The sequence below is a fragment of the Pseudomonas sp. FP603 genome (assembly GCF_030687415.1).
Lineage (GTDB): Bacteria > Pseudomonadota > Gammaproteobacteria > Pseudomonadales > Pseudomonadaceae > Aquipseudomonas > Aquipseudomonas wuhanensis.
In genome coordinates, this window is the sequence record NZ_CP117431.1 from 1141377 (window position 1) to 1372062 (window position 230686).

At 59.0% G+C, this 230686-nt stretch carries 191 protein-coding genes, 1 other RNA gene and 4 pseudogenes (2 of these 196 only partly in view); 120 read left to right on the forward strand and 76 right to left on the reverse strand.

Going from position 1 to position 230686, the window contains the following annotated elements:
• From PSH65_RS05380 to PSH65_RS05390, 3 genes are all read left to right on the forward strand, one after another.
• Positions 1 to 194: the final stretch of a DUF1302 domain-containing protein gene (locus PSH65_RS05380; RefSeq protein WP_305425237.1), read on the forward strand. 1693 nt of this gene lie to the left of the window's left edge; 194 of the gene's 1887 nt are visible here — the last part of the coding sequence; the start codon falls outside the window, past its left edge; its stop codon occupies positions 192 to 194.
• Positions 195 to 222: 28 nt separating this feature from the next.
• Positions 223 to 1587, forward strand: a complete 1365-nt coding sequence (locus PSH65_RS05385; protein ID WP_305425238.1) for a DUF1329 domain-containing protein — start codon at positions 223 to 225, stop codon at positions 1585 to 1587.
• 263 nt (positions 1588 to 1850) lie between these two features.
• On the forward strand, positions 1851 to 4589 hold the full coding sequence (locus PSH65_RS05390; protein WP_305425239.1) for a LuxR C-terminal-related transcriptional regulator: 2739 nt from the start codon (positions 1851 to 1853) through the stop codon (positions 4587 to 4589).
• Positions 4590 to 4662: 73 nt separating this feature from the next.
• Here PSH65_RS05390 and PSH65_RS05395 read toward each other — a convergent pair whose 3' ends face one another.
• Genes PSH65_RS05395 through PSH65_RS05405 form a run of 3 tightly spaced genes read right to left on the reverse strand, consistent with a single transcriptional unit; the run spans position 4663 to position 13640 of the window.
• The gene (locus PSH65_RS05395; protein WP_305425240.1) at positions 4663 to 10290 is read right to left on the reverse strand and encodes a calcium-binding protein; all 5628 of its coding nucleotides are present in this window, start codon (positions 10288 to 10290) and stop codon (positions 4663 to 4665) included.
• Positions 10291 to 10308: 18 nt separating this feature from the next.
• Complete coding sequence (locus tag PSH65_RS05400; protein WP_305425241.1) at positions 10309 to 10503, reverse strand: hypothetical protein; 195 nt, start codon at positions 10501 to 10503, stop codon at positions 10309 to 10311.
• Complete coding sequence (locus PSH65_RS05405) at positions 10500 to 13640, reverse strand: M10 family metallopeptidase C-terminal domain-containing protein (protein WP_305425242.1); 3141 nt, start codon at positions 13638 to 13640, stop codon at positions 10500 to 10502. Before PSH65_RS05405 ends, PSH65_RS05400 begins: the two co-directional genes overlap by 4 nt.
• A 214-nt stretch (positions 13641 to 13854) precedes the next feature.
• Between PSH65_RS05405 and PSH65_RS05410 the strand changes: the two genes are divergently transcribed.
• Together PSH65_RS05410 and PSH65_RS05415 are read left to right on the forward strand one after the other, a co-directional pair.
• On the forward strand, positions 13855 to 14499 hold the full coding sequence (locus PSH65_RS05410) for an MBL fold metallo-hydrolase (RefSeq protein WP_305425243.1): 645 nt from the start codon (positions 13855 to 13857) through the stop codon (positions 14497 to 14499).
• Positions 14500 to 14615: 116 nt separating this feature from the next.
• Positions 14616 to 15338: an OmpA family protein gene (locus PSH65_RS05415; RefSeq protein ID WP_305425244.1), complete on the forward strand. Its 723-nt coding sequence runs from the start codon at positions 14616 to 14618 to the stop codon at positions 15336 to 15338.
• A 273-nt stretch (positions 15339 to 15611) separates the two neighbouring features.
• On the opposite strand, the gene PSH65_RS05420 is transcribed toward PSH65_RS05415, so the two are convergent.
• Positions 15612 to 16046: a YhcB family protein gene (locus PSH65_RS05420; RefSeq protein ID WP_305425246.1), complete on the reverse strand. Its 435-nt coding sequence runs from the start codon at positions 16044 to 16046 to the stop codon at positions 15612 to 15614.
• A 144-nt stretch (positions 16047 to 16190) separates the two neighbouring features.
• Here PSH65_RS05420 and PSH65_RS05425 point away from each other — a divergent pair, with 144 nt between their 5' ends.
• From PSH65_RS05425 to zapE, 3 genes are all read left to right on the forward strand, one after another.
• A complete protein-coding gene (locus PSH65_RS05425; RefSeq protein ID WP_305425247.1) occupies positions 16191 to 16820 on the forward strand; it encodes an alpha/beta hydrolase in 630 nt (209 codons plus the stop codon).
• Between the two features lie 24 nt (positions 16821 to 16844).
• Positions 16845 to 18200, forward strand: a complete 1356-nt coding sequence (locus PSH65_RS05430; protein WP_305425248.1) for a tryptophan--tRNA ligase — start codon at positions 16845 to 16847, stop codon at positions 18198 to 18200.
• A 90-nt stretch (positions 18201 to 18290) separates the two neighbouring features.
• Positions 18291 to 19385: a cell division protein ZapE gene (zapE, locus tag PSH65_RS05435; RefSeq protein WP_305425249.1), complete on the forward strand. Its 1095-nt coding sequence runs from the start codon at positions 18291 to 18293 to the stop codon at positions 19383 to 19385.
• A gap of 190 nt (positions 19386 to 19575) precedes the next feature.
• On the opposite strand, the gene gmtX is transcribed toward zapE, so the two are convergent.
• From gmtX to PSH65_RS05455, 4 genes are read right to left on the reverse strand one after another with little or no spacing between them, the layout of a single operon-like run.
• A complete protein-coding gene (gene gmtX / locus PSH65_RS05440; protein ID WP_305425250.1) occupies positions 19576 to 20238 on the reverse strand; it encodes a gamma-mobile-trio protein GmtX in 663 nt (220 codons plus the stop codon).
• The gene (locus PSH65_RS05445; protein WP_305425251.1) at positions 20235 to 22835 is read right to left on the reverse strand and encodes a VPA1269 family protein; all 2601 of its coding nucleotides are present in this window, start codon (positions 22833 to 22835) and stop codon (positions 20235 to 20237) included. Before PSH65_RS05445 ends, gmtX begins: the two co-directional genes overlap by 4 nt.
• Positions 22836 to 22843: 8 nt before the next feature.
• Positions 22844 to 24241, reverse strand: a complete 1398-nt coding sequence (gene gmtY, locus PSH65_RS05450; protein WP_305425252.1) for a gamma-mobile-trio recombinase GmtY — start codon at positions 24239 to 24241, stop codon at positions 22844 to 22846.
• A 30-nt stretch (positions 24242 to 24271) separates the two neighbouring features.
• Positions 24272 to 24469: a hypothetical protein gene (locus PSH65_RS05455; protein ID WP_305425253.1), complete on the reverse strand. Its 198-nt coding sequence runs from the start codon at positions 24467 to 24469 to the stop codon at positions 24272 to 24274.
• 1281 nt (positions 24470 to 25750) lie between these two features.
• Between PSH65_RS05455 and PSH65_RS05460 the strand changes: the two genes are divergently transcribed.
• The 5 genes and pseudogenes from PSH65_RS05460 (at position 25751) to PSH65_RS05480 (ending at position 30005) form a co-directional block, all read left to right on the forward strand.
• Positions 25751 to 26278 (forward strand): hypothetical protein, encoded by a 528-nt coding sequence (locus PSH65_RS05460; protein WP_305425254.1) that lies wholly within the window; start codon positions 25751 to 25753, stop codon positions 26276 to 26278.
• A gap of 101 nt (positions 26279 to 26379) precedes the next feature.
• Positions 26380 to 27069, forward strand: coding sequence for a hypothetical protein (locus PSH65_RS05465; protein WP_305425255.1), 690 nt, complete (start codon positions 26380 to 26382; stop codon positions 27067 to 27069).
• A 1259-nt stretch (positions 27070 to 28328) separates the two neighbouring features.
• Positions 28329 to 28571: a hypothetical protein gene (locus tag PSH65_RS05470; protein ID WP_305425256.1), complete on the forward strand. Its 243-nt coding sequence runs from the start codon at positions 28329 to 28331 to the stop codon at positions 28569 to 28571.
• A gap of 131 nt (positions 28572 to 28702) precedes the next feature.
• Positions 28703 to 28948: pseudogene (locus PSH65_RS05475) on the forward strand (Tn3 family transposase); the annotation flags it as partial.
• A gap of 100 nt (positions 28949 to 29048) precedes the next feature.
• Positions 29049 to 30005: an HNH endonuclease signature motif containing protein gene (locus PSH65_RS05480; protein WP_305425257.1), complete on the forward strand. Its 957-nt coding sequence runs from the start codon at positions 29049 to 29051 to the stop codon at positions 30003 to 30005.
• Between the two features lie 113 nt (positions 30006 to 30118).
• Here the strand turns inward: PSH65_RS05480 and PSH65_RS05485 are convergent, their stop codons facing one another.
• The 6 genes from PSH65_RS05485 to PSH65_RS05510 form a co-directional block, all read right to left on the reverse strand.
• Positions 30119 to 30583: a hypothetical protein gene (locus PSH65_RS05485; protein WP_305425258.1), complete on the reverse strand. Its 465-nt coding sequence runs from the start codon at positions 30581 to 30583 to the stop codon at positions 30119 to 30121.
• Between the two features lie 536 nt (positions 30584 to 31119).
• Positions 31120 to 32115, reverse strand: coding sequence for an asparaginase (locus PSH65_RS05490; protein ID WP_305425259.1), 996 nt, complete (start codon positions 32113 to 32115; stop codon positions 31120 to 31122).
• Between the two features lie 79 nt (positions 32116 to 32194).
• Positions 32195 to 33403 carry a hypothetical protein gene (locus PSH65_RS05495; RefSeq protein WP_305425260.1) on the reverse strand — a complete coding sequence of 403 codons (1209 nt, stop codon included), beginning with the start codon at positions 33401 to 33403 and terminating at the stop codon, positions 32195 to 32197.
• Between the two features lie 16 nt (positions 33404 to 33419).
• The gene (locus PSH65_RS05500) at positions 33420 to 34307 is read right to left on the reverse strand and encodes a nitrilase family protein (protein WP_305425261.1); all 888 of its coding nucleotides are present in this window, start codon (positions 34305 to 34307) and stop codon (positions 33420 to 33422) included.
• A 200-nt stretch (positions 34308 to 34507) separates the two neighbouring features.
• The gene (locus PSH65_RS05505; RefSeq protein ID WP_305426945.1) at positions 34508 to 36454 is read right to left on the reverse strand and encodes an FAD-dependent oxidoreductase; all 1947 of its coding nucleotides are present in this window, start codon (positions 36452 to 36454) and stop codon (positions 34508 to 34510) included.
• Between the two features lie 266 nt (positions 36455 to 36720).
• Positions 36721 to 37617: a GlxA family transcriptional regulator gene (locus PSH65_RS05510; protein ID WP_173667540.1), complete on the reverse strand. Its 897-nt coding sequence runs from the start codon at positions 37615 to 37617 to the stop codon at positions 36721 to 36723.
• Positions 37618 to 37861: 244 nt separating this feature from the next.
• Here PSH65_RS05510 and PSH65_RS05515 point away from each other — a divergent pair, with 244 nt between their 5' ends.
• Positions 37862 to 38998 (forward strand): acyl-CoA dehydrogenase family protein, encoded by a 1137-nt coding sequence (locus tag PSH65_RS05515; protein ID WP_305425262.1) that lies wholly within the window; start codon positions 37862 to 37864, stop codon positions 38996 to 38998.
• A gap of 103 nt (positions 38999 to 39101) precedes the next feature.
• Here PSH65_RS05515 and PSH65_RS05520 read toward each other — a convergent pair whose 3' ends face one another.
• On the reverse strand, positions 39102 to 40142 hold the full coding sequence (locus PSH65_RS05520) for an NADP(H)-dependent aldo-keto reductase (protein ID WP_305425263.1): 1041 nt from the start codon (positions 40140 to 40142) through the stop codon (positions 39102 to 39104).
• Positions 40143 to 40387: 245 nt separating this feature from the next.
• Between PSH65_RS05520 and rplM the strand changes: the two genes are divergently transcribed.
• From rplM to PSH65_RS05555, 7 genes and pseudogenes are all read left to right on the forward strand, one after another.
• On the forward strand, positions 40388 to 40816 hold the full coding sequence (rplM, locus tag PSH65_RS05525; protein ID WP_007905295.1) for a 50S ribosomal protein L13: 429 nt from the start codon (positions 40388 to 40390) through the stop codon (positions 40814 to 40816).
• 14 nt (positions 40817 to 40830) lie between these two features.
• A complete protein-coding gene (gene rpsI / locus PSH65_RS05530; RefSeq protein WP_002555064.1) occupies positions 40831 to 41223 on the forward strand; it encodes a 30S ribosomal protein S9 in 393 nt (130 codons plus the stop codon).
• Between the two features lie 267 nt (positions 41224 to 41490).
• On the forward strand, positions 41491 to 42084 hold the full coding sequence (gene petA / locus PSH65_RS05535) for a ubiquinol-cytochrome c reductase iron-sulfur subunit (protein WP_038981621.1): 594 nt from the start codon (positions 41491 to 41493) through the stop codon (positions 42082 to 42084).
• Positions 42084 to 43295: a cytochrome bc complex cytochrome b subunit gene (locus tag PSH65_RS05540; protein WP_305425264.1), complete on the forward strand. Its 1212-nt coding sequence runs from the start codon at positions 42084 to 42086 to the stop codon at positions 43293 to 43295. Before petA ends, PSH65_RS05540 begins: the two co-directional genes overlap by 1 nt.
• A 36-nt stretch (positions 43296 to 43331) precedes the next feature.
• Positions 43332 to 44078 carry a cytochrome c1 gene (locus PSH65_RS05545; protein ID WP_305425266.1) on the forward strand — a complete coding sequence of 249 codons (747 nt, stop codon included), beginning with the start codon at positions 43332 to 43334 and terminating at the stop codon, positions 44076 to 44078.
• A 150-nt stretch (positions 44079 to 44228) separates the two neighbouring features.
• Positions 44229 to 44847 (forward strand): annotated as a pseudogene (locus PSH65_RS05550) (glutathione S-transferase N-terminal domain-containing protein).
• A 16-nt stretch (positions 44848 to 44863) separates the two neighbouring features.
• Positions 44864 to 45277 carry a ClpXP protease specificity-enhancing factor gene (locus PSH65_RS05555; RefSeq protein WP_123358158.1) on the forward strand — a complete coding sequence of 138 codons (414 nt, stop codon included), beginning with the start codon at positions 44864 to 44866 and terminating at the stop codon, positions 45275 to 45277.
• Positions 45278 to 45379: 102 nt separating this feature from the next.
• Here the strand turns inward: PSH65_RS05555 and PSH65_RS05560 are convergent, their stop codons facing one another.
• The 4 genes from PSH65_RS05560 to PSH65_RS05575 all read right to left on the reverse strand — a co-directional run bounded on the left by PSH65_RS05560 (position 45380) and on the right by PSH65_RS05575 (position 48826).
• Complete coding sequence (locus PSH65_RS05560) at positions 45380 to 45958, reverse strand: BON domain-containing protein (RefSeq protein WP_019582358.1); 579 nt, start codon at positions 45956 to 45958, stop codon at positions 45380 to 45382.
• The gene (locus tag PSH65_RS05565) at positions 45955 to 46548 is read right to left on the reverse strand and encodes a phosphoheptose isomerase (RefSeq protein WP_007904374.1); all 594 of its coding nucleotides are present in this window, start codon (positions 46546 to 46548) and stop codon (positions 45955 to 45957) included. Before PSH65_RS05565 ends, PSH65_RS05560 begins: the two co-directional genes overlap by 4 nt.
• Positions 46549 to 46652: 104 nt before the next feature.
• Positions 46653 to 47015, reverse strand: a complete 363-nt coding sequence (locus PSH65_RS05570) for a YraN family protein (protein ID WP_305425267.1) — start codon at positions 47013 to 47015, stop codon at positions 46653 to 46655.
• Positions 47015 to 48826 carry a penicillin-binding protein activator gene (locus tag PSH65_RS05575; RefSeq protein WP_305425268.1) on the reverse strand — a complete coding sequence of 604 codons (1812 nt, stop codon included), beginning with the start codon at positions 48824 to 48826 and terminating at the stop codon, positions 47015 to 47017. The genes PSH65_RS05570 and PSH65_RS05575 overlap by 1 nt, the downstream gene beginning before the upstream one ends.
• A gap of 177 nt (positions 48827 to 49003) precedes the next feature.
• Between PSH65_RS05575 and rsmI the strand changes: the two genes are divergently transcribed.
• The 18 genes from rsmI (at position 49004) to lpxC (ending at position 68509) form a co-directional block, all read left to right on the forward strand.
• The gene (gene rsmI, locus PSH65_RS05580) at positions 49004 to 49909 is read left to right on the forward strand and encodes a 16S rRNA (cytidine(1402)-2'-O)-methyltransferase (RefSeq protein ID WP_162130595.1); all 906 of its coding nucleotides are present in this window, start codon (positions 49004 to 49006) and stop codon (positions 49907 to 49909) included.
• A 73-nt stretch (positions 49910 to 49982) separates the two neighbouring features.
• Positions 49983 to 50336: RNase P RNA component class A (gene rnpB / locus PSH65_RS05585), an RNA gene on the forward strand.
• 353 nt (positions 50337 to 50689) lie between these two features.
• Positions 50690 to 51145: a division/cell wall cluster transcriptional repressor MraZ gene (gene mraZ, locus PSH65_RS05590; protein ID WP_003205355.1), complete on the forward strand. Its 456-nt coding sequence runs from the start codon at positions 50690 to 50692 to the stop codon at positions 51143 to 51145.
• Entirely contained in the window at positions 51142 to 52089 is a 948-nt protein-coding gene (rsmH, locus tag PSH65_RS05595; protein ID WP_370694677.1) for a 16S rRNA (cytosine(1402)-N(4))-methyltransferase RsmH, read from the forward strand. Before mraZ ends, rsmH begins: the two co-directional genes overlap by 4 nt.
• Positions 52086 to 52379 carry a cell division protein FtsL gene (ftsL, locus tag PSH65_RS05600; RefSeq protein WP_038981628.1) on the forward strand — a complete coding sequence of 98 codons (294 nt, stop codon included), beginning with the start codon at positions 52086 to 52088 and terminating at the stop codon, positions 52377 to 52379. The genes rsmH and ftsL overlap by 4 nt, the downstream gene beginning before the upstream one ends.
• Positions 52379 to 54118, forward strand: a complete 1740-nt coding sequence (locus PSH65_RS05605) for a penicillin-binding protein 2 (protein WP_177319036.1) — start codon at positions 52379 to 52381, stop codon at positions 54116 to 54118. Before ftsL ends, PSH65_RS05605 begins: the two co-directional genes overlap by 1 nt.
• Positions 54118 to 55581 (forward strand): UDP-N-acetylmuramoyl-L-alanyl-D-glutamate--2,6-diaminopimelate ligase, encoded by a 1464-nt coding sequence (locus PSH65_RS05610; protein ID WP_305425270.1) that lies wholly within the window; start codon positions 54118 to 54120, stop codon positions 55579 to 55581. Before PSH65_RS05605 ends, PSH65_RS05610 begins: the two co-directional genes overlap by 1 nt.
• A complete protein-coding gene (gene murF / locus PSH65_RS05615) occupies positions 55574 to 56941 on the forward strand; it encodes a UDP-N-acetylmuramoyl-tripeptide--D-alanyl-D-alanine ligase (protein WP_305425271.1) in 1368 nt (455 codons plus the stop codon). Before PSH65_RS05610 ends, murF begins: the two co-directional genes overlap by 8 nt.
• Positions 56941 to 58023 (forward strand): phospho-N-acetylmuramoyl-pentapeptide-transferase, encoded by a 1083-nt coding sequence (gene mraY, locus PSH65_RS05620; protein ID WP_007904350.1) that lies wholly within the window; start codon positions 56941 to 56943, stop codon positions 58021 to 58023. The genes murF and mraY overlap by 1 nt, the downstream gene beginning before the upstream one ends.
• Before the next feature lie 5 nt (positions 58024 to 58028).
• Positions 58029 to 59375 (forward strand): UDP-N-acetylmuramoyl-L-alanine--D-glutamate ligase, encoded by a 1347-nt coding sequence (gene murD, locus PSH65_RS05625; protein ID WP_305425272.1) that lies wholly within the window; start codon positions 58029 to 58031, stop codon positions 59373 to 59375.
• Complete coding sequence (gene ftsW / locus PSH65_RS05630) at positions 59372 to 60589, forward strand: putative lipid II flippase FtsW (protein WP_305425273.1); 1218 nt, start codon at positions 59372 to 59374, stop codon at positions 60587 to 60589. Before murD ends, ftsW begins: the two co-directional genes overlap by 4 nt.
• Positions 60579 to 61649 (forward strand): undecaprenyldiphospho-muramoylpentapeptide beta-N-acetylglucosaminyltransferase, encoded by a 1071-nt coding sequence (gene murG, locus PSH65_RS05635; RefSeq protein WP_305425274.1) that lies wholly within the window; start codon positions 60579 to 60581, stop codon positions 61647 to 61649. Before ftsW ends, murG begins: the two co-directional genes overlap by 11 nt.
• Positions 61642 to 63102: a UDP-N-acetylmuramate--L-alanine ligase gene (gene murC / locus PSH65_RS05640; protein WP_008005018.1), complete on the forward strand. Its 1461-nt coding sequence runs from the start codon at positions 61642 to 61644 to the stop codon at positions 63100 to 63102. Before murG ends, murC begins: the two co-directional genes overlap by 8 nt.
• Positions 63099 to 64079 carry a D-alanine--D-alanine ligase gene (locus PSH65_RS05645; RefSeq protein WP_305425275.1) on the forward strand — a complete coding sequence of 327 codons (981 nt, stop codon included), beginning with the start codon at positions 63099 to 63101 and terminating at the stop codon, positions 64077 to 64079. The genes murC and PSH65_RS05645 overlap by 4 nt, the downstream gene beginning before the upstream one ends.
• A gap of 4 nt (positions 64080 to 64083) precedes the next feature.
• A complete protein-coding gene (locus PSH65_RS05650; RefSeq protein WP_305425276.1) occupies positions 64084 to 64950 on the forward strand; it encodes a cell division protein FtsQ/DivIB in 867 nt (288 codons plus the stop codon).
• 14 nt (positions 64951 to 64964) lie between these two features.
• Entirely contained in the window at positions 64965 to 66224 is a 1260-nt protein-coding gene (gene ftsA / locus PSH65_RS05655) for a cell division protein FtsA (RefSeq protein ID WP_105347872.1), read from the forward strand.
• Positions 66225 to 66291: 67 nt separating this feature from the next.
• Entirely contained in the window at positions 66292 to 67485 is a 1194-nt protein-coding gene (gene ftsZ, locus PSH65_RS05660) for a cell division protein FtsZ (protein ID WP_007904318.1), read from the forward strand.
• 112 nt (positions 67486 to 67597) lie between these two features.
• A complete protein-coding gene (lpxC, locus tag PSH65_RS05665; RefSeq protein ID WP_007939852.1) occupies positions 67598 to 68509 on the forward strand; it encodes a UDP-3-O-acyl-N-acetylglucosamine deacetylase in 912 nt (303 codons plus the stop codon).
• A gap of 207 nt (positions 68510 to 68716) precedes the next feature.
• On the opposite strand, the gene PSH65_RS05670 is transcribed toward lpxC, so the two are convergent.
• The 4 genes and pseudogenes from PSH65_RS05670 to PSH65_RS05685 form a co-directional block, all read right to left on the reverse strand.
• Positions 68717 to 70210, reverse strand: coding sequence for a sensor domain-containing diguanylate cyclase (locus tag PSH65_RS05670; RefSeq protein ID WP_305425277.1), 1494 nt, complete (start codon positions 70208 to 70210; stop codon positions 68717 to 68719).
• Between the two features lie 198 nt (positions 70211 to 70408).
• A pseudogene (locus PSH65_RS05675) lies at positions 70409 to 70530 on the reverse strand (DNA-binding response regulator); the annotation flags it as partial.
• Between the two features lie 9 nt (positions 70531 to 70539).
• Positions 70540 to 73632, reverse strand: a complete 3093-nt coding sequence (locus tag PSH65_RS05680; protein WP_305425278.1) for a multidrug efflux RND transporter permease subunit — start codon at positions 73630 to 73632, stop codon at positions 70540 to 70542.
• Positions 73629 to 74789, reverse strand: coding sequence for an efflux RND transporter periplasmic adaptor subunit (locus PSH65_RS05685; protein WP_305425280.1), 1161 nt, complete (start codon positions 74787 to 74789; stop codon positions 73629 to 73631). The genes PSH65_RS05680 and PSH65_RS05685 overlap by 4 nt, the downstream gene beginning before the upstream one ends.
• A gap of 486 nt (positions 74790 to 75275) precedes the next feature.
• Here PSH65_RS05685 and PSH65_RS05690 point away from each other — a divergent pair, with 486 nt between their 5' ends.
• The gene (locus PSH65_RS05690; protein ID WP_007905458.1) at positions 75276 to 75533 is read left to right on the forward strand and encodes a hypothetical protein; all 258 of its coding nucleotides are present in this window, start codon (positions 75276 to 75278) and stop codon (positions 75531 to 75533) included.
• Between the two features lie 159 nt (positions 75534 to 75692).
• Here PSH65_RS05690 and PSH65_RS05695 read toward each other — a convergent pair whose 3' ends face one another.
• The 5 genes from PSH65_RS05695 to norR form a co-directional block, all read right to left on the reverse strand.
• Positions 75693 to 76439 carry a YkgJ family cysteine cluster protein gene (locus tag PSH65_RS05695; protein WP_305425281.1) on the reverse strand — a complete coding sequence of 249 codons (747 nt, stop codon included), beginning with the start codon at positions 76437 to 76439 and terminating at the stop codon, positions 75693 to 75695.
• Between the two features lie 83 nt (positions 76440 to 76522).
• Positions 76523 to 76849 carry a hypothetical protein gene (locus tag PSH65_RS05700; RefSeq protein ID WP_305425283.1) on the reverse strand — a complete coding sequence of 109 codons (327 nt, stop codon included), beginning with the start codon at positions 76847 to 76849 and terminating at the stop codon, positions 76523 to 76525.
• 84 nt (positions 76850 to 76933) lie between these two features.
• A complete protein-coding gene (locus PSH65_RS05705) occupies positions 76934 to 77392 on the reverse strand; it encodes a GNAT family N-acetyltransferase (RefSeq protein ID WP_305425284.1) in 459 nt (152 codons plus the stop codon).
• A gap of 27 nt (positions 77393 to 77419) precedes the next feature.
• Positions 77420 to 78322, reverse strand: a complete 903-nt coding sequence (locus tag PSH65_RS05710) for a chemotaxis protein CheV (protein WP_007905472.1) — start codon at positions 78320 to 78322, stop codon at positions 77420 to 77422.
• A gap of 141 nt (positions 78323 to 78463) precedes the next feature.
• Positions 78464 to 80017 carry a nitric oxide reductase transcriptional regulator NorR gene (gene norR / locus PSH65_RS05715; protein ID WP_305425285.1) on the reverse strand — a complete coding sequence of 518 codons (1554 nt, stop codon included), beginning with the start codon at positions 80015 to 80017 and terminating at the stop codon, positions 78464 to 78466.
• Between the two features lie 148 nt (positions 80018 to 80165).
• Between norR and hmpA the strand changes: the two genes are divergently transcribed.
• Positions 80166 to 81347, forward strand: coding sequence for an NO-inducible flavohemoprotein (gene hmpA / locus PSH65_RS05720; protein ID WP_305425286.1), 1182 nt, complete (start codon positions 80166 to 80168; stop codon positions 81345 to 81347).
• A 233-nt stretch (positions 81348 to 81580) separates the two neighbouring features.
• Positions 81581 to 82357 (forward strand): ABC transporter substrate-binding protein, encoded by a 777-nt coding sequence (locus PSH65_RS05725; protein WP_305425287.1) that lies wholly within the window; start codon positions 81581 to 81583, stop codon positions 82355 to 82357.
• A gap of 221 nt (positions 82358 to 82578) precedes the next feature.
• Here PSH65_RS05725 and PSH65_RS05730 read toward each other — a convergent pair whose 3' ends face one another.
• The 5 genes from PSH65_RS05730 to PSH65_RS05750 all read right to left on the reverse strand — a co-directional run bounded on the left by PSH65_RS05730 (position 82579) and on the right by PSH65_RS05750 (position 87910).
• Positions 82579 to 83220 (reverse strand): transcriptional regulator, encoded by a 642-nt coding sequence (locus PSH65_RS05730; RefSeq protein ID WP_305425288.1) that lies wholly within the window; start codon positions 83218 to 83220, stop codon positions 82579 to 82581.
• A 100-nt stretch (positions 83221 to 83320) separates the two neighbouring features.
• The gene (locus tag PSH65_RS05735) at positions 83321 to 84448 is read right to left on the reverse strand and encodes an FAD-binding oxidoreductase (RefSeq protein ID WP_305425289.1); all 1128 of its coding nucleotides are present in this window, start codon (positions 84446 to 84448) and stop codon (positions 83321 to 83323) included.
• Between the two features lie 145 nt (positions 84449 to 84593).
• Positions 84594 to 85541, reverse strand: coding sequence for an ornithine cyclodeaminase family protein (locus PSH65_RS05740; protein ID WP_305425290.1), 948 nt, complete (start codon positions 85539 to 85541; stop codon positions 84594 to 84596).
• Between the two features lie 139 nt (positions 85542 to 85680).
• On the reverse strand, positions 85681 to 87168 hold the full coding sequence (rhlB, locus tag PSH65_RS05745) for an ATP-dependent RNA helicase RhlB (RefSeq protein ID WP_305425291.1): 1488 nt from the start codon (positions 87166 to 87168) through the stop codon (positions 85681 to 85683).
• An 85-nt stretch (positions 87169 to 87253) separates the two neighbouring features.
• Positions 87254 to 87910 carry an alpha/beta hydrolase gene (locus PSH65_RS05750; protein ID WP_305425292.1) on the reverse strand — a complete coding sequence of 219 codons (657 nt, stop codon included), beginning with the start codon at positions 87908 to 87910 and terminating at the stop codon, positions 87254 to 87256.
• A gap of 468 nt (positions 87911 to 88378) precedes the next feature.
• Here PSH65_RS05750 and PSH65_RS05755 point away from each other — a divergent pair, with 468 nt between their 5' ends.
• The 4 genes from PSH65_RS05755 to PSH65_RS05770 all read left to right on the forward strand — a co-directional run bounded on the left by PSH65_RS05755 (position 88379) and on the right by PSH65_RS05770 (position 92540).
• Positions 88379 to 89410, forward strand: coding sequence for an amino acid ABC transporter substrate-binding protein (locus PSH65_RS05755; protein WP_305425293.1), 1032 nt, complete (start codon positions 88379 to 88381; stop codon positions 89408 to 89410).
• Between the two features lie 65 nt (positions 89411 to 89475).
• Positions 89476 to 90657, forward strand: coding sequence for an amino acid ABC transporter permease (locus PSH65_RS05760; protein ID WP_305425294.1), 1182 nt, complete (start codon positions 89476 to 89478; stop codon positions 90655 to 90657).
• 10 nt (positions 90658 to 90667) lie between these two features.
• Positions 90668 to 91765 carry an amino acid ABC transporter permease gene (locus tag PSH65_RS05765; RefSeq protein ID WP_305425295.1) on the forward strand — a complete coding sequence of 366 codons (1098 nt, stop codon included), beginning with the start codon at positions 90668 to 90670 and terminating at the stop codon, positions 91763 to 91765.
• 10 nt (positions 91766 to 91775) lie between these two features.
• Positions 91776 to 92540 carry an amino acid ABC transporter ATP-binding protein gene (locus PSH65_RS05770; protein WP_007905492.1) on the forward strand — a complete coding sequence of 255 codons (765 nt, stop codon included), beginning with the start codon at positions 91776 to 91778 and terminating at the stop codon, positions 92538 to 92540.
• Positions 92541 to 92659: 119 nt separating this feature from the next.
• Here the strand turns inward: PSH65_RS05770 and PSH65_RS05775 are convergent, their stop codons facing one another.
• Positions 92660 to 94285, reverse strand: a complete 1626-nt coding sequence (locus tag PSH65_RS05775; protein ID WP_305425297.1) for a S8 family serine peptidase — start codon at positions 94283 to 94285, stop codon at positions 92660 to 92662.
• 290 nt (positions 94286 to 94575) lie between these two features.
• On the opposite strand from PSH65_RS05775, the gene PSH65_RS05780 reads away from it, so the two are divergent.
• The 6 genes from PSH65_RS05780 to yidD all read left to right on the forward strand — a co-directional run bounded on the left by PSH65_RS05780 (position 94576) and on the right by yidD (position 98033).
• Complete coding sequence (locus tag PSH65_RS05780; RefSeq protein WP_305425299.1) at positions 94576 to 95235, forward strand: FadR/GntR family transcriptional regulator; 660 nt, start codon at positions 94576 to 94578, stop codon at positions 95233 to 95235.
• Positions 95225 to 96541: a CynX/NimT family MFS transporter gene (locus PSH65_RS05785; protein WP_305425300.1), complete on the forward strand. Its 1317-nt coding sequence runs from the start codon at positions 95225 to 95227 to the stop codon at positions 96539 to 96541. Before PSH65_RS05780 ends, PSH65_RS05785 begins: the two co-directional genes overlap by 11 nt.
• 100 nt (positions 96542 to 96641) lie before the next feature.
• The gene (locus PSH65_RS05790) at positions 96642 to 97112 is read left to right on the forward strand and encodes a nuclear transport factor 2 family protein (RefSeq protein ID WP_305425301.1); all 471 of its coding nucleotides are present in this window, start codon (positions 96642 to 96644) and stop codon (positions 97110 to 97112) included.
• 39 nt (positions 97113 to 97151) lie between these two features.
• Entirely contained in the window at positions 97152 to 97466 is a 315-nt protein-coding gene (locus PSH65_RS05795) for a GIY-YIG nuclease family protein (protein WP_305425303.1), read from the forward strand.
• Between the two features lie 121 nt (positions 97467 to 97587).
• Positions 97588 to 97830: a DUF4177 domain-containing protein gene (locus PSH65_RS05800; RefSeq protein WP_305425304.1), complete on the forward strand. Its 243-nt coding sequence runs from the start codon at positions 97588 to 97590 to the stop codon at positions 97828 to 97830.
• Positions 97827 to 98033 (forward strand): membrane protein insertion efficiency factor YidD, encoded by a 207-nt coding sequence (gene yidD, locus PSH65_RS05805; protein ID WP_305425305.1) that lies wholly within the window; start codon positions 97827 to 97829, stop codon positions 98031 to 98033. The genes PSH65_RS05800 and yidD overlap by 4 nt, the downstream gene beginning before the upstream one ends.
• A gap of 289 nt (positions 98034 to 98322) precedes the next feature.
• Here yidD and PSH65_RS05810 read toward each other — a convergent pair whose 3' ends face one another.
• Both PSH65_RS05810 and PSH65_RS05815 read right to left on the reverse strand, forming a co-directional pair.
• The gene (locus tag PSH65_RS05810) at positions 98323 to 98502 is read right to left on the reverse strand and encodes a hypothetical protein (protein WP_305425306.1); all 180 of its coding nucleotides are present in this window, start codon (positions 98500 to 98502) and stop codon (positions 98323 to 98325) included.
• 16 nt (positions 98503 to 98518) lie between these two features.
• Entirely contained in the window at positions 98519 to 98860 is a 342-nt protein-coding gene (locus PSH65_RS05815; protein WP_305425307.1) for a hypothetical protein, read from the reverse strand.
• A 289-nt stretch (positions 98861 to 99149) separates the two neighbouring features.
• Here PSH65_RS05815 and PSH65_RS05820 point away from each other — a divergent pair, with 289 nt between their 5' ends.
• Positions 99150 to 100085, forward strand: a complete 936-nt coding sequence (locus PSH65_RS05820; RefSeq protein WP_305425308.1) for a glutathione S-transferase family protein — start codon at positions 99150 to 99152, stop codon at positions 100083 to 100085.
• A 162-nt stretch (positions 100086 to 100247) separates the two neighbouring features.
• Here PSH65_RS05820 and PSH65_RS05825 read toward each other — a convergent pair whose 3' ends face one another.
• Together PSH65_RS05825 and yejK are read right to left on the reverse strand one after the other, a co-directional pair.
• Positions 100248 to 100598 (reverse strand): glutaredoxin family protein, encoded by a 351-nt coding sequence (locus tag PSH65_RS05825; protein WP_305425310.1) that lies wholly within the window; start codon positions 100596 to 100598, stop codon positions 100248 to 100250.
• The gene (yejK, locus tag PSH65_RS05830; RefSeq protein ID WP_038981666.1) at positions 100598 to 101602 is read right to left on the reverse strand and encodes a nucleoid-associated protein YejK; all 1005 of its coding nucleotides are present in this window, start codon (positions 101600 to 101602) and stop codon (positions 100598 to 100600) included. Before yejK ends, PSH65_RS05825 begins: the two co-directional genes overlap by 1 nt.
• 397 nt (positions 101603 to 101999) lie before the next feature.
• Here yejK and PSH65_RS05835 point away from each other — a divergent pair, with 397 nt between their 5' ends.
• Positions 102000 to 102281, forward strand: coding sequence for an HU family DNA-binding protein (locus tag PSH65_RS05835; RefSeq protein ID WP_007905514.1), 282 nt, complete (start codon positions 102000 to 102002; stop codon positions 102279 to 102281).
• 144 nt (positions 102282 to 102425) lie between these two features.
• On the opposite strand, the gene rlmF is transcribed toward PSH65_RS05835, so the two are convergent.
• The 5 genes from rlmF to PSH65_RS05860 all read right to left on the reverse strand — a co-directional run bounded on the left by rlmF (position 102426) and on the right by PSH65_RS05860 (position 109157).
• On the reverse strand, positions 102426 to 103448 hold the full coding sequence (gene rlmF, locus PSH65_RS05840) for a 23S rRNA (adenine(1618)-N(6))-methyltransferase RlmF (RefSeq protein WP_064676012.1): 1023 nt from the start codon (positions 103446 to 103448) through the stop codon (positions 102426 to 102428).
• A 264-nt stretch (positions 103449 to 103712) separates the two neighbouring features.
• Positions 103713 to 106559 carry a valine--tRNA ligase gene (locus PSH65_RS05845; protein ID WP_305425311.1) on the reverse strand — a complete coding sequence of 949 codons (2847 nt, stop codon included), beginning with the start codon at positions 106557 to 106559 and terminating at the stop codon, positions 103713 to 103715.
• Between the two features lie 214 nt (positions 106560 to 106773).
• Entirely contained in the window at positions 106774 to 107169 is a 396-nt protein-coding gene (locus tag PSH65_RS05850) for a DNA polymerase III subunit chi (protein ID WP_305425312.1), read from the reverse strand.
• Positions 107170 to 107177: 8 nt separating this feature from the next.
• Positions 107178 to 107606 carry a DNA polymerase III subunit chi gene (locus PSH65_RS05855; RefSeq protein ID WP_008072051.1) on the reverse strand — a complete coding sequence of 143 codons (429 nt, stop codon included), beginning with the start codon at positions 107604 to 107606 and terminating at the stop codon, positions 107178 to 107180.
• Positions 107607 to 107666: 60 nt separating this feature from the next.
• Entirely contained in the window at positions 107667 to 109157 is a 1491-nt protein-coding gene (locus tag PSH65_RS05860) for a leucyl aminopeptidase (RefSeq protein WP_305425313.1), read from the reverse strand.
• Positions 109158 to 109453: 296 nt separating this feature from the next.
• Here PSH65_RS05860 and lptF point away from each other — a divergent pair, with 296 nt between their 5' ends.
• The 8 genes from lptF (at position 109454) to pdxJ (ending at position 117932) form a co-directional block, all read left to right on the forward strand.
• Positions 109454 to 110572: an LPS export ABC transporter permease LptF gene (gene lptF, locus PSH65_RS05865; protein WP_305425314.1), complete on the forward strand. Its 1119-nt coding sequence runs from the start codon at positions 109454 to 109456 to the stop codon at positions 110570 to 110572.
• On the forward strand, positions 110565 to 111626 hold the full coding sequence (gene lptG / locus PSH65_RS05870; RefSeq protein WP_038981672.1) for an LPS export ABC transporter permease LptG: 1062 nt from the start codon (positions 110565 to 110567) through the stop codon (positions 111624 to 111626). The genes lptF and lptG overlap by 8 nt, the downstream gene beginning before the upstream one ends.
• Before the next feature lie 171 nt (positions 111627 to 111797).
• Positions 111798 to 113597 carry a translation elongation factor 4 gene (gene lepA / locus PSH65_RS05875; protein ID WP_030129799.1) on the forward strand — a complete coding sequence of 600 codons (1800 nt, stop codon included), beginning with the start codon at positions 111798 to 111800 and terminating at the stop codon, positions 113595 to 113597.
• 5 nt (positions 113598 to 113602) lie between these two features.
• Positions 113603 to 114457 (forward strand): signal peptidase I, encoded by an 855-nt coding sequence (lepB, locus tag PSH65_RS05880; RefSeq protein ID WP_305425316.1) that lies wholly within the window; start codon positions 113603 to 113605, stop codon positions 114455 to 114457.
• A gap of 184 nt (positions 114458 to 114641) precedes the next feature.
• Complete coding sequence (gene rnc / locus PSH65_RS05885) at positions 114642 to 115331, forward strand: ribonuclease III (RefSeq protein ID WP_007905528.1); 690 nt, start codon at positions 114642 to 114644, stop codon at positions 115329 to 115331.
• Positions 115324 to 116226 carry a GTPase Era gene (era, locus tag PSH65_RS05890; protein WP_305425318.1) on the forward strand — a complete coding sequence of 301 codons (903 nt, stop codon included), beginning with the start codon at positions 115324 to 115326 and terminating at the stop codon, positions 116224 to 116226. Before rnc ends, era begins: the two co-directional genes overlap by 8 nt.
• Before the next feature lie 172 nt (positions 116227 to 116398).
• Positions 116399 to 117088 carry a DNA repair protein RecO gene (gene recO / locus PSH65_RS05895; protein WP_305425319.1) on the forward strand — a complete coding sequence of 230 codons (690 nt, stop codon included), beginning with the start codon at positions 116399 to 116401 and terminating at the stop codon, positions 117086 to 117088.
• A gap of 97 nt (positions 117089 to 117185) precedes the next feature.
• Entirely contained in the window at positions 117186 to 117932 is a 747-nt protein-coding gene (pdxJ, locus tag PSH65_RS05900; RefSeq protein ID WP_008004962.1) for a pyridoxine 5'-phosphate synthase, read from the forward strand.
• A 128-nt stretch (positions 117933 to 118060) separates the two neighbouring features.
• Here pdxJ and mltF read toward each other — a convergent pair whose 3' ends face one another.
• Entirely contained in the window at positions 118061 to 119521 is a 1461-nt protein-coding gene (gene mltF, locus PSH65_RS05905; RefSeq protein ID WP_305425320.1) for a membrane-bound lytic murein transglycosylase MltF, read from the reverse strand.
• Between the two features lie 274 nt (positions 119522 to 119795).
• Here mltF and purL point away from each other — a divergent pair, with 274 nt between their 5' ends.
• The 3 genes from purL to PSH65_RS05920 all read left to right on the forward strand — a co-directional run bounded on the left by purL (position 119796) and on the right by PSH65_RS05920 (position 125264).
• Positions 119796 to 123692 carry a phosphoribosylformylglycinamidine synthase gene (gene purL, locus PSH65_RS05910; RefSeq protein WP_305425321.1) on the forward strand — a complete coding sequence of 1299 codons (3897 nt, stop codon included), beginning with the start codon at positions 119796 to 119798 and terminating at the stop codon, positions 123690 to 123692.
• Between the two features lie 19 nt (positions 123693 to 123711).
• Positions 123712 to 124023, forward strand: coding sequence for a YqfO family protein (locus PSH65_RS05915; RefSeq protein ID WP_305425322.1), 312 nt, complete (start codon positions 123712 to 123714; stop codon positions 124021 to 124023).
• Positions 124024 to 124862: 839 nt separating this feature from the next.
• On the forward strand, positions 124863 to 125264 hold the full coding sequence (locus PSH65_RS05920) for a DUF6124 family protein (protein ID WP_305425323.1): 402 nt from the start codon (positions 124863 to 124865) through the stop codon (positions 125262 to 125264).
• A 188-nt stretch (positions 125265 to 125452) separates the two neighbouring features.
• Here PSH65_RS05920 and nagE read toward each other — a convergent pair whose 3' ends face one another.
• The 7 genes from nagE to PSH65_RS05955 all read right to left on the reverse strand — a co-directional run bounded on the left by nagE (position 125453) and on the right by PSH65_RS05955 (position 134219).
• Positions 125453 to 127168, reverse strand: coding sequence for an N-acetylglucosamine-specific PTS transporter subunit IIBC (gene nagE / locus PSH65_RS05925; RefSeq protein ID WP_305425324.1), 1716 nt, complete (start codon positions 127166 to 127168; stop codon positions 125453 to 125455).
• A gap of 32 nt (positions 127169 to 127200) precedes the next feature.
• The gene (gene ptsP / locus PSH65_RS05930; RefSeq protein WP_305425325.1) at positions 127201 to 129717 is read right to left on the reverse strand and encodes a phosphoenolpyruvate--protein phosphotransferase; all 2517 of its coding nucleotides are present in this window, start codon (positions 129715 to 129717) and stop codon (positions 127201 to 127203) included.
• 65 nt (positions 129718 to 129782) lie between these two features.
• Positions 129783 to 130805, reverse strand: coding sequence for an SIS domain-containing protein (locus PSH65_RS05935; RefSeq protein ID WP_305425327.1), 1023 nt, complete (start codon positions 130803 to 130805; stop codon positions 129783 to 129785).
• Positions 130786 to 131892, reverse strand: coding sequence for an N-acetylglucosamine-6-phosphate deacetylase (gene nagA / locus PSH65_RS05940; RefSeq protein WP_305425329.1), 1107 nt, complete (start codon positions 131890 to 131892; stop codon positions 130786 to 130788). The genes PSH65_RS05935 and nagA overlap by 20 nt, the downstream gene beginning before the upstream one ends.
• Before the next feature lie 53 nt (positions 131893 to 131945).
• Positions 131946 to 132677, reverse strand: a complete 732-nt coding sequence (locus PSH65_RS05945) for a GntR family transcriptional regulator (RefSeq protein ID WP_305425330.1) — start codon at positions 132675 to 132677, stop codon at positions 131946 to 131948.
• Between the two features lie 420 nt (positions 132678 to 133097).
• Positions 133098 to 133601 carry a murein L,D-transpeptidase family protein gene (locus tag PSH65_RS05950; RefSeq protein ID WP_305425331.1) on the reverse strand — a complete coding sequence of 168 codons (504 nt, stop codon included), beginning with the start codon at positions 133599 to 133601 and terminating at the stop codon, positions 133098 to 133100.
• A 66-nt stretch (positions 133602 to 133667) separates the two neighbouring features.
• Positions 133668 to 134219 (reverse strand): NUDIX hydrolase, encoded by a 552-nt coding sequence (locus PSH65_RS05955; RefSeq protein ID WP_038981700.1) that lies wholly within the window; start codon positions 134217 to 134219, stop codon positions 133668 to 133670.
• Between the two features lie 146 nt (positions 134220 to 134365).
• On the opposite strand from PSH65_RS05955, the gene PSH65_RS05960 reads away from it, so the two are divergent.
• From PSH65_RS05960 to purT, 5 genes are all read left to right on the forward strand, one after another.
• Entirely contained in the window at positions 134366 to 134965 is a 600-nt protein-coding gene (locus tag PSH65_RS05960; protein ID WP_305425332.1) for a CoA pyrophosphatase, read from the forward strand.
• Between the two features lie 68 nt (positions 134966 to 135033).
• Entirely contained in the window at positions 135034 to 135558 is a 525-nt protein-coding gene (locus PSH65_RS05965) for a gamma carbonic anhydrase family protein (protein WP_003221962.1), read from the forward strand.
• On the forward strand, positions 135555 to 135770 hold the full coding sequence (locus PSH65_RS05970) for a DUF1289 domain-containing protein (protein ID WP_008014745.1): 216 nt from the start codon (positions 135555 to 135557) through the stop codon (positions 135768 to 135770). The genes PSH65_RS05965 and PSH65_RS05970 overlap by 4 nt, the downstream gene beginning before the upstream one ends.
• A 212-nt stretch (positions 135771 to 135982) precedes the next feature.
• The gene (locus PSH65_RS05975) at positions 135983 to 136450 is read left to right on the forward strand and encodes a VUT family protein (RefSeq protein WP_305425333.1); all 468 of its coding nucleotides are present in this window, start codon (positions 135983 to 135985) and stop codon (positions 136448 to 136450) included.
• 99 nt (positions 136451 to 136549) lie between these two features.
• Positions 136550 to 137731, forward strand: a complete 1182-nt coding sequence (gene purT, locus PSH65_RS05980; protein ID WP_305425334.1) for a formate-dependent phosphoribosylglycinamide formyltransferase — start codon at positions 136550 to 136552, stop codon at positions 137729 to 137731.
• Positions 137732 to 137857: 126 nt separating this feature from the next.
• Here the strand turns inward: purT and PSH65_RS05985 are convergent, their stop codons facing one another.
• The 3 genes from PSH65_RS05985 to PSH65_RS05995 form a co-directional block, all read right to left on the reverse strand.
• Positions 137858 to 139174 carry an MFS transporter gene (locus tag PSH65_RS05985; protein WP_305425335.1) on the reverse strand — a complete coding sequence of 439 codons (1317 nt, stop codon included), beginning with the start codon at positions 139172 to 139174 and terminating at the stop codon, positions 137858 to 137860.
• A gap of 410 nt (positions 139175 to 139584) precedes the next feature.
• Entirely contained in the window at positions 139585 to 140826 is a 1242-nt protein-coding gene (locus PSH65_RS05990; RefSeq protein ID WP_305425336.1) for an HlyC/CorC family transporter, read from the reverse strand.
• A 12-nt stretch (positions 140827 to 140838) separates the two neighbouring features.
• Positions 140839 to 141651 carry an inner membrane protein YpjD gene (locus tag PSH65_RS05995; RefSeq protein WP_030129838.1) on the reverse strand — a complete coding sequence of 271 codons (813 nt, stop codon included), beginning with the start codon at positions 141649 to 141651 and terminating at the stop codon, positions 140839 to 140841.
• A 210-nt stretch (positions 141652 to 141861) separates the two neighbouring features.
• Between PSH65_RS05995 and ffh the strand changes: the two genes are divergently transcribed.
• The 5 genes from ffh (at position 141862) to rplS (ending at position 145432) form a co-directional block, all read left to right on the forward strand.
• On the forward strand, positions 141862 to 143238 hold the full coding sequence (ffh, locus tag PSH65_RS06000) for a signal recognition particle protein (protein ID WP_123494408.1): 1377 nt from the start codon (positions 141862 to 141864) through the stop codon (positions 143236 to 143238).
• Between the two features lie 249 nt (positions 143239 to 143487).
• Positions 143488 to 143739 carry a 30S ribosomal protein S16 gene (rpsP, locus tag PSH65_RS06005; RefSeq protein WP_003198088.1) on the forward strand — a complete coding sequence of 84 codons (252 nt, stop codon included), beginning with the start codon at positions 143488 to 143490 and terminating at the stop codon, positions 143737 to 143739.
• Positions 143740 to 143744: 5 nt separating this feature from the next.
• Entirely contained in the window at positions 143745 to 144281 is a 537-nt protein-coding gene (gene rimM / locus PSH65_RS06010) for a ribosome maturation factor RimM (RefSeq protein WP_046053340.1), read from the forward strand.
• Entirely contained in the window at positions 144263 to 145036 is a 774-nt protein-coding gene (trmD, locus tag PSH65_RS06015) for a tRNA (guanosine(37)-N1)-methyltransferase TrmD (RefSeq protein WP_173860472.1), read from the forward strand. Before rimM ends, trmD begins: the two co-directional genes overlap by 19 nt.
• A 45-nt stretch (positions 145037 to 145081) precedes the next feature.
• A complete protein-coding gene (rplS, locus tag PSH65_RS06020; RefSeq protein WP_003175895.1) occupies positions 145082 to 145432 on the forward strand; it encodes a 50S ribosomal protein L19 in 351 nt (116 codons plus the stop codon).
• A gap of 277 nt (positions 145433 to 145709) precedes the next feature.
• On the opposite strand, the gene suhB is transcribed toward rplS, so the two are convergent.
• Positions 145710 to 146528 carry an inositol-phosphate phosphatase gene (gene suhB / locus PSH65_RS06025; RefSeq protein WP_008070994.1) on the reverse strand — a complete coding sequence of 273 codons (819 nt, stop codon included), beginning with the start codon at positions 146526 to 146528 and terminating at the stop codon, positions 145710 to 145712.
• A gap of 144 nt (positions 146529 to 146672) precedes the next feature.
• Here suhB and trmJ point away from each other — a divergent pair, with 144 nt between their 5' ends.
• The 21 genes from trmJ (at position 146673) to PSH65_RS06130 (ending at position 165565) form a co-directional block, all read left to right on the forward strand.
• Positions 146673 to 147443 carry a tRNA (cytosine(32)/uridine(32)-2'-O)-methyltransferase TrmJ gene (gene trmJ / locus PSH65_RS06030; protein WP_305425339.1) on the forward strand — a complete coding sequence of 257 codons (771 nt, stop codon included), beginning with the start codon at positions 146673 to 146675 and terminating at the stop codon, positions 147441 to 147443.
• Positions 147444 to 147445: 2 nt separating this feature from the next.
• Complete coding sequence (gene cysE, locus PSH65_RS06035) at positions 147446 to 148222, forward strand: serine O-acetyltransferase (protein WP_305426948.1); 777 nt, start codon at positions 147446 to 147448, stop codon at positions 148220 to 148222.
• Between the two features lie 238 nt (positions 148223 to 148460).
• Entirely contained in the window at positions 148461 to 148952 is a 492-nt protein-coding gene (iscR, locus tag PSH65_RS06040; protein ID WP_007903581.1) for a Fe-S cluster assembly transcriptional regulator IscR, read from the forward strand.
• A gap of 50 nt (positions 148953 to 149002) precedes the next feature.
• On the forward strand, positions 149003 to 150217 hold the full coding sequence (locus tag PSH65_RS06045) for an IscS subfamily cysteine desulfurase (protein ID WP_305425340.1): 1215 nt from the start codon (positions 149003 to 149005) through the stop codon (positions 150215 to 150217).
• 85 nt (positions 150218 to 150302) lie between these two features.
• Positions 150303 to 150689 (forward strand): Fe-S cluster assembly scaffold IscU, encoded by a 387-nt coding sequence (gene iscU / locus PSH65_RS06050; protein ID WP_003443374.1) that lies wholly within the window; start codon positions 150303 to 150305, stop codon positions 150687 to 150689.
• A gap of 34 nt (positions 150690 to 150723) precedes the next feature.
• Positions 150724 to 151047 (forward strand): iron-sulfur cluster assembly protein IscA, encoded by a 324-nt coding sequence (gene iscA, locus PSH65_RS06055; RefSeq protein WP_007903589.1) that lies wholly within the window; start codon positions 150724 to 150726, stop codon positions 151045 to 151047.
• Between the two features lie 8 nt (positions 151048 to 151055).
• Positions 151056 to 151577, forward strand: coding sequence for a co-chaperone HscB (gene hscB, locus PSH65_RS06060; RefSeq protein ID WP_008070981.1), 522 nt, complete (start codon positions 151056 to 151058; stop codon positions 151575 to 151577).
• Positions 151578 to 151628: 51 nt separating this feature from the next.
• The gene (gene hscA, locus PSH65_RS06065; protein ID WP_305425341.1) at positions 151629 to 153491 is read left to right on the forward strand and encodes a Fe-S protein assembly chaperone HscA; all 1863 of its coding nucleotides are present in this window, start codon (positions 151629 to 151631) and stop codon (positions 153489 to 153491) included.
• A 3-nt stretch (positions 153492 to 153494) separates the two neighbouring features.
• Complete coding sequence (fdx, locus tag PSH65_RS06070) at positions 153495 to 153836, forward strand: ISC system 2Fe-2S type ferredoxin (protein WP_018927066.1); 342 nt, start codon at positions 153495 to 153497, stop codon at positions 153834 to 153836.
• Positions 153837 to 153850: 14 nt separating this feature from the next.
• The gene (gene iscX, locus PSH65_RS06075; RefSeq protein ID WP_305425342.1) at positions 153851 to 154051 is read left to right on the forward strand and encodes a Fe-S cluster assembly protein IscX; all 201 of its coding nucleotides are present in this window, start codon (positions 153851 to 153853) and stop codon (positions 154049 to 154051) included.
• A gap of 92 nt (positions 154052 to 154143) precedes the next feature.
• Entirely contained in the window at positions 154144 to 154569 is a 426-nt protein-coding gene (gene ndk / locus PSH65_RS06080) for a nucleoside-diphosphate kinase (RefSeq protein WP_305425344.1), read from the forward strand.
• Between the two features lie 28 nt (positions 154570 to 154597).
• On the forward strand, positions 154598 to 155746 hold the full coding sequence (gene rlmN / locus PSH65_RS06085) for a 23S rRNA (adenine(2503)-C(2))-methyltransferase RlmN (protein WP_007903600.1): 1149 nt from the start codon (positions 154598 to 154600) through the stop codon (positions 155744 to 155746).
• 12 nt (positions 155747 to 155758) lie between these two features.
• On the forward strand, positions 155759 to 156517 hold the full coding sequence (gene pilW, locus PSH65_RS06090; protein WP_007903601.1) for a type IV pilus biogenesis/stability protein PilW: 759 nt from the start codon (positions 155759 to 155761) through the stop codon (positions 156515 to 156517).
• Positions 156517 to 157542: a RodZ family helix-turn-helix domain-containing protein gene (locus tag PSH65_RS06095; RefSeq protein WP_305425345.1), complete on the forward strand. Its 1026-nt coding sequence runs from the start codon at positions 156517 to 156519 to the stop codon at positions 157540 to 157542. The genes pilW and PSH65_RS06095 overlap by 1 nt, the downstream gene beginning before the upstream one ends.
• A gap of 3 nt (positions 157543 to 157545) precedes the next feature.
• Positions 157546 to 158655, forward strand: a complete 1110-nt coding sequence (gene ispG, locus PSH65_RS06100) for a flavodoxin-dependent (E)-4-hydroxy-3-methylbut-2-enyl-diphosphate synthase (RefSeq protein WP_008070966.1) — start codon at positions 157546 to 157548, stop codon at positions 158653 to 158655.
• Between the two features lie 37 nt (positions 158656 to 158692).
• Entirely contained in the window at positions 158693 to 159982 is a 1290-nt protein-coding gene (gene hisS / locus PSH65_RS06105) for a histidine--tRNA ligase (protein WP_305425347.1), read from the forward strand.
• A gap of 40 nt (positions 159983 to 160022) precedes the next feature.
• Positions 160023 to 160664 carry a tetratricopeptide repeat protein gene (locus tag PSH65_RS06110; protein WP_305425348.1) on the forward strand — a complete coding sequence of 214 codons (642 nt, stop codon included), beginning with the start codon at positions 160023 to 160025 and terminating at the stop codon, positions 160662 to 160664.
• A complete protein-coding gene (gene bamB, locus PSH65_RS06115) occupies positions 160657 to 161808 on the forward strand; it encodes an outer membrane protein assembly factor BamB (RefSeq protein ID WP_305425349.1) in 1152 nt (383 codons plus the stop codon). The genes PSH65_RS06110 and bamB overlap by 8 nt, the downstream gene beginning before the upstream one ends.
• A 135-nt stretch (positions 161809 to 161943) precedes the next feature.
• Entirely contained in the window at positions 161944 to 163413 is a 1470-nt protein-coding gene (der, locus tag PSH65_RS06120; RefSeq protein ID WP_305425350.1) for a ribosome biogenesis GTPase Der, read from the forward strand.
• Between the two features lie 224 nt (positions 163414 to 163637).
• Positions 163638 to 164786: a pyridoxal phosphate-dependent aminotransferase gene (locus tag PSH65_RS06125; RefSeq protein ID WP_305425351.1), complete on the forward strand. Its 1149-nt coding sequence runs from the start codon at positions 163638 to 163640 to the stop codon at positions 164784 to 164786.
• Entirely contained in the window at positions 164774 to 165565 is a 792-nt protein-coding gene (locus tag PSH65_RS06130; RefSeq protein ID WP_305425352.1) for an amidohydrolase, read from the forward strand. Before PSH65_RS06125 ends, PSH65_RS06130 begins: the two co-directional genes overlap by 13 nt.
• Positions 165566 to 165768: 203 nt before the next feature.
• On the opposite strand, the gene leuA is transcribed toward PSH65_RS06130, so the two are convergent.
• The 4 genes from leuA to PSH65_RS06150 all read right to left on the reverse strand — a co-directional run bounded on the left by leuA (position 165769) and on the right by PSH65_RS06150 (position 171113).
• Positions 165769 to 167448, reverse strand: coding sequence for a 2-isopropylmalate synthase (gene leuA / locus PSH65_RS06135; RefSeq protein WP_305425354.1), 1680 nt, complete (start codon positions 167446 to 167448; stop codon positions 165769 to 165771).
• 497 nt (positions 167449 to 167945) lie between these two features.
• Positions 167946 to 168767, reverse strand: a complete 822-nt coding sequence (locus tag PSH65_RS06140; protein ID WP_305425355.1) for a peptidoglycan DD-metalloendopeptidase family protein — start codon at positions 168765 to 168767, stop codon at positions 167946 to 167948.
• Between the two features lie 3 nt (positions 168768 to 168770).
• On the reverse strand, positions 168771 to 170150 hold the full coding sequence (xseA, locus tag PSH65_RS06145) for an exodeoxyribonuclease VII large subunit (protein WP_305425356.1): 1380 nt from the start codon (positions 170148 to 170150) through the stop codon (positions 168771 to 168773).
• A gap of 66 nt (positions 170151 to 170216) precedes the next feature.
• The gene (locus tag PSH65_RS06150) at positions 170217 to 171113 is read right to left on the reverse strand and encodes a LysR family transcriptional regulator (RefSeq protein ID WP_305425358.1); all 897 of its coding nucleotides are present in this window, start codon (positions 171111 to 171113) and stop codon (positions 170217 to 170219) included.
• A gap of 98 nt (positions 171114 to 171211) precedes the next feature.
• Between PSH65_RS06150 and PSH65_RS06155 the strand changes: the two genes are divergently transcribed.
• From PSH65_RS06155 to guaA, 4 genes are all read left to right on the forward strand, one after another.
• On the forward strand, positions 171212 to 171979 hold the full coding sequence (locus PSH65_RS06155; RefSeq protein ID WP_305425360.1) for a sulfite exporter TauE/SafE family protein: 768 nt from the start codon (positions 171212 to 171214) through the stop codon (positions 171977 to 171979).
• 183 nt (positions 171980 to 172162) lie between these two features.
• Positions 172163 to 172711, forward strand: coding sequence for a sugar ABC transporter ATPase (locus tag PSH65_RS06160; RefSeq protein ID WP_305425361.1), 549 nt, complete (start codon positions 172163 to 172165; stop codon positions 172709 to 172711).
• Between the two features lie 212 nt (positions 172712 to 172923).
• Complete coding sequence (gene guaB, locus PSH65_RS06165) at positions 172924 to 174393, forward strand: IMP dehydrogenase (RefSeq protein WP_123358100.1); 1470 nt, start codon at positions 172924 to 172926, stop codon at positions 174391 to 174393.
• Between the two features lie 93 nt (positions 174394 to 174486).
• On the forward strand, positions 174487 to 176064 hold the full coding sequence (guaA, locus tag PSH65_RS06170; RefSeq protein ID WP_007903619.1) for a glutamine-hydrolyzing GMP synthase: 1578 nt from the start codon (positions 174487 to 174489) through the stop codon (positions 176062 to 176064).
• A 119-nt stretch (positions 176065 to 176183) separates the two neighbouring features.
• On the opposite strand, the gene PSH65_RS06175 is transcribed toward guaA, so the two are convergent.
• Both PSH65_RS06175 and treR read right to left on the reverse strand, forming a co-directional pair.
• A complete protein-coding gene (locus PSH65_RS06175) occupies positions 176184 to 180902 on the reverse strand; it encodes a membrane-targeted effector domain-containing toxin (RefSeq protein WP_305425362.1) in 4719 nt (1572 codons plus the stop codon).
• A 99-nt stretch (positions 180903 to 181001) separates the two neighbouring features.
• Complete coding sequence (gene treR / locus PSH65_RS06180; RefSeq protein ID WP_305425363.1) at positions 181002 to 181706, reverse strand: trehalose operon repressor; 705 nt, start codon at positions 181704 to 181706, stop codon at positions 181002 to 181004.
• A 236-nt stretch (positions 181707 to 181942) separates the two neighbouring features.
• On the opposite strand from treR, the gene treP reads away from it, so the two are divergent.
• The 5 genes from treP to PSH65_RS06205 all read left to right on the forward strand — a co-directional run bounded on the left by treP (position 181943) and on the right by PSH65_RS06205 (position 189359).
• Positions 181943 to 183385: a PTS system trehalose-specific EIIBC component gene (treP, locus tag PSH65_RS06185; RefSeq protein ID WP_305425364.1), complete on the forward strand. Its 1443-nt coding sequence runs from the start codon at positions 181943 to 181945 to the stop codon at positions 183383 to 183385.
• A 115-nt stretch (positions 183386 to 183500) separates the two neighbouring features.
• Positions 183501 to 185150, forward strand: a complete 1650-nt coding sequence (treC, locus tag PSH65_RS06190; protein WP_305425365.1) for an alpha,alpha-phosphotrehalase — start codon at positions 183501 to 183503, stop codon at positions 185148 to 185150.
• Between the two features lie 95 nt (positions 185151 to 185245).
• Complete coding sequence (locus PSH65_RS06195) at positions 185246 to 186469, forward strand: carbohydrate porin (protein WP_305425366.1); 1224 nt, start codon at positions 185246 to 185248, stop codon at positions 186467 to 186469.
• Between the two features lie 62 nt (positions 186470 to 186531).
• On the forward strand, positions 186532 to 189066 hold the full coding sequence (ptsP, locus tag PSH65_RS06200; RefSeq protein WP_305425367.1) for a phosphoenolpyruvate--protein phosphotransferase: 2535 nt from the start codon (positions 186532 to 186534) through the stop codon (positions 189064 to 189066).
• 2 nt (positions 189067 to 189068) lie between these two features.
• Positions 189069 to 189359, forward strand: a complete 291-nt coding sequence (locus PSH65_RS06205; protein ID WP_305425368.1) for a PTS transporter subunit EIIB — start codon at positions 189069 to 189071, stop codon at positions 189357 to 189359.
• Positions 189360 to 189556: 197 nt separating this feature from the next.
• Here PSH65_RS06205 and PSH65_RS06210 read toward each other — a convergent pair whose 3' ends face one another.
• The gene (locus PSH65_RS06210; RefSeq protein WP_305425369.1) at positions 189557 to 189880 is read right to left on the reverse strand and encodes a hypothetical protein; all 324 of its coding nucleotides are present in this window, start codon (positions 189878 to 189880) and stop codon (positions 189557 to 189559) included.
• Positions 189881 to 190063: 183 nt separating this feature from the next.
• A pseudogene (locus PSH65_RS06215) lies at positions 190064 to 191322 on the reverse strand (IS256 family transposase).
• Positions 191323 to 192102: 780 nt separating this feature from the next.
• On the opposite strand from PSH65_RS06215, the gene PSH65_RS06220 reads away from it, so the two are divergent.
• Both PSH65_RS06220 and tadA read left to right on the forward strand, forming a co-directional pair.
• Positions 192103 to 193479, forward strand: coding sequence for a multicopper oxidase family protein (locus PSH65_RS06220; RefSeq protein ID WP_305425370.1), 1377 nt, complete (start codon positions 192103 to 192105; stop codon positions 193477 to 193479).
• A complete protein-coding gene (gene tadA / locus PSH65_RS06225) occupies positions 193479 to 193976 on the forward strand; it encodes a tRNA adenosine(34) deaminase TadA (RefSeq protein WP_305425371.1) in 498 nt (165 codons plus the stop codon). Before PSH65_RS06220 ends, tadA begins: the two co-directional genes overlap by 1 nt.
• 129 nt (positions 193977 to 194105) lie before the next feature.
• Here the strand turns inward: tadA and cmoB are convergent, their stop codons facing one another.
• The 5 genes from cmoB to lon form a co-directional block, all read right to left on the reverse strand.
• Complete coding sequence (gene cmoB, locus PSH65_RS06230; protein WP_123500586.1) at positions 194106 to 195062, reverse strand: tRNA 5-methoxyuridine(34)/uridine 5-oxyacetic acid(34) synthase CmoB; 957 nt, start codon at positions 195060 to 195062, stop codon at positions 194106 to 194108.
• Entirely contained in the window at positions 195059 to 195838 is a 780-nt protein-coding gene (gene cmoA / locus PSH65_RS06235; protein ID WP_305425373.1) for a carboxy-S-adenosyl-L-methionine synthase CmoA, read from the reverse strand. Before cmoA ends, cmoB begins: the two co-directional genes overlap by 4 nt.
• A gap of 216 nt (positions 195839 to 196054) precedes the next feature.
• Positions 196055 to 196690, reverse strand: coding sequence for a lysoplasmalogenase (locus tag PSH65_RS06240; protein ID WP_305425374.1), 636 nt, complete (start codon positions 196688 to 196690; stop codon positions 196055 to 196057).
• Between the two features lie 2 nt (positions 196691 to 196692).
• The gene (locus PSH65_RS06245; RefSeq protein ID WP_305425375.1) at positions 196693 to 197085 is read right to left on the reverse strand and encodes a protease inhibitor I42 family protein; all 393 of its coding nucleotides are present in this window, start codon (positions 197083 to 197085) and stop codon (positions 196693 to 196695) included.
• A gap of 329 nt (positions 197086 to 197414) precedes the next feature.
• On the reverse strand, positions 197415 to 199832 hold the full coding sequence (lon, locus tag PSH65_RS06250) for an endopeptidase La (protein WP_305425376.1): 2418 nt from the start codon (positions 199830 to 199832) through the stop codon (positions 197415 to 197417).
• Between the two features lie 352 nt (positions 199833 to 200184).
• Here lon and PSH65_RS06255 point away from each other — a divergent pair, with 352 nt between their 5' ends.
• Complete coding sequence (locus tag PSH65_RS06255; protein WP_305425377.1) at positions 200185 to 200382, forward strand: hypothetical protein; 198 nt, start codon at positions 200185 to 200187, stop codon at positions 200380 to 200382.
• Between the two features lie 217 nt (positions 200383 to 200599).
• Here PSH65_RS06255 and PSH65_RS06260 read toward each other — a convergent pair whose 3' ends face one another.
• On the reverse strand, positions 200600 to 200977 hold the full coding sequence (locus tag PSH65_RS06260; protein WP_305425379.1) for a DUF6124 family protein: 378 nt from the start codon (positions 200975 to 200977) through the stop codon (positions 200600 to 200602).
• 432 nt (positions 200978 to 201409) lie between these two features.
• Here PSH65_RS06260 and PSH65_RS06265 point away from each other — a divergent pair, with 432 nt between their 5' ends.
• On the forward strand, positions 201410 to 202513 hold the full coding sequence (locus PSH65_RS06265; protein ID WP_305425381.1) for an IS110 family transposase: 1104 nt from the start codon (positions 201410 to 201412) through the stop codon (positions 202511 to 202513).
• A gap of 427 nt (positions 202514 to 202940) precedes the next feature.
• Here the strand turns inward: PSH65_RS06265 and PSH65_RS06270 are convergent, their stop codons facing one another.
• Both PSH65_RS06270 and PSH65_RS06275 read right to left on the reverse strand, forming a co-directional pair.
• Positions 202941 to 205349, reverse strand: coding sequence for a glucose/quinate/shikimate family membrane-bound PQQ-dependent dehydrogenase (locus PSH65_RS06270; protein ID WP_305425382.1), 2409 nt, complete (start codon positions 205347 to 205349; stop codon positions 202941 to 202943).
• 152 nt (positions 205350 to 205501) lie between these two features.
• Positions 205502 to 206884 carry a carbohydrate porin gene (locus PSH65_RS06275; RefSeq protein WP_305425384.1) on the reverse strand — a complete coding sequence of 461 codons (1383 nt, stop codon included), beginning with the start codon at positions 206882 to 206884 and terminating at the stop codon, positions 205502 to 205504.
• Positions 206885 to 207146: 262 nt separating this feature from the next.
• On the opposite strand from PSH65_RS06275, the gene PSH65_RS06280 reads away from it, so the two are divergent.
• Together PSH65_RS06280 and PSH65_RS06285 are read left to right on the forward strand one after the other, a co-directional pair.
• Positions 207147 to 207377, forward strand: a complete 231-nt coding sequence (locus tag PSH65_RS06280) for a VF530 family DNA-binding protein (protein ID WP_007941719.1) — start codon at positions 207147 to 207149, stop codon at positions 207375 to 207377.
• Between the two features lie 2 nt (positions 207378 to 207379).
• Positions 207380 to 208036 carry a Pr6Pr family membrane protein gene (locus PSH65_RS06285; RefSeq protein WP_305425385.1) on the forward strand — a complete coding sequence of 219 codons (657 nt, stop codon included), beginning with the start codon at positions 207380 to 207382 and terminating at the stop codon, positions 208034 to 208036.
• A 188-nt stretch (positions 208037 to 208224) separates the two neighbouring features.
• Here the strand turns inward: PSH65_RS06285 and PSH65_RS06290 are convergent, their stop codons facing one another.
• Positions 208225 to 209016 carry a siderophore-interacting protein gene (locus PSH65_RS06290; RefSeq protein ID WP_305425386.1) on the reverse strand — a complete coding sequence of 264 codons (792 nt, stop codon included), beginning with the start codon at positions 209014 to 209016 and terminating at the stop codon, positions 208225 to 208227.
• Positions 209013 to 209594 carry a PadR family transcriptional regulator gene (locus PSH65_RS06295; RefSeq protein ID WP_305425387.1) on the reverse strand — a complete coding sequence of 194 codons (582 nt, stop codon included), beginning with the start codon at positions 209592 to 209594 and terminating at the stop codon, positions 209013 to 209015. The genes PSH65_RS06290 and PSH65_RS06295 overlap by 4 nt, the downstream gene beginning before the upstream one ends.
• A gap of 479 nt (positions 209595 to 210073) precedes the next feature.
• Between PSH65_RS06295 and PSH65_RS06300 the strand changes: the two genes are divergently transcribed.
• The 5 genes from PSH65_RS06300 (at position 210074) to PSH65_RS06320 (ending at position 215829) form a co-directional block, all read left to right on the forward strand.
• The gene (locus tag PSH65_RS06300; RefSeq protein WP_305425388.1) at positions 210074 to 210565 is read left to right on the forward strand and encodes a CS1 type fimbrial major subunit; all 492 of its coding nucleotides are present in this window, start codon (positions 210074 to 210076) and stop codon (positions 210563 to 210565) included.
• 109 nt (positions 210566 to 210674) lie between these two features.
• Complete coding sequence (locus PSH65_RS06305; protein WP_305425389.1) at positions 210675 to 213197, forward strand: CS1-pili formation C-terminal domain-containing protein; 2523 nt, start codon at positions 210675 to 210677, stop codon at positions 213195 to 213197.
• 5 nt (positions 213198 to 213202) lie between these two features.
• Positions 213203 to 214468 carry a hypothetical protein gene (locus PSH65_RS06310; protein WP_305425390.1) on the forward strand — a complete coding sequence of 422 codons (1266 nt, stop codon included), beginning with the start codon at positions 213203 to 213205 and terminating at the stop codon, positions 214466 to 214468.
• Positions 214469 to 214527: 59 nt separating this feature from the next.
• Positions 214528 to 215271 (forward strand): molecular chaperone, encoded by a 744-nt coding sequence (locus PSH65_RS06315; protein WP_305425392.1) that lies wholly within the window; start codon positions 214528 to 214530, stop codon positions 215269 to 215271.
• A 63-nt stretch (positions 215272 to 215334) separates the two neighbouring features.
• Positions 215335 to 215829: a CS1 type fimbrial major subunit gene (locus PSH65_RS06320; protein WP_305425393.1), complete on the forward strand. Its 495-nt coding sequence runs from the start codon at positions 215335 to 215337 to the stop codon at positions 215827 to 215829.
• 82 nt (positions 215830 to 215911) lie between these two features.
• Here PSH65_RS06320 and PSH65_RS06325 read toward each other — a convergent pair whose 3' ends face one another.
• On the reverse strand, positions 215912 to 220567 hold the full coding sequence (locus PSH65_RS06325; protein ID WP_305425394.1) for a dermonecrotic toxin domain-containing protein: 4656 nt from the start codon (positions 220565 to 220567) through the stop codon (positions 215912 to 215914).
• Positions 220568 to 220743: 176 nt separating this feature from the next.
• Positions 220744 to 223857, reverse strand: coding sequence for a transglycosylase domain-containing protein (locus PSH65_RS06330; protein WP_305425395.1), 3114 nt, complete (start codon positions 223855 to 223857; stop codon positions 220744 to 220746).
• A gap of 546 nt (positions 223858 to 224403) precedes the next feature.
• On the opposite strand from PSH65_RS06330, the gene PSH65_RS06335 reads away from it, so the two are divergent.
• Positions 224404 to 225825 carry an amino acid permease gene (locus PSH65_RS06335; protein ID WP_305425396.1) on the forward strand — a complete coding sequence of 474 codons (1422 nt, stop codon included), beginning with the start codon at positions 224404 to 224406 and terminating at the stop codon, positions 225823 to 225825.
• Positions 225826 to 226090: 265 nt separating this feature from the next.
• On the opposite strand, the gene PSH65_RS06340 is transcribed toward PSH65_RS06335, so the two are convergent.
• The gene (locus PSH65_RS06340) at positions 226091 to 227215 is read right to left on the reverse strand and encodes an OpgC family protein (RefSeq protein ID WP_305425398.1); all 1125 of its coding nucleotides are present in this window, start codon (positions 227213 to 227215) and stop codon (positions 226091 to 226093) included.
• 221 nt (positions 227216 to 227436) lie between these two features.
• Here PSH65_RS06340 and PSH65_RS06345 point away from each other — a divergent pair, with 221 nt between their 5' ends.
• The 3 genes in view from PSH65_RS06345 to PSH65_RS06355 are tightly spaced (at most 19 nt apart) and all read left to right on the forward strand, a layout consistent with a single transcriptional unit that may run on beyond the window.
• Positions 227437 to 228378 (forward strand): glycosyltransferase family 2 protein, encoded by a 942-nt coding sequence (locus PSH65_RS06345; RefSeq protein WP_305425400.1) that lies wholly within the window; start codon positions 227437 to 227439, stop codon positions 228376 to 228378.
• 1 nt (position 228379) lies between these two features.
• Positions 228380 to 229888: a glucosyltransferase domain-containing protein gene (locus PSH65_RS06350; RefSeq protein ID WP_305425401.1), complete on the forward strand. Its 1509-nt coding sequence runs from the start codon at positions 228380 to 228382 to the stop codon at positions 229886 to 229888.
• Between the two features lie 19 nt (positions 229889 to 229907).
• Positions 229908 to 230686: the 5' portion of a glycosyltransferase family 39 protein gene (locus tag PSH65_RS06355; RefSeq protein WP_305425402.1), read on the forward strand. The gene runs 814 nt beyond the window's last position; the window shows 779 of its 1593 coding nt (coding positions 1-779); the start codon lies at positions 229908 to 229910; the stop codon falls past the right edge of the window.

Below are 230686 nucleotides of genomic sequence, written 5' to 3' on the forward strand. Positions count from 1 at the left end.
ACGACGTGAGCGGTTACTCGCCTGGCCCTGGCGGTAACTTCGAGGAAGGTCGTAAAGCGGTGAGCCTGGGTGTCGATGCCGAATACCAGAACACCTATACCGCGAGCCTGGCGTACACCAACTTCTTCGACGGCAAGTACACCACCGTGGATGATCGCGACTTCGTTGCGCTCAGCTTCGGCGTGAACTTCTAAGCACTGTATTTTCAGGACGAACACATTTATGAAAATAACAAAGAGTCTGTTCCACGTTGGCGTTCTGGGGCTGTCGCTGCTGGCAACCGGTGTCATGGCGGCGGTCCCTGCGGCCGAAGCGGACAAGCTGGGCAAGAGCCTGACCCCGATGGGCGCCGAGATGGCGGGCAACGCCGATGGTTCGATCCCGGCCTGGAAACCCATGCCGAAAAACGCCGGTAGTGTGGACAGCAAGGGTTTTCTGTCTGATCCGTTCTCGAGTGAAAAACCGCAATTCACCATCACCGCGCAGAACGTCGACCAGTACAAGGACAAGCTCGCGCCGGGCCAGTACGCAATGTTCAAGCGCTACCCGGAAACCTTCAAGATGCCGGTCTACCCGTCCCATCGCGGTGCCACCGTGCCGGATGAGGTGTTTGCCTCGATCAAGAAGAACGCCACCAACACTAACCTGGTGTCCGGCGGCAACGGTCTGGAAAACTTCGAAACCGCGATCCCGTTCCCGATTCCGAAAAGCGGCGTTGAAGTCATCTGGAACCATATCACCCGTTATCGCGGCGGCAGTGTGACCCGTCTGATAACCCAGGCCACGCCGCAGCCGAACGGCTCGTTCAGCCTGGTGTACTTCGAGGACCAGTTCGTGTTCCGCGACAAGATGAAGGATTACGACCCGAAAAATCCGGGCAACATCCTGTTCTACTTCAAGCAGAAAGTGACCGCGCCGGCACGTCTGGCCGGTGGTGTGCTGCTGGTGCACGAAACCCTCGACCAGGTAAAAGAGCCGCGTTCGGCGTGGGTCTACAACGCCGGGCAGCGCCGTGTGCGTCGTGCGCCGCAAGTGTCCTATGACGGGCCGGGTACCGCGGCCGATGGCCTGCGTACCTCCGACAACCTGGACATGTACAACGGTGCGCCGGATCGTTATGACTGGAAGCTCGAAGGCAAAAAAGAGATGTACATCGCCTCCGACAGCTACAAGCTCGATTCGCCACAACTGAAGTACGCAGACATCATCAAGGCCGGCCACATCAACCAGGACCTGGCTCGCTATGAACTGCGTCGGGTCTGGCATGTGGTTGCGACCCTGAAGGAAGGTCAGCGTCACATCTACGCCAAACGTGACTTCTACATCGACGAAGACACCTGGCAGGCGGCGGTGGTCGACCACTACGACGGTCGCGGGCAACTGTGGCGCGTCGCCGAGGCTCACTCCCAGAACTACTACGACAAGCAAGTGCCGTGGTACACCCTCGAAACCTTGTACGACCTGCAATCGGGCCGCTACCTGGCCCTGGGCATGAAGAACGAAGAGAAGTCGGCATATAACTTCGGCTTCACTGCCACCACCGCAGACTTCACGCCGGCAGCTTTGCGTCAGGAAGGCGTTCGCTAATACGTTGTAAACCGAGGCCGCATCCTCGAAAAACGCCCCGACCGGTTCGGGGCGTTTTTTTTTGGAAGTTCATAAATATCGTTGTAGCAGCCTCGCAGGCTCGACAGCTGCTACGAGGCCGGTGTGGCTATCCGGTTTACCGACACTTTTGTTCGTAGTCTTTTTGTAGCCATTTGTAGCAATAACCTTCAATAGCTCTTCGTTTACCGCTAGGCTGCGGACATCTGTAACGCCGCCATCAGCCTTTCAAACAAGAGCCGGCCATGACTGATCTGTCCCCACTTCCGGGCCCTGCAAGCGTTGCCGTCGTCACATTGGACGGGCGCTTTTTCCGGCCTCCGCTGCCCGACGGCCATGTGCTGCGGCCGCGTTTGTGCGAGCGCCTGAGCGCCGGCCTCGGTGGCAGGCTGTTGCTGGTCAGTGCGCCGGCGGGGTTCGGCAAGAGTTCATTGGCGGTGGAGTTTTGCCAGGGGTTGCCGGATCACTGGCAAAGCCTGTGGCTGGGGTTAAGTCCTCGGGACAGTGATCCTGGTCGTTTTCTTGAGCGATTGCTCGAAGGTCTTCAGGAGTATTTTCCGCAACTGGGCAGCCAGGCGCTGGGGTTGCTGAAAATGCGCCAGCGTCATCAGCCGTTCGCCTTCGAAGAATGGCTGGACGGTTTGCTCGATGAGCTGGCTGTGCACCTTTCACCCAGCACACCGCTGCTGCTGGTGCTCGATGACTATCATCTGGCCCAGGGCCCGGTGCTTGATCGTTGCCTGCAATTTTTTCTCAATCATCTACCCGATGGTCTGCTGGTCATGGTCACCAGTCGGCAACGTCCCGACTGGCATCTGGCACGCCTGCGACTGTCGCGGCAACTGCTCGAGTTGCATGAGCAGGATCTTCGACTGACCCACGATGAAGCCCTGACCCTGCTTGATCGGCACAGCATTTCATTGCGTGGCGAGGCGCTGGAGAGTTTGATCCAGCGCAGCGAAGGCTGGGTGGCCGGGCTGCGTTTCTGGCTGCTGGCGGCCTCCGAGGCGGGCAGCGAGGGCGCATTACCCCAATCGCTGTACGGTGGGGAAGGGCTGATTCGCGATTACCTGCTCGAGGAAGTCATCGATAGCCTGCCCGCCGAAGTGCAGTCATTCCTGTACGACACCGCACCTCAAGAGCGCTTTTGCAGCGAGCTGTGCGACGCCGTGCGCGAAGCCCATGACAGCGCCGAGATCCTGCGTTTCCTGCTGGCGCATCAGGTGTTTCTGGTGCCGCTGGATGAACATGGTCACTGGTATCGCTATCACCACCTGTTTTCCGACTTGCTGCGCAGCCGGCCCACCGCCCAGGCGATGGTGCCGACGGCCAGCCTGCATCTGCGTGCCTGCCGCTGGTTCAATGCCCAAGGGTTACTCGATGAAGCGGTAGAGCAGGCGTTGCGTGCCGGGCATCTGGACGTTGCAGCAAATTTGGTACAAAACCTCTCTGAAGAACAGCTGCTGGCCGAGCAGAACGTCGGCATGCTGTTGCGCTGGAAAATGGACTTGCCCGACAGCCTGCTGATCAGCACACCACGGCTGATCGTGCTCTACAGCTGGGCGTTGGGGCTGGCCTGCCAACTGGACGCCGCCGAGGAACTGGCCAGCCATTTGAGCCGCTTCCTGCCGGCCCCTTCGGCCACTGCGCAAAAATCCATGCTGGCGCAATGGCTGGCCTTGAGCGGCATCATTGCCCGGGGGCGAGGCAACCGCGAGCTGACGTTGCTCTATTGCACCGAAGCGCTGGAGAGCCTGCCGGCCAAACGCTATGGGCAGCGCCTGATGTGCCTCTCGACATTGTCCAACCTGGCCATTGCCGACAGCGACCTCTGGCGGGCACGGGGGCTGAACCGTGAATCCCTTGAGCTGGCGCAACGGGTCGGCAATCCGCTGTTCGAGGCGCTGGCCCATTACGACCGCGCTCGTGTGCTGCAAGCGCGCGGGGAGATTCTTCGCTCACTGGATGAAGTCCGCCAAGGGCTGCAACGCCTGCAAGGCTTATCCCCGCAACGGCTGTATGCGGTGCGCGCGCGCCTGACCTTATACGAGGGTTTTTTGCTGGCGCTGCGCTTGCAACCCCAGGCCGCGCGAGCACGTTTGCTCGCGGGCCTGGGCGAAGCGCGGGCCTGTCGCGACATCAGCGTGCTGATCGGCCACTGCGTGATTGCCCGTCTGGAGGGCAGCAGCGGCGAATTCGCCAAAGCCTTCGCCGAACTCGCCGAGGCCGAGCGCCTGATGCACATTTGGGACGTCCCGCCGATTTACTACCTGGCGATGATCACCCTGGTCAAATGTGAACTCTGGCTGGCCCAGGGCCGCACCGACCTCGCCGAAGCCTGGCTCGCTCGATTGGGCCAGACCTACAACGGCGAGCACCCGGCGGCCCCCCCGGAGTTCCATCCGCAACTGCCACTGCACATTGAACTGCAACAGGCGGTGCTGGACGTGATGAAAGGCCAGCCCATGCTCGCCGAAGGGCGCTTGAACGCATTGCATGAACACGGTCAGCACAGCGGCCGGCAGATGCTCAGCGTGATGGCGCTGAGTCAGAAAATCATGCTGTTGCTGGCGGGCGGGCGCGAACCCGAGGCCCGCAAGGCGCTGGCCCGGGCTTTGGAAGCGGCCGCCGGGGGTGTCCTGCAACCGTTTGACCCATTGTTGGCCGAACACCCGGACTGGCTGCGCGGGCAACTTCAACTCTGTGCGCCGACGGCCGTTTCGCAGAGTCTCTCGGAAAAACTTCCGGCCATGACCTCCCGGCCGATGGTGGAGTCATCGCCTGCTGCCGAACAACTCAGTACGCGTGAACTGGCCGTTCTGCGACTGATCGCCCAAGGGTGTTCGAACCAGGAAATCAGTGATCAGTTGTTTATTTCGCTGCACACGGTGAAAACCCATGCCAGTCATATCAACAGTAAGCTGGGGGTTGAACGGCGCACGCAGGCAGTGGCTCGGGCGAAGGAGTTGGGGGTGTTGTCTTAGCTGAGGGACAACTGCATCTCTTAAAGCAAAACGCCTCGAACAAGTCGAGGCGTTTTTCATTGTATTGCCGTTGTCACGCCACCAGATCGTTGGCACTAAAGGTGTCCACGCCTACCAGCTGGATTTCGAAGTCTGCACCCAGCGTGCCGTTGACGTTGCCGTACAGCACATGATCTTCGAAGCGCAGTTGTCCTGCTCCTGTGAATGCATTCGAGTCAATGAAAGTGAAGGCGTTGAACGCGGTGGTGAGGATATTGGCATCGAGTTTCGACAGGTCGATCTTGTCGCCCTGCAGGCTGCTGAAGTCGGTGATGACGTCACTGTCTGCCCTTTTGCCCAGCTCGCTTAGCAAATTGAAAACAAACCGGTCGGCACCAGAGCCGCCCGTGAGGGTGTCTACGCCCAGACCTCCCACCAGTAGGTCATTGCCCGCACCACCGTCGAGCAGGTCGTTGCCCGCTCCGCCATTGAGCAGGTTATTGCCGCTATTGCCGGTCAGCACGTTATTCAGGGTGTTGCCGACACCGTTGAGGTTATTGCTGCCGGTGAGGGTGAGGTTTTCCAGGTTGGTACCCAGGGTCCAGCTCACCGAGGAGCGCACGGTGTCGATTTCGCTCGCCAGGGTGCTGCTCTCGGTGACCACGTCCTTGAGGTTGTCGACGATGTAGGTGTCATTGCCGCTGCCGCCGCTCATCAAGTCGGTGCCGGTTCCGCCATCCAGAACGTTGTTGCCTGAGTTGCCGATCAGACGGTTGCCCAAGGCGTTGCCGGTAGCATCGAGGTGGTCAGTGTCGGTGAGGGTCAGGTTCTCGAGGTTGCTGCCCAGGGTGTAGCTGATCGACGACAGCACCGTGTCGATCTCGGCCAGCGAGGTGCCGCGTTCGATCACCGTGTCGCCGAGGTTGTCGACGAGGTAGGTGTCGTTGCCGGCACCGCCGTCCAGAGTGTCGGCCCCGGCCTTGCCGTCGAGGATGTTGGCAGCGGCGTTGCCGGTGAGGCTGTTGTCGAGCTCATTACCCGTGAGGTTCAACGCGGCGGCGCCGAGCAGCACGCTGTCTTCGACGTTGGCCGACAGGGTGTAGCTCACCATTGTACGGATCAGGTCGCGGCCTTCGTCCGCCAACTCGATGACATTAGTGGCGTTATCAGTAATGACATAGGTGTCATCACCACTGCCGCCGCTGAGGATGTCAGCGCCCACGCCGCCATCCAGCCAGTCGTTGCCGCCCCCGCCTTGCAGGGTGTTGACGGAGGCGTTGCCGAGCAGGGTGTTGTTCAGGTCGTTGCCGATCACGGTGAAGCCACCGAGGCCGGTGAGGGTGACGTTTTCGACGTTTTGCAGGCTGGTTTGGCTGAGGTCGACGGTGCTGGTGGTCGAGGTCGAGGCGTAGCTGATGTTCAGCAGGTCGCGGCCCTGGTCGGCCGTTTCCTGCAACAGTGCCAGTTCGCCGAATTGGTCGAGGACGTAGGTGTCGTCGCCGGCGCCGCCGCTCAGTGTGTCCAGCCCCGCACCACCGTTGAGCACATTGTTACCGCCGTTGCCGGTCAGCATGTTGTCCAGAGCGTTTCCGACACCGTTGAGGTTATTGATCCCGGTAAGTATGAGGTTTTCCAGGTTGGCACTCAGGGTCCAGTTGACCGAGGAGCGCACGGTGTCGATTTCACTCGCCAAGGTGTTGGTCTCGGTAATCAGGTCCTTCAGGTTGTCGACGATATAGGTGTCGTTGCCGGAGCCGCCGATCATCAGGTCTGCGCCGAGGCCGCCGTCCAGGGTGTCTGCGCCGGCCTTGCCGTCGAGAATGTTGGCCGCGGCGTTGCCGGTGAGGCTGTTGTCGAGCTCATTACCCGTGAGGCTCAACGCGGCGACGCCGAGCAGCACGCCGTCTTCGACGTTGGCCGAGAGGGTGTAGCTCACCGCCGTCCTGATCAGGTCACGACCTTCGTCAGTGTTTTCAAAAACCTTGTCGACGGCATTGTCGATGACATAGGTGTCGTCACCACTGCCGCCGCTGAGGATGTCAGCGCCCAAGCCGCCATCCAGCCAGTCGTTGCCGGCCCCGCCTTGCAGGGTGTTGACGGAGGCGTTGCCGAGCAAGGTGTTGTTCAGGTCGTTGCCGATCACGGTGAAGGCACCGAGGCCGGTGAGGGTGACGTTTTCGACGTTTTGCAGGCTGGTTTGGCTGAGGTCGACGGTGCTGGTGGTCGAGGTCGAGGCGTAGCTGATGTTCAGCAGGTCGCGGCCCTGATCGGCCGTTTCCTGCAGCAGCGCCAGTTCGCCGAATTGGTCGAGGACGTAGGTGTCGTCGCCGGTGCCGCCGCTCAGTGTGTCCAGCCCCGTGCCACCGTTGAGCACGTTGTTGCCGCTGTTGCCAATGATTGCGTTGTTCAGGGTGTTGCCGATACCGGTGAGGTTGTCGCTGCCCGTGAGAGTGAGGTTTTCCAGGTTGGCACCCAGGGTCCAGCTCACCGAGGAACGCACGGTGTCGATTTCGCTCGCCAGGATGTTGGTCTCGGTGACCGCGTCCTTGAGGTTGTCGACGATGTAGGTGTCATTGCCGCTGCCACCGATCATCACGTCGGCGCCGAGGCTGCCGTCCAATGTGTTATTGCCGTTGTTACCCACGAGGCGGTTGCTCAGGGCATTGCCGGTACCGTCCAGATTGTCGCTGCCGGTGAGGGTCAGGTTCTCGAGGTTGCTGCCCAGGGTGTAGCTGATCGACGACAGCACCGTGTCGATCTCGGCCAGCGAGGTGCCGCGTTCGATCACTGTGTCGCCGAGGTTGTCGACGAGGTAGGTGTCGTTACCCGCACCGCCGTCCAGGGTGTCGGCGCCAGCCTTGCCATCGAGAATGTTGGCCGCGGCGTTGCCGGTGAGGCTGTTGTCGAGCTCATTACCCGTGAGGCTCAACGCGGCGACGCCGAGCAGCACGCCGTCTTCGACGTTGGCCGAGAGGGTGTAGCTCACCGCCGTCCTGATCAGGTCACGACCTTCGTCAGTGTTTTCAAAAACCTTGTCGACGGCATTGTCGATGACATAGGTGTCGTCACCACTGCCGCCGCTGAGGATGTCAGCGCCCAAGCCGCCATCCAGCCAGTCGTTGCCGGCCCCGCCTTGCAGGGTGTTGACGGAGGCGTTGCCGAGCAAGGTGTTGTTCAGGTCGTTGCCGATCACGGTGAAGGCACCGAGGCCGGTGAGGGTGACGTTTTCGACGTTTTGCAGGCTGGTTTGGCTGAGGTCGACGGTGCTGGTGGTCGAGGTCGAGGCGTAGCTGATGTTCAGCAGGTCGCGGCCCTGATCGGCCGTTTCCTGCAGCAGCGCCAGTTCGCCGAATTGGTCGAGGACGTAGGTGTCGTCGCCGGTGCCGCCGCTCAGTGTGTCCAGCCCCGTGCCACCGTTGAGCACGTTGTTGCCGCTGTTGCCAATGATTGCGTTGTTCAGGGTGTTGCCGATACCGGTGAGGTTGTCGCTGCCCGTGAGAGTGAGGTTTTCCAGGTTGGCACCCAGGGTCCAGCTCACCGAGGAACGCACGGTGTCGATTTCGCTCGCCAGGATGCTGGTCTCGGTGACCGCGTCCTTGAGGTTGTCGACGATGTAGGTGTCATTGCCGCTGCCGCCGATCATCACGTCGGCGCCGAGGCTGCCGTCCAATGTGTTATTGCCGTTGTTACCCACGAGGCGGTTGCTCAGGGCATTGCCGGTACCGTCCAGATTGTCGCTGCCGGTGAGGGTCAGGTTCTCGAGGTTGCTGCCCAGGGTGTAGCTGATCGACGACAGCACCGTGTCGATCTCCGCCAGCGAGGTGCCGCGTTCGATCACTGTGTCGCCGAGGTTGTCGACGAGGTAGGTGTCGTTACCCGCACCGCCGTCCAGGGTGTCGGCGCCAGCCTTGCCATCGAGAATGTTGGCGGCGGCGTTGCCGGTGAGGCTGTTGTCGAGCTCATTACCCGTGAGGTTCAACGCGGCGACGCCGAGCAGCACGCCGTCTTCGACGTTGGCCGACAGGGTGTAGCTCACCGCCGTCCTGATCAGGTCACGACCTTCGTCGGCCAGTTCAAGGACTTTGTCGACGGCATTGTCGATGACGTAGGTGTCATCGCCGCTGCCGCCGCTGAGGATGTCGGCGCCCACGCCGCCATCCAGCCAGTCGTTGCCGGCCCCGCCTTGCAGGGTGTTGACGGAGGCGTTGCCGAGCAAGGTGTTGTTCAGGTCGTTGCCGATCACGGTGAAGGCACCGAGGCCGGTGAGGGTGACGTTTTCGACGTTTTGCAGGCTGGTTTGGCTGAGGTCGACGGTGCTGGTGGTCAACGTCGAGGCGTAGCTGATGTTCAGCAGGTCGCGGCCCTGATCGGCCGTTTCCTGCAGCAGCGCCAGTTCGCCGAATTGGTCGAGGACGTAGGTGTCGTCGCCGGCGCCGCCGCTCAGTGTGTCCAGCCCCGTGCCACCGTTGAGCACGTTGTTGCCGCTGTTGCCAATGATTGCGTTGTTCAGGGTGTTGCCGATACCGGTGAGGTTGTCGCTGCCCGTGAGAGTGAGGTTTTCCAGGTTGGCACCCAGGGTCCAGTTCACCGAGGAACGCACGGTGTCGATTTCGCTCGCCAGGATGCTGGTCTCGGTGACCGCGTCCTTGAGGTTGTCGACGATGTAGGTGTCATTGCCGGAGCCGCCAATCATCACATCGGCGCCGAGGCTGCCGTCCAATGTGTTATTGCCGTTGTTACCCACGAGGCGGTTGCTCAGGGCATTGCCGGTACCGTCCAGATTGTCGCTGCCGGTGAGGGTCAGGTTCTCGAGGTTGCTGCCCAGGGTGTAGCTGATCGACGACAGCACCGTGTCGATCTCCGCCAGCGAGGTGCCGCGTTCGATCACTGTGTCGCCGAGGTTGTCGACGAGGTAGGTGTCGTTACCCGCACCGCCGTCCAGGGTGTCGGCGCCAGCCTTGCCATCGAGAATGTTGGCGGCGGCGTTGCCGGTGAGGCTGTTGTCGAGCTCATTACCCGTGAGGTTCAACGCGGCGACGCCGAGCAGCACGCCGTCTTCGACGTTGGCCGAGAGGGTGTAGCTCACCGCCGTCCTGATCAGGTCACGACCTTCGTCGGCCAGTTCAAGGACTTTGTCGGCGGCATTGTCGATGACGTAGGTGTCATCGCCGCTGCCGCCGCTGAGGATGTCGGCGCCCACGCCGCCATCCAGCCAGTCGTTGCCGGCCCCGCCTTGCAGGGTGTTGACGGAGGCGTTGCCGAGCAAGGTGTTGTTCAGGTCGTTGCCGATCACGGTGAAGGCACCGAGGCCGGTGAGGGTGACGTTTTCGACGTTTTGCAGGCTGGTTTGGCTGAGGTCGACGGTGCTGGTGGTCAACGTCGAGGCGTAGCTGATGTTCAGCAGGTCGCGGCCCTGATCGGCCGTTTCCTGCAGCAGCGCCAGTTCGCCGAATTGGTCGAGGACGTAGGTGTCGTCGCCGGCGCCGCCGCTCAGTGTGTCCAGCCCCGTGCCACCGTTGAGCACGTTGTTGCCGCTGTTGCCAATGATTGCGTTGTTCAGGGTGTTGCCGATACCGGTGAGGTTGTCGCTGCCCGTGAGAGTGAGGTTTTCCAGGTTGGCACCCAGGGTCCAGCACCGAGGAACGCACGGTGTCGATTTCGCTCGCCAGGATGCTGGTCTCGGTGACCGCGTCCTTGAGGTTGTCGACGATGTAGGTGTCATTGCCGGAGCCGCCAATCATCACATCGGCGCCGAGGGCCGTCCAATGTTATTGCCGTTGTTACCCACGAGGCGGTTGCTCAGGGCATGCATGCCGGTACCGTCCAGATTGTCGCTGCCGGTGAGGGTCAGGTTCTCGAGGTTGCTGCCCAGGGTGTAGCTGATCGACGACAGCACCGTGTCGATCTCCGCCAGCGAGGTGCCGCGTTCGATCACTGTGTCGCCGAGGTTGTCGACGAGGTAGGTGTCGTTACCCGCACCGCCGTCCGGGTGTCGGCGCCAGCCTTGCCATCGAGAATGTTGGCGGCGGCGTTGCCGGTGAGGCTGTTGTCGAGCTCATTACCCGTGAGGTTCAACGCGGCGACGCCGAGCAGCACGCCGTCTTCGACGTTGGCCGAGAGGGTGTAGCTCACCGCCGTCCTGATCAGGTCACGACCTTCGTCGGCCAGTTCAAGGACTTTGTCGGCGGCATTGTCGATGACGTAGGTGTCATCGCCGCTGCCGCCGCTGAGGATGTCGGCGCCCACGCCGCCATCCAGCCAGTCGTTGCCGACCCCGCCTTGCAGGGTGTTGACGGAGGCGTTGCCGAGCAAGGTGTTGTTCAGGTCGTTGCCGATCACGGTGAAGGCACCGAGGCCGGTGAGGGTGACGTTTTCGACGTTTTGCAGGCTGGTTTGGCTGAGGTCGACGGTGCTGGTGGTCGAGGTCGAGGCGTAGCTGATGTTCAGCAGGTCGCGGCCCTGATCGGCCGTTTCCTGCAGCAGCGCCAGTTCGCCGAATTGGTCGAGGACGTAGGTGTCGTCGCCGGCTCCGCCGCTCAGCGTGTCCAGGCCCGCCGCGCCGTTGAGGGTGTTGTTGCCGCTGTTGCCGGTCAGAACGTTACGCAGGGTGTTGCCGACGCCGTTGAGGTTATCGCTGCCCGTGAGAGTGAGGTTTTCCAGGTTGGCACCCAGGGTCCAGCTCACCGAGGAGCGCACGGTGTCGATATCCCACAGCCAGAAGCCGGTCTCAATGACCACGTCCTTGAGGTTGTCGACGATGTAGGTGTCGCTGCCGCTGTCGTCGATCATGACGTCGACGCCAAGGCCGCCGTCCAGGGTGTTGTCGCCGCGGTTACCGACAAGACGGTTATTCAGGGCATTACCGGTAGCATTCAGGTCGTCGAAGTCGATAAGGGTCAGGTTCTCGAGGTTGCTGCCCAGGGTGTAGCTGATCGACGATGCGACCGTGTCGATTTCGCTCAGCGAGGTGCCGCGTTCGATCACCGTGTCGCCGAGGTTGTCAACGTAGTAGGTATCGTTACCCGCACCGCCGTCCAGGGTGTCGGCCCCGCCCCGGCCGTCGAGGATGTTGGCGGCGGTGTTGCCGGTCAGGCTGTTGTCGAGTTCGTTGCCTGTGAGGCTCAGCGCTGCAGAACCGAGCAGCACGCCATCCTCGACATTGTCTTCCAAATAATAGCTAACCGCCGTCAGGATCAGGTCGTGGCCTTCGTCAGCCAGTTCGGTGACTTGTACACCATTATTGTAGATGACATAAATGTCGTCGCCGCTGCCGCCACTGAGCTTGTCAGCCCCGGCCCAGCCATCCAGCCAGTCGTTGCCGGCCCCGCCCAGCAGGGTATTGTCGTAGCTGTTGCCGGTCAGGATGTTGTCCAGATCGTTGCCGATCACGGTGAAGTTGCCGAGGCCGGTGACGGTGACATTTTCGACGTTTTGCAGGTTGCTTTGAGTGAGATCGACGGTGCTGGCGGCCAGGGTCGAGGTGTAGTTGATGTACAGCAGGTCGCTACCTTGATCAACGTCATCCTGCAGCAACGCCAGTTCGCCGGCCTGGTCGAGGACGTAGATGTCGTCGCCGGCGCCGCCGCTCAGCGTGTCCAGGCCCGCTGCGCCGTTGAGCACGTTGTTGCCGGCGTTGCCGAGCAGGGTGTTGTTCAGGGTGTTGCCGACACCGGTGAGGTTGTCGCTACCAGTGAGGGTGAGGTTTTCCAGGTTGGCACCCAGGGTCCAGCTCACCGAGGAACGCACGGTGTCGATTTCAGATATCAGGGTGCTGGTTTCGGTGACTACGTCCTTGAGGTTGTCGACGATGTAGGTGTCGTTACCGGAGCCGCCAATCATCACGTCGGCGCCGAGGCTGCCGTCCAATGTGTTATTGCCGTTGTTACCCACGAGGCGGTTGCTCAGGGCATTGCCGGTACCGTCCAGATTATCGCCGCCGCTGAGGATCAGGTACTCCAGATTGCTACTGCTGCCCAGGGCGTAGCTGATGGACGACATGACCGTGTCGATTTCGCTCAGCGAGGTGCTGGTTTCCACCACTACGTCATCAACGTTATCCACAACATAAACGTCGTTGCCTGCACCGCCAATCATGATGTCTTGGCCTGCACCGCCATCGAGAACGTTATTCAGTGCATTGCCGATCAGCTCATCGTCAAAGGCCGAACCGGTAGCATTTTCGATTTTGGCGCCAAAGGCGATCGCCAGCCCGTCATTGATCAGTTCCAGGTTCGCAATGTCGACGAATGCCTTGCCGATATTGCTGAATTCGCCCTCATTGAGGTTCAGTCTGACGGCCGCCAGCTGGTTGCTGGCATCGATCGTATCGTTGCCGCCGGCATCCCAGATAGTTTCGAACACTGATTGGTCCGGTGCCCAGCGATAGACGTTGTTGCCGGTTTGCCAAAGCATGTTGGCGCCGTAAAGCTTCTGGATAGCGAGAATATCCAGCAGCATCGGTGTCGTCGGCTGATAGGAATACGCATTGTTGTAGCTCATGAGCGTGTAATGCGTATCGTCGAGCAGGGGCGAGATCAGCGTGCTGTTGGATTGGCTCGACTCGAATGGATGCTTGAGACCCAGGGCATGACCTATTTCATGCACGAACGTCATGAAGTCGTAGGTGCCTTTGACGGGGGCGGAGTTGTTCGTGTCCGGGCTGATCCAGACATCCCCGCCCGACGGTGTCCGGTCGGGGAGGTAGGCCCAGGCAGCGGCATCGTCGTCCATGCCCCAATAGCCGCCGAATCGCAAGTCGCCCACGGTGTTGAGGTTGTCACTGACCAGAGTGAACTTGACATTAGCCACCGCGCTCCAGGCGCCAAGCGCAGCGGTTACGGCGTTTTGTTGGGCCGATGTCAGGGAGAAACTGTTCAGGAATTCATTTTCAATGCTGTACTTGGTAGCGAAGTACGATTGGGGGTTGAGGAAACTATAGGTCAGCCGTGTCGCGAAGATGTCTGCGCCAAAGTCCGGGCTCAGCCAGGAAGTGCCGTAGATCAGGCTGTCGACTTGTTGGTTACCGGTCAGAACAGATGGCTTTGTTAAAACGTAACCAAGAGGAGACGACATTTTAAAGATCCTGAGAGGGCTGCGACCGTCCTGTATTGGCCGCTACAAGAAAGCGATTTTGCACCAGAGTCAGCGTCAATTGATATCACGTGGCCACTATTTTTTTATTGATGACGTCAAAAAACTGGCTGGTAAATCTGTGTCGGCATGCGCAAGTGAGTCTTGAGGAATGCGCGCTGGTATCCTGTTCGAAATTGACTAATCAGGACCTCCCATGAACGTTCCGACCCCAGCGCTCATCCGCGAAACCTTTCCCGTCGGGCCGTTGCAGTGCAACTGCACAATCATCGGCGACCCGATCACCAAAAAAGCCATCGTCGTCGACCCGGGCGGCAATCACGAACTTATCCTCGCGCGACTCGACGCCTTGGGCCTGAAGGTGGTCAGCATCATTCACACCCACGCGCACCTCGATCACTTCCTGGCTTCCGGGCAGCTCAAGGAGAAAACCGGCGCGACGCTGCACCTGCATAAAGAAGATCAATTCCTCTGGGACAACCTGGAAATGCAGTGCCAGATGTTCGGTGTGCCTTACACCCCCGTGCCATCGCCAGATCGCTGGTTGGCCGACGATGAAGAGCTGGCTTGCGGGTGTGGTGTGGCGTTGCACACGCCGGGTCATACACCAGGTTCCATGAGCTTCTGGTTTTCAGAGGCTAAGCTGCTGATAGCCGGTGATACGCTGTTCAGGCGCGGGGTAGGGCGCACGGATTTATGGGGAGGCGATCAGGCGACTCTCGTGCGTTCGATCAAGCAACGGTTGTATACCCTCGATGAAGAGGCGACGGTGGTGACCGGTCATGGTCCAGACACCTGTCTGGGCGATGAAATGCGCGGTAACCCCTTTGTACGAGCCTGAAGATGCAGTTGTGAAAGGCACGACGGAATTTTTGGCGTTGGCCATGATCCAACGCCCGCAAAGGTTCATTGCTTAAGTCCGCTGCACCACAGAATGCAAAAAAGTAGGAGCTCTCCATGTTCACCTCGCGTCGTTTGATTATTGTCGCTACTGCTGTGGCTTTGTTGTCCGGTTGCGCATCGCAGAACCCTTATGACAACCAGGGTCAGGCTGATGGCGGCTCCACGGGCATGAGCAAAACCGCCAAATACGGTGGCCTCGGCGCCTTGGCCGGTGCGCTGGCCGGTGCAGCCATCGGTCACGATAACCGTGGCAAGGGCGCGCTGATTGGCGCCGCCGTGGTGGGGGCTTCCGCCGCCGGTTACGGTTACTACGCCGACCAGCAGGAGAAAAAGTTGCGGGCCAGCATGGCCAACACTGGGGTTGAAGTGCAGCGCCAAGGCGATCAGATCAAGCTGATCATGCCGGGCAACATCACGTTTGCCACCGATTCGGCGAACATCGCGTCGAGCTTCTACCAGCCGCTGAACAACCTGGCGGGCTCGCTCAAGGAGTTCAACCAGAACCAGATCGAGATCGTCGGCTACACCGACAGCACCGGCAGTCGTCAGCACAACATGGACCTGTCCCAGCGTCGTGCGCAGAGCGTAGCGACTTACCTGACCTCTCAGGGTGTCAGCGGCGCCAACCTGTCGGCACGTGGTGCTGGGCCGGATAACCCGATTGCAAGCAATGGTGATGTGAATGGCCGGGCTCAGAACCGTCGCGTCGAGGTCAACCTGAAGCCGATTCCGGGTCAGGAATATCAGCAGCAGGGTCAACCAGTTCAGCAGTACTAAAACCCGTCTGACTGAACCCCAGGCGTTAAAGGCCCGCCCGATCCTCAACAGGTCGGGCGGGTTTTTTGTGTCGTCTGCTCAGGCCTCTTCGCGAGCAAGCCCGCTCCCACAGGATTTGTGTTTGACCACTATTTTGTGATCGACGAAGAACACTGTGGGAGCGGGCTTGCTCGCGAAGAGGCCCTGACAGGCACCAGAGATATCGATCAGAAACAAAAAAAGCCCTCGGACGATCACTCATCCGAGGGCTTTTTCATGTCGCGCGAAACCTGATTACTTCTTCAGGCCGTAATGCTCATCGAGCATGCCCGGCGCGTTCGGGGCTTTGGGGGCGTAGTCGCGAGGCGGTTCCTGATCGCGCGGTGGCGTCAGGCGTTCCCGTGGAGCCTGCGCCGCGTCGGCGTGCAGGGCAGCCAGCAAGCGTTGGCGAGTCTGCTCGTCCAGGGCCAGGCGGTTGGCGCCCTCGGCGAGATGATCCTGCACTTCCTGATAGCTCTGAGTCAGCTTCTTGACCAGGGTTGCAGTGCTGTTGAAGTGGGTGACCACTTCGTTCTGATACTTGTCAAAACGTTCCTGAATGTCATCCAGCTGACGTTGCGTGCGGTTAGGCGCGGCATTCGGCACCAGGCGAGCGATCAGGAATCCAATGGCGACACCCACAACCAGGGCAAGAGTCGGCAACAACCAAACTAAGAGCGAGTGTTCCACGAGTCCTTCCTCTATAAACGGCTTTGCTTTACGTTAACGGCTCGAACCTGCGCTGTATACCGCGATTCACTCGCAATAGATTGGCACAGACAATTGGCTAGACGAGTCGACCCGATTCGAGGTCACGGAGTTCCTTCCTTGCTTATGCGCGAAACCCCTGTAGTAATTGATGGCCCGGTCGGCCAGCTAGAAGCCCTTTACCTGAATAATGACCAGCCCCGTGGCCTGGCGCTGATTTGCCACCCAAACCCGGTGCAGGGCGGCACCATGCTCAATAAAGTCGTCTCGACCTTGCAGCGCACCGCGCGCGACGCCGGTTTGATTACTTTGCGTTTCAACTACCGTGGCGTCGGCACCAGTGACGGCACGCACGACATGGGCACTGGCGAAGTCGACGATGCCCAGGCGGCAGCCGAGTGGCTGCGGGGCAAACATCCTGAAATACCTTTGACCCTGTTCGGTTTCTCCTTCGGCGGTTTTGTTGCAGCAAGTCTCGGCGGTCGCCTGGAAGCCAAGGGCGAGCAGCTCAAGCATTTGTTCATGGTCGCGCCCGCCGTCATGCGTTTGGGCGACCAGGATCAACTGCCGCAACAAGGCACATTGACCCTGATCCAGCCGGAAACCGACGAAGTGATCGATCCGCAACTGGTTTACGATTGGTCCGACACACTCGATCGCCCCCATGAGCTGCTGAAAGTGGCAGAATGCGGACACTTTTTTCATGGCAAGCTGACCGATCTCAAGGATCTGATCCTGCCGCGTCTTTCGAATTGATTGCAGTCTGACAAGCGATTACCCATGACGACTCGTACCCGTATCCTCACCGGCATCACCACTACTGGCACGCCGCACCTGGGCAACTACGCCGGCGCCATTCGCCCGGCGATCCTGGCCAGCCGTGACAGCAATGCCGATTCGTTCTACTTCCTGGCCGACTACCACGCCCTGATCAAATGCGATGACCCGCTGCGCATCCAGCGCTCGCGTCTGGAAATCGCCGCGACCTGGCTGGCTGGTGGCCTGGACGTGGACCGCGTGACTTTCTATCGCCAGTCCGACATCCCGGAAATCCCTGAACTGACCTGGCTGCTGACCTGCGTGGCCGCCAAGGGCCTGCTCAACCGCGCCCATGCCTACAAGGCCTCGGTGGACAAGAACGTCGAGACCGGTGAAGACCCGGACGCCGGCATCACCATGGGCTTGTACAGCTACCCGGTGCTGATGGCTGCGGACATTCTGATGTTCAACGCCCACAAAGTGCCGGTCGGTCGTGACCAGATCCAGCACGTGGAAATGGCCCGGGACATCGGCCAGCGCTTCAACCACTTGTTCGGCCAGGGCAAAGAGTTCTTCACCATGCCTGAAGCGTTGATCGAGGAAAGCGTCGCCACCTTGCCAGGGCTCGACGGTCGCAAGATGTCGAAGAGCTACGACAACACCATTCCGTTGTTCAGCAGCGCCAAAGAGATGAAGGACGCGATTTCGCGGATCGTTACTGACTCCCGTGCCCCGGGCGAAGCCAAAGATCCGGACAATTCGCACCTGTTCACCCTGTTCCAGGCCTTCGCTACGCCGGCACAATCCGACGAATTCCGCAGCGAATTGCTCCAGGGCCTGGGTTGGGGCGAGGCGAAGAATCGTCTGTTCCAACTGCTCGACAGCGAATTGGGCGAGTCCCGCGAGCGTTATCACCAGCTGATCGAACGCCCGGCGGATCTGGAAGACATGCTGCAGATCGGTGCCAAAAAGGCCCGCTCGGTTGCGACGCCGTTCCTCCACGAACTGCGTGAAGCGGTTGGCCTGCGTTCTTTCGTCGCCCAGACCCAAGTCGCAGCGACCACCAAGAAGAAAGCCGCGAAAACCGCGCGCTTCGTCAGCTTCCGCGAAGACGACGGCAGTTTCCGCTTCCGTCTGCTGGCGGCCGATGGCGAGCAACTGTTGTTGTCGCGCAACTTCGCCGACGGTAAAACCGCAGGGCAAGTGACGAAGCAACTGCAATCTGGTCAGCCATTGGACGTACGCAGTGAAGACCTGAGCTTCAGCGTCTGGCTGGAAGGCGAGTGCATTGCCGACAGTCCGGCCTTCGCTGACAGCGCTGCTCGCGATGCTGCCATCGGTGCTTTGCGCATTGCCCTGACACCGGTTCAGGAATAATCAACGGCTCGGTCCGACCAAGGGCCGATTGCCATTCCCACGGGCCGTCGCTACAGTGACGGCCCGTTTTTGTTGCCTTGCTAACGAATTATGACGCCCCTAGAACGATATCAAGCTGATCTGAAACGCCCGGAATTCTTCCACGATGCTGCCCAGGAAACGGCGGTGCGTCATTTGCAGCGCCTGTACGACGATCTGGTCGCGGCCTCGCAGAACAAACCGAGCCTGCTCGGCAAACTGTTTGGCAAGAAAGACCAGGTGCCGGTCAAGGGCCTGTACTTCTGGGGCGGCGTGGGTCGCGGCAAGACTTATCTGGTCGACACCTTCTTCGAAGCGCTGCCGTTCAAGGAAAAGACTCGCACTCACTTCCACCGCTTCATGAAGCGCGTGCATGAAGAGATGAAGACCCTGGGTGGCGAGAAAAACCCGCTGACCACCATCGCCAAGCGCTTCTCCGATGAGTCGCGAGTAATTTGTTTCGATGAGTTTTTCGTCTCCGACATCACCGACGCGATGATCCTTGGCACGTTGATGGAAGAGTTGTTCAAGAACGGCGTGACCCTGGTCGCGACGTCGAACATCGTGCCGGATGGCCTGTACAAGGACGGTCTGCAGCGTGCGCGTTTCCTGCCGGCCATTGCGCTGATCAAGCAGAACACCGAGATCGTCAACGTCGATAGCGGCGTCGATTACCGTTTGCGTCACCTCGAGCAAGCGGAGCTGTTCCACTTTCCGCTGGATGACGCTGCCCAGGAAAGCCTGCGCAAGAGCTTCCGGGCCTTGACGCCAGAATGCACGGCAGCCATCGAGAACGACGTACTGGTGATCGAGAACCGTGAAATCCGTGCCGTGCGCACTTGCGATGACGTGGCCTGGTTCGACTTCCGCGAACTCTGCGACGGCCCGCGCAGCCAGAATGATTACATCGAACTGGGCAAGATTTTCCACGCCGTGTTGCTCAGCGATGTCGAGCAGATGAGCGTCACCACCGACGACATCGCCCGACGCTTTATCAACATGGTCGATGAGTTTTACGACCGCAACGTGAAGCTGATCATTTCTGCCGAAGTCGAGCTTAAAGACCTCTATACCGGTGGTCGCCTGAACTTCGAGTTCCAGCGCACGCTTAGCCGTTTGCTGGAGATGCAATCCCACGAGTTCCTGTCCCGGGCGCATAAGCCATAAGCGTCTCAAAACAGTAGAATGGTTCGGAAACTAAAAAGGCCTGCAATGCCACTTATACCCTAAACATACATATCTCTTGTTTAGAGTAGGGAGAAGTGGCCAACAGACCTTAGTAACCGGGGCTTCAGTCCGCCAAAGCATTACGATGTATGAATACATCGTAATGCATCGAAACATGAATCCGTCGACTTCAGACACCAAGAACTTTTCGGATTGCTCGGGCAAAACCCACCTCGAACATTGTTCGGCCGCGCTCATTGACGATTTCCCCGTGACTACCCTCTTGAAAACCTCGCTCCTCAAGGTAGTTAGGTGATACCGCCTTTTCTAAGGCTTCGCGCTCCGTCGGAGTCAGTTGAGCCGATGGGGCGAGTACAGCCAGTGGGTGTTCGCCAGGCGCCGCCACGATAGTTGCGCCCAGCGGGCGCCGGTCCACTGTTACCTGCGTGCTGGACTTCAAGACGTTGAGTTGCGCCTTGAGCTTATCCCGCTCAGAGATGATGGCCTGCATGATGGAGCGGATGGCTGGTTCTTCGATACGCATCAGGTACTCATGGCTCGCTAGCAACTTTTGCGGCTTGGGCATGGGAGGCCCAGCGTATGCAGCCCATGCTTCAATGAGCGCCTTGTAATCTGCCGATTGCGCGTTGTAGAGCGCGCGGCCCTTCAAGATGCCCTCGGCTTCGGCCAAACGACCGATGACCGGCAATGAGAAGTCGCGGGAGCCAACTTCATGCTGCTTGCGACAAAGCTCGTGCATTTTCGCCAAGTTAGACCGCCGGTTTGAGCGCCCGCCTTTGGCGAGCAGAGACTCAAGGACTGCGTCTGGGTGGATGTCCATCTTTCGATTCATGCGTCATTTACCATGAGGATATCGTGCTCAGCAGGGAACGCCTGGCCCCTATTTTTTGTGGGCAACAGCATGGCAAGATCCATGTCGAATTGCTGGCTGAGGCTCTCGCCTGCATCTATCAATCGAATTACTTCCCGCTGACCAAGAACGGGGTTCGCTGGATTCATCTGCTGCCCAAGGCGGAGCAGGAAGGCGTTGCCGGCAATTAGTTGCTCCTGTTCGTTCAACAGCATGAACATGGGCGGTAGGTCTTGTCGGTAGAGAACTGAATCCAGCAACTGGCTACGGCGAAACACTGCCTTGCCGGATTCAAGGTCGGGGTAGAGTGCGATGTTTTCACAGACGCCAGCGAGCTGGAGCAATTCCGACTCAGTCTCCTGAAAGGCAATGTGCAAGTCCCCAATTCCACCAGCGGCCACCAATTGGTTGCCGTGACCCTGCGGGGCTTCAAGCGCCATCTTGCAGCGTTCAATAAGACGCCAGCAGGCTACAAGATCCTCTGCTAGGTCACTAAAACGCTTCATTGTGCTCTCCCAGACACGCTCTGCTTGCCGGTGGGCACCCATATACGCAAACGGCTGACCAGCGTCTTCCGCTTCAGCTTTCTGCTTCTTCAAGCCTTGGAGTTCATTCTCACGAGTGAGGCAAAGGTTGCGCGCCTCATCAAAGTGATAAGCGAGTGTATTGAAGTGGGCAACAAGCGCTGGCATGTAATGCGGTTCGGTCACAAACCAGCGACAGCGCACACAGTTACGGCTGCCACCCGGAACGGGCCCGTGCTTCGGATTTGAAGCTGAGCCGAAATTAGGGCCACCGTTGTAGCAACCGCCAACTACGCCGTTATCCTCGATTTCGCTGGTGTTGCCACCAGCCAGGCACAGGCCGTGATGCATCGGCATCCAGCCCACTAAATTGCGCGCAGCTGGATGCTGCGGGATGGCGGCAGCGAGACTAGGAACATTGTTGCAGATGGCCTTTTGAAGGAGTTCGTCGTACTCGGTGTCGAGCAAGAAGTTCTGGATACTCGCCTCTTTATTCGCATTCAGCCGCTCTGCCGCATCGAGCAGCATGTCGTGGATGCGGGTTGCGCCTGGCTTTGTGTAATACAAAGTCATTATCAGGCGGCTGTGGCCGACGAGCTTTTGCAGTACCGCGAACGGAACCTGACCTTCGAGTGCCAGCGCGGTGATGAGAGAGACGCGGAGGCTGTGTAATGGAAAGAGGGTTGTCAATCCGTTGTTCTGTTCTTCCTGCGGTGGTAGGAATCGAATCGGCGTACCGTTGCTATGGGTTTCTTCCCGGTCGGCAAGCCGCTGTTCGAGTGCTTCGAGTAGGCGGAACCAGGCTGGGGACAACGTAGTTTCCTTTAACGGAAGTTGACGCTCGTAAATACCAGACTCAGGCAGACGAAAGAGAAAGCAGGAGTCGGGGTAGGCCGCCAGTTGCACACGGCTCTTCGCACTGATGTGGCGGCCGTCTAACTCCGTCCATGCCGTGCGTCGAGGGATGGGGTTGTAATGCTCCTGCCAGTTGCGCAGCTTTTCCAGCCAGTAGAAGACGTCCTGATGCTCTAGCCCGCCGAAGAACCATGGCAACACGTAACCCTTCTCCGGGCCGGACTTGGCGATGTCGGCGGTCTTATTGGTATTGATGTAGAGCATGGCCGAGACCGCTTCGCCATCGGCCAAAGGTTGACTGCGGCGGAATACGCCCTGTTGCAGTGGCCGGCGTTCGTTGCCCTGCGCAAGCCGGCTATGATTTAACGTCCAGTTTCCTGCCGCGTAGCGCCAGGTGTCTGCTTCGCCCGAGTCGAGCATCCGGACTTGAAATGTGCGCAACGGCACGATGAGCTTCGCGATCAATGCCACCCAGCGGACTGGGCTCCACATTTCTAGACGAGTGCCGTTCTTCATCGGGATCTCGCGCCACACGCAGTCCGGATCGTTCCGGTCAATCTGCTCTTCGGTCACCTCAAACCAGTCGGGACCAGAACGCACGCGTTGACCAGTTTCAACACCGAGTGCACTTTGCGCCCAATGCCAGTCACGGAAATGCGGTCCTGCGGCGAGCATCTGCCGCAGTTCGTCGATGTAGCCATAGGGCAGAGGCGAATGAACGCTCTCATCCCGCCTCATCCGCACCTCGGAGTCAGAAAGACGTGGCACCGGGTTGTGAAAAGCAGGAGACACAACTGGTTCGCCATAGTCGTTGGCTTCGCTGAGTTCATGCAGTAGCACAAAGTGCAGGAAGGCGTGGATGACATTATTGTACTGGATGCCTTCTTCTGAATTCGGACAGGCCGTACGGTAGAAATCGGGCAGGAGGGTGGTGCGCGCTAGGAGCACCGCGGGATCAAGCGGCAGCCTCTGCTGGACAAGGTAGCGCTCAAAGAAGGACACAAAGGCTCTCAGCCTTTTGGCGATGCCAGTTGTTTCACCTTCTAACCACAGCACCGCCAAGTCACGCCAGGTGGCGAGTTGAGGGTAATCCCGCCCGACCCAGCTGAGGGTTATATCCGTATTACGCTTAACCCCTTTTACCTTGGAGGTCGGTTGGGCGGATGCTCCCTGATCTGTCACATTTTCGTTCTCATCCATGAAGGTTCTCAGTTGTTCAGTTCGATATCAGCCAGCAATAGGTCGGACTTGGAGAGTGGCCCGGGATACTTGTCCCGCAATCGCTGCGCGGCCGACTCTAGTGCCGCGAAGGCTTCGCGGGTGTTCGCCCGCGTATACACTTCCTGGCTTTCCAGCGAGGCATGATGCATGAAGCGGCGGATGAGCGCCTTGTCGACGTCGGCGTTGCGCAGGCGGCGACCGTAAGCATGACGGTGGCCGTGTGGTGTCGTGCCCAGAGCCTTGCTAACTGTGAGTCCAATGCGCTTGCAGGCGGCGGCATGAGCCTTATTGTATTGAGCCAGCGTGTACATGGCTCCAACAGGCTCTCGGTTCAGGTTGACAAAGGCAAATGGGTGGTCGCGCTCAATACATGCGATCTGTTCGAGGTAGCGTTGCCAAAGCTGCTGGAACCATTCCCCATACTCGGGCAGGAACCAGTACGCCTGTTTGTAATAAGGCCCATCGTGCGTACCACCCTTCCAGCCGGCGTGGCGGCGATCAAGCACGTCAGTGCGTGGCACGAGACCATACTGATGGGCAAGGTATTCTGCTCGTGTACCTTTACGCGGTTTTCCTCTTTCATCGCGCCATTCAGCAGGCCCAGCCCCATAACTCGGGTGGTGAACTAGAACGTTAGCCTGGTCAGGGTTCGAGGGGGTCGGGAAAACGTCCTGAATGTAGAGGTGAAATGGCTCAGATTCCCGAAAGCCTGCGCCGTGTAGCAGCAATGTAATCAGCATGCCGCGATAATCGCGGCGCCCGCCTGCGTTAAAACCGTTTAACAGTAGTTCCTCGAAGCACTCTTCAGGGAAAGCCGGCGGCTCGCCCTTTTCCACATTGGGCAAGCGTCGACTACGCATCCGATGTCCGGTCTCGGGGGGCGCATTCTGCGCCCAGGTATGACCAAGGAATGCCTTGTTACGCCGGTATTGGTAGGCAGCCGCATCGATCTGACGGTCAAAGGCGCCGCCCTCATAGCGGGGATTCACCTTTGTGGCTTCAGGGAGCATGTTGCCCAGCCAATCGAAGAAGTCGGTGAGGTGGGTGATGATTTGCGCGACATCTTTCGGCGATCGTGGAGCCCAACACAATCCGCTACTGTCAAGACCCGTGCTGCGGTCAAATGTCCCTGTGTATAGGCGTTGAGCGAAGTTCTGGAACAGTTGATAGGTGTCGCGCTCCGCTGTATTAACTTGCAGATATTCGAGGAACATCCGCAATGAGCGAGTTACCTTGATCATCCACATGAGGCTGCGGTCGTGGCTGCGATGGAGAAAGTAATCAAGCAACGGTTCGAGCACGCCAGCAGGCGTCATTAACGCTGGAAGCTCCGTATAAACGCCAGTCGCGTCGGTGTAAACACGAGCCTTGACTGTCACAAACACTAGGCCTTCCCTATCTACGCGATGTGCAGGTCAAATCGCCCATTCGTGACCTTCTTCAACAACCTGATGCGTCTCGCTGACCACGATGAGCGCCTTACCCCTATGCACCAAGCAGAAACTAGATACGAGGTCAGCGTCGACACCTGCTGCGGACGTTGTGTCGCCAAGCGTGCCAATCCAGACATAACGGTGGGTTTCGAGGCACGCCAGGTAGTAGCTGGTAGGCATTGCGTTGCTCCAATCGATGACGTTGCGAGGCGCCAAGCTGGCTAACGTTACAAGACGCACGAAGGCGAAGCAATGAAGTGAAACGTCGAGAGCTCTCTCGCCGACACAGCTCAGGAAGATGAAGGGAGTAGTGGAAGGCAATCAGGTATTGAGCCAAATGATGGTGATGAGAGTAGCCGGGCTCGCATTAGCTGTGCGTAATTGCATCGCACATGACCACCAGGTTGCATTTCCACTGACCAGGAATTTGCATTGGTGCTGACCATTGTTTGCATCCGGCTGACCAATGCACGCAAAAGAGACGACAGGAAGAGAACGGCGGCCAATAAAGCTGCTGGCATGCTGGCATGCTGGCTGCGTTGTTTGATTTGCCGCCTATACTGATCTACCCGCGTGGCTTGTCATTCGTGTCGTTTTTCTCTTCAAATAGCGTCGCGTTCGCCGTGGCCACCCTTAGGAAAACAAGGGCTTACAGGGTGTCAAGGAACTCTATACGACATTATTGTCGCGTTTAAATGCGACAGTAATGTCGCCTAATAGTAGTTGGGCGTCACAAGGAAGTACTCATGGACATCGCACCACTTCTTGAGCGCCTGCGGATGGTGTCGAATGACCATCTACGCGCTAGCCTTCTCACACAGAATCTGAGCATTGATAACGCAAAGTTCCAAACAGCGTTCCAATGCGTAGCTGCAAGTCATGATCTGAGCAACCCAGATATTGATTTCCGAGGGCCTCCGGATATTCCTGCCCAAGTGATTCGAGGTGGTCGCCTCAGAGCATCGGCAGTCTTTATGGTCTTTTCTACCCTCTGTTACATGAGGAACGAGCATCTTGAACGGGGCTTGGACGATGTTCCAGAAAGCTCCCCACTTCGGGCGTTCCGAGATATCTATCGCGCCGGTAGCATTAAACGTGGCGAGGATACCTTGGTCCAACACGTCCGCAACTCGCTTACCCATGGCTCATTTCAATTAGGGAAATCCCCAGTGATAACTTTTATCGACAGGGAGTGGCAAGAAACGCTGGCCCTTGATCAAATCTTGGAGCTCTGCGAACACGTCCACCGCCTATACCATGAGGCATTCTCGGGCGGTGTTCCACGACCATCCCATTGGTCCAGGTACGGGCAGGAGAAGTCGTGAAGGTGACGCCCAACAAGGCGCTTAAATCGCTCACTTCGTTCGCTGGGACGGGCTAAAGCCCGCCCCCTTAGCTTAATCGTTAGGTGGTCGCAGTTCACCGCTGCTTAATCCGCATCCTCACAACGGAAAAATCGCAATGGCTTTGGCTTCCGTAGCACCTTACGCTTTCAGTCCAAACGAATTATGGACCCTTGGAATTGCTGCCTATGCAGCCGTGGTTTCTACTTTCGTTCTAGGATGGGACGCATACAAGTGGCTAGCTTCTGGAGCAAAGATCGATTTATCCGCATCAACTGGGATGAAGGTCTTGGGTGGTCCAATTCAAGATCCGAAAACATACATATCCATAACAGCATGGAATGTCGGTGACCAACCCACCACCATCACAAACTTGGGAGGTATGTACTTTGATTCGTGGTGGCGCGCATACGTCACCCGACGGAAACCCTCCGAGGCTTTCATCATCACTGAACCATCGCAAGCCCAACGCATTCCATATCGTTTTGAAATCGGAGATCAATGGGTCGGCTTAGTTGATCAGGCTGATGACATCGTGCAGAAGGCAAAGAATGGGTATTTGTTTCTCATCCTCTACACGGCCAGAGGTGGGCGTGGTCATAGAATTCGCGTGAAAATTCGAGAGAAGGAGTCCGCTGAACCATGATATTTGTCGGTTGGCTGGGGGCATGCCTTATCCCGGCATGACCTTATTTATACGTCGGACAAAGTAAGCTTTCTATGAAACCGACCTCAGGAAGAAGATGTATGGATCCGACCGAACAGCATGTTAATGAATACCTAAGGGCGATCGGCTATACCAGCGTCGTGTTTGAGCCTGACGGAAATAATCCACCCGACTTTAGCGTGAACGGGGTGATTGGTGTTGAAGTGCGTCGCCTCAATCAAGAAAACAACTTCGGAAATGCCCCCCCAGAGGGGTTAGAGGACAAGGAATACTCGCTATATGACGGAATGCTGAATCTCGCTGGCAGCTTTGGCCCTCCGACAAACGGAAAGAGCTGGTTCCTGAGATATATGTTCTCTCGTCCAATTGGGCGATGGAAGCAGTTGCAGCCGAAAGTCAAAGATGCGTTGGATAATTTTCTGCTAGCACCGACCAATGAAAGGACTATGCTTCTCAGTTTGCCTAATTTTAGAGTTTACATCTCCCCAGCGAGTGCGGTCGGCAACTCTAAACTCGTTGTTGGTGGGTACGTCGACCTTCAAGCGGGAGGTTTCGTTATTTCGGAGATGGAACGTAACATCCGAAAATTCATCATCGAGAAATCCTGCAAGGTCGATCCTGTGCGCCATACACATAATGAATGGTGGTTGGTTCTAGTCAATCATATCGCTCATGCAGTCGATAGCTCTGAGCAGTCTGCTATCAGGGAGTTGCTGAGAATTGAGAAACTTAAGGCCGAGTATTTTTGGGACCGAATTTTTCGTCATTGACAATGTCGACTTCAATCAATGGTTTGAGCTCTAGCGGACATCTGAAGAAGCCCAACCTCTACGAAGTCGCAGGTCTGGAAACCATTCGACCTTAGCGCAGGACTCGCTTTACCCCAAGAATGGGATATGCCATTGGCTAACTCCTAACTTCACGCGCTACCGACGGCCGTCGTATGGAAGGTAGTGTCAGGGCGCACTTTGCGAACTCCTCTACCCGTTTTGCCAAATGGTAGAGAAGCTGAACAATACCGAGCTTGCGCTGCTGCGCTTCAAAGAGTCTTGCTAGCTCTCTTCCAGTTGATTATCTGAGTATGTGCCCGCTGACTCGAGCCTGCGAAGCTCGGCAGCACTAACGTTCACTGTAATGAAACTTCGGTAAACCGCTGGCTCTCCCGCCAGTGCTACGACTGTGTGCCCCTCATCAAGCTGGCTTGATGCAATGTGAACCTGATAGTTGCGCAGCAGCTTGACGACGTGAAGAGATGGATCTCTACTCGTTTTGAATGACAACTGTTGGCCAAGCAACTTAGTGACATCTTCAACTCGGCAAAGCTCGGTTAGTGATGCGCGAAAGTAAGCCCCTCTGACTTGGTCTGGGCGGAACGAAGTTGGGGAATCGTCGATTAGCTCAATCTGGCTCGCCATGTGTATCGCCGACTCGATGCAATGCTTTACCGAGTGAAATTGTCGAGGCCAACCCTTTGGTTTGGGTGGCAGCACGAAACCATGCGACACATCGACAAACCGATTTGCCTCAAAATTCGGAACCTTCGTCTTATGCGCCATGAGCGTCCTTACATTAAGCAAACGACAAAAGTGGCGTAAGGCTTTTCGCCATTTGTATCTGATCATGCCCCATGCTCACCCGCAACTCTATGGTTTGGGTGTCGAATCGGAAATACGAAAGAGGGGCTGCGAGAAGAGCGACATGATTTGCACGCACGTTACTGCTCGCTGCGAAGCATCTCCATGGTTCGCTTTTGGCCGAACTGGACCGTGCATGCCGGTATCTCACGACGTCTGCTTACAAGGCATAAGAGGTCACTCCCAGCCGAGCACTCAAGGCACAGTCAGTATTGGGGAGCCTACAGAATTCGGAAATAATCGTACGCTAAGGTTTCAGACTCTAGCGGCGGGCCAGATCCAGAGTTCACCCACCTCCATCCGCCTGGCTCCCGAAGGCCCACGGGCTGTGGCCTATACTGAATCGGTCAATGTGTTCGCAACCAACGTGTAGTACTGAAAGGAATCCCCACGACATGGCCGATATCGAGAACCCCTCCGAACAGCTAGAAGCGCGTTTTACCGAGTTGAAAGCGCAGTATCAGCGGTTGCAGGACGATTACGACGATGAAGTTCTTTTGTGCACGGGTCTGCTACGCGCCCTGGCCAATGCAGACTATGGCTTTTGTGAGACGCTGGTGAAGCACGCCGACTGCTCGGCTGAGCGCAAGGCCGACGCACTTCAATACATCGCCGATGCGCGTGCTGGGTATGATTGAGCGGACTAGCGGTTATGCCGAGATAAAGGAAATTTAGGACATTGGCGCTGTATGTAATTGTTTTAGAGTCGTTTTCTTCGTGTCATCCGCTACGATCCTCACGTGTGTGCCACAGGCGCAGCAGGTAGATATTTGAGCAGCAGCGCTACCGGGCCAGCGGCCTCAACCTGGTAACAGCTGCTATCGTACTGTGGGGCACGGTCTACCTGGAACGGGCCACCCAGGGGCTGGCTGACACCGGAAAGCCGGTGAATACCGACCTGTATCAGTACCTGTCGCCGCTGGGCTGGGAGCACATCAATCTGACTGGCGATTACGTCTGGCGGCAGAGTCGCCGGCTGGAAGACGGGAAATACCGACCACTGCGAAAGCTATAAGTAATAACTACGCTAAAAACAGCTAGTTACGAACCAAATGAGTGAATTTTTCCTTTATCTCGGCATGGCTTCGTCATAGATCAACAGCAGGGGTGTCAAAATGTCGAAAGGAGATCGCCTTTTCCGAGGGCCGGAAAGTCACGCGGCGGAAAAGTTATCCAGAGATGCACTCGCACCATTCCTGAACGATCGAGGCTACGTTGTCATTGACGACGAGCGAAAACGAACGGGCGTGGCCATTCAGCAGTTCATCAGTCTCCGCACTCCCGATGGCCAGGTACTGAGCATGCGCGTCCGACTGTGCTGGCGGCGCGATGGACGAAATCCCAACGAGAAGAAATACGCAGCGGCTCAGTTGGCGGCGCATCTGCGGAAAGGTGGATGGGATGCGACGCTGGAGCACATCACAACGAGAGATACGAAGCGCGGGCTCACTCACAATTTGCTCGTGCAGCGTGACGAAGGCGCCATTATCTTTGCCGCGCTCATTCCTATCGAAAGCCTCCATGCCATCTGGAGCCGCCAGCGCGAAGTCAGCGATGACCTGCAACGCCGTGAGTTGAAGGGACGAGCCAAGAAGAATCATGCTCAGAACGGCACCAGCCCGACTCTGTGGTTACAGGATGACCGGACACCTGACGGACACGAGGTGGCCGACGCACTGTGGCAGTGGCCGGGTGTGATCGATTTAGCCAAGCTCACTCCCCATGTAGTGGTCGACGATACCTACGACGACTGCCCGGCGCCGTACTATTCGTCTTTGGGTCGAGATGAAGGCGAGCGCGTGCCCGTGCTTCGCTCGGAGGTTCGTCGCGATCCGCATGTACGTCGAGCTGTACTCGAAAGGGCTGGGTTTGCGTGCGAGCGTGAGGATTGTGGCAAGCGCCGGGAATTCCCTGGCTTCCTGGATGTTCATCACATCTTAGGGGCCGAGAAATCAGACCGTGTATACAACTGCGTGGCCCTGTGCCCGTGCTGTCACCGCGAAGCGCACTATGCGCCAGATGCGGATGAACTCAACAAGCAGCTACTTACATATGCCAAGAGGTTCGGCTGAACCACTTTGCAGTGGGAGGCCCCTATCGTGCTCGGCGATTACGTCTCGTGGCAGGGCCGCTGCGTAATTGCACAGACTTGACCACCCATTTCCGCCTCTTTCAGGTGAGCCACCTAGAGGGGCCAGTGTGTTCGTAGCCTGGCTAGCTCTCGCTCTAATGCACACAACTCTTTGTTGAACACGGCCAATTCCTCAAGGCTGTATTCAATGCATTGCTGCGCACCGGAGGGAAGTCCAATGACATTGACGATCTTGTGACGGTGCGCCTCGACGCCCCATCGACCGTGGGCCATCTGATTGCGCCGCACCCGAGCGGCATGCATATGCTCAATCCATCGTTCATAGGCCGCACGGCGTTTGGAGCCGGCGGGTAACCTCTCTGCAACTTGGGTCGAAAGCGTTTCGAGCTTCGTATGGATGTTCTGCCCTTCGATCGATTTCGATAAAGTTTCCAACTTTGTGCCGTTGTCCAACCACGCCAAGCAGAGCCCTAAATTCACATCGATGTATGAGAACGCGAAGAGCATCTGTCCGAGTAACAATGCAGCCTCAGCTTGCATCGCCTCTTGACGTGCCATCAGTTGTCCAGCTGTTTCGATCGGGTCAGGCGTTGAATTAGGTTCCAAGGCTTTCTCGCATTCGTAGTCTGGGTGATGCAGAGTTCAGCACATTATTCCGTAGGTCTGCTCCTGGCCGTTCTCTGCCGGTCGTCACTACCACATGCTGGTCAAGTCGAATGCAAACGGTTGGTCAGCGCGAATGCAATTGACTGGTCAACGGCAATGCAAATGGGTGGTCAAGTCCGTGCAATTATGCAGCCGCTGCCTGAAAAACCTTAGCGTACGATTTTTTCCGAATTCTGTAGGCTCCCCTATTGATTCGTACATACGGATAACTGCGCCGGAACCTGCAGACTTTGCTGTGGAGCACAACGTGACCATGCATAGGACTAAATCTCGCCTACATACCATGCCGAATCATGGTATAGCTTTCACATTTGCGGATAAAAAAATACCCCTCAAAGAGGGGTACTGATGCAGTAACTGCCTGAAAAAGCCCTAACTATGTATTCCCCGGTGGGGGGAATAAGCAATGCAGGCCTTTTTTGTGTACGTCAATTTTGAAATCGAATGTCCTCTTTGAGGTAGCGCGCCAGCTCAGCTTGTCGCTGGCAGCCCATGAGCAGCCAAAGCAGAATCCTGGCTTTGCGCGGGCAGAGAAAGCCAGCCATCGATGCACCTTTACGGATCAGATCCATTTCGCTACCCATAAAACCGTATGAAGATTGTGCGGTGGAGCCAGAACCGGTCCGGGTCGCGATGATGACGGGGATTCTTTCTGCGATTTTTTCCACGATGTCAGCCCAACTCTTTGAGAGGTGTCCTGCGCCGAAAGCGGAGATCACCAGCCCGTCGTAGCCCAGCTCAAGGATGTTTTCCAATAACAGGGTGTCAGCAGAAAGCGTCGCTTGCAGCAGAGCAATTTTCTGAGTGGTTTTTTTTGGCAAGGGTAAGACCCTCCGTTGGGCCGGTTGGCGTAGATAACGGACGGTTTCTTCTACCAGCATGCCTGCCGGACCAAAGATGGGAGAGGAAAACGCCTGCAGCGCCAAAGAATCGGTTTTGCGGACGACGCTCGCTTGGTGAATTTGTCCGTTCATGACCACTTGGACGCCTCGCCGACGGCTGTTTTCAGCCAATGCGACTCGGCAAGCATCCAACAGATTCGCCGGGCCCTCGGCTCCCGTCTGGGCAGCCGAACGCATGGCACCAGTCAGCACCAGCGGTTCGTCGTGGTCCCACAAGTGGTCGAAAAATGTTGCTGTTTCTTCAAGGGTGTCAGTTCCCTGAGTGATGACAACACCCACTGCGCCTTGCTTGATTTGGAAATTTGCCCAGGAAAGGACGCTCAGCAAGAATTCGAAATCCAGTGAAGCACTTGGCAGCAGCCCGAGAGTCTCAACGGTGACCCGTGCCAATGTCATTATTTGCGGTGCGGAGGTCAGCAGGGTTTCGCCGCTGATGGTCGGGAAAACACCTTCTTCGGCGTTCCTGGCTTGCATGCTCACTGTACCGCCGAGCGCCGCGATGGCCAGTTTGGGCTGGTCCATGTGATACCTCACTTGCTTGTGATGAGAAGTCGGCTGTATCCGGAGCTGAGTCCGTGATACAGCCCGATGGCGGCATTTGTCAGTCGGCTATCAGCAGTCCGATAAACGGAATGATGAGCAGAGTACTGATGGCCATAGACAGGACATTACCGATGAAGGGATGCATGTCGGCCGGCAACCGCTTGGCGATTGCGCACGCCAGTGGTGGCGCAATCAGTGCCCCCAGCAATGCGCTTGAGGCGATGACCTGCCAACTGCCGCCGTACGTCAGAACGGCTGCCGGCACGACTGACACCAGCGGAACGTAAGTGGGATACCAGCCGCGCAACATCCATTGCCGACGCCAGATCACCACCCCTAACGCCGAGGTCAACGCCTGCGCGGCGATCAGTTGTGGCAGCAAGCCCGTGCCGTACACCGGGCTCGTCGGGTTCAAGGTGTAAGCCAGCAAGGCCCCCACGATCAAGCCGAGGCTGGCCCATTCATTGCCAAAGAATGGCGCTTCCGAAAAGTCCGCCAAAATCCGGCGCAGACTCCAGAAGACGCCGTAGTCAGGTGTCTTGGTGATGGCGGATGCGGACGGCGACTCCGATGGCTTCTCGGGTGAGTCGGACTTCACCAGGCTCGGCAGGTAACGGCAGAGCAGAAACGCGCCGACGCTGGCGATTGCCATACCCGAGACATTGCCAATTACGGCTGGCAAGCCCATTGGATTGCAGACGTAGTTGACGATCAGCAAACACATTGGGGTGACTAACACGGCGCCCATGATTGCGCCATTGATCGTGACCTTCCAGCCGCCGCCAAACATCAGCACCATCGCCGCCGGCAACGAAACGAAGGCTGCAAACGTGGGTTGCCAACTCGTGGCCGTGACCGTCCATCCCCACAGCAAATTACTCAGCAACAATCCAAGCAACGAGCTGGTGATGAGCCATAGCCATAATCCGCTGCCATAGCAAATGGTAAAGCCTTGCCAGGTTTTCCCCGTTCGATTCGCCCAGTAGGCCAGATAGGCTCCAGCCAGAAGCCCGACCGAAGCGAACTCGTGTTTGTAAAACGCAACCTCGCTGATGTCCCCCAGCACCCAGCGCAACCAGGCACTTGGCTCCGGGAGGCTCGATACCATGTGACTGTAGTCTGGCCAATGGGCTGACCAGGATGAGCGGTAGGTGAATGAAAGCCAGATGATCAGCAATGCCGTGCCGAGCATCAGCCAGATAACCGCAATATCCAACGGTGACCTGGCAGCAAGCCGGTTTGCTGATTTTTCGTTTGTGGTATCCATCAGTCATGCCCCCTGATCAGCGCGGCAGACTAGGATGCTGGGTATAACCGAGCATTTGATCGTAGAGATCGGCTCGACGATCGCGATGCAAATCGTTCAGGTTGTTCCAGATGGGCGCGCTGCGCGAGCTGGTGAGGTCGACATCGGCAAACAGGATTTCCTGCTTGTCTGCTGAAGCCACTGCGCCAATCGGCCAGCCATTGGTGCCCGCGATCAACGAGCAGCCCAGATAGCGTGCACCTCGCTCTTCACCAATCCGACTCGCCGCAGCAATAAACACGTTGTTAACGTGAGCTGCCGTCATCGTCAGGTACGAAGCCATGCACTTGCCGGCGTCATCGAACAGAGGTGGCGGGGTCCAGACCCAGTTGTTCAGGCTGCAAATGATGTCCGCGCCTTGTTGACTCAGGATGCGCGGTACTTCTGGAAACCAGATATCCCAGCAGATCAACAAGCCTATACGGCCTATCGGGGTGTCGAAAACCGGGAAGCCCAGATCGCCCGGCGTGAACCATAATTTCTCCAGATTCCATAAATGAGCTTTTCGATACTTGCCGATAAAACCGTCAGGCCCGACCAGAACGCCAGTGTTGAACAGGCGCATGCCGTCGCGTTCTGTCAAACCAGCGACCAGATAGACCTGGTGCTGGTGGGCGAAGTCCATCCAGCTTTGCACGCTCGACCCGCCGGGAACCGACTCCGAATGCTCGAACGCATCCTGCCGATTACTGAAGAAATAACCTGTACTTGAAAGCTCGGGCAGAACGATGAGATTCGCTCCGCCGTTCACCGCCTCCAGGGCGAGTTCCAGGCTGCGACGCAGATTGTTTTCACGATTCTCCATGCCGACTTGTGGATCGAATTGCACGACTGCTACACGAACAGGGCTTGTTGGCTCGTTCATTCCCGAAAACCTCTTTTTATTGTTATTCACGCGGTTAAATTGCGTGTTCATAAGAGGTGAAACAGGGGCAGGAGGTAAGTCAGCCACTTCCGTTTAGGTTGTAGTCCATATCCCAAGATGAATGGGCGAGGCGCTTGGTGGGCGGGGACGCAGGTAGAGCCAGTGCATGTCGCACATGGCTCTTGGGCAGGGGATGGTGATCAAGTTCCGACTTTATAGTGCGGATAGTCGCTCATGGAAAAACCGCCATTGAAGGCCGCAGCGGTTTTGTTGCAAATATGAATGACCGCATCGACGGCGCCCCGAAAGCAAGGCTCCGTCCAGCCGGCGTCGACCGAAAACGACTCGCCGGAAAAATACAGACCTGAAACATGCGCGAAGTCCCGGTTGTACTTCATCAGGCCGACGGCATCGTAGTAGGTGCCAGGCCGGTATAACTTTGCACAACCCAGCGCATTTTTATCGGTTATCCAGCGTTGGACCACGGCTTGATCAAGGCTGATATAGGGAGAAATCTTCTCCTGAATATTGGTGGAGTTCATAAGGATCCGGTCCAGCTCTTTAGCGCATTTGCGTACCAGTTCCTTGTCGGTGAATGAGGCGAGTTTGGTGGCGTCATCCTCCCATGTGTAACTTAAAAGGATGCAGTCATAGCTGTAGTTGTCGTTGTAGCGGTAGGTGTAGACGTCGTGGATAAAACTGTCAGTGACGATGGCTTGCGGGATTTTGCTGTTTTTCGAAAGGAAGGATTTTTTTAACGGTGCGAAGACCTTGCAACTGGTTTCCCAGTGCGCCGTTTTATAGGCATTGATTGTCTCGAAAGGCAGCATCTGCGGTGTGAAGTTTTCCAGCTTGATGCGAGTTTCAATCAGCCAGGAGGGCAGGGTCATGATGACCGAGTCGAAGTCATCGAAGTGCTCCTGGGTTTGCTCGGGATGGCTGTGTTTCCAGTTGAAATAGACGCGTGTTTTCTGGTTGGTCAGTTTTTTAAGTTTTGTAACGGATGAGTCCGTGAGCAAACCGTTGTTTCTTTCCCGGCAGTGTTCGTAGAAGGACTTTCCGGTCTCGTCGGTTTTCATGAACAGCAGGCATTCGTCCAATGCTGCAAGACCGATGTAGCGGGGCTTGTCGAAACTCAGCCCCATCGAGTCAAAAACGGCTTCGCTTTGCAGGTAGGGTGAATCTAGCGGATCGCCCAATGAGTCCACCCGACCTTGGATCAGTTGCAGCTGGCTGCTGAACCCAAAAATGGCCGTGCGCAGCGGGTAGAGAGAGCACACATCGTAAAAGGCTCCCCAGCTACCGTCGCCGATGCCAATGGCATAGAAGATCGCGGACTCTTCTGCGGACATTCCCATTCCGCCAAAGTCCCCTGGCGAGCGTTCATCCCAGGCTTGCACGGCGGGCATGCTGACCAGGTCGCGAAACGAAATACTCTCGTATTTTTCGACGATGGCGGCCCACATGACTTCCCATTCCGGACTGGCATAAACCTCTGCGACGTGCAGGGTCATACGATCGGCAAAGGCTTTCCACTTGGCATAAACCTTTTGCAGTTCCTCGCCCGGAGGGGGGGTCTGGCCGTCGTCATTTTTCCAGATGAGCATCTGCGGAGTCGGTGCGCCGCCCATGCTGCCTTCTCGCAGATAGATGCCTGTCGAGGTGACCCATTGGCTTCCGGGATTGGCAAAATCTGAAAACGCCAAATCAAACGCCTTGGCGTAGTAGGCCATCAGCGACCGGCCCTCTGTCGGAGGCTCGTCCGTCCGGTTGAAGAAGGGCATGCGCATGGCTCCCATTTCAAACGGTGTATGGCTCATCGGCGAATGCGGGCTTCCAGGAATGGTCAAGTGCCTGCCGCCAATACGTCTGGATTGTTCTATGAGGGTGATATGGGTGAACCCGCAACGATAAAGTTCTCTGGCGGCAGTCAGTCCGGTGACACCGGCGCCAATAATGCAGATTTTATGTTGCGGGTCAGTTGCCTTGGCGATGCCGTTTTCCTGTTCAGCCAGTGCCCGATAATCGAAGCACAAGTCTGGTGGATTTGGAAAGCGAGCCGCCCATTTGCTTTTAGCCGAGCGCTTGGTTCGAGCAGCTTCCCTGGCTACGAATGACGGGTAGTTGTAGCTTGATCCGATCGTCACTGTTGATCTTCCCTGATGTTGTTTTTCAGGGAACGATGTTGAAGCTTTTAAGGGGCGGAGTATGTGAGCAGAATCGAGTGCTCCGGCGCTCTGTATTCCGCTTTTTGCGTAGGAAAAATGCATTGCGAAAAACCTGCGCGCGCAAAACTTAGTGTGGGGGCGGGCTTGCTCGCGAAAGCGGTGTGTCAGTCGTCATCAAGTTTGAATGTCAGACCGCTTTCGCGAGCAAGCCCGCTCCCACAGTTGATTTGTGTTGTTCTCCAGAGCTACGCCGCCTGCTGGAACTGCTGCCGATACTGGTTCGGCGACAACTCCGTGTGCTGGCGGAACAGCCGGGCGAAGAAGCTTGCATCGTCGTAACCAACTTCATAGCTGATGGTCTTTATGCTCTTGCGGCTGCCGGACAACAAGCCCTTGGCCGTCTCGATGCGCAGTCGCTGCAGGTAATGCAGCGGTTTGTCGCCGGTGGCGGTCTGGAAGCGGCGCATGAAGTTGCGGATGCTCATGCCGTGTTCGCGGGCCACGTCTTCGAAGCGGAACTTATCGGCGAAGTGTTCTTCGAGCCAATGCTGGATCTGCAGGATGATCACGTCCTGGTGCAATTTCTGCCCGCCGAAACCGATCCGCCCCGGCGCATAGCTGCGCTGCACTTCGTAAAGAATGTCGCGGGCCACGGCCTGGGCCACGTTGGCGCCGCAAAAGCGCTCGATCAGGTAGATGTAGAGATCGCAGGCCGAGGTAGTGCCGCCGGCGCAATACAGGTTGTCGGCGTCGGTCAGGTGTTTATCCTGATTGAGCTGAACCTGCGGGAAGCGCTCGGCAAACGCATTGAAGAAACGCCAGTAGGTCGTCGCTTCCTTGCCATCGAGCAACCCGGCCTCGGCCAGCCAGAACACGCCGGTGGCCTCGCCACACAACACGGCACCGCGTGCATGCTGCTGACGCAGCCACGGCAGGACCTGTGGATAACGTTTGCAGAGGGTATCGAAATCGTCCCAGAAGGCGGGAAGGATGATGACGTCGGCATTTTCCAGGCCGCCGTCCACCGGCATGATTACGTCGCTGAAGCTGTTCACCGGTTTGCCGTCGGGGCTGACCAGCCGGGTTTCAAACGCCGGTGTCAGGCCGTGGCCCAGTTGTTTGCCATAGCGCAGGCTGGCCAGATGGAAGAAATCCTTGGCTTGCATGAGGGTGGAAGCGAAAACCCGGTCGATAGCCAGGATGCTGACGCGCCGCAAGGGCGTGGAGACTTTGTTAGACATAATTCAACTTTATTCTTATAGGGGAAAGTGGTCACCAGACGGCTGGATCGTCTTATTTTTTGTCGGATGTGTCCAGTGTCCTGTATCGGAAGCGAGGCTTAGTCTCTAAAGGTCAATTCCGCCTAACAATAACGACAGGTGCCGCATGATCCCCAGAACCTTGTTCAGCTCCGAGCACGAACTTTTTCGCGACAGCGTGCGAACGTTCCTCGAAAAAGAGGCCGTGCCGTTCCATGGGCAATGGGAAAAACAAGGCTATATCGACCGTGAACTCTGGAACAAGGCGGGGGAGGCGGGGATGCTCTGTTCGCATCTACCGGAAGAATACGGCGGGCTGGGGGCAGACTTTCTCTACAGTGCGGTGGTGATCGAGGAGGTCGGCCGTCTGGGGCTGACTGGCATCGGCTTTTCTCTTCATTCGGACATTGTTGCGCCTTACATCCTGCATTACGGCAGTGAAGCGCTGAAACACAAATACCTGCCCAAATTGGTGTCTGGCGAGATGGTCACCGCGATTGCCATGACCGAGCCGGGTGCCGGTTCCGACCTGCAAGGGGTGAAAACCACCGCGGTGCTGGAGGGTGACGAATACGTGATCAACGGTTCGAAGACCTTCATCACCAATGGCTTCCTGGCGGACCTGGTGATCGTTGTGGCCAAGACCGATCCGAAGGCGGGGGCGAAGGGCACCAGTCTGTTTCTGGTAGAAGCCAATACGCCGGGCTTCGCCAAGGGCAAGCGTCTGGAAAAAGTCGGCATGAAAGCTCAGGACACCTCGGAGCTGTTCTTCCAGGACGTTCGGGTGCCCAAGGAAAACCTGCTGGGTCAGGCCGGGATGGGCTTCGCTTACCTGATGCAGGAATTGCCGCAGGAGCGTCTGACGGTGGCGGTGGGCGGCTTGGCGTCAGCCGAAGCGGCGTTGCAATGGACGCTGGATTACACCCGTGAGCGCAAGGCGTTCGGCAAGGCCATCGCCGACTTCCAGAACACCCGCTTCAAACTCGCTGAAATGGCGACCGAAATCCAGATCGGCCGGGTTTTCGTCGATCGCTGCCTCGAACTGCACCTGCAAGGCAAGCTCGACGTGCCGACAGCGGCCATGGCCAAGTACTGGGGCACCGACCTGCAATGCAAGGTGCTCGACGAGTGCGTGCAGTTGCATGGCGGTTACGGTTTCATGTGGGAATACCCGATCGCCCGGGCGTGGGCGGATGCGCGGGTGCAGCGGATTTATGCCGGGACCAATGAAATCATGAAGGAGATTATTGCTCGGTCGCTGTAATTTGCAGTGACTGGGCGGACGCCTTCGCGGGCAAGCCACGCTCCCACAGGTTTGTGATTTCCTGTGGGAGCGTGGCTTGCCCGCGATTGGGCCTATGGATCAATCAAGGAGCAGGATTCGGCTGATCCTGGTGAATCGCCTCGATCCCCGCCAACACTTCGTCGGAAAGTTTCAGCTCGAAGCTGGCAATGTTGCTGTCCAGTTGCTCAAGCGTGGTGGCGCCAATGATGTTGCTGGTGACGAACGGTTGCTGTGTGACGAAGGCCAGTGCCATCTGCGCCGGGTCCAGACCGTGTTCACGAGCCAGTGCCACATAACGGCTGCACGCCGCTTCCGATTGCGGATTGAAATAGCGGCTGAAGCGGCTGTAGAGACTCAGGCGACCTTTGGGCGGACGCGCGCCACCTTCGTATTTGCCCGACAGGAAGCCGAACGCCAGTGGTGAATAAGCGAGCAGACCGCACTGTTCACGGATGGCGATTTCCGCCAGGCCGACTTCGAAGCTGCGATTGAGCAGGTTGTAGGGGTTCTGGATCGACACCGCACGCGGCCAGCCACGGGCTTCGGCGAGGGCGAGGAAACGCATGGTGCCCCACGGGGTTTCATTGGACAGGCCGATGTGGCGGATCTTGCCGGCCTTGACCTGTTCGTCCAGTGCTTCGAGGGTGTCTTCCAGCGGCGTGAGGTTGACTTCGCTCGTGTGCTTGTAGCCCAGTTGCCCGAAGAAATTGGTGCTGCGTTCCGGCCAGTGCAACTGATAGAGATCGATGTAGTCGGTCTGCAAGCGCTTGAGGCTTGCATCCACGGCCTGGACGATGTGTTCGCGGTTGTGTTTGAGGTTTTTGTCGCGGATATAGTCGATGGTGTTGCCGGGGCCGGCGATCTTGCTCGCCAGGATCCAGTCGTGGCGATCGCCGCGACTTTTGAAATAGTTACCGATGTAGCGCTCGGTGGTGGCGTAGGTTTCGGCCTTGGGCGGCACCGGGTACATCTCGGCGGTGTCGATGAAATTGATCCCGGCGCTCTTGGCCCGTTCGATCTGGGCGAAGGCTTCAGCCTCGCTGTTTTGCTCGCCCCAGGTCATGGTGCCGAGGCAGATTGCACTCACGTTCAGATCGGTACGGCCTAGCTGGCGATAGTCCATCGGGTGCTCCTTGGGCAAAACAATCATAAAAGCAGGTTGAATTATTTTTCGCAATCTGCATAATTGCGCACCTCTTTCTGCAGTGGAAGTGATGCGCCGCCGCCGAAGAATCTTGCCGTTGAACGGACGCGCCGACCCGAGCCCCCGAAAGCGTCTGTATCCGGCTGCCTTTGACTTGTCAAAGTACGCACTATTCAGTAAGATCCGCCGTCTAATTTACAGGGCGGCCCCTGAGGCTATAAAGAATGAAAACTTTTACTGCTAAACCGGAAACAGTACAGCGCGACTGGTTTGTCGTCGACGCTGCAGGTCAGACCCTGGGTCGTCTGGCCACCGAAATCGCGAGCCGTCTGCGTGGCAAGCATAAAGCTGAGTACACTCCTCACGTTGACACCGGCGATTACATCGTCGTTATCAATGCCGAGCAGATTCGTGTAACCGGTGCTAAAACCACCGACAAAATCTACTACTCCCACTCCGGTTTCCCGGGCGGCATCAAGTCGATCAACTTCGAAAAGCTGATCGCTAAAGCCCCTGAGCGCGTGATCGAGACCGCGGTCAAAGGCATGCTGCCTAAGAACCCGCTGGGTCGCGACATGTATCGTAAGCTGAAAGTCTATGCGGGCGCTGTACACCCTCATACTGCTCAGCAGCCCCAAGAACTGAAGTTTTAACGGAATAGTTCATTATGTCGGCGACTCAAAATTACGGCACTGGCCGTCGCAAGACCGCAACCGCACGCGTTTTCCTGCGTCCGGGTACTGGTAACATCTCCATCAACAACCGTTCGCTGGATAATTTCTTCGGCCGCGAAACTGCCCGCATGGTAGTTCGTCAGCCGCTGGAATTGACTGAGACTGTCGAGAAGTTCGACATCTACGTCACCGTGATCGGCGGTGGTGTAAGTGGTCAAGCTGGCGCAATCCGCCACGGTATCACTCGCGCACTGATGCAGTACGACGAAACCCTGCGTGGCGCTCTGCGCAAAGCTGGCTTCGTTACTCGCGATGCTCGTGAAGTTGAACGTAAGAAAGTTGGTCTGCGTAAAGCGCGTAAGCGTCCGCAGTACTCGAAGCGTTAATTCGCTTTCGCGTTCAAAAAGAACGCCCAGTTTCCTCGCGAAGCTGGGCGTTTTTTTATGGGTGCGATTTATCAATGAATTGTGCTGTGACAACTTGCCACATCCGCAGAGGCCCTATACTGCAAGGCTTGGCAGTGGAGCCCTTCGGTAATTACCTTGTCAGAATTGGGGCTTTTCATTACCATTCGGCAAAATTTTTATAAGTTCAGATTTTTACTTAGTAGACGCCTGATTTAACAGGCCACAAAGCTGATGGGAGAGGACTGAATGAGCAATGACGGCGTGAATGCAGGCCGGCGTCGCTTCTTGGTAGCAGCCACATCCGTGGTGGGTGCTGCAGGAGCGGTGGGGGCTGCGGTCCCGTTCGTGGGGTCATGGTTTCCCAGTGCCAAGGCGAAAGCTGCAGGTGCACCGGTGAAAGTGAATGTCAGCAAAATCGAGCCAGGTCAGCAAATGATTGCTGAGTGGCGCGGCCAGCCGGTGTTCATTGTCCGCCGTACGGAGGAAATCCTGGGGAATCTGAAAAAGATCGAGGGCCAGCTGTCTGACCCGACCTCCAAGAACTCGACGCAACCGACCTATGTCGACCCGGAGACGCGTTCGATCAAGCCAGAAGTTCTGTTGCTGATCGGTATCTGCACACACCTGGGTTGCTCACCAACTTTCCGTCCAGAAGTGGCACCTGCAGACCTGGGCAAGGATTGGGTAGGTGGTTATTTCTGCCCTTGCCACGGTTCTCACTACGATTTGGCTGGCCGCGTCTACAAGTCGCAACCCGCGCCTTTGAACCTGCCAGTTCCCCCGCATTCCTATGAGACCGATGACGTCATTGTCATTGGCGTCGATACGGAGAAAGCGTGATGAGCAAGTTCATGGATTGGGTTGATGCGCGCTTTCCCGCGACCAAAATGTGGGAAGACCATCTCAGCAAGTACTACGCCCCGAAGAACTTCAACTTCTTCTACTTCTTTGGCTCCCTGGCGCTGCTCGTTCTGGTCAACCAGATCGTTACCGGTGTCTGGCTGACGATGAGCTACACCCCGTCGGCGGAAGAAGCATTTGCTTCCGTCGAATACATCATGCGCGACGTCGAGTACGGCTCGATCCTGCGTCTGCTGCACTCCACTGGCGCTTCGGCGTTCTTCATCGTGGTCTATCTGCACATGTTCCGTGGCCTGCTCTACGGTTCATACCAGAAGCCGCGCGAGCTGGTGTGGGTGTTCGGCATGCTGATCTATCTGGCGCTGATGGCTGAAGCCTTCATGGGTTATCTGCTGCCGTGGGGCCAGATGTCCTACTGGGGTGCCCAGGTGATCATCTCGCTGTTCGGTGCGATCCCGGTCATCGGTAACGACCTGACCCAGTGGATTCGTGGTGACTACCTGATTTCCGGTATTACCCTGAACCGCTTCTTCGCCTTGCATGTGGTTGCCCTGCCGATCGTGATCCTCGGTCTGGTGGTCGTGCACATTCTGGCGCTGCACGAAGTCGGTTCGAACAACCCGGATGGCGTCGACATCAAGAAGTACAAAGACGAAAACGGCGTACCGCTGGACGGCATTGCCTTCCACCCGTACTACACCGTGAAAGATATCGTCGGCGTGGTGGTGTTCCTGTTCATCTTCTGCTCGATCGTATTCTTCTTCCCGGAAATGGGTGGCTATTTCCTCGAGAAGCCAAACTTCGAGCAGGCCAACCCGTTCAAGACCCCTGAGCATATCGCCCCTGTCTGGTACTTCACCCCGTACTACGCGATTCTGCGGGCGGTTCCGGACAAGCTCCTCGGCGTTATCGCCATGGGCGCGGCCATCGCTGTGCTGTTCGTCCTGCCATGGCTCGACCGCAGCCCGGTCAAGTCGATGCGCTACAAAGGCTGGCTGAGCAAGATCTGGCTCTGGGTGTTCTGCATCTCGTTCGTGATCCTGGGTGTGTTGGGTGTTCTGGCTCCAACTCCAGGCCGTACGTTGCTGTCGCAGGTATGTACCTTCCTGTACTTCGCCTACTTCATTCTGATGCCGTTCTACACCAGGCTCGAGAAGACCAAACCGGTTCCGGAAAGGGTGACTGGCTGATGAAAAAAGCTATTTGCTGTACTGATTCTTGCGGCGATGCCTGTACTGTCTTTCGCATCGACATCGAGTGGCCCGGAGTTGGAAAAGGTCGATATCGACGTTTCCGACAAGGCTGCCATGCAGGACGGCGCGCGTACGTTCGCCAACTATTGCATGGGCTGCCACAGCGCCAAGTTCCAGCGTTACGAGCGTGTTGCCGATGACCTGGGCATTCCTCACGAGCTGATGCTTGAGAAGCTGGTGTTCACCGGCGCCAAGATCGGTGACCACATGAACATCGGCATGCAGCCGGCTGACGCCAAGACCTGGTTCGGTGCGGCGCCACCCGACCTGACGCTGGTGGCTCGTGTTCGTGGCACAGACTGGCTCTACGGCTACCTGCGTTCCTTCTATGAAGACCCGTCGCGTCCTTGGGGTGTGAACAACAAGGTGTTCCCGAACGTCGGCATGCCTAACGTTCTGGTCGGCCTGCAGGGGCGTCAGGTGGTAGGCTGTAAACAAGTTCAAATCGTCGAAGACGGCAAGAAGCAATACGATCCGCTGACCGGCACCGCTTTGACCCATGAAGCCTGCGATCAACTGACGGTATTGCCGAAAACCGGCACGCTGAACGAAGAGCAGTTCGACGAGAAGGTCAAGAACCTGGTGACCTTCCTGGCCTACTCGGCCAACCCGGTGAAGCTGCAGCATCAGCGCATCGGTACCTATGTGTTGCTGTACCTGGCGTTCTTCTTCGTATTCGCTTACTTGCTCAAGCGTGAATACTGGAAAGACGTCCATTGATAGAGCTGTAAGCCATTGCTGTTAATCGCGCGCGCCCAAGGGCGTCTCTGAAGGTGTAACGAGTCTGGTGATCCAGGCGTTACGGGAGGCGCCCTCTGGGCGCGCGTGTTTTTCCGTTTCCGATAATTTCAACAAGCGAGGAGGACCGCCATGGGCGTGACCAATCGGTTGGCCTGTTACTCCGACCCCGCCGACCACTATTCCCACCGAGTGCGCATCGTACTTGCAGAGAAGGGTGTCAGCGCCGAGATCATTTACGTGGAGGCTGGTCGCCAGCCGCCTAAACTGATTGAGGTGAACCCTTACGGAAGCCTGCCCACCCTGGTCGATCGTGACCTGGCGTTGTGGGAGTCGACCGTGGTGATGGAATATCTGGATGAGCGTTACCCGCACCCGCCATTGCTGCCGGTTTATCCTGTGGCGCGTGCCAACAGCCGTCTGCTGATTCATCGCATTCAGCGTGACTGGTGTGGTCTGGTGGATCTGATTCTGGATTCGCGGACCAAGGAAGCAGCCCGTGTCGTGGCTCGTAAAGAGCTGCGCGAAAGCCTGACAGGCGTGTCGCCGTTGTTTGCCGACAAGCCGTTTTTCCTCAGTGAGGAACAAAGTCTGGTGGATTGCTGCCTATTGCCAATACTCTTGGCGATTGCCGATTCTGGGTATTGAACTGCCGCGGCCTGCCAAGCCGCTGCTTGATTATATGGAGCGCTCGTTTGCGCGTGAGGCTTTCCAGGCGAGTCTGTCTGGTGTCGAACGCGATATGCGCTAAGGCTTAAGGAGCCGCTATGAACTCCAGTCGACCTTATCTGGTCCGCGCGCTCTACGAGTGGATTGTGGACAACGATTGCACCCCGCACATGCTGGTTAATTCCGAGTATCCATCGGTGCAGGTGCCTCAGGGTTTTGCCAGTGACGGACAGATTGTCCTGAACGTTTCCCCGGCGGCCGTGCGTCATCTGCATATGGACAACGAGGCAGTCAGTTTCGAGGGGCGCTTCGGTGGCGTGCCGCACACCCTGTACGTGCCTATCGCATCGATCCTGGGCATTTACGCTCGGGAGAACGGTCAGGGCATGGTGTTCGATATGGAATCGCCTCTGGAAGACGAGGACGAGATCGAACCGGATGATGATGTTCCGCCACCCGACAGCGAGCCGCCGCGTCCCAGCGGTCGACCGAGTTTGAAGGTGGTGAAGTAATAAAAAAGGCGATCCGAATGGATCGCCTTTTTTATTGCTTCCCTAGGAGCCAGGCTTGCCGGCGAAGGCGATCTCAGGGACGCCATCGCCAGTAAGCAGGTATCAGTCGATGTACTCAAACAACTTCACGATCTTCTGCACGCCGGAAACGCCTTGCACCAGATTGGTCGCCTGCGCCGCTTCCTGCTTGGTCAGCAGACCCAGCAAGTAGACGATGCCGTTTTCGGTCACAACCTTGATGCGCGAGCCCGGGATGGAAGGATCGGTGAGCATCTGGGTCTTGATCTTGGTGGTCAGCCAGGTGTCGTTCTGGCGCGCCAGCAGCGAGGATGGCTGCAGCACTTGCAGTTCGTTGTGCACCTTCTTCACGCGCTGAACGGAGGCGGCAACCTGTTCGGCCTTGGCCTTGAGGTCAGCGCGCGGGGTTTGTCCGGCCAGCAACACCACGCCGTTGAAGCTGGTGACGACGATGTGCGAGTTGTTGTCCAGGTCCGGATCGGCCTTGGCGATGTTTACACCGGCCTTGGTTTCGATCAGGGAGTCGTCGATCTTGCTACCGAAGGTGCGGGTACCACGGTCATCGTCGATCGGCGCTTCACGGCTGGCGTTAACCACCGAAGTGCAGCCGCTGATGCCAAGGCACAGGGTCAAGGCCAGAAGGCCTAGGCGATTAGGGGTCATTCTTCACTCCCGAACAGTTGGCTGTCGATCAAATCGCAAAGGCAATGGATCGCCAGCAGGTGGACTTCCTGAATACGTGCAGTGACGTTGGCCGGTACGCGAATCTCGACGTCCTCAGGCAATAGCAGTGACGCCATGCCACCGCCATCACGACCGGTCAATGCTACGACAATCATTTCGCGATCATGTGCGGCCTGGATCGCTTGAATTATGTTTGCCGAGTTGCCGCTGGTGGAAATCGCCAGCAATACATCACCCGGTTGGCCGAGGGCACGAATCTGTTTGGAGAAGATTTCGTTGTAGCTGTAATCGTTGGCGATCGAGGTGATCGTCGAACTGTCGGTGGTCAGCGCGATGGCGGGCAGGCTCGGGCGCTCGCGCTCGAAGCGGTTGAGCAGCTCGGACGAGAAGTGCTGTGCGTCACCGGCGGAACCGCCGTTGCCGCAGGACAGCATTTTGCCCTCGTTGAGCAGGGCGTTGACCATGACCTGGCTGGCTTGCTCGATGTGCGGTGCAAGTACGTCCATCGCCTGTTGCTTGGTGTCGATACTGGCCTGAAAAAGCTGGCGAATTCGCGATTGCATGTCCATCTGTGTGACCTTAATTAGCGCGGCTACTCGGCACATGAATGTGCAGCCCGCAAAGCAAAGAGCAAAAGTGTTGGGTGAAGGTGTCCGGTTCGGGGCGCAAGCGATCAGCTGTCGAAGGCATTCTGCAACCAGTTCAACTGATCAAGGTTGCTGTCGATGGCAACCACGTCGAAGCGGCAGGGGGAATTGGCCCAACGCGACTCGCGCTGAAGAAAATACTGCGCGGCAAAAATCAGTTTCTGCCGTTTGCGCCCATCAATGCTATCGAGCGCGCCACCCCATTGGGTGTTTTTTCTGTAGCGGACTTCGACGAATACTACTGTATCGCCATCAAGCATGACCAGATCAAGCTCGCCGCGTTTACACAACCAGTTCTGCGCCAGCAGGCGCAGACCTTGTCGCTGAAGATGCTCGAGCGCATGACGCTCGGCATCTTTACCGCTTTGCTGGCGTGACCTGTCAGGCATCAGCGCGAGGTGTCCGGCAGGCGTTGAACCTGACCGTTGGCGAACTCTGCCCATGGCAGCTGACGCTCGACCCGTTGATTCTGAGTCATGCCCAGGCTGCCCGATTGGCCTTGGATGCGGCTGTCCGGCAAGGCCTTGAGTTGCCCCAGGCGCGGTGCCAGGCGATAGGCGTCAACGCCCATCGCGTACAGGCGACCCAGGCTGCCGCCGGCTTGTGGCCATTGTGCGGTGACCTGCTTGCGCAGCGGGTCGTTGGCATCCAGCAGCCATGGGGTTTCGCAGAAGCGAATACCGTTCATGTCGTTGTACTGGTTCTGGTCGCCGCTGGCGCTGAACACGTGGGAGGTGGCGTAAACCGGCACGTCACCCGCGTACTGGAAGTTCAGGGTCGGTTTGATCTGTTGAGCTTGTTGCGGCGTTGCGGCCAGGAAGATGAATTCGATGTCCTGACGACGCGAAGGTTGTGCGGCAACCTGCGAGCCAACGGTACTTTGCAGGCTCTTGGCGCGGCCTTCGCTCTGGCGCAGCTGGAACATGTCGGCAATCTGCTGGGCCAGTTGCACCGGTTGGTCGACGCGCTCGATAGCAACGATGCTGCCACCGTTGGCTTGCCAATCCTGGCTGAACGCCCTGAGTACCCGGTCGCCCCATTCGCCTTTCGGCACCATGATTGCGGCGCGGTGCAGGCCATCGGCGCGCGCGCGACGGGACACTTCGCGGGCTTCGTCTTCAGCGGCAAGACCGAACTGGAACAGTTGGGCTGGACCTTGTTCGCCTTCGCTGTAGTTCAGTGCAAGGGTAGTGATCGGCAGTTGCGGGCGCGCGCTGAGCTGTTTGACCAGCGGCTTCTCCAGTGGGCCGACCACCAGTTGCACGCCATCGGCCTGGGCCTTGCGATAGAACTCGTCGAGGGAGGTCAGGCGCGAGCTGTCATAGAACTCGATGGCCGGCGGCTTCTGCCCGGCTTGTTGCGCCTGGTAGTGAGCGGCCATGAAGCCTTCGCGCAGTGCTTTGCCAACCGAACCCAGCGGGCCGTCTTGCGGCAGCAGCAGGGCGATCTTGCTCAGGGGCTGGCTGGCCAGCTCCTTGAGTTTGGTCAGTGGCAGCGGCAGCTGGATGGCAGCCGGGTGCTTTGGATTCTTTTCACGCCAGTTGTCGATCGCGGCTTGCTGCTGTTCCAGGGTGCCGGCCGTTTTCACCGCCAGCGCCAGACGGATCCAGCCGCCGAGGTCATCGTCAGTGGTCGGCTGCAATTGATCGGTCGGCAGCGAAGCGATCAGAGTCCAGATCGCTTCGTGGTTTTTGCTGGCTGCTTCACCTTCAAGCATCGGCGCAATAAAGATGCGCTCCCGTGCGGCGGCCAGGGTCTGGCCATCAGCCTCAAGGGCGCGGGCATGAACGGTGCCGGTGCGAACCTGTTGTTCGACGGGCAGTTCGCTCAGGCGTTGCAGGCTCGGATGGCTCAGGGCAGTCAGCGCCGCTTTGGGCTGATTGCGGACCATGGCCAGTTCAGCCGCCAGGGTGTTGGCGAAGACTTGTTGGCCAGGCTTGAGTTGTTCCACCGGGACCTGTTGCAGGATTTGCGCGGACTGCCCGGCATTACCCTGACGATAAGCCAGGTCTGCCGCGCTCAAGCGCAATAGAGCGGCTTTTTCCGGATCTTTGCTTTTAGTGGCCTGTTCGAGCAGTTGCTCGATACTGGCGTCCGGGGTCCGTGGAAGTTCGCCAAGGCTGGAGGAGGGCGAGCTGGCGCAAGCCGCCAGCAAGGCAGCGAGGCAGAGGGCAGTGAGCAGCCGCAGGCAAGCGATCATGTAAGTGTTCCTGATACTCGATCAAATTAGCGTGGAATTGTACCCAAGCACTGGCCGGGGCGCGATGTTACTGGCGTGAATCGATCAATTTAGCTCGTGCAAATGTTGCAGCACTGCACAAAAGGCTGGAAAACCCGGGGAGGGCGAGACGTATCGCAAGCGCCGCTACGCGCTACAATGTCGCCTTTTACCGATCATGAGGTGTGCGCTTTGACTGCTCCAGGTGCTTTGAATTCCGCTGCTGGCTCGCTTTATGTGGTGGCGACGCCCATCGGCAACCTGGACGATATCAGTGCGCGCGCGCTGAAAATCCTGCGCGAGGTCGCCTTGATCGCGGCCGAAGACACTCGCCATTCCCAGCGGTTGATGCAGCATTTCGGCATTCCCACGCCGCTGGCGGCCTGCCACGAACACAACGAGCGGGAGGAGGGTAACCGCTTTATCACGCGCTTGCTGGCTGGCGACGATGTGGCGTTGATCTCCGACGCCGGGACGCCGCTGATTTCCGATCCGGGTTATCACCTGGTGCGTCAGGCCCGTGCCGCGGGAATCAATGTGGTGCCGGTTCCGGGTGCATGTGCCTTGATTGCGGCGTTGTCGGCGGCGGGGCTGCCGTCCGACCGTTTCATCTTCGAAGGGTTTTTGCCGGCCAAGGCTGTCGGCCGACGTGCTCGTCTGGAGCTGGTAAAAGAAGAGCCGCGCACGCTGATTTTCTATGAAGCACCGCACCGCATCCTCGAATGCCTGCAAGACATGGAGCTGGTATTCGGTGCCGAGCGTCCGGCATTGCTGGCGCGAGAGCTGACCAAGACCTTCGAAACCCTTAAAGGCTTGCCGTTGGCCGAGTTGCGCGAGTTCGTCGAATCGGACAGCAATCAGCAACGTGGCGAGTGTGTGGTGCTGGTGGCGGGCTGGACTGCCCCCGAGACCGAAGACGCAGTCAGCAGTGAGGCGATGCGTATTCTCAATCTGCTGCTCGAAGAGATGCCGCTCAAGCGTGCGGCGGCATTGGCCGCGCAAATTACCGGCGAGCGCAAGAATGTGCTCTATCAGGTCGCGCTGGATAAACAGAAGGGCGAGTAAACCCACATGCAGCGCCGGCCAGAGGCTTTTAGCGCTTGTTCTTCGGCCGCTCTGCCGTTAATCTTCGCGGCGGAGAGTCGATCGGACAGTCGCTGCCCTCTATGAAAATTAGGGGGGGGAGGAAAGTCCGGGCTCCATAGGGCGAAGTGCCAGGTAATGCCTGGGAGGCGTGAGCCTACGGAAAGTGCCACAGAAAATAACCGCCTAAGCGCTTCGGCGCCGGTAAGGGTGAAAAGGTGCGGTAAGAGCGCACCGCACGTCTGGCAACAGTTCGTGGCTAGGTAAACCCCACTTGGAGCAAGACCAAATAGGGTCCCAAGGCGTGGCCCGCGCTGGGACCGGGTAGGTTGCTAAAGATGTCCAGTGATGGCCATCGTAGACGAATGACTGTTCAAGACAGAACCCGGCTTACAGATCGACTCTCCACCTTTTTTCCTCTCTGCCGAGTCATTGGCAGCGATGTGTGTAATGGCAATTTCCCTCCCTGCTGAATCAATAGCAGAAGCGCTTTTGTAATACCGAAAAAATCTTACTCTTAACAAACTACTTTAACTTCTGAGCGCAGCCTTCTGTGCTGATTCAAGTTATTGAGCGAATTCATCCGTCAGATTCTCGTTAACCCTCCTTTTACGCTCCTAAATCTCCGTTCTGTAAGGCTTTTCCTTTAATCCGCGCCTTGACGGTGTGGTGGGCGCATTCCTATAGTGTGCGCAAGTGGCGGAAAGTGGCATGAAGTGGGTTTTTTGAGCGTAAAACGCTAATATTTGGAGAAACGCTGACGTGTTTCGCGGAGCTAACGCTATCAGTCTCGATGCAAAGGGCCGTCTCGCTATGCCGAGCCGGTACCGTGACGAGCTGGTTTCGCGTAGTTCCGGTCAATTAATCGTCACCATCGATGCCGTTGATCCGTGTTTGTGTGTTTATCCCCTCGATGAGTGGGAAATTATCGAAACCAAACTGCGCGCACTGCCTTCGCTTCGCGAAGAGAACCGCCGCCTGCAACGTTTACTGATTGGTAATGCCGTCGACCTCGAGCTCGATGGCAGTGGTCGTTTTCTGGTTCCACCGCGTCTTCGCGAATATGCCAAGTTGGATAAGCGCGCAATGTTGGTAGGCCAACTGAACAAGTTCCAATTGTGGGACGAGGATGCCTGGAATGCGGTTTCTGCCGCTGACCTGGCTGCTATTCAACAACCGGGCGCCATGCCTGATGAACTGCGTGATTTGATCCTGTGACTATTGATAGCGGCTTTAACCACATCACCGTACTGCTTGACGAAGCCGTCGAGGCTCTCGCCGTACGTCCTGATGGCTGCTATCTGGACGGTACGTTCGGACGTGGCGGGCACAGTCGGTTGATCCTCAGCCAGCTCGGGCCTGATGGCCGGTTGCTCGGATTCGACAAAGATCCTCAAGCGATTGCCACCGGGCAAACGCTAGCGGCCGAAGACGGCCGCTTTGTCGTTGTGCAGCGCAGCTTTGCCGAGCTCGGTTCGGAAGTTGCCGAACGCGGTCTGGCCGGCAAGGTCAGCGGTGTTCTGCTCGACCTCGGCGTGTCTTCGCCGCAGCTCGACGACCCGGAGCGCGGTTTCAGTTTCCTCAACGACGGTCCGTTGGACATGCGTATGGACCCCTCCCGCGGGATCAGCGCCGCCGAGTTTGTAAACACCGCGCCGGTGGAAGAAATCGCCCGGGTGTTCAAGCAATACGGCGAAGAGCGTTTCTCCGGTCGCATGGCGCGTGCCGTGGCCGAGCGTCGCGACATCAAGCCGTTCGAGCGCACTGGCGATCTGGCTGAAGTGCTGAAAGTCGCCAACCCGGCATGGGAAAAGGGCAAGAACCCGGCCACCCGTGCATTCCAGGGCCTGCGTATTCACGTCAACAACGAACTGGGCGATCTGGAAACCGGCCTCGAAGCCGCGCTGGAATGCCTGGAAGTGGGCGGCCGTCTGGTCGTCATCAGCTTCCACTCGCTGGAAGACCGCATCGTCAAACTGTTCATGCGCAAACTGGTGAAAGGCGAAGCCGACAACCTGCCGCGCAACCTGCCGGTCCGTCACGTCGCTTTCGAACCGAAAATCAAAATCCATGGCAAAGCGCAGTCCGCCTCCGAGGCCGAACTCAAAGCCAACCCACGTTCCCGTAGCGCCATCATGCGTGTCGCGGAGAAGTTGCGGTGAGCAAGCTTTTCGCCAAGCCACTTCCCGGCGGAAGCTTTTTCATGCTGCTGCTGTTTGTCGGCGTGCTTGTGTCGGCCATCGGCGTGTCCTATAGCGCGCACTGGAACCGTCAGTTGCTGAATTCCCTGTACGGCGAATTGAGTGTGCGCGACAAGGCGCAGGCGGAGTGGGGCCGGTTGATTCTCGAGCAGAGCACCTGGACCGCCCATAGCCGTATCGAAGTCCTGGCCACCGAGCAACTGAAGATGCGCATTCCTGGCGCCGCTGAAGTGCAGATGGTGGCGCCATGATGAAACTCGAAGGCGCGCTCTTCCCATGGCGGTTCCGTCTGGTGGTGGGTTTGCTCGGCATCATGGTGGCGGCGATTGCCTGGCGCATCATCGATTTGCAAGTGGTCGACCGTGCCTTCCTTAAAGGTCAGGGCGATGCGCGCAGTGTTCGTCATATTCCGATTCCGGCTCACCGTGGTCTGATCACCGACCGTAACGGCGAGCCGTTGGCCGTGAGTACCCCGGTCACCACCCTGTGGGCCAACGCCAAGGAAATGCAAACGGCCAAAGAGAAGTGGCCGGCACTGGCGGCTGCCTTGGGGCAGGACCCGAAAGCCCTGGCCGAACGTCTCGAAGCCCAGGCCAACAAAGAATTCATTTATCTGGTGCGCGGGCTGACCCCCGAGCAAGGCCAGGCTGTGCTCGATCTGAAAGTGCCGGGCGTTTATGGCATCGAAGAGTTCCGGCGTTTCTACCCGGCCGGTGAAGTCACCGCCCACATGGTCGGTTTTACCGACATCGATGACCACGGACGCGAAGGCGTCGAGCTTGCCTACGACGAATGGCTGGCCGGCGTGCCCGGCAAGCGACAGGTGATCAAGGACCGGCGCGGCCGGCTGATCAAAGATGTCCAGGTCACCAAAAACGCCAAGGCCGGCAAGCCCTTGGCGTTGTCCATTGACCTGCGTCTGCAATACCTGGCCAACCGGGAACTGCGCAACGCGATCATCGAGAACGGCGCCAAGGCTGGCAGCCTGGTGATCATGGACGTGAAGACCGGCGAGATCCTGGCCATGGTCAACCAGCCGACCTACAACCCGAACAACCGTCGCAACCTGCAGCCGGCGATGATGCGTAACCGCGCAATGATCGACGTGTTCGAGCCGGGTTCGACCATGAAAGCGATTTCCATGAGCGCCGCGATTGAAACCGGGCGTTGGAAGCCGACCGATACCGTCGAGGTGTATCCAGGCACCTTGCAGATTGGTAAGTACACCATCAAGGACGTCTCCAAGAGTGAAGGCCCGGTGCTCGACCTGACCGGTATCCTGATCAATTCCAGTAACGTCGGCATGAGTAAGGTCGCGTTCGATATCGGCGGCGAAACGATTTTCCGCCTTGCGCAGAAAGTCGGCCTCGGCCAGGACACCGGCCTCGGCTTCCCGGGCGAGCGCGTCGGCAACCTGCCGAACTACCGCGAATGGCGCAAGGCTGAAACCGCCACGCTGTCCTACGGCTACGGTATTTCCGTGACCGCGATCCAGTTGGTCCACGCCTTCTCGGCCCTGGCCAACAATGGTCGTCTCGCGCCGCTGACCCTGATCAAAACCGACAAGGCGCCGCAAACCACACAGGTATTACCGGAAGCCGTCGCGAAAACCATGCAAACCATGCTGCAACAAGTGATTGAAGCCCCGCGCGGTGTATTCCGAGCGCAGGTGCCGGCGTATCACGTGGGCGGCAAGTCGGGTACCGCGCGTAAAACATCGGTCGGCACCAAGGGCTACGCCGAGAATTCCTACCGCTCGCTGTTCGCCGGCTTCGGCCCGATGAGCGATCCGCGCTACGCAATCGTGGTGGTGATCGACGAGCCGACCAAGGCCGGTTATTTCGGTGGTCTGGTATCGGCGCCGGTGTTCAGCAAAGTGATGTCCGGGACCTTGCGCCTGATGAACATCACCCCGGACAACCTGCCAGCCACTCAACAAGCGAACGCCGCACCGGTCGTTCCGCTGAAAGCTAATGGAGGGCGCGGCTGATGTCGCTGAGCCTGAACAAGATTTTCGCCCACGCCGGCCGCGATCTGTTGATCCGCGAATTGGCGCTGGACAGCCGCAACGTACGAGCAGGCGATCTGTTTCTCGCGGTTCCTGGTGGCAAGTTCGACGGGCGTGCGCACATCGCCGACGCCTTGCAACGCGGCGCTGCTGCCGTGGCTTATGAGGTCGAAGGCGCGACTGTGCTGCCGATCACCGACGTGCCGTTGATTCCGGTCAAAGGCCTGGCGGCGCAATTGTCGGACATCGCCGGGCGCTTTTATGGCGACCCGAGCCGTCATTTGAACCTGATCGGCGTCACCGGCACCAACGGTAAAACCAGCGTGACCCAATTGGTTGCCCAGGCGCTTGACCTGCTCGGTCAGCACTGCGGCATTGTCGGCACCTTGGGCTCCGGTTTCTACGGCGCGCTGGAAAGCGGTCTGCACACCACACCGAACCCGATTGCGGTGCAAGCGACCCTCGCTGACCTGAAAAAGGCCGGCGCCAAAGCCGTGGCCATGGAAGTCTCTTCCCACGGCCTGGATCAGGGCCGCGTGACTGCGTTGGCGTTCGATGTGGCGGTGATGACCAACCTGTCGCGCGATCATCTGGATTACCACGGCACCATGCAGGTCTATGGCGAAACCAAGGCCAAGTTGTTTGCCTGGAATGATCTGAAGTGCCGGGTGGTCAACCTCGACGACGATTTTGGTCGGCAACTGGCGGCTGATGAGGGCGAGTCGCGGCTGATCACTTACAGCCTGGAAGATTCCAGCGCCTACCTGTATTGCCGCGAAGCGCAGTTCGACGACGAAGGCGTGCGCGCCACGCTGGTCACGCCCCAAGGCGAACACCATTTGCGCAGCACCTTGCTCGGCCGTTTCAACCTGAGCAACGTGTTGGCCGCGGTCGGCGCCTTGCTCGGGCTGGACTACGCGCTGGACGAAATTCTCAAAGTGCTGCCGAAACTCGAAGGCCCGGCCGGTCGCATGCAGCGCCTGGGCGGCGGTACTCAGCCGTTGGTGGTGGTCGATTACGCCCACACACCGGATGCGCTGGAAAAAGTCTTGATGGCCCTGCGTCCTCACGCCAAAGGCCGGTTGCTGTGCCTGTTCGGTTGCGGTGGTGATCGCGATCGCGGCAAGCGTCCGTTGATGGCGGAAGTGGTCGAGCGTCTGGCCGATGGCGTACTGGTCACCGATGACAATCCGCGCACCGAAGACCCGGCTGTGATTTTCGACGACATCCGCGCCGGTTTCACCGCTGTGGATAAAGTAGCCTTCGTCGCCGGCCGTGGCCAGGCGATTGCCCAATTGATCGCCAGCGCTTCGGCGGATGACGTGATTGTCCTGGCCGGTAAAGGTCACGAGGACTATCAGGAAATCAACGGCGAGCGCCACGCTTTCTCCGATCTGGTCGAGGCCGATCACGCCCTGACCGCGTGGGAGGTGGCCCATGCTTAAAGCTTTGAAACTGAGCGAACTGACCAGCGCGTTGAATGGCCGTCTGATTGCCAGCGACGCCAGCTTCGACGGCGTCAGCATCGACAGCCGCGCGATCACGCCCGGGCAGCTGTTTATTGCTCTGGCCGGCCCGCGTTTCGATGGCCATGACTACCTCAATGATGTCGCCGCCAAAGGCGCCGTGGGTGCCCTGGTCGAGCGCGAAGTTGCCGACAGCGCATTGCCGCAACTGCTGGTCAAGGACACCCGTCAGGCCCTCGGCCAATTGGGCGCGATAAACCGTGCGGCATTCACTCAGCCGGTTGTGGCCATCACTGGTTCCAGCGGCAAGACCACGGTCAAGGAAATGCTGGCAAGCATCCTGCGCACGCGCGGTCCGGTGCTGGCGACCCGTGGCAACCTGAACAATGACCTCGGCGCTCCGCTGACCCTGCTCGAACTGGCGCCGGAACATACCGCCGCCGTGATCGAACTCGGCGCTTCGCGGCTCGGCGAGATTGCCTACACCGTCGGCATGACCAAGCCCCACGTGGCTGTCATCAACAACGCCGGTACCGCCCACGTCGGTGAGTTCGGCGGGCCGGAAAAAATCGTTGAAGCCAAGGGCGAGATTCTCGAAGGGCTGGATGCCGATGGCGTCGCCGTGCTGAATCTCGACGACAAGGCGTTTGAAATCTGGAAAACCCGAGCCGCCGGTCGCAAAGTGCTGACGTTTGCCCTGAGCAACATCAGCGCCGACTTCTACGCCAGCGATCTGGACCGCGATGCCCGCGGTTGCCCGGCGTTCAATCTGCACAGCCCTGAAGGTGTGGAGCGGGTTCAGTTGAACCTGCTCGGCACCCATAACGTCGCCAATGCGATGGCCGCCGCCGCTGCCGCCCATGCCTTGGGCGTGTCGCTGTTCGGTATCGCCACGGGTCTCGGCGCCGTGCAACCGGTCAAGGGCCGCACCGTCGCGCAACTGGCCAGCAATGGCATGCGCGTGATCGATGACACGTACAACGCAAACCCCACCTCCATGTGCGCCGCCGTTGATATACTCGCCGGCTTTTCCGGTCGCACCGTTTTGGTGCTCGGAGATATCGGCGAGTTGGGCGATTGGGCGGAGCAGGGGCACCGCGATGTGGGCGAGTACGCCCGCGGCAAGGTTTCCGCGCTTTACGCGGTTGGGCCAATGATGACCCATGCCGTGAACGCTTTCGGCGAGCAGGCTTTTCACTTCAGCACACAGGCTGAGCTGATCAAGGCCCTGGAAGCCGAGCAGGACACAAACACCACCATTTTGATCAAGGGCTCGCGCAGCGCCGCGATGGAAAACATCGTCGCCGCTTTGTGCGGGACCCGTCTGGAGAAACATTAATGCTGCTGCTGCTAGCGGAGTATCTGCAACAGTTCTACAAAGGCTTCGCGGTCTTTCAGTACCTGACCCTGCGCGGGATCCTCGGTGTGCTGACCGCGCTGGTCTTGTCACTGTGCTATGGCCCGTGGATGATCCGCACCTTGCAGAACCGTCAGATCGGTCAATCCGTTCGCAATGACGGTCCGCAATCGCACCTGTCCAAGTCGGGCACCCCGACCATGGGCGGCGCGCTGATTCTTTCGTCCATCGGCGTCAGCACCTTGCTCTGGGCCGACCTGGCCAACCGTTATGTTTGGGTCGTGTTGTTGGTGACCCTGCTGTTCGGCGCCATCGGCTGGGTCGACGATTACCGCAAAGTCATCGAGAAAAACTCTCGCGGTCTTCCGAGCCGCTGGAAGTATTTTTGGCAGTCAGTGTTCGGCCTGGGCGCGGCGATCTTCCTTTATATGACTGCCGCGACGCCGGTAGAAACCACCCTGATCCTGCCGATGCTCAAGGACTACAGCATTCCGCTGGGCGCGGGTTTCATTGTCCTGACCTATTTCGTGATTGTCGGCTCGAGCAACGCGGTCAACCTGACCGACGGCCTCGACGGTCTGGCGATCATGCCTACCGTGATGGTCGGCGGCGGCTTGGGGATCTTCTGCTACCTGTCGGGTAACGTGAAATTCGCCGAATACCTGCTGATTCCTTACGTACCGGGCGCAGGTGAGTTGATCGTGTTCTGCGGCGCGTTGATCGGCGCGGGCCTGGGTTTCCTCTGGTTCAACACCTATCCGGCCCAAGTGTTCATGGGCGACGTCGGCGCACTGGCGTTGGGCGCTGCCCTAGGCACCATCGCGGTGATCGTCCGTCAGGAAATCGTCCTGTTCATCATGGGCGGTGTATTCGTGATGGAGACCCTGTCGGTCGTCATTCAGGTTGCCTCCTTTAAGCTGACCGGTCGCCGTGTGTTTCGCATGGCACCGATACACCACCACTTTGAACTCAAGGGCTGGCCCGAGCCACGTGTGATCGTCCGTTTCTGGATCATCACCGTGATTCTGGTACTGGTCGGCCTTGCCACCCTGAAGCTGAGGTAGAACGAGTGTCTCTGATCGCTTCTGACCACTTCCGCATCGTTGTCGGCCTCGGCAAGAGCGGCATGTCCCTGGTTCGCTTCCTGGCGAACCGGGGCGTGTCGTTTGCTGTCGCCGATACGCGGGAAAATCCACCGGAACTGGCCACGCTCAAGCGTGACTATCCGCACGTGGAAGTGCGTTGTGGCGAGCTGGACGTCGAATTCCTGTGCCGTGCCGACGAGCTCTACGTGAGCCCGGGCCTGGCGCTGGCGACCCCGGCCCTGCAGGCTGCCGCCGCCCGTGGCGTGAAGTTGTCCGGCGATATCGAGCTGTTCGCGCGTAACGCGAAGGCGCCGATTGTCGCCATCAGCGGTTCCAACGCAAAAAGCACCGTCACCACCCTGGTCGGCGAGATGGCGGCTGCGGCCGGCAAGCGTGTTGCCGTCGGCGGCAACCTCGGCACGCCGGCGCTGGATTTGCTCGGCGATGACGTCGAGTTGTACGTGATGGAACTGTCGAGCTTCCAGCTCGAAACCACCGATCAACTCAACGCCGAAGTGGCGACCGTACTCAACATCAGTGAAGACCACATGGACCGCTACAGCGGTCTGCCGGCTTATCACTTGGCCAAGCACCGGATCTTCCGCGGCGCCAGGCAGTTTGTGGTTAATCGTCAGGACGCCTTGAGTCGTCCGCTGATGGGTGAAGGTCAGCCTTGCTGGACCTTCGGTTTGAGCAAACCCGATTTCAAGGCCTTTGGTATCCGGGAAGAGGATGGCGAGAAATACCTGGCCTTCGAATTCCAGAACCTGATGCCGGTGCGCGAGCTGAAGATTCGTGGCGCGCATAACCAGTCCAACGCCTTGGCGGCCTTGGCGCTGGGCCACGCCGTGGGGCTGCCGTTCGAGGCGATGCTTTCAAGCCTGCGCACCTTCGCCGGCCTCGAGCATCGCTGCCAATGGGTGCGCGACCTGAACGGCGTGAGCTACTACAACGATTCCAAAGCCACCAACGTCGGCGCCGCACTGGCCGCCATCGAAGGCCTTGGCGCGGACATCGACGGCAAGATCGTGCTGATTGCCGGTGGCGACGGCAAGGGTGCTGAATTCAAGGATTTGCGCGGTCCGGTGGCGGCCAACTGCCGCGCCGTTATTTTGATGGGCCGTGATTCCGACAAGATCGGTGAGGCCATCGGCGATGCCGTACCACTGATTCGCGTGGGTTCGCTGGTTGAAGCCGTCGCGCAATGCCGCGCCATCGCCGAGCCGGGCGACGCGGTGCTGCTGTCCCCAGCCTGCGCCAGTTTCGACATGTTCAAGAACTACGAAGATCGCGGTCACCAGTTTGTCCGCGCCGTGGAGGACTTGGCATGAGCCTCCTGAATATCATCAAGCCGTATCCGTCGCCGATCATCACCGGGCGCGGCATCGACCTCGATTTCCCGATGCTCGCCGGCTGCCTGGCGCTGCTGGGCCTTGGGCTGGTCATGATTGCATCGGCATCGACCGAAGTGGCGGCGGTGCAGTCGGGCAGTGCCCTGTATTACATGATTCGCCACCTGATCTACGTGGTGCTGGGCCTTGGTGCCTGCATCGTCACCATGATGATTCCGATCGCTACCTGGCAACGCCTGGGCTGGCTGATGCTGATTGGTGCGTTCGGGTTGCTGGTGATGGTGATCATCCCCGGGATCGGCCGTGAAGTGAACGGTTCGATGCGCTGGATCGGCTTCAGTTTCTTCAACGTCCAGCCTTCCGAGATTGCCAAGGTATTCGTGGTGATCTACCTCGCCGGTTATCTGGTGCGTCGCCAGAAAGAAGTGCGTGAAAGCTGGATGGGCTTCTTCAAGCCGTTCATCGTTCTGCTGCCGATGGCGGGTCTGTTGCTGATGGAACCGGACTTCGGTGCCACCGTCGTGATGATGGGGGCTGCTGCGGCGATGCTGTTCCTCGGCGGGGTCGGGCTGTTCCGTTTTTCCTTGATGGTTGTCCTGGCTGTCGGTGCGGTGGTGTTGTTGATTCAAATGCAGCCGTATCGAATGGCGCGACTGACCAACTTCGCGGACCCGTGGGCCGACCAGTTCGGTGCTGGCTATCAGTTGTCTCAAGCCTTGATCGCTTTCGGTCGCGGCGAATGGCTGGGCGTTGGCCTGGGCAACAGCGTGCAGAAACAGTTCTACCTGCCGGAAGCCCACACGGACTTCGTGTTCTCGGTCCTGGCCGAAGAACTGGGGGCCGTAGGTTCTTTGTGCACGGTGGCGCTGTTCGTCTTTGTCTGTATTCGGGGCATGTACATCGGTTATTGGGCCGAGAAGGCCAAGCAATTTTTCGCCGCCTATATCGCGTACGGCCTGTCGTTCCTGTGGATTGGTCAGTTTCTGATCAACATTGGCGTGAACGTCGGCCTGCTGCCAACCAAAGGTCTGACTTTGCCATTCCTCAGTTATGGCGGCAGTTCGTTGGTGATCTGCTGTGCCTGTCTTGGCTTGTTGCTACGCATCGAGTGGGAGAGTCGAACCCACTTGGGCAGCGAAGAGATGGAGTTCCATGAGAGCGACTTCGCCGAGGAGCCGACCCATGGGCGCTAACGTATTGATCATGGCCGGCGGCACCGGGGGGCACGTGTTCCCGGCACTGGCCTGCGCTCGAGAGTTCCAGGCCCGTGGTTACACCGTGCATTGGTTGGGCACGCCGCGCGGGATCGAAAACGATCTGGTGCCGGCGGCGGGTATTGAATTGCATCGGATCCACGCCAGCGGTTTGCGCGGCAAGGGCAAATTGTCTCTGCTCAAGGCGCCGATCATGTTGCTCAAGTCGATCTGGCAGGCGCGGGCGATCATTCGCCAGCTGCGGCCGGTCTGCGTGGTCGGCTTCGGTGGTTTTGTGACCGGCCCCGGCGGCGTTGCAGCCAAATTGGCCGGCGTGCCGGTGATCGTTCATGAGCAGAACGCCGTGGCCGGTACCGCCAATCGGTTGCTGGTGCCGTTGGCCGCCCGAGTCTGTGAAGCGTTCCCCGACACCTTTACCCTGTCGAACAGCCGTCGCACCACCGGTAACCCGGTGCGCACCGAGCTGTTCCTCGAAACACCGCGACCTGCCCTGGCCGGTCGCAAGGCGCGTTTGCTGATCCTGGGCGGAAGCCTGGGCGCAGAGCCGTTGAACAAGTTGCTGCCTGAAGCCCTGTCGCAAGTCGCCCCCGACCTGCGCCCGGACGTGTTTCATCAGGCTGGCAAAAACCACGATGAAGTGACTGCAGAGCGCTATCGCGCGGCTGGCGTCGAGGCGCAAGTGCAGCCTTTCATCAAAGACATGGCCCAAGCCTATGGCTGGGCCGACCTGGTGGTGTGCCGCGCAGGCGCGCTGACCATCAGTGAACTGGCGGCTGCCGGTCTGCCCTCGATGCTGGTGCCTTTGCCCCACGCGATCGACGATCACCAGACCCGCAACGCCGATTATTTGGCCCGTGAAGGCGCTGCCTTCCTGATGCCGCAAAGAACGACTGGCGCAGCGGATCTTGCCGCTCGCCTGACAGAGGTCTTGATGCAACCGCAACGACTCAACGACATGGCCAGCGCGGCACGCCGCCTGGCCAAACCCGATGCCACTCGTAACGTGGTCGATACCTGCCTGGAGGTGGCCCATGGTTGAGAACAAGAAAGCCATGCCGCACCCGGAAATGCGCCGCATCCGTCGCATCCACTTCGTCGGTATCGGCGGCGTGGGCATGTGCGGCATCGCCGAAGTGTTGCTGAACCTGGGCTATGAAGTGTCCGGTTCCGACCTGAAAGCATCGCCGGTGACCGAGCGCCTGGAATCCTTCGGTGCCCACATCTATATCGGCCACCGCGCCGAGAACGCCGCGAACGCCGATGTGCTGGTCACCTCCAGCGCTGTGAACACTTCCAACCCGGAAGTCGCCACCGCTCTGGAGCGCCGTATTCCGGTGGTGCCGCGTGCCGAGATGCTGGCCGAACTGATGCGCTACCGCCACGGCATCGCCGTCGCCGGTACCCACGGCAAAACCACCACCACCAGCCTGATCGCTTCGGTGTTCGCGGCCGGTGGCCTGGACCCGACATTCGTGATCGGTGGTCGTTTGAATGCCGCGGGCACCAATGCCCAGCTCGGCACCAGCCGTTACCTGATCGCCGAAGCCGACGAAAGCGATGCCAGCTTCCTGCACTTGCAGCCGCTGGTGGCCGTGGTCACCAACATCGACGCCGACCACATGGCGACCTACGACGGCGACTTCAACAAACTGAAGAAAACCTTCGTCGAGTTCCTGCACAACCTGCCGTTCTACGGTTTGGCGGTGGTGTGCCTGGACGATCCGGTGGTGCGTGAAATCCTCCCGCAGGTGAAACGTCCGACGGTCACTTATGGCTTTGGCGACGATGCCGACGTGCGTGCCATCAATGTGCGTCAGCAGGGCATGCAGACTTTCTTTACCGTGCTGCGCCCTGATCGCGAGCCGCTGGATGTGTCGGTGAACATGCCGGGCAACCACAACGTGCTGAACGCGCTGGCGACCATTTGCATCGCCACCGATGAAGGCGTCAGCGATGAAGCCATCGTCCAGGGCCTGTCCGGGTTCCAGGGTGTCGGTCGTCGCTTCCAGGTGTACGGCGAACTGCCGGTTGAAGGCGGCAACGTAATGCTGGTGGACGACTACGGTCACCACCCGACCGAGGTCGCGGCTGTGATCAAAGCCGTGCGCGGTGGCTGGCCGGAGCGCCGTCTGGTGATGGTTTACCAGCCGCACCGTTACAGCCGCACCCGCGACCTGTACGACGATTTCGTCAATGTACTGGCCGACGCCAACGTGCTGCTGCTGATGGAAGTCTACCCGGCCGGTGAAGAGCCGATTCCGGGCGCTGACAGCCGCAAGCTGTGCAACAGCATTCGCCAGCGCGGTCAGCTCGACCCGATCTACATCGAGCGCGGCATCGACCTCGCACCGATCGTCAAGCCGCTGCTGCGTGCCGGCGACATTCTGTTGTGCCAGGGCGCCGGTGATATCGGCGGTCTCGCACCGAAACTATTGAACAGTCCGTTGTTCGCTGGCGCGGTTGCCGCGCCAAGCGTGGGGAAGTTGAAATGACTGCTGCTTACGCCAACCTCGTCTCCACTATCGCGCCGAAAGACTTCGGCCGTGTCGCCGTGCTGTTCGGCGGCAAGAGTGCCGAGCGTGAGGTCTCCCTGAAGTCGGGTAACGCAGTGCTCGAGGCACTGCAAAGCGCCGGCGTGGACGCGTTCGGTATCGATGTGGGCGACGACTTGCTGCAGCGTCTGCTGAACGAAAAAATCGATCGCGCCTTCATCATCCTCCACGGTCGTGGCGGTGAAGACGGCAGCATGCAAGGCCTGCTCGAATGCGCAGGGATTCCGTACACCGGTAGCGGCATTCTTGCCTCGGCACTGGCCATGGACAAACTGCGCACCAAGCAGGTCTGGCACAGCCTCGGTATTCCGACGCCACGCCATGCGGTACTGAGCTCTGAGGCCGATTGTATTTCGGCGGCCACGGAACTGGGCTTCCCTTTGATCGTCAAACCGGCCCATGAAGGCTCCAGTATCGGGATGGCCAAAGTGACTTCCGCGCCCGAGTTGATCGAGGCGTGGAAAGCGGCCAGTACCTACGATTCGCAAGTGTTGGTCGAGCAATGGATTCAAGGTCCGGAGTTCACCATCGCCACCCTGCGTGACCAGGTGTTGCCTCCAATCGCCCTGGGCACAACCCACAGTTTCTACGACTACGACGCCAAGTACGTGGCTTCCGATACCCAGTACCGGATTCCGTGTGGCCTGGACAGCAATAAAGAAAAAGAACTCATGGACCTCACGGCCAAAGCCTGTGAGGCGCTGGGTATCGCCGGTTGGGGCAGGGCAGACGTGATGCAGGACGCCGACGGGCAGTTCTGGTTCCTGGAAGTCAATACCGCGCCGGGCATGACCGATCACAGTCTGGTTCCGATGGCGGCCCGTGCCGCTGGCCTGGATTTCCAGCAACTGGTTCTGGCGATTCTGGCCGCAAGCGTTGCTGGTAATGCTGCCAGCAACAAAGAGCCGCGAGGTTAAGACCATGCAAGGCGCACAGCTGAGACATCAGCCCTCCGCACCCGGCCGCAAGCCGGTGCCGCGGGGTGCCAGCCGAATGGTGGCCAAAGAGCCGATGTCCGCGCGCCTGCCGAAAGCCAACTTTGGTTTTCTGAAAAGCCTGTTCTGGCCCGTGCTGTTGGTTGCACTGGGGTTCGGCACTTATGAAGGCGCACAGCGTTTGCTGCCGTACGCCGACCGGCCGATCACCAAGATCGCGGTGCAGGGCGACTTGAGTTACATCAGCCAGCAAGCGGTGCAGCAGCGGATCGCCCCCTACGTGGCGTCGAGCTTCTTCACCATCGACCTGGCGGGTATGCGCACCGAGCTTGAACAGATGCCATGGATTGCCCACGCCGAAGTGCGCAGGGTATGGCCGGATCAAGTAGTGATTCGCCTGGAAGAACAGCTGCCGGTGGCCCGTTGGGGCGATGAGTCGCTGTTGAACAATCAGGGGCAGGCGTTCACCCCGCGTGAGCTGGCGAACTACGAACATTTGCCACAGCTGTTCGGCCCGCAGCGGGCCCAGCAGCAAGTGATGCAGCAATACCAGGTGCTGAGCCAGATGCTCAGGCCATTGGGTTTCTCGATTGCACGCCTGGAGTTGCGTGAACGAGGCAGTTGGTTCCTGACCACCGGCGCCGGCAGCGCGGGCCCTGGAATCGAACTGCTGCTGGGACGCGGCAAGCTGGTGGAACGGATGCGCCGCTTCATTGCCATCTATGACAAGACGCTCAAAGAACAGATTACGAACATTGCGCGCATCGATCTGCGCTACGCCAACGGCCTCGCTGTTGGCTGGCGGGAACCTGTAGCGCCCACGACAGCCCAACCCGCTGTCGCGAAGAATTAAGAAGAGGCAGGACCATGGCAAACGTGCAAAGCGGCAAAATGATCGTCGGTCTCGATATCGGCACCTCCAAGGTGGTGGCGCTGGTAGGCGAGGTCTCGGACGACGGCACGCTCGAAATCGTCGGGATCGGTACTCACCCGTCCCGCGGCCTGAAAAAAGGCGTAGTGGTGAACATCGAGTCCACCGTCCAGTCGATCCAGCGCGCTATTGAAGAAGCGCAGCTGATGGCCGGTTGCCGGATCCATTCGGCGTTTGTCGGCGTGGCCGGCAATCACATCCGCAGCCTGAACTCCCACGGCATCGTGGCGATTCGTGATCGCGAAGTCAGTTCCGCCGACCTTGAGCGCGTTCTCGACGCTGCCCAGGCCGTGGCGATCCCGGCTGACCAGCGCGTGCTGCACACCCTGCCGCAGGATTACGTGATCGATAACCAGGAAGGCGTTCGCGAGCCGCTGGGTATGTCCGGCGTGCGTCTGGAAGCCAAGGTTCACGTGGTCACCTGCGCCGTCAACGCCGCACAGAACATTGAAAAATGCGTGCGCCGCTGCGGTCTGGAAATCGACGACATCATTCTCGAGCAGTTGGCCTCGGCCTACTCGGTCCTGACCGACGACGAGAAAGAGCTGGGCGTGTGCCTGGTGGACATCGGCGGCGGCACCACCGACATCGCGATCTTCACCGAAGGCGCGATCCGTCACACCGCAGTGATCCCGATTGCGGGCGATCAGGTGACCAACGACATCGCCATGGCGCTGCGCACCCCGACCCAGTACGCCGAAGAAATCAAGATTCGCTACGCCTGCGCCCTGGCCAAACTGGCCGGTGCCGGTGAAACCATCAAGGTGCCGAGCGTCGGCGACCGTCCACCGCGCGAACTGTCCCGCCAGGCCCTGGCCGAAGTGGTCGAGCCGCGTTACGACGAGCTGTTCACGCTGATCCAGGCCGAACTGCGTCGCAGTGGCTACGAAGACCTGATTCCGGCCGGCATCGTGCTGACTGGCGGTACCTCGAAGATGGAAGGCGCGGTGGAACTGGCCGAAGAGATCTTCCACATGCCGGTTCGCCTGGGCGTGCCCCATGGCGTCAAGGGCCTGGACGACGTAGTCCGCAACCCGATTTATTCCACCGGCGTTGGCCTGTTGATGTACGGCCTGCAGAAACAGTCCGACGGGATTTCGTTCTCGGGCATCGGCAGCCGCGACAGCTACAGCAACGACGAACCGAAAGCCGCTCTGCTCGATCGCATCAAGAGCTGGGTGCAAGGCAATTTTTAAAGCTTTACCGCAACACCGCTTCAAACAGCAGTAGGCGAAAAAACTAGAGAATGTAAGGAGAGGGAAAATGTTCGAACTCGTAGACAACATCCCCGCAAGCCCGGTAATTAAAGTTATCGGTGTTGGCGGTGGCGGCGGCAACGCTGTCAATCACATGGTCAAGAGCAACATTGAAGGCGTTGAATTCATCTGCGCCAACACTGATGCCCAAGCGCTGAAAAGCATCGGCGCGCGGACCATCCTGCAACTGGGCACCGGCGTGACCAAAGGCCTGGGCGCTGGCGCCAACCCTGAAGTAGGTCGTCAGGCCGCTCTCGAAGACCGTGAGCGCATTGCCGAAGTCCTGCAGGGCACCAATATGGTGTTCATCACCACCGGCATGGGCGGTGGTACCGGTACCGGTGCTGCGCCAATCATTGCTGAAGTGGCCAAGGAAATGGGGATCCTCACCGTTGCGGTGGTGACCCGTCCGTTCCCGTTCGAAGGTCGCAAGCGTATGCAGATCGCCGACGAAGGTATTCGTCTGCTGTCTGAAAGCGTCGACTCGTTGATCACCATTCCCAACGAGAAGCTGCTGACCATCCTCGGTAAAGACGCAAGCCTGCTGTCGGCTTTCGCCAAGGCCGACGATGTACTGGCCGGTGCCGTTCGCGGTATCTCCGACATCATCAAGCGTCCGGGCATGATCAACGTCGACTTTGCCGACGTGCGTACCGTGATGAGTGAAATGGGCATGGCGATGATGGGCACTGGCTGCGCCAGCGGTCCGAACCGTGCACGCGAGGCCACCGAAGCGGCCATTCGCAACCCGCTGCTCGAAGACGTGAACCTGCAAGGTGCACGCGGCATCCTGGTGAACATCACCGCCGGTCCTGACCTGTCCCTGGGTGAGTACTCCGACGTGGGTAGCATCATCGAAGCCTTCGCTTCCGAGCACGCAATGGTCAAGGTCGGTACCGTTATCGATCCGGACATGCGCGACGAGCTGCACGTGACTGTTGTTGCTACCGGTTTGGGCGCTAAAATCGAGAAGCCTGTGAAGGTCATCGACAATACCGTCCACACGTCGATGGCTTCCCAGCCACAACAACAAGCCCCTGTTCGTCAGGAACAGCCTGCGGTGAACTACCGTGACCTGGACCGTCCGACCGTCATGCGCAATCAGGCTCAGGCCGGTGCTGCGACTGCCGCGAAGATGAACCCGCAAGATGATCTGGACTACCTGGACATCCCGGCTTTCCTGCGTCGTCAGGCCGATTGATGAAATGTATCAGGGGTATTAGGGTGATTGGTGTTCAGCAAAGGTCTGGTCTGCTATCATCGCCAGCCTTTGTTGATACCAGTTCGCAATTTGCGCTGAAGCGGCCCATGCCATGATAAAACAACGCACCCTGAAGAATATTATCCGTGCCACAGGTGTCGGCCTGCACTCCGGGGAGAAGGTCTACCTGACCCTCAAGCCAGCGCCCGTCGACACCGGCATTGTGTTTTGTCGTGCTGACCTCGACCCTGTGGTGCAGATTCCTGCCCGCGCGGAAAACGTTGGCGAAACCACTATGTCGACCACGCTTGTTAACGGTGACGTCAAAGTGGACACGGTGGAGCACCTGCTCTCGGCCATGGCTGGCCTGGGCATCGATAACGCCTACGTCGAGCTCTCCGCGTCCGAAGTCCCGATCATGGATGGTAGCGCTGGACCCTTCGTATTCCTGATTCAATCGGCCGGCCTGGAAGAGCAGGACGCCGCCAAGAAGTTCATCCGGATCCTGCGGGAAGTGACAGTGGAAGACGGCGACAAGCGCGCCACTTTCGTCCCTTTCGAAGGTTTCAAAGTGAGCTTCGAGATCGATTTCGATCACCCGGTTTTCCGTGACCGCACACAAAGTGCAAGCGTGGATTTTTCCAGCACTTCGTTCGTAAAAGAAGTCAGCCGCGCCCGTACCTTTGGTTTCATGAGTGACATCGAGTACCTGCGCAAGCACAACCTCGCACTCGGCGGCAGCGTTGAAAACGCTATTGTGGTCGACGCGGATGGTGTACTGAACGAAGACGGCCTTCGCTATGAAGATGAATTCGTGAAGCACAAGATCCTCGATGCAATTGGTGACCTCTACCTGCTGGGCAATAGCCTGATTGGTGAGTTCAAGGGCTTCAAGTCCGGACATGCATTGAACAACCAGCTGCTGCGCAAGTTGATTGAGCAGACAGATGCTTGGGAAGTCGTGACTTTCGAAGACGCCAGCACTGCACCGATCTCTTACATGCGTCCTGTTGCGGCCGTGTAAGCAAAAAACCTCTCTAGTTTTTAAAGGCTACCTTCGGGTGGCCTTTTTTTATGACTGCGGGAAAGTACTGGGGTGCCTGTTCTGGCCCCATCGCGGGCAAGCCCGGCTCCCACAGGTTGTGCGGTTGACGCGGAGTCGGGTACGACGCATGACCTGTGGGAGCCGGGCTTGCCCGCGATGGGGCCGGCCGTCACAACGGAAATTTCACTACGTAGCGACCACCCGATTCCGCCCGTTTTCCTTGGCCTGATACAGCGCCTTGTCCGCCGCAAACAGCAACTGCTCCAGGCTGATATCGGACGCCGTCGTCCATGTGCTGATACCGATACTGACAGTAATCGGCGACGCATCACCCCCCACCAACGGCAACTGCTCCACCGCTGTACGGACGTTGTTGGCAATCTGTTGCGCGCCGGCGCTGTCGGTTTCAGCCAGGATCACCGAAAACTCCTCGCCACCGTAACGGGCGACCAGGTCCGCTGGCCGTCGAACATGGGTACTGATTACCTTGGCCACCAAGCGCAAGGCATCATCGCCACCCTGATGGCCATGGCGATCGTTGAACGCCTTGAAGTGATCGATATCGATCATCAGTAGCGACAACGGCTGAGCGGAACGTTGGGCACGAAACCATTCATGATGTAGCGCCTGATCCAGGCTTCGGCGGTTGGCCAAGCCGGTCAAGGGGTCGGTGGCGGCCAGTTGTGACAGTTCCTGCTCTGCACTGTGGCGCCGACGCAGTTCCCGGCAAAGCAACCCGGTCAGCCACAGCAGACTTGCGCACAGGGCAATGGTTGCCGAGCTGACCACCACCGCAGTACGTTTCCAGGCCGCAAAGACCTCATCACTGGACAGCGCAACAATGACGATCAACGGCAGGTTTCCGACCTTGGAGAACGTGTACAGGCGCTTATCCTTGTGGCGGCTGGACAGGCCGGTGAAGCTGCCGTTGCCTTCCTTGACGATGCGTTGGAAATTGGGGCGGCTACTGAAATCCTTGCCGATCAGCTCTTCGGCCAAGCGGGGTTGCTGGGCTAGCAGAATCCCGTCTTTGCTGATCAGATTGACCGTACTGTCGCGACCGATGCTCAAACTGTTGAACAACTGATCGAAGTAACTCAAACGCATGGCGGCTTCGGCCACGCCCAGGAACTCATCCTGGGGGCCGTTCACCCGGCGGCTGAAACTGATACGCCAATCCTGTTCCGGCGACCTGCCTCTGAAGGGGGGGCTGATGAACATGCCCGGGTCCGGGTTGTTGACGTGAGACTGGAAGTATTCGCGGTCGGCGAAGTTGCCCTGCCTGGGCTCCACCGAGGCCGAGTCGGCGATCACGTCGCCCTTGTTGTCGAGCAACAAAATATTGCCTTTATACGGCGCGGCAGTGGCGCGATCGAAATAGGCCAGATGGCGAATGGCTGGAGAAACGCTCTTGAGGTCTTCACGCTGGGAGGCAGCGATCAAACCCAGCAGGGACACATCATAAAGTTCGACATTGCGCAGTACGTCGGCGTCGATCAATTGCACGATATTGTTGGCGGCACGAGCGGCGGACAATTCGGCATTGGCGCGTTCACGGATCAGCAGGAATGCGACGATGCTCAGTATCGCAATCACCAACAACACACTACTGAGAACCAAAAGCCGCTCCGACCGTGTCGAACGGATCGGATCACGGGATTTCGCACTGTTCACACTCATGGTTCTGACTTCTGCAAATAAGGCATTATGAAAGTGCTTTTACAAGAATCGGGCAGAGTCCCAGAAACCGTCGCGCCTATATAAATCCCGGACAAAGAAAAGGCCAGCAAAACATGCTGGCCTTTTGCTAATTGAAGCTTAGAAGACATTCAGAGGGTAGTCGACAATTACCCGGAAACGGTTTGCCGAGGTAATCGTCAGCGCCAGGTGCAGGCCTTCGACACCATCGCGGGCCACGTCCACGGTGTAGCCCTGTTCCGTCAAACCACGGTGCAGATAGTCCGCGTTTTTTCCTCGTCTTCGATAATCAGAACGCGCATGACCCCGCCTCAGTCTGTGGTCGCCAGCACCGGCTGCTGTGCTGGTGTGGGTCTATGGAAAAGCCGCTCGAGCCACAAGTATATGACCGGCGTGGTGAACAGCGTCAGCGCCTGGCTCACCAGCAAACCGCCGACCACCGCGATGCCCAATGGCTGGCGCAGTTCGGCGCCGGTGCCGTAGCCGAGCATCAACGGCAGGGCGCCGAGCAGGGCCGCGAGGGTGGTCATGATGATCGGCCGGAACCGCGTCATACACGCCTCATAGATCGCCTCTTCCGGCGGCAGGCCACGTTTGCGCTGGGCATCCAGCGCGAAGTCGATCATCAGAATGCCGTTCTTCTTGACGATACCGATCAGCAGCACCAGCCCGATCAGCGCCATGATCGAAAAGTCCTGGCCGCAGATCCACAGCATGATCACCGCCCCGAGCCCCGCCGAAGGCAGGGTCGAGATGATCGTCAGCGGGTGCACGAAGCTTTCGTACAGCACGCCAAGAATGATGTACACCGCCACCAGCGCCGCCAGAATCAGCCACGGCTGGCTGGCCAGCGAACTCTGGAATGCCTGGGCCGCGCCCTGGAAATTACCGCTGATGGCCGCCGGCATGCCGATGTCGGTCTTGGCCTGATTAAGCATGATCACCGCATCGCCCAACGCGACACCGGGTGCCAGGTTGAACGACAGGTTGGCCGCCGGGAACATCCCGTCGTGAGCGATGGACAACGGGCCGATGGTCGGCGCATCGAATTTCGCCAGGGCCGACAGCGGCACCATTTCCCCGCTCAACGGCGAACGCAGGTAGAAATAGTTGAGGCTTTCGGCCTTGCCGCGCTGTTTGGTGTCCAGTTCCAGAATCACGTTGTACTGGTTGGTCTGGGTCTGGAACTCGTTGATCTGCCGCTGGCCGAAGGCGTCATACAGCGCTTCGTCGACATCGCTGGCGGTCAGGCCGAAGCGCGCCGCCGCGCTGCGGTCGATGCTGATGTGGGTGATGCTGCCGCCCAGTTGCAGGTCGTTGGAAATGTCGCGGAACGCCGGGTTGCTGCGCAGTTTTTCCGTCAGGTGCTGGGTCCAGGTGCTCAGGAGGGCACCGTCGTTGCTCTTGAGTACGTATTGGTACTGGGCGCGGCTCGGACCGGAGCTGAGGTTGATGTCTTGCCCGGCGCGCAGATACAGCACGATGCCCGGGATTTTCATCAATTGCGGGCGAATCCGGTCGATGAACTGGCTGGCAGACACATCACGGTCACCACGTTTTTTCAGCGAAATCCAGAAGCGTCCGTTGGCGATGGTCTGGTTGCTGCCCGCAACGCCGACCGAGTGGGAGAACGTCTCGACGGCGGGGTCGGCGGCGACGATTTCGGCCATCGCCAGGTGTTTTTTCACCATGTCGCCGTAGGAAATGTCCGCCGCTGCTTCGGTCGTGCCGAGGACGAAACCGGTGTCTTGTATCGGGAAGAAACCCTTCGGAATGAAAATGTACCCGGCAATGGCCAGACCGAGGGACAGGCCGAACACACCGATCGTCAGTTTCTGATGGGCGAGGGCGCGGCGCAGGCCTTTCTCATACAACGCCAGCAAGCGTTCGCCAAAACCCGATTGGCTGTGTTCCGGCGCACGCATGAACAGCGCGGCCAACGTCGGTGCCAGGGTCAGGGACACCACCACCGAAATCATGATGGTCGAAGTGGCGGTCAGGGCGAATTCCTTGAACAGCCGCCCGACCACGCCGCCCATGAACAGCAGCGGAATGAACGCCGCCACCAGTGAGAAACTGATGGAGACCACGGTAAAACCGATCTCGCCGGCACCCTTGATCGCCGCCTCGCGCCTGCCGTCACCGGCCTCCAGGTGACGGTGAATGTTTTCCACCACCACAATCGCATCGTCGACCACAAACCCGACGGACACCACGATCGCTACCAGCGTCAGGTTATTCAGGCTGAAGCCCATGATGTACATCAGGGCAAAACTGGCGATCAGCGACACACCGAGCACCGCCGCCACGATCAGGGTCGACGACAACTGCCGCAGGAACAGCGCCATTACCGCCACCACGAGCAGGATCGCGATCAGCAGGGTGACTTCCACTTCATGCAATGAAGCGCGGATGGTCTGCGTGCGGTCGATCAACACCTTGACCTGCACCGAGGCCGGCAGCATGGCCTCCAGCGACGGCAGGGCCGCTTGAATACGGTCGACCGTTTCGACGATGTTGGCCCCCGGTTGCCGGAAAATCACCAGGTTCACCCCCGGCTGACCATCAGCCCAGGCCTGGATGTAGGCATCTTCCGAACCATTGACAACTTTGGCCACGTCCTTGAGATGAACCGGTGCGCCGTCCTTGTAGGAAACAATCAACTGACCGTATTCCTCGGGGTGGAACAATTGGTCGTTGGTGGACAAGGTCGAAATGCTCGACTCGCCATATAACGCACCCTTGGCCAGGTTGAGGCTGGTCTGCTGGATCGCCAGGCGAATGTCGGCCAGGGTCAGGCCAATGGCGGCGAGTTTGTCCGCCGAGGCCTGCACGCGGATCGCCGGACGTTGCTGACCGGTGATGTTGATATTGCCTACGCCATCGATCTGGCTGATCTGACGGGCGAGTAGCGTTTCTACCAGGTCACTGACTTCGGTGCCGGGCATTTGCGGCGAGTTGATGCTGAGGATCAGCACCGGGCTGTCGGCCGGGTTGACCTTCCTCCAGTTCGGCAGGTTCGGCATGTCTTTGGGCAGTTTGCCGGCGGCGGTGTTGATCGCGGCCTGGACTTCCTGCGCGGCGGTATCGATGCTTTTGTCGAGGGTGAATTGCAGGGTCAGGATGGTCGAGCCCAGGGCGCTGCTCGAGGTCATCTGGGTCATCCCGGGAATGGCGCTGAATTGCACTTCAAGCGGCGTGGCCACCGACGAGGCCATGGTCTCCGGGTTGGCGCCGGGCAGTTGCGCAGCCACCTGGATGGTCGGGAATTCTGCTTCCGGCAGCGGCGCAATCGACAGTCGTGGAAAGGCGATGACCCCCAGCAGCACCAAGGCAAAGGTCAGCAGGACCGTTGCCACCGGATGATCGATGCACCACGCAGAAATCGAGCCATGGCCCTTCATGGTTTCGGCTCCGATTGCACGACTTGCGGTGGGTCGGTCACTACCTGCACGGTCGAGCCAGGTTTGAGCCGCGACTGGCCGTCGCTGACCAGCACATCGCCCGGTTTCACGCCTTTGATGATGTCCTGCCCGCTGCTTTGATAAACCACCTGCACCTGAACGGCTTCGACCTTGTCGCCGTTGACCCGGTAGACGAAATGTTGATCGAGGCCACGTTGTACGACGGTGGGCGGCACCACCAGCGCATTTTTATCCAGCGCTGTCTGAATCTTTACCGTTACCAGCAGGCCCGGCCAGAGTTTCTGTGCAGGGTTGGCGAATTCAGCCTTGGCGCGGATGGTCCCGGTGTTGGCGTTGATCTGGTTGTCGATCAGGGTCAGGTGGCCTTCGCCCAGCAGGTTGCCGGTTTCGCCGTCGGTGTCGGCACCGATGTAAGCCTTGACCGGCGTGTGCTGTGGATCGTTGATCAGGCTTTGCAGGGTCGGCAGCATGTGCTGCGGCAGGGAAAACTCCACGGCGATCGGGTCGATCTGGGTTACGGTGAACAGGCCTTGGGTGTCGGTCATGCGCAGGAAGTTGCCTTCATCCACTGTGCGAATACCGACGCGACCGGTGACCGGGGAGCGAATCTGTGTGTAGGAAAGCTGCACCAGAGCGGCGTCGATCGATGCCTGATTGCCTTGGGCGGTGGCTTTGAGTTGGTTGACCAGCGCTTGTTGCTGGTCGTAGGTCTGCTTGGACACGCCGTCGTCGACGCTCAGCAGTTTGTAGCGTTTGAGGTTGACCTGCGCCACTTGCAGTTGCGCCTGACTTTCGCCCAGTTGCGCCCGGGCCTGGTCAAGGCTGGCGCGGATCGAGCGATCGTCGATGGTAGCCAGCAGATCACCTTTGTTCACCAGTTGGCCTTCCTTGACCAGCAGTTTGGTGAGGATGCCGTCGATCTGCGGGCGCACGACCACGCTGTGCAACGACAGCACCGAGCCGATGCCGCTGATGTAGCGGGGCACGTCTTTTTCAGCGACGCTGACCACTCGCACGGGGATGGCGGTGGAGGTGGCCGGTTTGGTCGTGGCGGGTTTGGCGGCGTACCACACGCCCAGCACTGCCAGGGTGATCAGAAGGGCGGCGAGCAGGGCGGTTTTTTTCTGAATTCGCATGCGAATGGGGCGCCGGGCAAAGTGGTCGGAGTTTTGTCAGGTTTATACCTTCCTTTATAAACCTGTTAGCCCGTCAGGAGAGTGACTGGTAACTGACGGCGCTGTCAGTTTGGACCTCTTTGGGCTGATGCTGATTCCCGTGATCAAAAGCGGCAGGCGAGCTAATGAGTGGTGAGGGACGGGTGCACACCGCTCCACTAATGTGGGAGCGGGCTTGCCCGCGATAACGGTGGCACATCCAACATCCCTGAGCCTGACACACCGCTATCGCGGGCAAGCCCGCTCCCACAGGGTTCATCGTCGTTCGCAGATTCGGTGTACGACACAATGCACCTGCAGGAGCGAGGATTGCCCGCGAAAGCGGTTGGTCAGTCAACACAAAACCCAACTGACCAACTGCAGCTTGCGACTCCCGAGACAGGTATACTGCCGCCTTTCGCGGCTCGCCTACCGGGCCGGACTCTTTGAGCATCACCCGGAGCTTTCATGACTTCCCCGACACAACCGCCGGTTGCCGACGCTTTGAGCGACGACCAGGCAGACCTGCCAGACAGCGTCGACTCCAGCGCAGACAGCGAAACCAAAGCGGCGATTCCAGCGTTCAAGTTTCCGTTCAAGCCGGGTGAATTGGCTGCGGCGAAGAATGCCAGCCAGCCTTGGTACAAGAACGGCGCCAAGAATGGTCACACCAAGACCCCGGGGGCAGCGCCTCCTGGCACTCGTCGTTCGATGGGTAAGCGCTGAGTTTTTACCTCTGCGGTGCCTGATCTGCCATCTTCGCGAGCAAGCCCGCTTCCACAGTGGTTCATCGTCGTTCACAGATTCGGTGTACGACACAAATCAACTAATGTGGGAGCGAGCTTGCTCGCGAAGGGGCCCGCACAGACACCACATACCTCTGGCTCAGGCCCGCAACGAAATAAACGCATAGTTCAGCGGCACTTCAGTCGCCACCTGCGCCCCGGCCGCCAGCACTTGCCCGGCAATATCATCGCCTGACACGTGAAACAACCAGTCACCGCCCGACTCCATCTGCGATTGCGCTGAAACCTGATCGATGACCGTGGAAAACGCGTTCATATCCGGCAGATAAGCGGTAAAGCCATCGCCCTTCAACGCTGTCGTCCGAATCCCCAATAACGCGCAAATCGCATCCTTGGCCTGAATCTCATCGCGATCCGCCTGACGGGAGCGCTGGATCAATCCCACCAGTTCCTGATCCACCAGTTCACCACCGATGATCAAATCCGGCCCTTTTTCCCACGACTCGGGTGGGCATTCCTTTACCGTCGGGTTGAGTGGGATGTGCGGATTGATTTCCATCGGATAGATGCGGCACACCAGCGGTCGGCGTTCGTAGATGCGGCAGAGGTTGTCTTCGTCAAGATTCCGGCAGGGACCGACGTTGTAGGCGGCAAAGGTGATCGCCACGTGCACCTCGCAGGCACCACTTAGAACCGCCACCGAACGGCGTTCGGCGTGTTCGCGTTGCTGCGCGGGCAGGCCCAGGCCATTGGCGAGGAAGGCCTCCACCAGCACGATCACCTGACCGCCATCGGCCGCCCACATCCGGGCCTCTGCCAGTGTCAGGGGCACATGATGGTCGTTGCAGCATTTGCCACAACCTACGCAGGAAAACGTTGTATTCATTGAACGGCCAGTCACCTGTGGGGGCATGAAATGGCGACAAAAAGCCACCGCAAAGGCCTGTGCCGAAGCAAGTTATGCGCCATTCACTGCGCTTTTGCTGTGGGGCGGATGGAGTCCCATTCGGTCACGTAGGCGGTTTTGCTTTTCTTGTTGTAGAGGCACAGCTCGGTGCCTTGCTGGCCTTTCATGTGTTTTTGCGGGTACTGGCCTTGCAGCAGGAGCGCGGTATAACCCACCCGGTCATCGAACTGCGCGGCATTGCCGACGGGTTTGACGTTCTTCAGGCCGCTGGCGTTGGTGCAACTGGCGAGCACGGCTTTATCGAAGGCGGCCCAGGCGTCGGGGCTGGAGGCGTGGGTTTGGGTGGCGAGGGTGGTGAGGCAGAGGACGGTCAGGGTGATGGCTTTCATGGTTTAGGCATCCTTGGCGGGTAGTGGCCGAGGTCGGAGTATGCCTGATGGTTTTGGATTGGTTATGCGGGCCTCTTCGCGGTGTCAGGTTGGAACCGGTTCCCGGCGGACCACATACATCCCGGCACTTTCATACAAGCGCTGGGCCCGAAGGTTGTTTTCCAGCACCTTCAAATCCACAAAGCCTTCGCGGCGTTGCTGAAACACGTTGAACGCATTTAGCAGCAGCGCACGGCCAAGTCCGAGGCCTTGAGCGCGCGGGTGCACCACCAGGCTCTTGATATAAGCGCTGGTCCAGCACTGGGCGACGCCGACAATACCTTCGGCATCCAGGGCAATAAAGCACAGGGTCGGATCATATTCGGGATCGGTTTCAAAACGTTGCTGCCAGACTTCCAGCGTCGGTACGCGACCACTACCTTCCCGATAGCCCAGCTCCATCAAGTGATGAACATCTTCGGCCAGTTCGGGACGGTACTCGGTCAACTCAATGCCATTTGGCCAAGTGAAAGGCGGCACATCCTCAGCCAGGTTGCGCCGCATCAGAAAACAAAAGTCCTCGGCCAAAACTCAGTGACCTTGTTCGGCGACGGCCCTGGCCGCCGCGATCAGGCATTTGGTCAATTCCGGTGAGGAGAATTTGGTCAGCACCGCGTTGGCCCCGGCCAGTCGAGCCTTCTCGCTGTTCATCGCGCTGTCCAGCGAGGTGTGCAGCAACACATAGAGGTGCGAAAAGTCGGGGGTTTCACGCAATGTGCGGGTGAGGGCATAGCCGTCCATTTCCGACATTTCGATGTCCGAGACGATCAGGTTGATTTGCTGGGCGGTGCCTTGCAGGTCCAACAGGCAGTCGATGGCTTCTTTGGCGCTGCGAGCGGTGTGGCATTGCAGGCCGAGGTTGCGCAGGGTGTGCACCGATTGTTGCAGGGCGACCTGGCTATCATCGACCACCAGAATCCGCGCGTTGCCGAGTACTTCGGCGTCTTCCATGCTCAGTTCGGTCGGGGCCGTTTCGATCTGCGCCGGAGCGATGCCGTGGATGACCTTTTCGATGTCCAGCACTTGCACCAGCGTGCCGTCGACCGAGGTCACGCCGGTGATGTACGAGCGCACGCCGCCGGAGCCGAAGGGCGGTGGACGGATGTCGGTGGTCAGGCAATGGACGATCTTGCTCACCGCCTGAACGTGCAAACCCTGCTTGGAGCGGCTGACGTCGGTGACGATCAGGCAGCCGCCGTTCGGGTCTTCCAGCGGTCGCTCGCCGATGGCGCGGCTCAGGTCGATCACCGACAACGACGCGCCGCGCAGGGTGGCGATGCCTTTGACGTGGGGGTGCGACTCCGGCAGCTTGGTCAGCGGCGGGCAAGGGATGATTTCGCTGACTTTCAGCAGGTTGATCGCCATCAGCTTGCCGCTGCGCAAGGTAAACAGCAGAAGCGAAAGTGAATCTGCGCGGGCTTTGTTGGAAGACATAAAAACCTTCTGTGGAAAAAGGTGATGGGCGATTGTGAAGATCGCCAACAGCTATCGATGCCGGGTTATCGACTTGTCGGGGGCAGGCTTTAGGGGAAATGCCCATTGCCAGCCAAACGGTACGACATTATCCAGGTGAGACTATTTCATACCCAACCGCTTGGCCATCCGCCCCAGGTTCGCCCGATCCAGCCCCAGCTCCCGCGCCGCGCTGGCCCAGTTGTTCTGGTGCCGTTCCAGGCAAACGCTGATCAGTTGGCGCTGATAATGCTCGGTGGCCTCACGCAAATCCCCTGAAGCCAATGCAGCCGCTGGCGCAGTAACCACGGGTTCTGGCGTGTGTTCAATCCTGCCATTGCGCAAGTCCAGATCCGCCGCGCTCAAGCTCAGGATTTTCGGGCGCTCCTTGCAGTTACCCAGCGCCTTCAACGCACTACGACCAATCAAATGCTCCAGCTCCCGCACGTTCCCCGGCCAGTCATACGCCAATAGTGCCGCTTGCGCATCGCTGGTCAGGCGCAGGCTGTTGAGGCCCATGCGTGAGCGGTTTTGTTCCAGGAAATAGCCGCTGAGCAGCAGCACATCCCGGCCGCGATCGCGCAGTGCGGGCACCAGCAGGGGGTAAACGCTCAGGCGATGATAGAAGTCGGCACGGTAGCGACCGCTGCGCACTTCTTCAGCCAGGTCGCGGTTGGTTGCTGCGATCAATCGCACGTCGACCTGATGCTCCTTGTCCGAGCCCAGGCGCTGCAATTGCCCGCTCTGCAACACTCTCAGCAATTTGGCCTGCACGGTCAGCGACAACTCGCCCACTTCATCGAGAAACAACGTGCCGCCATTGGCCAGTTCGAACTTGCCGCGCCGATCATTCGTCGCGCCGGTGAACGCACCGCGCACATGGCCGAACAATTCGCTCTCCACCAGCGTGTCCGGCAGGGCGGCGCAATTGAGGCTGATGATTGGTTTGTCGGCTCGTGGGGACGCCGCGTGGATAGCCTGGGCCACCAGCTCTTTGCCGACTCCGGTTTCGCCGGTGATCAGCACCGTCAGGTCGCTGCCGCCCACCAGGCTGATCTCTTCCATTAAGCGTTTGTGAGCCTTGCTCTGGCCGATCATTTCGCGGTTCTGTTGGCCGCTGGCCTGACGGTAAACCTCGGCGCGTTGATGTTCGTCTTCGACGCGATTGGCCAGCCGTTCGATGCGTTCTGCGGCGTTGACCGTGGCGGCGGCGAGGCTGGCGAAGGCTTGCAAGGCGTCCAGTTCGATCGGTTCGAAACGTTCAGGGTCGAGCGCGTCGAGGGTCAGCAAACCCCACGGGCGCTCGTCGATAAACAGCGGGCAGCCCATGCAATCATGGACTTCCAGGTGATCGTGCAGACCATCGACCAGGCCATCATAAGGATCGGGCAACTCGCTGTCGGCAGCGAAGCGAGTCGGGCCGGGACTGCTGAGCAGCGCTTCGAAGCGCGGATGTTCACTGATCTTGAAACGTCGACCGAGGGTGTCGGTGCTCAACCCATCCACGGCCAGCGGCACCAGCCACTCACCGTCGAGTCGCAGCAGGGCCGCGGCGTCGCAAGGGAGCAGGGCGCGCATGGCTTCGAGCAGGCGTCGGTAGCGCTCGCCTTCGGGCAATTCGCGGGACAGGTCGGAGACCAGGGGTAGGAGGGTCGTGAGCAATAATTTTGCAGTCATAATGACTCCATGTAGTCGGTGTGACTATAAAGCCTCGTATGTCGATATGACTACTTTGTTTTTAACTAATTGATTTATAACGTTTTAATTGTTGGCATGGAAACTGATAGGTAAAGGGTATTCACATAAAGCTCAGGAGTCGCCCTTTATGCTTAGCGTTCAAGACCGTGCCATCGTCAAGTCCACCGTGCCGTTGCTGGAAAGCGGCGGCGAAGCGTTGATCACTCATTTCTACCGCATGATGCTCTCCGAATACCCGGAGGTCCGCCCGCTATTCAACCAGGCTCACCAGGCCAGCGGCGATCAGCCTCGCGCCTTGGCCAACGGTGTATTGATGTATGCGCGGCACATCGACCAGCTCGATCAATTGGGCGACCTGGTAGCCAAGATCATCAACAAGCACGTGGCCCTGCAAATCCTCCCGGAACATTACCCGATCGTCGGTAGCTGCCTGTTGCGAGCAATTTCCGAAGTGCTGGGCGAAGAGATCGCCACGCCCGAAGTGATGAGTGCCTGGGGCGCGGCCTACGGTCAATTGGCCGAGATCCTGATCGGCGCCGAAGCCAGCATCTACGACCAGAAAGCACAGGCGCCGGGCGGCTGGCGTGGTGCGCGGGAGTTCATCGTGGCGGCCAAGGTCGAGGAGAGCGCGGAAATCATCTCGTTTTACTTCGAACCGGCGGACAAGGGCCCGATTCTCGCGGCAGAGCCTGGCCAGTACATCGGCATGAAACTGATCCTCGATGGCGAAGAAATTCGACGTAACTATTCGCTGTCGGCGCTGGCCAACAAGGGCCAGTACCGCATCAGCGTCAAGCGCGAAACCGGTGGCCGCGCTTCCAACCATTTACACGATCAACTGCACGTCGGCGCGAGCATCCTGCTGTTCCCGCCAGCGGGCGATTTCACCCTGACCGCCAGCGACAAACCGCTGGTGCTGATCAGTGGCGGCGTCGGCATCACCCCGACGCTGGCGATGCTCGAAGCGGCGTTGGCGACCGAGCGGCCAGTGCACTTTATCCACTGCGCGCGCAACGGCAGCGTGCATGCTTTCCGTGACTGGATCGATGGCCTGGCCGAGCGTCATCCGCAGCTCAAGCGTTTTTACTGCTACGCCGAAGACGATGGTGTCAGCCCGGCGGCGGACAAGGTTGGCCTGTTGAGCCAGGCGCAACTTGGCGAGTGGTTGCCGGAACAGCGTGACGTGGATGCGTACTTCCTGGGACCTAAGGGCTTCATGGCGGCGATCAAACGTCACCTCAAGGCCTTGGGTGTGCCAGAGAAGCAGAGCCGTTACGAGTTCTTCGGGCCGGCTGCCGCACTGGAATAACTGTCTGGGCGGTTCCCGAGGGCCGGGTCGGTGTTTCGCTTGTTTGCGAAGCACCGACCCGGCCTTTTTTGCATTTGGCTAGCACCCGACCAGAGGCCGGGTATGAGGCTGCCTACCTGATTGACGGAAAATACATAAAAGTCCAGTATGGAATTCTAAGTACAAAAAAGGTTTTCCCCCGTTTCAGCTTCTTCTGTCTTGCCAAACCAACAACAACCCGCGAGAGAACGAATATGAAGAAATTCCCCCTCATCACCGGTCTGGCCATGAGCCTGTTGGCGTGCAGTAGCCTGTTCGCCGCCGAGAAAAACCTGCGCATCGGCATCGAAGCGGCTTATCCGCCGTTCGCGTCCAAAACCCAGGAAGGCAAGATAGTCGGTTTCGACTACGAGATCGGCAATGCCCTGTGCGCGCAGATGAAGGTCACGTGTGAGTGGGTCGAAGGCGAGTTCGACGGTCTGATTCCTTCCCTGAAGGTGAAGAAAATCGACATGGCGCTGTCGTCCATGACCATTAACGAAGACCGTAAGAAATCGGTGGATTTCACTCACAAGTATTACTTCACCTCATCGCGTCTGGTGATGAAGGACGGTGCAGTGGTGGATGATCAGTACGCCAGCCTCAAGGGCAAGAATGTCGGCGTGCAGCGTGCAACCACCACCGACCGTTATGCCACCGAGGTTTTCGAGCCCAAGGGCATCAACGTGAAGCGCTACGGCAACAACGAAGAAATCTACATGGATCTGGCAGCCGGTCGCCTCGATGCGATTTTTGCCGACACCATCCCGTTGAGTGATTTCCTGGCGATGCCGCGTGGCGCCGGTTACGCTTTTGTCGGGCCGGAACTCAAGGATCCGAAATACGTGGGCGAGGGCGCCGGGATTGCTGTGCGCAAGGGCAACACGCAGTTGGTGGCGGATCTGAACAAGGCGATCGACGAGATTCGCGCCAATGGCGAGTATCAGAAGATTTCGCAGAAGTATTTCAAGTCTGACATCTACGGCGACTGATTAATCGCCATCGCGGGCAAGCCCGCTCCCACAGGTTCTGCGGTGTACTCATGTTTTGTGCACGACACGGACACTGTGGGAGAGGGCTTGCCCGCGATGCGGCCGGAACAGTCACTACAAATCTCCCACAGGTTCTGCGGTGTACTCATGTTTTGTGTACGAAACGGACCCTGTGGGAGAGGGCTTGCCCGCGATGCGGCCGGAACAGTCACTACAAATTTTTAGCCCTTCAATTCCTTCAAATGCTTGTACACCGTCGCCCGCCCCATGTTCAGCACATTGGCCACATAGTTGGAGGCGCTTTTACCTTTGAAGGCGCCTTCGGCGTGCAGCGCCAGCACCAGTTCGCGTTTGTGGTCGCGGGTCAGCACATTCAGGCTCAGTTGACGCTCGCGCAGCCAGGCGTGCAGAAAGGTGTTGATCCGTTCCTGCCAGTCATCGCGAAACAGTGAGTCCGGTTGCGGGATCAGCTTGGTCGGCGACAGGAACAAATCCAGCGCCGCTTTCGCGTTTTCGAACAACGAGATATTCAGGTTGATGCACAGCACCGCCAGCGGACGACCCTTGCTGTCGCGCAGTACGCTGCTGAGACTGCGAATCTTCTGGCCGTCCCAATTGAGCTTTTCATACGGCCCGATGTTTCGTTCGCTGACGTCTTCGCTGAGCATGTCTTCCAGCGACGAGTCATCGCCGATTTCCCGTTTGGACAGGTTGTTGGCGATGTAATCGACCTTTTGCGTGCGCAGGTCGTGCAGCACCACCTCGGCGTGAGGGAAGAACAACGTGGCGATCGCATCGGCAATCGCGCGGAAGTTGTCCATGGACGTAGCGTCCAGGGCCGAGTCTTTTTCAGGTGCGTTCATACAGTGGAACTCCAGGCAGCGTCAGCGCCCCGTTAAAAAAGGGGCACTGGAAGTTTGCCGCAATCGTGTGGACACGTCACCTGAGGGGGCAGGATCAGGATCAGCCCAGGCGGGCGGGGGAGAGCATCTCGGCGTCCAGGCCGAAACGGGTGAGCTGTTCGGGCAAGGCTTCACCGCGTACCAGGGCGGCGCTGGCCTGGCCCATGGCTGGCGACGTCTGGATGCCGTAGCCGCCTTGCGCCGCGACCCAGAACAGCCCCGGTACCTGCTGATCGAAGCCGGACAGCAAGTCCCCGTCGCGCACGAAACTGCGCAGGCCTGCCCAGGTGCGGGTCGGGCGGCGGATGGTCAGGGTGGTGGCTTCTTCTATCTGGTAAATGCCCATGGCGATGTCCAGCTCTTCGGGCTGCACGTCGTGGGGTTCTACCGGGTCGGCGTTGGCCGGTGAGCCGAGGAACATGCCGGCGTCGGGCTTCATATAGAAGGATTCGTCGAGGCTGACCAGCATTGGCCAGTCATGGATATCCAAGCCCTCGGGGCCGGCAAAGATAAAGGCTGCCCGGCGCTTGGGTTGCAAACCCAGCGGCTTGGCGCCGGCCAGCTCGCCAATCTTGTCGGCCCAGGCACCGGCGGCGTTGATGATGATTGGAGCGCTGAAGGTCTGAGTGTTGGTTTGCACTTGCCACTGCCCTTCGGCATCACGGGTCAGGTTCAGCACTTCGCTGTCGGTATGAACTTCACCTTTATTGCGCCGGATACCGCGCAGATAGCCCTGATGCAGAGCGTCGGTGTCGATGTCGCTGGCGGTCGGGTCGTAGATCGCGCCATGGACTTTTTCCCGACGCAGGATCGGCAGGCGCGCACACGCTTCGTCGGCGCTCAGCCGCTGCATTTGCGGCACCGTGGCTTTGGCGCTCAGGTATTGATTGCTCAGCTCGGCCGGATCGCCGGTGAAGTCGACAGTCATCTCGCCACGTGGGGTCAGCAGCGGGTGTTCGCAGAAACCGGGCGGCGGTGCGTCGAAGAAGTCGCGGCTGGCCTGGGTCAATGCCCGAACCTGCGGCGTGCCATAGGCGGCGGTGAACAGCGCCGCCGAGCGTCCGGTAGAGTGATAGGCCGGATGGGATTCGCGCTCGAGCACAATCACCCGCCCGTGCTGCGACAGCCAGAAACCGGTGGAAGCGCCGGCAATCCCGCCGCCGATGATGATGAAATCTGCCTGGCTCATGAACGTCTCCTGTGGGGCGCAAATGCCATGGTTATAGATAAACCCTGTGGGAGTCGGGCTTGCCCGCGATGGCATCACCGCGGTGTGCCTGACAGAGCGCGGCGCCTGCATCGCGGGCAAGCCCGCTCCCACAGGGATTGAGGTGCTATTGCTGCAAGCGGTAAAGGGCATTGGCCAGTGCGATGTCTTCCAGGCCCAGGCCGATGGAGCGGAAGAACACAGAGCGGTCGTATTCAGGGCGCTGGACTTTTTCGCTGAGCAAGTCGGGCAGGTCGCCGACAATCGAATGCTTGTCCCAGCCATGCTGCTCACCGGCGATCAGCATCTCGCCGGCCGAGCCTGGGGTGGTTTGACGATAGTCACAGAACACCTGCATGTCATTGAGGCTCTGCGGTGGCACTTCATGGGCGCGTGGTGCGTTGGTGCTGATGGAGGTGATCAGCGCCGGCTTGCTCAAAATTGACGGGTCGATCACCGGTCCGGCGGACGAGGTGCAGAGCATAATCACGTCTGCGTCCTGAATCGCGGCTTCGCAACTGTCGGCGAGGGTCAGTCGTGGATCGAGGCTTTTGAGTTGGGCCAGTGCTTCGGGATTCTTGCCATTCAGGCTCGGCGAATAGAGGCTGATACTTTGCCAGTCTCGCAGGTCCTTGACGTAGTACAGGTGCGCCTGGGCCACTTTACCGCTGCCGATGATCGCCAGGCGCTGGGCCTTCAACGGCGCGAGGGCATCGACCGCCACCGCCGTGGTCGCTGCGGTGCGTGCGGTGGTCAGCTCACCAGCATCGCACAGCAGCAACGGCTGGCCGGTCTGCATCGACATCAGCAGCGTCCAGGCGGTTACCAGCGGACCTTGCTCGCGCACGATGTAAGGCGACGTCTTGACGCCGTATACCCCGTCTTCGGCCAGCACACCCAGGTAATTGATGAAGTCCCCGGCACCTTGCGGGAATTCCACCAGCTGTTGCGCGGGTTGTACGGCTTGCCCGGCGGCCAGGTCGCGGAACAGCTTGCGCAGAATCTGCGGCACATCAACTTGCGCCAGCAGTTCGCGGGCCTGAGGTTGGGTGATCACGTAAGGCGTGCTGGGCATGGTCGGCTCCGGGCGCTGAAAGTAAACTAATTTGTCCATTATGGACTTTTAGTTGTCTCTAGCAAGTCCTGTTGAAAAAAGCCGGACGAAAAAAAAGCGCAGTCCGTTTCCGGCTGCGCCTCTTTCTGAAAGGCCCTGGTTACGGGCGCTTGCGCTCAACCGCCCGCAGCAGATGCGTCGGTGGCGTTTCACAACTGATCTTGCGACCCAGCAACGCCTCGATGGACGGTAGCTGGTAGGAGTCATCTTCACCGGCAAAACTGATGGACACGCCATCCGCGCCAGCACGGCCAGTACGACCGATGCGGTGCACGTAGTCGTCCGGGACTTCCGGCAGGGTGAAGTTGATCACGTGGCTGATGCCGTCGATGTGAATGCCGCGACCGGCCACATCGGTGGCCACCAGCACGCGGATCTTGCCTTCGCGGAAACCTTCCAGGGTCTTGATGCGCTTGTGCTGCGGCACATCGCCAGACAATTGCGCCGCGTTGACGCCATCGCGTACCAGGCGTTCTTCGATGCGCCGCACTTCGTCCTTGCGGTTGGCGAAGACCATCACCCGCTCCCAGCCGTTATCGTTGACCAGGTTGTAGAGAAGTTTGTATTTGTCGGCACCGGCCACCGCGTAGATGTGTTGCTCGACGTTTTCGCTGGCCACGTTCTGCGCTTCGATCTCGACGATCGACGGGTCGGTGGTCCATTGCTTGGCGAGGTTCATCACGTCTTCGGTGAAGGTTGCGGAGAACAGCAGCGTCTGACGCTCGTTCTTCGGCGGAGTCTGGCGAATGATCTGACGCACTTGTGGGATGAAACCCATGTCGAGCATCCGGTCGGCTTCGTCCAGCACCATCACTTCGACCATGTCCAGGTGCACATCGCCGCGCTGGTTGAAGTCGAGCAAACGGCCCGGAGTGGCCACCAGGATGTCGCAGTGACGGGCTTCGAGGTGCTTGAGTTGCTTATCGAAGTCCATGCCGCCGACAAATGTCATGACGTTGAGGCCGGTGTACTTGGTCAGGTCGGCGGCGTCCTTGGCGATCTGCACCACCAGTTCCCGGGTCGGGGCGATGATCAGCGCCCGTGGTTCACCCATGTAGCGTTCTTTGGGCGGCGGGGTTTGCAGCAGCTGAGTGATGATCGAAATCAGGAACGCGGCGGTTTTGCCGGTGCCGGTCTGGGCGCGACCGATGGCGTCTTTGCCCGCGAGGGTGAAGCCAAGCACCTGTGCCTGGATCGGCGTGCAGTACGGAAAGCCCAGGTCCTGAATGGCGTGCATCAGTTCGGGGGCGAGTTTGAAATCGTGGAAGCGGGTTTTGCCTTCCTGGGGTTCGACGACGAAGTCTTCGAGTTTCCAGGGAATAACCGGCGCTTTTGGCTTTGGTTCGCGACGCGGTTTTGCCGGTTTCGGGGCTTCGCTGCGCGGCTGCTCAGAGGCGATGGCCGGGGCTGCGGGGGCGGTCGGTGTGGTCACCGGCTCGTGCTTCGGTGCCGCTACGGTTGCGGTCCGGCCAGGCTGACTACCGTCGGTGCGGTGGCTGGGAGTATGAGAAGGAGCGCTGGAGACTGGCGCGAGCTGCTCAGTCTCGCTTTTACCGAACATTTTCTTGAGTGCTTTGAGCACGGTCATCTCATCAATTGGTTAAGGAATATACGCCGGCCAGTGTAATGCAAGAATCGGGCGCGGCGTAGTGCGATGGATCAATGGGTAGCTTTTAGCGCAAACGCTCGGCGAGCCAGACACCAATGTCGCGAATTTCTTCGGGTAACACTTCGTGGCCCATTGGGTATTCCTGCCATGTCACGGTGACACCATGCTGCTTCAAATACTCGTAGGCGGTCCGGCCCATGGAGTTTTGCACGACGTCATCATACTGACCATGCAACGACAGCACGGGAATACGCTGTTGGCTGGCGGAAAGCTCCAGTTCATCGCTGAAGGTCGGGGCATAAGTCGAGAGCGCAAGTACGCCGCCCAACGGTCCCTGCCATTTCAGGAAGGCTGTGTGCAATACCACGGCACCGCCTTGGGAAAAACCGGCGAGAAAGATCCGCGAGGCGTCTATTCCGCTGGCCTTCTGCACTTCAATCAAATCCACGACCCGTTGCGCGGACTCCTCCAACTGCTCGCGACTGATGGCGCGTGCCGGGCTCATGGCCAATATGTCGTACCAGCTTGGCATCTCGTAGCCACCGTTGATGGTGACGGCGCGAGTCGGGGCCTGGGGCAAAACGAAACGGGTGGTGAGCAGGTTTTCCTGTAACGCTTCGGCGACCGGCAAAAAGTCGTAGCGGTCGGCACCCAGCCCGTGCAGCCAGATTACGCAGGCGTCTGCGGGCTTGACGGGGTGAAGAATCAGGGGCTCGGTCATGTCTGCTCCATTGTTGTGCATGCGCGCTCATTAAGTGCGAGGTTGAAGTGCGCGATGGGTTGATCAGTTAAGAAGATGTCGCACGGTTGCAAGTTTTGCTATTGACCTTGCGCTGAATCGCTTTAGCGAGCGGTCTGGTACGGGCTTTGCTATGGGAGATCCTGTGCAACCAATCTCATGCCTGGCGGTAACACTATCAGTGTACGGCTGGTCGTGGGATAGCAAAGAATCCGGTGATGGATGTTCGCCAAAGGCCGCTACGGGCTTCGCGAACGTGAAAGGGCTACCGCCCGTTCGGCCGATTGGTGAGAAGGGAGTTATCCATGACGTGGATTTTCTCCTACTAGACTCATAGCGACGGTCCTGCGTCGGTTGACCCTAAAAAAAGCCAACACGGGTCAACAACGCCTCATAAGGGTGCGACAGGGCTCAAGCTCCGACACAACAAGAGCAAAACTGGAGGTTTGAATGAAGTTATTGAAATCCACCCTGGCCATCGTGACTGCAGCCGCAGTGCTCGGTGTCAGTGGGTTCGCTCAGGCGGGTGCAACCCTGGATGCAGTGCAGAAGAAAGGTTTCGTACAGTGTGGCGTGAGTGACGGTCTGCCGGGCTTCTCGGTTCCGGACTCCACCGGCAAGATCGTCGGCATCGACGCTGACTTCTGCCGTGCTGTGGCCGCTGCCGTTTTCGGCGATGCGACCAAGGTCAAATTCAGCCAGTTGAACGCCAAAGAGCGCTTCACCGCGCTGCAGTCCGGTGAAATCGACATTCTGTCGCGTAACACCACCATGACCAGTTCCCGTGACGCGGGCATGGGCCTGAAGTTTCCTGGCTTCATCACTTACTACGACGGCATCGGCTTCCTGGTAAACAACAAGCTGGGCGTCAAGAGCGCCAAAGAGCTGGATGGCGCGACCATCTGCATCCAGGCCGGTACCACCACCGAGCTGAACGTTTCCGACTACTTCCGCGGCAATGGTCTGAAGTACACCCCGATCACTTTCGACACCTCCGATGAAAGCGCCAAGTCGCTGGAATCCGGTCGTTGCGACGTGCTGACCTCCGACAAGTCCCAGCTGTTCGCCCAGCGCAGCAAGCTGGCCTCGCCGAAGGACTACGTGGTTCTGCCAGAAACCATCTCCAAAGAGCCACTGGGCCCGGTCGTGCGTAATGGCGACGACGAGTGGCTGGCCATCGTGCGCTGGACTGGTTACGCCATGCTCAACGCTGAAGAAGCAGGCATCACTTCGGCGAACGTCGAAGCCGAAGCCAAAGCCACCAAGAACCCGGACGTCGCTCGTCTGCTGGGCTCTGACGGCGAGTACGGCAAAGACTTGAAAGTGAAGAAAGACTGGGTCGTGCAGATCGTCAAGCAAGTCGGTAACTACGGCGAAGTGTTCGAGAAGAACCTCGGCAAGAAAACTCCGCTGGAAATCGACCGCGGGCTGAACGCCCTGTGGAATGCTGGCGGCATTCAATACGCACCACCAGTGCGCTGATGGTTCTATCACCCGGCGGGCCAACCGCCGGGTGATGTTCTGTTCCATTATTTCCGGGGCACTTCATGCAAAATTCAATCGGCGCACCAAAGCAGAGGCTCAGCCTCAGCGATCCACGAGTGCGTGCGTGGGTATTCCAGATCATCACCATTGTGGCGGTGGTCTCGCTGGGCTGGTTTTTGTTCGATAACACGCAAACCAACCTCCAGCACCGGGGCATCACCTCGGGTTTCGACTTCCTTGAGCGCAGTGCCGGTTTCGGCATCGCTCAGCACCTGATCGACTACACCGAATCGGACAGCTATGCCCGGGTGTTTGTCATCGGCCTGCTCAACACCCTGCTGGTCACCTTTATCGGTGTGATCCTGGCGACGATCCTTGGTTTCATCGTCGGTGTGGCGCGGCTGTCGAAGAACTGGATCATTGCCAAACTGGCAACGGTTTATGTCGAAGTCTTCCGTAACATTCCGCCGCTGCTGCAAATCCTGTTCTGGTACTTCGCGGTGTTCCTGACCATGCCAGGGCCACGCAACAGCCATAACTTCGGCGACACCTTTTTTGTCAGCAGCCGCGGGCTCAACATGCCGGCAGCGTTGACTGCGGATGGTTTCTGGCCGTTTGTGGCGAGCATCGTCGTGGCCATTGTCGCGATCGTGCTGATGTGCCGCTGGGCCAACAAGCGTTTCGAAGCGACCGGCGTACCGTTCCACAAATTCTGGGTCGGCCTGGCGCTGTTCCTGGTGATACCTGCGTTGTGCGCCTTGATCTTCGGCGCGCCGCTGCATTGGGAAATGCCACAGCTGCAAGGTTTCAACTTTGTAGGTGGCTGGGTATTGATCCCGGAACTGCTGGCGCTGACCCTGGCGCTGACCGTGTACACCGCGGCGTTCATCGCCGAAATCGTGCGTTCGGGCATCAAGTCGGTCAGCCATGGCCAGACCGAAGCGGCGCACTCGTTGGGATTGCGCAACGGTCCGACCCTGCGCAAGGTGATCATCCCGCAAGCTCTGCGCGTGATCATTCCACCGCTGACCAGCCAATACCTCAACCTGGCGAAAAACTCCTCGCTGGCGGCCGGTATCGGTTATCCGGAGATGGTGTCGTTGTTTGCCGGTACGGTGCTGAACCAGACCGGGCAGGCAATCGAAGTCATTGCCATCACCATGAGCGTGTACCTGGCGATCAGTATCAGCATTTCCCTGCTGATGAACTGGTACAACAAGCGCATTGCGCTGATCGAGCGGTAAGGAAAAGCGCATGACGACTCATACTTTCAAACCCGACATGCCACCACCGAGCAGTAGCATCGGTATCGTGGCGTGGATGCGGGCGCACATGTTCTCCAGCTGGATCAACACCCTGCTGACGCTGTTCGCGTTCTATCTGATTTACCTGATAGTCCCCCCTATCGTGAGCTGGGCGATTCTCGATGCCAACTGGGTCGGTACCACCCGCGCCGACTGCACCAAGGAGGGCGCCTGCTGGGTGTTCATCCAGCAGCGCTTCGGCCAGTTCATGTATGGCTACTACCCGACAGGCCTGCGCTGGCGCGTGGACCTGACCGTATGGTTGGCGGTGATTGGCGTGGCGCCGTTGTTCATCGCACGTGTTCCGCACAAGGCAATCTACGGCCTGAGCTTTCTGGTGCTCTATCCGATCATTTCCTACACCTTGTTGCACGGTGGCTGGTTTGGTCTGACCGAAGTGCCGACCAGCCAGTGGGGCGGCCTGATGCTGACCCTGGTGATCGCTACCGTTGGTATCGTCGGCGCATTGCCGCTGGGTATCGTGCTGGCCCTGGGCCGTCGTTCGAACATGCCGGCGATTCGCGTGGTCTGCGTGACCTTCATCGAATTCTGGCGCGGCGTGCCGTTGATCACGGTGCTGTTCATGTCTTCGGTGATGTTGCCGTTGTTCCTGCCCGAAGGCATGAACTTCGACAAACTGCTGCGGGCGCTGATCGGCGTGATCCTGTTCCAGTCGGCCTACATCGCTGAAGTGGTGCGTGGCGGTCTGCAAGCGATCCCCAAAGGTCAGTACGAAGCGGCTGCAGCGATGGGCCTGGGTTACTGGCGCAGCATGGGTCTGGTGATTCTGCCGCAAGCCCTGAAGCTGGTGATCCCTGGCATCGTCAACACCTTCATTGCGCTGTTCAAGGACACGAGCCTGGTGATCATCATCGGCCTGTTCGACTTGCTCAACAGCGTCAAGCAAGCCGCCGCCGACCCGAAATGGCTGGGCATGGCCACTGAAGGCTATGTGTTCGCGGCCCTGGTGTTCTGGATTTTCTGTTTTGGTATGTCCCGCTATTCCATGCATTTGGAACGCAAGCTGGACACTGGCCACAAGCGTTAGGAGTTTTGTGATGAGTGAAGCGATCAAAAAGCCTGTGAGCCCTGAAGGCATTATTCAGATGCAGGGCGTAAACAAGTGGTACGGCCAGTTCCACGTGTTGAAAGACATCAACCTGAACGTCAAGCAAGGCGAGCGTATCGTTTTGTGCGGCCCATCGGGTTCCGGCAAATCCACCACCATCCGTTGCCTCAATCGTCTGGAAGAACACCAGCAGGGGCGCATCGTGGTCGATGGCGTGGAACTGACCAACGACCTCAAGCAGATCGAAGCGATCCGCCGTGAAGTCGGCATGGTGTTCCAGCACTTCAACCTGTTCCCGCACCTGACCATCCTGCAGAACTGCACCCTGGCGCCGATGTGGGTACGCAAGATGCCCAAGCGCAAGGCTGAAGAAATCGCCATGCACTACTTGGAGCGCGTACGCATTCCGGAGCAGGCGCATAAATACCCGGGGCAACTGTCCGGCGGTCAGCAACAGCGTGTGGCGATTGCCCGCGCCTTGTGCATGAAACCGAAAATCATGCTGTTCGACGAACCGACTTCGGCACTCGACCCAGAGATGGTGAAAGAGGTTCTGGACACCATGATCGGCCTGGCCGAAGACGGCATGACCATGCTCTGCGTAACCCACGAAATGGGCTTCGCCCGTACCGTGGCCAACCGCGTGATCTTCATGGACAAGGGTGAAATCGTCGAACAGGCCGCGCCGAACGACTTCTTCGACAACCCGCAGAATGAGCGTACGAAGCTGTTCTTGAGCCAGATCCTGCATTGATCGACGCCAGGCAGTGAAATAGACCCGGACTATGTTCCGGGTTTATTTTTGGTGCGACCAGCATGACGCAATCTTGTGGGTGAAAGACCTGCCGAGAGCTGACCGCAGCCAACCCACATTCAGTTCTGCGTTTCCTTGCGTTCAAGCGCCAGATGCACCGCTCGAAGTGCATTGAGACGACCGTATCCGTAGTAATGACTATGGCCGCTCCGGTCGTATTGACCGAGCGGGCCATCGTCGGCATGGCCGATCTTGTCGCAACAATCGGCCAGGATCTGTCGGACAGATTCGCGATCCAGTAATGGGTTGACCCCCAGAACCAGCGCTGCCACGCCTGCCGCCCCCGGGCAGGCGCTGGAGGTGCCGCTGAACGATTCGGTGTAGGCCGCATTGTTTGGGGCGGCAAACTTGCCGCTCAAATCCGTGGTGCGAATGCCTCGAGTTTGCGGCATTGAAGTGGCGGGTTGGAATTTTGGGTCCGGGTGAGATTGATCGCCGCTGGGAAAGCAGCACCAGAGCGCTTTTCCGTAGTCGCTGTAGGCACTGCGTCGGTTTTGGTCATTGCAGGCACCGACGGCAATGACCAAGGGATGGCTGGAGTACCCATCGTTATCCACGCTCTCGTTACCGTTGCCGGCACCAAAAAAGATGAGGCATCCTTTTCCATTGCGGCCCTTGGTCGCGGCGTACTCGATGGCCAGTCGCGTGCTGGCGGCAAGCGGAAAAACCTGCGTGTGCCGAGGATCGGTAGGGTCAGCCCAATGCCCTTCGGCCGGGCCCCAGCTGCAGGAAATGATGTCGGCGCCCTGGTCGGCTGCCCAGAAAAACGCGTCCGCTTCAGCCCGTGCGCCCAACGGCTTGGTGAGCTTTAACGGCATGAGGCTGGCCCGAGGAGCAACGCCGCTGGCGCCGATTTCACCATTGGCGCAAGCGACACCGGCGGCTGCCGTTCCGTGGCGCTCAAGGTCGTTTTTCGGACGTGGACCTTGCCTGGCATTGCGCCGGTCAAAGTTTTGCGCCCCGATGACTTTGCCGAATCCGGCGAATTCAGGGTGGTCGATATCAAAGGCATCATCGATGACTGCGATTACGACCCCTTCACCCTGGGCCAGGTCATGGGCCGCTTCGACATTGGCACTGGCATCAATCTGGACGTGATAGGTCACGGTGGTTTTTTTCAGGTGCCATTGATTGTCGTGGATCGCCCGACGTTGTCCCTGGCGCAACATTTCCGGGTGGCAGTAATCGATATCCTCACGTTTTAGCAGTTCAAGTGCGAATGAGCACACGTCAGTGCCGCGGCAATTCTTGTGTTGGACGAAGAAGGCGTTCGCCGCGTAGGGAACCTGCTGTTTGATGGTCAGACCCAGCTCATCGAGTATGACCTGGCACTGTGTCGGGGTGAGTAGATCAACAAACTTAAGAAAAATATTCTCGGTGTAAAGAACGGGCTCTTGAGTATGAGGATCGACGAGCACGCTTGCGGCGAAACGCACGTCCGGCAATTCCCGCAGCAAAGCCTTGCATCGGGATACATCCGAATCTTGCGGCAGTTTGAAGACCTGCACGTCGGCGTCCTCAATGTGCAGTAACAGCTGACCGCCACCCAGTGCTTGATCGGCTTTTTCGCAGCACAGGGTTGCAGCGAGACTTTTCCCCGCCCGGCTGCGTACGGCGAGCAGGTCCTGACTTTTCTTCAAAAAAAAAGAGCGGCCACCCTTCTTGCCGAAATTGACTTCTTCCATGTGCTTTTCTCTTCCTTCTATTCAAGTGCGGGCGAAAATGCCCGCGAATCAACATCGTGAAGTCTGACGCTCGTAGGTTCCGAGGGATGTCAGCTCATTCTTGCGAGGGGGGTGGGAAATCACTCCGCGTGCGAAGGTTTTCTGCCACTTGCACAGTAGGTTCTAGGAAAAACCTCCGAGAAAAGTGCCTTGAAGCTGCGACCGCTCTGGTAGGGCAGGTTGTCCTCTCAAACGAAGCTGACTAACATGTCAGAAAATTCATCCTATGATTGGATGAAAGGGCGAATCTTATGTCAGACATTTCTCCATTAATTAAGCGATCCCTGGTCGATCAGGCTCTGGACCAGTTACGCCTGCGCATCACCGAAGGCGTCTGGACGGTCGGCCAGCGTTTGCCCACCGAGCCGGAACTGGCGACTGAGCTGGGCATCAGCCGCAACACCGTGCGCGAAGCCATGCGCGTGTTGGCGTTTTCCGGGTTGATCGAGATTCGCCAGGGCGACGGCAGCTATCTGCGGGCGGTGATTGATCCGCTGGACACCATGAAGGCGCTTTCCCGATGCACTCAGGAACAGGCTCGGGAAACCCGGCACATTCTGGAAGTCGAAGCCATCGGCCTCGCGGCGTTACGCCGCACTGAGGAAGACCTGGTGGCATTGCGCGAAGCGCTAGGCGTCAGCGGCAGTCACTACCACGGCGATCTCGACACCTACATCGCTTGCGATCTGGTGTTTCACCGTCGACTGGTGGATGCGGCGCATAACCCGACCCTCAGCGAGTTGTATCGCTATTTCTCCAGCATCGTCGGCGCGCACTTGCGCCAGACCCTGAACATCTCACCCCGACGCCAATCGGTGTTCGACCTTCATGTCGAACTGCTCGATGCCGTCGAGCAACGCGACCCGGAACGGGCAAAAGCCTTGTCGAGGCAGTTGATCAATGAACCTTGAAACCGAGAACCCCATGCCCACCCAGCAGGCCAGCAACAGCAGCATCACTGAGCTCAAGCGTACGGCGGAGCTCGATGAGCTATTGATCGACGCCGAAGCCGATGACGAACAGGTTCAGCAAACTCACCCGGTCCTGCGGCGACCGTGGTTGTTGTTGCTCGGCCTGATTCTGGTGGCGCTGAACCTGCGTCCGGCGTTGTCGAGCATGGCGCCGATGCTCAGCGAGGTCTCGAAGACACTGGGGCTATCGGCTGCTCATGCCGGTTTGCTGACGACCTTGCCGGTACTTTGCCTCGGTTTGTTCGCGCCGTTGGCACCGGTGCTGGCGCGACGTTTTGGGGCCGAGCGGGTGGTGTTGGGGATTCTTCTGATGCTGGCCGGCGGGATCATTTTGCGCAGTTCGTTCGGCGAGATCGGTCTGTTCGCCGGCAGCGTGTTGGCCGGCGCCAGCATTGGGGTGATCGGCGTGCTGCTGCCCGGCATTGTCAAACGCGACTTCCCGAAACAGGCCGGCACCATGACCGGCGTCTACACCATGGCCCTATGCCTGGGGGCGGCCATGGCAGCTGGGGCGACCGTGCCGTTGAGTGAACATTTCGACAAGAGCTGGGCCATGGGCCTGGGCTTCTGGGTAGTTCCAGCACTGGTCGCGGCGATGTTCTGGCTGCCGCAAGTCGGCCAGAAACACGGCGCGCACCACGTTGCCTATCGGGTCCGAGGTCTGCTGCGTGATCCACTGGCCTGGCAAGTGACCTTGTACATGGGCCTGCAATCGTCTTTGGCCTACATCGTGTTTGGCTGGCTACCGTCGATTCTGATCGGCCGCGGGCTGACGCCAACCCAGGCCGGTCTGGTGTTGTCGGGTTCGGTGATTGTCCAGTTGATCAGCTCGCTGGCAGCACCCTGGCTGGCGACGCGCGGCAAGGATCAGCGGCTGGCGATCGTGATCGTCATGGTAATGACGCTCGGCGGTTTGTTCGGTTGCCTTTATGCACCGATCAACGGCCTATGGGGCTGGGCGATCCTGCTGGGGTTGGGGCAGGGCGCTACGTTCAGCCTGGCGTTGACCCTGATCGTGCTGCGCTCGCGGGATGCCCATGTCGCGGCCAACCTGTCGAGCATGGCCCAAGGCTTCGGTTACACCCTGGCGTCCATGGGACCGTTCGCGGTCGGCGTGGTACATGACTGGACCGGCGGCTGGAGCGCCCTGGGCTGGATTTTCGGTGTCATCGGCCTCAGCGCGATCATCGCCGGCCTCGGTGCCGGGCGTTCGCTGTACGTGCAGGTCGAAAGCGAAAAGATCTGATTCGCGCACACCGTCGGTATTCGGAGTGCGAATGCTGATGGTGTTTCGTCCGTTTGCAGATTATCGTGCTGGCAATCTGCCTATTCTCCGGAGTCTGTCTATGAGTGATGCCCATAACGCCTTGATCACCCGGTTCTACCAAGCCTTCCAGCGGCTGGATGCCGAGGCCATGAGCGCTTGCTACACCGACGATGTGGTGTTCAGTGATCCGGCGTTCGGCGAACTGCGTGGGCGCGATGCCGGCGACATGTGGCGCATGCTCACCACGCGGGCCAAGGACTTCTCCCTGACCTTCGATAACGTGCGCAGCGATGAGCGTACGGGCGGTGCCCATTGGGTCGCGACCTACCTGTTCAGTCAGACCGGCAATGCCGTGGTCAACGACATCCAGGCGCGCTTCGTGTTTCGCGACGGCAAGATCTGCGAGCACCACGACAACTTTGATCTGTGGCGCTGGTCCCGTCAGGCGCTGGGTTTCAAAGGGCTGTTGTTGGGCTGGACGCCAGTGGTGAAAAACGCCGTGCGCGCTCAGGCCTTGAAGGGGCTGAAGGCATTTCAGGCCAGTCGCTGATAAGATCGCGGCTTGTTTCCTACAAGCCTTGATCGTCACGTGAACACCTCGAGCGAATCTTCCGTCATTGCCGCCGAACCGCCGCTGCCCGTCAGCAAACCCTGGTTCGTCTACCTCGTTCGCGCGGCCAATGGTTCGCTCTACTGCGGGATCAGCGACGATCCCGTCCGCCGCTTCGCTACTCACCAAAGTGGCAAAGGCGCGCGCTTCTTCCTGTCCAGCCCGGCCGTGGCACTGGTCTACACCGAAATCTGCCGTGACAAAAGCGAAGCACTGCGCCAGGAACGCTTGATCAAAAAACTCAAGAAAAGCGCCAAGGAATGTCTGGTGGCGAGCGCTATGTCATCGGTGTAGGTCATTTGTCTTCGGCGGTGTCAGCTCTTTCTGAAAATGCCCATTAAGCTACTGATCCGCAATTGTTGTCTGTAGAGTGAGCGTCGTGGCACACCGCCACTTACGTCATTAAGGACAGTCGATGTATCACTACAAAATGGTTCAGGTGCCACCTAACATTCAGGTTCAGGCCAGCAAGGAAAAGGGTAACGAAGCTGCTGTTTACTTGCAGAGCATTGCCAACAAGCAGGCCGATGAGGGTTGGGAATTTTACCGGATCGACACTATTGGTGTTCAGGTGAACGCAGGTTGCCTTGATGCGTTGAGGGGCAAGAAGGCCAGTCTCGCCAATTACTACGTCATCACCTTCCGTAAGCCTCGGTGATCACACTTTTTTTGAAGGCTCTAATCCGTCTCTACCAGAGAACCGCCCCTCAGCGATTAAGGGGGGCTTGTCGTTTCCACCCTTCTTGTTCTCACTACGCGCAATTGGCGATTGACAAGCATGGCCCGTGGAAAGGTGTAGCAATGGCGCTCAAGCGGATTGGCCGTTGCCGCATGCCCAATGGTGGAGAAGACTATCCTTGAACGCTTGGTGGATTGTCACCGCGCGGACCAGATACGCAGGGACCGTAAAAGTTGATCCACTTGCGGGAGGCTTTGGCAAGCATGCTACGGTGACCGGATGAGGTAGCAAATGAGTTGACATGCCTGTCATCTTTATCAAGAATGACAACAAGAGCGCGAAATCTGCTGCCTTGCAGGGCTTTAGCAGACGTAGGTACCTCAGCGATGCTGCAACATCGGTGTAAGGTGAGACCTCTTCATCCCATTTCCTGAGGATGCCAATATCAGGATTCAAATTCAAAGGGCAGCCTCACAGCTGCCCTTTTTCTTTGTCTTCGAGAACGTAGCGCTTGTAGAGAAGCTCTCCTTGTCGATGCTTGTTCATGGCTCGCGCTGGGGCATGCATAAAACTCCACATGACGTGCCCATCTCTGACATCCACAACGACAAGCATGTCATTTTTGGCCTCGTAGGCATTGATGAACGCCACGCGGTATGCACCGTTGTCATAAAGTACTCTCCATACTTCGAACGGTCTCCAGTGCATGTCGAACGTAACGTTCACGAGAGTCGGGACGTTTTTCGACAATGTGAGCCAGTTTGTCTCTCATGATCGCCACATTTCCTATCGGGGTCATAATCGTGACTGCCAGCAGGGCTTCATCAATAAATCCGAAGTGAGCCAAGAGGATTTGTAGGGCTCCCTCCTCATCATCAGCCCTCTTCACTTCTTCGATCGGGGCTGAGCGAAGTTCCCTCGTCAGCGTCCTCAGGTCCGGCAATGCAAGATCGATCCAAGTCTGTTGGCCTGTTGCTTCTTTTATCAATGGCGCAACATTCACGAGCATGTGCAGCGATCCTTCGTTGTTTTCATTATTTGTCGCAATGTTACCTTGTGATCAGGGAGGGCTCAGACCGAAGAAAACGTTTTTCCATGTCGAAAGGTAACGACGTTTGCGAGATTGGAGCGCTGGCTACCACTTCAGCCCGAGGGGCCTGGTTGAAGTAGTCCGATAGCCGAGGTGTATGGACACTTGATGGATTGAAAGACGATCAAGTGGAAATGAATGACTTAGAAAACACTGCGGCCTGTGCATTTAAAGGGCTGTAGTCATAATTAAAAATGAGGCTTACGTAATGTCCGAGTTGATTCTTCATCACTACCCGACGTCCCCTTTCGCCGAAAAGGCCCGCCTGCTGCTGGGCTTCAAAGGGCTGTCCTGGCGCTCGGTGAACATCTCGCCAGTGATGCCCAAACCCGATCTGACAGCGCTGACCGGCGGCTACCGCAAGACGCCGGTATTGCAGGTGGGGGCTGATGTCTATTGCGACACCGCGTTGATGGCTCGTCGTCTGGAGCAGGAAAAAGCCTTGCCGGCGTTCTTCCCGGAAGGCCAGGAAATGATCACCGCAACCTTCGCTGCATGGGTTGACTCGGTGGTGTTCCAGCATGCGGTCAGCCTGGTGTTTCAACCTGCATCGGTGGCGGTGCGCTTTGGCAAGTTGTCGCCGGAAGCGATCAAGGGGTTCCTGGCCGATCGCGCCGGTTTGTTCAGCGGTGGCAGCGCTACACGGTTGTCCGCCGAGCAGGCTCGGCATCAGTGGCCAACGATCATGGCGCGTCTGGAGCAGCAGCTTCAGCGCGAACAGGGTGACTTCCTGTTCGGCGAGCCGTCGATTGCCGACTTTGCCCTGGCCCATTCACTGTGGTTCCTCAAAGCAACGCACGTGACGTCACCGTTGGTGGATGCTTATCCGGCCGTGTCGGCATGGTTTGGCCGGGTGATGGGCTTTGGTCATGGCGCGTTCAGCGAGATGACTTCTGAGGAAGCGCTTGAAGTCGCGCGCAACGCCACGCCAGCTGCGTTGCCGGATGAGCAGTTTGATGAGCCGAACGGGTTCGAGGTTGGCCAGCAGGTGGTGGTCGCCGCGACCGATTATGGCGTTGATCCAGTGGCGGGAGAGTTGCTGTTTGCGGGCAGCGAGGAATTGATTTTGCGTCGCGAAGACGAGCGGGTTGGCGTGGTGCATGTGCACTTTCCGCGGTTCGGGTTTCGTATCGAAGCGCAGTAGACGCTAACCACTGATTTTCTGGTCATGCACTAACCTGTGGGAGCTGGCTTGTCGGATCGCCGCACCGCTGCGATGAGGTCAGCCCAGCAATATTGATGTTGCCTGACACTCCGCTATCACAGGCAAGCCAGCTCCCACAAAGGACGGGGTCGGCCTGAAAAGCTATTTCAACGCCGCAAGCACCTTGTCCGGGTCATACCCGCGTATCAACGTTCCGTTCACATCGATCAGCGGAATCCCGCGTCCTCCCAGCGCCTCATAGGCTTTACGCGCCTGGGTATCTTTCTCGATATCGAATTCCTTGTACGCAATGCCCTTCTGATCGAGAAAGCGCCGGGTCAGCTTGCAGTAGCCGCACCATTCGGTGGTGTAGAGCACGACGTTGGCCTTGGCCTGGGTCTGCTCGGACACCACCTGCGAGGGATGAAACACCCGCTCGATCTTGCCCCAGTTCTGGTAAACCACGACCACCAGCAGGATCAGCAGGAATTTTTTCAACACGCCGCCGAGCATCAGTTGCGTCGCTTGAGCTGGTCGGTCAATTGGGTCGGCAGGCCTTTGATGATCAGCGTACCGGCCTCTTCGTCGTATTCGATCTTCGAGCCCAGCAGGTGCGCTTCGAAGCTGATGGATAAGCCCTCGGCGCGGCCGGTGAAGCGGCGGAACTGGTTCAGGGTGCGCTTATCCGCCGGGATCTCAGGCGACAGGCCATAGTCCTTGTTGCGGATGTGATCGTAGAACGCTTTCGGGCGTTCTTCGTCGATCAGCTCGGACAATTCTTCCAGGCCCATGGGCTCGCCCATTTTTGCCTGGCTGCTGGCGTAATCCACCAAGGTCTTGGTCTTCTCGCGTGCGGACTCTTCCGGCAGGTCTTCGCTTTCGACGAAGTCACTGAAGGCCTTGAGCAGGGTGCGGGTTTCGCCGGGGCCGTCGACGCCTTCCTGGCAGCCGATGAAGTCACGGAAGTACTCCGAAACCTTTTTGCCGTTCTTGCCTTTGATGAACGAGATGTACTGCTTGGACTGTTTGTTGTTCTGCCACTCGGAGACGTTGATCCGCGCTGCCAGGTGCAACTGGCCAAGGTCCAGGTGTCGCGAAGGGGTCACGTCCAGCTGATCGGTCACTGCCACGCCTTCGCTGTGGTGCAGCAGGGCGATGGCCAGGTAATCGGTCATGCCCTGCTGGTAATGAGCAAACAGCACGTGGCCGCCCACAGAGAGGTTCGACTCTTCCATCAGCTTCTGCAGATGTTCCACCGCCACTCGGCTGAAGGCTGTGAAGTCCTTACCGCCGTCGAGGTATTCCTTCAGCCAGCCGCTGAACGGATGCGCCCCGGACTCGGCATGGAAGAAACCCCAGGCCTTGCCTTGTTTGGCGTTGTAGCTCTCGTTGAGGTCGGCAAGCATGTACTCGATGGCGCTGGACTCAGCCAGTTCGGAATCGCGGGCATGAAGAACTGCGGGTGTGCCGTCGGGTTTTTTGTCGATCAGGTGGACGATGCAATGACGGATCGGCATGGGCTTCTCGGCTGATTGAAGAGAGGAGGGCGTGCTCCCCCGAAAAAGCGCTCAGTGTACCGCAACCACTGGTTTTGGCGTGGTGCCGGGGGGCAATTTGCAGCTGTCCGCCGGCCCTTATGCAGTTTTTTGCCAATTTAGAGCAATAAAGCTGACCAAATGGGTAGCTAGAGGCGGATATTTCCCCGTCTCTGTGCTAGTTTTGCCCGGTCTTACGCGAAGTCACTGCGTTAAGCGTGCATTCAGCATTTGTCAGGTCGAACCAAACCCTGATTTCGGTATCTATAACCCCGACTCGTCGTGGTTATGGCCGAGGGTGCCAGATCCAGAAGATCGGGCTCGATGGCTGACACTGCACTCTGCAATCCATATGAATTTGATAGGGAAGGAACATTACATGGCTCTTACTAAAGACCAACTGATCGCCGACATCGCTGAAGCTATCGACGCGCCAAAAACCACCGCGCGTAACGCTCTGGACCAACTGGGCCAAATCGTTGCTGATCAGCTGGAAAACGGCGGCGAAATCACCCTGCCAGGTATCGGCAAGCTGAAAGTGACTGAGCGTCCTGCCCGTACCGGCCGCAACCCTTCGACTGGCGCTGCCATCGAAATCGCTGCCAAGAAAGTTATCAAGCTGGTTGTGGCCAAAGGCCTGACCGACGCTGTTAACAAGTAAGACTTGTTAAAAAAAACCGTGCTCCGGAGCAATCCGGGCACGGTTTTTTTGTGTCTGCGATTTAGCGATTGACCTGCAAAACCGCTGAACCAATGTGGGAGCGAGCAAGCCCACTCCCACCGTTGATCTGCGCCGGTCAGTTACTCAGCTTTTACGCGCCCAGCGTTCGCGCCAGACCTGCTGTTCGGATTTGGTCTGGAAGGTCCAGGCGACGAAGCGACTTTGCTTCTGGCCCTGGGACATTTCCACGACCTGGCTTTCCAATACGCCGGCCTTTTTCAGCGCCGTCTGGATCGCCGGCAGGTTTGAGGCTTTCGAGACCAGGGTGCTGAACCAAAGCACCTTGTGTTGAAAGTGCGCGCTTTCGGCGATCAGTTGCGTCACAAACCGTGCTTCGCCACCTTCACACCACAGTTCGGCGGACTGGCCGCCAAAGTTCAGCACCGGCAGTTTGCGTTTCGGGTCGGCGCGGCCCAAGGCGCGCCACTTACGCTCGCTGCCCTTGGTGGCCTCATCCATCGAGGCGTGGAACGGCGGGTTGCACATGGTCAGGTCAAAGCGTTCGCCGGGTTCGAGCAGGCCCAGCAGAATGTGCTTGGGATTGCTTTGCTGGCGCAGCTGGATGGCCTTGTTCAGCCCGTTGGACTGCACGATGGCTTTAGCGGCAGCCACGGCCGTCGGGTCGATTTCCGAGCCGAGGAAGTGCCAGCGGTAGTCGCTGTAGCCGATCAACGGATAGACGCAGTTGGCGCCCATGCCGATATCGAGCACCTTGACCGGCGCACCACGAGGGATCTCGCCGTCGTTGACGCTGGCCAGCAGGTCGGCCAGGAAGTGCACGTAGTCGGCACGGCCCGGAACTGGCGGGCACAGGTAATCGGCCGGGATGTCCCAATGGGCGATGCCGTAGAACGACTTGAGCAGCGCCCGGTTGAACACCCGAACCGCGTCCGGGCTGGCGAAGTCGATGCTTTCCTTGCCATACGGGTTGATGATCACGAACTGCGCCAGTTCCGGCGTTGTTTTGATCAGCGCCGGGAAGTCATAACGACCCTGGTGGCGATTGCGCGGATGCAGGCTTGCTTTCTCGCGGGGTTCCACGGCTTTGGCCGGGGTAGCGGAGTCAGGCTTCTTGCGCGCAGGTCTTGGTGTGCGGGGGGCGTTCATGGGCGTTGTCGATTCGGGTATGGCTAAAAGTGGCGGGTATTGTCCCACATCCAGGCGTTGTGAATGCAATTGTGAAGATCAGCACGAATCCCTGTGGGAGCGGGCTTGCCCGCGATGGCGATCTGTCAGTCACATCAATGTTGAATATGAGGGCCTCATCGCGGGCAAGCCCGCTCCCACAGGGTGTTGTGGTGTTTGTGGGCAAGTGGCGGGCATAAAAAAGGGAGGCCGTTGCGGGCCTCCCTTTTTCATTGCGATTTACCGTTACAGGCTGGCAATCCGCGCATGCTGCTCGGCCAGCTTGCCCAAAGCCTGTTCAGCTTCAGCCAGTTTGGCGCGTTCCTTCTCGATGACTTCGGCCGGGGCCTTGTCGACGAAACCGGCGTTGGACAGCTTGCCGCCGACCCGCTGAACTTCACCCTGCAGACGCAGGATTTCCTTGTCCAGGCGAGCCAGTTCGGCGTCCTTGTCGATCAGGCCGGCCATCGGTACCAGCACTTCCATCTCGCCAACCAGAGCGGTGGCGGACAGCGGTGCTTCTTCGCCAGCCTTCAGAACGGTGATCGATTCCAGACGCGCCAGCTTCTTCAGCAGCGCTTCGTTCTCGGTCAGGCGGCGCTGGTCTTCAGCGCTGACGTTCTTCAGGTAGATCGGCAGTGGCTTGCCCGGACCGATGTTCATTTCGCCACGGATGTTACGCGTGCCGAGCATCAGGCCCTTGAGCCATTCGATATCGTCTTCGGCGCCCTGATCGATGCGTGCTTCGTTGGCCACTGGCCAAGGTTGCAGCATGATCGTCTTGCCTTCGATACCGGCCAGCGGCGCGACGCGCTGCCAGATTTCTTCGGTGATGAACGGCATGAACGGGTGGGCCAGACGCAACGCGACTTCCAGCACTCGAACCAGCGTGCGACGGGTGCCGCGCTGACGTTCAACCGGTGCATTTTCGTCCCACAGCACAGGCTTGGACAGTTCCAGGTACCAGTCGCAATACTGGTTCCAGATGAACTCGTACAAGGCTTGTGCCGCCAGGTCGAAACGGAACTGGTCGAGCTGACGAGTCACTTCGGCTTCAGTGCGTTGCAGCTGCGAAATGATCCAGCGATCCGCCAAGGACAGCTCGTAGGCTTCGCCGTTCTGACCGCAGTCTTCGCCTTTGTCCAGCACGTAGCGCGCAGCGTTCCAGATCTTGTTGCAGAAGTTGCGATAGCCTTCGACGCGGCCCATGTCGAACTTGATGTCACGACCGGTCGACGCCAGCGAGCAGAACGTGAAGCGCAGGGCATCGGTGCCGTAGCTGGCGATGCCGTCGGCGAACTCGTCGCGGGTCTGCTTCTCGATCTTCTTCGCCAGTTTTGGCTGCATCATGCCGGAGGTGCGTTTCTGCACCAGCTCTTCCAGCTCGATGCCGTCGATGATGTCCAGCGGGTCCAGGACGTTGCCCTTGGACTTGGACATTTTCTGACCCTGGCCATCACGCACCAGACCGTGCACGTAAACGGTCTTGAACGGAACCTGCGGCGTGCCGTCTTCGTTTTTCACCAAGTGCATGGTGAGCATGATCATCCGGGCAACCCAGAAGAAAATGATGTCGAAACCGGTCACCAGCACATCGGTGGAGTGGAATTTCTTCAGGAACTCGGTCTGCTCCGGCCAGCCGAGTGTGGAGAAAGTCCACAGGCCCGAACTGAACCAGGTGTCGAGAACGTCGTTGTCCTGTTGCAGCGCAACGTCCGGGCCGAGGTTGTTCTTGGCACGCACTTCGGCTTCGTCGCGACCGACATAGACCTTGCCCGACTCGTCGTACCAGGCCGGAATCCGGTGGCCCCACCACAGCTGACGGCTGATGCACCAATCCTGGATGTCGCGCATCCACGAGAAGTACATGTTTTCGTATTGCTTGGGCACGAACTGAATGCGGCCGTCTTCAACCGCAGCGATGGCAGGCTCGGCCAATGGCTTGGTGGACACGTACCACTGGTCGGTCAGCCACGGCTCGATGATGGTGCCGGAGCGGTCGCCTTTCGGTACTTTCAGGGCGTGATCGTCGACGCTGACCAGCAGGCCGGCCGCTTCGAACGCCGCCACGATTTCCTTGCGGGCCTGGAAGCGGTCGAGGCCGGCGTACTCGGCCGGGATCTTGCCGTCGATGCTTTCGTTCAGCGTGCCGTCAAGGTTGAACACCTGGGCCGCAGGCAGAACATTGGCGTTTTTGTCGAAGATGTTCAGCAGTGGCAGGTTGTGGCGCTTGCCGACTTCGTAGTCGTTGAAATCGTGGGCCGGGGTGATTTTCACGCAACCGGTGCCGAATTCTGGATCGCAGTAATCGTCGGCGATGATCGGGATGCGGCGGCCAACCAGCGGCAGCTCGACAAATTTGCCGATCAGGGCTTTGTAGCGTTCATCGTTCGGGTTAACGGCCACGGCGGCATCGCCGAGCATGGTTTCCGGACGCGTGGTCGCGACGATCAGGTAATCCTTGCCTTCAGCGGTTTTGGCGCCGTCGGCCAGCGGGTACTTCAGGTTCCACAGGAAGCCTTTTTCGTCGTGGTTTTCCACTTCGAGGTCGGAGATCGCCGTGTGCAGCTTGGTGTCCCAGTTGACCAGACGCTTGCCGCGGTAGATCAGACCGTCTTCGTGCAGGCGCACGAACGCTTCTTTCACCGCTTCCGAGAGGCCGTCGTCCATGGTGAAGCGCTCACGGCTCCAGTCCACGGACGAGCCGAGGCGGCGGATCTGGCGGCTGATGTTGCCACCGGACTGATCCTTCCACTCCCAGACTTTCTCGAGGAATTTTTCGCGGCCCAGATCATGGCGATTCTGGCCCTGGGCTTCGAGTTGACGCTCCACCAGCATTTGCGTGGCGATACCGGCGTGGTCGGTGCCCGGCTGCCACAGGGTGTTGCGACCCTGCATGCGGCGGAAACGGATCAGGGCGTCCATGATCGCGTTGTTGAAGCCGTGACCCATGTGCAGGCTGCCGGTGACGTTCGGCGGCGGGATCATGATGGTGTAGGACTCGCCCGCGCCTTGCGGGGCGAAGTAATTCTCAGACTCCCAGGTGTTGTACCAGGAAGTTTCAATGGCGTGCGGCTGGTAGGTCTTATCCATGCGCGGCGGGACCCTATTGGCATTTATTCAGGAAAAGCCGGCAAGTATAGCGGGGCGTGGGGCGTAGGGCGAGCAGGTGCGGACAGGGCGCTTGATCAATTACAACGCAGATCAAATGTGGGAGCGAGCCTGCTCGCGATGCAGGCGCCGCGGTCTATCAGGAAACCGAGGTGATGCTATCGCGAGCAGGCTCGCTCCCACAGGGGGTTGGTGTTTATTCGTACTGGCTCAACAACCGTTCCATCCGCGCATCCAGACGGCGTTTGATTTCGGTTTCGATGTGCGGGGCGAAGTCGTCGATCACGTCTTGCATGATCAATAGCGCGGCGGCGCGCAGTTCGCTGTCCAGGTGCAGCAGGGCGTCGGGGCCTTTGCTGGCGGCAGGCGACGGTTGCGCGGCTGGGGCGGGTGGCGGTGGCGGTGGCGTTTCGACCGGCTGAGGCGCATTGCCGACCGTGTCGAACAGCATGGGGATCTGTTCCTGATCACCTTCGATGACCGTGTCGGTCAGCAAGGGCGGTTGCAGGTTGTCATCGCCGAGCAACTGGCGGATCGACTCGAGGTCATCCAGCAGATGCGCGGAATTTTGCTGCGGTTTTGGAGTGTCCATCGGAATGCTCAGAGTCGCTGTAAACGGTGATCTTGCAGAGGATAGCCCTGTTCGCGGTAGAAACGGAAACTCTCACGCGCAGCCGAACGAATCGTCGGATCTTCCACCACCACTTCCGCCACGCGGGCGAACTGTTTGGCAAATACCGGGACTTTCAGGTCGAGATTGACCAGCAGGTCCTGATGCTGACCGCAGTCATCGCCAAGACCCAGGACAATCAAACCCTCCGGCTCGCTTTCGGCGGGACCGTGGGGCACGAAGCTTTCGCCCTTGAAGGCCCACAAACGCGCATCGAGGTCATCACGCTGGGCGGCATCGCTGCAGTGCAGGTAAATGCGATGGCCCATGCGCCAGGCTTTTTCGGTGAGCTTGCAGGCGAAATCCAGCCGTGCCGAAGGGTCGGCGCTGGGCAGGATATAGAAGTCGACTTTGGTCATTGCGGTTCCTGAGCCCCGGGCGGCGCCACTGGGAAGTGGCGCCGCCCGGGGTCATCGGTTTCAGGCTTTGGCGCGGTCCAGCAGGTATTGGGTCAGCAGGGGAACCGGACGGCCAGTGGCGCCCTTGTCCTTGCCGCCGCTGGTCCAGGCCGTGCCGGCGATGTCCAGGTGCGCCCAGTTCAGGTTCTTGGTGAAGCGCGACAGGAAGCAGGCAGCGGTGATGGTGCCGGCTTTCGGGCCGCCAATGTTGGCGATGTCGGCAAACGGGCTATCCAGTTGCTCTTGATATTCATCGAACAGCGGCAGTTGCCAGGCGCGGTCGTCGGCGGATTTGCCGGCGCTCAGCAGTTGGCCGATCAGCTCGTCGTTGTTGCCCAGCAGGCCCGAGGTGTGAGAACCCAGTGCGACGACACAAGCGCCGGTCAGGGTGGCGATGTCGATCACCGCTTGCGGCTTGAAGCGTTCGGAGTAGGTCAGGGCATCGCACAGCACCAGACGGCCTTCGGCGTCGGTGTTGAGGATTTCCACGGTCTGGCCGCTCATGGTGGTAACGATGTCGCCCGGACGCGAAGCGTTGCCGCTCGGCATGTTCTCGGCACAGGCCAGGATGCACACCAGGTTGATCGGCAGTTTCAGCTCAAGCACGGCACGCAAGGTACCGAACACGCTGGCGGCGCCGCCCATGTCGTACTTCATTTCATCCATGCCGGCGCCCGGCTTGAGGCTGATGCCGCCGGTGTCGAAGGTGATGCCTTTGCCGACCAGTGCGTACGGCTTCTCGGATTTCTTGCCGCCGTTGTATTGCATGACGATCAGGCGCGGTGGCTGGGCGCTGCCCTGGCCGACGGCGTAGAACGAGCCCATGCCCAGGTCCTTGATCTTCTTCTCATCGAGGACTTCGACTTTCAGGCTCTTGAATTCTTTGCCCAGGTTTTTGGCTTGCTCGCCCAGGAACGTCGGGTGGCAGATGTTTGGCGGCAGGTTGCCCAGGTTACGGGTGAAGGCCATGCCATTGGCGATCGCGGTGGCGTGGGTCACGGCGCGTTCGACTTCAGCCTGTGCGGCCTTGATGGTCACCAGGGTGACTTTCTTCAGGGCAAGCGGGTCGGCTTTCTGGCTCTTGAACTGGTCGAAGGTGTACTCGCCATCTACCAGGGTTTCGGCCAGCAGGCGGGTCTTGCCATAGCTGTCGCGGCCTTTGACCACGACTTCATCCAGTGCCAGCACTGCATCGCTGCCGCCCAGGCCTTTAAGGTTATTGAGGATACCGGCGATGATTTTGCGGAACGGGCGATCACCCAGCTCTTCATCCTTGCCCACGCCCACCAGCAACACGCGCTCGGCCTTGAGGTTAGGCAGGCTGTGCAGCAACAGGCTCTGGCCGACTTTGCCGGCCAGGTCGCCGCGCTTGAGCACGGCACTGATGGTGCCACCGCTCAGCTCGTCGAGTTGTTTGGCAACGGCGCCGAGTTTGCGGCCTTCGCCGACGGCGACCACCAGCGTGGCGGTCTTCAACGTTTCCGGGCTAACGCTTTTTACAACCAGTTCCATGTCTGGGTCCCTGAATTAATGGTCAAAGTGCGCGATGCGCAGAGGCATGCTTATAAGTAGAAAGACGCAGGTAGCAGTGCCCGTGACAAAGGCCGCAGTTTGAACCTCGCTACCGGCGCCTGACAACCCTCGGTCGTGCGAACTTCAGTGGTTCAGGTGTCTGCTTGAGCGTGCGCAGTGACAGGCGCACCCAATCACAGGATAATGCGCCATCTTTTTCGGCGGCTCTGCCCTGCGGGCCGACCGATACGTTTGTTTGTTTGGCCGCTTAGCCTGACAACCCTGGAGTGTCTGGTTTGATTGTCTTCCGTTATCTATCCCGCGAAGTCCTGTTGACCTTGAGCGCCGTCAGCGCCGTGCTGCTGGTCATCATCATGAGCGGACGCTTCATCAAATACCTCGCCCAAGCGGCCTCTGGCGCCCTGGATCCGGGCTCGCTGTTCCTGATCATGGGCTTTCGTCTGCCAGGTTTCCTGCAGTTGATCCTGCCTTTGGGGCTGTTTCTCGGGATCCTGCTGGCCTACGGTCGTCTGTACCTCGACAGCGAAATGACCGTGTTGTCGGCCACCGGCATGAGCCAGCAGCGGCTTTTTCGCATCACCCTGTTTCCGGCCACGCTGGTTGCGCTGGTGGTGGCATGGCTGAGCCTGAGCCTGGCGCCACAAGGTGCCAACCAGTTCCAGTTGCTGCTGAACAAACAGGACGCACTGACTGAATTCGATACCCTTGAGCCCGGCCGCTTCCAGGCCCTGCGCGACGGTACTCGGGTGACCTACACCGAGCAATTGTCGGATGACCGCATCAATCTGGGCGGCGTGTTCATTTCGCAAAAAAATGTAAACTCCGACAAAAAGGATCGAGGGATTTCCGTCCTGGTGGCCGAGAAGGGTCGTCAGGAAATTCGGCCCGACGGCAACCGTTACCTGATTCTCGACAACGGCTACCGCTACGACGGTAATCCGGGTCAAGCCGACTACCGCGCCATCAAATACGACGAGTACGGCGTATTGCTGCCCAAACCGGACGTCAGCGACGAAGTCACTGACCGTGACGCGATGACCACCCGCTCCTTGCTGGGCAATGATGACATCCGTTCGCGTACCGAACTGCAATGGCGTCTGTCTCTGCCGTTGCTGGTCTTCATCGTGACCCTGATGGCGGTGCCGCTGTCGCGGGTCAACCCGCGCCAGGGCCGTTTCCTCAAGCTGCTGCCGGCGATTCTTCTTTATATGGCTTACCTGACCATCCTGATTGCCGCTCGCGGCGCCCTCGAAAAGGGCAAGATCCCGTCGGCATTGGGCTTGTGGTGGGTGCATGCGATCTTCCTGGCCATCGGCCTGGGCTTGCTGTACTGGGAGCCGTTGCGCTTGAAGATGGCGAGTCGCCGCAGTGCGCTGGAGGTGGCCCGTGGATAAGCTCGATCGCTACATTGGTAGCAGCGTGTTCATGGCGATCCTGGCGGTATTGGGGATCATTCTGGGTCTGGCAACGCTGTTTGCCTTCATCGATGAGATGGGCGACGTCAGCGATACCTACACGCTGGCGGATGTCCTGAGCTATGTGCTGCTGACTGCGCCGCGCCGTCTGTACGACATGTTGCCGATGGCGGCGCTGATCGGTTGCCTGATCGGCCTCGGCAGCCTGGCCAGCCACAGTGAGCTGACCATCATGCGCGCTGCGGGCGTGTCGCTCGGGCGGATCGTCTGGGCTGTCATGAAGCCGATGCTGCTTTTGATGGCGGTGGGGCTGGTGATCGGTGAATACGTCGCGCCGGCCACGGAAGTTACCGCTCAGGCCAACCGCTCGCTGGCCCAGGGCAGTGGCGATGCGCAAAGCGCCAAACACGGTCTGTGGCACCGTCAGGGTGACGAGTTCATTCACGTCAACTCCGTGCAACCCAATGGTCTGCTGTACGGCGTGACCCGTTATCGCTTCGACGACCAACGCCACATGCTGTCTTCGAGTTTCGCCAAACGCGCGGAGTTCGACACGGATCACTGGCAACTGAGCGACGTCACGACCACGTTGTTCCATGAAAAGAACACCGAAGTAGTGACGACTCCGGTGGAGCGTTGGGAAGTAGCCCTGAGCCCGCAATTGCTGAGCACTGTGGTGATGGCGCCTGAATCACTGTCAATCACCGGTCTGTGGAGTTACATCCACTACCTGGCTGACCAGGGCCTGAGCAACGGTCGTTACTGGCTGGCGTTTTGGGTCAAGGTGTTGCAGCCGCTGGTGACCGCTGCATTGGTGCTGATGGCGATTTCCTTCATCTTCGGCCCGCTGCGTTCGGTGACCCTTGGTCAGCGGGTCTTTACCGGTGTGCTGGTGGGGTTCACCTTCCGCATCGTCCAGGATTTGCTCGGGCCTTCGAGCCTGGTATTCGGTTTCTCGCCGCTGTTTGCGGTGCTGGTACCGGCCGGTGTCTGTGCCCTGGCCGGGGTCTGGTTGTTGCGCCGGGCCGGTTGATCGCGGGTTTTCCCCGATGTGGCTTGTCACTCAAAACGCCCCTGTCGCAAGACCGGGGCGTTTTTGTAAGCGCCGTCTGACCTGCGAACGTGACGCTTGCGCCGTGGATCAGGTACAATTCCCGGCTATTTTTCGGCGGGCTATGCCTGCAGCCTTTTTGAGTGTTGATCCGTGAGTGATTTGAGTCATATCCGCAATTTCTCCATCATCGCCCACATTGACCATGGCAAGTCGACGCTGGCCGATCGCTTCATCCAGATGTGCGGCGGCCTTGCCGAGCGCGAAATGGAAGCCCAGGTGCTGGACTCCATGGACCTGGAACGTGAACGCGGGATCACCATCAAGGCCCACAGCGTCACCCTTTATTACACCGCCCGCGATGGCATCAAGTACCAGCTGAACTTCATTGATACCCCCGGCCACGTTGACTTCACCTATGAAGTCAGCCGTTCGTTGGCGGCCTGTGAAGGTGCGTTGCTGGTGGTCGATGCCGGTCAGGGCGTTGAAGCGCAGTCGGTTGCCAACTGCTACACGGCGATCGAGCAGGGCCTGGAAGTCATGCCAGTCCTGAACAAGATCGACCTGCCACAGGCCGATCCAGAGCGCGTCAAAGAAGAAATCGAGAAAATCATCGGCATCGACGCCACCGACGCGGTGGAGTGCTCTGCCAAGACCGGTCTGGGCGTCGACGAAGTGCTCGAGCGCCTCGTCACCACCATTCCTGCGCCGACCGGCAACATCGAAGATCCGCTGCAAGCGTTGATCATCGACTCTTGGTTCGACAACTACCTGGGCGTTGTTTCCCTGGTACGCGTGCGTCACGGTCGTGTGAAGAAGGGCGACAAGATCCTCGTCAAATCCACCGGCAAGATCCACCTGGTGGACAGCGTCGGTGTCTTCAACCCGAAACACACCGCCACCGTTGACCTGAAGGCCGGCGAAGTGGGTTTCATCATTGCCGGCATCAAGGACATTCACGGTGCACCGGTCGGTGACACCCTGACCTTGAGCTCCACGCCAGACGTTGACGTGCTGCCAGGCTTCAAGCGTATTCAGCCGCAGGTTTACGCCGGTCTGTTCCCGGTCAGCTCCGACGACTTCGAAGATTTCCGTGAAGCCCTGCAAAAGCTCACGCTCAACGACTCGTCCCTGCAGTACACCCCGGAAAGCTCCGACGCGCTGGGCTTCGGCTTCCGTTGCGGGTTCCTCGGCATGCTGCACATGGAAATCATCCAGGAGCGCCTGGAGCGCGAGTACGACCTGGACCTGATTACCACCGCGCCAACGGTAATTTTCGAGCTGCTGCTGAAAACCGGCGAAACGATTTACGTCGATAACCCGTCGAAGCTCCCGGACCTGTCGTCGATCGAAGACATGCGTGAACCGATCGTGCGGGCCAATATCCTTGTGCCGCAAGAGCACCTGGGTAACGTCATTACCCTGTGTATCGAAAAGCGTGGCGTGCAGCACGACATGCTGTTCCTGGGTAGCCAGGTACAAGTGACCTACGATTTGCCGATGAACGAAGTGGTCCTCGACTTCTTCGACCGTCTGAAATCCACCAGCCGTGGCTATGCTTCGCTGGATTACCATTTCGACCGTTATCAATCAGCTAATCTGGTGAAACTGGACGTGCTGATCAACGGCGACAAGGTCGATGCTCTGGCGCTGATCGTGCACCGTGACAACTCGCACTACAAAGGTCGCCAGTTGACCGAGAAGATGAAAGACCTGATTCCGCGGCAGATGTTCGACGTGGCAATCCAGGCCGCCATTGGTGGTCAGATTGTGGCGCGTACAACCGTCAAGGCACTCAGAAAGAACGTATTGGCCAAATGCTACGGTGGTGACGTCAGCCGTAAGAAAAAGCTGCTGGAAAAGCAAAAGGCCGGTAAAAAACGCATGAAGCAGGTCGGCAACGTGGAAATTCCACAAGAAGCCTTCCTTGCCGTGCTCAGGTTGGATAGTTAGGTCCTATGTCACTAAATTTCCCGCTGTTGCTGGTCATCGCCGTGTTCGTCTGCGGCCTGTTGGCGTTGCTCGATCTGCTGTTCCTGGCGCCACGGCGCCGGGCTGCCATTAACTCTTACCAGGGTAGCGTCAGCCAGGCTGACATGGTGGTGGTCGAGAAACTGAACAAAGAGCCGCTGCTGGTCGAATACGGCAAATCGTTCTTCCCGGTGTTGTTCATCGTGCTGGTGCTGCGTTCGTTCCTGGTGGAACCGTTCCAGATTCCTTCCGGCTCGATGAAACCGACCCTGGACGTCGGCGACTTCATTCTGGTGAACAAATTTTCTTACGGGATCCGCCTGCCGGTGATCGACAAGAAAATCATCGAAGTCGGTGATCCGCAGCGCGGCGATGTGATGGTGTTCCGCTACCCGAGCGACCCGAACGTCAACTACATCAAGCGTGTAGTGGGGCTGCCGGGCGACCAGATTCGTTACACCGCCGACAAGCGCCTGTTCGTCAACGGCGAGTCGATTGCCGAACAACTGGTTGGCTCCGAGCCGGGCACGTTGGGCAGTGCCGAGCTCTACAAGGAAAAACTCGGCATCGCCGAGCACCTGATCCGCAAGGAAATGAGCCGCTACCGCGCAGCACCGGATCGTTCGTGGACCGTGCCTGCCGGGCACTACTTCATGATGGGCGACAACCGCGACAACTCGAACGACAGTCGCTACTGGGATGACCCGAGCATTCCCAAGAATCTGCTGGGCATGGTTCCCGACAAGAATATCGTCGGCAAGGCCTTCGCAGTCTGGATGAGCTGGCCGGAACCCAAACTCAGTCACCTGCCGAATTTCTCGCGGGTTGGCCTGATCAAGTAATCACACACGGCGCTGTTGAACACAGCGCCGAATGCATTTCTGGAGTCGGCACAATCGGCGACAGAAGCATGAAAACAACGATATTCAGGACGTTATTTTTGAACACAGCGTTAATTGTCCCAAGCCTGCGCCGCACCACGGCGATGGCGGTGGAATCCAGCCACGAACTCAGCGTGGGTAAACCGTGAGCGTCTCCTTAAGCCGTCTAGAGCGTCAGCTCGGCTACACCTTCAAAGACCAGGAGCTGATGGTCCTGGCCCTGACTCACCGCAGCTTTGCCGGGCGCAACAACGAACGCCTGGAGTTCCTCGGTGATGCCATCCTCAACTTCGTCGCTGGCGAGGCGCTGTTCGATCGCTTCCCGCTGGCCCGCGAAGGCCAGTTGTCGCGTTTGCGCGCGCGCTTGGTGAAAGGTGAAACCCTGGCCGTACTGGCCCGTGGTTTCGACCTGGGCGAATACCTGCGCCTGGGCTCCGGCGAATTGAAAAGCGGCGGTTTCCGTCGCGAGTCGATTCTGGCCGATGCCCTGGAAGCGCTGATCGGTGCGATCTATCTGGACGCCGGCATGGACATGGCGCGCGAGCGCGTGCTGGCCTGGCTGGCCGGAGAGTTCGAAGGCCTGACGCTGGTCGACACCAACAAAGATCCGAAAACCCGCCTGCAGGAATTCCTGCAGTCCCGTGGTTGTGAGCTGCCGCGTTACGAAGTGGTGGATATCCAGGGTGAGCCGCATTGCCGGACGTTCTTCGTCGAATGTGAAATCATCTTACTGAATGAAAAAAGCCGAGGTCAGGGTGTGAGTCGTCGTATTGCCGAACAGGTAGCGGCCGCCGCAGCACTGATTGCCCTGGGTGTGGAGAATGGCAATGACTGATACAACCGCAACTCGCTGTGGCTATGTTGCCATCGTCGGCCGTCCCAACGTGGGCAAGTCCACGCTGCTGAACCACATTCTGGGTCAGAAGCTGGCGATCACCTCGCGCAAGCCGCAGACCACCCGTCACAACATGCTCGGCATCAAGACCGAAGGCGCCGTTCAGGCGATCTACGTCGACACCCCGGGCATGCACAAGGGCGGCGAAAAGGCCCTGAACCGCTACATGAACAAGACCGCTTCGGCGGCGTTGAAAGACGTCGACGTGGTGATCTTCGTGGTCGACCGCACCAAGTGGACCGACGAAGACCAGATGGTCCTCGAGCGCGTTCAGTACGTGACCGGCCCGCTGATCGTGGCGCTGAACAAGACTGACCGTATCGAAGACAAGGCCGAGCTGATGCCGCACCTGACCTGGTTGCAGGAACAGCTGCCGAACGCGCAGATCATGCCGATCTCGGCCCAGCACGGCCACAACCTGGACACGCTGGAGCGAGTGATCGCCGAGCACCTGCCGGAAAACGATCACTTCTTCCCGGAAGATCAGATCACTGACCGCAGCAGCCGCTTCCTCGCCGCCGAACTGGTGCGCGAGAAAATCATGCGCCAGTTGGGCGCCGAGCTGCCGTACCAGATCACTGTGGAAATCGAAGAGTTCAAGCAGCAGGGCAAAACCCTGCACATCCATGCCTTGATTCTCGTCGAACGTGACGGCCAGAAGAAAATCATCATTGGCGACAAGGGCGAGCGCATCAAGCGCATCGGCACCGAGGCGCGCAAGGACATGGAGCTGCTGTTCGACTCCAAGATCATGCTTAACCTGTGGGTCAAGGTTAAGGGCGGCTGGTCCGATGACGAACGCGCGCTGCGTTCGCTGGGTTACGGCGACCTGTAAACCCGGTCTGCGCTGCACCGTAGAACCCTGTGGGAGCGGGCTTGCCCGCGATGAGGATGTAACATTCAGCGCAGATGTTGAATGTAAGTCCGCCATCGCGGGCAAGCCCGCTCCCACATTGGTTTTGGGTTGTTTGTAAAACTGCGCTCTTTCATTGAGAACTGCGATTTCCATGTCGACCACCGCGCCAATCGGCCAACCCGCCTACGTCCTCCACAGCCGCGCCTACCGCGAAAGCAGTGCGCTGGTGGATTTCCTTACGCCGCAAGGTCGGCTGCGGGCGGTGTTGCGTAGCGCACGGGGTAAGGCCGGGACGTTGGCGCGGCCGTTCGTGCCGCTGGAAGTCGAGTTCCGTGGTCGGGGTGAGTTGAAAAACGTCGGTCGCATGGAAAGCGCCGGTGTTTCCACCTGGCTCAACGGCGAGGCACTGTTCAGCGGTCTCTACCTCAACGAATTGCTGATCCGTCTGCTACCCGCCGAAGACCCTCATCCCGCGGTTTTCGATCACTACGCCGCGACCTTGCTCGCCCTGGCCGAAGGCCGTCCGCTGGAGCCGTTGCTGCGCTCTTTCGAATGGCGCTTGCTCGACGACCTCGGTTACGGCTTTGCATTGAACACCGACATTCACGGCGACCCCATCGCGCCAGACGGCCTGTATCGCTTGCAAGTGGATGCAGGCCTGGAGCGGGTCTATCTGCTGCAACCGGGCCTGTTCAACGGCACTGAACTGCTGGCCATGGCCGATGCCGACTGGTCCGCGCCCGGTGCGCTGTCCGCTGCCAAGCGCTTGATGCGTCAGGCATTGGCCGTTCATCTGGGCGGTCGCCCTCTAGTCAGTCGCGAGTTGTTTCGCAAGCCATAGTTTCGCAGCCATAGGAACTGTTGATGCTTGCGTCAACAGACCCAAGCTCCCCGTGTATGCTGTGCACCGAACTTTCCCTTATTTCAGGAGCGCTTCCGTGACCACCAGCAATCGCATTCTTCTTGGCGTGAACATCGACCACGTTGCCACCCTGCGTCAGGCCCGGGGTACTCGCTACCCGGATCCGGTCAAGGCAGCGCTGGACGCGGAAGAGGCGGGCGCTGACGGCATCACCGTGCACCTGCGCGAAGACCGCCGGCACATCCAGGAGCGCGACGTGCTGCTGCTCAAGGACGTGCTGCAAACCCGCATGAACTTCGAAATGGGCGTCACCGAAGAAATGATGGCGTTCGCCGAACGCATCCGCCCGGCGCACATTTGCCTGGTCCCGGAAACCCGTCAGGAGCTGACCACCGAAGGCGGCCTGGACGTGGCAGGGCAGGAGGCGCGGATCAAGGCTGCGGTGGATCGCCTGGCGAAGATCGGCTGCGAAGTGTCGCTGTTCATCGACGCGGACGAGCGGCAGATCGAAGCGTCCCGCCGTGTCGGTGCACCGGCCATTGAGTTGCACACCGGGCGTTATGCGGACGCCGAGACGCCAACCGAAGTCGCTGAAGAGCTCAAGCGCGTGGCCGATGGCGTGGCATTCGGTCTGGCCCAGGGCCTGATCGTCAATGCCGGTCACGGCCTGCATTATCACAACGTCGAGGCTGTTGCGGCGATCAAGGGCATCAACGAACTGAACATCGGCCATGCGCTGGTGGCCCATGCGTTGTTCGTCGGGTTCAAGTCGGCGGTGTCGGAGATGAAGGCGCTGATTCTGGCGGCTGCGTTGAAAGGTTAGATCGGCGGCGCTGCCATCGCGGGCAAGCCACGCTCCCACGGGTCCGGGTTGAACGACAATTGTGTGCTCGACGCGGACCCGTGGGAGCGTGGCTTGCCCGCGATGGCGTCTTTGAAGGCGGCGAAGATTTAAAGCTGTGGGGTTTCCTGGCTCGGCTTGGTCTTGTCGACCCCCGGCACATGCAGGTTGCCCTCGGCGACCTGATTGCCTTCCAGCTGCGGCTGCGTGACCCACGTCAGGATGTCGTAGTAACGACGGATGTTCGCCACGAAATGCACCGGCTCGCCGCCACGGGCATAGCCATAGCGAGTCTTGCTGTACCACTGTTTCTGCGACAGGCGCGGCAGGATTTTCTTCACGTCCAGCCACTTGTCCGGGTTCATCCCTGCCTTGGCCGTCAGTTTGCGTGCGTCATCCAGATGACCGCTGCCAACGTTGTAGGCTGCGAGCGCGAACCACGTACGATCCGGCTCCTGGATCGACTCATCCAGTTGCTCCTTCATGTAGGCCAGGTACTTCGCGCCGCCCATGATGCTCTGTTTGGGGTCCAGGCGATTGGACACGCCCATGGCTTGCGCCGTGTTCTGGGTCAGCATCATCAATCCGCGCACGCCGGTCTTGGACGTGACCGCCGCTTGCCACAGTGATTCCTGATAACCGATCGCCGCCAACAAGCGCCAGTCGACTTTCTCTTTCTTGGCGTACGTCTTGAAATGCTGTTCGTACTTGGGCAACCGCTGCTGCAGATGCTGGGCGAAGGTGTAGGCGCCCATGTAACCCAACACGTCGACGTGCCCGTAATAGCGGTCTTTGAGGCGTTGCAGGGTGCCGTTTTTCTTCACTTTGTCGAGATAGGTATTGATCTCGTTGAGCAGGCTGTTGTCTTCGCCGGCGGCCACGGCCCAGCTCTGATTGCTGGCGTCACCGAGATCGAAGGCGACCCGTATGTTGGTGAAGTACACCTGGTTCATCGCGACTTCGTTGGAATCGACCAGAGTCAGGTCGATCTGGCCTTCATCGACCATGCGCAACAAGTCGACCACTTCAACCTGGTCGGATTCTTCGTACTGGATGCCAGGGGATTTCTTTTTCAGCTCCGCCAGTTGCTCGGCGTGGGTGCTGCCCTTGAGCACCATGATCTTCTTGCCGACCAGATCGCCTGCGTCGGTGGGCCGTGACTGGCCGTTGCGGTAGATGATCTGTGGGGTGACTTCAAGGTAAGAGTGGGAGAACCGCACCTGCTGTTTGCGTTGCTCGCTGCTGACCAGACCGGCAGCAGCCAGCACCGGGCCATTGGGCTTGCCCACCTGATTGAACAGATCGTCGAGGTTGTCGGCGGTTTCGATCTTGAGTTCGACCCCCAGATCGTCGGCGAAGCGCTTCACCAGCTCGTATTCGAAGCCGGTTTCACCGTTGCGATCCTGAAAGTAGGTGGCGGGACTGTTACGGGTAACCACCCGCAGCACGCCATCCTCCTTTACGCGCTCCAGCGTGTTGGGTTTATCAACACAGCCACCAAGCACCAGGAAGAGTCCGGTTGCGATCAGCCATTTGGCGTACCGCGGACGCAAAGCCGTTGGGGAAAACATCTGCGCAGTATACGCAAAGGACCACGAGCGCCATATCTCGACAGCGAAGGGCTTGTCTGCTAGAGAGTCTAAAACCCGCTTGGAGCCCGCAGGAATGGGCCCGAACAGCATTTCATGACAGAAAAAATAACCCGCGGCGCACACCTGTTTCAGGTCCGAATACCCGGCCCGACGTTCGGGTGCAGTCGTGCGTACCGTTTCGGGTGATGTCGCGGGCGGTTTAGGCTAGAATGCACGGCCTCAAAGCACACCCCTTCCCGAGGCTGTCCCGAAGATGTTGATCCTGCGCGGCGCTCCTGCCCTTTCTGCCTTTCGCCACAGCAAACTCCTTGAGCAACTGAGCCAGAAGGTTCCGGCTGTCAGCGGCTTGTATGCTGAATTCGCTCACTTCGCCGAAGTTAACGGCGTCCTGACCGGCGACGAACAGCAGGTGCTTGCGCGCCTTCTGAAGTACGGCCCAAGTGTTCCAGTACAAGAGCCAACCGGTCGTCTGTTTCTGGTGTTGCCGCGATTCGGCACCATTTCGCCGTGGTCCAGTAAAGCCAGCGACATCGCTCGCAACTGCGGCCTGACCAAGATCCAGCGTCTGGAGCGCGGTATCGCGTTCTACGTCGCCGGCCAGTTCAGCGATGCCGAAGCGCAGCTGATCGCAGGCGCCTTGCATGACCGCATGACCCAGATCGTATTGGACAACCTTGAACAAGCCGCCGGCCTGTTCAGCCACGCCGAGCCCAAGCCCCTGACCGCGATCGACGTGTTGGGTGGCGGCCGCGCCGCGCTGGAAAAAGCCAACACCGAGCTGGGCCTGGCCCTGGCCGAAGACGAGATCGACTACCTGGTCAACGCCTTCGTCGGCTTGAAGCGCAACCCGCACGACATCGAACTGATGATGTTTGCCCAGGCGAACTCCGAGCACTGCCGTCACAAGATCTTCAACGCCAGTTGGGACATCGATGGTCAGAGCCAGGAAAAAAGCCTGTTCGGCATGATCAAGAACACCTATCAAATGCACAGCGAAGGTGTTTTGTCGGCTTATAAGGACAACGCCTCGGTGATCGTCGGCTCCGTCGCCGGCCGTTTCTTCCCGGACCCTGAAACCCGCCAGTACGGCGCGGTGCAAGAACCGGTGCACATCCTGATGAAAGTCGAAACCCACAACCACCCGACAGCGATTGCCCCGTTCCCGGGCGCATCCACCGGTTCTGGCGGTGAGATTCGCGACGAAGGTGCAACCGGCCGCGGCGCCAAGCCAAAGGCTGGCCTGACTGGTTTCACCGTGTCCAACCTGCAAATCCCGGGTTTCGAACAGCCGTGGGAAGTGCCGTACGGCAAACCTGAGCGCATCGTTACCGCGCTGGACATCATGATCGAAGGCCCACTGGGTGGCGCCGCGTTCAACAACGAATTCGGTCGTCCGGCCCTGACCGGTTATTTCCGTACCTTCGAACAATCGATCACCACCCCGCGTGGCGACGAAGTTCGCGGTTACCACAAACCGATCATGCTGGCTGGCGGCATGGGTAACATCCGTGCCGAACACGTGCAGAAAGGCGAGATCACCGTCGGCTCCAAGCTGATCGTGCTCGGCGGCCCGGCAATGCTCATCGGCCTGGGCGGCGGTGCTGCCTCTTCCATGGCCACCGGCACCAGCTCGGCGGATCTGGATTTCGCATCCGTACAGCGCGAAAACCCTGAAATGGAACGTCGCTGCCAGGAAGTCATCGACCGTTGCTGGCAGTTGGGTGACAAGAACCCGATCAGCTTCATCCATGACGTGGGTGCGGGCGGTCTGTCCAACGCCTTCCCGGAACTGGTCAACGACGGCAACCGTGGCGGTCGCTTCGAACTGCGCAACATTCCAAACGACGAGCCGGGCATGGCCCCGCACGAAATCTGGAGTAACGAATCCCAGGAACGCTACGTTCTGGCAGTCGGCCCGGCGGACTTCGAACGCTTCCAGGCGATCTGCGAACGTGAGCGTTGCCCGTTTGCCGTAGTCGGCGAAGCTACTGCCGAACCGCAACTGACCGTGACCGACAGCCACTTCGGCAACAGCCCGGTGGACATGCCGCTCGAAGTGCTGCTGGGCAAAGCCCCGCGCATGCACCGTTCGGCCGTTCGCGAAAATGAATTGGGCGACGATTTCGATCCGTCGACCCTCGACATCGCCAACTGCGTCGAGCGTGTTCTGCATCACCCGGCCGTGGCCAGTAAAAGCTTCCTGATCACCATCGGCGACCGCACCATCACCGGTCTCGTGGCCCGTGATCAGATGGTTGGCCCGTGGCAGGTTCCGGTGGCCGACGTTGCCGTTACCGCCACCAGCTTCGACGTCTACACCGGTGAAGCCATGGCCATGGGCGAGCGTACTCCGCTGGCTCTGCTGGACGCTCCGGCGTCGGGCCGCATGGCCATCGGCGAAACCCTGACCAACATTGCGGCGTCGCGCATCGCCAAAATCTCCGACATCAAACTGTCGGCGAACTGGATGTCCGCCGCCGGTCACCCGGGTGAAGATGCGCGTCTGTACGACACCGTGAAAGCGGTCGGGATGGAATTGTGCCCGGAACTCGGCATCACCATTCCGGTGGGCAAGGACTCCATGTCCATGGCCACCCGCTGGAACGATGAAGGCGTCGACAAGACTGTGACCTCGCCGATGTCGCTGATCGTGACCGGTTTCGCCCCAGTGGCTGACATCCGCCAGACCATGACCCCGCAACTGCGCATGGACAAGGGCACCACCGACCTGATCCTGATCGACCTCGGTCGCGGTCAGAACCGTATGGGCGCTTCGATCCTCGCTCAGGTTCACGGCAAACTCGGCAAGCAGGCACCGGACGTCGATGACGCCGAAGACCTGAAAGCCTTCTTCGCCGTGATCCAGGGCCTCAACGCCGATGGTCACTTGCTGGCTTACCACGACCGTTCCGACGGTGGTCTGCTGACCAGCGTCGTAGAAATGGCCTTCGCCGGTCATTGCGGCCTGAGCCTGAACCTCGACGGTCTGGCAGAAACTTCCGCCGACATCGCCGCGATCCTGTTCAACGAAGAACTGGGTGCTGTGATCCAGGTTCGCCAAGATGCTACTCCAGACATCCTCGCGCAGTTCAGCGCGGCTGGCCTGGGCGACTGCGTGTCGGTGATCGGTCAGCCAATGAACAACGGCGAGATCAGCATCACTTTCAACGGCGATACCGTGTTCGAAGGTCAGCGTCGTCTGCTGCAACGTCAGTGGGCCGAGACCAGCTACCAGATCCAGCGTCTGCGTGATAACGCCGACTGCGCCGAACAAGAATTCGACGTGCTGCTGGAAGAAGACAACCCGGGCCTGAGCGTCAAGCTCAGCTACGACGTCAACCAGGACGTCGCCGCGCCTTACATCAAGAAAGGTATCCGCCCACAGGTTGCCGTGCTGCGTGAGCAGGGCGTCAACGGTCAGGTGGAAATGGCGGCCGCGTTCGACCGCGCCGGTTTCAACGCGATCGACGTGCACATGAGCGACATTCTGGCCGGCCGTGTCGACCTGAACGAGTTCAAAGGTCTGGTGGCTTGCGGCGGTTTCTCCTACGGCGACGTACTGGGTGCCGGCGAAGGCTGGGCCAAGTCCGCGCTGTTCAACAGCCGCGCTCGCGATGCCTTCCAGGGCTTCTTCGAACGTAACGACAGCTTCACCCTCGGCGTGTGCAACGGTTGCCAGATGATGTCCAACCTGCACGAGCTGATCCCGGGTAGCGAGTTCTGGCCGCACTTCGTGCGTAACCGTTCCGAGCAGTTCGAAGCTCGCGTGGCGATGGTACAGATCCAGGAATCGAACTCGATCTTCCTGCAGGGCATGGCCGGTTCGCGCATGCCGATCGCCATCGCGCACGGTGAAGGCCATGCCGAATTCGCCAGCGAAGAAGCGTTGCTGGAAGCCGATCTGTCGGGTTGCGTGGCGATGCGTTTCGTCGACAACCACGGCAAGGTCACCGAAAACTACCCGGCGAACCCGAACGGCTCGCCGCGCGGGATCACCGGTTTGACCAGCCGTGACGGTCGCGTGACCATCATGATGCCGCACCCGGAACGTGTATTCCGCGCCGTGCAGAACTCGTGGCGTTCGGAAGACTGGAACGAAGACGCACCTTGGATGCGTATGTTCCGTAATGCTCGCGTGTGGGTTAACTAAGAGCGGGGAGCTGATTGCCGTGTACAAGCTCTGCTTTTTTGTTCCGGCCAGTCATGTTGAAGTGGTCAAAAGCGCTGTATTCGCCGCCGGTGGCGGGCGGATCGGGGCTTATGATCACTGTGCGTGGCAGGTGTTCGGGTTGGGTCAGTTTCGTCCACTGGATGGCAGTCAGCCGTTCATTGGCGAAGCGGGGCAGGTCGAGCAGGTTGAGGAGTGGAAGGTTGAGCTGGTGGTCAGCGATGAGTTGATTCGGGCGGTGGTGGTGGCTCTGAAGCAGAGCCATCCCTATGAGACGCCGGCTTATGAGGTGTGGCGGTTGGAGGATTTCTGATTCTTCTGGCTGCTGAAATGAGAAACCCGCTGAAAGTGATTTCAGCGGGTTTTTTGTTGGCTGCGATTTGGGGCGTGGCGGCCTTAGGGCCGGCCAGGTTCTTGGTTGATTGAGTACATATCCATTTCTGCGGTGACGGCGGCTTATGGTTTCGCCCTTACGGCGAGTCCCTTTTGGCAAACGCCCCAAAAGGAACCAAAAGGTCTCGCCCCAAGCGTCCGGCCCCTCGCTGAGGCTCGGCGTTCCTTCGTTCCGGTATCCATCTGGGGGCATCGCCCTACGGTCTGCTTCGCTACGACCTACATGCGATGGGTTCGACTGCGTCGAACGGCGCTGCGCGCCAATCCCCAGATGAACACCTCCACTCAGCCTCCCGAAGGGGCGGGCAGATCAAAATCAAAAGCCAGATCAAAAGCTGCAGGCGAGCTAACGCTCGGCCTGTTGAGTGGTGAGGGGCAAGTACACACCGCTCCACTGTGGGAGCGGGCTTGCCCGCGATGGCGACCTCACAGGCAACGACGTTTATTGATCGGTAAAAACATCAGAACCTTCCCACAAGTCTTTCAGGTTGTGCGTCGGAAGTGCGTTCTCTAACCTTTGGCTGTCGCTGCCAATTCAGTGACCGGGACTGCAAGCCCGCCGATAGTTTGTTAGACACCTTTAAGCGCACCTATAATCGTGGCGCTTAAATCAATGGTCATCGATTTATGGTGGCTGTGTGCGGGAGACCTTCGGGTCTGCCGGGGCCTAACAACTCGGTCTTGCAGACCCGCGCACAGCTGCCACCCATCATCTGCAAGTGATGCTGGTAGCTCCAACTTTTTGTTAGGAGTTTCACAATGATCAAAGACAGCCCAAATCCTCCAGAAACAGACTTAGAAACAGACGTAGAAACAAACATGGAAAACGAATCCGTTTCCCCCTACGCCTGCCTCAATTCCAAAAAACTCCACGACGCAGCAATCCGTGCACTCGATCACTATCTCGCACCACCTTCCCGGAAGAAGGCCAAAGCCGACCAGCGTCCAAGTACGATTTTCGTCGTCGCGCCCAACGTAGATTCCGAAACCCTGCTGGCCCATGCCTGTGAAACCTTGGCCTCGGCGAATGTCATGGCCAGTGAGTTGGCGTTCGATCTCACCGGCCCAGCGTGCAATCTGGCATTGGGGATTCAGCAGATGATTTCCCTGGCGGAGTTGTCGGTGAACCGGGTGCTGGATCATCTGGACCCGCAGGGGTAGAGCAATGAAAAAGCCCGCTGAACTTGGAACGGTCAGCGGGCTTTGAGATTTGCGGTGTTCGTGAGGGCCTCTTCGCGAGCAAGCCCGCTCCCACATTTTGACCGAGTCGGTCATAAGAATTACGAACGCCGCCGATCTACTGTGGGAGCGGGCTTGCTCGCGAAAGCCGACTCTCAGGCGCCAAAAATCTAAACCCTGGCACTCACTTCATTACGATTGATCAACATCTCCAGCGCACAACTCAAACTCGCTGCCTTATCACCAATCAGCAGATACCAAACCCCACCGTCCAATTGACTGACACCCAGGCAACCAAGCGCTTTCAACTGGCCCTCCGACAACGCCTTGCCATCCGCCAGTTGCAGCCGAATCCGGGTCATGGCCACGCAATCCATTTGCAGCACATTGTCGCCGCCGCCCAGTGCCTTCAGCCATTGCTGGGCCTCTGTGTTCGCCACAACGGCAGGTTCAGGTACGTCGATAACGCCAGCAGGGGAGGCGATAACCGCGCGTCCTAAAGCCGGCATTGCCAACCGGATCTCATCGGCAATGCTGTCTGCCATCGGCCCGACCACCACTTGCAAACTTCCGCCCTTGCCCGGACGAACAACAGCCATCGCGCCCAACGCTTTCAAGTCCGCATCGGATGCCTTGTTGCGATCAACCATGTCCAGCCGCAACCGTGTCGTACACGCACCCACCGTGATCAAATTATCCGCACCACCCAGCGCCTTGATGTAAGCCCCGGCGCGCTCATTCTCGGAGATCACCACCTTGTCGCCGGTCGGCACATCTTCACGCCCCGGCGTCTTCAAATTGAATCGACGAATACAGAAATCAAACACAACGTAGTAGATCACCGCATACGCCAGCCCTACCGGGACCACTCGCCAGCCATTGGTGGATTCACCCCAACCCAGGACCATGTCGATGAAGCCGCCTGAGAACGTAAAGCCCAGGTGAATGTTCAACAGATTGGTGACGGCCATCGACAACCCCGTCAGCAGCGCATGAAGCAAAAACAGCATCGGTGCGAGGAACATGAAGGCGAATTCGATCGGTTCGGTGACGCCGGTCAAAAACGAGGTCAGGGCCATGGACAAGAAAATCCCGCCCATGACTTTGCGCCGTTCCGGCAGGGCGTTGCGGTACATCGCCAGGCAGGCGGCGGGCAGGCCGAAGATCATCATCGGGAACATGCCGGTCATGAACTGGCCACCTTTCGGGTCGCCGGCAAAGTAGCGCGACAGGTCGCCCGTCACTAGGGCGCCGGTGGTCGGGTCGGTGAAGTTGCCGAACACGAACCACGCCATGTTGTTGAGGATGTGGTGCAGGCCGGTGACGATCAGCAGGCGGTTGAACACGCCGAAGACGAAAGCACCGAAGCTGCCACTCTCCATCATTAATGTGCCGAAGCCATTGATGCCGTGCTGGATCGGCGGCCAGATGAACCCGAAGACGACGCCCAGGCCGACGGCGGCGAACCCGGTGACGATAGGCACAAAACGTCGACCGCCGAAGAACGCCAGGTATTCCGGCAGCTTGATGTCTTTGAAGCGGTTGTACAGCGCACCGGCCATCAGGCCGCTGACGATCCCGGCCAGCATGCCCATGTTGATGCTCGAGTCGAGCACCTTGAGGGTGGAGATCATCACCAGATAACCAATGACCCCGGCCAGGCCTGCGGTGCCATTGTTGTCCTTGGCGAAACCGACCGCGATGCCGATGGCGAAGATCAATGCCAGGTTGGCGAAGATCACTTGACCGGCATCGTGAATGATCGCGATGTTCAGCAGGTCAGTGTCGCCGAGGCGCAGCAGTAATCCTGCGATCGGCAGGATCGCGATCGGCAGCATCAGCGCGCGACCGAGGCGCTGCAGGCCTTCGATGAAGTATTGGTACATGGCGGATCTCCCTGGGTTCTTATCGTTGTTGTTCAGCTCAGAGGCCATTGCTGGTGACAGGCGTGACGCACCGCGCTGGCACTGCTCAGCTTGAGCAGGTCCTGGCTGATGCGTCGGCATTCATCGGCGTCGAGATGGCGAACGCGGTCCTTGATTTCGCCGATCTGCACCGGGCTCACCGACAACTCGCTGACCCCCAGGCCAATCAATACGGGCGTGGCCAGTGGATCGGAGGCGAGGGCACCGCAAACACCGACCCAACGGTTATGCACCGCCGCACCCGCGCAGGACTGGGCGATCAGCCGCAGCAGTGCCGGGTGCATCGCATCGACGCGGGAGGCGAGGCCGGCGTGGTCGCGGTCCATGGCCAGGGTGTATTGGGACAAGTCGTTGGTGCCGATCGACAGAAAGTCCGCGTGTTCGGCCAGCTGCTCGGCCAGCAACGCAGCGGCCGGAACTTCGATCATGACGCCCAGTTCCGGGCGCTCACTCACACCGAGTTCAATGCACAAAGCGTCGAGGCGCTGACGGATGTGCAGCAGTTCATCGACTTCGGTGACCATCGGCAACAGGATCCGGCAACGCGACAGCGGGCTGACCTGCAGCAGTGCGCGCAGTTGCTGATCCAGCAGTTCCGGGCGAACCTGAGCCAGGCGAATGCCGCGCAAACCGAGCACCGGATTCGCTTCGATGGGAAGCGGCAAATAGTCGAGTTGCTTGTCGCCGCCGACGTCGATGGTGCGGATGATCACCGACTTGTCACCCATGGCATCGAGCACGGCTTGATAGGCAGTGCGCTGCTCCTGTTCGTCCGGCGCGGTGTTGCGGTCCACAAACAGAAATTCGGTGCGCAGCAGGCCGACGCCATCGGCGCCATTGGCCAGTGCATCGGCTGCTTCAGCGCTGGAAGCGACATTGGCGGCGACTTCGATGTGCACACCATCAAGTGTCAATGCGGGGGTGTGAGCCTGAGCCTGTTGAAGCGCGCGACGTTGCTGATGATCGAGTTGCGCCTGATGCACCTCGGCCAGGCGTGCGGCGTTGGGCGTCAGTTCCAGGCGGCCGCCGTCGGCATCGAGCACCACCGCTTGACCTTGCTCCTGATCCAGCAGAGTCGACCCCAGCGCAACCATGCACGGCAAGCCTTTACCGCGAGCCAGAATCGCCACATGGGACGTCGCGCCGCCCTCGACCATGCACAACCCCGCCACACCTTGCTGGCTCAATTGCAGCAGGTCGGATGGCGTCAGTTCATGGGCCGCGACGATGGCGCCGGCCGGCACGTCGTAATGCCAGGTTTCACCGAGCAGAGCGCGCAGCACGCGTTGTTTGAGGTCGCGCAGGTCGTTGGCGCGTTCGGCCAGCAGCGGGCTGCCGAGTTGCTGAAGCGCCTCGCACTGCACGTCGATGGATTGGCTCCAGGCATGAGTCGCAGCGATGCCTTGGTCGATGGACTGATGGGCCGCATCGAGCAGCGCCGGGTCTTCGAGCAGCGCCAGGTGCGCGGCGAAGATGGCTTCTTCGTCGGTATTCTTGTGCTTTTTGGCGTGGGCCAGCGTGCCGTCGATTTCGCCCTGGACTTGGGTCAGCGCAGCGTCGAGAGCATGACGTTGTTGCTCGGGATCATGATTGCCGCCCTCCATGGGCAGACTGATCGAGTTCAGACGAAACAACGGCCCTGCCACCAGACCGGGAGCGGCGCACACACCGTGCAGCACGCCCGCTTCGGCGGGGCGATTGCGTTGGACCATCGGTGCTGGCGCAGCGGCGTTGCTGTCTTCGGTCAGGGCTGTAGATAATGCGGCCAACAGGGCCTGCAGTGCGGCCTCGGCGTCCGGTCCCTGGCAACTGACTTTGATTTCATCTTGCTCACCAACGGCCAGCCCCATCAGGCCAATCAAACTGTCACAGGCCGCCGATTTACCGGCGAAGTGCAGCGAAGATTTGCTCGTGAACTGTTGGGCGGTCTGGCGGATCAGCGCGGCAGGCCGGGCGTGCAGGCCGCCGCGATGGGCGACATGAACATGCCCCTGAACCTCGATGCCGACGACCTCAATGTCGATCTGCACACCGTTGGCCACTTTCGGCACGATATGCAGCAATGGATCGCCGACCTTTACCGATTTCAGCGTAATCGGTCGCGTCTGAAAGTCTTGGCTGTTGGTCAGGATCATCAGGCTGACCAGGCTTTTGCACTGCTGTGCGACCTGGTCCAGGTCATAGCGCAACAGCGGCTGGCCATTGCTGACGCGCGCCCCTTCCTTGACCAGCATCGAGAAACCGACGCCCTGCAACTCGACCGTATCGAGGCCCAGGTGCAGCAGCAACTCGGCGCCATTATCGGCGCGCAAGGTGATGGCGTGACCGGTGCGGGCGACGTGGGTCACGACCGCTTCACAGGGTGAGTACAGGGTGTCGTTCAGCGGATCGATGGCGATCCCGTCGCCCATCGCGCCGCTGGCGAACACCGGGTCCGGGACTTTGGCGAGTGTGAGCACCGGGCCGCTGAGCGGGGCGCTGAGGGTCAGCTCTTTATTGTTGTTGTGCATGGCTCGGTCTCATTTATAAAAAACGACGGTTCGGAGCAACTCAGGGTTGTTCGCTTGCCGTTCGACTAGTGCGTGCGCGTCACTTTGCTCAAATGACGCGGCTGGTCCGGGTCCATGCCTCGGGCGACGGCCAAGCCTGCGGCCATGACGTAGAAACTCTGGATCGCCAGAATCGGGTCCAGGGCCGGGTGTTCGGCGCGGCTCAGGGTCAGATCGCGTTCGGCGACGTCATCTGGCGCGGCCAGTAGCACTCGGGCACCGCGCTGGCGCATGTCGGCGGCCAGGCTCAGCAACCCGGCCTGCTCGGCGCCGCGCGGGGCGAAGATCAGCAATGGGTAGTTTTCGTCGATCAACGCCATCGGGCCGTGCCGGACTTCGGCGCTGCTGAAGGCTTCGGCCTGGATCGCCGAGGTTTCCTTGAATTTGAGCGCCGCTTCCTGGGCAATGGCGAAACCGGCGCCACGGCCGATCACCATCAAGCGCTGACAATCACGCAACGCATCGATGGCCAGGCTCCAGTCCTGTTTTGCCGCTTCGCGCAGACCTTCCGGCAGGGCAAGGCCTGCTTCCAGCAACTCCGCGTCTTCTTTCCAGTGGGCGATCAGGCGGGCGCTGGCGGTGAGGGTGGCGATAAAACTTTTGGTCGCGGCGACGCTGCTTTCCGTGCCGGCGCACAGCGGCAAGCTGAATTCGCAGGCCGCTTCCAACGGCGAGTTCTCGGCGTTGACCATGGAAATGCTCAAGGCACCGCGCTTGCGCAGCAGACGCAGGCTGTTCACCAGATCCGGACTTTGCCCCGACTGCGAGAAGGCGAACGCGACCTGGCCGCTGACCTTCAACGGTGCTTGCTGCATGGTCACCACCGACATCGGTAGCGATGCCACCGGAATGCCCAGTTGCTGCATGGTCAGGTAGGCAAAGTAGCTCGCCGCATGGTCGGAGCTGCCGCGAGCGACAGTCATCGCCACTTGCGGCGGCTGACGACGCAGGCGTCCGGCGATCTCGATCATCTGCGGGTCGAGTTGCTGCAATTGGGCTTGCACGGCCTCGAAGGAGGACAGCGCCTCTTCAAGCATTTTTGAAGTCAATGTCTTCTCCTTCGACCATGACGGCGGTCAGTGTGAGTGAGCGATCCAGCCGCACGCAGTCGGCCCAGGCGCCGGGTTGCAGGCGTCCGCGTTCTTGAAGGCCGAGGTAATCGGCGGGGAATTGCGAAAGTCGTTGCGAGGCCTCGCTGATCGGTAAACCGATCTTCACCAGGTTGCGCAGGGCTTGGTCCATGGTCAGGGTGCTGCCAGCCAGCGTGCCGTCGGGCAGGCGCACACCACCCAGGCATTTGGTCACGGTGTGGCTGCCGAGTTTGTATTCACCGTCGGGCATGCCGGCGGCGGCGGTGGAATCGGTGACGCAATACAGGCACGGGATCGAGCGCAGGGCCACGCGGATCGCGCCGGGATGCACGTGCAGCAAATCCGGAATCAGCTCGGCGTACTTGGCGTGGGCCAGCGCTGCGCCGACGATGCCCGGCTCGCGGTGGTGCAGCGGGCTCATGGCGTTGTAGAGGTGGGTGAAACTGCTGGCCCCGGCCGCAAGTGCGGCGACGCCTTCCTCATAACTGCCCAGCGTATGGCCGATTTGCATGCGCACGCCACGAGCGCTGAGGGCGCGAATCAAACCGTCGTGGCCGGCGATTTCCGGGGCGATGGTGATCACCCTGATCGGCGCCAGCGCCAGGTATTCTTCGACTTCGGCCATCAACGCGGTGTGGGCGAAATTCGGCTGAGCGCCGAGTTTGCCGGGGTTGATGTATGGGCCTTCCAGATGCACGCCGAGGACTCGGGCGCTGCCTTTGGGCCGCTGCTCGCAGAACTCGCCGACGTCCTTGAGCACTCGCGAGATCTCTTCGTTCGGCGCAGTCATGGTGGTCGCCAGCAGCGACGTAGTGCCAAAGCGCACGTGGGTTTTGGTAATGGTTTCGAAGGCGGGCGTGCCTTCCATGATGTCTTTGCCACCGCCGCCGTGAACGTGCAGGTCGATGAAACCCGGCAACAGGTAAGGCAGGTCGTTGTCCGCCGGATCGCACGGCTGGCCTTCGATGGACACGACCTTGCCGTGTTCGTGGATCAGCCGGCCGCGAACCCAGCCGTGGGCGGTGAGGATGTTGTCTTCGGACATGATCGGTTCTCGTTTGCTCGTTTGGCAACGAAGCTCTTTATCGACGGAGCTCTTTATCTGCGAAGCTCTGCGACAAAGTCGTAGTAGTCGTTGCGGCAATAGGTGTCGGTGACTTCGATTGGCGTGTTGTCTTCCAGGTAGCCGACCCGGGTCATCAGCAGCATGGCGGTGCCGGGAGCGATGCCCACCAGGGCGGCGAATTCGTCCGAGGCGTTGATCGCCTGAATGTGTTGCAGGGCGCGGACCACCGGTTTGCCGATGCCGTCGAGGTATTCGTAGAGGGAATCGCCCACCGCTTGCGGCTTGGGAATGATCGAGGCGGGCAGGGTGCTCATCTCGATTGCCATCACTGTGTCGTCGGCTTTGCGCAAGCGTTTGAGCCGCGCAACCTTGTCGTTGGGCGACAGGCCGAGACGGATCAGTTCTTCGTGGGTCGGCGGGGTGATTTCCCGTTCCAGCCATTGTGAGCCGGGGACGAAGCCCTTGAGCCGGAGCATTTCACTGAACCCCGAGAGCCGCGACAGCGGTTGTTCCAGGCGTGGGGTGATGAACGTGCCGGAGCCTTGATTGCGGCGGATCAGGCCTTGCTCGAACAGCACTTCCAGTGCTTTGCGCGCGGTGACGCGAGAGATACCCAGCAGTTCGCTGAGGTTGCGTTCTGACGGCATCGCCTGTTCGGCTTTCCACTGGCCGGCATGGATCGCCGCTTCCAGATTGCGCGCCAGTTGCAGGTACAACGGCGTGGGCTGTGTGTCGTCAGGGCGTAGGGCCTGGAGGTCATTCATGTAGGTTTGGTCCGATGCGGATGTAGGTTGTTGTCGCCCGGTTGTGGGACGAAATCTAATACCACTTAAATACCATGTCAATGCCAGTACTTTGCTGTGGGCGCAGCAAAGCCGGGCCTGCTGAAGGCTCTTAAGGGGGGCAGGTTCTAAGTGGTATTAGAGAGGGGGATTTTGAAAGTAAAGATCGCAGCCTTTGGTAGTGCCTGCAGAGGGAATTGGTATCTCCCCGGTAGGCGCTGACGAAGGCTGCGATCTTTTAAAATTATTTTTCGATGCCGACCGAAGGTAGTCACCTGATCGTTCCTACGCTCTGCGTGGGAATGCCTCTACGGACGCTCCGCGTTCGGCTTCAAGTGGGACGCGGAGCGTCCCGGGCTGCATTCCCACGCGGAGCGTGGGAACGATCATTACGGGGGGAGGTTACGGACGAATCTCAATCATCGTGCCATCCGGCACCAGGCCCCAAACCTCGCGCATGTCCATGTTGCGCATGGCAATGCAGCCGTCGGTCCAGTCCAGCGTATGGAACAGGTCTTCCGGGTTGTCTTCGGTGTCTGGAGTGCCGTGGATCATGATCATGCCGCCAGGCTCGACGCCTTCGCGCCGGGCGCGGGCGGCGTCGCTGATGTTGGGGTAGGAGATGTGCATCGCCAGGTTGAAACGGTCGCTGATCTTGCGCCAGTCCACCCAATAAAAGCCTTCGGGGGTGCGTTTGTCGCCCTCCATCAGCTTCGGCCCCGTGGGGCGTTTACCCAGGGAAATGCGATAGGTCTTGATCGGCTTGCCATCATTGATCAATTGCAATTGATGGGCAGATTTGAGAACCAGAACTTTTTCGATGACTCTGCCGTCCAGCGTTTCCGTGGAGGAAGCCTGGGTGACAGCGACAAACGATAAGCAAAAAACAGCAAGCAACCAGCGCATTGAAACGATATCCCTAAGAGGTGTCGCGACTATTTATTTTATAGATGCTTTTTTGTGTAGGAGCTTTTAAATGATGGCAGGCTGGACCAGCGGCGGGATCGATTCGGACCGCACGGGGTAGACCTCGGTCCGCCGGTCAGCGAAGAAGCATTCTAAGGTACGGCCCACCGTGCGGAAAGCCAGTTCGCCCCAAGGGATGTCGGCTTCTTCGAACAGTTGCACTTCCAGGCTCTCGGGACCCGCGGAAAAATCCAGGTCCACAAGCTCTGCGCGAAAGAACACATGCACCTGGCTGATGTGTGGCACGTCGATCAGCGTGTAGATACTCAGGTTGCGCACCCGGGCACAGGCTTCTTCGGCGGTCTCGCGAATGGCGGCTTGTTCGATGGTCTCACCATTTTCCATGAAACCGGCGGGCAGGGTCCAGTAACCGAGCCGTGGCTCGATGGCGCGACGGCACAGCAGCACCTTCGAACCCCAGGTCGGTACGCAACCGGCGACGATATTGGGGTTCTGGTAATGGATGGTATGACAGCTGTCGCAGACAAAACGCAGGCGCGAATCGCCTTCGGGAATGCGCTGGGTTACCGGGTTGCCGCACTGGCTGCAAAATTTCATGCTTGGGTTCCTGAATGCTGCGCCTATCTTGGCGTGCAGCGGTGTCGGTCGGCAAGTTGTCGTTTCGCGACATGAGGCTGTTCGGGGCTTGGGCGGCCGGTGCGATTGGTGCATGATGCAGGGTAAGGCACAGATCGAGAAGACTCATGCTGGACGAGCTACTGCACCGGGTAAGCAATCACACGCCGCGTACGCTGGAAACCGACCGACGTTTCCCCGAAGCCGCGGTATTGGTGCCCATCACGCGCAGTGACGAACCGGAATTGGTGCTAACCCTTCGCGCCAGCGGGCTCTCGACCCATGGCGGCGAAGTCGCCTTTCCCGGCGGTCGACGCGACCCTGAAGACCCTGACCTGATTTTCACTGCCTTGCGCGAAGCCGAAGAAGAAATCGGCCTGCCGCCGGGGCTGGTTGAAGTGATCGGCCCATTGAGCCCGCTGATTTCCCTGCACGGCATCAAGGTCACACCTTATGTCGGTGTGATTCCGGATTTTGTCGAGTATCTGGCCAACGACGCCGAGATCGCCGCGGTGTTCAGCGTCCCTCTGGAGTTCTTCCGCGAGGACCCGCGCGAGCACACTCACCGCATCGACTACCAGGGCCACAGTTGGTACGTGCCGAGCTATCGTTATGGCGAGTACAAGATCTGGGGGCTGACGGCGATCATGATCGTCGAGTTGATCAACCTGCTCTATGACGCGAAAATCAGCCTGCATCAACCACCCAAGAGTTTTATCAAAACCTGAAGCCATCGCGCGTATGGCGTGAATCCTGCTTTTCGCTAGTGAGCCAGCCTGGCCTTGAGGACAACAAGATGAAATACCGCCTGGGCGACGCCCGCGTCGATACCCATCCGCAGAGTTGGGTCGCACCCAACGCCGTGCTGGTGGGCAAGGTCAAACTGGAAGAGGGCGCCAACGTCTGGTTCAACGCCGTGTTGCGTGGCGACAACGAATTGATCCTGATCGGCAAGAACAGCAACGTGCAGGACGGCACCGTAATGCACACCGACATGGGCTACCCGCTGACCATTGGCACCGGCGTGACCATCGGCCACAACGCCATGCTCCACGGCTGCACAGTGGGCGATTACAGCCTGATCGGCATCAACGCGGTGATCCTCAATGGCGCGAAAATTGGCAAGAACTGCATCATCGGCGCCAACTCGCTGATCGGTGAGGGCAAGGAAATTCCGGATGGTTCACTGGTCATGGGCTCACCGGGCAAAGTCGTACGGGAGTTGACTGAGCCGCAAAAGAAGATGCTCGAAGCCAGTGCTGCCCACTATGTTCATAACTCGCAGCGTTATGCCCGCGACTTGGTCGAGCAGGAAGAATGAGCACCATTGAACGACCGGTTCCATCGCCGTGCGTGAACATTTGCGCGCTGGATGAGGATGACATTTGCACCGGGTGTCAGCGCACGGTGGAAGAAATCACCCGCTGGAGCCGGATGGACAACGCAGAGCGGCGCAAGGTGTTGGGGTTGTGTCATGAGCGGGCGAAGTCGAGTGGGTTGATCTGGATGTTGCCCTCCAAGTCCGATTCCTGATGATTGCACGCGGTTCTTGTGGCGAGGGGGCTTGCCCCCGTTCGGCTGCGCAGCAGTCGTAAAGTCGATACGCGCGGTGATTCAGGTAGAAAATAGTTGCAGGTTTTAGCACTGCTACGCAGTGCAACGGGGGCAAGCCCCCTCGCCACAGGTGATCTGTGCGCTGAAGATGAAGTACCCTGTGCACCAAATTGACAGGTATCCCCCGCCCCATGTTCTTCCTGATCGCCTACATCAGCAGCGTCGTGCTGATCAATTACGCCTTTTCCAGCGCCCCGCACCTGGACATCATCTGGTCGGCCTGGGGTGGTCTGGTGTTCGTGCTGCGCGACATGGTGCAAACCCGTTTCGGTCACGGCGCGCTCGCGGCGATGCTGGTGGCGCTGGTGCTGTCCTATGTCACTTCCGACCCGTCCATTGCCTTGGCCAGCGCTACGGCGTTCGCGGTGTCCGAGTGTATCGACTGGCTGGTGTTCAGCATCACCAAGCGTCCATTGCACGATCGCCTGTGGATAAGTTCGGCGCTGAGCATCCCGCTGGACACCTTCATCTTCTTCGGCATGATCGATGCTTTCACTCCGGCCGTGATCCTCACCGCCATGGGTTCGAAGTTCGCAGGTGTGACGGTCGTATGGCTGATCATGGCCTGGCGCTTGCGTAATCAGGCTGTCGCCAGCTGAAGCCAAACCCTCAGGTTCATGTAAAATGCCGCGCTTTCTCCCCATGGGAAGCGTGCCAGGCACCGCATCCCTCGATGATCCGCTTCTTGAGGACCTGAGATGACCCGTATCGGAACTCCATTGTCGCCAACCGCGACCCGCGTATTGCTGTGTGGCTGTGGTGAGTTGGGCAAGGAGGTGGTGATCGAGCTGCAACGCCTGGGCGTTGAAGTGATTGCCGTGGATCGCTACGCCAATGCGCCGGCCATGCAAGTCGCCCATCGCAGCCATGTGATCAACATGCTCGACGGCGCCGCCCTGCGTGCAGTGATCGAAGCCGAGAAGCCGGACTTCATCGTGCCGGAAATCGAAGCCATCGCCACCGCGACCCTGGTGGAGCTGGAGTCCGAAGGCTTCACCGTGATTCCGACCGCCCGCGCCGCACAGCTGACCATGAACCGCGAAGGCATCCGTCGCCTGGCCGCTGAAGAGCTGGGTCTGCCGACGTCGCCGTACCACTTCGCCGACACCTTCGAGGACTACAGCAAGGCTGTCGAAAATCTGGGTTTCCCATGCGTGGTCAAACCGGTCATGAGTTCCTCGGGCAAAGGCCAGAGCCTGCTGCGCAGCGTTGATGACGTGCAGAAGGCCTGGGATTACGCTCAAGAAGGTGGCCGCGCCGGTAAAGGTCGCGTGATCATCGAAGGCTTCATCGACTTCGACTACGAAATCACCCTGCTGACCGTGCGCCACGTTGGCGGCACTACGTTCTGCGCGCCGGTTGGCCACCGTCAGGAGAAGGGCGACTACCAGGAATCCTGGCAGCCACAAGCCATGAGCCCGGTTGCTCTGGCTGAATCCGAGCGCGTTGCCAAAGCGGTGACCGAAGCCCTGGGTGGCCGTGGTCTGTTTGGCGTCGAGCTGTTCATCAAAGGTGATCAGGTCTGGTTCAGCGAAGTCTCGCCGCGCCCCCATGACACCGGTCTGGTGACTCTGATTTCCCAGGACCTGTCGCAGTTCGCGCTGCACGCACGGGCGATCCTGGGCCTGCCGATTCCATTGATCCGTCAGTTCGGCCCATCGGCTTCGGCGGTGATTCTGGTGGAAGGGCAGTCGGCTCAGACCGCATTCGCCAATTTGGGCGCTGCGTTGAGCGAGCCGGATACTGCATTGCGTCTGTTCGGCAAGCCTGAGGTTAATGGCCAGCGTCGGATGGGTGTGGCGTTGGCGCGTGATGAGTCGATCGAGGCTGCACGGGCAAAAGCGACCCGCGCTTCTCAGGCTGTTGTTGTAGAGCTGTAAACCGAGGCGCGGCTATCGCGGGCAAGTCGAATCGTCGCACCGCCGCTCCCACAGGATTTAGGTTGTTCGCAGATGTTGTGTACACCCAAAACCTGTGGGAGCGGGCTTGCCCGCGATGGCGGTCTATCAGGCCACCCGATTCAAATCGTTATGCCGCGTCTCCTTCAGGCACAGCACCGCAATCAAGCTCAGCACCGCCGCCCCCGACACATACCCGCCGACATAACTCAAACCGCCCATCGCCACCAGTTTTTGCGCAAAGAACGGCGCCGCCGAGGCTCCGACGATCCCGCCCAGGTTGTAGGCCGCCGATGCGCCGGTATAGCGCACGTGGGTTGGAAACAGCTCTGGCAGCAGCGCGCCCATCGGCGCAAATGTCACGCCCATCAGAAACAGTTCGATGCACAGGAACAGCGCCACGCCCCAGGTCGAGCCTTGGGTCAGCAGCGGTTCCATCAGGAATCCGGACAGAACCGCCAGCACACCACCGATGATCAGCACCGGTTTGCGCCCGAAACGATCACTCGCCCAAGCCGACAGCGGTGTTGCGGCCGCCATGAACAGCACGGCGAAACACAGCAGGCCGAGGAAGGTTTCTCGGGTGTAACCGAGCGTCGACACGCCATAGCTCAACGAAAACACCGTTGATATGTAGAACAGCGCGTAGCACACCACCATCGCCCCGGCCCCCAGCAGCATCGGTGCCCAGTATTGGCTGAACAGCTCGACCAGCGGGATTTTCACTCGTTCCTGACGAGCCATGGCGTTGGCGAACACCGGGGTTTCGTGGAGCTTGAGGCGCACGTACAAGCCCACCATCACCAGCGCGGCACTGAGCAGGAACGGAATCCGCCAGCCCCACGAACGGAACTGCTCGTCGTTCAGGCTCATGGCCAGGGTCAGGAACAGGCCGTTGGCCGCCAGAAACCCGATCGATGGACCGAGTTGCGGGAACATGCCGTACCAGGCGCGCTTGCCTTTGGGCGCGTTCTCCGTGGCCAGCAATGCGGCGCCGCCCCATTCACCGCCCAGCCCCAGGCCCTGGCCGAAGCGCAGTACGCAAAGCAGGATCGGCGCCCAGGCGCCAATGCTGTCGTAACCCGGCAGCACGCCAATCAGCGTGGTACACACGCCCATCAATAGCAGGGAAGCGACCAGTGTCGATTTACGCCCGATGCGGTCACCGAAGTGGCCGAACAGCGCCGAACCCAGTGGCCGCGCAAGGAAGGCGATACCGAAGGTGAGGAACGCCGACAGCATCTGGGCAGTGCCGGAGGTTTGCGGAAAAAACACCGGACCGATCACCAGCGCAGCGGCGGTGGCATAGACGTAGAAATCGTAGAACTCGATGGCTGTGCCGATGAAACTCGCGGTGGCTACTCGGGTGGCGGAGTTGGTTGGTTGGACAGGCGCGGTGTCGCTGAACGTTGTGCTGGTCGTCATGCGGTAATCCCTGACAGTCATGTGCCCCAGTGGAGCGAATTATTATGGTCGAATACCCAGGGATGTGGGTTGAGATACGGTCGCTGTTCAAGGTAGGAACAGTCGTCGCAGTGGTGCGGATATTGTCGATGAACTGGCCGGAACCTGCTGCGTGCGGGGTAAGCACGTGGTTCGGCGGAGGCTTGGGTAAGCAGCTTGATTATAGGAAGGCGGCTAATGATTCAACAAGCGGCTTGGAGGATGCGATGGCTTTTGTGGCGAGGGAGCTTGCTCCCGCTCGGGCGCGTAGCGGCCGCAAAATGGCTGAATGCGTTCGTTAAGCATCATCGTAGCTGATCGGGCCTGCTTCGCAGGCCAGCGGGAGCAAGCTCCCTCGCCACAGGCAAGCCCCCTCGCCACAAGGAATTGCGTCAGATTTTGGAAAGGGCCGGTACTGAGCTGGTATGCCAGATCAGCACGCGCGTGACGCGATTGTCTTCCGTCTCCAGAATTTCCAGCCGATAACGCCCGATCTTCAGGCAGACCGCGCTGTCCGGAATCGTTTCCAGCGCCTCGGTCACCAACCCGTTAAGGGTTTTCGGACCATCGCTGGGCAAGTGCCAGCCAAGGCTTTTGTTCAATTCGCGAATCGACGCCGCACCCTCGATGACCAGACGACCATCGGCCTGCGGATGGATGTGCGGGTTATCCAGGCTGTGCTGGCTTTCGAATTCACCGACGATTTCTTCGAGAATGTCTTCCAGGGTCACGATGCCCAGCACTTCTCCGTATTCGTCGACCACCATTCCCAAGCGCCGCTGCTGCTTGTGGAAATTCAGCAATTGCAGCTGCAGCGGGGTGCTTTCCGGTACGAAGTACGGTTCGTGACTGGCTGCCAGCAGCGCTTCCAGGGTCAGGCTTGAATCCGGCAATAAATGACGGATCTGGCGGGTGTTGAGCACCGCTTCGACCTGGTTGATGTCGCTGTGGAATACCGGCAGGCGGGTGCGCCTGTTATGGCGCAGTTGCTCGATGATTTCTTCGAGGGAGTCGTCCAGATTGATTCCGTCGACGTCACTGCGCGGCACCAGAATATCGTTGACCGTAATGTTATCCAGTGCGTGGATGCCTGACAGCGAATGCGGGCGACTGGCTGCGTGTTCGTGATCGTCGCGCCGATCTGCCGGCGCCTCGTCTTCGCTTTGCTGCACCACGTTGATTTTGCGGGCGAATGGTCGCATTAGCAGTTGGCTGATGGCATTGAGTAGCCAGGCAGCCGGGTAGACGATCCTCAAGGGTACGCCGAGCAGTGTGTTACCCAGGGTCAGTACGGCATCCGGATAGCGCGCGGCAAGGGTGCGCGGCAGGTAGTCGGCGAACACCAGCAACACCGCGCTGGCACCGAGGCAGGCAATCCATGGGCCGTTTTGCGCCCAGGTGAAAATCGCTAGCAAGGTGCTGATGACCACCACCAGCGCGCGACACAGGGTGTTGCAGAGAATCAGGCTGCTGAGTGGGAAACTCAGCTTGGCCACGGGTTTGTCGCTCGAACGCGAGGCCGTTCGCTGGGCCAGCAAGTGCTGTTGTGCAATTTCGATGGCGGTAAACAGCCCCGACCATAAAATCAGCAGGGCCAGCACCGCGAGCATCGGCCCTATGGGCAAGTCGTCCATTAATGCCGCCCGTCAGATATGCAGAATGTATTCGCGGACCAGCTTGCTGCCGAAATACGCCAGCATCAGCAGGCAAAAACCGGCAAGGGTCCAGCGGATGGCTTTGTGTCCGCGCCAGCCGAGGCGGTTACGTCCCCAAAGCAACACGCTGAACACAATCCAGGCCAGGCACGCCAGCAGGGTTTTATGCACCAGGTGCTGGGCGAACAGATTCTCGACGAACAGCCAGCCGGAGATCAGTGACAGCGACAGCAGGCTCCAGCCAGCCCAGAGGAAACCAAACAGCAGGCTTTCCATGGTTTGCAGCGGCGGGAAATTCTTGATCAGCCCGGACGGATGCTTGTGTTTGAGCTGATGGTCCTGAACCAGCAGCAGCAAAGCCTGGAACACCGCGATGGTGAACATGCCGTAAGCGAGGATCGACAAGAGGATGTGGGCGAGGATGCCTGGCTCTTCGTCAATGATCTGCACTGTACCGGCAGGGGCAAACTGTGCCAGCAGCACGGTGGCGGCGCCCAGCGGGAACAGCAATAGCAGCAGGTTTTCCACCGGAATCCGCGAGCAGGCCAGCAAGGTCAGGGCGATGACCGCTGCGGCAATCAGGCTGGCGGCGCTGAAAAAGTCCAGGGCCAGGCCGATCGGTGTCAGCAGATAGGTGATCAGGCTGACGCTGTGGGCCAGCACGGCCAGCACACCGAGCGTGACCAGCAGGCGCTTGTTCGCCTTGGCGCCGGTGGCCAGACGAGTGCCCTGATAGAGAGTCGCAGCGGCATATAAGCAGGCGGCGGCGAGGGTGGTAAGCAAACTGGGTGACAAGGGGAGCATAAATCCTGTTAGGCAAGCCCGAAAGGCGCTGAGTTTGGCATAGAACCCCCACAGCACGAAAGACCATGCAACCTGACGGCGAGGTGTCCGCCAGACGCAGTCTTCGCTATAATCCGCGACCTGCCCACGCCGCAGGCTCGCCGAGCACATGTTTATTCCGGTCTGGGCCGCCATTATCCCGGTCTACACAGGGCCTGAAAGGATCGCGCAATGTTTGAAAACTTAACCGACCGTCTCTCGCAGACGCTGCGCCATGTCACCGGCAAGGCCAAGCTGACCGAAGACAACATCAAAGACACCCTGCGCGAAGTGCGCATGGCGCTGCTCGAGGCCGACGTCGCCTTGCCGGTGGTCAAAGACTTCGTCAATTCGGTCAAGGAACGTGCTGTTGGCACCGAGGTGTCGCGCAGCCTGACGCCGGGCCAGGCCTTCGTGAAAATCGTCCAGGCCGAACTCGAAAGCCTGATGGGCGCGGCCAACGAAGACCTGAACCTGAGCGCCGTTCCTCCTGCCGTCGTGTTGATGGCCGGTTTGCAAGGTGCGGGTAAAACCACCACCGCCGGCAAACTGGCGCGCTTTCTTAAAGAACGCAAGAAGAAGTCGGTCATGGTCGTGTCCGCGGACGTTTACCGTCCGGCGGCGATCAAGCAGCTTGAAATGCTCGCGGGTGAAATTGGCGTTACCTTCTTCCCGTCCGACCTGAGCCAGAAGCCGGTCGACATCGCGCAAGCCGCTATTAAAGAAGCAAAACTGAAATTCATCGACGTGGTCATCGTCGATACCGCCGGTCGTCTGCACATCGACGAAGAGATGATGGGCGAGATCAAGGCGCTGCACGCCGCGATCAACCCGGTTGAAACCCTGTTCGTGGTCGATGCCATGACCGGCCAGGACGCCGCCAACACGGCCAAGGCCTTCGGCGATGCGCTGCCGCTGACCGGTGTGATCCTGACCAAGGTCGACGGCGATGCTCGTGGCGGTGCCGCGCTGTCGGTACGTGCCATCACCGGCAAGCCGATCAAGTTCATCGGTATGGGCGAGAAGAGCGAAGCGCTCGAACCGTTCCATCCTGAGCGTATTGCGTCGCGCATCCTTGGCATGGGCGACGTGCTCAGCCTGATCGAGCAGGCTGAACAGACCCTCGACAAAGACAAGGCCGATAAACTGGCCAAGAAGCTGAAGAAGGGCAAGGGCTTCGATCTCGAAGACTTCCGCGATCAGCTGCAACAGATGAAGAACATGGGCGGCCTCGGCGGCCTCATGGACAAACTGCCGAACATCGGCGGCGTGAATCTGGCGCAAATGGGCAACGCCCAGGGCGCGGCAGAGAAACAGTTCAAGCAGATGGAAGCCATCATCAACTCCATGACCCCGGCCGAGCGCCGCGACCCCGAGCTGATCAGCGGTTCGCGCAAGCGCCGGATCGCCATGGGTTCCGGCACTCAGGTGCAGGATATCGGTCGCTTGATCAAGCAGCACAAGCAGATGCAGAAGATGATGAAAAAATTCTCCGCGAAAGGCGGCATGGCTAAAATGATGCGCGGCATGGGCGGTATGTTGCCCGGCGGCGGTATGCCGAAAATGTAAAGTATTTACGCAAGGGCTTGCCCTTGCATCTCCCACAAGGAAGTGGGATCTCCAGCAAACCCGCACTTGGCGGGAGCTGACTGGCCATTTTCAACGATGGCTCTATAGCAAATCTGGATGGCGACCGATAGGTCGCCGGAAAAAGACATTTGCAAAAGTCCGGATATTCCTTAGAATATGCGGCCTTTCGGGCACCTATGCCCGCTGTGCCTTTAGATTTGCAGCACCGACTACAGGAACGATGTTCACATGCTAACAATCCGTCTTGCCCTTGGCGGCTCCAAAAAGCGCCCGTTTTACCACTTGACCGTAACCGACAGCCGCAACCCGCGCGACGGTTCGCACAAGGAACAGGTTGGTTTCTTCAACCCTGTTGCTCGTGGTCAAGAAGTTCGTCTGTCCGTGAACCAAGAGCGCGTAGCCTACTGGCTGAGCGTTGGTGCACAACCTTCTGAGCGCGTTGCTCAGTTGTTGAAGGAATCTGCTAAGGCTGCGGCCTGAGCTATATGAACGCGACGCCAGCTGTTGCCGATGATTTGATCGTTATTGGCAAAATTTATTCTGTTCATGGCGTTCGCGGCGAAGTGAAGGTGTATTCCTTTACTGATCCAACTGAAAACCTGTTGCAGTACAAAACCTGGACGCTCAAGCGCGAAGGTAATGTGAAACAGGTTGAGCTGGTCAGCGGACGTGGGAGCGACAAGTTCCTGGTCGCAAAGCTCAAGGGTCTTGATGATCGTGAAGAAGCGCGTCTTCTGGCTGGTTATGAGATCTGTGTGCCGCGCAACCTGTTCCCTGAATTGACCGACGGCGAGTACTACTGGTACCAGCTGGAAGGTCTGAAGGTTATTGATCAGCTCGGGCAATTGCTCGGGAAAATCGATCATCTTCTGGAAACCGGCGCCAATGATGTAATGGTGGTCAAGCCTTGCGCTGGCAGCCTGGATGATCGCGAACGCCTGTTGCCCTATACGGAGCAATGCGTGTTGGCTGTCGACCTTGCCGCAGGCGAGATGAAGGTGGAATGGGATGCGGACTTCTAAGCGTGGCTAACCTGCGCGTAGAAGTGATCAGTTTGTTTCCCGAGATGTTCTCCGCCATCAGCGAGTACGGCATCACCAGTCGGGCGGTGAAACAGGGGCTGTTGCAGCTCACCTGTTGGAATCCGCGAGACTACACGACGGATCGGCATCACACTGTGGACGATCGCCCATTTGGCGGTGGTCCGGGCATGGTGATGAAGATCAAGCCCCTGGAAGATGCTTTGGTTCAGGCCAAGGCAGCAGCCGGGGAGGCGGCGAAGGTGATTTACCTGTCCCCCCAAGGCCGTCAACTGACTCAGTCGGCGGTACGCGAGTTGGCGAATCTGGATGCATTGATCCTGATTGCCGGCCGCTATGAAGGTATTGACGAGCGTTTTATTGATGCTCATGTCGATGAAGAGTGGTCGATTGGCGACTATGTACTGTCTGGCGGCGAGCTGCCGGCGATGGTCCTGATCGATGCGGTTACACGACTGCTGCCTGGAGCTTTAGGGCATGCGGACTCCGCCGAGGAAGATTCCTTTACGGATGGTTTGCTGGATTGCCCGCACTACACCCGACCGGAGGTGTATGCGGATCAGCGTGTTCCCGACGTATTGCTAAGTGGCAATCACGCGCATATCCGGCGTTGGCGTTTACAGCAGTCCCTTGGTAGGACCTTTGAACGACGCGCCGATCTTCTGGAAAGCCGCTCGCTTTCTGGAGAAGAGAAGAAGCTGCTCGAGGAATACATCCGCGAGCGGGACGATAGTTAACAACGTATCGATGGTAGATCCGACGATTTACCTTAGGAGCACAGCATGACTAACAAAATCATCCTTGCACTCGAAGCAGAGCAGATGACCAAAGAGATCCCTACCTTTGCCCCGGGCGACACCATTGTCGTTCAGGTGAAAGTGAAGGAAGGTGATCGTTCGCGTCTGCAAGCGTTCGAAGGCGTCGTTATCGCCAAGCGTAACCGCGGCGTAAACAGTGCTTTCACCGTTCGTAAAATCTCCAACGGTGTTGGCGTAGAGCGTACTTTCCAGACCTACAGCCCGCAAATCGACAGCATGGCCGTTAAGCGTCGCGGTGACGTACGTAAAGCCAAGCTGTACTACCTGCGTGACCTGTCCGGTAAAGCAGCTCGCATCAAGGAAAAACTGGCTTAAGTCCAGCTTCCGATGCCGAAACGCCGGCCTGTTCAGGCTGGCGATTCAAGAAAATGCCTCGTATCGAAAGATGCGGGGCATTTTTCGTTATGGTGCGGAACCTGTAGGCGCGAGGCTGCCCGCGAAGAGGGTGTGACAGTCGATATTGATGTTGCCTGGTACGCCGCCTTCTCGGGCAGGCCCGCTCCAGCAAGGGGGGGGGCGGCATTGAGGGTTTTTTTCTGCGCAAAAAAACGCCCCGAACAAGTCGGGGCGTTTTCTTGAGTTGCTTGTGCGCTTAGCGCTTCAGCGAAGCTGGCAGGTGCGGCTGGATCGCCGTCAATACTGCCTTGAAGCATTTGGTGTTGCCGGCAACGATGTGGCCTTTCTCAAGGAAGTCGTGACCGCCGGTGAAGTCGCTCACCAGGCCGCCAGCTTCCTGGATCAGCAGGGCGCCTGCAGCCATGTCCCACTCGGACAGGCCCGACTCCCAGAACGCATCGAAACGGCCGGCGGCCACGTAGGCCAGGTCCAGGCTCGCCGAGCCAGCGCGGCGGATGCCGGCGGTCTGGCCAACCAGGGCGCGGAACATGCCCAGGTAGTTGTCGAGGTTGTCCATCTGGTCGTCGCGGAATGGGAAGCCGGTACCCAGCAGGGCGCCGTCCAGGCTGGTGCGGCCGCTAACGCGCAGGCGACGACCGTTCAGTTGGGCGCCGCGACCACGGCTGGCGGTGAATTCTTCCTGGCGAACCGGGTCCAGAACAACAGCGTGCTCCAGGCGACCGCGGTATTTGCAGGCAATGCTGACAGCGAAGTGAGGAATGCCGCGCAGGAAGTTGGTGGTGCCGTCCAGTGGGTCGATGATCCACAGGTACTCTTCGCCTTCGATGCCGCTACCGGCGTGCATGCCGGTTTCTTCACCCATGATCGAGTGATTAGGATAAGCCTTGCGCAGCGCATCGATGATTTTCTGTTCGGCGGCGCGATCCACCTCGGATACGTAATCCTTGGCGTCTTTTTCGTCGACCTTGATGGTATCCAGGCGCTCGATGGAGCGGAAAATCAATTCACTGGCGCTGCGGGCGGCGCGCAGCGCGATATTCAGCATGGGCTGCATGGATGTGTCACCTAAGGTTGTTAAAGAAAGCCGGGCATTCTATCAGAAAGTTTCTACAGGTGAAGGTCGGCGTTCGCTTTCATGGCTTAACGGTAGGATGGGATGTAAGATTCGGCTCCCCCTTTATGTTCGAGAGCGCCTCCCTTGCTGCAAAACATTCGTGTCGTCCTGGTCAATACCAGTCACCCCGGAAATATCGGCGGGGCTGCGCGTGCCATGAAGAACATGGGCCTGTCGCGGCTGGTGCTGGTCGAACCGCGGTTGTTCCCGCATCACGAGGCCGATGCGCGTGCGTCTGGCGCCGGTGACATCCTTGAAAAAGCTCAGGTCGTCGCCACTCTGGAAGATGCCTTGGTCGGCTGTAATCTGGTGCTGGGTACCAGTGCTCGTGATCGTCGCATTCCCTGGCCGTTGCTCGACCCCCGCGAATGCGGTGTGAAGGTGGTCGGGGAGGCGGAGCAGGGTGCCGAGATCGCATTGGTGTTTGGTCGTGAAGACTCCGGCCTGACCAATGAAGAGCTGCAGCGATGTCATTATCACGTGCACATCCCATCAGACCCCGAGTTCAGTTCGCTGAACCTTGGGGCGGCGGTGCAGGTGTTGAGCTATGAAGTGCGCATGTCCTGGTTGGCGGCTGCAGGTCAGCCGAGCAAGGTCGAGAAGGATGAAGTGGCGTCCACCAAGAGTGGTGAGCTGGCGACCATGGATGAGCTAGAGCGATTCTATGAACACCTGGAGCAAACGCTGGTGGCCATCGAATTCCTCGACCCGGAAAAACCACGGCACTTGATGGCGCGCCTGCGCCGTTTGTACGGACGCAGCTCGGTCAGCCGGGCGGAAATGAATATATTGCGTGGCATCCTCACGGAAACCCAGAAAGCGGCCCGTGGTGAGCTTCTAAAACGGAAGGATTAATGATGTTCGAGCGTTTGCGTGAAGATATCCAAAGTGTTTTCCATCGTGACCCGGCGGCGCGTAATGCTTTTGAGGTTCTGACGTGCTACCCGGGCATGCACGCCATCTGGATCCATCGCCTGTCGTCAGCGTTGTGGGGCATGGGCTGGAAATGGCTGGCGCGGCTGGTGTCGAACTTCGGTCGCTGGTTGACCGGGATCGAGATTCATCCGGGTGCCAAAGTGGGTCGTCGATTCTTTATTGACCATGGCATGGGCATCGTTATCGGTGAGACCGCCGAGATCGGCAACGACGTCACCCTGTATCAAGGCGTGACCCTTGGCGGCACCAGCTGGAACAAGGGCAAGCGTCACCCGACGCTGGAAGATGGCGTAGTGGTCGGGGCGGGCGCCAAAGTACTCGGCCCGTTTACGGTGGGTGCCGGGGCCAAGGTGGGGTCCAATGCCGTGGTCACCAAGGCGGTTCCGCCCGGGGCGACAGTGGTGGGGATTCCAGGGCGGATCATCGTCAAGTCCGATGAAGAGCAGGACGCCAAGCGCAAGGCCATGGCCGAGAAGATCGGTTTCGATGCCTACGGTGTCGGTGAAGACATGCCGGATCCGGTGGCACGAGCCATTAACCAGTTGCTCGATCATCTGCAGGCGGTAGATGGTCGACTTGAAGGCATGTGCGGGGCACTGAAGGATCTGGGTAGTAATTACTGTGCGAAAGATCTGCCTGAACTGCGCGAAGAAGACTTTGCCTGCGTGAAAGATAAGGATCAGAGTCAGGTCAGCTAGACCGAGTCGGCTTCTTCGCGGGCAAGCCTCGCTCCTACATGGATTGCGCGAATCCTGTGGGAGCGGGCTTGCTCGCGAAGAGCGATAACTCGCAATTGCTGGCTGTACACGGCCAGCCTTTGCTATGATGCGCGCGCTCTTTTGCGGGTAAACCTGACTAAAGTACTAGGTCTTATAGTTGACTTAAATACTCGGGAATTGCATACTCGCCCCATTCCGAACTCCGTGGTAATTGTCCATGCGACTGACTACAAAAGGCCGATACGCCGTGACCGCCATGCTTGACCTGGCGTTGCACGCGCAGCACGGGCCGGTGTCCCTGGCCGATATCTCCGAGCGCCAAGGCATTTCCCTGTCCTACCTCGAGCAGCTTTTTGCCAAATTGCGCCGCAGCAATCTGGTGTCCAGTGTTCGCGGTCCAGGCGGTGGTTACCAGCTGTCCCGCGATATGCAGGGGATTCAGGTCGCCCAGGTGATCGATGCGGTCAACGAATCGGTCGATGCAACCAAATGCCAGGGCCAGGGCGATTGCCATCAAGGCGACACCTGTCTGACCCACCACTTGTGGTGCGATCTGAGCCTGCAGATTCACGAATTTCTGAGCGGTATCAGCTTGGCTGACCTTGTAACTCGCCGTGAGGTGCAAGAAGTAGCCCAGCGTCAGGACCAGCGTCGTTGCAATAGCAAGGCGCCGCGCCTGGACAAGATTGAAGCGTCCGCCGTCGAATGACAGCCAAAGAGCTAGCGGCACGCCAGCCAGCCTGATTTAGGAGATAGTCCATGAAATTGCCGATTTACCTTGATTACTCTGCGACCACCCCGGTTGATCCGCGTGTCGCGCAAAAGATGAGTGAATGCCTGCTGGTCGACGGAAACTTCGGTAACCCGGCGTCCCGTTCCCACGTGTTCGGCTGGAAAGCTGAAGAGTCCGTCGAGAACGCTCGTCGTCAGGTCGCTGACCTGGTTAACGCCGACCCGCGTGAAATCGTCTGGACCTCCGGTGCCACCGAGTCCGACAACCTGGCAATCAAGGGTGCGGCGCATTTCTACTCCACCAAAGGCAAGCACCTGATCACCACCAAGATTGAGCACAAGGCTGTCCTCGACACCATGCGCCAACTGGAGCGTGAAGGTTTCGAAGTGACTTACCTCGATCCTCGCGAAGATGGTCTGGTCACTCCAGAGATGGTTGAAGCTGCCCTGCGCGATGACACCATCCTGGTGTCGGTCATGCACGTGAACAACGAAATCGGCACCATCAACGACATCGCAGCCATCGGCGAACTGACCCGCTCCAAGGGGATCCTGTTCCACGTCGACGCTGCTCAGTCCACCGGCAAGGTCGAGATTGACCTGTCGAAGCTGAAAGTCGACCTGATGTCGTTCTCTGCCCACAAAACCTACGGCCCTAAAGGCATCGGCGCGCTGTACGTCAGCCGCAAGCCGCGTGTGCGCATCGAAGCGACCATGCACGGCGGCGGTCACGAGCGTGGCATGCGCTCCGGCACCCTGGCGACCCACCAGATCGTCGGCATGGGCGAAGCGTTCCGTGTGGCCAAGGAAGACATGGCTGCCGAAAATGCACGCATCAAAGCCCTGAGCGACCGTTTCTTCAAGCAGGTCGAAGGCCTGGAAGAGCTGTACGTCAACGGCAGCATGACCGCTCGCGTACCGCACAACCTGAACCTGAGCTTCAACTACGTCGAAGGCGAGTCGCTGATCATGGCGCTCAAGGATCTGGCGGTTTCGTCCGGTTCGGCCTGCACCTCGGCGTCGCTTGAGCCTTCGTATGTACTGCGCGCCCTGGGCCGCAACGACGAACTGGCACACAGCTCGATTCGCTTCACCTTCGGCCGATTCACCACCGAAGAAGAAATCGACTACGCCGCGCAGAAAGTCTGCGAGGCCGTCACCAAGCTGCGCACTCTGTCGCCGCTGTGGGACATGTACAAAGACGGCGTCGACATTTCGAAAATCGAGTGGGCGGCACACTGATATTCAAGTCGCCGCAACCGGGCCCTGCGAATCCACGATTGGCAGGGTTTCAAGAGCGACTCCTGATGAGTGAGGATTAAGAATCATGGCTTACAGCGAAAAGGTCATCGACCACTACGAGAACCCGCGCAACGTCGGCAAGATGGATGCAGAAGATCCTGATGTCGGCACCGGCATGGTCGGCGCTCCGGCGTGCGGTGACGTGATGCGTCTGCAGATCAAGGTCAACGAGCAAGGCATCATCGAAGACGCCAAGTTCAAGACTTACGGTTGCGGTTCGGCGATCGCCTCCAGCTCCCTGGCGACCGAGTGGATGAAAGGCAAGACTCTGGATGAAGCAGAGACCATCAAGAACACTCAACTGGCCGAAGAACTGGCCCTGCCGCCAGTGAAAATTCACTGCTCCGTACTTGCTGAAGACGCTATCAAAGCGGCCGTTCGCGACTACAAGCAGAAGAAAGGCTTGATCTGACTTTCAAGATTTGGCGACGAGTAAGGAGTCACCGATGGCTATCAGCATGACAGAAGCGGCTGCTCAACACGTGCGACGCTCCCTCAACGGGCGCGGCAAAGGTGAAGGGATTCGCCTGGGTGTTCGCACCACAGGCTGTTCCGGCCTTGCCTACGTGCTGGAGTTTGTCGACGAGGTGGTGGCAGAGGATCAGGTGTTCGAAAGTCACGGCGAGAAAGTGATCATCGACCCGAAAAGCCTGGCCTACCTGGACGGCACCGAACTCGATTTCGTCAAGGAAGGGTTGAACGAAGGCTTCAAGTTCAACAATCCCAACGTGCGCGGTGAATGTGGCTGCGGCGAAAGCTTCAACATCTGAGGCTGCGCGTGGGTACTCCTTGTCATTTCGCTTTGTTTGAGCTGAAGCCGAGCTTCCGTCTGGATCTCGATCAGTTGGCCACGCGCTACCGTGAGTTGGCGCGCGGTGTTCATCCGGACCGCTTTGCAGACGCTTCCGAGCGTGAGCAGCGGCTGGCGCTAGAGCAATCCGCGAGCCTCAACGAGGCCTACCAGACGCTCAAAAGTCCCCCCAAGCGCGCGCGCTACTTGCTCGCCATGGGTGGTCGCGAGCTGCCGCTGGAGGTCACGGTGCATGATCCGGAGTTTCTTCTGCAGCAGATGGAGCTGCGTGAAGAGCTCGAAGACCTGCAAGACAGCGCCGATCTGGCGGGTGTCGCAGTGTTCAAGCGTCGCCTGAAGACTGCGCAGGATGAACTGAACGAAAGCTTCGCAGCCTGTTGGGATGATGCAGCGCAACGTGAACAGGCCGAGCGCCTGATGCGGCGTATGCAGTTCCTCGACAAGCTCACCTACGAAGTGCGCCAGTTAGAAGAGCGCCTCGACGATTAACCCAGTGCCGCTCCGGTCGCACGCCTGATATACAGATAAGTCCTGATAACGATGGCCCTACTGCAGATCGCCGAACCCGGCCAAAGTCCTCAACCGCACCAGCGTCGTCTGGCTGTGGGGATCGACTTGGGCACTACCAATTCGCTGGTCGCTGCATTGCGCAGTGGTCTTTCCGAGCCTCTGGCTGACGCGCAAGGGCAGGTCATCCTGCCGTCTGCCGTGCGCTATCACGCCGATCGCGTCGAAGTCGGCGAATCGGCCAAACTGGCCGCCGCGTCCGATCCTTTGAACACTGTGCTGTCGGTCAAGCGCTTGATGGGTCGTGGTTTGTCCGACGTCAAGCAATTGGGCGACCAGCTGCCGTACCGTTTCGTCGACGGCGAGTCGCACATGCCGTTCATCGACACTGTGCAAGGCCCGAAAAGCCCGGTCGAAGTCTCCGCCGATATCCTCAAAGTGCTGCGTCAGCGTGCTGAAGCGACCTTGGGTGGCGAATTGGTTGGCGCGGTGATTACCGTTCCAGCCTATTTCGATGATGCACAGCGTCAAGCCACCAAGGACGCGGCCAAGCTGGCCGGTCTGAACGTGCTGCGCTTGCTCAATGAGCCAACCGCTGCTGCGGTGGCTTACGGTCTGGATCAACAGGCTGAAGGCCTGGTTGCCATTTATGACCTGGGCGGCGGCACCTTTGATATTTCGATTCTGCGCCTGACCGGCGGTGTGTTCGAAGTGCTGGCTACCGGCGGCGACAGCGCTTTGGGTGGCGATGACTTCGATCACGCTATTGCTGGCTGGATTATCGAGGGCGCCGGTCTGTCGGCCGACCTCGATCCGGGTACGCAACGTAATCTGCTGCAAACCGCGTGCGCAGCCAAAGAAGCCCTGACCCATTGCTCGTCCGTCGAAGTCGCTTATGGTGACTGGAAGGCCGAGTTGACCCGTGAAGCCTTCAATGCGCTGATCGAGCCAATGGTTGCTCGCAGCCTGAAAGCCTGCCGTCGCGCGGTGCGTGATTCCGGTATCGAGCTGGAAGACGTTCATGCGGTGGTCATGGTCGGCGGCTCGACGCGCGTGCCTCGCGTCCGCGAAGCCGTTGCGCACGCCTTCGGTCGCGAACCGCTGACCGAAATCGATCCGGATCAAGTCGTGGCCATCGGTGCCGCGATCCAGGCCGATACCCTGGCTGGCAACAAGCGTGACGGCGGCGAACTGCTGTTGCTCGACGTGATTCCGTTGTCCCTGGGGCTGGAAACCATGGGCGGTCTGATGGAGAAGGTGATTCCGCGCAATACCACCATCCCCGTCGCCCGGGCTCAGGACTTCACCACTTATAAAGATGGTCAGTCGGCCATGGCGATCCACGTATTGCAGGGCGAGCGCGAGCTGATCAGTGACTGCCGCTCCCTGGCGCGCTTCGAATTGCGCGGTATTCCTGCGATGGTCGCTGGTGCGGCGAAGATTCGCGTGACCTTCCAGGTCGATGCAGACGGTCTGCTCAGTGTCTCGGCCCGCGAATTGGGTTCGGGTGTCGAAGCCAGCATTCAGGTCAAACCGTCCTACGGCCTGACCGACGGTGAAATCGCCAAGATGCTCAAGGATTCGTTCCAGCACGCCAACGACGACAAGGTCGCCCGCGTATTGCGTGAGCAGCAGGTCGATGCCCAGCGCCTGATCGAGGCGGTTCAGGGGGCTCTGGATGTCGACGGCGAACGCTTGCTCGACGCCGAAGAGCGCATGGTCATCGAATTGCAGATGCAGGAGCTGACCGAATTGATGAAAGGCACCGATGGTTACGCCATTGAGCAGCAGACCAAACGTCTGTCGCAAGTGACCGATGCCTTTGCTGCCCGCCGCCTGGACTCGACGGTGAAAGCCGCTCTGGCGGGGCGCAATCTGAATGAAATCGAGGAATAATTGATGCCGCAGGTCATTTTTCTGCCACACGAGAAGTTCTGCCCGGAAGGCATGGTTGTGGAGGCTGAGCCTGGCATATCCATTCTCGAACTGGCCCATGAACACCATATCGAGATGGAAAGTGCTTGTGGTGGCGTCTGCGCGTGCACCACTTGTCACTGCATCATTCGTGAGGGTTTCGACTCGCTGGAAGAGGCTGATGAGCTGGAGGAAGACTATCTTGATAAGGCCTGGGGGCTGGAAGCTCAGTCACGTCTGGCCTGTCAGGCAAAAGTCGGGACTGAAGACCTGACCGTTGAAATTCCGAAATACTCGCTCAACCATGCCGCCGAAGCGCCGCACTGATTCAAGGAACCGACATGAGTCTGAAATGGGTTGATGTGCTGGAAATCGCGATCCAGCTGGCTGAGTCAAAGCCGGGTGTGGACCCGCGTTATGTGAACTTCGTCGATCTGCACCAATGGGTGCTGGCATTGCCGGAGTTCAGTGATGATCCGACCCGCGGTGGCGAGAAGGTGCTTGAAGCCATTCAGGCCGCCTGGATCGAAGAAGCAGACTGAGTCTGTACCGTACGCAGTTAGGCAATACCAAAGAACCCGCGTATAATTCGCGGGTTTAATTTTTCGCAAATTACCGTTTCTGGAGTTACACCATGGCTGTTCAACGTACTTTCTCCATCATCAAGCCTGACGCCGTTGCTAAAAACGTGATCGGCAAGATCGTTTCCCGTTTCGAAGACGCTGGCCTGCGCGTTGTAGCTTCGAAAATGAAGCAACTGTCCAAAGCCGAAGCTGAAGGCTTCTACGCTGAGCACAGCGCTCGTGGTTTCTTCAACGACCTGGTTGCTTTCATGATCTCCGGTCCGGTTGTCGTTCAGGTTCTGGAAGGCGAAAACGCTATCGCTCTGAACCGTGAGCTGATGGGCGCTACCAACCCTAAAGAAGCTGCTGCCGGCACCATCCGCGCTGACTTCGCTGATTCCATCGACGCCAACGCTGTACACGGTTCGGACTCCGAAGCCGCTGCTGCTCGCGAAATCTCGTACTTCTTCGCAGCTACTGAAGTAACCACTCGCTAAGCATTGGCTTAAGAGTGAAGGTGAATCCATGACTACATCGACTGTAAAAACCAACCTGCTGGGTCTGACTCAACAGGAAATGGAAAAATTCTTCGACTCAATCGGGGAGAAGCGTTTCCGTGCCGGTCAGGTAATGAAATGGATTCACCACCTTGGCGTTGATGATTTCGACGCCATGACGAACGTCAGCAAGGCCTTGCGCGACAAGCTCAAGGCCATTGCTGAAGTCCGCGGCCCCGAAGTGGTCAGCGAGGACATCTCCACCGATGGCACCCGTAAGTGGGTGGTGCGCGTGGCGTCCGGTAGCTGCGTCGAGACCGTGTACATTCCCCAGGGCAAACGCGGCACTCTGTGCGTTTCGTCCCAGGCAGGCTGTGCCCTGGATTGCAGCTTCTGCTCCACCGGCAAGCAAGGTTTCAACAGCAACCTCACCGCCGCCGAAGTGATCGGTCAGGTGTGGATTGCCAATAAATCGTTCGGCAGCATCCCGGCGACCGCCGACCGTGCCATCACCAACGTGGTGATGATGGGCATGGGTGAGCCGCTGCTGAACTTCGACAACGTCGTGGCCGCCATGCATCTGATGATGGATGACCTGGGCTACGGGATCTCCAAGCGCCGCGTAACCCTGTCCACTTCGGGCGTGGTGCCGATGATCGATGAGTTGTCCAAGCACATCGACGTGTCCCTGGCGTTGTCGCTGCACGCACCAAACGACGCATTGCGTAACCAATTGGTGCCGATCAACAAAAAATATCCGCTTAAGATGCTGCTCGAGTCGTGCCAGCGCTACATGTCGTCCCTGGGCGAAAAGCGCGTGTTGACCATCGAGTACACCTTGCTCAAGGACATCAACGACAAGGTTGAACATGCCGTTGAGATGATCGAGTTGCTCAAGAACATCCCGTGCAAGATCAACCTGATTCCGTTCAACCCGTTCCCGCATTCCGGTTACGAGCGCCCGAGCAACAACGCGATTCGCCGGTTTCAGGATCAGCTTCACCATGCAGGCTTCAATGTCACCGTACGCACCACCCGCGGTGAAGACATCGATGCCGCGTGTGGCCAATTGGTAGGGCAGGTGCTGGATCGCACCCGTCGCAGCGAACGTTATATCGCCGTGCGCGAATTGAGCGCCGAAAACGATATCGCAACAAACGCCGCGAACAATAATTAAGAGAGGATCTCTATGTCCCTGCGCTTCGCGCTGCTTGTGCTGTTGGCCAGCCTCTGTGCTGGTTGTGTCCTGTCGGGCGATTTCAACCCGATGAAGACCAGCAAGGGCCGTGATGAAGCGCGTGCCGCCTACGTGCAGCTGGGCCTGGGGTATCTGCAGCAGGGCATGACCGAGCGCGCCAAAGTCCCGTTGAAGAAGGCCTTGGACCTGGACAGCTCGGATCCTGACGCCAACGCGGCACTGGGGCTGGTGTTCCAGGCCGAGATGGAACCGGAACTGGCCGATCAGCATTTTCGCAAGGCACTGTCCTCTCGTCCCGCCGATGCGCGAATCCTGAATAACTACGGCAGTTTTCTTTTCGAAGAGAAACGTTACAAAGAGGCGTACGAACGCTTCGAACAGGCCGCTGCCGATACCCTGTATCCTGAGCGTTCACGGGTTTTCGAAAACCTGGGCATGACCGCTTCAAAGCTTGGCCAGCGTGATCTGGCCCGCCAGCAACTGGAAAAAGCCCTGCGTTTGAATCGACAACAGCCACGTGCATTGCTGGAAATGGCTGAGTTGTCTTACGAAGACAGGCATTATGTGCCCGCGCGTGACTACTACGACCGTTTTAGCCTGCTCACCGAACAAAATGCACGTAGTCTATTGCTCGGCGTTCGGCTGGCAAAAGTGTTCGAAGATCGCGACAAGGCCGCCAGTTTTGGCCTGCAATTAAAACGACTCTATCCCGGTACGCCGGAATATCAGCAATACCTGTCGGAGCAATGATGAAAGCGGCGCATCCCGAAGTTGTAGCAGCGAATCGCGTTAACCCCGGTGAGACTTTGCGCCAGGCCCGCGAAAGCAATGGCTGGTCGCTGGCCGAAGTGGCCCTCAAGCTCAACCTCACCGTCAATTCCCTGAGCAATCTGGAAGCTGGCGCTTTCGACAGGCTGCCTGGGCACACCTTTGCTCGTGGCTATATTCGCGCGTATGCCAAATTGCTCGGTATGGACCAAACTATTCTGGTCCAGCAGTTCGACCAATCCACCGGCACCGACTCACAGGGCAGCAACGTCCACAGCCTGGGGCGTATCGAAGAGCCGGTTCGGGTTTCCCACACCATTTTGCGAATTGTCAGCCTGCTGTTGCTGCTCGCGGTGATTGGCGGTGGTTTTATCTGGTGGCAGGATCAAACTTCATTGCGCACCAAGGACCTGATCGGCCTGGCTCCGGAACACGTTGAAGTCGAAGGCGCCGACGGCACCACCCAGATCCATCCACTGGACGAGCCGGAAGACCAAGCGGTTGCGCAGGGGCAGGCTGAAGGTGAGACGCCTCTTGCGCTGCCTCAGACCGAGACTTCGACCGAAGAGCCAGTCAGTGCCGAAACGAGCGCGCCGGCGCCAGCAGCTCCAGCAGTAACGCCTGCGGCGGCGGCCCACAGCACTGCTCCGGTGGTCGCGACACCGGCGACGCCTGCCCCGGCTGTTCCCGCTGTACCTGCACCGGTTGTCACGGCCCCGATTGCTCCGACCGCCCCGGCTCCAGCTCCGGCAGCTCCGGTGGCCGGCCAAGGCCAGGTGCAACTGCAATTCACCGCCGATTGCTGGACGCAAGTGACCGATGGCACGGGTAAGGTGCTGTTGAGTGGTCTCAAGCGTAAAGGCGAAAATGTTACTGTCAGCGGCAAACCGCCTTTTTCCGTGCGTCTGGGCTTCGCCCGTGGCGCGCAGGTCAGTTACAACGGGCAGGTGGTTGATGTCGCTCCGTTCACCAGTGGCGAGACTGCTCGCCTGAAGTTGGGTCAATAAGTCATGCACGGCGAATCTCCAATCAAACGTCGCGAATCCCGCAAGATCTGGGTCGGTAACGTGCCCGTGGGCGGCGATGCGCCTATCGCTGTTCAGAGCATGACCAACAGCGACACCAATGACGTGGCCGCCACCGTGGCCCAGATCAATCGTCTGGAAGCGGCTGGCGTCGATATCGTGCGGGTTTCCGTGCCGGACATGGACGCCGCCGAAGCCTTCGGCAAGATCAAGCAGCTGGTCAAAGTGCCGTTGGTGGCCGACATCCACTTCGACTACAAGATCGCTTTGCGCGTAGCCGAACTGGGTGTGGATTGCCTGCGGATCAACCCGGGCAACATCGGTCGTGAAGACCGCGTGCGTGCGGTGGTCGATGCCGCCCGTGATCGCGGGATTCCAATCCGCATCGGCGTCAACGCCGGCTCCCTGGAAAAAGACCTGCAAAAGAAATATGGCGAGCCGACTCCGGCTGCGCTGGTCGAGTCCGCCTTGCGTCACGTTGAACACCTCGAGCGCCTGAATTTCCAGGACTTCAAGGTCAGCGTGAAAGCCTCCGACGTGTTCATGGCCGTCGCCGCTTACCGCTTGCTGGCCAAGGAAATCGTCCAGCCGCTGCATCTGGGTATTACCGAAGCCGGTGGTTTGCGCTCAGGCACAGTGAAATCCGCCGTGGGCCTCGGTATGCTGCTCGCCGAAGGGATTGGCGATACTATTCGCATCTCGTTGGCGGCCGACCCGGTCGAGGAAGTGAAAGTCGGCTACGACATTCTCAAATCCCTGCACCTGCGTTCCCGTGGAATCAACTTCATCGCCTGCCCGAGCTGCTCGCGGCAGAACTTCGATGTGGTCAAAACCATGAACGAGCTGGAAGGGCGTCTCGAAGACCTGCTGGTGCCGCTGGATGTCGCGGTAATCGGTTGCGTGGTCAACGGGCCGGGCGAAGCCAAGGAAGCCCATATCGGCTTGACCGGCGGTACGCCAAACCTGATTTACATCGACGGCAAGCCGGCGCAGAAACTGACTAATGACAATCTGGTGGATGAGCTCGAACGATTGATCCGCCAGAAAGCGGCCGAAAAGGTCGAAGCCGACGCGGCTGTAATCGCTCGCGGCTGAGCCTGACTGAAGAGCCGAACGAATTTAAGGATTTAAAGTGAGCAAGTCTCTGCAAGCCATTCGTGGCATGAACGACATCCTGCCCGAACAGACTCCCCTGTGGCGTCATTTCGAGGGCACCGTCTCGCGTTTGCTGGATAACTACGGTTACAAGCAAATCCGCATGCCGATCGTCGAGTTCACCGAGCTGTTCAAACGCTCCATCGGTGAAGTGACCGACATCGTCGAAAAAGAGATGTACACCTTCGAGGACCGCAACGGCGATTCCCTGACCCTGCGCCCTGAAGGCACGGCGGCCTGTGTGCGTGCGGTGCTCGAGCACGGCATCACCGGCGGCGGCCAGGTGCAGAAACTCTGGTACATCGGCCCGATGTTCCGTCACGAACGTCCACAGAAAGGTCGTTATCGCCAGTTCCACCAGATCGGTTGCGAAGTCTTCAACCTCGACGGTCCGGACATCGACGCCGAGCTGATCGTGCTGACCTGGCGCCTGTGGGGCGAGCTGGGTATCCGCGATGCGGTCAAGCTCGAACTCAATAGCCTGGGCACCAGCGAGTCCCGTGGCCGTTATCGTGAAGCCCTGGTCGAATACCTGTCCGCTCGCCTGGATCAACTGGACGAAGACAGCCAGCGTCGTCTGAAGACCAACCCGCTGCGGGTTCTGGATACCAAGAACCCCGACACCCAAGCGGCATTGGCCGACGCGCCAAAAATGGCCGACTACCTCGACGAAGAATCCCGCGTGCACTTCGAGGGCCTCAAGACTCGTCTGGACGCCGCCGGCATTCCTTATGTGATCAACCCGAAGCTGGTTCGCGGGCTGGATTACTACAGCAAGACCGTTTTCGAATGGGTCACCGACAAGTTGGGCGCTCAGGGCACCGTGTGTGCCGGTGGTCGTTACGACGGTCTGGTGGAGCAGATGGGCGGCAAGCCGACCACGGGCGTCGGTTTCGCCATGGGCATCGAGCGTCTGGTGCTGCTGCTTGAAACCCTGGAGCAGATTCCCGAAGAAATCTCCCGTCAGGTCGATGTCTACCTCTGCGCCTTCGGTGAAGCCGCCGAACTGGCCGGTCTGGTCCTGAGCGAGCGTATTCGTGATCAATTGCCCAACCTGCGCCTGCAAGTCAATGCCGGCGCCGGCAGCTTCAAAAGCCAGTTCAAGAAAGCCGACAAGAGCGGTGCGCTGTACGCATTGATTCTCGGTGAGGACGAAATGGCCCAGCAAGTGGTAGGTTTCAAACCCCTGCGTGGCCAGGGCGAACAACAAAGCATTGCCTGGGATGCGCTTGCTGCACACCTGGCCACCTGCGTCGTGCAGGGTTGAAGCTGTCAAACAGCCGATTTAGCGATTAAGGAGTATTGGGGTGTCGAGTACCGAAGACGAACATCTGGCGGAGTTGAAGGACTGGTGGACACGCAACGGCAAGCCCCTGGTCACTGGCGGCCTGTTGGCGCTGGTCATCGTGTTCGGCTGGCAGGCCTTTCAGAAGTATCAGAGCAATCAGTCGCAAGGCGCCTCGATTCTCTATCAGCAATTGCTCGAAACCACGCTGACGCCTGACGGCAAGCCTGATGCTGCACGTGTTTCGGACCTGGCCGGCAAGCTCAACAGCGAGTTCGGCGGCACCGCTTACGCGCAATACGGCAGCCTGTTCATGGCGAAAGTCGCGGTCGACAGCGGCAAGCTGGACGACGCAGCCACCGAGCTGAAAGCCATTGTCGACAAACCGGCCAATCCGGCACTCGGCGAAATTGCCCGTCAGCGCCTGGCGCAGGTGCTGGCCGCGCAGAACAAGGTCGATGAAGCCCTGAAACTGCTCGAAGGCGATGCCGACAAAGCTTTCCTGGCTACTCGCGAAGAACTCAAAGGCGACCTGCTGGTGCAGTTGGGTCGTACCGACGAAGCGAACACGGCGTATCAAAAAGCCAAGGCGGCACTGTCGGATGAAGCGGCGGTCGGCGGCCTACAAATCAAGCTGGACGACCTGGCCAAAGGGGATGCGTGACGTGATCCGTTGGAAACATGCAGCATTGCTGGCTCTGGCCATATTGGCCGCGGGTTGCAGCAGCAACAGCAAAAAAGAATTGCCACCGGCCGAGTTGACCGACTTCAAAGAAGAAGTGGTTCTGCAGAAGCAGTGGAGTCGTTCGATCGGTGACGGTCAGGGCGAAACCTACAACATGCTGGTTCCGGCGATCGATGGCGATACCATCTATGCCGGCGACGTCACCGGTGTGGTGATGGCGATGGATCGCAGCAATGGCGACGTCAAATGGAAGAAAGATCTCGAACTGCCTGTCTCCGGCGCCGTTGGCGTGGGTTACGGTCTGGTCATGATCGGCACGCTCAAGGGCGAAATCGTTGCCCTGGATGCCAGCAGCGGTGAAGAGAAATGGCGCGCTCGCGTGACCAGTGAAGTGCTCGCGCCGCCGGCCACCAACGGTGACGTTGTTGTGGTTCAGACCCAGGATGACCGTCTGATCGGTCTGGATGCCGCTACCGGCAACCAGCGCTGGTTGTATGACAGCACGCCAGCGGTTCTTACTCTGCGCGGTACCAGCGCACCGATCGTCACCAACCGCCTCGCGGTGGCTGGCCTGTCGACTGGTAAAGTGGTCGCTCTGGATGTTTCCAACGGCGTGCCGGTGTGGGAACAGCGCGTAGCGATTCCACAAGGTCGTTCGGAGCTGGAGCGTGTGGTCGATATCGACGGTGGCTTGCTGCTGTCCGGCGGTACGCTGTATGTCGCCAGCTATCAGGGTCGTGTTGCGGCACTGGACCTGGAAAGCGGCCGTCAGCTCTGGCAGCGTGATGCTTCCAGTTATGCCGGCGTTGCTCAGGGTTTTGGCAGCGTCTACGTGAGCCTGTCCGCAGGCACCGTTGAAGGCGTCGACGAACGTTCTACCACTGCGTTGTGGAGCAACGATTCGCTGGCCCGCCGTCAACTGTCGGCTCCGGAAGTGTTCTCCAGCTATGTTGCAGTCGGTGATATGGAAGGCTACCTGCACCTGCTGAGTCAGGTGGACGGTCGTTTCGTCGGCCGCGAGCGCATCGACAGCGATGGCCTGCGTGCCCGTCCGCTGGTGGTGGGTGACACGATTTATGTGTATGGCAACAGCGGCAAACTGGAAGCCCTGACCATCAAGTAAAGACTATGCTTGGGGTTTAACCCCCAAGCGGCCTTGCTCTGCAAGGTTTGCGGCACTCCCAAGTGCTGCCCCGAGCACCAGCCGCTGCCTCGCAGCGGCTTTTGTATTTTCTGAAATAACGAAGTGGAGAGCCGCATGGTTCCCGTAATCGCCCTGGTGGGCCGACCGAACGTCGGCAAGTCCACCTTGTTCAACCGCCTGACCAGGACTCGCGACGCCATCGTCGGCGACTTGTCCGGTCTGACCCGTGATCGCCAGTACGGTGAGGCCAAGTGGCAAGGGCGTTCCTACATTCTGGTCGACACCGGCGGTATCTCCGGTGACGAGCACGGTATGGACGAAAAAATGGCCGAGCAGTCGCTGCTGGCCATTGAAGAAGCGGATGTCGTTTTATTCCTGGTAGATGCCAAGGCCGGTTTCACCGCGGCCGACCAGATGATCGCCGAGCACTTGCGCAAGCGTAACAAGCGTTCTTACGTGGTTGCCAACAAGGTTGACAACATCGACCCTGAAATGGCCCGCGCCGAATTTGCTCCGTTGGGCATGGGCCACGCGATCCCGATCGCCGGTGCCCATGGTCGTGGCATCACCCAGATGCTGGAAATCGCCCTGAGCGACTTCCCGAAAGACGAAGAAGAGCAGGAAGAAGGCGAAGAAGAAATCGTTGCCGAAGGTGAGGAAGCCAAGCGCATTCCTGGCCCAAGCGAAAAAGACGGTATCAAGATCGCCATCATCGGCCGTCCGAACGTCGGCAAGTCGACCCTGGTCAACCGCATGCTCGGTGAAGACCGGGTTATCGTTTATGACCAGCCCGGCACCACCCGCGACAGCATCTACATCCCGTTTGAACGTAACGACGAGAAGTACACGCTGATCGACACCGCCGGTGTGCGCAAGCGCGGCAAGATCCACGAAGAAGTTGAAAAGTTCTCCGTGGTCAAAACCCTGCAAGCGATCAAAGACGCCAACGTGGTGATCTTCGTGATGGACGCCCGCGAAGGCGTGGTGGACCACGACCTCAACCTGCTGGGTTTTGCCCTTGAAGCCGGTCGTGCGCTGGTTATCGCGATCAACAAGTGGGACGGCATGACGCCGAGCGAGCGCGACTTCGTGAAGGTCGAGCTGCAACGTCGACTGTTCTTCGTCGACTTCGCCGATATCCACTTCATCTCGGCCCTGCACGGCACTGGCGTAGGCAACCTCTACGCGTCGGTACAGAACTCGTTCAAGTCTGCGGTCACCCGCTGGCCGACCAACCGCCTGACCCAGATTCTGGAAGATGCGGTTGGCGAGCACGCGCCGCCGATGGTCAACAACCGCCGGATCAAGCTGCGTTATGCCCACTTGGGTGGTGCGAACCCGCCGATCATCGTGATCCACGGTAACCAGATCGAGAAGGTTCCGAAGTCTTACGTCCGTTACCTGGAAAACACTTACCGTCGTGTGCTCAAGCTGGTCGGTACGCCGATCCGCATCGAGTTCAAGGGTGGCGAGAACCCGTACGAAGGCAACAAGAACACGCTCACTGACCGTCAGGTCAACAAGAAGCGTCGTTTGATGACTCACCACAAGAAAGCCGACAAGAAGCGCCGCGACAAGCGCTGATTTGAGGCTAACCCGGTTCCTGTGGGAGCGGGCTTGCCCGCGATGAACGATAACGCGGTGTACCTGTGACACCGCGGCGTGACCATCGCGGGCAAGCCACGCTCCCACAGGATCGGGTTACAGAAAGGGCGCTATAGGCGCCCTTTTTTTATGGGCGCCGTTTGGGCTATTCTCGAGCTCTCCCGTGCCGTCGTAGAGCCGGGTGTAGAGCCAGGGAATCACCGATGATCACCAGTAAGCTGCCGAATGTCGGCATCACTATCTTCACTCAGATGTCTCAGCTTGCGGCGCAAACCGGGGCGATCAATCTGTCTCAGGGGTTTCCCGATTTCGACGGCCCGCAGGCCTTGCGCGATGCAGTTGGTCGGCACATCGCCAGTGGCCACAACCAGTATTCGCCGATGACTGGCCTGCCGGTGTTGCGTCAGCAGATTGCGGCGAAGATCGCTCGCAGCTATGGCGCCCATGTCGATGCCGACAGCGAAGTGACAGTCACTCCCGGCGCGACTCAGGCAATCTTCTGCGCCATTCAGGCGGTGATCCACGGCGGCGATGAAGTGATCGTGTTCGATCCTGCCTACGACAGTTATGAACCTTCGGTGGAGCTGGCCGGTGGCCGTTGCGTGCATGTGCAACTGGGTCTGAAAGACTTTTCCATCGACTTCCAGAAGCTAGCTGAAGCCATTACACCGCGCACGCGGATGATTATCCTCAATACCCCGCACAACCCCAGCGGCGCGCTGATCAGTCGTGCCGAGCTCGATCAACTGGCGGCGTTGATCCGCGACCGCGATATCTATGTGATCAGCGACGAGGTCTACGAACACCTGGTATTCGACGGCGTGCCTCACGTCAGCGTATTGGCCCACGAAGAGCTCTATCAACGCGCATTTGTGGTCAGTTCGTTCGGCAAGACCTACCACGTCACTGGCTGGAAAACCGGTTACGTAGTGGCGCCGCCAGCCCTTAGCGCCGAGCTGCGCAAGGTTCACCAGTACGTCAGTTTCTGCGGCGTGACGCCGCTGCAATACGCTTTGGCCGATTACATGGCCGAGCACCCGGAACACGTCGAAGAGTTACCGGGTTTCTATCAGGCCAAGCGCGATCTGTTCTGCGATCTGCTGGCGCCGTCACGCTTCAGTTTCAGCCGCGTGGCGGGTACTTACTTCCAGCTGGTCGATTACTCGCAGATTCGCCCGGACCTCAATGACGTCGAGATGGCACTGTGGATGACCCGCGAACATGGCGTCGCGAGCATCCCGATCTCGGTGTTCTACCAGACTCCACCGGTCGGCCAGCGCCTGGTGCGCCTGTGCTTTGCCAAGCGCGAGGAGACCCTGCGTGAAGCAGCGGCAAAACTATGCGTGATCTGAGTGCTCTGCCCAATCTGAATGTCGCGCTGATCCAGACCACCCTGGTCTGGCATGATCGTCAGGCCAATCTGGAGCATTTCGAGCCCTTGCTGGAACAGGCTCGTGGCGCGGACCTGATCATCCTTCCGGAGATGTTCACCACCGGTTTCTCCATGGAGTCGGAAACCCTCGCCGAGCCGGAAAATGGCCCCACCAGTAAATGGCTGCGGGTTCAGGCAGCGAAACTGGATGCGGTGATTACCGGCAGCATCATCGTCCAGGTGGCTGACGGCAGTCATCGCAATCGTCTGTTGTGGGCGCGGCCGGACGGGGAGGTGTGGCATTACGACAAGCGTCACCTGTTCCGCATGGCGGGTGAGCACAACCATTTCACCCCGGGCGAGCGTCAGGTGCAGTTCGAATTGAAGGGCTGGCGAGTGCGGCCGCTGATTTGCTACGACCTGCGTTTCCCGGTCTGGAGCCGCGACCCTCAAGACACCGACTTGTTGCTGTACACCGCCAATTGGCCGGGCGCCCGGCGCCAGCACTGGAACCGTTTGCTGCCGGCACGGGCGATTGAAAACCTCTGCTATGTGGCAGCGGTGAACCGCATCGGTACCGATGGCAAAGGCTTTGCGTATACCGGTGACAGTCAGGTGCTGGATTTTCAGGGTGAGACGTTGCTTGGCGCAGGCGATGCCGATGGGGTCTTCAAGGTCGTTCTGGACGCGGCGGAGCTGGCGGCTTATCGCACGCGGTTTCCGGCGAATCTGGATGCGGATACCTTTGAGTTCACCTGAGATTTTCGCTGCCTGACAGGGCCTCATCGCGGGCAAGCCCGCTCCCACAGTTGACCGGTGTGACACAGATTTTGTGTACACCACAATCCCATGTGGGAGCGGGCTTGCCCGCGATGAGGCCCTGACAGGCGACACAAAAAATACAGGCAAACAAAAAGGCCCCAAGGTTCACACCCCGGGGCCTTTTGCATTGCAGCGCAGACTTACGCCGCTTTCGCTTCCGGCTGGCTCAGGGAGCGGTTCAGCGCGCTGAACAGCGCCTTGAAGCTGGCGGTGGTGATGTTTTCATCGATGCCGACGCCATGCACCGCACGCTCACCGTTTACGCGCAGTTCAATGTAGGCCGCAGCCTTGGCATTGGTGCCCGCGCCGATGGCGTGTTCGTTGTAGTCCATGATTTCCACCGGAATCGGCAGGCCGGCCACCAGTGCTTCCAGAGCGCCGTTGCCCTTGCCGCGCCAGTGCAGGTTGGTTTCGCCCTGACCTTTGCTGGAGACTTCCACTTCCACGGCGCTGTGACCGTTTTCTTCCTGCAAGCGATGGCTGACCAGCGCGTACGGGGTATTGGCCTGCAAGTACTCGCTGTGCAGCAGCGCGTGGATCTGCTGGGCTGTCATCTCCAGACCCAGGCGATCGGTTTCACGCTGCACGACCTGGCTGAACTCGATCTGCATGCGGCGCGGCAAGTTGATGCCGTATTCCTGTTCCAGCAGGTAAGCGATACCACCCTTGCCCGACTGGCTGTTGACGCGAATCACCGCCTCGTAGCTGCGACCGATGTCGGCCGGGTCGATCGGCAAGTACGGCACTTCCCACAGCTCGTCCGGTTGCTGCTGGGCGAAGCCCTTGCGGATCGCATCCTGGTGGGAGCCGGAGAACGCGGTGTGGACCAGGTCGCCAACGTACGGGTGACGTGGGTGCACAGGAATCTGGTTGCACTCTTCGACGACTTTGCGCACGCCATCGATGTCGGAGAAGTCCAGCTCGGGGTCGACGCCCTGGGTGTAGAGGTTCAACGCCACGGTTACCAGGTCGACGTTACCGGTACGCTCGCCGTTGCCGAACAGGCAGCCTTCGACACGGTCGGCGCCGGCCATCAGGCCCAGCTCGGTGGCGGCCACGCCAGTGCCACGGTCGTTGTGGGTGTGCAGGCTGATGATCACACTGTCACGGCGGTTGATGTGGCGGCCGAACCATTCGATCTGGTCGGCATAGATGTTCGGGGTGGCGCATTCGACGGTGGCAGGCAGGTTGAGGATCACCTTGTGCTCAGGCGTCGGGTTCCACACTTCGATCACCGCGTCGCAGACTTCCTTGGCGAATTCCAGTTCAGTGGCGCTGAAAGTTTCTGGCGAGTACTCGAAAGTCCACTCGGTTTCCGGCTGCTGGGCGGCGTATTTGACGAACAGCTTGGCGGCGTTCACGGCGATGGCCTTGATCCCGTCCTTGTCCTGATTGAAGACAATGCGGCGGAAGGAAGGGGAGGTCGCGTTGTACAGGTGAACGATGGCTTTCTTGGCACCGCGCAGGGATTCGAAGGTACGTGCGATCAAGTCTTCACGGCCCTGGGTCAGCACCTGAATGGTGGTGTCGTCCGGGATGTGGCCGTCTTCGATCAGGGTACGCACGAAGTCGAAGTCGGTTTGCGAAGCAGCCGGGAACGAGGCTTCGATTTCTTTCACGCCGACTTGCACCAGGGTTTTCCAGAAACGCAGCTTCTTGACCGCGTCCATGGGCTCGATCAGCGACTGGTTACCGTCACGAAGGTCCGAGCTGCACCAGATCGGCGCTGCGGTGATGGTCTTTGATGGCCAGGTGCGGTCCGGGATGTCGATGGTCGGGAACGCGCGGTATTTAGAAGACGGGTCTTTGAGCATGCTCATCGGGAAATCCTTATTGTGTGGGCCGAAAAAAGGCGGCCTGCCGGTGGATCAAATGTTCTGGGGATAAAACGTAAGACGAGGCACCGCGATTCAGCCTGGCAGTCGTGCACTGACAAGGCACAGGCTGCGGTGCTGGCGAAGCTGAATGAGGGTGTGAGAGGTTTTCATGCCTTCAACCCTAACCGCGAGGGGAAAGGATGGCAAGCAGTCGAAAAACTTTGAGAGGAATACTCGAAAAGCTAGGTTATGCGAGATTTTATTGCCCATAAGAGGCTGGATCGTTTTGATGTTTGCGCAGTGTCTCAGCCATGCGCAATAGATAGAAGAGGGGGTTGAGTGGATTGGGAGTGTTCAGATTTATCTGCGGATTTCAGTGATGCTCAGGCCGTCTTCGCGGGCAAGCCCGCTCCCACAGGGTTTTGTGTCGTAGCAAAATCTTGAGTTCAGCCCCGGAAACTGTGGGAGCGAGCCTGCTCGCGAAGAGGCCATCAGCATATTTAAGGCTGAAACGCGCCAATAAAAATCGCCGGATCCACCCGCGCATCGTTCAGGCTGATGTTCCAGTGCATGTGCGGCCCGGTCGCGCGCCCGGTGGAGCCGACTTTCCCGACCACGCCACCACGTGCCAGCTGCTGGCCGACTTTCACGTCGATCTTCGACATGTGGCAGAACATGCTGATAAAGCCCTGGCCGTGGTCGACGAACACCGTATTGCCGTTGAAGAAGTAATTCCCGATCAGGATTACCTTGCCGGCGGCCGGGGTTTTGATCGGTGTGCCGGCGGGAACTGCAAAGTCGAGGCCCGCGTGGGGGTTGCGCTCTTCGCCATTGAAGAAGCGGCGCACGCCGAACTTGCTCGACAGCGGCCCATTGACCGGTTTGTCCAGCAGCAGGTTGCTCGGGGTGTTCGGGCTAAAGCTGCGGTAAGCCTGGATCTGCTCGGCCAATTCGCCCTCGATGCGCTTGAGATTTTCCGGGTTCGGATTGACCTGCTGCGTATTCTTCAGGGTGATGTGCTGTTCCGGGTATTTCTTGTTGCCGACGGTGAAACTCAGGTTGCGGCCACCGCTGCTAAGCGACTGACTGCCCGGTTTGACCGTCAATGGCACGCCGACAATGGCCAGCCAGTTGTTCTGTTCCTTGACCACCAGCACCGGTTTGCCTTGATAGCTGGCTTTCGGTGCCTGGGCGGAGTTGCCCAGATCCACCACGGCCACGCCGCCCGGCACCGGTTTGTTCAACAGGCGGGTGATGTAACTGTCTGCGTGTGCGTTGAAGGTCAGGCACAGCAACAACATCGGAGCGAAAAAACGCGGCATGGATCAATCCAGTAAAGAAAGGGTGACAGGCGTCAGGTGATTGTCTTCGACCCGCACTTGCAGCTCGCCTTCACCCAGTTTGGCTTTCAGGCGCTGGCCAGTATGGGTCTGCGCGGCGCTGCGAATCGCGTTGCCGCGCTCGTCCAGCAGAATGCTGTAGCCACGCGCGAGGGTCGCCAACGGGCTGACCACGTGCAGCGTCTGCATCTGACTTTGCAGTTGCAGGCGACGGGATTTAAGCCCTTCACGCATGGCCCGGGGCAGGCGTTCGGCGAGGCTGTCGAGGCGTTGGCGGAGCATCGCCAATTGTCGCCCCGGATGTTGCCCGGCGAGGCGGGTTTCCAGGCGGATCAAACGTTCGCGACGGGTATTGAGGTTGCGCTCGAACGCGCGGCGCATACGCATGTCCAGATCATCCAGACGTTGTGCTTGCTGACGCAGACGTTCGCCGGGATGGCGCAGGCGCCGGGCCATGCCCTCCAGGCGCAACCGGTCGCGCATCAAGCGGTCGCGGATGCGCATCACCAGGCGCCGATGCAGACTTTCGACGCGACGCACCAGATCGCTGGAGTCCGGCGCGAGCAGTTCGGCCGCGGCGGACGGTGTCGGGGCGCGGACGTCGGCGACGAAGTCACTGATCGACACGTCGGTTTCATGACCGACAGCGCTGACAATCGGCGTCACGCAGGCATCCACGGCGCGAGCCACGGCTTCTTCGTTGAAACACCAGAGGTCTTCCAGCGAACCGCCGCCACGGGCCAGGATCAACGCGTCGAAACCGCGGGCATCCGCCAGCTTCAGCGCGCGGACAATTTGCGCGGTGGCTTCGCGACCTTGCACAGCGGTGGGGATCAGCGTCAGTTGGATCTGCGGCGCGCGGCGGCGGAACACGCTGATGATGTCGCGGATCACCGCGCCCGTGGGCGAGCTGATGATGCCGATGCGTTGCGGATGCGCCGGCAGCGGCACTTTGCGCTCGGCACTGAACAGGCCTTCGGCGCTGAGCTTTTCCTTCAACGCATCGAAGGCCAGACGCAGGGCGCCGTCACCGGCCGGTTCCACGGTGTCGAGAATCAGTTGGTAGTCGCCACGGCCTTCAAACAGCGAAACCTTGCCGCGAACCTTGACCGCCAAGCCGTCTTTCAGCGCCTGGCGAACCCGCGCGGCGTTCTGCCGGAACAGCGCGCAACGCACCTGGGCACCGCTGTCCTTGAGGGTGAAATACACATGGCCGGACGCCGGGCGGGCGAGGTTGGAGATTTCGCCTTCGACCCAGATATTGCTGAACACGTCTTCGAGCAACACCCGCGCGCGGCCGTTGAGCTGGCTGACAGTCAGGACTTCCCGGTCCAGGCCGAGTCTTGCAAAGGGATCTTTAATCATGGGGCGCAGTTTAAAGGCATTCGGCGATCAATCTCCATGATCCGGCGAAAATCCCCTGTGGTGTTGCTACGCCGATCGGGTGAAGTGCTCAACGAATTGCTGAACCAGCGCAGTGGGACTCTGCCGATAGGCGAGGGCGACGGTGCTGTGGCAATCCGGGTCGGCCAAGGGCAGAAAGTGGATATCCGGCGGCGCGATGTCTTGCATCGATTCCGGTAACAGCGCGATGCCGAACCCGGCCTGGATCAATTGCAGCTGCGTGGTTTTGCGTGACACCACCCGCGCCGCCTGGGGAAAGAACCCCTGGCGCATGCACAACTCGGCGGACAGATAGCTCAGACCGCCACGCTGTGGATGAGGGATGGAAATAAACGCTTCATCTTTCAACTGTGCCAGATCGATGCCGTGCGCGGACTTATCCACAGCTAGCCGATGATTCGGCGGCACCGCCAGTAACAGGCGCTCGCTGTACAGCGGAACAATCTGCACCCCTTCACGCTGACGCAGCACCGGCAGGCGCAACAGGCCCACATCGAGGCGACCTTCGGCCAATTCTTCCAGTTGCGCCTCGGAGGACAGCTTGACGATGTCCATGGACACACCGGCGTGCCGATCCAGATAAACGCTGATGCCCCGCAGCAACCGACCGCTCATCGGCACGGTGCTGGAGTGACTCAGACGCAACACACCCAGTTGACCTTCACCTACTTGAGTGGCCATCTCGCTGGCCTTGGTCAGTTCGTTCAACAGGTTTCTGGCCCGAGGCAAGAACGCTTCACCCGCCGCCGTCAGTCGGGGTTGGCGCGCGGTGCGTTCGAACAGCGGCGTTTGCAGTCGGGTTTCCATGTCCTTGATCTGCCGGCTCAAGGCCGATTGAGCAATAAACAGTCGTTCGGCTGCAGCGCTGAAGCTGCCACTCTCGGCGATTTCCACGAAGTAACGCAATTGGCGGGTTGAAAGCACGAGGTATGCCTTTTCGAGATGGGTGGTCGACGTTGAAGATATTAGTCGCAACGCTATGCGCTGGCTAAAGTCATCGCAGGAATTAAAGGAAGTTGTCGATGAATGTGCTGGAGTTGTTAAACCAATGGCCGTGGGGTGCGGTGGATTGGCTGGTGATCGGGCTGGGTATCGCTCTGGCCTACATCGTATTCGGCATCGCCGGTTTCGGCACCGCGCTGGTGGCCGGGCCGATTCTGATCCTGTTCATGCCGCTGTCGAAAATCGTGCCGCTGCTGGTGTTGCTGGATTTCGTCGCGGCGTTCGGCAATCTGTTGCCCTCGCGACGGAATGTGGCGAGGCCCGAACTGCTGCGGCTGCTGCCGTGCATGGCGGTGGGCTGCACGTTGGGGGTGATTTTTCTCCTGAACTTGAAGTCCGATGTCTTGCTGCTGTTGATGGGGCTGTTTATCAGCGCCTATGCGGTCTACAGCCTGTGGATTAAAACCCGTCCGGCGCAATTGTCCGCCGGGTGGGCGGTGCCGATGGGCACGGTGGGCGGGATGTTCGGGGCGCTGTTTGGCAGTGGCGGCTTTTTATATGCAATCTATTTGAACAGTCGGCTGCCCAAGGATGCGGCCCGGGCAACCCAGAGTGCGTTGATCAGTTGCAGCACCGTGGTGCGTTTGAGCCTGTTTGCCGTCGCCGGTGTGTATGCCGAGCTACCCTTATTGGTATTGGCGCTGTGTTTGTTGCCGGCGATGGCGCTGGGGTTGTGGATCGGCCGGCGGTTGACCATGAAATTGTCCCGCGAGGCATTCGTGCGGCTAGTGACTTGGTTGGTGCTGGCCAGCGGGATTGCCTTGATCGGGCGTTATTTGAGTACTTGACCGGATTTCGTCAGGGATTAAGCTGCCGGCCGCCTTGGCGCTATCGCGGGCAAGCCCGCTCCCACAAGGATCTCAGGTGAGCACAAATGTGTTTACGACCGAGAACGTGTGGGAGCGGGCTTGCCCGCGATGGCGTCAGGACGAACACCGCAGAACATCCATTTGACGCAGCAGGCTTGCACCATGAATTCCCAAAGCATCATCGTCCCGAAAATCTCCACCCTGCCGGTACACGAACCCCGGGCCCGGGCGGTCGTGCGTTGGCTGGTGCGCAAGAACATCATTAAAGAAGAACTGACCACCTGTGGCCGCACCGGCAATCGCATGGCCCACGCCATCGCCGACGGTGCCCGCGCCGTGGTCCTGCACCCTGACGCGCTGCCGTTCGGCGAGCCGGTCAATGGCCTGGAAATCATCACCAAGCGCTGCATCTATACACCGGCCAAGGGGTTTCTCGAAGAAGCCGGCTGCGCCGAGTGCCGCAAGGAAATCGGCGAAGCGCTGTTCGAAAGCCTGGAAGACTGGATGCCGGGGCGCACCGATAACTTCACCTGCCCTGAATGCGGGCATGAAGACGACATCAACGGGTTTCTGTTCTTGCAGGAATGCGGCTTTTCCAACCTGGGGTTCATCTTCAACAACTGGCTCGAGGCCGGGTTCAAGCAGGACTTTATCGATGAGTTTGCCGATTGGCTGGATCAACCCGTGAGCTGGGTCAAAGTCGAACTGTAAATGTAGGAGCGAGGCTTGCCCGCGAAGGCATCGATTCGGTCTACCTGATGACCGCGATGATGCCTTCGCGGGCAAGCCTCGCTCCTACGGGATTTGTGTGCCAAAACCTCCGTCGATCACCGCGTCGATAATAGACAGAGTTTTACATTGAACCCGAGGGGGTGTCTGACTATAATGGCGCGCTTCCATTTTCCCGCTCGGGAGCCCCCGCGATGCTGCGTATCAGCCAAGAAGCTCTGACCTTCGACGACATTCTTTTAGTGCCCGGTTATTCCGAGGTTCTTCCTAACGAAGTCAGTCTCAAGACCCGCCTTACCCGTGGCATCGAGCTGAATATTCCACTGGTTTCTGCTGCCATGGACACCGTTACTGAAGCCCGTTTGGCAATTGCCATGGCTCAGGAAGGTGGCATCGGCATCATCCACAAGAACATGACCATCGAGCAGCAAGCTGCCGAAGTGCGTAAGGTCAAGCGGTACGAGGCCGGCGTGGTCAAGGACCCGATCACCATCGAGGCTGACGCCACGGTTCGTGAACTGTTCGAACTGACCCGCCTGCACAACATCTCCGGCGTTCCGGTACTGCACGATGGCGACCTGGTCGGCATCGTCACTTCCCGTGACGTGCGTTTCGAAAACCGCATGGACGCCAGCGTCCGTGAAGTGATGACGCCTAAAGAGCGTCTGGTCACGGTCAAGGAAGGCGCCGACAAGAACGACGTCCGTGAGCTGTTGCACAAGCACCGTATCGAGCGCGTGCTGATCGTCGACGACAAATTCGCCCTCAAAGGCATGATGACCGTCAACGACATCGAAAAAGCCAAGGCTTATCCGCTGGCCAGCAAGGACGATCAAGGTCGTCTGCGCGTCGGCGCTGCAGTCGGTACCGGTAAAGACACCGGTGACCGCGTAGCTGCCCTGGTCCACGCCGGCGTTGACGTGGTAGTGGTCGACACTGCTCACGGTCACTCCAAAGGCGTGATCGATCGCGTTCGCTGGGTCAAACAGAATTTCCCTGAAGTGCAGGTCATCGGCGGCAACATCGCCACCGGCGCTGCCGCCAAGGCCCTGGCCGAAGCCGGCGCTGACGCAGTCAAGGTCGGTATCGGCCCGGGCTCGATCTGCACCACCCGTATCGTCGCCGGTGTCGGCGTCCCGCAAATCAGTGCCATCGCCAACGTCGCCGCTGCCCTTGAAGGCACTGGCGTTCCGTTGATCGCCGACGGCGGCATCCGTTTCTCCGGTGACCTGTCCAAGGCCATCGTTGCCGGTGCCTCCTGCGTGATGATGGGCTCGATGTTTGCCGGTACCGAAGAAGCGCCAGGCGAGATCGAACTGTTCCAGGGCCGTTCGTACAAGGCTTACCGCGGCATGGGTTCGCTGGGCGCCATGTCCCAGGCTCAAGGTTCCTCCGACCGTTACTTCCAGGACTCCTCCGCGGGTGCCGAGAAGCTGGTTCCGGAAGGCATCGAAGGGCGTGTTCCGTACAAGGGCACCCTGAGCGCCATCATCCATCAACTGATGGGCGGCCTGCGTTCTTCCATGGGCTACACCGGTAGCGCCGATATCGAAGAAATGCGCACCAAGCCTGAGTTCGTGCGGATCACCGGCGCTGGCATGGCCGAGTCCCACGTTCACGACGTGCAAATCACCAAAGAAGCGCCAAACTACCGCGTAGGTTGAGGCTTCCAGCAATAAGTTAAGTAACCGGGGCTGTTTTCAGCCCCGAGTTGTTTCTGATTCTCTTCACCGAACTGCATAGACGAGACTGACCACATGGCCCTCGACATTCACGCCCACCGCATCCTGATCCTCGACTTCGGTTCCCAGTACACCCAACTGATTGCCCGCCGCGTGCGTGAAATCGGCGTGTACTGCGAACTGCATCCGTTCGACATGGACGACGAAGCGATTCGCGAATTCGCTCCAAAAGGCGTCATTCTCGCCGGCGGTCCCGAGTCCGTGCACGTAGCCGACAGCCCGCGCTGCCCGCAAGCGGTGTTTGACCTGGGCGTACCGGTCTTCGGTATCTGCTACGGCATGCAGACCATGGCTGAACAGCTGGGTGGCAAGGTCGAAGGTTCCGAACTGCGTGAGTTCGGTTATGCCCGCGTTGACGTGGTCGGCAAGAGCCGTCTGCTCGATGGCATCGAAGACCACATCGACGCCGATGGCCTGTTCGGCCTCGACGTGTGGATGAGCCACGGTGACAAGGTCACCAAGATGCCGGAAGACTTCCACATCCTGGCCAGCACCCCGAGCTGCCCGATTGCCGGCATGTTCAACGATGCTCGCGGCTACTACGGCGTGCAGTTCCACCCGGAAGTGACCCACACCAAGCAGGGCGGTCGCATCCTCTCGCGCTTCATCCTCGACATCTGCGGCTGCGAAGCCCTGTGGACACCTTCGAAGATTGCTGAAGACGCCATCGCCCAGGTCCGCGCTCAGGTTGGTACCGACAACGTGTTGCTTGGCCTGTCCGGCGGCGTTGACTCCTCGGTGGTTGCCGCGCTGCTGCACAAGGCCATTGGCGACCAGCTGACCTGCGTCTTCGTCGACAACGGCCTGCTGCGCCTGCACGAAGGCGAGCAAGTGATGGCCATGTTCGCCGAGAACATGGGCGTCAAGGTGATTCGCGCCAACGCCGAGGACCAGTTCCTCGACAATCTGGCAGGCGAAAGCGACCCAGAGAAGAAGCGCAAGATCATCGGTCGTACCTTCATCGACGTTTTCGATGCCCAGTCCAACAAACTGGATAACATCAAGTACCTCGCCCAAGGCACCATCTACCCGGACGTGATCGAGTCGGCTGGCGCGAAAAGCGGCAAGGCGCACGTGATCAAGTCGCACCACAACGTGGGCGGCCTGCCGGAAGAAATGAACCTCAAGCTGGTTGAACCCCTGCGCGAGCTGTTCAAGGACGAAGTCCGTCGTCTGGGCCTGGAACTGGGCCTGCCGTACGACATGGTCTACCGTCACCCGTTCCCGGGCCCGGGCTTGGGCGTGCGGATCCTCGGTGAAGTGAAGAAGGAATACGCCGACCTGCTGCGTCGCGCCGACCACATCTTCATCGAAGAACTGCGCAAAGCCGACTGGTATCACAAAGTCAGCCAGGCGTTCGTGGTGTTCCAGCCGGTGAAGTCGGTTGGCGTGGTCGGCGATGGCCGTCGTTACGCCTGGGTCGTTGCCCTGCGTGCCGTGGAAACCATCGACTTCATGACCGCGCGTTGGGCACACCTGCCTTACGAACTGCTGGAAACCGTCAGCGGCCGGATCATCAATGAAATCGAAGGCATCTCCCGCGTCACCTACGACGTGTCGAGCAAGCCGCCAGCGACCATTGAGTGGGAATGATCGTGATTGAGCCTGTGAACCCAGGCTCAAAACGATAGTGGCAAAAGAAGCCCCCGATCGTGAGATCGGGGGCTTTTGCGTTTCAGGGGATGTGTACCTTGTAATAACGGAAGGATGAGTTAAAGCGGCAGGCGGCCTTCGAGGTCCATGCCCATACGGCTCAGGGCCCAGGACAGTTCGACGATGTCGGCATAAGGCACCTGGTGCACTTCGGTCCATGAGGGGCGATTGATCAGATACTTGCCGTCAACTGTACGCTCGACCAAGGTTCGTGTAATTCGGGTATCCCTGGCGCGATGAATCAGCGTCCAGCTGCCGTTCGACTTCTCGAAAGTGAACATGCCTTGGCGGAACAGCAGCCGCTCGAGCTCCTCCGGCGTCCTTTCGAGCAGGGGCAGTGGCGTCTGCAGACTCAGGTCGGCAAACAGGGTGTCGGTATCTCCCCTGATGGATTCGTGTTGCGAGCCAAAACCACGCCCCACGTCGATTCCTCGATCCATTTCGATCAACAGGTTATCTTCAGGGAGCACCTCTTCGATGCGTAAACCGATACCGCCCTGCATTTCACTGATGCCAGCCATGCCCCGAAAGGTATTGGTGTTTTCCTGGTCCGTCAGCACCACCCATTTTCCAGCCCTGTTGAGCGATTCGTCGGCCTGCATGATGGTGTGGGTGAGGTAGGTTTTTATGGCTTGTTCATGCGTGTCGGGAAGTGGCGAGCCGGGGTAGCGGTAACTCGCCAGACAGTCTGTTGCCTGAATTCGAATGCCGTAGCGTTGAGCAGCCTTGACCACTTCAAGCGGCGTGAACCGTCCGGATGGATCGCTTTGCAGCTGTCGTAGAGACTTTTCCAGGTCGTCGGACATTTCCCCGCTTCTGAAAAACTGATTGAGATCCCGTTGACTGAAATCGTTGAGCAGGCGATGGAAATAGAGCGTCTTGACATCCTTTTGGGCCAGGATCGGCATGTTCTCGATGAGAAACTGCATGCTGGCAATGCGATCCTGGCTTTCGCCGATAACCAAGCCTGGGGCGGCGTCAAAAATCTCCGGAATCAGTTCTGCGGCGGTGGTCGATGGTGTCACACCAGGAAGCGCCGGGCGCGGGGGTAATGAACCGGTGAGCTCATTACGGGAAAAGAACTGTCGGGCGTCCCGTGACAGGTTTGCGCGCTGGGCTGCGACGTATTCGTCGTAAGTGGACATCCCGCGCAGATGTCCATCGGGCAGTCGCATGACTTTGACGTGAGTTTCTCTTATGCCCAACGCCAGTTTTCTGAGACGGAGTCCGCCCGATGCATCGTACTGAGTGGCGGGACGGCTCAGGGTGGCCAGCGGTGGATTTTGAACAGTGACCTGGAACGTTCCTGGCTGCGTGTTGCCGCCGCCCTTGAGTTCGGCTCGGGGGGCCAGTTCCCATTCACCCTGAGCATTGAGACGTACCGGTAGAGATACTGAAAACGCATTCGGTCGTTCAGGATCAATGATGGCCCACGTGCCGCCGCCATTGATGTCGACTTCGTAGCGCACGTAATAAGCCGTGTCATTGAGCATGATGGCAGTGGAAGGGTTGGCGTTGAGTTGATAGATGCCCTGGAATTTTCCAGAATCGGTGCCAGGTGTTTTGTCCTCGAGCAGTTCGTTGGCCTGCCAGTTGTCCGGAATGCCCGATCGCTGGATTTCAGGCAGCGGCCGAGGAAGGTCTTCGATCAGCGATGCTGCTCCGTCAACCTCGCCAGCCACTTGCGGCCAGCCCATGGGCTTCATCCCCTTTGCAATCAATGCCTCTTTGAGTTCATCGAGGTTATCCACAGTCATGGACTCATAGGCAGGCCGAAGCGGAGTATCCAGATTGAGCCTCCCACCGGGTGTCGACCTGATGACGCTGTCTGCCATTCCATTGTTGGCGTTGCGATAAACCACCAGGACGCTGCTTCTGTAGCGCTGAAAGGTGAACATCCCCGGTTCCGGCAACAGCGCTCTCAGATCCTGCGGGGTCCGGTACGCCCATGGGGTTTGCATCTGTACGCGCCAGTCGCCTTTGATCAGTGCCTGGATGCTGTCGAGGTCAATGCCATCTGACTCATAAACAGGGGAGTCCGGATAGTCTGCATATTCCACTGCTAACCCGGGATCGGAGCTGATGGGCTGCGTATGCCCCGGCGCTACATCATCGATACGGAGGCTCAGGGCATCGGTCTGTTCGCTGATGCCCCGGTAGCCTCTGAACGTCGCCATGTTTTCCTGATTGACCAGGGCAATCCATTTGGCCGGTTCTTTCAATTCTTCATTGAAGTGGATGACCTCGCTGGCAAAAAAACTCCTGGCCATCTGGTAATCCGACTCCCGGTTAAAAGCATCTTTATTGATGTTGTAGGTCGTCGACATGTCGATAGCTTGAACCCGAATGTGCTGGGCATTGGCGGCTTTCACGAGCGCGAGCAAATTGAATTTGCCATCGGGATCGTTGCCGGCCTTGAGGTCGAGTTTCCTCAAGTAGTTTTCCAGCTCTTGCGGCATTTCGCGGGTTCGCGCGAAGGCATCCAGTTCAAGTTGGTTGGCGTTCGCCAGCAGCTCCTGCAAGTACAGGGTTCTCACTCCGCGCTTGGCCAGCGCAGGCATGTTTTCGATCAGGAACTGTTTGCTGCCGATGCTGCCTTGGCTCTCGCCGACGACTAACCCCGGCTTTCTCGCGAATGCAGCATCGAGCAGATCGGTGGACGTTTCGATCAGTTGTGCCGTAGGTATCGGTAGACGAGGACTGGGTGGATTAAGCTCGTAATACACCTTTGCGTCACTGACCAGGTTGCTGCGAGGTTCTTCCTGAGCCAAGTCGAACTCGCTCAAGGATTGTGTGAGTTCGTCGACAGGGGACATGAATACACTACGGGCGCCGACTGTATCTACATCGGATTGGAGCACGCTGCGCACGTCTATTGAGCCGATTGTCCATACCCTTCTGAACAAGCCGCGAACGTCTGCCCCGCCGAGTGCCCAGGCCCTCATTTCGGGGTCTTCGAGCCCGGGTACATGAATGCCCGGCGTTCGCGCCCATTCTTCGACAACAACAGGTTCAGCGGATGGGCCCGCGGTCGCAATGGACGGTACGTTCATGCCGCCCCTCAACCCCAGCCGCGGGATGATTTCCCACTTGCCTTCGGCGCCCAAACGCACGGGAATCGTGCCCGAGAATGCATCGGGGTTGGCCGGGTCGACAATGGCCCAGGTACCACGGCCGTTTATGTTGGTTTCATAGCGCACGTAATAAGCATTGTCGTTGAGCTGGATGGCGCTCGAAGGGTTGGACGCGAGTCGATAGGTTCCTTGAAACTTGCCCGGTTCACGAACCAGCATGTTGTCGTTGAGTGACACATCGATCTTGAAAGTATCTGGCACCTTCACAGCAGGCTCGATCTCGCCCGGTGTTTCAACAGTCGCCTCGGTCGGCATCGGTCCTGGGCCCTCGACCGGCGTTGTCAATTCAATCAGATTGGCCATTTCCGTTGCTTCGGCAGCGTCGATTTCCGGGCCGACTTCCTCCAGTGAGCCCGGGCCTTTGAGGACTAAAAGGTTGAACAGCAAATCAATACCGCTGAGCACCGCGCCAAGGACGCCAGCCTTGCGCTCCTTGGTGGTTTTTCCATTGACCGCCTGATCGATGTTCAAGCCCAGGCTGGCGATGCTGGCGCCGACCACTGGCAGTGCAATCGGCCAGCCGACGACCGCCATCGGACCGAGCACTTTCACCCCCGCGCTGAGGTAGCCGATCCAGAGTTTTTTGCGCAGATCGCCATTGGAGGTCAACGAGAGTTCGGCTTCGGCGAACATCGCGGCTTTGGTCGAGTCGCTCAACCAGTTGAACGCGTCGCCGGTGACAGCCTGGTTCTTTTGATTGATCAGGTGATGGTCGTACTTGCCCCAGGTACTGACCAGCCGATTCATGATATCGGTGATGTTCTTGGCAATGGCTTGGCGATCGGCCAGGGAAAAATGCGTCATGAACGCCTGGCGCGCCTCTTCCGTGTTCATCCGCTGCAACATCCAGTAGTGCATGTCCATTGCGGTTTCCAGCACCTGAAAGGCTTCGGTTTCACCGGGCAGGTAAACAATCTGCCGGCCCTTGGGCGCGACAAAACGAAGAATGTTGTTGGCCACGTAGCCGTCGACATCCAGGGTTCGAACGCTGTCAGCGCAAGGGTGTTGTGATTGCAGCAACTGCAGGCTGACAGGCCAGGTGATCGAGCCAATGACGGCATGGGTGACCAACTGGAAGTCCTCATCACTCAACTGGCGTTTATCACGCGCCTGCACCGCTTTGATCAGGAAATTGCACTTGGCCAGGGCGCGGAAATCGGTGCCCGAATTGTTCCAGAAGGCCGTCAATCGGTCGGTGTATAGAGCGCTGAAATTGATGCTCCAGAAATCCTTCAAAACCTCATTGCCATGCAGGCGCACTTCGTTGGTTTCATTGAAATCGCCAGTTTTCGGGCCGACGGTATAGAAGCCCGCATAGACATCCAGCAAGTCGGCGTTGTCCTGGTCAGCGGCGCGGAAGCGATGGATCACCAATTGTGTCAGGGTCATGGAGGACGTCGGCGTTGCCTTGGCGTGCTCCCAACCGGTGAAGGCTTTCAAGCTGCTCTGAGAGGCGTCGAATCGGTGGAAGTACACCTGATCCGGGTCGAGGCCGACGATGTCATATTTTTTCAGCAGGTCGCTGGCAACTTCGTGCGCCGTGTCTTGCAGGCTGGGGCACGTCTGGATGACGGTGGTGGCGATTGCCTTGAGCGCCGCCTTGTCGGCGGCATTGGGCAGTGGGCGGGTTTCGATCGGGTTCATGCTCTCTATCCTTGAGAAATGGGCGTCGAGGATGACCCGTTCGCTCAAGGAATGTGCACTACATAGTTATGCCCATTGTCGATTCAGTACCGTGTAGTGTCAGCGGCGGGCCACATCCGAAAAGTAGAACTTGTCCAGGGTATGTCGCGACTCGGTGTACTCGAATTGTCGACCGTCCTGCAGGAAAGTCTGGTTGCTGACCACGATCACATGGCTCTGGCCGTCGAGGTCCAGGTGTTGCTGGTCGTCCTTGCTGCGGGGCACCGCTTCGATGGTGCGCTGCGCGTAGGCGATTTGCAGCTGCAGGGTCTGCTCGATGAAGGCGTAGATCGAGTGTTCGGCGATATCGCGGGACAGGCCGGGAATCACGTCGCTGACGAAATGGTTGATGTCGAGGATCACCCGTTTGCCGTCGATCCGCCGCACGCGTTTGATCCGCGTGATCAGGCTGCCTTCTGCAGCCTTGATGTGTTCAAGCAGCGGGCCTTCGAGGGGGATTTGTGTGAATTCGACCACCTCGGTGCTGACGTCATTGCCCAGTCGTGGGTAGGTTTCCTGGAAGCTGACGATGCCGCCGAGCTGAAATTCGATCGGGTTGGTCGACAGCACGAAGGTGCCTTTGCCGTGGACTTTCTGGGCGAAGCCGCGCTCCTGCAATTGCTCGATGGCCTTGCGCACGGTGCCGCGACTGGCCTGATAGGTGTCCATCAGTTCGGTTTCGGAAGGCAGTCGTGCGCCGCGTTCCAGACGTTCGGTGGTGATGCTGGCAAGCAGATCGCTGTAGATCTGGTTGTATTTACTCATGGGGATGGCTCTGTGCCGCGCTGACTCAAGGTTTTGAACCTTAAGGGCAGGGTAGGGGTTTGTCCATGCGGCTTTGGGTTTCTTTGACTTCAGAGGTAGGAAAAATCGCCGCCTGTCGGGTTCGGGAGAAACAAAATCAAACTCGTCTGTACGAGTTGTTGCAATAACTCGTACAGACGAGTACTTTTCGCTTCGGCGTGCTGCCAATAACAAAAAACTACAGTGGAAGAACAAGCATGAGCCACGACTACCCGAATATCGCCTCTGAGCTGTTGGACAGCCTCGGCGGCAGCGACAACCTCGAGCAGGCCGCGCATTGCGTCACACGCTTGCGCCTGGCCCTCAAGGACCCGAGCCTGGTCGACAGCGCTACGCTGAACCAGATCGATCTGGTCAAAGGCTCGTTCTATACCGGAGGTCTGTTCCAGGTGGTGATCGGCCCCGGCGAAGTGGAAAAGGTCTACGCCGAGCTGCGCCGGCAAACCGGTCTCGCCGCCTCGACCATCGCCGACGTCAAACAGAAAAGCGTCGACAAGATCAACCCGATGCAGCGATTGGTGCGGGTGTTTTCCGACGTATTCATGCCGATCCTCCCGGCGCTGATCATTGCCGGCCTGCTGATGGGCATCAACAACCTGATCGGCGCCAGGGGCATGTTCATCGAGGGCAAGACCCTGCTGGACGCCTACCCCAAGCTTGACGGGCTCTGGAGCCTGATCAACCTGATGGCCAACACCTCGTTCGTGTTCCTTCCGGCGCTGGTGGGCTGGTCGGCGGCCAAGCGCTTTGGCGGCAGCGAAATCCTCGGCATTGTGCTTGGCCTGATGCTGGTACACCCGGATCTGCTCAACGCCTGGAACTACGGCAAAGCGGTTGCGGGGCTGGAGGGGCAGAGCCTGCCGTACTTCGACATACTCGGTATGTTTCAGATCGAGAAGGTCGGTTACCAAGGGCAAATCCTGCCGATCCTGCTGGCGGCCTATGTGATGAGCGTCATCGAAAAGTGGCTGCGGGCGCGAGTGCCTAATGCGGTGCAATTGCTGGTTGTGCCAATCACCACCATCGTCGTCACCGGGGTGCTGGCGCTGGCGGTGATTGGCCCGGTGACCCGCCATCTGGGGATTCTCATCACCGAAGGCGTGGTCACCCTGTTCGACCTGGCGCCCATGATCGGCGGCGCGATTTTCGGCCTGCTCTACGCACCGCTGGTGATCACCGGCATGCACCACATGTTTCTCGCGGTCGACTTGCAACTGATCTCCACCCAGGGCGGCACTTTCATCTGGCCGATGATCGTCATGTCCAACCTCGCCCAAGGCAGCGCGGCACTGGGGGTGTTCTACATGACCCGCAACGTGCGGGACAAAAGCATGGCCTCGACCTCGGCGATTTCTGCCTACTTCGGCATCACCGAACCAGCCATGTTCGGGGTCAACCTGCGCTACAAATTTCCGTTCTATGCGGCCCTGATCGGCTCGGCGCTGGGCTGCATCTTCCTGTCGCTGAACAAGGTCCAGGCCTCGGCAATCGGCGTCGGTGGCTTGCCCGGTTTCATCTCGATCATTCCGCAGTTCATTCCGATGTTCGTGGTCGGGATGGTGATTGCCATGGTCGTGCCGTTTGTTCTGACCTGCGGGTTAAGCATGAGGATTGTCCGACCCGGGTATCGGGTCGCCTGATAGATCGCCATCGCGGGCAAGCCCGCTCCCACATGGAATGCGGTCACTGTGGGAGCGGGCTTGCCCGCGAAGAGGCCCGCAAGGCCAGTACAAAACTTACTGAAGGAACCCCGCCATGCAAGACTGGCAACGTTCGGTGATCTACCAGATCTACCCGAAGAGTTTTCACAGCCACGCTGGCAACCCCACGGGGGATTTACTCGGCGTCGTGGCCAAGCTCGATTACCTGCACTGGCTGGGTGTCGATTGCCTGTGGATCACGCCGTTCCTGCGTTCGCCCCAGCGTGACAACGGTTACGACATCAGCGACTACTACGCCATCGATCCAAGCTACGGGACCATGGCCGACTGCGAGTTGCTGATCGCCGAGGCCGGCAAGCGCGGGATCAAATTGATGCTCGACATCGTGGTCAATCACACCTCGATCGAGCACACCTGGTTTCAGCAGGCCCGCAGTAGCCTCGACAACCCTTATCGCGATTTCTACATCTGGCGCGATCAGCCGAACAACTGGGAATCCAAGTTCGGCGGTTCGGCCTGGGAGTACGAGGCCCAGACCGGTCAGTACTACCTGCACTTGTTCGACCACACCCAGGCCGACCTGAACTGGGACAACCCCCAGGTGCGTGCCGAAGTCTTCAAGATGATGCGGTTCTGGCGCGACAAAGGCGTGGGCGGTTTCCGTCTGGACGTGATCAACCTGATTTCCAAACCGGCGGACTTCCCCGAGGACAACACCGACGGTCGACGTTTTTACACCGACGGCCCGCACGTCCACGACTACTTGCAGCAGATGCACCGTGAAGTGTTCGAAGGCCATGACCTGATCAACGTCGGTGAGATGTCCTCCACCAGCCTGGAACACTGCATTCGCTACTCGCAGCCGGAGTCGAAAGAGCTGTCGATGACCTTCAACTTTCATCACCTGAAGGTTGATTACCCGAACCTGCAAAAGTGGGTTCGCGCCGATTTCGATTTCCTCGCACTCAAACGCATCCTCTCCGACTGGCAGACCGGCATGCAGGCCGGCGGCGGCTGGAACGCGCTGTTCTGGTGTAACCACGACCAGCCGCGTGTGGTCTCGCGTTTTGGTCATGACGGTGAGCATCGGGTGGTGTCGGCGAAGATGCTCGGCACGGCGCTGCATTTTCTGCAGGGCACGCCATTTGTGTATCAAGGTGAAGAACTGGGCATGACCAATCCGGGCTTCGATCACATCGATCAATATCGCGATGTCGAAACCCTGAACATCTTCCGGCTCAAGCGCGAAGCCGGTAGCAGCGACGCCGACAACATGGCGGCGATCATGCAGAAGTCTCGGGACAACGGTCGCACGCCGATGCACTGGAACGCCGAGCCGAACGCCGGTTTCAGTGCGGTCGAGCCCTGGATCGGCGTGCCGGCCAACGCGGCGCAGATCAACGTCGCCCACCAACTCGACGATCCGGATTCGGTGCTGCATCACTACCGTGAGCTGATTGCCCTGCGCCGCCGTGAAGCGCTGATGTGCGACGGCGTGTATCGGCAATTATTGCCTGAGCACACGAAAATCTGGGCGTATGTGCGTGAAGGCCATGGCGAGCGTTTGCTGGTGCTGAACAACTTCTATGGCGCGCCGTGCGAAGTCGAACTGCCGGATGACGTGATCAGCGAAGCGATGACTCAACGTCTGGTCATCAGCAACTACCCGGACTGTCCGCCACGAAACCGGCAGGTGTTTCTACGGCCCTATGAGTCGTTCGTTCTGCACCTGACCAATCACTAAAAAAACACCGTTTCAAAAAACACGCAGAACGCTGCGCGGGGGAGTTTTGCGCGCCGATTTTGCTGCATCACACAATAAAAATAATGAGGTGGTTCTTGAAAACAACAATAAATCGCAGCCTTGCAGCGGCGGGCGTGTGCCTGGCATTACCACTGTCGGCCCAGGCGCTGGAATTCGCCGGCTATTTGCGTAGCGGTGTCGGCACCTCGGTCAACAGCAGTTCCCAGTCGTGCTTTCAATTACCCGGCGCGCAGTCGAAATACCGGTTGGGTAACGAATGCGAACAGTATGCGGAGCTGGAGTTGCGCCAGGATCTGTTCACCCTGGACGACGGTTCGGTGCTCAGTGTCGACGGCATGGCCTCGCTGTATAACCAGTACGACCGCAGCCTGACGTTCAACGGTGACAACGGCTCGGTGCGCATGCCGCAGCTGTATGCGCAATGGTCGAACATGCCCAGCCTCAACGGCGGTTCGCTATGGGCCGGTCGGCGTTACTACAAGCGGAACGATATCCACATTTCCGACTTCTACTACTGGAACCAGAGCGCCACCGGCGGCGGTATCGAAGATGTGCTGATCGGTGATCTGAAGTACAGCTACGCCTTCTCGCGCAAGGACAATCTGTACCAGAAGGACTACATCAACCGTCACGATTTCAACGTCGCCGGTTTCAACACCAACCCAGGCGGTGAGCTGGAATTCGGCTTGAGCTACATCGACAAACCCGATAGCCGCGACGCTCACCGCGGTTGGGCGATCACCACCCAGCATGTGCAGAAGGGCTTTCTGGGTGGCAAGAACAAACTGGCCTTTCAGTACGGTGAAGGCCCCGGCACCGGGTTGGGCTATACCGGTAACGTGAGGCTGGATGACAGCAGCAAAAGCTACCGCGTGGTGGAGTTCTTCGACTGGCAAGTGACGCCGCGTTTCGGCGGGCAAGTCGAAGCGGTCTACCAGAAAGACATTCGCCCGGACGGCGCTGACCAAAACTGGATTTCCCTCGGGATTCGTCCAGCGTATGCGATCACCGAGCAGTTCAAACTGGTGACCGAACTGGGCCACGATCAGGTCGAAGCCACGGGCGGCACGCGCAAGTTGAGCAAGTTCACCTTCGCCCCGACCTGGTCGCCCAAGGGCCCGGAATTCTGGGCGCGCCCGGAGGTGCGTCTGTATTACACCTATGCCAGCTGGAACGAGGCGGCCAAGCGGGCAGCCAATGAACTGGCGGCGGGTTCGGCGTTGTCCGACACCGGCGCCTTCGGCACGGCGCGACACGGTTCGAACGTCGGATTGCAGGTCGAGTATTGGTGGAAATAAGCGATGCTGTCGGAGCCTCGCGCTCCATCAGCACTTCAAAGAACAAAACAGCAGGTGACGTCATGGCCACACCCCAACAATTGCAACTGCTGGCACCCTTGTCCGGCGTGCTGATGCCGCTGGACCAAGTGCCCGATCAGGTGTTTTCCAGTCGCGTGATCGGCGACGGTCTGTGCATCGATCCGACTTCGCAAACCTTGTGCGCACCGCTGGCCGGGGTGATCAGCAATGTGCAGGTCAGTGGGCATGCCGTCAGCATCACCGACGACAATGGCGTGCAGGTGCTGATGCACATCGGCCTCGACACCGTGAACCTGGCGGGAAAGGGGTTCACCCGGTTGGTGGAGGAAGGTCAGCGGGTCGCGGTGGGGCAGGCGCTGATCGAGTTCGATGCCGATTACATTGCCTTGAACGCCCGCAGTTTGTTGACCTTGATGCTGGTGGTCAGCGGTGAGCCGTTCACCTGGCTGGCGCCCGAAACGGGTGTGGTGGAAAGCGGCCAGCCGCTGCTGAGTCTGAATCCATCCGAAGATGCGGCCGATGAACCGATGCCGGAAGAGGGCGAGGCGCTGTTCTCCAGACCGGTGACGCTGCCCAATACCAACGGCTTGCACGCGCGTCCTGCGGCCGTGTTTGCCCAAGCGGCGAAAGGTTTTTCGGCGAGCATTTGCCTGCATAAGCAGCAGGACAGCGCGAACGCCAAATCCCTGGTGGCGATCATGGCTTTGCAGACCGCCCATGGTGACGTTCTGCAGGTCAGTGCGGCGGGCGCGGATGCCGAAATAGCGATCAAGACACTGGCCGAGTTGCTGGCCGCCGGTTGCGGGGAGGCCGTGACGGTGATGGCAGAGGTCGAGACGGTTGCTGCTGAGGCCTCATCGCTGAAAGTGCTGCGCGGCGTCTGTGCCTCGCCGGGGTCGGCGTTTGGCCAGGTGGTACAGATTGCCGAGCAGACCCTCGAGGTGAGCGAATCGGGTGTTAGTCCTCAGGTTGAGCGCGAGCATCTGTCCCAGGCGTTGGCGGCGGCGGTTCTGGCCCTGCAGCAGTTGCGTGACAACGCCACAGGTGACGCTCAGGCAGACATCTTCAAGGCGCATCAGGAACTGCTCGAAGATCCTGGCCTGCTGGATCAGGCCCTGGCACTGATCGATGCAGGCAAAAGCGCCGGTTTCGCCTGGCGTGCGGCCACCGAGTCGACGGCAGTCTTGTTCAAAGGCCTGGGCAATGCCTTGCTGGCCGAACGCGCCGCAGATTTGGCCGATGTCGGTCAACGGGTGCTCAAGCTGATTCTCGGCGTAGAGGATCGTGCGATGGAGTTGCCGCAAGGGGCGATTTTGATTGCCGAGCAACTGACGCCCTCCCAGACGGCTGGCCTGGACACGTGCAAGGTGCTGGGGTTCGCGACGGTCGGCGGTGGCGCCACCAGCCATGTCGCGATTCTCGCGCGGGCCTTCGGTTTGCCGGCGATCTGCGGCTTGCCGGTTCAGGTGCTGACACTGATCAATGGCACCCGGGTTTTGCTCGATGCCGAAAAAGGCGAGCTGCAGTTGGACCCTGATCTGGCCGCCATTGAGCAGTTGCAAGCCAATCGTCAGCGACAAAAGAAACGCCAACAATACGAGCTGGAAAATGCAGGGCTGACCGCCTGTACCCGCGATGGGTATCACTTTGAAATCACCGCCAATATCGCGTCGCTGGCCGAAGCCGAACAAGCCATAGCGCTGGGCGGCGAGGGCGTCGGTCTGTTGCGTTCGGAGTTTCTTTATCTGGATCGCAATCACGCGCCGAGCCATGACGAGCAGGCCTCCACCTACGGCGCCATCGCCCGAGCTTTGGGCCCGGCGCGCAATCTGGTGGTGCGAACTCTGGATGTCGGCGGTGACAAACCCTTGGCCTATGTGCCGATGGAGCGCGAAACCAACCCGTTTTTGGGCATGCGTGGCATTCGTTTGTGCCTGGAGCGTCCGCAGCTATTGCGTGATCAATTCAAGGCAATTTTGAGCAGCGCCGGGCTGGCGCGCCTGCACATCATGCTGCCGATGGTCGCGCAGCTGTCGGAATTGCGGCTGGCCCGTCAGCTGCTTGAAGAAGAGGCGCTGGCCTTAGGGCTTACGGAATTGCCGAAACTGGGGATCATGATCGAAGTACCGGCGGCGGCGCTGATGGCTGATCTGTTTGCGCCCGAGGTGGATTTCTTCTCCATCGGCACCAACGATCTGACCCAGTACACCTTGGCCATGGACCGCGATCACCCACGGCTGGCCAGTCAGGCCGACAGTTTTCATCCGGCGGTGCTGCGTTTGATCGCCACTACAGTGAAAGCCGCTCATGCCCATGGCAAATGGGTTGGGGTGTGTGGCGCCATGGCTTCGGAAAAACTGGCGGTGCCGCTGTTGCTGGGGCTTGGGGTGGATGAACTGTCGGTGAGCGTGCCGTTGATTCCGGCGATCAAAGCGGCGGTGCGCGAGGTGGATCTGCTGGACTGCCAGGCCATCGCCCAGCAGGTGTTGGGGCTGGAAAGTGCCGAGCAGGTACGCGAGGCATTGCGGCTGCACCATGAGGCGACGGTCGATACTTCATTGATTCTGGAGAACTGAGCATGTTCGGGAAAATGCAGCGGGCGTTCTGGAAAGCGTTGACGCCGGACCTGGTGGTGGATGAGCCGAAAGTGCTGGCTCAGCCTGTTTCGGGGTTGGCCGCGAATGTCGTCGCCGCCCTGGGCGGTGTGGATAACCTCAAGTCGCAACAGCCGGTGGCGCTGACCCGGGTGCGGGTGGAATTGCGGGACATGACGCGAATGGATCGGCAAGCGTTGACGGTGGCAGGGGTGCCGGGAGTGATGATGCTGGAGGGTGGAGTGGTTCATTTGATTACCGGGCTTCAGCCATAATCGGACCTTTGTGGTGAGGGGGCTTGCCCTGATGCCGGTAAGTTAAGACGCAGAACCTGTGGGAGCGTGGCTTGCCCGCGAAGAACGATGACGCGTAATACCTGAAAAACCGCGGCGCATTCTTCGCGGGCAAGCCCGCTCCCACAGGATTTTCGTCGCTCAAACTTCTTAACTTCCCTCGCCAAAGCTGCTCAGCGCTACGCCGATGGCCGAGCCCGCAACCGTCGCCCAATCACATCCAGAACATCACACCCGTCGCGCAATGGAATGGCGCAGAGCAAGGCAAAGTCACTGAGAATGAAGGACTCACACTCGACCGAACCGCGCATCGACATGTTCTCAAGCACCTGAGTGACTGCACGAATTCGATAGTTGGCAGCGTCATACAAAACATCGAGCGGCGCGTGGGTATCGACGAACAGGGTGGGCATGTCGTTGCAGTTGCCGGTGAGGGCCATGAAGCGGTTGTCGGGGTGGGGAATTGGATTTTCGTAGGGTGGATCGGGATGAAGACTTTTCATTTTTAAACCTCTGGTAGAAGTGGAGCTACCATCGGCCTTCCTACAGGCTTGGGTGGCAGCTATACGCGGGGTAGGAATATCGAGACCAGAGAACTCGACCACACCGAAGCGTGCCCGCGCACGGGAGTGTCAGATTTTTTGTGTGCGGGCCGGTAACGGCCTGCCATAAGGCAAGCCCTCATTTCACCAGTTTGACCTGGTAAATCGATCGCCATAAAGAATCGCAAACTGATTCATTGCGCTCTTCCAGTCGTGCGCTGCGCTGCCCCAATTGGCCGTGATGTTTTGCAGTGCCAGCCAGATCAGCTTCGTCGCTGCATCATCAGTCGGGAAGTGGCCTCTTGTCTTGATGATCTTGCGCAACTGAGCATTGATGCTCTCGATGGCGTTAGTGGTGTAGATCACTTTTCGGATGGCAGGCGGGAAGACAAAAAACGGGATGACTCGATCCCAGGCACGTCTCCAAGCGGCTACGACTGTTGGGTATTGTTTGCCCCAAGGCCCCGTTTCAAATGCGTCCAGAGCTTGCTCGGCAGCTTCAACGTTAAGCGCCTGATAAACCGGCTTGAGGGCTTTGGCCAACTCGCGGCGCTTGTCCCAGGAGGCGTAATCAAGACTGTTACGGATCAGGTGCACGATGCAGGTCTGCAAGGTCGTCGTCGGAAACACCGCACTCAAGGCTTCTGGCATGCCTTTAAGGCCGTCAGTTACCGCGATCAATACATCCTCAACGCCACGGGTCTTGAGGTCGTTGAAGACCTTCATCCAGAACTTGGCCCCTCAGTGGTCTCAATCCAGATGCCCAAAATGTCTCGGGTGCCGTCCGGCAGCACGCCCAGAGCCAGGTAGATGGCCTTGTTGCGAACCAGTCCTTCCTCACGGATTTTGACCCGCAGCGCATCGAAGAAAATCACCGGATACATCGGCTCAAGCGGGCGTTGTTGCCAGGCAGTCACTTCCTCCAACACTGCGTCAGTGACCGAGCTGATGAAATCATGGGAAACATCGGTCCCGTACTGCTCCGAAAGGAATGCCCGGATCTCTCGGACGGTCATGCCACGGGCGTACATGGCAATGATTTTGTCGTCGAAGCCCGTGAACCGACGCTCATGCTTGGGGATCAGCATTGGCGCGAAGCTGCCATCGCGATCCCGAGGAATGTCCAGACGCAGCGGGCCATCATCGGTCAGCACGGTCTTGCTGCTTTTGCCGTTGCGCTGGTTACTCGACTCCTCAGGGCGCTCCGCGCCCTGAGGGTAGCCAAGGTGGTGACCCAGCTCCGCGCCAAGGGCTCGCTCGATAAGCGCCTTTTTGAACGCCATGGATGCGTCCTGAATCGCCTCGGCGCTCATTGGGCCTTTAACGAACTGATCGATCAGCTCCTTCGGAATCGAAGGAAGCTGGGTTTTGGCCTCCGAGGCCGGTTTCTTTTTGGTCGGCATACATGCTCCTTTTCAACATGTTATGCCCGAACACAAAATTTCTGACAGTCCCCCGCGCACAGCCGCCGCAACTGATCTTACGGACACACGTTAATGGCCGCAATTCAGGTGTCGACGCCAAAGCGTCCTCTCTAGTCTTGAAGGGTTCCTACACCCTGCCACTGAGTTTTCAGTGACCACCAGAGACTATCGATGGAGCGCATTTCACACCAGTTCATGGAAACCGCTACAACTTGAAGGAAACTTCCGACGACCTTGCCCAGAAATTTCGCCGACTGTAAGACCGCCTTCGCGGGCAAGCCTCGCTCCTACAGATCACCGACATCCTGTGGGAGCGTGGCTTGCCCGCGATTGAGCGCGAAGCGGTCATAAAATCTATCTGCCTCAGAGATAACAGGCCTTAAGAAAATTAGGCGCGGGGACTTTGCGGGGGATCGAGCAGGAAAGAAGTCGGGAAAGGTGGAAATGGATGTAGGGTAATTCGCTGATTAACAGCGACTAAATAACGTTCAGCGAAGCCCCAAATTCTGCAATTGAATTACATCTGAAACATCGCGCTGGAGGGTTTTACGACTGCTGCGCAGCCGAACGGGGGCAAGCCCCCTCGCCACGGGGTTTCATTTCAATCAATTAGCTGAGGTTGAACACAGATGCATTGCCAGCCGTGCTCTGACTGTGACCATCCGCCGCGCTGCCCTTACTGTTTCTCAACCGCAGGTGTATCGTATTCGCCTTTTGCAGGCCCCGCGCCTGTGGCTGATACGTGAGGTAGTTGAGTTCATGTCCTTTACCCGTCGACAAATACTCGGTGGTCTGGCCGGTCTTGTGGTGGTTGGCGTGGGGGCCGGTGGCGCGTCGCGTTACTGGCTGGGCAAAATGGCCGACGCTGACGCCGGTCACGACTATGAGCTGATCGCCGCACCGCTGGACGTCGAACTGGTGGCCGGGCACAAGACGCCGGCCTGGGCGTTCGGCCCGTCGGCGCCGGGCACTGAGTTGCGCGTGCGTCAGGGCGAATGGCTGCGGGTGCGCTTCATCAATCACCTGCCGGTGGCGACCACCATTCACTGGCACGGCATCCGCCTGCCGCTGGAAATGGACGGCGTGCCGTACGTGTCGCAATTGCCGGTGCTGCCGGGCGAGTACTTCGACTACAAATTCCGCGTGCCCGACGCTGGCAGCTACTGGTATCACCCGCACGTGAACAGCAGCGAAGAGCTCGGTCGCGGCCTGGTCGGCCCGCTGATCATCGAAGAGCGTGAGCCCACTGGTTTCAAATACGAAAAAACCTTGAGCCTCAAGAGCTGGCACGTTGATGAAGAGGGCGCGTTCGTCGCCTTCAGCATTCCTCGCGAAGCGGCCCGTGGCGGCACGGCGGGGGGCTTGTCGACCATCAACGGTGTCTCGCAAGCGGTGATCGACTTGCCCGCCGGGCAAATCACCCGCGTACGCCTGCTCAACCTCGACAATACGCTGACGTATCGCCTCAACATCCCTGGTGTCGAAGCGCAGATCTACGCGCTGGACGGCAATCCGATTGAACCGCGCCCACTGGGCAAGGAATACTGGCTCGGCCCTGGCATGCGCATTTGCCTGGCGATCAAGGCACCGCCGGCCGGCGAAGAACTGTCCCTGCGCAATGGCCCGGTACGCCTGGGCACCTTCCGCTCAGTGGCGAACACCGATGCGCCGACCGAGTGGCCGCCGGCGCTGCCCGCCAACCCGGTGGCCGAGCCGGACCTGGCCAATGCCCAGAAACTCAACTTCAATTTTGAATGGGTAGGCTCGGTGTCGGTCAATGTCGAAAATGGCAAGCCGCCCAGTCTGTGGCAGATCAACGGCAAGGCCTGGGACATCACCGACAAGACCTGCGCCGATCGACCGATTGCCAAGCTCGAAAAGGGCAAAAGCTATATTTTCGAATTGAAGAACATGACTCAGTATCAACACCCGATCCATTTGCATGGCATGAGCTTCAAGGTCATTGCTTCGAACCGGCACAAGGTCATCCCGTACTTCACCGACACGTACCTGTTGGGCAAGAACGAGCGCGCGCAAGTGGCGCTGGTGGCGGATAACCCTGGGGTCTGGATGTTCCACTGCCATGTGATCGACCACATGGAAACCGGCCTGATGGCCGCCATCGAGGTGGCGTGATGCGTCAGATTCGCCCCGCAGCGATTATCGACCGCAGCCGTGATCGCGATTTCATGCGCGAAGCTCTGGCCCTCGCCGCCGAAGGCGCGGCGCTGGGTGAAGTGCCGGTGGGCGCGGTGCTGGTGCAGGACGGTGAAATCATCGGGCGCGGTTTCAATTGCCCAATCAGCGGCAACGACCCCAGCGCCCACGCCGAGATGGTCGCGATCCGCGCCGCCGCCCAGGCCGCCAGCAACTACCGCCTGCCGGGCAGTACGCTTTACGTGACGCTGGAGCCGTGCAGCATGTGCGCCGGGCTGATCGTGCACTCGCGGATCGCGCGGGTGGTGTATGGCGCGCTGGAGCCCAAGGCCGGGATTGTGCAGAGCCAGGGGCAGTTCTTTACCCAAGGCTTTTTGAATCATCGGGTGGTGTATGAGGGCGGGGTGTTGGCGGAGGAGTGTGGCGCGGTGTTGAGTGAATTCTTCAAGGCCCGAAGAGCAAAACCTTCAGAGTAAACACCGATACCTGTGGGAGCGGGCTTGCCCGCGATGGCGTCGGCACATCAAGCATTGATGTTGACTGAACCACCGCTATCGCGGGCAAGCCCGCTCCCACAGGTTTATCTGGTGTCTGGGAGATTGAGGCTATTTGCGGGCGACGATCACCGCGCGCATCGGCGCCGGCAGCCCTTCGATCGTTTTACTGTGATCTTGCGGGTCAAGGAAGTCGCTCAACGACTGATACTTCATCCACTCCGTCCCGCGTTGTTCCTCGACCGTGGTCACGCTCACATCCACGCAACGCACATCGCTGAAGCCGGCGCGGCGCAGCCACAGTTCCAGCGCGGGCACTGATGGCAGGAACCACACGTTACGCATCTGCGCGTAACGGTCTTCCGGCACCAACACCTGCTGCTGATCGCCTTCGATCACCAGCGTTTCCAGCACCAGTTCACCGCCTTTGACCAGGCAATCCTTAAGCGCCAGCAAATGCTCGATCGGCGAGCGGCGGTGATAGAACACGCCCATGGAAAACACCGTGTCGAAGCCTTCCAGATTCGGCGGCAGGTCTTCGAAAGGGAAGGGCAGGTGCCAGGCATTGGGCTCGGACAAGTAGCGTTGTACGGCCTGGAACTGGCAGAAGAACAGCCAGTTCGGGTCGACGCCGATCACGCTATCAGCCCCGGCGCCGAGCATGCGCCACATGTAATAACCGTTGCCGCAGCCGACATCGAGGATGCGTTTGCCTTTCAGGTCCAGGTGCGGAGCTACCCGGGACCATTTCCAGTCCGAACGCCATTCAGTGTCGACATGCACGCCGAACAGGTCGAACGGGCCTTTACGCCAGGGCGACAAACCCATCAACGCGGTGCGCATTTGCGCGCGGGTCTCAACGTCGCAATCAGTGTCCAGTTTCAAGCCATTCAACAAGTCGACTTCGCTCGGCTGAATCTTCGGCAACGCGTCCAGCGCGCTCTGCCAGCGTTCCAGGTCACCGTGACCTTTTTCCATTTTCTTGTCGAGTTGTGCCTGCAGGGTGTTGGCCCATTCGGCCAGCGGGGTACCGGCCAGACGGCGGGCGAGGGGGGACAGATCAATCATGGCAAGGCAATCAACGAGGCAAAGTTAAGACACTGGAACCACGGCACGACTTTCGAGAACCCGGCGGCCAACAGGCGCTCGCGGTGTTCTTCGAGGCTGTCGGGCTTCATGACATTTTCGATGGCGCTGCGTTTCTGGGCGATTTCCAGTTCGCTGTAGCCGTTAGCGCGTTTGAAGGCCACATGCAGGTCGGTGAGCAGCGCGTGTTCTTCGGGATCGTTGAAGCGCAGCTTCTCCGAAAGGATCAGCGCGCCACCGGGCAACAGCGATTGACGGATGCGCGAGAGCAGCGCGGTGCGCTGGTCCGGGGCGATGAATTGCAGGGTGAAGTTCAGCGCCACCACCGAGGCCGGCTGAAATTCCAAGGCAAGGATATCGCCCTCGATTACTTCCACCGGCAGCAACTCCTGGAACATCGAGTCCTGGCCGTTGAGGTATTCGCGGCAACGCTCGACCATGGCGGCGGAGTTATCCACAGCGATCACCCGGCAACCGTCGGTGCGCACGTGGCGGCGCAAGGCCTGGGTCACAGCGCCCAACGATGAGCCCAGGTCGTAGAGCACGCTGTTGGGCTGGGCGAACTGCGCGGCGAGCACGCCGAGGTTTTCCACGATGGTCGGATATCCCGGCACCGAGCGCTTGATCATGTCCGGGAATACCCGCACCACGTCCTCGTTAAAGGCGAAGTCAGGTACCTGGGTCAAAGGCTGGGCGAAAAGGCGATCGGATTCTTTGCTCACGGCGGTTCCAGCGGTGTAGGTGGAAAAGGCCGGCATTTTAGCCAAATTGACGGGGGGATGCGCGGGTTGTCTGATAAAGCGCCGGACTAACCTCGGTTAACAGAGAGACATGCAGTTGTGGCGAGGGAGCTTGCTCCCGCTCGGCTGCGCAGCAGTCGTCATTCGGTAAATGGGTTTTGTCTGGAAGAGTGGAGTCGCCTGGGTCGGGGCTGCTTCGCAGCCCAGCGGGAGCAAGCTCCCTCGCCACAGAGTTCAGCGCGGTTTCTGGGCAAACGCCGACGCCGCAATCCCCCATTGCCCCAGCCAGTAGCTGAGGATGATCACGTAAGGCGCGGCATGGAATGGCATCACAAACCGGTTAATACCAATCACGCTGTCAGAAAACACAAATGCCACCGCGCCCGCCGCCGCCAGCAACGCCGAGCGTTTGGGCACGTCGGTGCCGAGGCGGGCCAGCGCGCGCCAGAGCATGGCGCTGATGGCCAGCCCGTAGACGATCACCGGGATCAGCAGCGGTCCCAAGCCATTGGAAATCAGAATCCCCAGCAGCACCGCGCCCACGCTCAACGCTAGCATCAACGGCAACAATGCCAGACGCCGGCAATCGCTCAAATAAGCCTTCAGATACGCCAAATGCGCGACCAAAAACGCCCCAAGGCCAAACACGAACAAATCTTGCGGCAATGCCAGCAACACGTCGCCGACCAAGGAAAAAATCAAACCCAGGCTGATCCAGCGCCGATAGTCACTGGGCGGTGCATCGTGCAACCAGCCGAGCAGGGCCAGCACCGGCATCGGTTTGACCAGCAGGCAGAGCAGCGTCGCATGCACACTGAGGCCATAGAGAAAGGTCACCGCGCCCATCAGCGCCAGAATCAGCCAGCCCACGATCAGTTAACCGCAATGGCGCAGTCGAAGGTTTTCACCGCCGGCACTTCGGGTGCCCACGGCTGTGAATAAGTCAGCCGCAAACGGCCAGTGCCGGTGGCAAAGGCCTGGAAGCGCCAGGTCGAGAGGCCGGCGCTGCCGACGACCCCGGCGTCTTCCGGGTTGCTGTAAACCTCGGGGCTGAGCGCGCGTAACACGCCACCGGCCGAATCCTGAATCGCCCAGCGGTAACCCGTGGTCGGGTTGCTTGGCAGGGTCAGGATCAGGTTTTGCCCGCTGTTCAGTTGCACCGGGCATTCGCTTTGTTTTTCCACGGTCACGTTGTGTGTCGATTGCGTGGCGCAAGCGCTCAGCAGGGCGAGGGCGAGGGGGATCAACAGGCGAGTGGGGGACATAAGATCAGCGGCTCCGGCATTCACGACGAACGGCGAGCATAACTGAAGATGAGACAAAGTGTGACAGCGGACCGGGATGGCAGTGAGGGATGGTGTCGTCAGTGCTGACGTCATCGCGGGCAAGCCCGCTCCCACAGGGTTTTGTGGTGAACACAAGATTTGTGAACACCCCGGATCACTGTGGGAGGGCTGTGGTGTCAGTGCCGACGCCTTCGCGGGCAAGCCCGCTCCCACAGGGTCTTGTGGTGAGCACAAGATTTGTGAACACCCCGGATCACTGTGGGAGCGGGCTTGCCCGCGATGGCGGCGGTGCAGGCGCTACATAACTATCAGAACAATATCTTCGCCACATCCGCAAAGCGCTTGGCAAAGTGCACGGTAATCCCTTCTTTCAGATACTCGGGCAGTTCTTCAAAGCTACCGCGGTTGGGCTCCGGCAGGATCAACTCGAAAATCTTCTGCCGCCGCGCCGCGATCACCTTCTCGCGCACCCCGCCAATCGGCAGTACATGCCCGGTCAGCGTCAGCTCTCCGGTCATGGCCACACCTTTTTTCGGTGGCTGGTTGCGGGCGAGCGAAAGCAGGGCGCTGGCCATGGTCACGCCGGCGCTCGGGCCGTCTTTCGGCGTGGCTCCTTCCGGTACGTGGAGGTGAACGAAGGCTTCGTCGAAGAACGTCGGATCACCGCCAAATTGCTTCAGATGGGAGCTGACGTAGCTGTAGGCGATTTCTGCCGATTCTTTCATCACTTCCCCCAGTTGCCCGGTGAGCTTGAAGCCCCGGTTGAGGGTGTGGATGCGCGTGGCTTCGATCGGCAAAGTGGCGCCGCCCATGCTGGTCCAGGCCAGCCCGGTGATCACGCCGATGCCGGACAGCACTTGCTCGTTACGGAACACCGGCCGGCCGAGTGAGGCTTCCAGGTCTTTGGGGCCGAGTTTGATCACTGCTTTCGGTTCGTCGAGCAACTTCATCACGGCCTTGCGCACCAGTTTGCCGAGGTTTTTTTCCAGCTGCCGCACCCCGGCTTCACGGGCATAGCCGTCGATCAAGGCTTTCAATGCGTTGTCGCTGATGCTCAGGCTACCCTTGGACACGCCAGCTTTCTCAAGCTGTTTCGGCCACAGGTGACGCTTGGCGATCGCGACTTTCTCTTCGGTGATGTAACCCGAGAGGCGAATCACTTCCATCCGGTCCAGCAACGGGCCGGGAATCGAATCCAGGGTGTTGGCGGTGCAGACGAACAGCACTTTCGACAGGTCCAGGCGCAAATCCAGATAGTGGTCGAGGAATTCGACGTTCTGTTCCGGATCGAGGGTTTCCAGCAGCGCCGAGGCAGGGTCGCCCTGGTAGCTCTGGCCCATTTTGTCGATCTCGTCGAGCATGATCACCGGGTTCATCACTTCGACATCTTTCAACGCGTGGACGAGTTTGCCCGGTTGCGCGCCGATGTAGGTGCGGCGGTGGCCCTTGATCTCGGCTTCGTCGCGCATGCCACCGACGCTGAAGCGGTAGAACGGCCGGCCGAGGGATTCAGCGATGGATTTGCCGACGCTGGTCTTGCCCACGCCCGGCGGGCCCACCAGCAACACGATGGAGCCGCTGATTTCGCCTTTATAAGCGCCGACCGCGAGGAATTCGAGGATGCGGTCCTTGATGTCGTCGAGGCCGGCGTGGTGTTTGTCCAGCACCTTGCGCGCGTGTTTGAGGTTGAGATTGTCTTCTCCGTACACGCCCCAGGGCACTGAGGTTGCCCAGTCGAGGTAGTTGCGGGTCACCGCGTATTCCGGTGAGCCGGTCTCGAGGATCGACAGCTTGTTCATTTCCTCTTCGATGCGTTTCTGCGCCTGAGGCGGCAACACCTTGCCCGTCAGACGTTGCTCGAACTGCTCGATGTCGGCGCTGCGGTCGTCTTTGGTCAGGCCCAGCTCTTGCTGGATGACCTTGAGCTGTTCCTTGAGGAAAAACTCGCGCTGATGCTCGCCGATCTTGCGGTTAACTTCGGCGGAGATTTCTTTCTGCAGGCGCGCGACTTCGACTTCCTTGCGCAGCATCGGCAGGACTTTTTCCATGCGCTTGAGCATCGGCACGCAGTCGAGCACTTCTTGCAGCTCGCTGCCCGTGGCCGAGGTCAGGGCGGCGGCGAAGTCGGTCAGCGGCGACGGGTCGTTGGGGCTGAAGCGGTTGAGGTAATTCTTCAGCTCTTCGCTGTACAGGGGGTTGAGTGGCAGCAGTTCCTTGATCGCGTTGATCAGCGCCATGCCGTAGGCCTTGACCTCGTCGGTCGGCTCGGTGGGCTGGTGCGGGTATTCGACTTCCACCAGGTACGGCGGGCGATGATGCTTGAGCCAGGTTTTGATGCGTACGCGGGTCAGGCCCTGGGCGACGAATTGCAGTTTGCCGTTTTCGCGACTGGCGTGATGCACTTTGACCAGGGTGCCGTATTCCGGCAGGGCTTTGGTGTCGAAGTGGCGCGGGTCTTCCTGGGGAGTGTCCATGAAGAACAGGGCCAGGGAGTGGTGATCGGACTGGCTCACCAGTTCGAGGGTTTCGGCCCACGGCTCTTCGTTGACGATCACCGGCAGTACTTGCGCCGGGAAGAAGGGCCGGTTGTGGATCGGGATGATGTAGACCTTGCCCGGCAGGTTCTGGCCAGGCAGGGCGAGGCCTTTGCTGGTGGCGTGGTGTTCGACGTTGTCTGTTTCGGCGTATTCGCTCGTGTCTTCAGGGAATTCTTGCTGGTCGGTCATGGGGCACCTGCGCAATAGGGTATGGGTCTTAGATGGGGCAGGTGGGGGGTGGTTTCAATGGGCCTGGATATTTCAGCGTGTGTGTTCAGGGTTTTGACAGGTACTTGTGCTTGGCAACTAGATGGCTGATCAAGCTATCGCTGGATGGGCATCATGTCGGAATAAATACGTTTTACTGCAAGCCTCTTCTTCTCGATGGGTTCATATAACCGGCTTTCAGGCTGTTATTTCGATTGCTTATGGATGACTGTTATTTATGACAGTAGACAGCTGTCGTTCGGTGCTGGAAATTGAGCACGAGCCCCTTCGCATTGAGGGGGGAGCGTTATACGAAAATATAGGGAGATAAATGATGAGTTATCCAATTAAAACGACCTATAACGGATTGACCATTCTCGAGCATGACCCCGCGAATTCAGGTAATCGTTTTCAGATCGAATATTCGCCTGGGAGTGTCGGCGCATTTTTTAAGACATTGGAAGAAGTAAAACAATCTATCGATTATCAACAGGCAGTGGCGCGAGATGAGGGTGGCAAGTTTGGATATTAATGGGGAGGCAGGATGTTCAGCCGCGCGTTCCGCTTTTTGAAGGAACGAACCGCGTGGGCGGGGCGGCTCGCGGAGGCGGCCTGACAGCCAACCAATCCCTCGCAGATGCACACGGCTCGATTGTGGGAGCGAGCCTGCTCGCGATGGCGGCGTGTCAGGCGATATCAATGTTGAATGTGAGAAAGCCTTCGCGGGCAAGCCTCGCTCCTACAGAGGATTAGCTGTGTGGCGCAGGTTTTGGGATGGCAACGTTATCCAGCATCCGGTTCACCGCCAGTTCTGCCAACATGACGATCTGTTGAATCGCCATCACCGTGTGCCGGTGCGGCCCTTCCAGATACCCCGCAATATCACTCGCCATCACACTCGCCTGGGCCAACGATTCACAGGTGTGAGCCAACAGGTCTTCGTCTTTGATATCCGGCGCGACCATATACATCGTGCTCGGCTTGCGGGCCACGGGGGATTTGAGGGCGGTGGGGTTGAGGTAGTGATCGAGCGCGCGGTTAGCGGCGTCGTGGAATTTTTTTGAATCGTTGGATTCGTAGGGCGAAACGTTCTCGGTTTCAGGGGGATTCGGTGTTTCTTTGAACATGATGAAGCTCCAAGTAAGTAATGGAGCTGCCACTGATCGCCGCGACGCGATGGAGAGTGGCAGCTGTACGCAGGTTCGCGGACCGAGCTACTTGGAAACTCGGCATACCCGAAGGTATCCCGCGCACAGCCACCATGAGACCAAACGACAGGAACGTCGATTGGGGACGGTGATTATGCACCAAGTAAGCTAATTCAGGCCGCGACGCCCGGTCGCTGATTTGCAGCGACCCCCAAAGCCTATCCACCGCTCTTCCGAGCGACAACCGTCAAAACCTGTCGGAAAGTTCTCAAAAAATCACCACATCTGTAGGACCTGCGCGGATATCTCTGACGACCACAGTCAACTGTAATCGAATGGACTCGCCCACGCCGAGGCGTCTATGCGCCACGGTGGCATCCTATAGATGTCAGCGACAGCGAGGGCGAGCCCATGAGCAAGAGTACGTCGAAAAAGAATTCCCTGTCTGCAAACAACCTTTCGGCCTGTACCACCGTAGCCGTGGATCTGGCGAAGAGTGTGTTTCAAGTAGCGGGTGAAGATCATCTGGGTCAAGTGATCTACGAGAAACGCCTCAAATCCCGTGAAGCCTTTTCCACCTTCTTGCGCCAATTGCCACCTGGCACCTCGGTCTTGATGGAAACCGGCCCAGGTGCGCAGGCTTGGGCCCGGTTGCTGCTGGAACAGGGCAATCAGCCTCGAATCCTGCCGGCTCAGCATGTGGCCAAGCATCGCAGCGGACCGAAGAACGACCGTAACGACGTGTTGGCCATCCTGCGCGCCGGCCGGGACGAGCGTGCTCACGCCGTGCCGGTCAAAACCGTAGCCGGGCTGGAAATGCAAGCGTTGCACCGAGTACGCCGGCGCTACGTGAAAGAGCACACCGCCATGGGCAACCAGATGCGTGGATTGCTGCTGGAACATGGTTTTTCCATCCCCCAGGGCAAAGCAGCCATTGACCGAAACGTCACTCAGCCACTCGAAGACTCCAGCCAGCCGATCCCCGCGTTGCTACACGAGCTGATCGCCGAATTGCTCGCTGAGTGGAAGCACATGGCTGAACGTATCGAAGTGATGACCGGGCGCCTGGAGCGCGCAGTTCGTGAAGACGACACCGCGAAGCGGCTGATGACGGTACGCGGTGTCGGTCCGATCTTCTCCTCGGCCGTGATTGCCAAGCAGACCGAACCTGAGCGTTTTGCCAATGCCCGGGATTTTGCAGCTTACTTCGGCACAGTGCCCGAGCAGTACAGCAGTGGAAATACGATCCGGCTGGGCAAGATGGCCAAACGCGGGGATGCCTACATCCGCAGTCTGGCCATACAAGGTGCACATGCTGTCCTCAGACAGCTCAATCCCAGCTCGGATCATCCTGATGACCGCCGCCTGCAACGCAGGCTAGGCCGTCATGGACAGAAAGGGGCTGCGGCGCGTCTGGCCAACCGCAACCTGCGGATCATCTGGGTGTTACGGCAAAACAAAGACACCTATCACCGCCAGCCGACTGAGCGTCAGGAGGTGGTGATAGGTCAGTGATTTAACGAGTTCTGCCACCGAGGCGCTTGGCGCCTCAACCCTTGCTAGAGAACATTGACCCCAGGTTAAACCGTCGCGGATAGATGCCTGCGCTCCTACCGGCCCTTGAGGCCTCTCTGTAATCGGCATCCCGCGAGCTGATCCGATGTTGGCCAGAAGCCAGGCGCTTCCTCGAACAGGCCTGATACATAGATGCAACCGGGTAGCAGTGTTCAAAAGCAAAGCGGGTTGACAGTGAGGGGCGAGTCCATACATAGGAGCGAGGCTTGCCCGCGAAGACGGTGTGTCAGGCGACATCAATGTTGAATGTGAGAAAGCCTTCGCGGGCAAGCCTCGCAGGGATTTTGGGTGTGGCGGGGATTGCAGCGCCCACAAAAAAAGGCGACCCCCTCACAGGAGTCGCCTTTGCTTTAACTGCCGCTACCGCTTATTCCGACAGTTTGTACGCAATCACATAGTCACCTTGCTTGGTGCCCAGCGATCCGTGACCACCCGCAACAACGAGCACGTATTGCTTGCCGTCTTTACCGGTGTAGGTCATCGGTGTGGTTTGCGCGCCGGCTGGCAGGCGGCCTTCCCACAGTTGCTTGCCGTTTTTCACGTCGTAGGCGCGCAGGTACTGGTCGAGGGTGCCGCTCAGGAAGGCCACGCCACTGGCAGTGGTGAAGGCCCCGCCCAGGCTCGGTACGCCCATGCTCAGAGGGATTGGAACCGGCGAGCTGTCGCGCACGGTGCCGTTCTTGTGCATCCAGATGGTTTTGTTGGTGGTCAAATCGACCGCCGCCACGTAGCCCCAGGCCGGTGCCTGGCACGGCAGGCCCATTGGCGACAGCAGAGCCTCGAGGATCACGCCGTAAGGCGCGCCTTTGTTGGGCTGCACGCCTTCGGTTTCGCTGACGCGGGGGCCTTGTTTGGCGATTTCCGCGGCCGGGATCAGTTTCGATTTGAACGCCATGTAGCTCGGGTTCACGAAAGCAATCTGACGCACCGGGTCAACCGAGATACCGCCCCAGTCGAACACACCGAAGTTACCGGGATAAACGATCGAGCCTTGCAGCGACGGCGGGGTGAACATGCCGTCGTAACGCAGGGATTTGAAGTCGATCCGGCACAGCATCTGATCGAACGGGGTCACGCCCCACATGTCGCGTTCCTTGAGGGTCGGCGGCACGAAGTTCAGGTCGGACATCGGTTGGGTCGGCGAAGTGTGGTCGCCTTCCACTGCGCCTTGCGGCACCGGAATTTCCTTGATCGGTACGATCGGCTGACCATTGCTGCGGTCCAGCACGTAGATGCTGCCTTGCTTGGTGGACGCGAGCACCGCCGGTTTCACACCGTCTGCGGTTTTCAGGTCCATCAGGGTTGGCTGGCCACCGACATCCATGTCCCACAGGTCATGGTGAGTGAACTGGAAGTGCCAGCGTACCTTGCCGGTGGCGATGTCCAGCGCGGTCAGGCCGGCGGCGTGCAGTTCCGATTCAGGAGTACGCGCGCCACCGAACTGATCCGGGGTCTGGTTGCCCATCGGCAGGTAGATCATGCCGAGTTTTTCATCGACGCTGAAGATGGACCACATGTTCGGCGAGTTGCGGGTGTAGACCTTGCCTTCGGCAATCGGTGTGGTGTCGTCCGGGTTGCCGCTGTCCCAATTCCACACCAGTTTGCCGGTGTGCACGTCGAACGCGCGGATCACACCGCTTGGCTCGTCGATGGAAACGTTGTCGGTCACGTGGCCGCCAATCACCACCAGGTCTTTGGTGACTGCCGGTGGCGAAGTCGAGTAATAACCGCCGGCGGTGAATTCACCGATGTTGGTCGTCAGGTCAACCTGGCCACCGTTGCCGAAGTCTTCGCACATTTTGCCGGTGTCGGCGTTCAGGGCGATCAGACGGGTGTCGGCGGTCGGCAGGAAGATCCGGCGCGGGCAGACGCTGGCCACTGGCGCGTTGGCCGTGCCGGTCGGGCTCTGCTCGGACGTGTAGGCGGCGTCATCGTGATAGGTCACGCCACGGCAGGTCATGTGCGCCCAACCCTTGAAGTTCGCCGCGTTTTGCGTGGAGAGCTTCGGATCGAAACGCCAGAGTTCCTTGCCGGTGTCCGGGTCCAGCGCGATCACCTGGCTGTGTGGCGTGCAGACATACAGCATGCCGTTGGCTTTGAGCGGGGTGTTTTCGGCGGTGGTTTCGCCCGGGTCGTTTGGGCCAGGCAGGTCGCCGGTGCGGTAGGTCCAGGCGGGAACCAGTTTGCTGACGTTCTGCGGTGTGATCTGCGCCAGTGGCGAGTAGCGATCGCCATGGGCGCTGCGGCCGTAGGAGTTCCAGTCGCCATCGGGCATGGCCGGGGCGGTGTTGGTCATGCCAGGCACAGCGTCCCGATTCAGTTCGCCTTTGATTTCACCGGGGTTGGTGAACAGGCTGGCGAGCGCGGCGATACCAGTGATGACCACGGCAGCACTCAGCACGCCGGTGCCGACCGGGTTGAATTCGCCAGTACGCAATGGGCGACGAAACCATGGCAGCAGCATGACGATACCGAGGGCAAAGAGCAGCGCCAGACGTGGCACCAGCTGCCACCAGTCCAGGCCGACTTCCCACAGTGCCCAGACCGTACTGGCGAACAGCACCACCGCGTACAGGCTCAGCGCCGCATAACGGTCGGCCAGCAGCAGCCCGCCGGTCAGCATCAGGCCGATACCGGCCAGCAGGTAATACAGTGAGCCGCCGAGCATGCTCAGCTTGATCCCCCCGGCCAGCAAGGCCAGGCCCATTAATAGAAGCACGATACCGAGCAGGCTCGGCAGCAGACGGCTTCGACTGAAAGCACCATCAGCGCTCATAGTGTGGTTCTCCGTGACGTTTTAAGTAGTCCCGCGCAAGTTCACTGTAGATGACGATCTTGTGCGGGCATGGTTCAGTTAAGAAAGGTGTGCGGTTGATGCAATCCCTGTGGGAGCTGGCTTGCCTGCTCCCACAGGTCTTGTGGTTCTAATCAGAACGACGACTGGATCTTGATCCCGCCAATCAGCGCGTCATCGACCTTGTCCACGCCACCGGGGTGGCGGATGTATTGCAGGTTCGGGCGCACGGTCAGCCAGTTCGTGACATGCACGCCGTAATAGAGTTCGGCGCTGTATTCGGTGTCTTGTGGCGGCAGAAACGATGGGTCGTCGTAATCGAAGACGGCGCGGGCCTGGTTGGTGGCCTCGGCGTTCTTGCGATAGGCCGGGTTGACGTGGACACGGGCCAGGGCAAAACCGATGTCGTCTCTGGCGCGAGCATCGAACAAGCCTTTGTAGACGACACCAGCCTGGACGTAGTTGTCGATGGCGTTGGTCTTCTTGTCGTGCATCGTGCCGTTGGCGAACACGCTCAAGCCGCGAGAGTTATCACTGGCGCGGCTGGTCAGCTGCTGCTGAATACCGAGCCACACGCCATGCTTGCTCGATGCGCTACGGTAAGCCTCGCCACTCAGCGCTGCCGGTTGGCCGTTGCTGTCCTTGTAAACATCGGTGGCCTTGGCATTGCTGTAGTAATAACCGGCACGGTATTCACCCGGCAGGCCATTGAATTTCGGAGTCCAGACCAGTTCCACCGGCAGGATCGCGCCCTGAGTGCCGCTGCCGCTGAGCTTGAAGCCGTTGTCGCGATCCAGGTTGGACGGGTTTTGCTCGTAAGCCCCGATTTGCGCGTAGAGCTGCGGCGTCAGGTGATATTTGACGCGCATCGCCCACTGGCTGACCGGCCAGTTGTACCAGATGTCGCCCACCCAGTTGCCGACCTGGGAGCCGCAGAACGCCAGGTTCTGGAAGTCGCAAGGGAAGCTGTTGAAGTCTTCGCCTTCGCCGAAACGGCCGACCTTGATGTCGAGCTTCTGGTCGAAGAATTTCTGCTGATACCACATCTGCGTCAGGCGCCAGGTCTGGCCGCGGCCCCAGACTTCCTGAGCCGAAGTGAAACCGCCGACACGCGGGTCGTTGATCCGGTCGTTGCTGATGTTGTTGCCGTTGCGTTCGGTGATGGTCAGCTGAAATTCAGCGTCGTCCCAGCCGAGAATCTTCTGCAAGTCCAGGTGGGTGCCAAAGCCGAACTGGTCGCTGTAGCGAGCAGTGCGGTCATGGTCGTAGCCCCCGTGCAGGTTGCTGCCCATTTCACCGGTGTAATCGACCTTGAAGTCGTAGCCTTTTTCCGAAAGTTCGGTGCGCGTGCCGTTCCAGTCACCGAGCATCCACGGCGAATCGCTGTCGAAGGCGGGCGCAGCCTGGGTGCAGGTGGCGAGGCCCAATGCGGTGAATCCGCCAATCAGGTTGAGAGCTTTTCGACTGGCCACAGGGGGTAAGACAGCGCTGTCTCGCGGAGTTTGAAAATCAGGCATAGAGAAGAAATTCTTGGTCTTTTTCTAAAAGGGGGTGACTGAACGCAGCGGGGGAGAAGCGTTTCAGCTGGACGGGCGTAAGGATAATGTTCTGTTACACATAGAGAAAGGGCTTTTACTGACATGGATCATTTCGGATTTGGTAATAGTGTGCGGAAAAGATCACCTACATTTAACAGAGAGCAAACAGATAGCTTCCCCCCAACGAAGCCCTCGGCTAAGGTGCGCGGCTTCCAATTTCCACTTCGCTCGAAGGCCCGGCATGACCGAACAGAACACCAACCCGCTGCACGGCGTGACGCTGGAACAGATCCTCAACGCCCTGGTTGAACACTACGAATGGTCGGGGCTGGCCGAGCGCATCGATATCCGCTGCTTCAAGAGTGACCCGAGCATCAAGTCGAGCCTGACATTCCTGCGCAAAACCCCGTGGGCGCGGGAGAAGGTCGAACGCCTGTACGTGAAGTTGATGCGCACCAAGCGACCGGTCTGAGCATGGTCATACCCTCGACGCCAGGTTCTGCCGCGAGGCGTCGTTGTGTTGCCGTGGCTGCGGTTTTGGGCTGGGCGGGCTTAACCATTCAGCTGTACCTGATTCTTTACTTGCGCTGGAGTGTTGCGGCCAGTCTGCTGGGTGGGCTGGTGAGTTTTTTCAGCTTTTTTACCGTGCTGACCAACACGCTGGTGGCGGTGGTGCTGACCTGTGAATTGACGTCCCGAGAATCGGCGGCGCGGCGCTGGTTTTTGCAGCCGTGGGTGAGCAGTGGGATTGCGGTGAGCATCGCCGTGGTCGGTGTGGCGTACAGCCTGTTGTTGCGCCACTTGTGGCATCCCGAAGGCTGGCAATGGCTGGCCGATGAGCTGATGCATGACGTCATGCCGCTGCTGTTTCTGGCTTATTGGTGGTGCTGCGTGCCCAAAGGTACATTGCGACTGCGGCACATTGCGGTGTGGGCGATCTATCCGCTGGTGTACTTCGGCTATGCGTTATGGCGCGGGCATCTGCTGGCGGTTTATCCCTATCCGTTCATTGATGTGGACAAACTGGGTTATCCACAGGTGTTTGTGAATGCCGGGGGATTGTTGGCGGGGTTTGTGCTGATTTCACTGCTGGTGATTGGGCTGGATCGGTGGCGCACGGATCGCAAGTGAACACTGACTGTGGCAAGGGAGCTTTGTGGCGAGGGAGCTTGCTCCCGTTGGCTTGCGAAGCAAGCCCCCCAAAACCCGGCTGACGCGATGTATCAGGCAAACCGCGCCAACCGGTTTTACGACTGCTTCGCAGCCGATCGGGAGCAAGCTCCCTCGCCACAACAAGCCATGCAGCCACAGTGTTGCGGTTACTCCTCGTCGCTGTCATCCAGTCGCCAGTAACCGACAGCCTTCACAAACTGCTCGTTCAGGCCGTGCTCATCGAGCAATACCCGGCGGATCTGCCGCGACACTTTGGACTCGGTCGCCACCCACGCATACAGATTGCCATCGGGCACTTTGATTTGTTGCACGGTGGTCAGCAGGTTGTTTCTGCCACCCTCACGCAATACCCATATCACGTCGACCTGCGCGGCGCTTTCCAGGCGTTGTTGTTCGGCGCCGTTTTCCACTTCCACGATCACCAATGCACGCCGATTGGCAGCCAGGCCTTCGAGCCGGCGGGCGATGGCGGGCAGGGCGGTTTCGTCGCCGATCAGCAGATAGCTGTCGAAGATGTCCGGCACGATCATCGAGCCCCGAGGCCCGCCGATGTGCAGGAACTGGCCGGGTTTGGCCTGCTCGGCCCAGGTCGAGGCAGGGCCGTCGCCGTGCAGCACGAAGTCGATGTCCAGCTCCAGCGTATTCAGGTCGTAACGGCGAGGCGTGTAGTCGCGCATCTCAGGCATCGGCCCGTTGTCCTTGCCGGCACCGAGTACCAGGGTTTCCAGCGCCGCATGTTCCGCTGCATTTTGTGGGAACAGCAGTTTGACGTGGTCGTCCGTTCCGAGGCTGACGAAGCCAGCCAGCTCTGGGCCACCCAGGGTAATCCTGCGCATGCGCGGGGTCAGGTCGACCACCCGCAGTACTTCCAGGCGACGGCGTTTGATCTCGTGGCTGACACGGTGAATGGATTGGGATGGCACGATAACGTCGGTCATTCGGCTTTCTCCGAAGTGGGTTGAACGGCAGGGCCGTCGACGATGGCTTTGGCCGTGTTGTTGAGCAGGTCGCGTACCCGCAGGATTTCTTCCGGGCTCCAGCGGCCATGGTGCATTTGCAGGGCATGGCGCAGGTTGTGCACCGCTTCGTGAATTTCGGCGGGGCGGTCATGACCGCGCAACGAGCGCTTGCTGACTTCGATGCGCATGCGCACGCCGTCCAGGGCAATCGCTTGTTCACTTAAAGACAGACGTCCGGCGTCGGTGATGCTGTAGCGTTTTTTTCCGCCCTCGGCATCGCCCAGGATCATTTCGCTTTCTTCAAGGAAGGTCAGGGTCGGGTAAATCACACCAGGGCTGGGGCTGTAGGCACCGTCGAACATGCTTTCGATCTGGCGGATCAGGTCATAGCCATGGCATGGCTGTTCGGCGATCAGTGCCAACAGCAGCAATTTCAGGTCACCGGGGGCGAATACTCGCGGCCCACGTCCACCGCGCTCGCGGCCGGGCCCTGGGCGTTTCTCGAAGCCGTCGCGGCCGTCGCCGTGTTCACGGTGGGGGGAATGATGGTCTCTCATTTTTGCGTTCTCTCGTCGTGTTTAGAATACAACGTAAGATATATCTTGTGGCGCGAGCAAGACGTTTTTTGGGCCCCGTTCAGTCGGCCGACAAACGGTGCATTGGCTGGCAACCTGATATTTATTAAAAAAACAGGACTGGAAAGTTAAAGTTATCGCTCTATTAATATCGAAGTCCTATTCTGAAAGTCCTGAAGTCCCGTGTTTGTATAGTTGAAACTGCTGTATGGTTTTTTCAATAAAACTGTATGTAGGTCATAACTTACAGTTATTGTTTTGAATTCCGATTTTTTGTTGTTTTTTCTTGCTTGTCATGAGGTTGTTTAACTACGCGATCATCGGAAGTTACTTGCTTACATTCCAGAGCGAACAGCCGATCATGCCTCGGCGTTGAAAGTTCAAATCAACACGGTCATTACCGGTAGGCGTTGTTTGAACTTTCAATGAACCGATCCTTTCAAGAAGACAGGTACTGAACGATGTTCAAAAAAATCGCAATTGCTGCCCCTCTGGCTGTTCTGGCTCTGAGTTCCTCCGTCGTATTCGCCGCAGGCGAAGCTCGCCATTCCATCAGCCTTGTGGCTCACGTGCCGACCAACGGTTTTTATGTAGTGCCGACTGACTTTGACCTGATCAACAAGGATCAGGACATGAGCTTCCAGCCAGGCACCGGCAAGATGAGAGACGTTGAGGGGTTCTTCGATGTGCGTAACAACAACGGTTCGGTTCATGCCAGCCTGGAAAGCGCGCCCAAATTGATCTCTGGTGCCAACACCATTGATTTGAAAGTCGAGTTGAATAACAGGCAACTCACGCTGACACCGCAACTGGTTGTGGGTGAAGCCGAGTCCGACGTGAACTATCGCGCGCCGCTGAAAATCAGTGCGGTAGGCACAACTTTTACTCCGGGTGACTACACCGGTGTGGTGGCGATGACCTTCGATGCAGTACCTCCGGTCGTTACTCCGTAATCGGGCGATCAGGCAGTAAGCGCTGACTTTCCAAGTAGCGTTACCCGGCAGGCAAACAGCAATGTTTGCCCGCCGGACTTCAACTTGTTCGTAATCAGAGTACGTGTTCATGTTCCCGATGACACCCATCGCGGCTGCGCTTGCGCTGTTGTTTTGTGCCAGTGCAGCGGCGGCTCCTGTTTCCGCCGGTACGACACCGCGAAGTCTCCTGGCTCAGGCCAAAGGTCTGCCGGCGGATTTCGAGGAGCATTTTTTTGATGTGCCTCTGGCTGTTCGGGTGGAACTCGATCATCAGCCGCTGGGAGAGGCCATGGTGGTGTTGTCTCGCGATGATCGCATCACCCTCCTCGAATTTACCGATACCAGCGAAAACCGCTTCGGCGCTGCCGAGCGTGAGAAATGGGCCAGCACCCTCAAGCCGGGCGTGCCACTGGGCAATTGCACGGGTCAATGCCCGGATCAGCTATTGGCGGTGCACTACAGCCTGGAAAATTCGTTGGTGTCGATCCTCACCGAAAACGCTGAGCGCGATCTGGAAGCCAAGCGTTACTACGACCAACCCGAAGGCGGCAGTAGCGGCCTGATGGTGCGCAATCAGCTCAACCTCAATGGTGGGCAGGATCAGGATCTGGGCGGCCGTTTCGGCCTCGAAGCCAGCGCCAGCCTGGGCAACTGGAGCCAGACGTTCAACATGCAACTGGCTCGCCTCGGCGGGCCGGATGAGCAGCTTTATCACGCAGTCCACGAACTCTACACACAGCGTGAGTTACCCGGCAGTTTCGTTCGCCTGGGCTATTTCACCCCTAACTCCGAAGGTCTGACGCGCCAGCCCCGTTCATTCGGCACCAGTCCCGACACGGCCGTCGGCCTGATGTACGGCAGTTCCGACAGTCTGGCGATCGACAGTTCCCGGCCCAGCGTGTACCCGGTTTATGTGACGGCGAACCGTCAGGCGTCCGTGGAGATTTACCGCGACGGCCTGTTGATCAATACCCAATCAGTGCCCGCCGGCTTGCAAACCCTCGATACCCGCCCGTTGCCCGGCGGCATTTATGAGGTGGAAGTGCGCCTGATCGAGGACGGTCAAACCACCTCGAGTACTCAGGAGCTGATCTACAAACCGAACAACTGGCGCAACCTTGATGAGCGCTGGCGCTACAACCTGTTCGCCGGGCAGGAAACCAAATTGCTCAGCAACTGGGATCAACAGGCCAGCGGCGATGCGACCGCTGGCGCATCGCTCAACTACCTGTTGCACCCGCGAGTGATTCTCGGGCTGTCGGCCCGTCAGGTGCGCGAAAAACTGCAATACGGCAGTTCCATCGACTGGACGCTGGCCAACAACACCAGCCTCTTTGCCAATCTTTACCAGACCGAAGATCACGGCACCGGCGCCGATCTGCAGGGGCTCTACAACTATGGCGCCGGCAGTCTGGTGATCAGCCACAACCGCAGTTGGCTCGACACCCGCAACATTTACGACACGCTGCCTGACGGTACCCGGGTGCGTCAGCGCAACGTATTCACCGGTCAGACCAGCAATTCATCGCTGGCGCTGAACCATCGCATCAGCCGCAAGAGTTCACTCAATGCCCGGGTGTCCCACAGTGACGGCAACACCGAAGGCGTGGGTGTCGACCTGGGCTGGACGCAACGCACTGTGGTGTTTGGCAGCGACGCCAATTGGCGCCTGTCGCTGTTTGATCGTCCAGGCAGTTACAGCAGTGGCGATGCGCGCAATCGCGGGGTCGACTTGAGCATCAACATGGCGTTGGGCGGGCCGGACCAGCAGGTCACAGGCAGCATCGGTACCCGCACCGCCCGGGATGGCGGCCGCGACAACAACGCCTCGATCGGCTACCGCAAGAACCTGCGGGACCATGTCTTGCAGAACGTCTCGGTGACGGCGCTCACCGACACTTACGGCATTGGTCTTTCGAGCTTGGCGAACTTTCGTACCGACGCAGTCAATGGCGACGGCTTTGTCCAGCGCTCGTCTTATAACGGCAACTTCACCGGTGGCCTGAATCTGGACAGCACGCTGATCGTTGGAGGCCAACGCATGACGTTGACCAGCCAGCATCAGGGCCGTGGTGCCGGGATGATCGTCGACGTCGAGTCCGACATCGACGGCATTGCCTTGCGCGCCGATGACTTGAGCGGTGGCAGCGCGGCGTTGCGCCCGGGGCGCAACTTCATCCCGATCACCGCCTACAAAAACAGCTCCGTGAGCTTCGACTTCGAAGGCAATCACGTGCCGGCGGCCAGCATCGAACCGGCGCGTACCCGCTATCACCTGAACAAGGGTGGCGTCGAGTACCGCAAGGTGCGGGTGATGAAAACCCTCACCGTGCTGGGCCGTCTGCTCGACGCACAGGGCCAGCCGCTCAAGGGACACCACGTGATCAACCACGCCAGCCGTGGGGTCAGTGAGGTCGATGGCTTCTTCTCGATGGAAATGAATGCCGGCTCTCCAACCCTGGAAGTGCGTCATGCCGACCAGTTGCTGTGCCAGTTCCGGCTCGATGTGGGTAAGCACCGCAGCGAAAACGATGTGCTGATGATCGGTGATTTGCGTTGCACGCCGGACACGTTGGCGGATGCCACTTTCAAGGACGCTACGGCGAGCTGACTGACATGAAGATATTGACCAGGCTTGGAAAAAACCTCAGTCGCGCGATGCCGCTGGCTGTGTTGTGTGGATTGAGTTCATTACCGGCGAATGCAGCGGTCTTGAACATTGACGCTACGTTTTCGCCGGACTCGGCGGCTCCGCATAAAAATGAATTCGTGAATAAGACCCCGTCTCAGGGTTTCTGTCTTCAGGTGCCAAGGGCCTGTGAGGCTGAAAACATATTCAGTTTGATTGCGCCAATTTCGTTTACTGCCAATGCACCGATCCGTGCCAATCATGTCGATCCTCGGCAAGGTGGCATGGCCAAAGTACCCTCGGACTGGCGGGATGTGCAGGTTACCCACTCATCCGGAGAAGTCCACACCGTCAAGGTCCGGATTGCGGGAATCGGACATGAGTCGCAGCTGCCGGTGCCGGTCGTCGAATTGACCGGGGTGGCGGGCGGACCTGGATGGGACAGGCTTTGGAACGGCGGATCCTGGATGTATGCCCCTCCACCCTGTCAAGGAGTCGGGTGGTCGACCGTGGGTGATATTGGTTTCAACAGCTTCTGGAAAGTACCCCTTAACGCGGGGGTGTGTTCAAAGCAACCTTTGTTCGAGATCCCACTGTCCTTTCGATACCTGTACTTCGTGTTCGGTTATCAAATGATAACGCCGAACCCACTGGCTATGCGGGGCGGGTCTTACACCGGGTCCATCAACTTTGGCGTCGGGCCGAATCAGGATTTCGACATGGGTGATGTAATGCAACCCGATGATTCTGCATTGACCCTGAACTTCAATCTCGACGTGCAGCACACCCTGAAGGTAGACATTCCTCCTGGTGGCGAAAAAATCGATCTGGTACCAGCCGGTGGCTGGCAAAGCTGGCTGCAAGCCGGGCGCCGGCCTGTGCGTTTGTTCCGCGATCAGACCTTCAATATCTCGGCGTCATCGCGCTTCAAGATGCTGTTGGAGTGTGAGATTACGGGATTCTCTTACGACTGCATGATTAAAGACTCGGTCTCGAAAAAAGCGGTCGAGTTGCAGGTCAGCGTCAGCCTGCCCAATGGCCTGACCGATCTTGCCGAACAACCCGTCAAGCGCCAGCGTCTGAAAGCGGGAGCGGCCAATGCACAACAGTTTAAACCCGGCTTCTATGTCGATAGTGCGCCCGGCGTTCTGCACTTCGAAATTCCGCAAAGCCAGATGGAATTCATGCTGGCACCCGGCGTGGCGTCCAGCTACAGAGGCAGTGTCGCCGTGATCTGGGACTCGGAAGTTTGATGGGCTGCGCATCGATTATTCGAGCCAGCGTGGTGTTCAATGGTGTGAGGTTCAAGGGTATGAAACGTTTGTGGGTACTGTTGGGTTTGAGCGGATTCTCTCTGGCGATTCAGGCCGGGCCGCAAATCAATGTGGGAACGGTTTACGACTATCTGGATGGCGACAAGAGCACATACCTCAAGCGCGTATTCAACAGCGGCGACAGCACGGCCTTCGTCAAGGTCAATATTCTGGAAATCATCTACGACGCGGATGGCACGCCTCGCGAAGTGCCGGTCAAGGCTCAGGCCGATGCCAGCGCTCGTGATGGGCTGATGGCCAGTCCGGCGCGGTTGATCATCCCGGCCAACGGTATGCAGGGCACGCGTCTGTTGGTGATGGGCGAGCGGGAAACCGAGCGCTATTTTCGTGTGCGTTTCGTACCGGTGGTGCCGGAAAAGGAGGACGAGTTCGCGGTGTCCAGCGAAGAGCGCGAGGACTACAAAAAGACCCTGTCGGCGGGCGTCAATGTCATGACCGGTTTCGGCACCGTGTTCTTCGTCCGGCCGCAGAACAGTCGTTATGACAGTGTGGTCGACAACAGCACCGAACGTTACAGGCTGCGCAATAACGGCAACACGGTGGTGGTGATCGATGAGTTCCGCAACTGTTCGCGCAAAAACGAAACCGACTGCGAGCCCACCACCAAGCACCACGTGCTGGCGGGCAAAACATTCGAGTTCGACAAAAAACCGGGGCGCGAATACCGCTTCAACCTGATCGAAGGTGGCTCGAAAAAGGCGTTGCACATCGCTGGCCGGTGACCTCGACATATGCGGGCAGCCGCTGGCGCTCGTGGCTTTCTTTTGACGCAACAGGTACCTGACATGATCAAGCAAGCGGCCATCGTCCTGTGGATGGGCAGCGTGGCACTGATGAGTGCTTCGGCGTTCGCAGCACGAGAAGAACGTACGTTCGAAGTATCGGTGGATGTACCGACGCTGGGGTTTTACGTGATCCCCGCCGAAACGGACTGGATTCATCGGGAGCAGGTTCTGGCCTGGAACATCAACACTTCAACCCTGGGCGGGCTGCGCAAAAACTTCGATGTCAAACACGACACCAGTGCCATCGAGGCCCGGCTGGAGAGCGAACCCTATTTGTTCAATGGGCGTGACGATCAGAACATCTATTTGCGGGTCAGCTTCAATGGCCAGGAACTGAGCCACGACCCGAAATCCCGGGAAGTGGTGTCGGCGGCGCAGGCGATGGCGGGCGGCCGCTTTCCCCTGGAGATACAACCGAAAGCACCTGCCGGCGGCTACAAACCGGGCACTTACTACGGAAATGTCCAGCTGGTTTTCAATGCTGTCGCACCCTGATCGCCGGTGGATGGTTAACGTCAGTCTGACGGCGGTGCCGCCGTCAGACTGACTTCATCTTGCTACTTGAAGCATGGCCGTTTTACTGTCCGGCTCTTCTCAATGCTTCGCGCGTCAAACGCCTCGACAGTTCTTTTTCCTCATCGCCCAGATCGACCAGCAACCGGTCGAAGAGGGCATCGCTCATCGGCTCGTCGGCAAACACTACAGTCTCTGGCACCGGTAGATCGTTCATCAGTGCCCTGAGCCGGTTTCTCAGCACAGCACGCTGGGTGTCGCTCAGCGGTGTGGCGTCGGCCCATTCCCGCTGGGTACTGCGCAACGATTCAAGCTGTTCGGATTGATCCAGGTACTGGCGTTTGTTGGTTTCAATCCGCACCGGCCAGGTTTCGCGCAAATACTGTTCCCAGAAATCCTGTTCAAGCATTTTGTTCACCAGACCATCGCCTTCCTCCAGTTCCAGCACCGTGTCACCGGCCTGCTTGATCATGGCATCGGTGACGCCGGACACGCCCCGGTAAAGCATCTTTTCGGATTGCCAAGGCAGGCCCAGACGTTGTGCCAGACCGGTCTGGTAAGCCAGATAGACTTCGACATCGTCAGGGTTGCCGTCGCGACCGACGATATCGGCCCGGGCTATTTCGTTGACCCGCTCCAGGCGCGCAGCGCCTTTGGCCAAGGTCACCAGCGAGCGTTCCAGTTGCGGGGTATCGGTGGAATACGAATACGCCTCGGAGGCCAGCACATTGATGCCCATGTGATTGAACAACTGTGCGCCGGCATCGGCGCAATCGACCGGGGCAATGGCCATGGTGAACAGCTTCTCCCTGAGCCGGGCATCGATATGCACGGCGTCGAGCATCCGCCATACGCGCTGCAGCAATTGCGCCTGAGCCTGGCCGCCGGCCCGATAGTCGGCGGAGTTTTGGGTGTCGATCAGCACGGCCATGAACCGTTGGGCATCGGGTTCGTCGATCAGCTCAGACCATAAGGTGGCTCGATCCACCCCCCAGCCCGGCACGTCGTTCCAGTGCGAGGCGCTGTAAGTTGAACTGATCATCGGTGGGACCCGCGTGCTTGAGGGCTCGACAGGTTCGGCGGGCAACTGCACGGATCGGCGCAGTGCCTGATAAGTTACCTGATGCACCTCGTGCAGTTGGCCGACATCCAGCCGTGTACGCGCCACGACCCATGCGTCCGGTGAGCCGGATACCACGTCGGGAATCTGACTGATCGGATTCTCGCGCAAGTCCAGAAAGAACCCGCGCGGGCGAGGTTTGGCCAATGTGCCTTCCGGCCAAGTGCTGAGCCCGGTATTTTTCAGGGCCACGACCTTCAGTCTGGGCATGCGCCCGATGTCCGGCAGCCTGCCCAAGGGATTATCTTCAAGCCTGAGGATTTCCAGGAAGGTCAGGTTTCGCAGCTTCTCGACCGCATACGCGTCCAGCACGATGCGGTTGCTGCTCAGTCGCAAACGTTCCAGCCTGTGCAACTGACCGATACCGTAGGGCAACTGAGTCAGTTCACAGCTTTTGGCGCTGAGTTCTCGAAGGTTGGGGAAGTCTTTCAACAGGCCATTTGGCTCGCTGCCGAACTGCGTGTTGTCGAGCTTCAGGACCGTGATCCGATTGAGAAACTGCTTCAGTTCAGGACGTTTTGTCCACCAGGTTTCCAGGTTCAACGGCAACCATTCTCGGGAGAGGTCGAGGGCATAGTGGACAGGGTCGGTGCGGTTGCCGAGTTCCAGGTTTCTGCGCTCGAAACACTCAATGAGGCGTCGGGAAATATGCTGCCCGCCACCGTTCAGAAAACCCTGGGGATCCGGGCCCCAGTGTTGCGGTTGCTGGTACTCCCAACGGTTCAGGATCACCCGCAGTTCATCAAGATCGTCTTCTTCCTGCTCCATGGCCTTGAGCGGCTCACCCTTTTCGATCAGCGCGTTGGCGAACACATCGACCTCGCGTTCACTGAAATGCGGGTACTGGTCGCGAATACGATCATGCACGGTCTCGCCATCCTTGCTCAGCCCGCCGCCGCGCACCAGCAACAGCGTTTCGTGCTCGGCAACGGGGCGAATGGGGGGGCGGGCGAGCAGCGTCCGGCGCTCGCTGGGCGGGGCGGTCTTGGCAATGACCCATTGTCTGAAGAACTCGGCGTCACCCGGTTTATAGCCCAACGCATTTTGTCGAATCCTGCCCATGGCATGGAGGATCGCTTCAAGAAAGCCCTCGGCCTCATGAATCGGTTGATCCGAGGCATTCCGTACCTGGTACTGTCCGGCCTCGTTTCGAATCAATACCCGAACCTGCGTTGCTTCCTCGGGCCCCGCACTGCAACGAAGCTCCCCATCGAATGCACCCTGACGGATCTCGATTCGCAGGTCGCCGAATGTGTTGGTGTAGGTTCGCAACGCCCCCAGCACCAGGCGTTCTGTATCGATGTTGGTCAATGTGTCTTGATACACGCCCTGGGCTGCCCGAACCGATTGCGTCTCGAACTGAAGCTCCCGTGCCCGGGTTTTCAGGCGCAACGGCAGACGTCGTTGTTGCGTCATCTGTTGTTGCTCCTGGAGTGTGGCGTCCTTGATGATTCTTTCCGCAACAGGGATGGGGAGGTCGGGGAAGTCGATGAGCAGCAGGGTGACGTCGGGGGATACTGCTTCGGCGACTTTTTCGGATGCGCCAAGGCGTTGCAGGGTATCGGTCAGCAGTGGGGGGGACGGAGCGCGTTCAACGTGAACCCTGCGCAACACGGTTTCATCGGTGCCGCTGATCTGGCGAATCTGCTCCAGCTGCGTGTCGGTAAACGTGTCGACGCGGTGACCGATGCGACGCATCAATGTCGCGCCTTCCCAGCTGCGCGGGTTTTCCGTTTCGCTGACCCAGGCGCCTTCACCGTTGTGGGTGAGCGCCGGTGCATAAGCCTCGGGGCGTTGCGGATGCTTGATGCGGTGCTGGTCACTGTCGGGGGCTTTTTCCACCTCAAACAGCTGACCATCCAGCGGCAGCAGACGCTTGCCCTGGTGCTGATACAAGCCGAGCGCATCCGGCCGGGCGTCGCTGGGCAAAGCCACGCTGGGTGGTTGTTGATAGGGCGTGAGATCCGGGTTCCACAAGCGGGTCTTGCCATCGGCCAGTTGCACCGGTTTCAGCCCTTCGACAAACGACGAAAGCTTCTGGTTCGCCACTTTGCCCACTGCTGCACCCACGGCGAAAATGCCCAGCTGAACGATGCTTTCAAGCACGCCGATAGCCTGTTCACCTGCTTCGGCCAGACGGCCTTCAGCCAGGTCGACGATGCCCTCGACCACTTCATACGTCAGTTGATAAGCCGTGTAGGCCAGCATCAACTCACCGAGACCGGGTACAAAGGGCATCGCCACCAGTAAGGCGACATTGAAAATATCCGAGAGCATTTTTTCCAGATTGTCCCACCAGGCCCAGCGCGCCATGCGATCGGCGTATTCGGTGGAAATCGCGATCTCTCGCGCGTCATTGAGAATCTTGTTCAGCTTCTGCTGGTAGAGGTACTTCCACAGGTCGCCGTCGAAGCGGGTCTGGCGATCATCTTCGAACCTCGACAGGCTGAACTGCAGGTCCGGCTTGTCCACCGGTGTCTCCCGCCAGCTCGGCATGTTCGAATCAGGGGCAACCTGGTGCCATTTCACCTGGCTCAAGCGCTCATTCAGTCGGGCGAAAAACGCACCGCGCTGGGAATGGGCAATGAACTGGCTGAAGAAGGTTTGATAGTGTCCTGATGCCGGTGCTGGATCGTCCCGTAACTGGCGAGTCAGCTCGGCCATGAACTCGATGGTTGAAGGGTATTGCCTGAGTGGATGCTCGGGGTCGTTGGGGACATAGGCAATCAGTGGCTCGGGGACATTGCTGGTGAGCACATCGGCTGTGATCAGCACGATGCCGGTCAGGGCAACGTCCATCATGACCAGGTTGTAGCAGCTGACGGCTTTACCGTTCCATGTCGGTTTTTTTTGCTCATTGAGCATGCTCTGCACAACGGCGTAGGCGTGTTGGCTGAGGTCTTTTTTTATCAGCGCCATGCGCGCGGCAGCTTTTAATGCACTTTTCTGGCTTTGATTGACCCGGTAGCGCAGCACATTGCTGGCCAGCCTGTCGGTCGGTAGCAGAAATGATTTGAGATGTCGTTCGTATTGAGCACCGAGGTTCAGATCGCGACAGAGTGTCTTGAACTGATCGATGCGCATTTTGTGCTTGAGGGGTTTTATTCTGAAATGCCCCCGGTTGTCAGGGCGAGTAATGAACTCGGAATCCGCGGTGAAGGTTTCGCTGCTCGAGAAGTTGTGCAGCGCCGCATCGAGCAGGGACACCGTGCGGCTTTGAGTGCCGGACGCGAAGTCATGCACCCACCAGGACGTTCCCACTGGCGCATACAGGCGCAGCCAGGTGTCCTTCACATCTTCTTCCAGGCCGAATCGGTCTTTCAGGGCTTTTTTCAGCAGCGGTTCGGCGAAGGCGTAAACGTCTTGCAGTTCGCTGAGCGCCTTGTCCACGCTGTTCTGCGCGACCCAATGATCCTTGATGTCTTCCTTCAAGCGCTGATGTTCGGCTGCCGAGGCGGTTCTGTGCCAGTCGGGAAGATTCAGCCTGACGGTTTTCAGCGCACTGACGCGTTGCAATGATGCATCGGTGAGCCACGGGGGGATGGCATTGCGGATTAATTCGTGATGAGTACTTTCAGGTGTAAGCGGGGTAATCGGCATGGGTTTGTCGTCCAGTCATCCATGATGGGACGACCAGACTAGGCAAGGGGAGGCGCTGAAAAAAGCGCAAATATAAGCAGGGTCCGGGTAGCGTTTACGGCTCGATGCTTCCAATAATCGAGAGCGAAAAATACATAGTTACCGCCACGCCTGGAGCGACGGCTGAAAGGCCCCGGTTAGCGTTCTGCCGTTGTCACCGTGCCCTGGCACATCGTATGGGTGCCGGGTTGCAGATAAGGCGAAAGAATCGGCGCCATGCCCTTGAGCACTTGCGTAGGTAACGCCGAAGTGAATTTGAAATTCTCGGCCGTGCGCCCCGGGACATAGGCGGTGAGGGTGCCGAAATGCCGGTCGCCGATGTAGAACACGAACGTCGCGGTACGGTTGATCGATTTCGAGCTGAGAATCCGCCCGCCGGAACCAATGGCCTCAATGCGGTTGTCGCCGGTACCGGTTTTGCCGCCCATGGCCAACGGGCTACCGTCAGCCAGTTTGAAACTGCCCGCCACGCGTTTGGCCGTGCCGGCATCCACCACTTGTGACAAGGCCTCGCGCATGGCCGTTGCCACCTCGGAAGGCATGACTCGTTTGCCCACATCCGGGTTATTGATCAGTTTGGTTTCGTACGGTGTATCTGCCGCAAAGTGCAGGCTGTCGATACGCAGTGTCGGCATGCGCACACCGTCGTTGAGGATGGTGCCGATCAGCTCCGCCAATGCCGCGGGGCGGTCGCCGGAGCTGCCGATGGCGGTGGCCAGCGAGGGCACCAGGTGATCGAACGGATACCCGACTTTCTGCCAGCGTTGGTGAATGTCGAGGAACGCCTCGATTTCCAGCATAGTGCGGATTCGGCTGTCGCGGGCACCCTTGTGTCGGCTCTTGAACAGCCAGCTATAGACTTCCTGACGCTCGAACTGGCTGGCTTTGACGATCTGGCTGAACTTGGCGTCGGGGTTGTTCAGCAAGTAGCCGATCAACCACAGATCCAGCGGGTGAACCTTGGCGATGAAGCCCTGGTCCGGCAAATCGTAGCTGCCGGGGCCGTAGCTCAGGTAGAGGCGTTCAAGGCGTTCATCGGTCAGTTTTTCTTTAAGCTTGTCGCCTTTGAGGTGCGAGCGCACGAAGGTGTTGAAGCTTTCCTGATCGGCCTGGGGGAATAGATAACGATGCACGGCGGACATGCGAATCGGGGTCGGGCGCATGCCGTCGAGAAAGGTCTCGAGCCGCGCCCGGGTGTCCTTGTTGCGGTATTTCTTCCAGAACTTCAGCAGGAACGAGGTGCCTTCTTTGTCGGCGAATGAGGCCAGGTATTCCTGGCGCCGGGGGTCGCGATCATCCTTGAGCAGTTCGGCGCTGTTGTTGGGACCGGAATAGGTGGTGTAGCGCACCAGGTCGCGCATCAGCCGAATGAACGGCAGGTTGATTGACTCACGAATGGCATCACGCAGGGTCGGCAGGCGGCCGTTGTCTTCCTTGCGAAAGTTATTGAAGGTATGCAGCCCGCCACCGGTGAAAAAGGCTTCGCCAGGGCTGGCGGAGTATTTGCGATCCAGCGCGGCATTCAGCATGTTCGGAAGGTTGCGGTCTTTGTTCTGTATCAGGTAATCGACGGCCCAGCGGCTCAGACGGTCCTGGTCCGGGACCTCGACTTTTTTCAGTTCAGGGACGCTCATCTCTGCGTACTTATCGTGCAGCTCGGCAATGATCTGCAGGTAAGTGGTGAGCACGCGCATTTTTGCGGTGGAGCCCAGTTCCAGCTTGCTGCCCTCATTGATGTCGAACGGCTGGTCGGTGCTGTCGGTCTGCACCCGTACCCGCGAGCCGTCCGGTGTCAGTTCGAACAGGGTGAAGCTGTAGCGCACCTCTGTGGTGCTGGTCGGTGTGAGCAGACGTTCGCCAATCAGGCCGATTTCCGCTGCATAAGTCGGGTCGGCCAGATGTTTGAGGTACGCGGTGGCCTGGGTTTGCAACTCGCCTTGCAGCGTGCTGGTGGCGGACAGGTCGAGGCGGTCGAGGTCATACAGCGGACGGTTGAGCAACCCGCCCAGACGGCTGCGCGCCACACTGATGCCCTTGTTGGTTTCGATGGGCTGAATAGTGGGCTGGGTGGCCCAGTCGCGGTAGGTCACTTTACTGGCCAATGCCGCCGCCGCGAGTGGCGCATCGATCACGCCATTCTGCGCCAGCAGGCGAATATGACTGTCGGTGAGACTGGCCAATTCATCACGGCCCTTGGTCAAGTAATGGGAAGGGCGACGCTGAGCAATCATCAGTGACAGCATTTCACGCAGGGCCAGACCTTTTTCCGACAGACTTTTCGGATCCGTATCGGTACTGGCCAGCCGTTTGTTGGCCTGGTTGAAATCGGCGCCGTACCAGACGCGCAAACCTTCGGCCATGCCATGCACTTCACCGTGGCCCGGTACCGCCGACAGCGGAACACTGTTGAGGTAATCGCGAATCACATTTTGCCGGACCTGGAGGGTTTCCGGCCCCGCTTGATAGGCCCGCACGCTGGCGGAAATCATTTGCCGGATCTTTTCCGCGCCCGACACCGTCAAGCCGTCGGGGGAATGTCGATACTTCTCAAGCTGCGTCGCCAGCGTACTGCCGCCGGCCGACTGGCCGGGCAGGCGCAACAACTTGGCCACTTGGGACCACGCCGCCATGCCGAACCGTGGCCAATCCACGGCGGGGTTGGCCAAAGGCTGACGGGGATCGAGCAAAAAGCGGTTTTCGATGAAGAGCAAACTGTTGACCACTACCGGAGGGATCGCCGCAAAGCTCGAATAGAGCTGTTGTGGATATTTGAATTGATACAGCGGTGCCGCGCGGCAATCGGTGATCGACAACCCAGCCTGGATTTTTTCGGCATAGGGCACGAAAAAGCCCTTGTCGCTGTACTTCATCAGCGCCGGGGAAAAGCGGGTTTGTGCCGACACTACGTAATCGCGCTTGAGCAGGCGCGGCAGAAATTCATCCAGGGAGCTGTAACCCAGGCGTTGATCGAATGGGCCTGCGCCAGGGTAGCGAATGGCGTCGCTGGGGCCGGGCTGCAGCTCGTACTTCAGCGAGGCGGCATATTTGCTGATTTCCCGGGCCTGAAACTTGGAGGTACGCATTTCCTTGGCCGCGGCGAGGCCGAGGACAATCAGAATAATCAGCAGCAGCAACCAGAAAGCCCCCCAGCCGTGTCGGGAACGACGGGGTTTCTCAGGTAAAGGCGCTTCATCCACTCGTTCAGTCGGAACCACAGTTTTACTCGAATCGGTTTGCCACAAAGCGCCCATAGTCGACTGATCCATTCACGCAGATTGATCGGACTTGTTTGAAGCTTAGACGGTGGTTGGGGTTGGTGAAAAAATTGTGAATAACCAAATGTCAGGTATGCCCCATCACCTGTGGCAAGAGAGCTTTTGTGGTGAAGGATCTGTTGTGGCGAGGGAGCTTGCTCCCTCGCCACAGGGGGGGGGTGTCTTCTGTAATGGCTGAGCTAGACGCATCAACGAGGTAAATGCCGCCTACGCAGGGGCATGACGATGCACCATTGCTGTGCAATACTCGGCGCCGTTTCAGTGGCGAATAATCCTACAAAAGTCAGGTAATGCCCCTCCGAAAACCGCGCTTTTGCCGAGAGTTATGGCTGAATGTTGTGGTTTATAGAGTGAAAAACCCTACTGGAAGCTTTTTATACTGCACGCCCGCTGATCTTGCAGGTTTTGTCCTGCAAGACGGGTCTGCCCATGAGGCTGGCCCGGTTTCGCAGAAGCGCTGGCTTATCGGTCGGTGCTTCGACACTCGGTGGTCAAATCCAATAACAAGACGAGGTTGTACCTATGCCAGTCGGCAATCACCTGCCTCACGGCGAGACCGCTCAGGGCGGCCCGCTTAAACGCGAACTCGGCGAACGGCATATTCGCTTGATGGCGCTCGGTGCCTGTATCGGCGTCGGCCTGTTCCTGGGTTCGGCCAAGGCCATCGAAATGGCCGGCCCGGCCATCATGCTCTCCTACATCATTGGCGGTCTGGCGATCCTGGTGATCATGCGCGCCCTCGGCGAGATGGCCGTGCACAACCCGGTCGCCGGCTCGTTCAGCCGTTATGCACAAGACTACCTTGGCCCCTTGGCAGGCTTTCTGACCGGCTGGAACTACTGGTTCCTGTGGCTGGTGACCTGCGTCGCGGAAATCACCGCGGTGGCGGTGTACATGGGCGTCTGGTTCCCCGACGTGCCGCGCTGGATCTGGGCACTGGCGGCGCTGGTCAGCATGGGCTCGATCAACCTGATCGCGGTGAAAGCCTTCGGTGAGTTCGAATTCTGGTTTGCCCTGATCAAGATCGTCACCATCATTGCGATGGTGGTCGGTGGCATCGGCATCATTGCTTTCGGTTTCGGCAACGATGGTGTGGCGCTAGGGATTTCCAATCTCTGGGCCCACGGCGGCTTCATGCCCAACGGCGTGCAAGGCGTGTTGATGTCCCTGCAAATGGTGATGTTCGCCTACCTCGGTGTCGAGATGATCGGTCTGACCGCCGGTGAAGCCAAGAACCCGCAGAAGACCATCCCCAATGCGATCGGCTCGGTGTTCTGGCGGATTCTGCTGTTCTACGTCGGCGCCTTGTTCGTGATCTTGTCGATCTACCCGTGGAACGAAATCGGCACCCAGGGCAGCCCGTTTGTGATGACCTTCGAGCGTCTGGGCATCAAGACCGCCGCCGGCATCATCAACTTCGTGGTGATCACCGCTGCGCTGTCGTCCTGCAACGGCGGCATCTTCAGCACCGGGCGCATGCTCTATAGCCTGGCGCAGAACGGCCAGGCCCCGGCCGGTTTCGCCAAGACCTCGAACAACGGCGTGCCCCGTCGCGCATTGCTGCTGTCGATCGGTGCGTTGCTGCTGGGCGTGTTGCTTAACTACCTGGTGCCGGAGAAGGTCTTCGTCTGGGTCACCGCGATTGCCACCTTCGGCGCGATCTGGACCTGGGTGATGATCCTGCTGGCCCAGCTCAAGTTCCGCAAAGGCCTGAGCGCCAGCGAACGTGCCGGCCTGAAATACCGCATGTGGCTGTACCCCGTCAGCTCGTATCTGGCGCTGGCATTTTTGGTGCTGGTGGTCGGCCTGATGGCGTACTTCCCGGACACGCGCGTGGCGCTGTATGTCGGGCCTGCTTTCCTGGTGCTGCTGACGGTGTTGTTCTACGTGTTCAAGCTGCAACCGACCAATGTGTCGCAAGGTGCGGTGCGTTCGGCTTCGTAAGTCGTAACGCCAGAAACGCAAAAGCCCCGGTCGAGATGACCGGGGCTTTTTTGTGGGTGCTGTCTAGTCCTGAAGAAGGTTTACACCTGTTTCAGGATTAGACATGGCGCCGATCTCCTGTGGCGAGCGAGCTTGCTCGCGCTGGGGCGCGTAGCGGCCCTAAAATGGTCACCGTTCAACCGGATTACGACTGCTGCGCAGCCGAGCGGGAGCAAGCTCCCTCGCCACAAAAGCCCCTCACCACAAGAATTGGCTTGTCTCCATGTCAGACGACGGCGACTTGTGCCGGTCGATTCAACCGCTTGTTGAAATCCAGCCAGGCCCCCAGCAACGCCATCAACCCGACTCCCAGCAGTGCACTGAATATCTGCATTGCCAGTGTGTTCCCGCCCAAGGCGTTGAGCATGTCTGCCAACGGCGCCAGCACCACGCCAAAGCAGAAGACTTCCAACGAATAACGACCCATGCGACAGCTTTGTTGCGCCAGCCAATGTCGGGTCCAGCCCATGTCCGGCAACAACCTGGCGGTGACGTAGGCGAGGGCGAGGAAGTGCAGCAGGCGCGCTGGCGAAAGGTTGGTCTTGCTGATCGGATAGAGCCATTCGCCGAGCTGTTGGGGCATGAAGGCGTCATGCACGCCAGGCCACTTCCACGACAGTGCGATCAGCCCGGTCAGCAGCAAATAGGTCAGCGCGGCGATGAATACCGGCTGCCGAGTCAGCGGTCGAGGTTGCGACAGCCGAGGCCTTTGCCCATGAATCGCCGCCGCGCCACCGAGAATAAACAGCAGCTGCCAGGCCATCGGATTGAAAAACCACACGCCACCGTCGGTGCCCGCCAGGTTCCACTGGAGCCATGGCGCCAGCAGATACAAGACCACCGACATTCCCACCACGTATTCAGCCTTGCGCAGCAGCATCGGCAGCACCAGCGGCAGGCCGAGCAGCAACAGAATGTACAGCGGCAAGGGGTCCATCAGGTTCGGTTTGAAGCGCAGCAACAGCTCATCCATCAATGCCTGCTGCGGATTGCTGAGGAAGTACTGCAAGCCCATTTCCTGCACCAGATCACGGGTTTCCACGTGGCTGTTGGCGAAAAACACGATGCCCATCAGCAGTGCCAGCAAAAAGATATGCACTACATAAAGCACCCAGGCGCGTCGCAGGATTTTCACCGTGGCGACCATGAAACCGTCGCGCCGGGCGATTTTGCCGTAGGCCAGCACGGCCGCGTACCCGGCCAGGAACACGAAGATCTCCGCCGCATCGCTGAAGCCGAAGTTGCGCACCGTGAACTGCGCGAGCGGGTTCTGCGGCACGTGATCCCAGAAGATGAAGATCAGGGCCAGGCCGCGAAAAAAGTCGATTCGGTAATCGCGTTCAAACGTCATGACGGCAGGCTCTTGAACGGGGTTGTTGGGTAGGAGCGGCGCGCAGGGTGGCGTGATTCGCGGCTAATTGCAAAAGCCTGGATATTACCGAATGTCTCAGTTGCCTATAGCGAACGGACGGGACTGCGTGTCCGTTGGTCTGCCGGGCAGTTCGCGCGCCAGAACGCCCACTGATGACGGTCTGTCGAACATCTACACTTCGATTTTCAGGAGTGTGAAACGTGAAAGTTTCGCTGATTGTCCCGGTATTCAATGAAGAGCAGGCGATCAACCTGTTTTATCAGGCGGTGCGTCGCGAATTGAAACTTGACCCGTGTGAGGTCGAGATCGTGTTCATTAATGACGGCAGTACCGATCAGACAGCTGAGCAGGCCAAGGCGCTGGCGCAGGTCGATGAACAGGTATTGCTGGTCAACTTTTCGCGCAACTTCGGCAAGGAACCAGCGTTGTTTGCCGGGCTGGAATACGCCACCGGCGATGCGGTGATTCCCATGGACGTGGACCTGCAGGATCCGATCAGCGTCATCCCTCGGTTGATTGCCGAGTGGCAAAAGGGCGCTGATGTGGTGCTCGCCAAACGCCGCAATCGTGACAGTGACAGTTATTTGAAACGCCACAGCGCATCGCTCTTCTATCATTTGCTGAACAGGATTTCCTACACCCGGATCGAAGAAAACGTCGGGGATTTCCGGCTCATGGACCGCAAGGTGGTCAATGTGATTCGCGCACTTCCCGAGCATCAGTTGTTCATGAAGGGCGTTCTGTCCTGGGCCGGGTTCACCACGGCGGTGGTCGAATATGAGCGGGCCCGGCGAGTGGCGGGACGCAGCAAGTTCAATGGCTGGAAACTGTGGAACCTGGCGCTGGAAGGCATTACTTCGTTCAGCACCGTGCCGTTGCGGTTGTGGACTTACATCGGTGGCGGCATTTCGATCTTCGCGGTGCTGTACGCGGTGTACATGGTGCTGGACAAGATTTTCTTCGGTAACAATGTCCCCGGATATCCCTCGCTGATGACGGCCATTCTGTTTCTCGGCGGCGTCCAACTGATCGGTATCGGCATCCTCGGCGAGTATGTCGGCCGCATCTACATCGAAGCCAAGCACCGGCCCCGTTATGTGGTCAAAGACGTCATTGGCGGCACAGACCGGCTCGGGCTTTAGCATGGGCAGACTGGGCGACTTTTTCAGCAAAGAACTCGGGCGTCGTCGGGTCTGGTTGTTTTTCCTGATCGCGATCCTTATTTATGTCATTCCGCTGATCCTCGCGGACTATCCCTACATCGATGACAACTGGCGCTCGCTGTCGGCCGGTACTGCCTGGGCGGGGCAGGGGCGGTTGTTCACCGAGCTGTTCTACAACCTGCTGACATTCAGTGATGCGGCACCGAACATTTTTCCGTTGCCGCTGTTGATCGCCGCGCTGGCCATGGCCTCGGCGTTGACCAGCCTGACCTTTCATTACTACCCGCAGCCGACGATATCCTGCTGCCTGGTGCTGTTGCCGCTCTGGTACAACCCGTTCTTCCTGCAGAACCTGTCTTATCAATACGACGGGCCGGCCAATGCCTTGAGTCTGGTGGCAGTGATCTACGCAATCACTTTTCGTCATCCCTCGCGCATTTTGCAATGGCTGGTACCGGCTTTCCTGATTGCGCTGGCGCTGGGGTTCTATCAGGTGAGCCTGAATGTGTTTCTGGGCCTGTGTTGCCTGGAACTGCTCAGGGGCGCGAATGACAACTGGGCCTGGCGGCAGTGGTACGAATTGATCGGCTGGAAATTCGCCCAGGCAGGGCTCGGCGGGTTGATCTACAGCGTCACGGCTTATCCGTACATGAATCGCGATCGCGCCTTACTGCTGAACTGGGCAGCGGAGCCTTTGCTGCAACTTGAAATCAACATCGGCCGGGTGCTGGAAAAAGTCGCGCTGCTGTTTCACGGTGGATTCACTTGGGTGTTCGCCGTGCTGCTGTTGTGTGCGCTTGTGGGCAGCGCGCGGTTGGCCCGCAGCGTGATTGAACGCCACGACACCGGGCTGAGAAAAATCGTGATGGGCCTGGTGTGTGTGCTGACAGTGCCGGTCGTGACCCTGCTGGTGTCGGGTGCCGCGCTGTTTTTCCGCGACTTCAATGAAGGCGCCAGAACCTTGATGGGGTTTGCGGTGTTGCTGGTGCTGTTGTTTTATTTGAGCCATCTGGCGCTGGCGCCCATTCATGAGCGGCTGCCGCTGTTGTTGGCGGTGCCTCTGTTGGCCATGCTTTCGTTGTCTTACGCCTATGGCCGCGTGCTGACGGTGCAGAACACCTTTGCGTCCAGCGCATTGTTTTCCCTGGGGCATGACATTGCGGCCCAGCGGCAACTGTACGAGGCCAAGCGCATTTACCTGGCGGTGAGTTATTCCGATCACTGGCTGGTGGGGGCTGCGGGCTCGTTCAAGCAAATGCCGGTCTTGCATTATCTGCTGAACATCAACTTCTTCATGCTGGCTGAAAACCTGCCGAAGGCTGGCATCACTAATGTGGTCGCGGAGAGGGCGCGGCGCAACGCGACCCTGGTCGGTTACCAAGGTTATCCACCGCTGGTGGAGAGCCAGTTCTATCGCATCTATCTGCTGGGCGATTACGGTTTTATCGTCATGAAAGAGCCGACCCCGATCACCACGCTTCAGTGGTAAACAATGAGGGGATCGGCCGGTGAGCGCCTCTTCGATCTATCCTGAAAACTTTCCATCCCGGCTCGCCGACGGGGCAGGTCTGTTGGCGGTGTTAGCCATCGCGTTGTTCGCAAGGTTTCACTCCATCACCGTGCCGGTCATCTGGTACGACGAGGCCTACAGCCTGCTACTGGCCGAGGGCTCGCCTGCGTATATCTGGGCCACGACAGCGCGGGATGTTCATCCGCCGCTTTACTATGTCTTGCTGCATTTCTGGATGTTGCTGTTCGGCAATGGCGTGTTGGCTGCGCGATCCCTGAGTGCACTGGCCGATGTCGGCACGCTGTTGCTGTGCATTAAATTGATGAGTCTGGTGACAACGCGAAAGGCGACCTGGATAGCGGCAGTGTTGTTGGCATTGCTACCGATATCGGTGCGCTACAGCCAGGAAGTGCGAATGTACACCTTGCTCGGTTTCTGGCTGATGGGCGCGACCGTGGCGCTGGTGTGCTGGATCAAGGCACCGGATCAAAAGCGTTATCCGGTTTTTTACGTGCTGCTGATGACGGCTGCTTTCTATACGCATTACTTCGCCGCGCTGTGTGTTTTGGTGCATTGGCTGTGTTGGTGGCGAGTGCGAGATGAAGGTCGGTCCACGGCAATACCGATTCGTGCGTGGGTCTTGGCCAACAGCGCAATCGTCGTGTTGTACCTGCCATGGCTACCCGATTTGCTCGATCAATTGCTGCGAATGGACGGGCTCGAGTGGATACCGCCGCTCACCTGGCAAGCGGCGCTGACCCTCGTTTGGCAACTGGT

What these genes read in the sequence shown, in the direction of transcription:
- PSH65_RS05385 (WP_305425238.1), top strand. Translation starts at nt 223, where the DNA reads ATGAAAATAACAAAGAGTCTGTTCCACGTTGGCGTTCTGGGGCTGTCG.
- PSH65_RS05390 (WP_305425239.1), top strand. Translation starts at nt 1,851, where the DNA reads ATGACTGATCTGTCCCCACTTCCGGGCCCTGCAAGCGTTGCCGTCGTC.
- PSH65_RS05395 (WP_305425240.1), bottom strand. Translation starts at nt 10,290, where the DNA reads ATGACACCTACATCGTCGACAACCTCAAGGACGCGGTCACCGAGACCA.
- PSH65_RS05405 (WP_305425242.1), bottom strand. Translation starts at nt 13,640, where the DNA reads ATGTCGTCTCCTCTTGGTTACGTTTTAACAAAGCCATCTGTTCTGACC.
- PSH65_RS05410 (WP_305425243.1), top strand. Translation starts at nt 13,855, where the DNA reads ATGAACGTTCCGACCCCAGCGCTCATCCGCGAAACCTTTCCCGTCGGG.
- PSH65_RS05415 (WP_305425244.1), top strand. Translation starts at nt 14,616, where the DNA reads ATGTTCACCTCGCGTCGTTTGATTATTGTCGCTACTGCTGTGGCTTTG.
- PSH65_RS05425 (WP_305425247.1), top strand. Translation starts at nt 16,191, where the DNA reads ATGCGCGAAACCCCTGTAGTAATTGATGGCCCGGTCGGCCAGCTAGAA.
- PSH65_RS05430 (WP_305425248.1), top strand. Translation starts at nt 16,845, where the DNA reads ATGACGACTCGTACCCGTATCCTCACCGGCATCACCACTACTGGCACG.
- zapE (WP_305425249.1), top strand. Translation starts at nt 18,291, where the DNA reads ATGACGCCCCTAGAACGATATCAAGCTGATCTGAAACGCCCGGAATTC.
- gmtX (WP_305425250.1), bottom strand. Translation starts at nt 20,238, where the DNA reads ATGAATCGAAAGATGGACATCCACCCAGACGCAGTCCTTGAGTCTCTG.
- PSH65_RS05445 (WP_305425251.1), bottom strand. Translation starts at nt 22,835, where the DNA reads ATGGATGAGAACGAAAATGTGACAGATCAGGGAGCATCCGCCCAACCG.
- PSH65_RS05455 (WP_305425253.1), bottom strand. Translation starts at nt 24,469, where the DNA reads ATGCCTACCAGCTACTACCTGGCGTGCCTCGAAACCCACCGTTATGTC.
- PSH65_RS05460 (WP_305425254.1), top strand. Translation starts at nt 25,751, where the DNA reads ATGGCTTTGGCTTCCGTAGCACCTTACGCTTTCAGTCCAAACGAATTA.
- PSH65_RS05465 (WP_305425255.1), top strand. Translation starts at nt 26,380, where the DNA reads ATGGATCCGACCGAACAGCATGTTAATGAATACCTAAGGGCGATCGGC.
- PSH65_RS05470 (WP_305425256.1), top strand. Translation starts at nt 28,329, where the DNA reads ATGGCCGATATCGAGAACCCCTCCGAACAGCTAGAAGCGCGTTTTACC.
- PSH65_RS05480 (WP_305425257.1), top strand. Translation starts at nt 29,049, where the DNA reads ATGTCGAAAGGAGATCGCCTTTTCCGAGGGCCGGAAAGTCACGCGGCG.
- PSH65_RS05485 (WP_305425258.1), bottom strand. Translation starts at nt 30,583, where the DNA reads ATGGCACGTCAAGAGGCGATGCAAGCTGAGGCTGCATTGTTACTCGGA.
- PSH65_RS05490 (WP_305425259.1), bottom strand. Translation starts at nt 32,115, where the DNA reads ATGGACCAGCCCAAACTGGCCATCGCGGCGCTCGGCGGTACAGTGAGC.
- PSH65_RS05495 (WP_305425260.1), bottom strand. Translation starts at nt 33,403, where the DNA reads ATGGATACCACAAACGAAAAATCAGCAAACCGGCTTGCTGCCAGGTCA.
- PSH65_RS05500 (WP_305425261.1), bottom strand. Translation starts at nt 34,307, where the DNA reads ATGAACGAGCCAACAAGCCCTGTTCGTGTAGCAGTCGTGCAATTCGAT.
- PSH65_RS05515 (WP_305425262.1), top strand. Translation starts at nt 37,862, where the DNA reads ATGATCCCCAGAACCTTGTTCAGCTCCGAGCACGAACTTTTTCGCGAC.
- PSH65_RS05520 (WP_305425263.1), bottom strand. Translation starts at nt 40,142, where the DNA reads ATGGACTATCGCCAGCTAGGCCGTACCGATCTGAACGTGAGTGCAATC.
- rplM (WP_007905295.1), top strand. Translation starts at nt 40,388, where the DNA reads ATGAAAACTTTTACTGCTAAACCGGAAACAGTACAGCGCGACTGGTTT.
- rpsI (WP_002555064.1), top strand. Translation starts at nt 40,831, where the DNA reads ATGTCGGCGACTCAAAATTACGGCACTGGCCGTCGCAAGACCGCAACC.
- petA (WP_038981621.1), top strand. Translation starts at nt 41,491, where the DNA reads ATGAGCAATGACGGCGTGAATGCAGGCCGGCGTCGCTTCTTGGTAGCA.
- PSH65_RS05540 (WP_305425264.1), top strand. Translation starts at nt 42,084, where the DNA reads ATGAGCAAGTTCATGGATTGGGTTGATGCGCGCTTTCCCGCGACCAAA.
- PSH65_RS05545 (WP_305425266.1), top strand. Translation starts at nt 43,332, where the DNA reads ATGCCTGTACTGTCTTTCGCATCGACATCGAGTGGCCCGGAGTTGGAA.
- PSH65_RS05555 (WP_123358158.1), top strand. Translation starts at nt 44,864, where the DNA reads ATGAACTCCAGTCGACCTTATCTGGTCCGCGCGCTCTACGAGTGGATT.
- PSH65_RS05560 (WP_019582358.1), bottom strand. Translation starts at nt 45,958, where the DNA reads ATGACCCCTAATCGCCTAGGCCTTCTGGCCTTGACCCTGTGCCTTGGC.
- PSH65_RS05565 (WP_007904374.1), bottom strand. Translation starts at nt 46,548, where the DNA reads ATGGACATGCAATCGCGAATTCGCCAGCTTTTTCAGGCCAGTATCGAC.
- PSH65_RS05570 (WP_305425267.1), bottom strand. Translation starts at nt 47,015, where the DNA reads ATGCCTGACAGGTCACGCCAGCAAAGCGGTAAAGATGCCGAGCGTCAT.
- PSH65_RS05575 (WP_305425268.1), bottom strand. Translation starts at nt 48,826, where the DNA reads ATGATCGCTTGCCTGCGGCTGCTCACTGCCCTCTGCCTCGCTGCCTTG.
- rsmI (WP_162130595.1), top strand. Translation starts at nt 49,004, where the DNA reads ATGTCGCCTTTTACCGATCATGAGGTGTGCGCTTTGACTGCTCCAGGT.
- PSH65_RS05605 (WP_177319036.1), top strand. Translation starts at nt 52,379, where the DNA reads ATGAAACTCGAAGGCGCGCTCTTCCCATGGCGGTTCCGTCTGGTGGTG.
- PSH65_RS05610 (WP_305425270.1), top strand. Translation starts at nt 54,118, where the DNA reads ATGTCGCTGAGCCTGAACAAGATTTTCGCCCACGCCGGCCGCGATCTG.
- murF (WP_305425271.1), top strand. Translation starts at nt 55,574, where the DNA reads ATGCTTAAAGCTTTGAAACTGAGCGAACTGACCAGCGCGTTGAATGGC.
- mraY (WP_007904350.1), top strand. Translation starts at nt 56,941, where the DNA reads ATGCTGCTGCTGCTAGCGGAGTATCTGCAACAGTTCTACAAAGGCTTC.
- ftsW (WP_305425273.1), top strand. Translation starts at nt 59,372, where the DNA reads ATGAGCCTCCTGAATATCATCAAGCCGTATCCGTCGCCGATCATCACC.
- murG (WP_305425274.1), top strand. Translation starts at nt 60,579, where the DNA reads ATGGGCGCTAACGTATTGATCATGGCCGGCGGCACCGGGGGGCACGTG.
- murC (WP_008005018.1), top strand. Translation starts at nt 61,642, where the DNA reads ATGGTTGAGAACAAGAAAGCCATGCCGCACCCGGAAATGCGCCGCATC.
- PSH65_RS05645 (WP_305425275.1), top strand. Translation starts at nt 63,099, where the DNA reads ATGACTGCTGCTTACGCCAACCTCGTCTCCACTATCGCGCCGAAAGAC.
- PSH65_RS05650 (WP_305425276.1), top strand. Translation starts at nt 64,084, where the DNA reads ATGCAAGGCGCACAGCTGAGACATCAGCCCTCCGCACCCGGCCGCAAG.
- ftsA (WP_105347872.1), top strand. Translation starts at nt 64,965, where the DNA reads ATGGCAAACGTGCAAAGCGGCAAAATGATCGTCGGTCTCGATATCGGC.
- ftsZ (WP_007904318.1), top strand. Translation starts at nt 66,292, where the DNA reads ATGTTCGAACTCGTAGACAACATCCCCGCAAGCCCGGTAATTAAAGTT.
- lpxC (WP_007939852.1), top strand. Translation starts at nt 67,598, where the DNA reads ATGATAAAACAACGCACCCTGAAGAATATTATCCGTGCCACAGGTGTC.
- PSH65_RS05670 (WP_305425277.1), bottom strand. Translation starts at nt 70,210, where the DNA reads ATGAGTGTGAACAGTGCGAAATCCCGTGATCCGATCCGTTCGACACGG.
- PSH65_RS05680 (WP_305425278.1), bottom strand. Translation starts at nt 73,632, where the DNA reads ATGAAGGGCCATGGCTCGATTTCTGCGTGGTGCATCGATCATCCGGTG.
- PSH65_RS05685 (WP_305425280.1), bottom strand. Translation starts at nt 74,789, where the DNA reads ATGCGAATTCAGAAAAAAACCGCCCTGCTCGCCGCCCTTCTGATCACC.
- PSH65_RS05690 (WP_007905458.1), top strand. Translation starts at nt 75,276, where the DNA reads ATGACTTCCCCGACACAACCGCCGGTTGCCGACGCTTTGAGCGACGAC.
- PSH65_RS05695 (WP_305425281.1), bottom strand. Translation starts at nt 76,439, where the DNA reads ATGAATACAACGTTTTCCTGCGTAGGTTGTGGCAAATGCTGCAACGAC.
- PSH65_RS05700 (WP_305425283.1), bottom strand. Translation starts at nt 76,849, where the DNA reads ATGAAAGCCATCACCCTGACCGTCCTCTGCCTCACCACCCTCGCCACC.
- PSH65_RS05705 (WP_305425284.1), bottom strand. Translation starts at nt 77,392, where the DNA reads ATGCGGCGCAACCTGGCTGAGGATGTGCCGCCTTTCACTTGGCCAAAT.
- PSH65_RS05710 (WP_007905472.1), bottom strand. Translation starts at nt 78,322, where the DNA reads ATGTCTTCCAACAAAGCCCGCGCAGATTCACTTTCGCTTCTGCTGTTT.
- norR (WP_305425285.1), bottom strand. Translation starts at nt 80,017, where the DNA reads ATGACTGCAAAATTATTGCTCACGACCCTCCTACCCCTGGTCTCCGAC.
- hmpA (WP_305425286.1), top strand. Translation starts at nt 80,166, where the DNA reads ATGCTTAGCGTTCAAGACCGTGCCATCGTCAAGTCCACCGTGCCGTTG.
- PSH65_RS05725 (WP_305425287.1), top strand. Translation starts at nt 81,581, where the DNA reads ATGAAGAAATTCCCCCTCATCACCGGTCTGGCCATGAGCCTGTTGGCG.
- PSH65_RS05730 (WP_305425288.1), bottom strand. Translation starts at nt 83,220, where the DNA reads ATGAACGCACCTGAAAAAGACTCGGCCCTGGACGCTACGTCCATGGAC.
- PSH65_RS05735 (WP_305425289.1), bottom strand. Translation starts at nt 84,448, where the DNA reads ATGAGCCAGGCAGATTTCATCATCATCGGCGGCGGGATTGCCGGCGCT.
- PSH65_RS05740 (WP_305425290.1), bottom strand. Translation starts at nt 85,541, where the DNA reads ATGCCCAGCACGCCTTACGTGATCACCCAACCTCAGGCCCGCGAACTG.
- rhlB (WP_305425291.1), bottom strand. Translation starts at nt 87,168, where the DNA reads ATGACCGTGCTCAAAGCACTCAAGAAAATGTTCGGTAAAAGCGAGACT.
- PSH65_RS05750 (WP_305425292.1), bottom strand. Translation starts at nt 87,910, where the DNA reads ATGACCGAGCCCCTGATTCTTCACCCCGTCAAGCCCGCAGACGCCTGC.
- PSH65_RS05755 (WP_305425293.1), top strand. Translation starts at nt 88,379, where the DNA reads ATGAAGTTATTGAAATCCACCCTGGCCATCGTGACTGCAGCCGCAGTG.
- PSH65_RS05760 (WP_305425294.1), top strand. Translation starts at nt 89,476, where the DNA reads ATGCAAAATTCAATCGGCGCACCAAAGCAGAGGCTCAGCCTCAGCGAT.
- PSH65_RS05765 (WP_305425295.1), top strand. Translation starts at nt 90,668, where the DNA reads ATGACGACTCATACTTTCAAACCCGACATGCCACCACCGAGCAGTAGC.
- PSH65_RS05770 (WP_007905492.1), top strand. Translation starts at nt 91,776, where the DNA reads ATGAGTGAAGCGATCAAAAAGCCTGTGAGCCCTGAAGGCATTATTCAG.
- PSH65_RS05775 (WP_305425297.1), bottom strand. Translation starts at nt 94,285, where the DNA reads ATGGAAGAAGTCAATTTCGGCAAGAAGGGTGGCCGCTCTTTTTTTTTG.
- PSH65_RS05780 (WP_305425299.1), top strand. Translation starts at nt 94,576, where the DNA reads ATGTCAGACATTTCTCCATTAATTAAGCGATCCCTGGTCGATCAGGCT.
- PSH65_RS05785 (WP_305425300.1), top strand. Translation starts at nt 95,225, where the DNA reads ATGAACCTTGAAACCGAGAACCCCATGCCCACCCAGCAGGCCAGCAAC.
- PSH65_RS05790 (WP_305425301.1), top strand. Translation starts at nt 96,642, where the DNA reads ATGAGTGATGCCCATAACGCCTTGATCACCCGGTTCTACCAAGCCTTC.
- PSH65_RS05800 (WP_305425304.1), top strand. Translation starts at nt 97,588, where the DNA reads ATGTATCACTACAAAATGGTTCAGGTGCCACCTAACATTCAGGTTCAG.
- PSH65_RS05815 (WP_305425307.1), bottom strand. Translation starts at nt 98,860, where the DNA reads ATGCTCGTGAATGTTGCGCCATTGATAAAAGAAGCAACAGGCCAACAG.
- PSH65_RS05820 (WP_305425308.1), top strand. Translation starts at nt 99,150, where the DNA reads ATGTCCGAGTTGATTCTTCATCACTACCCGACGTCCCCTTTCGCCGAA.
- PSH65_RS05825 (WP_305425310.1), bottom strand. Translation starts at nt 100,598, where the DNA reads ATGCTCGGCGGCGTGTTGAAAAAATTCCTGCTGATCCTGCTGGTGGTC.
- yejK (WP_038981666.1), bottom strand. Translation starts at nt 101,602, where the DNA reads ATGCCGATCCGTCATTGCATCGTCCACCTGATCGACAAAAAACCCGAC.
- PSH65_RS05835 (WP_007905514.1), top strand. Translation starts at nt 102,000, where the DNA reads ATGGCTCTTACTAAAGACCAACTGATCGCCGACATCGCTGAAGCTATC.
- rlmF (WP_064676012.1), bottom strand. Translation starts at nt 103,448, where the DNA reads ATGAACGCCCCCCGCACACCAAGACCTGCGCGCAAGAAGCCTGACTCC.
- PSH65_RS05845 (WP_305425311.1), bottom strand. Translation starts at nt 106,559, where the DNA reads ATGGATAAGACCTACCAGCCGCACGCCATTGAAACTTCCTGGTACAAC.
- PSH65_RS05850 (WP_305425312.1), bottom strand. Translation starts at nt 107,169, where the DNA reads ATGGACACTCCAAAACCGCAGCAAAATTCCGCGCATCTGCTGGATGAC.
- PSH65_RS05855 (WP_008072051.1), bottom strand. Translation starts at nt 107,606, where the DNA reads ATGACCAAAGTCGACTTCTATATCCTGCCCAGCGCCGACCCTTCGGCA.
- PSH65_RS05860 (WP_305425313.1), bottom strand. Translation starts at nt 109,157, where the DNA reads ATGGAACTGGTTGTAAAAAGCGTTAGCCCGGAAACGTTGAAGACCGCC.
- lepB (WP_305425316.1), top strand. Translation starts at nt 113,603, where the DNA reads ATGTCACTAAATTTCCCGCTGTTGCTGGTCATCGCCGTGTTCGTCTGC.
- era (WP_305425318.1), top strand. Translation starts at nt 115,324, where the DNA reads ATGACTGATACAACCGCAACTCGCTGTGGCTATGTTGCCATCGTCGGC.
- recO (WP_305425319.1), top strand. Translation starts at nt 116,399, where the DNA reads ATGTCGACCACCGCGCCAATCGGCCAACCCGCCTACGTCCTCCACAGC.
- mltF (WP_305425320.1), bottom strand. Translation starts at nt 119,521, where the DNA reads ATGTTTTCCCCAACGGCTTTGCGTCCGCGGTACGCCAAATGGCTGATC.
- purL (WP_305425321.1), top strand. Translation starts at nt 119,796, where the DNA reads ATGTTGATCCTGCGCGGCGCTCCTGCCCTTTCTGCCTTTCGCCACAGC.
- PSH65_RS05920 (WP_305425323.1), top strand. Translation starts at nt 124,863, where the DNA reads ATGATCAAAGACAGCCCAAATCCTCCAGAAACAGACTTAGAAACAGAC.
- nagE (WP_305425324.1), bottom strand. Translation starts at nt 127,168, where the DNA reads ATGTACCAATACTTCATCGAAGGCCTGCAGCGCCTCGGTCGCGCGCTG.
- ptsP (WP_305425325.1), bottom strand. Translation starts at nt 129,717, where the DNA reads ATGCACAACAACAATAAAGAGCTGACCCTCAGCGCCCCGCTCAGCGGC.
- nagA (WP_305425329.1), bottom strand. Translation starts at nt 131,892, where the DNA reads ATGTCCGAAGACAACATCCTCACCGCCCACGGCTGGGTTCGCGGCCGG.
- PSH65_RS05945 (WP_305425330.1), bottom strand. Translation starts at nt 132,677, where the DNA reads ATGAATGACCTCCAGGCCCTACGCCCTGACGACACACAGCCCACGCCG.
- PSH65_RS05950 (WP_305425331.1), bottom strand. Translation starts at nt 133,601, where the DNA reads ATGCGCTGGTTGCTTGCTGTTTTTTGCTTATCGTTTGTCGCTGTCACC.
- PSH65_RS05955 (WP_038981700.1), bottom strand. Translation starts at nt 134,219, where the DNA reads ATGAAATTTTGCAGCCAGTGCGGCAACCCGGTAACCCAGCGCATTCCC.
- PSH65_RS05960 (WP_305425332.1), top strand. Translation starts at nt 134,366, where the DNA reads ATGCTGGACGAGCTACTGCACCGGGTAAGCAATCACACGCCGCGTACG.
- PSH65_RS05965 (WP_003221962.1), top strand. Translation starts at nt 135,034, where the DNA reads ATGAAATACCGCCTGGGCGACGCCCGCGTCGATACCCATCCGCAGAGT.
- PSH65_RS05970 (WP_008014745.1), top strand. Translation starts at nt 135,555, where the DNA reads ATGAGCACCATTGAACGACCGGTTCCATCGCCGTGCGTGAACATTTGC.
- PSH65_RS05975 (WP_305425333.1), top strand. Translation starts at nt 135,983, where the DNA reads ATGTTCTTCCTGATCGCCTACATCAGCAGCGTCGTGCTGATCAATTAC.
- purT (WP_305425334.1), top strand. Translation starts at nt 136,550, where the DNA reads ATGACCCGTATCGGAACTCCATTGTCGCCAACCGCGACCCGCGTATTG.
- PSH65_RS05985 (WP_305425335.1), bottom strand. Translation starts at nt 139,174, where the DNA reads ATGACGACCAGCACAACGTTCAGCGACACCGCGCCTGTCCAACCAACC.
- PSH65_RS05990 (WP_305425336.1), bottom strand. Translation starts at nt 140,826, where the DNA reads ATGGACGACTTGCCCATAGGGCCGATGCTCGCGGTGCTGGCCCTGCTG.
- PSH65_RS05995 (WP_030129838.1), bottom strand. Translation starts at nt 141,651, where the DNA reads ATGCTCCCCTTGTCACCCAGTTTGCTTACCACCCTCGCCGCCGCCTGC.
- ffh (WP_123494408.1), top strand. Translation starts at nt 141,862, where the DNA reads ATGTTTGAAAACTTAACCGACCGTCTCTCGCAGACGCTGCGCCATGTC.
- rpsP (WP_003198088.1), top strand. Translation starts at nt 143,488, where the DNA reads ATGCTAACAATCCGTCTTGCCCTTGGCGGCTCCAAAAAGCGCCCGTTT.
- rimM (WP_046053340.1), top strand. Translation starts at nt 143,745, where the DNA reads ATGAACGCGACGCCAGCTGTTGCCGATGATTTGATCGTTATTGGCAAA.
- trmD (WP_173860472.1), top strand. Translation starts at nt 144,263, where the DNA reads ATGGGATGCGGACTTCTAAGCGTGGCTAACCTGCGCGTAGAAGTGATC.
- rplS (WP_003175895.1), top strand. Translation starts at nt 145,082, where the DNA reads ATGACTAACAAAATCATCCTTGCACTCGAAGCAGAGCAGATGACCAAA.
- suhB (WP_008070994.1), bottom strand. Translation starts at nt 146,528, where the DNA reads ATGCAGCCCATGCTGAATATCGCGCTGCGCGCCGCCCGCAGCGCCAGT.
- cysE (WP_305426948.1), top strand. Translation starts at nt 147,446, where the DNA reads ATGTTCGAGCGTTTGCGTGAAGATATCCAAAGTGTTTTCCATCGTGAC.
- iscR (WP_007903581.1), top strand. Translation starts at nt 148,461, where the DNA reads ATGCGACTGACTACAAAAGGCCGATACGCCGTGACCGCCATGCTTGAC.
- PSH65_RS06045 (WP_305425340.1), top strand. Translation starts at nt 149,003, where the DNA reads ATGAAATTGCCGATTTACCTTGATTACTCTGCGACCACCCCGGTTGAT.
- iscU (WP_003443374.1), top strand. Translation starts at nt 150,303, where the DNA reads ATGGCTTACAGCGAAAAGGTCATCGACCACTACGAGAACCCGCGCAAC.
- iscA (WP_007903589.1), top strand. Translation starts at nt 150,724, where the DNA reads ATGGCTATCAGCATGACAGAAGCGGCTGCTCAACACGTGCGACGCTCC.
- hscA (WP_305425341.1), top strand. Translation starts at nt 151,629, where the DNA reads ATGGCCCTACTGCAGATCGCCGAACCCGGCCAAAGTCCTCAACCGCAC.
- fdx (WP_018927066.1), top strand. Translation starts at nt 153,495, where the DNA reads ATGCCGCAGGTCATTTTTCTGCCACACGAGAAGTTCTGCCCGGAAGGC.
- iscX (WP_305425342.1), top strand. Translation starts at nt 153,851, where the DNA reads ATGAGTCTGAAATGGGTTGATGTGCTGGAAATCGCGATCCAGCTGGCT.
- ndk (WP_305425344.1), top strand. Translation starts at nt 154,144, where the DNA reads ATGGCTGTTCAACGTACTTTCTCCATCATCAAGCCTGACGCCGTTGCT.
- rlmN (WP_007903600.1), top strand. Translation starts at nt 154,598, where the DNA reads ATGACTACATCGACTGTAAAAACCAACCTGCTGGGTCTGACTCAACAG.
- pilW (WP_007903601.1), top strand. Translation starts at nt 155,759, where the DNA reads ATGTCCCTGCGCTTCGCGCTGCTTGTGCTGTTGGCCAGCCTCTGTGCT.
- PSH65_RS06095 (WP_305425345.1), top strand. Translation starts at nt 156,517, where the DNA reads ATGAAAGCGGCGCATCCCGAAGTTGTAGCAGCGAATCGCGTTAACCCC.
- ispG (WP_008070966.1), top strand. Translation starts at nt 157,546, where the DNA reads ATGCACGGCGAATCTCCAATCAAACGTCGCGAATCCCGCAAGATCTGG.
- bamB (WP_305425349.1), top strand. Translation starts at nt 160,657, where the DNA reads ATGCGTGACGTGATCCGTTGGAAACATGCAGCATTGCTGGCTCTGGCC.
- der (WP_305425350.1), top strand. Translation starts at nt 161,944, where the DNA reads ATGGTTCCCGTAATCGCCCTGGTGGGCCGACCGAACGTCGGCAAGTCC.
- PSH65_RS06125 (WP_305425351.1), top strand. Translation starts at nt 163,638, where the DNA reads ATGATCACCAGTAAGCTGCCGAATGTCGGCATCACTATCTTCACTCAG.
- PSH65_RS06130 (WP_305425352.1), top strand. Translation starts at nt 164,774, where the DNA reads ATGCGTGATCTGAGTGCTCTGCCCAATCTGAATGTCGCGCTGATCCAG.
- leuA (WP_305425354.1), bottom strand. Translation starts at nt 167,448, where the DNA reads ATGAGCATGCTCAAAGACCCGTCTTCTAAATACCGCGCGTTCCCGACC.
- PSH65_RS06140 (WP_305425355.1), bottom strand. Translation starts at nt 168,767, where the DNA reads ATGCCGCGTTTTTTCGCTCCGATGTTGTTGCTGTGCCTGACCTTCAAC.
- xseA (WP_305425356.1), bottom strand. Translation starts at nt 170,150, where the DNA reads ATGATTAAAGATCCCTTTGCAAGACTCGGCCTGGACCGGGAAGTCCTG.
- PSH65_RS06155 (WP_305425360.1), top strand. Translation starts at nt 171,212, where the DNA reads ATGAATGTGCTGGAGTTGTTAAACCAATGGCCGTGGGGTGCGGTGGAT.
- PSH65_RS06160 (WP_305425361.1), top strand. Translation starts at nt 172,163, where the DNA reads ATGAATTCCCAAAGCATCATCGTCCCGAAAATCTCCACCCTGCCGGTA.
- guaB (WP_123358100.1), top strand. Translation starts at nt 172,924, where the DNA reads ATGCTGCGTATCAGCCAAGAAGCTCTGACCTTCGACGACATTCTTTTA.
- guaA (WP_007903619.1), top strand. Translation starts at nt 174,487, where the DNA reads ATGGCCCTCGACATTCACGCCCACCGCATCCTGATCCTCGACTTCGGT.
- PSH65_RS06175 (WP_305425362.1), bottom strand. Translation starts at nt 180,902, where the DNA reads ATGAACCCGATCGAAACCCGCCCACTGCCCAATGCCGCCGACAAGGCG.
- treR (WP_305425363.1), bottom strand. Translation starts at nt 181,706, where the DNA reads ATGAGTAAATACAACCAGATCTACAGCGATCTGCTTGCCAGCATCACC.
- treP (WP_305425364.1), top strand. Translation starts at nt 181,943, where the DNA reads ATGAGCCACGACTACCCGAATATCGCCTCTGAGCTGTTGGACAGCCTC.
- treC (WP_305425365.1), top strand. Translation starts at nt 183,501, where the DNA reads ATGCAAGACTGGCAACGTTCGGTGATCTACCAGATCTACCCGAAGAGT.
- ptsP (WP_305425367.1), top strand. Translation starts at nt 186,532, where the DNA reads ATGGCCACACCCCAACAATTGCAACTGCTGGCACCCTTGTCCGGCGTG.
- PSH65_RS06205 (WP_305425368.1), top strand. Translation starts at nt 189,069, where the DNA reads ATGTTCGGGAAAATGCAGCGGGCGTTCTGGAAAGCGTTGACGCCGGAC.
- PSH65_RS06210 (WP_305425369.1), bottom strand. Translation starts at nt 189,880, where the DNA reads ATGAAAAGTCTTCATCCCGATCCACCCTACGAAAATCCAATTCCCCAC.
- PSH65_RS06220 (WP_305425370.1), top strand. Translation starts at nt 192,103, where the DNA reads ATGTCCTTTACCCGTCGACAAATACTCGGTGGTCTGGCCGGTCTTGTG.
- tadA (WP_305425371.1), top strand. Translation starts at nt 193,479, where the DNA reads ATGCGTCAGATTCGCCCCGCAGCGATTATCGACCGCAGCCGTGATCGC.
- cmoB (WP_123500586.1), bottom strand. Translation starts at nt 195,062, where the DNA reads ATGATTGATCTGTCCCCCCTCGCCCGCCGTCTGGCCGGTACCCCGCTG.
- cmoA (WP_305425373.1), bottom strand. Translation starts at nt 195,838, where the DNA reads ATGCCGGCCTTTTCCACCTACACCGCTGGAACCGCCGTGAGCAAAGAA.
- PSH65_RS06245 (WP_305425375.1), bottom strand. Translation starts at nt 197,085, where the DNA reads ATGTCCCCCACTCGCCTGTTGATCCCCCTCGCCCTCGCCCTGCTGAGC.
- lon (WP_305425376.1), bottom strand. Translation starts at nt 199,832, where the DNA reads ATGACCGACCAGCAAGAATTCCCTGAAGACACGAGCGAATACGCCGAA.
- PSH65_RS06255 (WP_305425377.1), top strand. Translation starts at nt 200,185, where the DNA reads ATGAGTTATCCAATTAAAACGACCTATAACGGATTGACCATTCTCGAG.
- PSH65_RS06260 (WP_305425379.1), bottom strand. Translation starts at nt 200,977, where the DNA reads ATGTTCAAAGAAACACCGAATCCCCCTGAAACCGAGAACGTTTCGCCC.
- PSH65_RS06265 (WP_305425381.1), top strand. Translation starts at nt 201,410, where the DNA reads ATGAGCAAGAGTACGTCGAAAAAGAATTCCCTGTCTGCAAACAACCTT.
- PSH65_RS06270 (WP_305425382.1), bottom strand. Translation starts at nt 205,349, where the DNA reads ATGAGCGCTGATGGTGCTTTCAGTCGAAGCCGTCTGCTGCCGAGCCTG.
- PSH65_RS06275 (WP_305425384.1), bottom strand. Translation starts at nt 206,884, where the DNA reads ATGCCTGATTTTCAAACTCCGCGAGACAGCGCTGTCTTACCCCCTGTG.
- PSH65_RS06280 (WP_007941719.1), top strand. Translation starts at nt 207,147, where the DNA reads ATGACCGAACAGAACACCAACCCGCTGCACGGCGTGACGCTGGAACAG.
- PSH65_RS06285 (WP_305425385.1), top strand. Translation starts at nt 207,380, where the DNA reads ATGGTCATACCCTCGACGCCAGGTTCTGCCGCGAGGCGTCGTTGTGTT.
- PSH65_RS06290 (WP_305425386.1), bottom strand. Translation starts at nt 209,016, where the DNA reads ATGACCGACGTTATCGTGCCATCCCAATCCATTCACCGTGTCAGCCAC.
- PSH65_RS06295 (WP_305425387.1), bottom strand. Translation starts at nt 209,594, where the DNA reads ATGAGAGACCATCATTCCCCCCACCGTGAACACGGCGACGGCCGCGAC.
- PSH65_RS06300 (WP_305425388.1), top strand. Translation starts at nt 210,074, where the DNA reads ATGTTCAAAAAAATCGCAATTGCTGCCCCTCTGGCTGTTCTGGCTCTG.
- PSH65_RS06305 (WP_305425389.1), top strand. Translation starts at nt 210,675, where the DNA reads ATGTTCCCGATGACACCCATCGCGGCTGCGCTTGCGCTGTTGTTTTGT.
- PSH65_RS06310 (WP_305425390.1), top strand. Translation starts at nt 213,203, where the DNA reads ATGAAGATATTGACCAGGCTTGGAAAAAACCTCAGTCGCGCGATGCCG.
- PSH65_RS06315 (WP_305425392.1), top strand. Translation starts at nt 214,528, where the DNA reads ATGAAACGTTTGTGGGTACTGTTGGGTTTGAGCGGATTCTCTCTGGCG.
- PSH65_RS06320 (WP_305425393.1), top strand. Translation starts at nt 215,335, where the DNA reads ATGATCAAGCAAGCGGCCATCGTCCTGTGGATGGGCAGCGTGGCACTG.
- PSH65_RS06325 (WP_305425394.1), bottom strand. Translation starts at nt 220,567, where the DNA reads ATGCCGATTACCCCGCTTACACCTGAAAGTACTCATCACGAATTAATC.
- PSH65_RS06330 (WP_305425395.1), bottom strand. Translation starts at nt 223,857, where the DNA reads ATGGGCGCTTTGTGGCAAACCGATTCGAGTAAAACTGTGGTTCCGACT.
- PSH65_RS06335 (WP_305425396.1), top strand. Translation starts at nt 224,404, where the DNA reads ATGCCAGTCGGCAATCACCTGCCTCACGGCGAGACCGCTCAGGGCGGC.
- PSH65_RS06340 (WP_305425398.1), bottom strand. Translation starts at nt 227,215, where the DNA reads ATGACGTTTGAACGCGATTACCGAATCGACTTTTTTCGCGGCCTGGCC.
- PSH65_RS06350 (WP_305425401.1), top strand. Translation starts at nt 228,380, where the DNA reads ATGGGCAGACTGGGCGACTTTTTCAGCAAAGAACTCGGGCGTCGTCGG.